This window comes from Bremerella sp. TYQ1 (assembly GCF_020150455.1).
Lineage (GTDB): Bacteria > Planctomycetota > Planctomycetia > Pirellulales > Pirellulaceae > Bremerella > Bremerella volcania_A.
Genome location: NZ_CP083740.1, coordinates 1,095,761 through 1,326,446, shown reverse-complemented (window position 1 = coordinate 1,326,446; position 230,686 = coordinate 1,095,761). Strand labels below are relative to the sequence as shown.

The window sequence follows — 230,686 nt, the reverse complement described above, 5'->3', positions numbered from 1 at the left end:
TTTGCTGATTGGCGAACGTCGCATTGGTTTTCAACGAACGCGGCGTCTGCGTTTCCTGCGCGGCGAATATCGCGAACTGGCCGCCGATGCAATGCAAAGTGGAACAAGAGGCATCGCGTGGGAACAGCTTCCAGCGTGTGCCGCGGGCATGGATCACCTCGGAGATCGTCTCGCCAATTGCCCCAGCACACGTGGCAGTCAACTGCAGTTATTCTCTGAAACCGAAGCGATGCTCAAAGCGATCGCAAACGATATTGATGCCGCGGAAAAAAGCGTGCTTATGGAGTTCTACATCTGGCAGGCCGGAGGAGTCGCCGATGAAGTCCTCGAGGCTGTCATTCGAGCCTCCAAGCGAGGCGTGTTCTGCTGCGTGTTGATTGATGCCCTGGGGGCTCGACCGTGGTGGAAAAGTTACCAACCGCGGCGACTACGCGAAGCAGGCGTACATCTCAAGGAAGCATTGCCGGTCGGTATTGTTCGCACATTTGTCGGCCGCACCGATTTGCGACTGCACCGTAAGATTGTCGTCGTCGATGGCCGCACCGCTTGGACCGGGAGCATGAACCTGGTCGATCCTCGCTACTTCAAACAAGATTCGGGAGTAGGCCAATGGGTGGATGCGATGGTTCGCGTTGAAGGCTGTGCCGTTGCCAACCTGGCCGCAACGATGCTGGGTGATTGGATTTTGGAGTCAGGCCAATCGGTGGAAGCACTGATTGAGCAAGCCAAGCTGGAAGCGGTCGCGCCGACAGGCGATACCGTGATGCAAGTCTTACCATCCGGTCCCGGCGAATTCGGCGACACGCTACTGCAAATGGTTCTTGCAACGATCAACTCGGCTCAAGCAACGTTGACGATGACGACCCCCTACCTCGTTCCGGATGAATCCTTACTACGTGCCATTCGTGGCGCCGCATCGCGTGGTGTGAAGGTTCAGCTAATTGTTCCAGAGAAAGTCGATTCGCTGCTGACCCGCTATGCGAGTCGGTCTTATTTTGTGGATCTACTGGAATGTGGCGTCGAAGTCTATTTGTACCGTCGTGGCTTACTACACACCAAGTCGATCGTCGCGGATCAGTCGGTCGCGATGTTTGGCACGGTGAACCTCGATATGCGAAGCCTTTGGCTCAATTATGAACTTGCCCTGTTCGTTTACGACGCGTCGTTCGCGACGCAGTTGTTTGAACTGCAACAAACGTATGTCGCCAATTCTGACCGCTTAGATCCCGACACATGGTCTCAGCGTTCAGTCAAAGAGCGATTCCTGGAAAATACCTTTCGGCTGGCTAGCCCGCTGCTTTAACGATCATTGACGTTCCACCTTAAAAGGAAAGTATAATGGCCCTCCACTCCAAAAACACCGTTCGCGAATTGTTGGACGATGACATCTATGCCTCGAACGATCTTTCCGTTCAGGTTCCCAAGTACAAGTTCCCCGCCGACGAGAAAGACCCTCGCCATGTTTACTCGGTGGTGCATGACGAGTTGATGCTCGATGGCAACTCGCGACAAAACCTGGCCACGTTCTGCCAGACTTGGGTCGAACCGGAAGTCCATAAACTGATGGACGAGTGTCTCGACAAGAACATGGTCGACAAGGATGAGTATCCCCAAACGGCCGAAATCGAAGCGCGTTGCGTGCATATGCTCGCCGATCTTTGGAACTCGCCTCATGAAGCCAACACCGTCGGATGCTCGACAACAGGATCGAGCGAAGCCGCAATGCTCGGTGGCATGGCCATGAAACGCCGCTGGGAAGCCAAGCGGAAGAAGGAAGACAAGTCGATCGACAAGCCGAATCTGATTACTGGCCCCGTCCAAATTTGCTGGCACAAGTTTGCTCGCTATTGGGACATTGAACTCCGCGAGATTCCCCTGGAAGGGGATCGCTTGATCATGACTCCCGAAGAGGTCCTCAAGCGTTGCGACGAAAACACGATCGGCGTCGTGCCTACGCTTGGCGTGACGTTTACTTGCCAGTTTGAACCAGTCAAAGCAGTTGCCGAGGCGCTCGATCAATTCGAGAAAGAGAACGGCATCGACATTCCGATTCACGTCGATGCCGCCAGTGGTGGCTTCCTGGCTCCGTTCTGTGCACCGGAACTGGAATGGGATTTCCGCTTGCCACGCGTAAAGTCGATCAACAGTTCCGGCCATAAGTTCGGTCTTGCACCCCTGGGTGCCGGCTGGATCATTTGGCGTGAGGAGACCGACTTGCCGGACGACCTGGTCTTCTGGGTGAATTACCTCGGGGGAAACATGCGCGACATCGCGCTGAACTTCTCGCGACCTGGTGGACAGATCGTTTGCCAGTACTACAACTTCCTGCGACTCGGTAAAGAAGGTTATCGCCGCATTCATACCGCTTGCTACGATACGGCTCAGTATTTGGCCAACGAGATCTCCAAGCTGGGACCGTTCGAGATCATTTACGGCGGTGAAATGGACAACGGTATCCCTGCCCTTTGTTGGAAAATGAAGGAAGGCGTCGATCCTGGTTTCTCGCTCTACGATTTCGCCGATCGACTGCGAGCCCGGGGCTGGCAAGTGCCTGCGTACTCGCTTCCCGCGAATCGCCAAGATCTCGTCATCCAGCGGATTCTGGTTCGCCATGGCGTCAGCCGCGACTTGGCTTCGCTCTTGTTGGACGACATGCAGCGAGCGTTGGAGTACTTCGAGCAGCACCCGATTCATGCTCCCCTGACCGAAGAGGAAGCATCTGGGTTCCATCATTAATCGATGACTGATTGTCCTGTCCATCACGAAACCCCGTCGCCGGAATGTATCGAGGCGACGGGGCCGTTTCCATTCGTTACGCACCGTGTCTACCGACAGCGAAACGGACTGGTGCAGCGCTGGCATTCGCGGCATCATCGCAAGCAGTTGCGGCCGCCGGAAGAACCATCGACCGTTTCGCAAAGCATGGTCGACCGGTGGGGATTGTGGCTGCCCAATTCATTGAACTGGTGGATTGGCTTGGTGTTCGCAGTAGGAGCCCTGCTCTTTTCAACGGCAAGCATCATGGTGCTCGGGCATTTTGCCGAAGACGGGGCCAACCTGGTTTATTTTCTGGGATCAATTCCTTTCACGGTCGCGGCCTATCTGCAACTTTTTCAAGCGGCCAACACCGACGCCCTGCCCGACGAACCCGATCGCAGCCATTCGCGCCGCAAGCTGGTAGGATGGCGCCCCCACGACGTCGGTTGGCTAAGCTGTGCTCTTCAGTTCGTGGGGACGATTCTATTTAACTTCAATACATTCGACGCCATGTTGCCGTCGCTCAATTGGTTTCAAACCGATCTCTTAGTTTGGGTTCCGAACTTTGTTGGCTCGATCCTGTTTCTCGCCTCTGGCTATTTGGCGTACGCGGAAGTCGTTCATCAATACGTCGGCTGGAAGCCAAGGAACTTGTCGTGGTGGATTGTCTTTATCAATCTATTGGGCTGCATCGGCTTCATGGTCTCGGCCGTGTTAGCATTCGGTTTGCCAGGGCCACCGCACCCGCTGGTGGCGACCCTTTCGGTCGTCTTTACGCTACAGGGGGCGATCTGTTTCTTTCTCGGTGCCCTGTTGATGTGGCCGGAAGCTGCCCAGTCTGCGAACTAACCTCAACGACTACGTTCCCAAAAATGGGCGGGTGATATCGCGAGGCACTTGGTGCAAAATGGGCGTAGTCTGCCGATTCGCGAAGATTCTCTAGGCAGAGTATCGCCTGATCTGCTATTGTGTAGTTGAGTTGCAATTCTCATCAGAATTCAATTCTTTCCCTTTCGCCTTCCCTGCCCAACTGCTTTGTCGCCCAATTCACCATGCGGATATTTGCAGCCTCCCTGTTCCTCTTCGCGCTGACTGTGTCGGCGGTCTCGGCCGAAGAACGGATCGATTTCAATCGTGAAATCCGACCAATCTTGTCGGATCGCTGCTTTCAGTGTCACGGCCCGGACGAAGAAGATCGTCATGGTGGGCTACGACTCGACCATCGCGAAACGGCCATCGCCGAAGCGGACTCTGGCAGCATCGCCATCGTGCCAGGCAAGCCAGACGAGAGCGAACTGCTCCACCGAATTCTGTCAGACGACGAATTCACGCAAATGCCTCCCCCAGAGGCGAACAAGAAACCGCTGACGAAGCAAGAAATCGAAACGCTTCGCAAGTGGATCGCTCAGGGCGCCCATTGGTCGCCGCATTGGTCGTTCGTGCCGCCGACACGTCCCGATCTACCGCAAGTTGAAAACAAAGATTGGGCAAAGAACCCGATCGATCACTTCATTCTCAACCGCTTGCACGAACAAAGCCTCGCACCTTCGCAAGAGGCCGACAAGCGAACGCTCATCCGCCGCGTAACGCTCGACTTGATTGGGCTTCCACCGACGCCGCAGGAAGTGGAAGCGTTCCTTGACGATGATTCGCCTGACGCCTACGAGAAGCTGGTCGACCGGCTTTTGGCGTCGCCGCACTATGGCGAACGGATGGCTTGGCCCTGGCTCGACGCGGCTCGGTACGCCGACACCAACGGTTATCAGGGAGATCCTGAGCGAACGATGTGGCCTTGGCGAGACTGGGTCGTCGACGCGATGAACGACAACATGCCGTTCGATCAGTTCACCATCGACCAGTTAGCCGGCGACCAACGACCCAATGCCACGCACGCTCAGGTCATTGCCTCGGGCTTCAATCGCAACCACATGCATAACGGCGAAGGGGGGCGTATCGCGGAAGAAACACGTGTCGAAAACGTCTTCGACCGAACCGAAACGACCGCCACCGTCTGGCTCGGGCTTACGTATACCTGTTGCCGCTGCCATACGCACAAGTTCGACCCGATCACCCATACCGAATACTTCGCGCTGTACGACTTCTTCAACCAAACTTCGGAAGCAGGGCGCAATTCCCGCGGGGCTGTTCCGCCGACGGTCAGCTACGTCAGTCAGTCGAATCAGCAAAAGTTGGATCAGTACGAGCAACAGCTTGCGAGCCTCAATCGCACTCTCGACGCCGCCGACACCGCAGCCGATGCGGCTCAGATTGTGTGGGAAGAAAAGCAACGCCAAACCCAGCCATGGTCGATGCCCGAGATCATCGAGCTGAAAACGGCCGGCGATTCCAAGCTGACTCAACTGGAAGATGGTTCGCTCCGTGTCGAAGGAGCTCGACCCGATCAAGATGTTTACACGATTGTCGCGCGAACCGATCGGCAAAACCTAAGTGCCATCCGGCTCGAAGCGCTCGCCGACGAAAAAGCCACGCCAGCCAAAAGCACCGGCCGAGCCGAGAACGGCAACGCGGTTCTCAGCGAGTTTGAGGTCTTCATTCGACCGCTGGAAAAGCAGAACGACGAAGAGGCGAAGCTGACCATTGCTTCAGCCACTGCCGAGCACGCCCAGGGAGGCCATCCGATTGAAGCCGCGTTCGATGGCGTTTTCACCGGCGGCGGAGGTTGGGCCACCGAGGGGTTCCGTCGCAAGGAAGACAACACCGCCATCTTCCGCACCAAGCAAACCTTTGGCTTCGAAGGGGGAACTGAGATCCGCTTTGTTCTCCACTGCGAGTCGAAGCATATCGCGCACACGTTGGCACGCGTTCGTCTGTCCGTTGGCAATGGCGAAGGGGAAGAGTCGCTTTCGCCAGAGGAAATCAACATTCTTGCCAAGCCACTTGAAACCCGCTCTGCGAACGAAGCTCGCCAACTGCGTCGCCTTTTCCGCCGTGAGTTTTATGAAGGAAACAGTCCCAGCGGCGAAACTTATTCACAGATTGCCAAACGCATCGAGCAGGTCGAATCCTTCCGCAAAAAGCTGCGCGACTCAGTCGACAAAATCAAAGTGATGGTGATGGATACCATCGGTCAGCCGCGGGAAACGAAGATCTTAGAGAAAGGGCTCTACGATAAACCGATCGGCGATGCCATTACCGCAGGCGTCCCGGAAGTGCTTCCTCCCCTGCCCGCGGACGAGCCACGGAATCGTCTGACGCTTGCCAAATGGCTCACCGAACCAGAGAACCCGCTCATGGCGCGCGTGATTGTGAACAGGTATTGGCAGCTCTTCTTCGGTCAAGGGCTCGTTTCGACGTCAGAAGACTTCGGCACGCAAGGGGTGCCGCCGACGCATCCCGAGCTTCTCGACTGGTTGGCAATCGAATTCCAAGAGAGCGGCTGGGACGTGAAAGCCATGCATCGGCTGATTGTGACCAGCGCAACATATCGGCAATCAGCCCAGCAAACCGAAGCACTTCGCGAGCAGGACCCGGCCAACAAATGGCTGGCTCGGCAGAACCGCTTCCGTCTGCCGTCGTGGATGCTCCGCGATCAAGCACTGCACGTCAGCGGGCTGGCTTCGCTGGAACTGGGAGGCCCTCCGGTCAAACCGTATCAGCCTGACGGCATCTGGGCCGAAGCGACATTCGGCAAGAAGAAGTATGTGCAAGACAAAGGGAACGACATTTATCGCCGTAGTTTGTACGTGTTTTGGCGGCGAATCGTCGGGCCAACGATGTTCTTCGACGTCGCCAATCGGCAAACGTGCTCGGTAAAGACCGCCATTACCAACACGCCGCTGCATGCGTTGACGACGCTCAACGATATCGCCTACGTCGAAGCGGCTAGGGGGCTCGCCACACGTGTCATTCACGAAAGTGACGATCCTTCGCAGCGGATCGAAAAGATCTATGCCTACCTCCTTTCGCGGCCGCCGACTGATCAAGAACGCGAAATCGTCCAGCGCCGGATCGATCTTCTGGAAAACGAATACAACGGCCACCCAAAGCTTGCCGAACAATTGATTGCCATTGGAGATTCGCCCGCCGACGAGACCATCCCTGCCGTCGAACTGGCTACCTACACCGCGCTTTGCAATGCACTGATGAACTTGGACGAGGTGCTGAACCGACCATGATGAAGCCGCAATTCTCGACACCGCAGAAAGACCACGCCATCGCTCTGACGCGCCGCCAATTGCTTGGCCGTGCTGGGATTGGTTTGGGCTCGATTGCGCTAAGTTCGCTCCTCGGTGGCAACTCGCCTGCTGAAAGTTTGCCGGCCGCTGGTAGCGACTCGTTCATGCTTCCGCACTTTCCACCGAAGGTGAAACGGGTCATCTATTTGTTCCAGAACGGTGCCCCTTCGCACGTCGATTTGTTCGACTACAAGCCGAAGCTGCATCAAATGCACGGCACCCAGATTCCCGACGAAGTGGTCGGCGGCAAACGCTTCAGCACCATGACCGGCGGACAAACGGCACGCCCTTGCTTGTCACCGATCACGAAGTTTGCCCAGCGGGGTAACACAGGCACTTGGATTGCCGAGGACTTCCTGCCGAAGACCGCTGAGATTGTCGACAAGCTCAGCTTCGTTAAGTCGATGCATACCACGCAGGTCAATCACGCCCCTGCGATTACGTTCTTTCTGACCGGAGCGGAAATGGCCGGTCGTCCGAGCATGGGAGCGTGGCTGACCTATGGGCTGGGATCGGAAACGCAAGATCTGCCGGCCTACGTGGTGATGACCAGTCGCGACAAAGAAGCCTCGTGCGGACAGATCTTCTACGACTTTTACTGGGGCAGCGGTTTTCTGCCGAGCAAGTATCAAGGCGTTAAGTTCCGCGGTGCCGGCGACCCAGTTCTTTATCTTTCCAACCCCAACGGCATCAGTCGCGAGATCCGCCGAGGCTTGCTCGACGACCTCTCGCAGCTTAACGCGATGGCCGCAGAAAAGAGTGGCGATCCAGAAGTGGCTACGCGGGTCGCTCAGTACGAAATGGCCTACAAGATGCAGGCCTCGGTGCCGGAGCTGACCGACTTCACCCAAGAGCCGCAGCATATCCTTGATATGTATGGCCCCGACGTGCAGCGAAAAGGTTCCTATGCTTATAACTGCCTGATGGCACGTCGCCTGGCCGAACGAGGCGTGCGGTTCATTCAGCTGATGCATGCCGGATGGGACCAGCATCGCAACTTGAATACGCAGCTCAAAATTCAATGCCAGGACACCGACGCTCCCAGCGCCGCACTTGTGAAAGACTTGGAGCAACGCGGACTGCTGGAAGACACGCTGGTGATCTGGGGCGGCGAGTTTGGCCGAACGCCTTTCCTGCAAGGATCGATCGAAGCAACTAAAACGTGGGGGCGCGATCATCACCCCTACGCGTTCACGCTGTGGATGGCTGGCGGTGGGGTGAAGCCTGGTGTCTCGCATGGCGAGTCGGACGAATTCGGCCACAACGCGGTCGTCGATCCGGTTCACGTGCATGACCTGCAGGCCACGATTTTGCACCTGCTAGGTATCGATCACGAAAAGTTTACTTATCGGTTCCAGGGCCGCGACTTCCGTTTGACCGACGTGCATGGGGAATTGATTCACCCCATCTTGGCGTAGCTGTCGGCCGCTGCCAGTTAACTACGGCAGTGGCTGAACGATCAGCCAGTTGATGCACGTATTCGTTTTCGTATCGGGGCGGCCGATTGTAACCGTCAATCGACCATCCTGTACGCGAACGTCAGCGGAGAGCTCTCGAAAGCTACCGGTCGCAGTATCGACATCGTTCGCCAGCAGGTGCCCTTCCACCGCCAGGTTCTGGCCGATCTGTTCGTGTCCGGCATCCCCCAGGCACACTGTCACGCGGTACTTCCCCTGCGGCACGCGAAGCTCCCAGACATCCTCGGCCCGGGTAAAGACAAACGTATTTCGCAGCGGCGTAGCGCTTGCTTCCCGCACGCGAATGTTCTTCGTGAGATTGGCCTGCCAGCCGAACCCTTTTTCCGACTGAAAGCGTTCTCCCGAATCATTGACCCAGGGTGATACCTCATTGGCGTTGGCCGCAGTGAAATTGAACGCCATTACGTTGTCGGCCGCGAGCAGCGTGGCATCTGGTATCCCGTCTCGTGCAGGATTCGGCTTCCAAGATACACGGCCGGTAGTAAACGGCAGTGGATCCTGCAAGTCAGGAATTTGGTCGTTGTCGGCATCCTGCTTTGACGAGCGTGGCCAATCTGGTGTGGGCTGTTGAGAAAGCTTGCTCCAGATCAAAACGGCCGCATCGCGCCGCGTCGGTTGGAGCGGTAACGCTTCGAACGCCGTAATATCGTAGCCTTGCGATTCTGCTTGGCGAATGATGGTCGTACGCCAGGCTTCAGTTTCCGGCTTATCCGCGTCGAACTTCGTATCGCTTGGGCTCAACTCCAGCAGCCTACGTACGGCCAGTTGCTGGATCGCCGCGAAGCCTGGGTCGTATGGATCGACGTCAGCGAACGGCCAGACCGTGAGCGGCGCTCCTTCGTTTCCGGCGATAAGCCCTTGCCAGATTTCGGCGAGCGCCGTGCGATCGAAGACCAATTCGCGCGGGTCCTTCTGATGCCGCAGAGCGACCGCCGCCGCGGCACCACTGGCCTGACCGGCATGGATCGCCTGATCGTGCAATCGGCAAGACGAACTGACAATACTGGTGTAACCCAGGTTCTTCTGGGCACCGATCAGTCCATCGGTTTGCTTCGGTATCAGGGCCCTTAAGGGAAAGAGGGCCCGGCCGGTGCCATCGCGACCGAAGCGACGATTGCCACGGAAATCTGCTTCCCACGGCCCCTGCTCTTTCGCTTCGGTTCGCCATGAACGCCGAGTTGGGTGGAAGTCGAGCTCGAACTGCCACGAGAAGACCGCATCGGGATACATGGCGGCCGCATAGTTAGGGCGTCCCTCAAAACCCAGCACTTCTTGTTCAGGAATAACATGCATCGCGTCGAGTCGGATGCCTTCGCGAATATACGGTTTGGGGGGCAGCCGGTTGGGTGTGCCAAACTCGTCGCTCAGCGCCATGCGGCGAAACTTCGGGTACTTCTGTTGAAGGTAATAAAGAAACTTCAGCGAGTGGTTCTGGGCATCGGCGTAAACAATCTGTCGCTGCTGGTGAGTCATCGCGGCCAGCGGTTTTTGCGAAGCCCCCTTTTCCGTTCGCTCGAGGGCCGCGGCAACGTCAGCCGGAAAAACGTCCAACGGGTAGTCGATCGGCGGTGTGTTGATCAGCAAGATATCGGGATGATCGATCTCGGCGTACCCTTCCCCATCGACCAACCGCCGCGTGGTGTAAGCGAACTTCTCGTCGATCCAGCCCCAGCGACCGGTGAAGTAGCGTTCGTCATAACCGCTGGGCATGGGGATTAGCGATTCGGCATCTTGCTGCTCGAGAATCATGCACCACGTGATAGGGTTCACGTCGGTCGGCGGCTCCGCTTTGGCTGGGGCACTCGGCTCGCCATACTCGTCCTGCGAGTCGACACCCACTTCCCAGCCAGCCCCCGACTTTTGAATGACGTCTCCCCAGTCACTCGCGTCGATGGTTAGCTTCGCATGCACGGTGAGGCGCGGCTGCGAATCGGTGGCCGTGAAACGAACCCCTTCCACACGATGGTCGTTTGCGATCACGGAATCGACCTGGTAGTTCGAGAACCTTTTGATTTGCCCGGTCGCTTCATACGGGGCCAGCAGTTCGCGGAAGACTTGTTCAGAAACGATCGGACGACTCGTGGTGATTACTCGCGTATTGCCTGGGCGGCGAATACCCCCATACAGTTCGGCATTCTTCGACTCGATCGCGTCGATCACTTCGCGAAAGATGCCACTGCGTGGAATCGGCACGGTGCCGTCGTATCCGTGCCCGCGGTTCTCGTCGATCGCTCCGAGCGCTTCGGCACTGAATTGCCCGCCGAGCCACTCGATGTCGTTCACAAGAACGATGTTCTTTACCCCCATCCGCGCCGCTTGTACAGCCGCGGCACAGCCTGATTCGGTTCCACCGACCACCAGCAGATCGACTTCGACCATTGGTGCTTCTTGGGCAGAAGCCGAGACGCTTAAGAGGTTGGCGAGAACTACCGTCAGGCAGATCGATCGAATCGCGCGACAACGCATGGGTGGGGCTCCGAAATGCGAGGTGGGATGGGATACGCATGTGGAAAAGAGAAGTCAGGTGCGGTCCCATCATAAGCGCTTTAGGAGCGGTTCACAAATTTATTGCGGCGCGTTTTGCATCTGCTTTCGATAGGCCAACTGATCATCGTGCAACCGGTGAAACACGTCGTACTTCGCTTGATGGTACGTCTCGGTGGCGCCTCGGGTGGGCGAAAGGATTGTCTCGGCGGCGCTCATCGTTGCCATCGCATCGAGCAGGTCTTGCTTCTCGCCTGATGCGACCGCTCCTAGCATCGCGCTACCTAACAGGACCGATTCCGGCTCTTTCGGCAGCACAACGCGGCAACCGGTGATGTCGGCGTGCTCGCGCAGGAAAACACGATTCTTCGTCCCACCGCCGCATGCAAAAATGGTATCGATCCGATAGCCGGCGATGTTCATCTCAGAAATGATGTGCCGCGTACCGTAGGCGATTGCCTGAATGGTGGCCAGGTACAACAGCGCCAAGTCATCCAGCGTTGCCGAAAGCGCATATCCGCTGACCATGCCGCGCAGAGAAGGATCGGCCCAGGGAGATCGGTTGCCGTGGAAGTAAGGGCACACATGCAGTTCGTGGGTCAGCGAAGCCGGTACGCTCTTTCCTTCGGCCAGCGTATCAAGTCGATCGTTCAGCACTTCGTAGACGCTTTTCCCAGACGACTCGGCTTGCTGCTGAAGTTCGGCCGACGCGCCATGATTCTGAATGACAAAGTCGATCAACGCTCCAGTCGCCGATTGGCCCCCTTCGGTCAGCCACATTCCGGGAATCATGGCCGAGTAATACGGGCCCCAAATCCCTTGAATGAATCGTGCTTCGGCCGAGACCGCCATGTGGCAGCTTGATGTCCCGCCAATCAGGGCCAGGCGTCGTTCCAAGTCGCTCGAACTTGGTGAAACGCCTTCCAAAGCCGCACCAATCATTCCGATCCCACCAGCATGGGCGTCAATGATCGACACACCGACGGCCGTTCCTACCGGCACGCCCAGTTCCGCGGCGGCGGTGGCATTCACGCCGCTGCCGATCGGGGCGCCCATCGGCTGCACGGTTTGACCGATTCGACGAAAGTTCTCTTCCGCTAGATCTTCCAGGCCAATCTCTTGGAAGTAAGAGGTATCCCAGCGGCCAGTTCCGCCGGCATGCTGTTCGTGGGCGAGGTAGGTCCATTTGCAGACGGTGCTGCAAAGCGAACGCGTCTCGTCCCCCGTCGCGCGATAGGTCAAAAAGTCAGGCAGGTCGAAAAACTTCTCGGCACGTTGCCACGTTTGCGGGAGGTTTTCTTTCAGCCACAACAGTTTCGGGGTTTCCATCTCGGGCGAGATCTTATAGCCGACGTACTTCAGCACATCGTAATACTCCCCTTCGTTGATCCGGGCGGCTTGCTCTTTGGCGCGGTGATCCATCCAGACAATCACGTTTTGATCGTCGTTTCCGTCAGGGCTGACAGTGACCGGATTTCCGTCGGCGTCGGTAGCAACCAACGAGCATGTCGCATCGAAGCCGATCCCCTTCACCGAAGCGGCGTCGATGTTGGCCTCGGCGATGGCAGTCTTCACGCAGTGACAAACGGCTCGCCAAATGTCGTGGGAAGATTGCTCGACAAAGTCCGCTTTGGGGCGGAACATGGTGATGACTTGAACCGCCGAAGCGAGCATCTGTCCGTCGGTGGTGAACACGCCGGCTCGTGCACTTCCGGTACCGACATCGACGCCAATAAAGTGACTCGCCGCCATCGTTACGCTCCTTGCTTCCAAGGGGTGCCATCCTTCGCGGTCCCACACAGGTTCACGCGAATGCCCAGTTCGCTGGCCATCGCGGCGCGCGTCCACATGGCTTCATCAGCGGCGGCCGCGTCGTTCGCGTACACCACTTGCACATGGTTCGCTTGATGTTTGGCCATCATCTGATCGCGCGTCACGCCGTAGGTCACTCCATGCATGATCGGCCAGACCGATGTCGTCGCGTCGAGCCGACGCTGCGTTTCTTCCGTCGGCAAAGCAATCGATTCACCGCGACCGAGATCCATGTGCAGCGCGTCGTCGGCGACGTAGATACGCGACCAAACAATCTCGCCAGGTTTGGAAATGCCTGACAGCGTGGAACCACCTTTGGGGAAGTACATGGGCGGCTGGCGATACCCGTGGCACTGTTTCCAGCCCCCGAGATGTTCCGCAGGTGCCGAGCCTGAGATCTCGAACACCCAGACGTAATCGTCGGTGGTGCCTGACGCGTCGGGGCAGCCCCAGCGAAGATCATGCAGCGTCGTTTCAACCGGCTGATTTAGCTGTTTGTGAATACGTTGAATGAGAACCGCATCGAGCCCCGCACATTCGTCCACTTCGTTGAAATGAGGGATGCTTTGTCCGGCAAACAGTTCTCGCTGACCATCCCGATCGAACACCGGCGGGCGATGCGTGCTGTTGAGCGTTCCTTCGACCAAGTCACTGGCCGGGGTCATGTCTTTCAGCCCTTGCTGGTACTGAATGCCGATCGTCTCGCAGCCGAAGTGATCGGCCAAACGAATCGCGGCAATATACATGCGGCACTGCTCCAGCACTTGTGCTTCGGTCAGATCTTCCGCGTCGTTCGTGCCAAAGTGAAACTGCATTCCCTCGGCAACGAACCAATCGAATGCCTTCTGTGCGTCGGCGTCGCTCACTTCGCGCATCTCGGCAAACAGGGCCGATTGGCTGAGTCGTTCCTTAAATAGTCCGAGCGGATGCAACAGGTGATCGGGAATGATGGCGTTGAACATGCCCATGCAGCCTTCGTCGAAGACTCCCATGATCGCCTTTTGCTGGCGCAGTTGCTGGGCCAATTGCTTGCCGAGCGTGGCAGCTTTCTCCGGAATTTGCGACAGATTGAGTGGCGAGACATGCTCGGTCGAATGTTCGCAGTGGCCTGTTTCGAGCCACGTTTTCAGATGGTTTAGAAAGAACTCGTCGGTGAAGTCTTCGCTCCAAAGCGTCGAATAGTTCGTCCCGGCTTTGGTCAACGAGCCATTAAGATTGAGCATGCCGACCAGGCCAGGCCATTGGCCAGACCAGTTGGCGACCGTCAGAATTGGACCGCGATGGCTCAGCAGTCCTGCCAACACATGATGCGAATATTGCCAGACCGCTTCCGCGACAATCAGTGGCGCGTCGGGGTCGATCGAACGAAAGACTTCCATGCCGCGCTTTTGGCTATCGATAAAACCATGCCCCTCGTCGGTCACTTCATGGGCACGCTGCAGCTGGTAACCCAGCTTCTCGACCGCCCCTTGCAAGGCATCTTCCAACGCCTTCTGAGCCGGCCAACATTTTTGGTTCGCGGAAAGACGAGAGTCGCCACTGGCGATCAACTGCACAGGGGGGTTGGATGAAGACATGGGGCTTAGCTTTGCGTTACGGGGATGTCGAGTTCGTTCAAGATCTGGGCGACTTGAAGACGTTGGGGCTCGCGGAAGTTATGAAATGGTTCGGCCATGAAGTCGCTGCAAATACCCATCAGGGACAAGCAGCACTTGGTCGCTTTGATGTACTTCGAGGCGTACTTACCAATCTCGTACACTTGCTGAAAGTCTTGGATGCGTTGATGCAGTTCGGCCAGCTTGGTCGCGTCGCCACTTCGTTGGGCTTCGTAGCAGTCGACAAAAAGCCGTGGCGTGACGTTCGCTCCGCCAGCCACCGAACCATCGCCACCCAGCTGCATCGCCTCCGGCAGTTTCGCTTCAGGGCCGATCATCACCGACCAGTCCGTTCGAATCGCTTTCAGCTTGGCAGCTCGCTCGAAGTAGTTCAAGTCGCCGCTGCTATCTTTCAAGCCCACGATGTTTTCCAGCTCGGTCAGCTGCTTGAGGGTCTCTTGCTCGAACCAGACCTTCGTCAACTGCGGCATGTTGTACAGCATCAACGGTAGCGGAAGTTCGGCGTTGATGTTGCGAATGTAACTGAGCAGTTCCGTTTGCCCTGCCGGAAAGTAATATGGCGTTGTCAGCACCACGGCCGCGGCTCCGGCATCCGCCGCATGTTGGGCCAATGCCACCGACTCGACAAACGCCGTATCGGTGATGCCGACCAACACAGGCACGCGGCCATCGGTTTGTTGGCAGACCGCGTCGATCATTTCGCGTCGCAGCCGATAACTTAAGCTCGGAGCTTCCCCGGTACTGCCGAGAATAAAAAGCCCATGCACGCCCCCGTCGATCACATGTTCGACCAGCCGCGAAAGGCCTTCCCGGTCAAGCTCGTCACGACCCAGTAAAGGAGTCACCAGCGGCGGAATGATGCCATGATACGTTTGCGTCGTCGAATTCACCAAGTTGTCCCTTGTAGGATGGATCGATCAGCCAGCGGCCGAACGGTTTTTTGTTGTTTACGTTGCGTCGGTGTCGTCTTCACGTGGAGGCGAACCAAAGAGGCTGGCCACCGCCCAGCCGACCAGCAAGATGGTAAGCGTTCCGAACACAATGGTCAGATAGCCATCGAAGGGGCTCGCCGCCACCGAAAGACTTTCTGGCCAGAAGTTGGTACGAGAAAGCGTCATCCACAAAATGGTGACGACTCCTAGCAGCACACCCAAAATCGCGGCCGGGTTGCCTGCTTTGCGAGAGAGCATGCCGAGCAGAAATAGCCCCAGCATGCCGCCGCTGAAGATCCCGGCCAATTGCCACCACGCGTCGAGAATGCTCTTCACTTGAATCATCGCGATGGCGGTCGTCGTCCCGATCAAACCCCAGGCAATGGTACTGACATACAGCACCACCATCGAGCGTTTCTCGGACGCTTCAGGATCGATAAAGCGGCGATAGAAATCGGTCAACGTCAGCGTGGCGGCACCGTTCAAGCTGGTCGAAAGGGTACTCATCGCCGCGGCAAAAATGGCAGCGACCAACAAGCCCGACACACCGGTCGGAAGGCCAGCGACAATAAAGTACGGAAAGACACCATCCCCTTTGCCTTCGGCAATTTGAGCCTGAAGAGATTCGGGGATCAGGTCCGGTTGAACCGTGTAGTATGCGAACAACGCCGTTCCGATCCAGAGAAACACAATCGAGATTGGAACGTAAATCAGCGCACCCAGCCAGACCGATTTACGGGCCTCGCTATCCGATTTGGCGGCAATGTAACGCTGAACGTAGCTTTGATCGATGCCGAAGTTTTGCAGATTGATAAACATGCCATAGACCAGGACGACCCAAAACGTCGGCTCGGCCAGGCTGAGATGGAACGAGCCGAGGCTGAATTTGCCGTGACTGTTGGCCACTTCCATCATCTGAGCAGGACCATCCGGCATGCCCAGCGGAAGCATGATCGCACATGCGACGGCACCGACGGCAAGCACGATACTTTGCAGCGCGTCGGTCCAGATCACTCCTTCGATGCCACCCAGCAGCGTGTATAGAGTCGTCAAGCCGCCGGTGACGATAATCAGCGCCGGCACGTTCCAGCCGAGCAACTGATGCAGCGGCAGCGCGAGCAAATACATGACCGAGCCCATCCGCGCGATTTGCGTTAGTAGATAACATGTCGCAGCGTAGGTTCGAGCCCAAACGCCGAAACGCTTTTCTAAGTGCTGATAAGCGGAGACTGCATCGCCTTGGCGGTAATATGGCACGAACCAGGTCGTCGCAATCCATGCGGCCAGCGGCAACGATAAGCTGAAAGCCAACGCGTTCCAGTCGCTCGAATAAGCTTTGCCTGGCAGCGCCAGAAAGCTGATACTACTGACGTAGGTCCCAAAGATCGACAGTCCAACGACCCAACCAGGCATGGAACGACTGGCAGCCATGTACCCTTCCGGGTTTCGACTGCGACGAAAGAACCAAACCCCAAGCCCCACGACTCCCACCAAATAAATCACGAGCACGGCGACGTCGGCTGCGGCAAATTGGTGCACGGGGACAACTCCTTGGGGCGGGGAGCCAAGTGGAACGATGAGGAAGATGACATGTTGGAATACCACTGGTATCCCAGCAGTATGAACGCCCCGAGAACGCATCGCAAGTCCTGAATTGATTCTTCCCCTAAATCGCGGCCGGTCGATCGTTAACGAGCCGAACTCTGCCGTTTCGTACTCGTATCTGTCCCGAATGTGCGCGAAGTTTGCGCCAAGTCTGCGCGGAGACATCAGCGAGTTAGCAGCTGCAGTATCTTCTAAGGCCGCTTCATGCACCCTAAAGCCTCACGCCAGAGCGGCTCGCTCTGGAACTGGGCGCGCAATTGGGTTAGGGTTCATGAATCGGCGTAGCCACCTGATGAGGGCTACCGAAAGCTGTTAGACTTCCCATTTTCTGCGATCCAACTCGTTTGGTCCTTCATGGAAAACATCCCTCGGCGTCAGCAAGCCTACCAATACATCCAGCAGCGTATCCTCTCTGGCGATTTGCCGGCCGGAACTCAGATCTCGGAGCTTGCGCTGGCCAAAGAAATTGGCATGAGCCGTATGCCGATCCGAGAAGCGATTCGGCAGCTGGAAGTGGAAGGCCTCGTGCGTCAAGTTCCTCGTTTCGGAACGATCGTGCACTCGCTCGATCGATCGGAAATGGCCGAGCTGTACGAGGTTCGCGAAGCTTTGGAAAGCCACGCCGCCGAGGCAGTCGCCGAGCATCTGAGCGACGAAGACAAGCAGATCCTCGCGATGCTTTGTAAGAAGATTATGGAGACCGCTCGGGAGCTTCGCGCGAGCCAGGAACGCTCGTTCAGCCCGAAGCAGTTGCAAAGCTTTCTGGCCGCCGACATGGGCTTTCATATGGTCATCTTGCGAGCCAGCGGTAACCGCCGGATGATGAAGATCGTGTCGGATCTTCGCGTGCTGTCGCGGATCTTTACGGCCAAACGAGAACCGCACGACCTGAAGATTATCGTGAGCGTTTATCGTTACCATCGCCGGATTCTCCGAGCGTTGAATAAAGCCAACGGACAACTGGCACGCTACTGGATGCGCGAGCACATCCGCGAAAGTCGTCGATTGGCACTCGAGTCGTTCGACCGTCGTCAGGCAATGGGAGAAGCTCGCAGCGCGTTGCCGCTGGCATTGCCGCAAGATCTGTTGGAAGAGATCAACCGGATCGAGGCAGGCGAAGCTTAGCGAGGTTGTGCCAGACGGGCATTCTGCTCGCTCAGCATCTGCTGCAGGACGGTCTTTAATGTCGCCGCTTTTTCCGGTTCCGATGAACTTCGATCCTGCTGCTCAGATAGATCATTCTGCAAGTCATAAAGTTCGACGCGATCTTCTTCCGCGAACCAAAGTAGCTTGTCATTTCCTCGACGAATAGCCGATTGAGGACGCGTTTTGCTGACGGCGAAATCATCCACGCCGATCGTCGGCAGAGCTTTGCCATATCCGCGTTCCGGGTGATAGTAAGGAAAATGCCAAAGCAGCGTTCGCTCGGTGTTCGCCGAGGATTCGTGTGAGGTTAAATCGATCGGCTGGCCATCCACATCGGCCGCTTTGCCTCCGGCCGCGGCAACCAGTGTTGGTAACAAGTCGTAGCCAATCACCGGCGTCGCGTTCTCGCGATTCACAGGTACATTGCCATGCCAATACGCGATCATTGGAACGCGAATGCCACCTTCATATAGGTTCCATTTCGAGCCTCGCAGCGGGGCATTGCCGGTGTATTCAGGGTGACCGCCGTTGTCGGAAAAGAAGAGGACGAGCGTATTCTTCGACTGCTTCGATCCATCGACCGCCGCTAAGATTTCGCCGACGTGATGATCGAGCGTTTCGAGAAAAGCAGCGTACTTCACGCGATTGGCACGATTCGCGACGTCGGCAGGAATCGTACCTTCGTAATGATCGACCAGCCAGGCCAAATTAGTCCTGACCGGCGTATGCACATAGAACGACGAAGCCATCACAAAGTAAGGTCGATCATGCTCTTGGCGAATGAAATCACAGACATGCTGCACCATCGAATCGTTTGTGAATGTACCTTCCTCTTCGATCGTTTCCGGACGCTGTCGATTCCAAGCATATGGATGAGCGCCGAAATCTTCGACGGCCGTTTGAAAGCCTTGGTTTTGCGGACCATGCGTCGGACTCCAGCCGAGATAACGATTGTGATGCTGGTTCAAATGCCACTTGCCAAAGAACGCCGTTTCATAACCGAGATGGGTAAGGCGTTCCGCGATAGTATTTTCTGCAAGCGGCAAATTGAGCGTTAGCGGTGGAGCTTCCAGCAGCGTTTCGACATCGATGTTCTGCCGTCCCGGTTTCTCTTTCGTGACGAACTCGAAGCCGAGTCGAGCGGTCGTTTTGCCAGTCAAAATACTGGCTCGCGAGGCTGAGCAAATCGGGGCAGAAGCGTATGCGTTGGTGAATCGTGTGCCACGCTCGGCCAGCTTGTCGATGTTGGGCGTGCGATGCCAACGGTGGCCGTAGCAACTCAAATCGGACCAGGCAAGATCGTCCGCCAAGATGAAGACGATATTCGGTCTTGTCACGTCGTCTGCGCTCGCCAGATTGCAACAACCAAACAGGCAAAACAACGCTAGAAAAATCAGGGAATTGGAGTGGAACATGACCATGTCGCTCCGCCGAATGAGTGGCGTTCGAGATGAGATTTAAAATGTATTCGTTAAAAAGTATAGCAGAGTGTACAAGCGAACTTCACAGATGAGTTAGGATGACCGGCGATCACGTGGAACGCACCTCTGTTCATGCGTCCTATCGGTCGTGCGCTCGCAACGACAGCTGACATCGATAGCCGCGTTCCGGAAAGTCATTTCGGGAAAAATCGTATCTGAAAATACTTGACGCATGGTGTCGGACGCAATAGCCTGGGATCCCAGCAGGATTCATTGCATTCCAATTCTTGCTGTCAGAGATTCAAGGGACCCAAGTTGCGCTTTCGTGATTCGCCCGATGTTTCGTACGGAAAAGACGTTACGAATCGGACGCGTCGTGGTAAGCTCGCGTGGTAGTTGTTGGCCTGATCTCTCACCCCTGTCCGTTTCGCCCCTCCCCGAAGTGTGCTCGCTCATGTCGTTAAACAGCCCCTGCTCTTCATCCGCTACGATGCTGTGGCGAACTCTGTTTTTGCTTTTGGTGTTCAGCGTAAGTCCAATTGTCGCTGACGATTCGCTCGAGATCGTCGAGTTTCAGAACCCTGGTTTGAAAACCGACTTGGGCGTGGGACTTTGGGCCTGGCCGATGCCGATGGATTGGGACGAGGACGGCGATTTCGATCTGATCGTTTCCTGCCCTGATGTTCCGTTCAACGGAATCTATTTCTTCGAGAATTTAGGGGACGATCCAAAATATCCGACATTCAAACCGCCGGTAAAAGTTGGTTCCGGAATGCACTCGGTGCATGTTTCTTACGTCGATGGGAAACCGCGCGTTTTGTCCCCCGGCACCGAGTGGGTGAATTTCCTGGGGAAGGAATTCAAAGAGAAAAAAACGATCTATCCATCGAAGAATATTCATTCCAATAGAGTTCGCGCAAACCAATGGCGCTACGTCGATTACGACGATGACGGAGCACTCGACCTGATAGTCGGTGTGGGCGACTGGACCGAATATGGTTGGGACGATGCGTTTGACGAAAAAGGGAATTGGACCCGTGGCCCGCTGCATGGTTATGTCTATCTGATCCGAAACTCAGGTACCTCGGAAAAGCCGAAATATGCCGAGCCAACCCGCTTGGCAGCCAATGGAAAACCGGTCGACGTGTTTGGAATGCCATCTCCTAATTTGGCTGACTTTGACGGTGATGGTGATCTCGATTTGCTGTGTGGCGAGTTTCTCGATGGCTTCACGTATTTCGAGAATGTGGGGAGTCGCGCTCGTCCGAAGTTCGCTCAAGGCAAGCGTTTAGCATACGAAGGCCAACCGCTGGCGATGGACTTGCAGATGATCACCCCGAACGCCTTCGATTGGGATGGCGATGGTGACATGGATCTTGTCGTCGGCGACGAAGATGGCCGCGTTGCGCTGGTCGAAAATACGGGAAAAGTCACCGATGGAGTGCCTGTGTTTCTGCCTCCGAAATACTTTCAGCAGCAGGCGAAAGCCCTGAAATTTGGTGCGTTGGCCACTCCGGTTTCGGTCGACTGGGACAACGATGGCGACAAGGATATCGTCGCTGGCAACTCGGCTGGATATATCGGCTTTTTTGAGAATCTAGACGGCGGAAATCCTCCGAAATGGGCTGATGTCCAGCTGTTGAAAGTGGATGGTGAACCGATCCGACCGCAAGCTGGTCCGAACGGCTCGATTCAAGGACCTGCCGAGGCAAAATGGGGTTACACAACGCTCAGCGTGGCCGACTGGGATCATGACGGCAAGCAAGACCTGATCGTTAATTCGATATGGGGAAAAGTGGAATGGTACCGCAATAAAGGCTCTTTAAGCGAACTCGAAGCGGCAAAGCCGGTACAAGTTCAATGGCAAGACACGCCTCCGCAACCAGCTTGGAATTGGTGGAAGCCGAAAGCAAACGAGTTAGCTACGCAGTGGCGAACTACGCCGGTTGTGATTGATCTAAATCAGGACGGTTTGAACGACTTGGTGATGCTTGACCATGAAGGCTTTCTCGCGTTTTTTGAGCGAACGAAACAGGGAGATCAGCTTGGTCTGCTACCTGGCAAGAGGATCTTTACGAATCGACGTGGAGAACCGCTGCAACTGAACGCAAAAACGGCAGGTGGTAGCGGTCGTCGAAAGATCGATTTTGCGGATTGGGACGGAGACGGAAAGCTCGATCTGTTGCTGAATAGCCGAAACATTGACCTGATGCGAAATGTCTCGACGGAAGAGCATCCGTGGGCGTTTGATGCCCCGGTCCAAGTTCATCCTCATCGCCTCGCCGGACATACGACCAGCCCGACGACCGTCGACTGGAACAAAGACGGCCGGCCTGATCTGTTCATTGGTGCGGAAGACGGGCATTTTTATCATCTCGAAAACAATTGGAAGCCATTCCAAGAGGAGCAAGTTGGCCCGATAAGTATTGAACGGCATCGCTTAGTGATTGCGGACTTTGGCAACGGGCAAAAAGCTTACGGCAACCGAAATTACGTCTGGGAATCGGTGCCAGATCGATTCGCCGGATGGAAGTTTGTACGGGGCAACGGAGGCGAAGCCGAACCGCTTTTCGTTACGGCAACCAAAGCAACGAACGTCTATTTCGCAATTTCCGCCTCGGTCAAACCGAACCAACTCGACGGCTGGGAAGTGGTCGAGGACGGTCGTTTTCAGTATTCCGACGGCGGGCACACGGCGATGCAAATCTATCGACGCGCATTGGAAACAGGCGATCGGATCAGTATTCCACAATCGACGTGGACAGGAGGCATATTGTTGCTGCCATCGGAAGAAAAAGCCGAGAAGGTCAGCATTATGCAACCCGATGGCAAGCGGCGTCCAAATGTTCTGTTTATTGCTGCGGACGACCTGCGCGTGCAATTGGGATGCTATGGCGACTCGCTCGCGGTGACGCCAAATATCGATGCGTTGGCGAACAACGGAATGATGTTCCAGCGAGCCTACTGCCAGCAAGCTTTGTGTAATCCCTCGCGTACTTCCGTCATGACGGGGCAATATCCTCATACGCTTGAAATTTGGGACCTGCCCACACATTTTCGAGAGGTTCAACCAAGTTTGGTAACGTTGCCCGAGCACTTTAAAAAGCATGGATACTTCGCGCAAAGTTTGGGCAAGATCTACCACAACTATGGTCAGAAAATAAGAAACGACCAGCAATCGTGGTCCGTTACTTCCCGGTTTGATTGGGGGCCTCATTCCAGCGATTGGTATGTTGCGGGAGAGCCGTTTGAAATGCATCGCATACCCAAGGGCGCTGCGGTTCAAAACGTTGATGTTCCTGACGAAGCTTACTTAGATGGAAGAATCGCCGACGCGGCGGTGGAAGTGATTCGAGAACGGGCACGTGCAAACGGCCCATTTTTTTTGGCTGTAGGTTTCTGGAAGCCACATCTTCCCTTCAATGCTCCACAGAAATATTGGGATCTCTATGATCGAGACGAGATTGCCAAACGTATCGAGTCGTTGCCGCCATCGACCGCGCCAGACATCGCGAGGCATGATGGTCGTGAGCTTCGAGGCTATACCGATGTCGCCAAAAGCGGCCCAATCTCACAGGAGCAAGCAGCCGAACTGAACCATGGATATTACGCGGCGATCTCTTTTCTGGATGCCCAAATTGGCAAACTGATCGGGGAGCTCAAAAAGCAAGGTCTCGCGGACAACACAATTGTTGTTCTTTGGTCGGACCATGGGTTTCACTTGGGCGAACATGAACTGTGGTGCAAGACGAGCAACTTCGAATTGGATGCACGTGTCCCGCTGATCATTTCAGCTCCGAATAAAACGACAACCGGAAAGGCGACCAACTCGCTTGTAGAGCTCGTGGATCTCTATCCGACACTATGCGAACTGGCGCAACTTCCAGTTCCGGAACAGGTCGATGGGGATAGTCTCGTTCCGGTACTTAATGACCCCAGTGTGCTCGTTTCGGACATTGCGTTGACCCAGCATCCGCGTCCGGCTTATTACAAAGGCAAGCCTGAGGTGATGGGATATTCGCTGCGGACAGATCGATTTCGTTTTACGCAGTGGCGAGATTTCAATACACAGCATATCGTTGCCGCAGAGCTGTACGATCACCTAAACGACCCGGAAGAGTCGACCAATTTGGCAAACGATGAATCGCACGCTCGGACTGTCGAATTGCTTGGCCGGAAGTTATCGGAATACCTAAGTACCAACTAGCGGTTACTTTGCTATTGAAACAAATCGGTCGAGAAGTACCGTTCCATTCGGTCGGGAAATACCGTCAAACAGACCGGCTGATCGTTGCGTGACTTATAGGCTTGTACGGCTGCCAGATAGTTCAAGCCGGAACTGGGCCCGACTGGAAAGCCGGCCCGAATGAGGTTTCTCGTTGCCTCGATCGCTTCTTCATCGGAAATCTCGAACTCGATCAGGTCAGGTAAATTGGCGGCTTGAAAGATTTCCGAAAGTCCGTCGACCACGCCAGGTATTCGTTTGCTGAAGCTACAGCATTCGACGTCTGATATCAGCTTGTTGCTAACTGGCCTCGCAAGCACCGGCGTTATCGTACAACCAGCGGCGATCAAGCCTTGCGAAACACCAACGAGCGTTCCGCCGGTGCCGACACCGCTGACGAAGACATCAACGTTGCCACTAGGTATCTGGCAAAGCACCTCGGCGGCCGTCTCGTCGCGATGGGCTTTGGCGTTATCAAGATTTGAAAACTGTTGCGGCCAGAATGCGCCTTGGGTCTCAGAAATTTCCTGGGCAAGACGAATGGATGCATCGATCCCGGCGTCGGCTGGCGTCAACTGAACGTCGGCGCCGTAGGCTCGAATTATCTTGACGCGTTCCGGGCTCACACTTTCAGGCATGATGGCTGTGAAGGAAAGTCCAAGCTGGGCTGATGCCAGCGCAAAGGCGATGCTGGTAGAACCGCTCGAGGCTTCGACGACCGAATCGCCAGGTTTTAGTTGGCCACTTCTTACCGCTTTGGACAGGATGTATCGGGCGATTCGATCCTTCGTCGAGCCACTCGGATTTAAATATTCAAGCTTGCACCAGACCGGCACGCCGTACGCAGGAAGCTCGATGGGAACGAGTGGAGTGGTGACACGACTGTTAGCGAGAATCGCGAGTGGCTGAATCATATTGGAGTGGCGGCTACCAAAAACTAAACATGCAAAATGGCGCAGTGCGAAGGTGAAGTATAAATTGTCTGCCGAAGAGATTAAAGTAAGGAAGTTGTTTCCTTGGATCTAAAGTTGATCCTGCCCCTTCTAATTCGCTCCGCAACTCCTTCGCAGAATCCCTCATGAGAAAAACCGTACTGTTTACGATCCTGCCGCTGCTGTGCCTATTCGCCATCAGTTTCAACGCGTTGAATGCCGAAGAAACGAAGCTTCCAGAGAAACGCGACTTTCATCTTTACCTGTTGGTGGGACAGTCCAATATGGCTGGACGAGGTAAAGTGACCCCGGCCGATCAAGAGGAGAACACCCAGCTACTGATGTTCAATCAGGATGGCAAATGGGTTCCCGCTGTCGATCCCCTGCACTTTGATAAGCCTCGAATTGTCGGAGTCGGACTGGGGCGGACGTTTGGCCTCGAGGTTTTGAAGGCAAATCCTAGCGTGACCGTTGGGCTGATCCCTTGTGCGGTAGGTGGTTCGCCGATTAAGTCTTGGGAGCCTGGGGCGTATGATAACCCAACGAAGACTCATCCTTACGATGACGCGATGAAGCGAGCCAAAGCCGCGCTTGAAGCAGGCCAACTCAAGGGTATCTTGTGGCACCAAGGCGAGTCCGATTCAGGTCCCGGCAAAGCAGAAGTTTATCAAGAGAAGCTAACGCAACTCATCGAGCGATTTCGTAAAGAATTGAACGCTGAGGATGTGCCGTTTGTAATCGGTCAGCTTGGCAAGTTCGAAGAGAGGCCTTGGAGCAAAGCCAAAGAACAAGTCGACGCAGCTCATCAGGCAATCGCGGAAGAAGACGAGAACGTTTTGTTCGTCGAATCGGATGGATTGACGCACAAAGGCGACAACGTTCATTTCAACGCCGATTCGTATCGCGAATTTGGTAAGCGATACGCCAAGGCGTTTCTTAACTGGCAAAAAGCCAACGACGATTAGTTGGCTGCCAGCCGCCGTTGTCGTTAGTTATCAGAGGCATCTTGCTCGGAAGATGCCTCTTCTTCGTCGTTCTCTTGCGGATTGAGCCGTTCGTCAACCGAGTCGGGGTTATCGACTGCCTCTTGATCGGGCTGAACCAGCAAGGACCAGCCATGAAGGATTCCTGAGCGTTCGCTTCGGCTCGCACGAATCATCAGCTGCCAAGTACCTTTCAGGTTCTTGCCGCGATAGTGATTGAGGCTTGTCTGCCGTTTTTCGGTTGCTTCCGGACGGTATGTTCCACGAAACGGTGCACGTGATCGAGTAATTCGTTCGCCGTTGTCGTCGTCGAAAATCGTCTTGTCGAAGTGATCGTCGCTACCACCAACACCTGTAAACAGCTCGATACGCTGACCGTCAGGACCGATCAGATAACCATCTAGCTGTTCTGTGTAGGTGTGCGTGATGGAAAGCTGGACGTTGAGGTCACCAATCAGGTAGTCGTCGCTCACTTCAATCTCGGAAACGATGGTCGAACGAGGCAATAGGAGGTGGGCCTGAGAGTTAGAGAATTCGCCGCCGACTACCGTCTTCGAGGTAAGAACTTCATCGATGGTGATAATTCCATCCTGGTTGTTGTCGTACGAAGTGAACTCATCGAGCGTGGCTTGATCCCACTGATCGGTGAACTCAGACATCAGGACTTGCTTGTCGTTATTGCTATCTCGCTCGAAAAACCATGTCGGAATCGCTTCTTGGTTCTGGCTGGCTTCTCGTTCCAGAGCTTCGTTCAAATAACGCGCGAACTCCTCTTCATCGACGGCTCCGTTTCGGTCGTAGTCGACTTTGGCCACCGAGATCCCGACGCTGGCCATCTCTTGAGGGTCGAGCTGATCATTTCGATTGAAGTCATAGCGTTCGATGATGCTGTCGGCAAGCGATGCACTGCCTCGATCTCCATTTCGCGAACTGCCGGCTCGCATGCGGCTGCTACGGCGACTCCGATCGTCCGAGTCGTTGCGTGATGGCTGCGATGGTTCGATGCTTCCGAGCGACATGATTTCACGTTCGCTTTCGGAACGTCGGCGGGCATAACGCTGCGTCAACTCAAGTTTCGTGAGATGTCCGTCACGATCGAAATCGGAATCGAGCGGATCATGGCCGTCCCAACGAGCACGTTCGATCTCTTCCGGGCTCAACTTACCGTCACGATTTCGATCCCAACGTCGTAATGTGGATGACGCTTCGTCGAGATCGGCTTGCGTGTAGGCGTAAGGGACTTTACCCAAGCCGAATTCAGGGATCAGCGGTTGATCAACAGGTCGTCCGAATCCTTTCAATCCTGGTTGTTCTTCCGGTGTCGGCATCGGGGCGTTGCGATCGCGGTTTTTGCGTTGGGCATGGAGCCGCGCAGCTTGCTCGAGCTTTTCCACCGAATTTGGGCGGGAAAGACTTAGGCCATACGGTACCGCGAATTCTTCCAGGTATCGGCGACCTCGATCGGAGATTTCGTCAGGCTCGATGTAGCCGTTGTTGTCGTCGTCGATACGGCGAATCCACTCCCCTTGGGCAAGCAATTCGGTCGGGACGAGCAGTAATGCGCAAACCGCCAGGTAAGCAAGCGATCGGTATTGGATGGTAGTCATTTATCGACCTCGGCTGTTTCGCGAATTGGAATTACGCGAACGAGACGACGAGCTGCTACGGGAGGAATTACCGGCCTGCTCGGCGAGGACTTGTTCAATCATTTCCAAGTTGATGCCGTTGCCGGCCGTGATGACGCGGACGGCTCGTTCGCTGCGGCGATCGACCGATTCGACTAGCATTTCTACTTCTTTGAACAATGCGTCCGGGGCGGTGATAACCAGCGAATTACTTGCCTCATGCACAGCGACCGCCATTGTCGGTTTGCTTCCGCGGGTCGGCTTTTCCTGGAAGCCTCGCTGTTCGTCGCCCTCTCGGCGTTCGTTTCCGTTGTTGCCACGGTTGTTTGCGTTGGCTTGATTCGCTTGAGCACCCCGCTGGGCCGACATGTCGACACGATCTGGGAATGCTTCGCGGATCATCTCGGCAACTTCTTCGGCTCGAGCATGCTGCAGTTCGATCACACGGGATCGACCAGACGTTTCGATCTCAGTAATACTCGAGTCTTTGTCAACGATCTTCATGTAGTTTTCGATCGTCGCAATATCTTCCTTAGTCCCCTGGACAATCAAGCGATTCAAACGTGCGTCGGAAACGATCGTGGCGGTGCCAGCGGTGACGGTTGTCATGCCATCTCGCTCGAAGAGAAGGCTGCCGTAAAAAGGATCGATGCCGCCGACGGAACCTCGAACCAATGTATCGGATGGGGTATCGCTCAGAGCGTTTCCGCCATCAAGCAAATCGGCAAGCATCTTCACGGCTTCTTCCGCCGAAACGTATTTTAAATAGTAAACAACGGTCGGCGAGATCATGTTCTTTTCCTGCGTAGAAAGCAGGCGAAGATGTTCTTCGAATTGGTCGAGGGCTTGGACATCGTCCGATTGAATCAAGATGCCGTTTGGGACAACTTGACTGCGAATAGGGGCACGACTCGATTTGGTATGCGATGCCGTGTTGATCGTATCGCCCCCTTCGGAAATTGAAACGAAGCCATCTCGCGTTTCAACATTCTGTGGCTGCGGCTTGTTAGGCGTTTGCCGAATGTCTGTGGATGGGGTTTGAGTCCGGATCGTTTCATGCGGGGTCTTGGTTTCGATCGTGCCGTCCGGGTGAATCGTTCGTTCGATGATTTCCTGACGGGGTGCTTCCGTTGGCGTGAGAATCTGAAGGCGGTTATCCCCTTGCCAAGATTCCTTCGCCGACTGGAGCAAGTCTTTTCGCTGTGGTCCGGTCACCGGCACGAAGCGTAGGCCTTCGTTGCTACTGGGACGTGCGCCCAAGCGTTCGACAAGTTGTTCGATTTGCTTGATCTGATCGGCCGTTCCACGGACGAAAAGGCGACGGTTGCCTGGGTCGGCGTCGACCTTCGGAGGTGGGATGCGTCGCTCGTCGTCATCACGATCATCGTCTTCGCCTGGCAAGTCAAACATCTCGCTGATCAGCGAGACGGCAAAGTAAGGTTCGACCGAGCCAAGTTCGACGACGGAAAACTCAACCGAAGGTGCTTGCAGTTCTTGAATGGTATCGCGAATGAGTTGATGCACTTCCGCATCAGCCAACGCAACGATCGTGTTGCTGTTCTCTTGCATGGAAAGGCGAAGATTCTTCTCCGCCAGAATCGTCTGAAGCACGTCGTAGATGACCTGCAAATTATCCCCGCCGACTGGATGCGATACGAGCGTTTGTTGGGTCGGGGCCTCTTCCTCTTCTTCCGGAATATCGATCACTTCCAAGAGAGCGCCCAAACGAGTCAGTTTTTCATCCGAGCCGACGGCGAATAGTCGCTTTCCTGTCAGGTCGGTCGTGATCGTAATGTCGATTCCACTCGATTCGTTTTCCGGTATGCCAAGGTGCGTCCCGGCCACTTGAATTACGGTATTCGCATCGACATGCTTCAGATCAAAACGACGAATAGTGGCGTCGTCAGTTTTGGGCTGCTTCATGTTGGCGAGAACTTGAATCGCGCTGCGAAGGTTCTTTCCGGTGTCGGTAATAATCAGCTGGTTAGACTTCGGCAAAACAACTGGAGTGGTCATAAGCGAAAGAGGCTGCATTTCGTTGATGGCTTCCGTGGGAATGACATCCCCCAGAGCAACGAAACACTTGGCGACTTCGTGATCGTTCAGTTGGTCTAACTCGGAGACCGAAACAACACGAGCCATGGCGTCGAGCTGTTGGATTCCGCGTGGATCGCCAAGATTAATTACCGACAAAAGCTCGCCACGGCGTACGAGCGTGTAACCACGCGGAAGCAGGAACAAGTTCAGTCGAGCAATTGCCTCGTCGACCGAGAAGTACTGTCGATCAGAGTAGGTGAAACTGCCGGTAGGAACGTCATCGACGTAAAGGGAAAGCTCCCCTGCCTCGGCGAGCCAGTCTAACACTTCCCGCCACGATGCGCCGCTAAACGAGAATCGAAGCTTGTCTTGCACTGAAGCAGTCGAAGTTTGCGACTCACTAACCTCGGGTGTCGAGGGAGCGTCAGTTTCTTCCGCAAAGATCGGCGGCGAAACAGGAGTTACCGCATCCTGGGCATTCGTTGTCGTGGCTGTGAAAGAAACGAAAACGGTGACCAGAAGAATGCAACAGCATTGCTTCGGCAAGGAATTGGAAGCGCGTGACATGGTTTGTTTCACTCAGTTCAGATTCCAATCCAAAGCGGATCAAACCACTCTAGAAGGAACGGTGGCATTCCAGGGTCGCCTCTCCGAGAAACGGGCCATCGAGAACTGAAACGCAGCAACAGGTGGGACTACGAATCTCGAAACCATGTTCAAGGCAAATTTCCATCAAAAGGAAACTGCCCGGCGGGAAAGGGCGAGATGAAGCTGCCGGAAGGTTAATAGGCGGGACAACAAATCTATGTAATGAACCGTTTTAGATCGTTTGCCTGAATTCGTCAACGTTTTCTTTTACCGCATCCTTGAGCTTCGTTTCACAGAGATGTATCGAGCAATCTCAGTTCTCGCGAAACGAAGTGGTACGGGGTTCCGCAAAATTGTCTTGGAAGCACCACGGATGAGGGAGAGCGAGACTTGCCAATCAGGGGCACTGTAGCTAGCAAAAAGTGTTAATGCAAAGTGAAAATGCGAGACGTGAAGCAGGTTCCTTTCGACGTCTGCGCAAAACGAAGAAAGTTTGACTAAATATCGTAGAGAATTAACCGTATCTTCCTTGATAGAATCGGCAGTGTTCTTTGTGGAATTCGTTCTTTTCCTCAACTTGACCGGCCGCATTAAGCATTTGCCGGATCATGACCGTCTTTCTTTTCCGAAGGGGATTCTTATGAGAAGTTACGATCGACCAAAGGCCTTTACGCTTGTGGAGCTATTGGTCGTAATTGCCATCATCGGTGTGTTGATTGCTTTGTTGTTGCCGGCCGTGCAACAGGCTCGCGAAGCAGCTCGCCGGATGCAATGCAGTAATAACTTGAAGCAGATCGGTCTCGCCCTGCACAATTACGAAAACACTCACTTGGTGTTCCCACCTGGCCAGTGTTTGGATGGTGGATCACCGGATGCTTCCACACATGCATTTATTCTTCCGTTTCTAGAACAAGGGAACAGCTACAACCTGTTCGATTTCCGTTATTCGATCAACGCGCACTCGAGCAATATTGAAGCTACGAAGCAGCAGCTGGCTCCTTACCAATGTCCGTCCGACATTCAGCCGGCTGGTAATACAATTGGAAACGGAACATTTGTTTATGGCGGAACGAGCTATGTTCAAAACCTAGGTGCCAAAGGGACTTTGGTTAGCAGCGAATTCGACGCAAGTCTGGCTGGTCCGTTCTACCGCAACTCTGATACGAAGTTTGCCAACTTCACGGATGGCACGTCGAATACGGCTGTCTTTTCCGAGATTAAGAAGGGGCCAAGTGGAGCGGCACTTAGGGTTGTACCTGCTGGCGATCCGAATGACTTTCGCGTCGCGACTTCTGTTACCGCTGGTTTCTGGGGAGCAGACGCCGAGACGCCTCCTTCCGATTGCGAAACGCGTAGTACCCAAGCTTGGACCTACCGCGGATTGCAATACTATCGCGGAGCAGTCGTAACAACTTTCTACACGCACACACTGACTCCTAACGCTCGTCGACGAGACTGTATTGATGGTTCCAATGGCTCTCGCGGTCACATGGCGGCTCGAAGCTACCATCCTGGTGGAGCTCAGACCTGCTTCGCAGACGGGTCGGTATCATTCATGACCGACACGATCGAAGATGGAATCTGGCGTGCGATGGGCACCACGGCCGGTGGCGAGATCGTATCGCGTAACTAGACGAAATAGTCGATTGCCTGATTGGGCAGCGAACGTTTACGTAGAAAGTTAATTGAGATGAAGGCCAACGTGTTAAAGCACTTCCGTTTTGTCAATCGGCGCACGAGTCTCTCGTGCGCCTTATTGCTAGTGGCAAGTCTTGCCATGGGCTGCACCGACGTGCCGACTGGAGATATCGTACCGACAGCGCCTGCTTCAGGAGTGGCAACATTCCAAGGCAAGCCGCTAGAGTACTATCAAATCCAGTTCATTCCTGAAGAAGGTCGTCCAGCCGCTGGCGTGACCGATGAAGAGGGGCACTTTACCCTCGGAACGAACGATGTCGGGGATGGGGCACCCAGTGGGTCGCACCGTGTTGTGGTCAGCTACGTTGGCCCGCCACTTCCGCCTGATTATGGTGTGAAGAACTTCGATCCTATCCCGCCACCGAAGTTCAAAATACCGAAGAAGTACAGCGATGCCGACACTTCCGGGATTGTGGTCGAAGTGCCCGAAGATGGTAAGACGGACATCGCGATTGAATTGAACTAACGCTGTCGGAATATCGACTCTCGATTCCGACCGATTGAAGAATCATCACCGCAATCTCGCGGATGATGATTGGGACAGGACAACTGGTGTCTGAGTGCCGGTTTCTTGGCGAACAAGCCAATCACGATTCGATCGTTGAATCGTTCTCGTCCCACTTCTTACCATCACAATTCCGTGGCACGGAAGGCCTGCGGATTGGATCCTTGGGCAATGTGATCTCATGTGCTCAAGTTGCAATGCACGAACAGTCGCCTAGCGAGAGCTCGTCTATCAACGAGTCTGCCTAGACCGATGTCTTGAGCGTCTACGGTATTTCTGTAGCGTTAAACCGCGTTCTGGCGATGGGCATTAGCCAACTTCGTGGAGTGTCTCCCCTCCGCTTATTCGTATTGATGAACGAATTAAAAGTACTTTGCTTTCGATGAGAACCTACCGAAGGCTCCGGAAACGTCGTGATCGTCAACGAAGCCAGGCATACGCCTCGGTAACAACCATCTTTAAGAGCACGGAGATCCGCAGCTACAAAGCGATGTCGGCAGGCAGATTACGGCTTGGGACAGCAGAACTAGTGCGGTACGCGTAGACAAGACACGTCGATCGCGAACAATGTCTTAGAGGATACGACAATCCTTAGCGTATCGCCTTTTTGGAATAAATACCGTTGCGATCTCGTTCGCTCGCCCAAGTGCGCGAACGAGAGTCTTAGTAAATATGCCTGCAAGCGATCTTCGGCCAGCTCGATCGGCTGTGCATTGGATTGGCAGCGAAACGCAACCGAACAAAGCGGCCTAGACTTTCGTTCTAGTTTTGCGAAGGATAGATCAGGAACGGTTGTCGACGCGTATCGAACTGGTTGAGCTCTTCGGCGTAACCATGTTTGATGTCAGTTGGTGAAGTGGCATCGACAATTTCAGAGAGCACCTTCGAGTTGCCGAGCAACGTTGGGAGACGCTTGGTTTCCCAATCGTTCGGATAAAGCTTGCGAAGGCTCGAGGCGGTTGCCCAACCAAGTTCGAGTGGACGGAACGTTTTCCAGTCGGTGATGATGAAATTAACACCACCGCAAAGTTCCCCTTCATATTTGCTGGAAGTTGGGGTGAACTCGATACCAATCGCTTTTACGCCTGGCAGTTGGTAAGCGTTGATTGCTTCGGCCAATTCAGGACCATCAATCCACGTAGCTCCCAAAACTTCAAACGGTGTGTCCGTTCCCCGGCCAACCGAGACGTTGGTCGTTTCCAGCAAGCCCACACCAGGGTAGATGAGGGCCTGGGTCAGGTTTCGCATGTTCGGCGAAGTGTTTCTCCAGGGAAGTCCGGTCTCGAAAAGCAAGTCTTCACGATTCCAGCCTTCGAGCGGGACGATTGTAAGATCGGTCTTCCAGTTCCGTTCGGCGTTCATCATCTTCGCAAGTTCACCGATCGTCATGCCGTGACGAACAGGAATCGAGTGAAACGCGACGAAGGACTGTTTCGGGTCGTCCAGCAGTGGACCTTCCATGATGTCGCCGCCGAGAGGATTGGGGCGATCGAGCACGACGAAAGGAATGCCCTGCTCCGCTGCGGCTTCCATCGCAAGGCCCATGGTCGAAATGTAAGTGTAAAATCGACAGCCGATGTCCTGGATATCAAATACCAGCACATCGATTCCTTTCAGCTGATCGGGAGTCGGTTTGCGAGTCTCGCCGTAAAGGCTTTGCACTTTAATCCCGGTAAGCGGATCGACCGTGTCACCAATGTGGGATTGATCGAGCGCTCCGGCAAAACCATGTTCAGGACTAAAAAGGGCGACGAGGTCGACCTCAGGGGCATCGGCAAAGAGAACATGCGTTGGTTTGCCCGCTTTGTTGCGGCTTGTATGGTTCGCAATCAGACCAACTTTCTTCCCTTTCAGGATTTGATACTGACTGTCGGAAAGTACATCGATACCCAATTTGGTTTTCGACTCGTCAGTTTCGGCTGAGCAGGCGTCGGCGACGATGGTACCGATCCGACCAGCCAACGCGTTGACAGAACCTTTGCCGTTGGGATGAACACGATTTGAAAGGAAGATCACCGCGAGATCGAGGTCTGGATCGATCCACATTGCTGTTCCTGTAAAGCCACCATGTCCGTAGGCCGCGGACGTCATCGATTTACCACGGTTGCTAGAATAGCCGCTCTTTTTGTCCCAACCGAGGCCGCGTAAGCTTCCTGCTGCGTCGTACGACTCGGTCATCAGCGACAATGTCTCAGGCTTCAACACGTTGTTTTCGCCAGGTTTTCGAGCGTCAAGCATTGCTTGGGCATAAAGGGTCAAGTCATCTGCCGTACTGAACAGACCAGCGTGCCCCGCGACTCCATCGCAGTATCGAGCGCGAGGATCGTGCACTTCTCCCCGCAGCCATTCTCCATCGACTTGTGTGGTGGTAACGGCGCGTTTGGCCAGTGCTGAATCAGGATTGAAGCCCGATTCCTTCATCCCAAGCGGTTCAAAGATGTTCTGCTTGGCATATTGATCCAGCGGCAAACCGGAGACGCGGGCCACGATTTCACCGAGAAGTAGAAAGCCAACGTCGGAGTAACGAAACTTATCGCCCGGCGGCGAAAGTAACTTCAACGCACAAATCTTTTTGTACGCTTCCGGCCAACCCTGTTCGTAGTCGGACAGGGCGTTGTCTGGCGTCAAACCGCTGGTGTGAATTAGCAGCTGTCGGACAGTGATTGCTTCTTTGCCATTTCCCTTGAACTCTGGAAGGTATTGGGAAACAGGAGCATCAAGTTCAACTTTTCCCGCTTCAATCAGTTGCATCACGCTAGTCGCGGTGACAATCGACTTCGTCAACGAAGCCATGTCGAAAACGGTGTCGACGGTCATCGGTTCGACCGAAGGTTCGACACGGCGGTTTCCGTGAGCCTTTTGGTAAACCACTTTGCCATCCTTGACGATGGTCACGACGCAGCCTGGCATTTTTTGTTCGCTTAGTGCCGCAGCAATTTCTTGGTCAATTGCCGGACCGATTTCCTCAGTCAGACCAACCGATTCAGGCGAAGCGTGAGGGAGTTCGGCGAACAGGCTGACAGGACAGAGGGCAATTAAAATCAGGCAGGAAAGTAGTCGAAGACTCATGTCTCTTCCTCTATGGACGCAGCTTGGGGTGAGCTTCCAAGCCAAGAAGTGATAAGCCAAAGGGATGCGGTGACGCCGAAAGCAGAGCCGCAGCAGATCAATGAATACCAATAGCCGCTGATGTCAGTGCGAAACGCCACGACGGTAATGATCGCAGTACCAGCGAGTAAACCAATGTTGGCGAAAATACTGGGCACTTTGCCAATCGTCAGAGCGATAAAGAACAGGCCAAGTAACAATCCTGCAGAGAACCCAGCGATCGCAAGAGCTTGATTCACAACCGTTTCGGCAAACTGACCACGATAGGCGACAATAGCAACGGTCGCTTGCAACATCGTGAAAAGCAACGTGAACCAGCGCGCCATTTGAAGACGACGCTCGTCGGACAACTGGGACCAACTGCGAAGCCCAAGATCTTGTAGCAACGAACTTGACGATGAGTTAACCGAACTCGAGAGTGTCGACATGGCCGCGGCAAATACGGCCGCAAGGATAACGCCTCGAACACCGATCGGAAGTTCGCCAACAATAAACGTCGCAAGGGCCTCGTCGCCAGGCATGGTCGTTTTAGAAGGATCGAACTCTGCAAAATAGCAAGCTAGTCCAGCACCGATCGCTAGAAACAAAGCGAACTGCGCGAAAACAATTGGTCCACTTAATGCCAATGCCCAACCGGCCGAACGTTGGTCTTTGGCGCACAGATAACGCTGCACAATCAACTGGTCGGCGCCATGCGTAGCCAGACTGAGTGTGGCACCTCCCAGCAGGCCCGCCCACAATGTCAGGCTGCCATCTTGGGGAAACAGTTGCCAATTGAAAAGTTGGAGCCGACCGGTTTCCGATGCGAATTGAAAGTACTGATCGGTGCCGCCGGGTAGCCGCGCAAGGATAACCGACAACGCAATCGCTGCCCCTGCCATATACACGCCAAATTGCAAACAGTCGTTCCAAACCACGGAGCGAACTCCACCGAACAATGCATAAATGGCCGTGGCAATCGCAAGCATCGCAACGCTTACTTCAAACGGTAATTGCATGACTTGTTGCAGTGCGAGGGCGGTCAAAAACAATCGCAGACCGTCACCAAGGGTTCGGGCAATCAGGAAAAACAACGAAGCCAGCCGCCGAGTTGAACTACCAAACGCTTTCTGGAAAACCTGGTAAGCGGTGGAGTTTTCATCCTGAAAATAGAGCGGCAGTAGAAAGAATAGAACTAATAAACGGCCAATGATGAATCCCATGGCCAGTTGTAGGAAACTGAAATTCCCGCCGTCACGAAACGCCAACCCAGGCACGCTCAAAAACGTAACCGTGCTCGTTTCGGTGGCGACAATCGAAAGCAAGAGTGCCCACGAAGGGAGGTTCCTCGAGCCGAGGAAGAAGTCGTTGGTGGAGTTGCCACCTTTACCAAGCCACACCCCAAGCAGCGTTGTCCCAATGATGTAGACGACGATGATTGCAACATCGATAGGGTGAATAGCCAAAGTCGCCAGAAATATCATGCAGGCGAACCGGTCCTGAAATTAATTCAAAAGTACAAAAAACGAAGCTGCGACGGACCATTTTTAGTCTAACTCGATCACGTGCTGTCGCTAGTCGCAGAAGCGCATAATTATCTCGGTTTTGCGCATTGAAGCTATGCCTATTCTATCGTCCCGTCTAAACTGACGTCAGTGGATAGTGCACCGCTTCAAGGGAGCTTACTTCCCCCAAAGAAGGAATTTCGCGCCATCATGCTCGAGCATTTAACAACGGAAGCCCGCAACCCGGCTTCCGAGGATTTAGACGAACTGTCGACCACGGAATTGGTGACACTCATTAATGACCAGGACGCTTTCGTGGCAACTTCCGTGGGGCAACAAGCTCCACAGATTGCCGCCGCCATCGATGTCATCGCGGAGCGGCTAAACAACTCTGGTCGTTTGATCTACATTGGTGCTGGTACTTCTGGCCGACTTGGAATCTTGGACGCGGCAGAGTGTCCTCCAACGTTTAGCTCGGATCCGAAGCAAGTTGTCGGACTGATTGCAGGCGGGCCCACTGCCCTGACGACAGCCGTCGAAGGGGCTGAAGATCGTCCCGAGCTAGGGGCAGAGGATCTCCAGTCGATCGATCTTGGTCCAAGAGATGTTGTCGTCGGTATCGCCACCAGCGGACGAACACCGTACGTGATCGGAGGGCTCGATTATGCTCGCCGCGTCGGCGCGTTCGCGATTGGATTGACCTGTAACGACAACTCAGAGTTAGAGTCGCATTGCAATCTAGTCATTGCCCCTGTCGTGGGACCGGAAGTTTTAAGCGGTTCGACTCGCATGAAAGCAGGCACCGCAACTAAGATGGTGCTTAATATGCTGAGCACTGGAGCAATGATTCGACAAGGTAAAACGTACGGCAACTTGATGGTCGATCTTCGTGCGACCAACTCTAAGTTAACCGCGCGAGCCAAACGAATCGTGAAAGCTGCTACCCAACTACCTGATGCGGTTGTAAGCCAGTTGTTGTTGGATTGCCAAGGCGAAGTCAAGACAGCGATCGTTGTGCACCATACCGGCGAGACGCCTGAGATGGCAAGAACGCTGCTGAATGAATCAGGTGGTCACCTTAAACAGGCGATCGTCAGTGTTCCCAAAGGAAGTACTCGCTAATGCTGGCGTCGCACGGATCTAGCGATCATCGCACCACCGAAGTACGCAGCAGCCAAATCGTCCTTGCCGTCGATAGTGGTGGAACGAAGACAACGTGTTCGGTCGCCAGCATCGATGAAAAAGGTGTAGCGACGATCATCGGCAGCAGTCGAGGGCCCGGCGGAAATCCAAGGGCCATCGGCATCGAAGCCGCCGTCAAGTCTCTCGTGTCGACTGTGCAGCATGCCAAAGCCGATGCGGGACTCGATAGCTTGCCTTGTCATCGGGCTATTTTCGCGATCGCAGGCACTCTTCACGAGGCGACCCGGCGACAGCTTTCCCAAGCATTGGCGAATCAGGACTTCGCCGAAGAATTGTTGGTGGTGCCCGACCTGGTGCCGCTTGTGGCTCAGGCAGACTCTGCGAACGCAATTGGGATTATCTCTGGAACAGGATCGGTCGGAATTGGCCGCAATTCGCAGGGGAAGTACGTCATTGCCGGAGGCTGGGGGCCGCTGGTCGGTGATGACGGCAGCGGCTTTTCGATCGGCAGAGAGGCACTGCGAAGGACGCTTGAATGCTTAGAAGCTGGCCGCAAGCCTACGCCTCTGGCAAAGGAGATTAGCAAGGCGTTTCACGCGAGCTCTGCATTGGAAATTAAGTCCTGCATGGCCGAAGCGAATGATCTTCGTGAGTTCGTATCGAAGCTCGCACCGATCGTTCTCGCAATGCCTGAGGATGAAGACGTCCTTGATATTTTATCGCTGTCGGCGCGTGATTTAGGAAACTTGGTAGAGACGCTTTATTCTCGAATGGAGATCGCCGGGTCACCTTCCCAGATCTTTATGTCTGGTGGCATTGTCATGGCGAGTTCTTCGTTGATCTCGCTCTTCGACGAGGACTTAAAGGCACGCGGAATTGACGCCGAGTTGAATCTGATTGAAGATCCAAATATGCCAATTCTGAAGATGTTGGCTGGTGAGAAACTACCTGCCGAGGTAGAGTTTCTGCCGTAGAAACTACGGAGTGACAAATCCGCCGGTCGTTGGCTGCGAGCATCCTGTTGTTTCAGGAATCGTCAGCGGCAAGTTGCGTAAGCTACGGACAGCCAGCCAAGCAAAGCACTCGGCCTCAAGCATGTCAGGGCTCAAATTACGCTTGTCGATCGTCTGAACGGTTGGAAACCGATCTCGCAAGCTCTTCATGATAACGGGATGGTGCACGCCTCCGCCGGTAACCCATAAGATCCCAGGTGGTTCAGGCATCTGAGAGATCGCTTTGTGAACCGCATCGACAGTAACAGCACATAGAGTCGCTGCCCCATCTTCGACGCTCATCCCAGATACATCGATATGATCAAATTCAAAACGATCTGCGGACTTGGGAAGTGGACGCTGAAAATAGGGTGTCGAGAGAAATTCTTCGACCATCAGGCTCTGCACGTTTCCTCGACTGGCAAGTTGGCCATCGATATCGTGACTGAGTCCTGCCATCTCTTGGACCCACTCGTCCAGCAATCCGCAACCTGGCCCAGTATCGCCGGCAACGATCGAACCATCGGGAAATAGCCAAGTAAGATTGGCGATTCCACCCAGGTTCAGCACGCCGATAGCCCGAGTCGGTTCATGAAAGAGAGCTTGATGGAAAAAAGATGCCAACGGCGAACCTCGTCCACCTCGTGCCATATCGCGTCGACGAAAGTCAGAGACAACTTGCAGACCCGTCAATTCGGCAAGCAGCCATGGATTACCAATTTGAAGCGTCACGCCTTCGGAAGCCAGGTGCCGAACTGTATGGCCATGAAAGCCGATCAACTGAGCCGAAGCGGCAACTTTACCGAGCCGTTCTTGAAGTGCCGTAACGGCGTCACTATGGTGAATCGTGATCTCGCGCTCAAGTCGAAGCAGTTCGTCGAGCCGTACGTTATGCTGCGAAGCCTCTAAGATTCGAGACTGTAGTTCTTCCCCGTACGGATGCCGCAAGCCACCATGAAACTCGACCAAGTTCTCGCCATCGGTCGTGATGAGAGCTGCGTCGACACCTTTAGCGGAACTGCCACTCATGAGGCCGATTACCGTGTATCGATGCTGACGACTCTCAGCCATGCAGTTCCTAAAGTGGTGCTGGATCCGCTCTTTTGAGGGGAATTGTTTCCGGAAAAGGTAGTTCAATCGGAATCAAGCTTACTACGTGGGTTTTTCCTGGAAAGCCCCTCCCGCTGCGGCCGAAGAAAAAGAGTAAAAAAATATCGCTTCTGCGCAAATTAAAGGCTCGTGAAGGCTAGAATGGATGTAGTTAGCAACGGCCAGGACGCTCCTTTGTTTCTGCAAAGTTAATGACCGAAGATAAGCAACATCACCACGACAAATTGCAAGTTCAAGTCGTTGCCGTGATGGTAGAAACGGAAACGAGCTGGGGAAGACGTGTGATTCGTGGGATCGCTCAGTATTCCGACAAGCATGCCCTGTGGCATCTGCTGATTGATCCACGCGACCACGAGCAACGATCTTCACTGCCAGACGGTTGGCGAGGCGATGGCGTTATCGCGCGGCTTTCTTCCCGTCAGCAGATCGATCAGGTTAAGCAGCGTTCCATTCCAACGGTGGACGTCGACGACGTGTATGGGCCAACGCCAGGCGTAGGACGCGTCATCACCGACGAAACGGCCCGAGCCGAATTTGCCGTTGAGCATCTCTTGGCGCGAGGTTTTACTCAATTCGCGTACTTCGCCCCGCCAAGTCATCGATACTCCAATAGCCGTGGCGAAGCTTTCGAGCGTGCGGTCACTCTTCGAGGGCACAAGTGCTATACTTATCGGCCAGGCTATCGGGCAGGACGTAAAATGTCTTGGGCAGAACTCCAGCGTCGAGTTAACCGCTGGTTGCTTTCCCTTCCGCGACCGATCGCGATCTTGGCCGTCGACGCTCACCATGCACGCCAACTTGCCGAAGTGTGCCACTTCTCCTCGATTCGTGTACCGGATGACTTTGCGATTTTGGCAGGTGATTCGGACGATCTGCTATGCGAAGTTTCGACGCCACCTCTTTCGGCGGTTTCGCTCGCTTGCGAACGGATCGGCTACGAAGCAGCTGCGATGTTGCATCAAATGATGGGCGGAAAGCCAGCGCCGCAAGAGCCAATCCTGGTTCCTCCTCATGGCGTCACAAGCCGGCAATCCACCGACTTTTTGGCGATCGACGACCCGATGATCGTGCGGGCGTTGCGATTCATTCAGAATCATACGCAGCATGGAATCGGTGTGGACGATATTCTTCGAGAGGTGCCGCTTTCACGACGAAGTCTGGAGATTCAGTTCAAGTCTTACTTAGGACGCACTCCGGCAGAAGAAATTCGCCGCGTTCAACTGGAACGTTCCAAAGAGTTGCTGTTGAACCGCGATCTATCGATTACCGAGGTTGCTCTTAGTTCCGGTTTCAGCAATGCAACCCGGTTTGGTATCGCTTTCCGAAAGAAGTTCGGCACGACTCCGCGTAACTTCCGGAAGAAGCTTCTCACCGACTAATCGCCGGCGTTCGATGCATTTGCAACATCACGCTTGCTCAGGAACGACGCTACTTGGGCTCGTCATACGTCCGTGATTCGCGAAGTAAAACAGCGCGATCCCCAGGCCGACCAGAGAAGCTACGAGTGTGACCCAGCTGATCTGGATAAAAAACGTTAGAAAGTCTTGGCGGTCCAGAAATAGATTTCTTCCGAACATCACGATAACGTACCCGAGATATCCAAACGCATCGGCCAGGTACATCAGGTAGCCGAGGTTGCCCCGTTCGCGTGTCATCGCCAGCAGTCGCTCGAACACGGTGGTGTGGATGGTCACATAGGGGACATAAAGTCCAAACCCTATTAGTACCATAAACGGAAACGCACCGATCGAATTGAGTTGCCAACCGATTAGAGCAACAGCTACCGCAACGAATCCGAGTGCACAGGTCGTTAGCGAGACATAAAAGGCAAGCCGATTATTCCGAACGCAGACTGCCAGGCCGCTGACGAGCATGACGCCCAACGCGACCAATATTTCGGAAAATGTGAAAGTCGAAGGTTCCGCGTCGACGCCTAATCCATTCCAAAGTTCAGGAGCGAAGTCGGCGCGAATACTTCGGATAACGGTTGCCAGCAGATAGATTCCGACAATGATCGAGATGCCCAACGCATATTTACGGAATAGCGACCACCGATCTTGCGAGGTCATGCTGTGACGCGACGACCGAGCCGCCACGTCTTGCGCTGTCGGAGCAGGAATATTCGCCAACATGGCGACACAGATACAAAGCGGAAGTAGGAAGATCAGACCTGCGGTGAATGGCATCCAGTCTTCTGCGACCCCTTGGTCGAGGAGCAACGCCCCGACCGACTTCGTAATACCATCGGCAAGAATAAAGCTGGTGCAAAGACCGGCCACCAATGCTTCCGTTAGCCGACGACCCTCCAGAAAACCGAGTACTAATCCGAAGACCATCCCCAAGGACAAGCCGTTGAGAAACAGCCCCACGGCATTCCAAGGACGGGGAAGAATACCAAACAGTGCGAGCCCAATTTCGGCAATCAATATCAAACCAATCAGTGCGACAGCACGTCGATTAGCTGGCATCTCGGAAATAATCTTTATGCCGAGAAATTTCGAGAGCATGTATCCCATGACCTGGGTTGAGACGACGATCGTTTTAAAATCGACGCCTCCGACCATCGTACCGCTGTACTCGGCAACGGTAAATGGTTTTCGGAACCCATACATGCAGAAGTAGGTTCCGAAGGCGGCAACGACAGCCCAGAATGCCCAGAAAAATTCCCAGAACGTTTCCCATCGCTTCGAATGCGTTTCCGATGTGGTGGAAGGTGTCATGAGGTTTCGCGGTGAAGCTCGCTGATTGGGTTTTAAGGGAAACGAAATGCTGGATTAAGGCTTGTCGCCGCTGGCAAGTCGCTGATTGATCTGTTGCACTACGTTCGGTAGAGCTTCCAGAGAATAAATCGTGAAATGGCTGCCCGATTCCTCGTAGCGTTTCTTGGTATTGGCCAAGCGTGCCGAACGTTCTTCCTGGCTGAGCGCGAAATATTCGGCTTCAGTGCAACCGGTCATGCTACTGCTGCTGCAGACACCAACCGTCCAGCATCCGGCATTGCGACCAGCTTCCACGTCGGCGACGGTATCGCCGATCTTAACCACGCATTGCGGTGGATAGATGTTAAGTTTCTGCATAAGTCGGAAAATCATCCAAGGGGCAGGCCGACCTTTAGGAACATCATCAGCACATGTCATCGAATCCGGCACGAAGCCTTGTTGCTTGGCGGCCTCGGTTACCAGATCAGCTGCGGCGCGGAAATATCCTGTCGTCGCACCAATTTTGATGTCTTGGGCTTTTAAAGCGTCGACTGTTGAAGCGAGACCAGGCACCAGTTGGCTGTTCTGACGAATTGCATCCAGCTGGAACGGAACGAATTCGTCGTAAAGCTGTGTAACGTCCGCCTCTGTCCAGGAGGTACCTTTGGCCAACTGCCACTCGCCTGCGACGCGTTCTTCGGAAAGCATTGCCACAAGATGCTCTCGCTTATTCAACCCCATAGGTCGTCGCGCTTCATCATCGGTGACTTCAACCCCATGCGACGCGAACACTTTCTTGAACGCCGCTGCAGGAGCACTTGAACCGAAGTCGATCGTCGTTCCGGCCCAATCAAAAACGGCCAGACGTACTTTTAAGTTTGGTGATGTCATGGGAAGCAATATGGCTTTCTGATTACGAGTGAAGTCAGCTTGCCGCGGATCGAGGTGCTGAAATACGAGCGTTAGGCTTTAGGGGCAAGCGGTTCTTTCCGCTAAGCAGACTGAAGAGATCTTCGTGATTCGCTTTCCGAGGATTGTTCGAGAGACGTTCAGGATTGACCCGCTCAGCAAGCGTGCGAATCTTTTCGTGCTGATGAATACCTGCCGATACGAGCGTCGGGTTGCATCCCAGGGAACTTACAAACGATTCAACTCGCTGGCACGCCTCGGCGATAGTCGCGGCTCCGAGGATTTCCAGGATCATGGAAAGCCGCTGGTGAACGTGCGGTGCGCCTCGCGTGTCGGCGCAATCGCTGGAAGTCACGCCAAAGTTGTATGCAAGCACGCTGCTTAACGTCGTCGCGACAGCGGCTCCGTGTGGAATTCCATAGTCAGCGGTAATCGCGTAAGAAATCGCGTGAGGTAACGTCGTTTTGCTGATATTGATCGCTTTGCCGGCGAGATGCGACGCTCGGCACATTGCATAGCGTGCTTCTTCGGTTGGGCTGTTTGTCGCGGTGGGCAAATGAGCAAATGCCAACGCCGCTGCTTCTTTGGCGTAACCGACAGACTCTTCGGTTGCCCCGACGGCCCAAATCGATTCGATGGCCTGGCAAAAAGCATCTAACCCGGTAGCGGCTGTCATGCGTGTTGGCACGCTGTAGGTCAGCTTTGGATCAACAATTGCCGTTTCGGGAAGCAAGCATGGATCGGCGACAGAATACTTTTCGCCGTCGACGTACACCACGGCAAAATGAGTCGCTTCACTTCCCGTGCCTGCGGTGGTGGGAATTGCGATAAGAGGTAACGTCCCTTGCGGAAACGCCAAGCCCTTTGTCGCGATCTCTCGCGGCGATGAATCGTGCAGGGCCATCGATGCGATCATTTTAGCGATATCGATCGCCGTACCTCCACCGAGGGCAACGACCAAATCAGGTCGAGACTTTCGGCATTTGATCACACCTCGTTCGACATCATCAAGGCGAGGGTTGGGCTCGAAACCGCTAAACAAAGTGACCGCATCAGGGGGAAGATGCGGGCGAAGCGCTTCGGCGGCGCCAGAGAGTTTATAGGCGACTTCATCGACGACAAGGAAGATTCGCTTGGCTTGTTTTGCTTCGCAGAGTGCAGGAAGCTGAGCGAGGGAGCCTTCTGCCAGAAAAACGTTTTGCTGTTTTACCTTGTCGTCCAAGATCGTAGCCCTTTTGTACTTTTCCATTCTAAGAGACGACGCGGCGAAGTTCTTCGGTCGATAGCGTTACGTCCCACATCGGCCGGTCTTCCATCTGAACCCATTTTGCATGAAGCTTCGCTGGAGAAACCGTGTTGTCGATTTCCAAGCGAAGCCAGACATGGGGAACCGCTGCACCTCGAACCAAGTTCGGATGGGGAACATTCAATGCAGGGATCGTGCTGCTATGAATCGGAGAAACAATGAACTGATGAATGGGATAGCCGACCGACGCTTCGGTGTCATATTTCAAATGACGCGAACAATGAATGTCGCCCCCAATCAGCACAACGCCGGTAATGTTGTGCTCTCCGATGAAATCAAACAACGCGTCGCGCTCGTGGGTGTAAGTCCCCCAGTCGTCCGACTCAGTGTTTTCTTTATCATCCCAGATCATACCGCAGGCAAGAAGTTTGAAGGGGGCTTTCGAGGCCAGCAAAGATTCTTTCAGCCACTCCCACTGTCGTTTTCCTAGCAGGGCCGGTTTATCGGCAGCGACCGGTGATTTTTCCGTGCGAGCAAACCAACGTGTGTCCAGCAGGAACATCTCCATGGGGCCATATTCAAATTTGCAGTAAATGCCAGAGTTGTCGTGGCCTGACTGGGGATTGGCACGATATTCAACGAATGCTTGGCGCGTGTTTTCTTTGCCCTTCAGTCGACCATCGGAATCGTTGCGACCAAAGTCGTGATCGTCCCAGGTGCCCCAAGTCGGAGTATGCTGAATCAGCGAGGCCAATTGAGGGACCTGTAAGAATTGCCGATGCTTACTCCGTGCAACGCTTAAGTCGGTCGAATCGATGTATGGAGTATCTCCCAACAGGACGAGCCCCTCAGCCCCTTCTGCTTCCATTTGCTGCCACAAAGGCGATGGATTCATTCCGGCACACGATCCCAGAGCGAAGCAAATTTTCGAAGCTTGGCCTGGGGGTGGCGCGGTAGTGAAATAAAAAGTTTCACCAGCAAGCAATTCCTCTTTATCTGCCAGAATACGGTACTGATAGCGCAAACCAGGCTTCAGTCCTGCAACATCCCACGTTAAGCACTGATCTGTCTCACCGGTGGCGTCCGCGAAGAATCGCCGTTCCTCTGAGTCGTTCCCTGATTTCACCGCAAGCGTATAACTTCCCGATTTGGCTGGCCGAAACCAAACTTTGGCGGAAGTCGGTGACACATGACCAATCATCGGACCACAATGGTCGGAAGTCTCGGCAGCCGACGCTTCTCCCTGCTGTGAAAGCAGAGTAGCAGCAGACAAAGCGAGCATCGACCGACGATCAAGTGGAAGTGACATGTTCAACTCAGGGAAACTGGCTCTCGATTGTTGCGTCGACGAGATTCCGATGCGGCATTTGTGGCCACCGGAAAGTCGTCTCGTGAACCTATTTTGGCGGAATGTTTCCTGGTAGTCAACAAACGTGCTGTGAAGTCACTGTTAAGATCGAGTCGAATTAATTAGCTCTCTACGAAAAGGTAAGAAATGCCACTGTTGATACGCCTCACGCGGCCTGAGCGGGGAAACGGCGCATTGGTACACGCAAGCCGTCCTTTGAGGGGATAGAGCGATTTATCTAACAGCCGTGAGCTGATTAGGGCTGAGGAGACTGAAAAATGCAAAGCACGACGGCTTGCTTTTTGTAGGCATTCACCAAGCGGTGAGGGACACTGGCGTCGAAATAAAGACTATCGCCAGCTTGCAGCTTGAAGATGTCGCCGTCGTACTCGAAGTCGACATTACCAGATTGAACGAGCAAGAACTCTTCGCCCAAATGGGGCAACGCCTCTTCACGAGCCACGCCTGGGGGCATAGTGATCATGAAGGGGTCCATCGAACGTGATTTGCGTCGATGTGCAAGCGACTCATAGACCGAGGTATTCGCCTCGGACTGGTCGCGTTCGACGATCTTTCGTTCGTTTTTGCGTACCATCGTTAGCGATGGCTTTTCGTCCAGGCCTTCCACTAACTTCGAGGTCGGAACCCCTAATGCTTTGGCGATTTCGGCCAGTGCAGGCAAAGAAGGGGTAACACGAAAGTTCTCGACCTTCGATAGCCAACTTCGGGTAAGTCCCGTGCGCGAAGCCACCTCTTCCAGCGTCAGACGCTGTTCCAAGCGAAGAGATCGGATACGTTCGGCAAGTTCGACTAAATTCATCGCGGTATTATAGGCAACAGGGTACGCGCCGCAACATAACGGGTCGTGGCAAGTTTCTGCAAATTCATGAACTGTTAGCAAAGTCAATTTTGAAAGAGCGGGTCTTTCATTTGACTATCTAATACTTGCCATTGTTTTAGAAGTGCTTGAAATTGCATCGCATGCTCGGGACTTTCAGAGAGATCATGCGTTTCGCCGACATCGTCCTGAAGATTGAATAGCTCCCAGTCGGACGGTTCTTGATGGCCATTGGGAGCGACCAATTTCCAATGCCCCTGCCGTAGTGCCGCCCTTTTTCCTTGACGCCAATAAAGCGTTCTGTCTTGGGTAGATTCAGGAGTTTGAATTGCGTTGACGATATCGAGCCCATCCAAGTTGTTTTTCGGGGATTGCTCGATTGCTTTTGCAACAGTTGGGAAAATATCGAGCGAGCTCACGACTGACTCACTGGTCGTTCCCGCAGGAAGTTTCCCGGGCCATCGCACCATCATGGGGACCCGAATGCCTCCTTCGTACATGCTTCCTTTACCGCTTCGCAAGGGAAGATTGCTGGAGGTCGTTTCCTTCGTAGGGCCTCCGTTGTCGCTCAAGAAGAAAACGATGGTGTTGTCGGCTTGGCCTGTTTTCTCGAGCGTTTGCATGATCTGTCCGACACTATGATCGAGGTCGTACAACATGGCCAGAAAGATTCGGCGATGAATGTCTTTTTCGTCGACGAAAAGCGCCAAGGTATCGTTCTTCGCTTGAAGTGGGCTGTGCACGGCATTGTATGCGACATAGAGAAACCATGGATTCGTTTTATAACGTTCTATGAAACTCGTCGCCTCGCGAGTGATCGCATCGGTAAAGTAAGCCTCCTCGACCACCGGCTGACCACCTCGCAGGATTGGGTTGTTTGCATCGTAGGCAGGTTCATCATGCCCCATGTGCGACGAATAAATCAGATTCGGATTAACGACGTATCGCGAGTCGTTACCTTCGGGTAGTCCCTTGCGGCGAATCCACGTCGTTGTCTCGTTCCAAGGGCTCGGAACGAAGTAGTGCCCTTCGTGGAGAAAACCATAGAACTCGTCGAAGCCATGTCGCTGAGGGTGAAAGTCGGCCGCACCGCCCAAATGCCATTTTCCAACGAGACCTGTCGTGTAGCCGGCATCGTGAAGAAATTCCGCGAGCGTTTGTTGTTGTCGCGGTAATCCAGTATTTGGGTCTTCATTCCGAGCACCGATAGGATTGAATTCGTATCCAAATCGAGTTGGGAATTTCCCGGTCAAAAAACCAGCACGCGAGGGACTGCAATTAGGAGCAGTTACGTACGCATGGGTGCAGCGAACAGCCGTCTCGGAGAAGGCATCAAGCTTGGGTGTTTGAACCTCTTGATTGCCTTGGCAACCTAGTTCTGCATAGCCCAAGTCATCGGCAACTAAGAGTAGAACGTTCGGTGCTTTCGGCGGGCGTTCTTCATCGGCATACAGATCAGCGCAATCAAAATTGCAAAGTAAGAAACAGGTAGTGACACACACCATTAGATGCGTGCAGCAAGCGGCGAACTTCCTCATGAGCATTTTGGCGGATCGGATTAGGGTGTTTGATTAGGCTGTAATGGCCTAAGAATGGGGCTTAATACCATTGGAGATATCAGCTTAGCCGATAAACCTTGACGAAAGCAAAAAATCTATGGATATTTAAGACTCCTTCCTACTGCCTCTAATTGAGGCCTATTTACCCTCCAGTCCTGGTACATCCCGAGCCAATTCGAGGCTTTTCCGGTCTCCTGTGGCTTTCTTGATAGGTTCAGCCAATGCGATACGCGTTTTTTTCTTACTTCGCATTCAGTTTGATGCTCGCGGCGTTCAGCAGCAGCGTAGAGGCTTCCGAACCAGTTGTGATGTGGGAATTTGGTGCCGAAGAAGAAACTCCACTTATTGCCCACGGAGGAGTTCATCGCGACGTTCCTGGTCCACGACCTCCGTCCTATCCTGATTTCGACGAGACAAATACAGCAGTTAAGTTTGATGGTCGAGGGGCCTACTTCGCCTACGACGATCCTGGTCCGCTCAGTCCGTTCGATTTCACCAACGGCGATCAAATCACGATCGAGGCTTGGGTGAATGCACGTGATCTAAAGGATGGAGAGAATCTGTACATCTTAGGAAAAGGACGCACCGGCAATCCTGAGTTCGCTCCTGATAACCAAAACTGGGCCCTTCGTCTTCGCGGCGTCAAAGGTAAAGCGTGCGTCAGTTTCTTATTTGCCACACCTCGAACGGCGACAGGAGCTCATTGGCATCGTTGGACGACCAACGATGGCTTCATTCCGCGAACTGGCTGGCACCATGTGGCGGTCACCTACGAATTTGGCAAACCAGAAAGCGTTGAAGGCTGGGTCGACGGCCAAAAGATTCGAGGTGGCTGGGACAAAGCTGGGCCGACCACGGTCGCTCCTGTTGTCGATGACGACAGCGTTTGGATCGGTTCCTCGATGGGGGGAAGTGCTTCCAATTCGTTTCGCGGGTATCTCGACGCGGTCGCGCTTCACCGGGTTGTTTTAAAAGACGAAGTGTTACGTAAGCGTTTCCATCGCGTCGGCGATGCACCGAAACCAGAACCGTTGCCAGAGTCGATGCCCCAGCTCGGGGAACTTCCGGCCGACAAAGTCACTGTAACATTCCACGAAGGAATGGCTTCGCATACACGTTGGCTCGATTTCGACGAAACCTATCCCCAGGAAAACATGCGCTGGGAGACCAGCGAATTTCTTACCCCACGTTTGCCACTGCGGTACGACAGCTGGGGGATTCGCGATGCCTGGAAGCCCCCGGTTCTCGTGCGAATGGCCGCCGATGTCTCGTTGGACGAAGGTGAACGAACGTTCCTGCTTCGTGCCCGGGGATTGAGTCGACTATGGGTCGATGGCAAGCTGATCGCAAAAACGGGGGCGCTGCAAGGCTCGCCAAGTGGCGAAGAGCCGATCACGCCGGTAGCTGAACCGCCGCTGCCAGGCCATCGCATCAAAGAACATCGCCTTCATGAATCGACAGGTACATTCCGCGTCACGAAGTCGGGAACTCATCGTGTTGTTGTCGAGACAATGGCCGGTGGTAAGAAGTTCCGCGCCGAACCTGGCGAGTTCACCGTAGCGATCCTTTCCAACGACGGAAAGCAGTACCACGTGTTGAACCCCATCGGCAGTCCTGACGCTCCCCTGCCCCTCACCGACGAAGCGTTTGAAAACGCACTTGAGCGAATCGAAGCGTCGCTTGCCAACTTCGATGACGCGAATCGTTGGCGTGCAGCTCGATCGCGAAAAGACTTTTGGCAAAATCGTCACGAGCTTGCCGCCGCTTGGGCCGATGAGCATCCTGCTCCAATGGTGCCAAACATCGACGGTGCGAGCAACGCCATCGACGCGTTCGTGCAGCACCGAATTCAAGAGGCCAAAGCAGAAACCAAGGGTACATCTCAGGCCGACGCCCAAAAGTTTCATTCCGAAGTGCTTCCTATTCTACGTAGCGAGTGCTTTCGTTGTCATGGCGAAAAAGACTCGGGAGGCTTGCAACTGAATTCAAGAGAAATGGCAATCGGCGGGGGTTACTCAGGCCCTGCGATCGAGCCTGGCGATGTTGAAGCCAGCGAACTCATCCATCGCATCAAGCACGACGAAGCGGATATGCGAATGCCCCCAACGGGCAAGCGACTTTCCGCCGAACAGATTGCCATTCTGGAAAATTGGATCAAGGATGGTGCCGAATGGCCCGAGTTACCTCTTTCGGCAGATGAAACTGAGTTGGCTCCCACCGTTTCCGATCAGAAATTCATTCGTCGGGCCTATCTCGACACTGTTGGGGTTGTTCCGACGGAAGAAGAAGTTCGTGCGTTCCTCAGCGACACATCGACGGATAAGCGAGCCAAACTGATTGATCGCCTTCTGGAAGATCCTCGTTGGGCCGATCATTGGGTCAGCTATTGGCAAGATGTCCTTGCTGAAAACCCCAAGCTGATCAATGCGACGTCGAATGCGAGTGGTCCTTTCCGCTGGTTTCTTTACGAAGCACTGCGCGACGACAAACCGCTCGATCAAATGGTCACCGAGTTGATGCTCATGCGTGGTAGCTCGGAAGATGGCGGGAGTGCCGGTTTCGCCAAAGCGGCTCAGAACGACTCTCCCTTCGCGGCCAAAGGGCATGTTGTTGCCAATGCATTCCTGGGAATTGAACTGCAATGCGCTCGCTGTCATGACTCTCCATACCACAGCACGACCCAGGAAGACCTTTATGCGTTGGCCGCGATGTTTGCGCGTAAACCGCTTTCGGTTCCTAAGTCGAGTTCCGTTCCTGTGGCGTTCTTCGAAAGCCAAGACCGCGAACCGTTGATCGAAGTGACGCTCAAGCCTGGCGTCGCGGTTCAACCGCAGTGGCCATTCGCTGAGGAAACAGGGATCGAAGACAACGAAGCCCTCGCCGCGTATATGGAAAACGACAAGGACACGCGGGAAAGACTCGCCACGCTGGTGACCGCACCAGAGAACGAACGCTTTCCTCGGATTGCGGTCAATCGAATTTGGCGACGATTGCTGGGGGCCGGAATCGTAGAACCTCCGCATGATTGGGAAGGTAACAAGCCGAGCCATCCAGAACTGCTTGAGTGGTTGTCGCACGACTTTGTCGCCCACGGTTACAACTTGAAGCATACCGTGCGGCTGATCATGAATTCCGACCTTTATCAGCGCGAAGCGATCGGCGAGCAAAAAGAAGCCGACCCAACGCGACGTCTGTTTAATGCCCCGCAGCGCCGGCGAATGACCGCCGAGCAGATTGTCGACTCTTTCTATACAGCGGCTGGCAAAGAGATTGAAGTTGAGCGAATGACGCTCGATCCCGATGGTCGTCGTCCGGCCAGTAACCGAAACAATCTCGGCAAAGTGAAGCGGGCCTGGATGTTGGTCAGCCTTTCCAACGAGCGAGATCGCCCCAGCCTGACACTTCCCCGTGCTGCCGTGTTGGACGATGTGTTGACCGCTTTCGGCTGGTCTGCTGAACGTCAGGTGCCAAAGACCGATCGAGAGTCGGAACCTAACGTCCTGCAACCGGCGGTGATTGCCAATGGGACCATGACGGTTTGGCTCACACGAGCTTCTCATGAAAGTCCGCTCGCCGACCTCGCTGTGGAAGCAGATTCGCCTGAGGAACTGGTCGACTCGATCTTTCTCCGCTTTCTCAGCCGCCTTCCCCGCGATGCCGAACGTGCGTTGTTTGTCACCGCGCTCAAAGAGGGTTTCGAAACGCGATTGGTCGCCAAAGACGAAATTGTGGAACCACAGCCGTGGGAACGCTTACCTCGCGTGACGTGGTCGAATCACCTTCGGTCGGAAGCGAATACAATTCAACAAGAGCATGCACGTCGTGCTCAAATCGGACCACCAGCCGACCCACGTCTGAAAACCGAATGGCGTGAGGTTTACGAAGACGTTGTTTGGAGCGTCGCGAATCTAGGCGAGTTTGTCTGGATGCCCTAACAGCGAATCGATTGAAAAAATAATTCTCATACCTATACGAGCCTGACAATGACCCAATTCAACGGACATTCCGGCGTCAATCGACGACAGTTCCTCGCGGCGTCGGCGGCAACTGCTATGGCAACTTCTGTCGCAGGAGCGATGCCATCCGGAAAGCCCATCCAAGGGCAAGTGGAACATGTCATTTCCATTTGGCTCGGCGGCGGGATGGGGCAGATCGATACGTTCGATCCGAAAGCAAAGGGAGATCCAAAGACTAAAAAGCCAGGGGCCTATTACGATGCAATTCCGACTTGTGTCGACGGTGTCGAGGTGTGCGAACATCTCTCCAAAATGGCTCCATTGATGGACCGTGTTACGGCCGTTCGGACCGTCAATCATGCCGTCATCGACGAACATGCTGCAGCGACTAACTGGATGCATGTCGGACGCCCTGTCAGTGGGACAATTGTTTATCCTTCGATTGGCTCGATTGTCGCTCACGAGCGTGGTGCCGCTTCCGATAACGTTCCGGCTTATGTGCTGATTGGCTATCCCAATGCGACGCGCGGACCTGGTTTTCTGGGGGCTCAACACAGTTATCTGTATCTCACGGAAACTGGTCGCGGCCCGGCAGGCCTGACACCGCCCGTGGGTGTCGATCGCGAGCGGCAACAACGCCGCGAACGCTTCCTGACGCAACTTCGTGGTTTGCAGCCAGAAGTGAAAGAGGCCCGCTTAAAAGACTACGAAGCGACGATCGACTTGAGCATGAAGCTAAGTGGTCCCGATTTTATGAGCAGTTTCGAGCTCGACAACGAGGCCGACGAACTTCGCGAAGGATACGGCGGCGAGTTCGGGCAGCGCTGCTTGCTTGCTCGTCGATTGGTGGAACGCGGAGTCCGGTTCATCGAGGTATCGCACAATTTGAACTTCCTGAACGGGGCTGGATGGGACGTCCATAACGGGGGCATCCTCGAACAGCATAAGCTAATTCAGGAAATGGATACCGCCATGTCGGCGCTCATTCAGGACCTGGAAAACCGAAAGATGCTCGACAAAACGTTAATCGTGATTACTACCGAATTTGGGCGACCACCCGAGTTCGATAGTGGCGGTGGACGTGGGCATCAAGGCTCGGCATTCACTTGTGTACTCGCTGGCGGTGGGCTGAAACATACGGGGGCTTACGGCCAAACCGACGAGCTTTCTAAGAAAATTGTCAGCGATCCTGTTTCCGTGCCTGATTTCTTCGCGACCATTCATGCCGCGATGGGAATCGATTACGCGAAGTCTTTGTACGATGGCGATCGTCCGGTACCGATCACCGACGGCGGACAACCGATCAAAGCCCTGTTCGCCTAGTAAACTGACTAAGCCGTACGTTGTACGGTGGTGCCATTGGTGCGAACGATCAGCCGTTTCATTTCAAGGATGCTAAGCGTCGATAACACGCGATGAACCGGCAGCTTCGATTTGCTAACGAGCGAGTCCAGCGACATCGGGGCCAACTCGATGTGCTGCAGGACTTGTTGCTCTTGTTCGTTCAATTTCAGTTCGGACGGAATAAGAACCGTTTGTTCTTCGGAAACTTTCAATGGTTGTCGAAGCGGACCAAGCTGTTCGATGAGATCGTCCACGCTTTGAATCAACGTCGCACCGTCGCGGATCAAACTGTTCACACCGCGGGCGACCGGGTTATCGATTTGCCCAGGGATGGCGAACACCTCTCGGTTTTGTTCCATGGCCATGCGAGCGGAGATTAACGCCCCGCTACGGACTGCTGCTTCGATAATCACCACGCCCAGGCTCATCCCGGTAATCAGCCGATTACGCTGCGGGAAAGCCCCGGCGATGGGACTGACCAAGGGAGCTGCCTCGCTGACGATTGCCCCACTCTTTGCCACGTCGTCGGCTAGTTCCACATGTTCGGGGGGATAAATCTTCGACACGCCACCTCCAAGGAAAGCGATCGTGCGGCCGTTTGCTTTGAGCGTTCCTTTGTGGGCTGCCGCATCGATTCCCCGGGCCAACCCGCTAACCACAGTAAAGCCTGCTTTAGCGAGCTCGTAACCGAATCGCTCGGCTTGCTTCTTCCCATAGTGCGTAGCATGCCGAGTACCGACGATTGCGACGGCAAGCTCATCGCAGGGAAGAAACTCGCCTTTGGTAAACAGCAGCGTCGGCGGGTCGGGAATTTCTTTCAGCAGTTCCGGGAACGAATCGCTTTCCCGTGTGAGGATCTTAATGCCGAAGTCTCGGCAGTGCTCCAGTTCGCGCTCGATGTCTAGTTCGTTGGCGCGAACGATCGTCTTGGCGACTTTCGGGCCAATGCCGGAAACGCCTTGTAGCTGCGACGCTGTGGCTGACAATGCCCCTGCCAACGAACCGAAATAGGCCTGCAGCGATTGCACTTTCGCTGGTCCAATCCCAGAGCTCAGCGACAACCGAAGCGCGGCGAGAAACTCTGGATCTTCGGTCAAATCATCAGCGGCAAAACTCATTGATGTGGCACCTCTATCATGGGTCAGGTGTCGCCCATTATAGGGGGTGCTGCGACGCTGTCGAGCAAAAACCGCTGCGGCTATTTTTCGTAGCCGTCAGTCCACGCTTCCATGGCGACATCCGCGGGAACGTCTGGCGTCAGAACCACTTTTCCGAGGCAATGCGGCACGATGAATCGCAGCTTGCCATGCTCGACTTTCTTATCGCGCTGCATCGCGGCAAGGATGGCCGATTCCTCCAGTTTCGGAACCGCGACAGGTAGCTCGAGCGCGGTGAGCAGTTTGTGTTGCCGCTGGGTGAGCGAGGAGTCGAACACGCCCAGCTTTTCGCCTAGCCGCGAGGCACACAGCATCCCGACCGAAACGGCCTCGCCGTGGAGGTATTCGCCGTAGCCAGAGACTGTTTCCAACGCGTGGCAGTAGGTATGGCCATAATTCAAAATGGCTCGCAAGCCGGTCGTTTCGCGTTCGTCCTCGGCAACGACTTGGGCTTTCAGTTCGCAGCTTCGGGCAATGATCTTTTGCAGCACGGCCGCGTCTCGGTCGAGCAGCGGCTGAACGTTTGCTTCCAGGTACTCGAAGAACTCGGGATCGAGAATCACGCCATACTTCACAACCTCGGCTAAGCCGGAAAGGTATTCGCGGCGCGGCAGCGTTTCCAGTACGGCCGTATCGATCAGCACCCCTTTCGGCTGCCAGAAGCAGCCGACGATATTCTTCGCCGCGGGAAGATTGATTCCCACTTTTCCGCCGACGCTGCTATCGACTTGGGCGAGCAGTGTCGTCGGGATCTGGAAGAAATCGAGGCCCCGCGTCATCGTAGCGGCGATGAATCCGGCTAAGTCGCCGATCACCCCACCGCCGAGCGCCACGACCACCGACTTGCGATCGACGCGGTCGGCTAGTGCTTTTTCCCACAGCTCTTGCGAAGTCGAGACCGATTTACTCGGCTCTCCAGCGGGAACGACCAAGCTGGTAACACGAATCGATTCGGCCTTCAGGGCCGATTCGACCGTTTCCTGGTAGTGCCTGGCCACGTTGGCGTCGCTGATCAGCACCGCGTGCGTCACACTGCGGAGCGAAGTAATCCACGAGCCGACGTTTGCCAAGTTGCCGGTACCGATCGAAATATCGTACGAGCGTTCCGCCAACGGGACATGAACGGTTTGCGAAGCGTATGGACTCGAGTTCAAGGAGCTCATCAATGATCTTTCCGGGGCTAACTGCGTGCTTCGATTCGTGCCACGTCGGCCTGGGTTACCGTAATCTGACGGCAAAATCCGGTGTGCAGCCGAACGTATTCCAGCTGCTCGCAGGACGCTGCGTCGGCGTGAAGACGTTTGGCGATCGTCGCTCGGCTCTCAGGCGGAACGTCGGCCAACTCTTCAGGCCAGATCGTCTTTTCCTCGATAATTAACGCTTCGCGGTAGGGATCGAATTTATCGGGCAACGGACTATCCTTTGAGAGTCTCGGCACGCTGCTGGGGTTCGCCGGCACCACGTCCGGCCGAATATTGAGTATAAAACAGAGCAGCCGTGACGAACATTCCCGATAGGAGCCGACTTTGCCCCGCGACCCCAGCCCCACTTCCGAACCCCGTCGTGTCGGCTCCGGCCAATTGGTTGTTGGCGCGATCGTGCTGATTGCTGCGATTCTGGCCGGCATCACCGTCTGGCACCATTGGTCCAAAGGGGTTGCGTCGATTGCTTACTGGGGGGCCGAGAATGGCAAGAACATCCGCTATGCCCCGCTCGTGCAGCTGGAAGCGAACGGCCAAACGTATCATCTTTCCGATGCCCCCGGCTTGGTCCATTTTCGCCAGGCGTTGATAGAAGACGCCAGCTTTTCCGGCACGTTACTCAGTAAGGAAGCAGACGCCGACTGGACGCATCAGGTCATGTTCTCTCAGCCAGAAAGCCTCGAGGCGACGGTCGTTCAGTTCGATCTGAAACAAGGGCTAGTCCGCCTGAAAGATGCTGACACGGTCCGGATCGCAAAAGAGGAGCCGACCGCTACAGGTCTGCGGAGATTCTTCGCGGATGTGACCAACGCGAACGAGTAAATTGTCAACGAGCGGCGGCAGCGAAAGATCGATGAGCTCGTCCAGTTTCTTATTTATGTGTACTCGCGTCTAGAATTATTTAACCGCGGCCGTTTTTTCCGAGAGTTACGCAGCTTGCCCTTGCGCGATTGAGGCATGGCGGAATCATTGCCGCAAAAAACGACCATTCCGCACGGCGCCCAACGTGCCAAAAACGTGTACACCTTGGCAATACCTGTTCAATAAGTCGCGCAAACGTGTTGGATGCTTGGACAATAAATGCGTACAATAGGCGCTAGCAAGGTTTGCCAAACACATCGCTGCAATTAGGGGCGACTCTTCCCGCGTTAAATTGCCGGAATTTTGATCAGTCGCACTACCGCCGGTTGCTCATTGCTTGGATATAGCCAATGACCAGGCCGGCGACCAGGCCGCCGGTGTGGGCCAGGTTGGCGATGCCGCCCATCACGCCGAACCAGCAGAGGAAGAACCAGATCATGAGGATGATGATCGACGATTGGGCGATCATCAGGCCGAACGTCGGATCGTTGTTCGAGCGCATCCAGAGGTAGCCGAACAAACCATACACCACGCCGGAATAGCCGACGAAGTTGACCGATCCGTAATAGATCTCGTAGCGCTGCAGCGCGGTGTCGACCAACAGCATGGGGATGACCCCTTGGGCCAAATTGCTTGCCAACGCGAGTCCCAAATTCAACAGAAGAAAGTGCATGCTGCCGATGCGACGTTCCAGAATGGGACCAAGCATGAACATCATGTACATGTTGAAACCGACATGCAGTAGCGCCATGCGGCCATTGCGTTGATGCAGAAAGACCGGCGTGATCAAACGCCAGACTTGTCCTCGCTCGATCGTGCGAAGCGAGTTCGGTTCCGGAGAGACCATATAGGCTTGAGTATCTTCGGGCGAAAGAAAGCTGAGCGTCGCGTAAATATAGTCGCCAATGCCTGGCGGATCTTGCGGCGTTTGAGCGCGGAAGAACATGCCCAGCAGCGTCACGCCGATGCAGATGATCAGGATGCCCTTGGTAACTGGGGCTCCTGTCAGTCCGCTGCCGACTCGGGCGGTGCGGTGCTTTACTTCATGCACGTTCTTGCGACGTTCGCGTTCGCGAAGCTGCTCCATCTTCCGAATCCCGGCCGCTTCTTCGCCTGCCTGGCGATAGCGGCCGTCGTCGGGGTTGGACCGGAACGCTTCCAACTCGGTACGAGCCTGATCGACCTGATTTTCTTCGTGAATCCAGACCGTCCACTCGCCATCGGAAGCGGGGTCAGCTTTCGAGTGGATGCCCAGCGTCAGCAAATAGTCAACGAACCGGGCGGCGTGGGTTTCGGAAGAGAGCTTACCGATTTGGCGCATGATACTCTGTGGTTATTTAACTTCTCCGGATTGAAGCCGCCGGTGCGCCTCCTCGACTTCATCGTAGTAGGAACGACGTTGAAGTTGCGAGGCCGATTCTTCGTCGAGAATCACGACCACGTCCTGATGGAACTGCAGGGCACTGCCGGTGACTTGAGCCGTTACCGGTCCTTCGACCGTGGCGGCAATCGCTTCAGCTTTTTCCTTGCCGAAAGCGAGAAGAATACACTTCTTCGATTCGAGGATTGTACCTACCCCCATCGTGATGGCCAGACGAGGGACATCTTCTTCGGTGCCAAAGAAGCGAGCATTGTCGCGAATCGTCTCGGGGGCGAGTGTCTTCAAACGGGTCCGACTGCCAAGCGAAGAGCCAGGCTCGTTGAACGCGATATGTCCGTCACGACCGATCCCGAGGATTTGCATATCGATCCCGCCTGCTTCGGCGATCATCGCTTCGTACTGGGCCCCGTAGGTGTCGTAATCGAGAGCTCGACCATCGGGAACGTGGGTGTTTCGGATGTCGATATTGATATGGCGGAAAAGATTTTCCGTCATGAAATGGCGATAGCTTTGCGGATGCGTGGGGGGCAATCCGACATATTCGTCTAAGTTGAACGAGGTAACCCGGGAAAAATCGAGCCCTTCCCCCTGATGCATGCGAATCAGTTCCTGGTAGAGCTTCAGCGGGGTACCGCCGGTGGCCAAACCGAGAATAGCACGCGGTTTCTTGCGAACATGCTGGGCGACAATCGACGCGGCACGCTGGCTGCCTTGTTCGGCCGAAGGTTCGATAATGACACGCACGGGGCGTTTCCTCTATCTTTTGCGAAAATTAGGAAGGCGAGTTGTGTCGGTTTGGGTGTTTTTCGACCCGCGACACGCGGGCCCTACAGCGTAAGGAGGCTAACGTGAATCGAGGGAAATGGGTAAGTTTCCCTGCCGGATAAACCTCTGTTCGCTGCGTTCCCCGGGTTGCAAGCAACCGCGGGCTACCCATGAATTTGCGCTCATTCGTGGGCATTATTCCACGACGTGACGCCAATTCTGGAACCGAGCCATCGATCATAGACCACCAGTGCTTGGCGGGAAAGGCAACGACCATACAAACTTGCGCGGGAATTCGAGGAAAACCGGTCTGGAATCATTTGCCCGGTCCTGATTACAATCCCCCGCAATGCTGGCACTGCTGCACAGGCCAGACTCGCCGAACGTTTCGCTTCACAACAAGGAGGTTGTCATGCGGTCGATTGCCATTTTGAATCAAAAAGGGGGCGTGGGAAAAACGACCACCGCCGTCAACCTGGCATCTGCGATTGCTCGCATGGGGCACAAAGTTTGTGTTCTCGATCTCGATCCCCAAGCCCACGCATCGCTGCATCTTGGAATCGGCGTTGCCTCGGGATCGGAGTCGGTTTACCAGGTCCTCATGGGGGAAGCGACGCTAGAGCAAGTTTGCCATCCGGCAGGCGAAAATCTTTGGTGCGTTCCGGCCCATCTCGATTTAGCGGCCGCCGAAATGGAATTGGCCGGGGAAGTGGGCCGTGAAATGATCCTTCGCGATGCGATGGAAGTTCATGGCGAAAAGTACGACTATCTGATTATCGACTGCCCTCCGAGCCTGGGCGTGTTGACGCTCAACGCGTTGGCCTGTGTCGATGAAGTCTTCCTGCCGTTGCAGCCTCATTTCCTGGCCCTGCATGGTTTGAGCAAGCTGCTGCGAACGGTCGACATTGTCTCGAAGCGAATCAATCCGGGTCTGCGTCTTTCCGGCGTCGTGCTTTGCCTGTTTGAATCGGGCACACGTTTGGCTGGGGAAGTGGCCGGCGACGTGCACGAATTTTTCAGCGGTACCGCCGAAGGAAAGACCTGGGCGACTGCGGAAGTGTTCCAGACACGTATCCGCCGCAACATTCGTCTGGCCGAAGCCCCAAGCTTTGGGCAGTCGATCTTCGATTATGACCCGCATTCCAACGGAGCTGAGGACTACACGAACCTGGCTCGCGAAGTGCTTGGCTTAGGCCTCGCCACGCAGGAAACCGAAGAAAAGCTGGCCGAATCGGCTGCCGCGTAGAAAAAGCTTTCCGCAGGGAAAGCGTTGATTCTTTCACCCGGTGACGGTAATGATTAAATGGACGGTGTTTACCGTCCATTTTTTATGGGTGAACCAGAGTCGTGGGCGTCTGCCGTTGAATTTGAGGGCATGAACCAATTCTTGTCCCCTCTCCTCAAAGGAGCGAGGGCACAGGATTTACGGTACGCCTGCGAAGTTAAGAGCATCGCCCCAAGCTTTGCGGTTCACTGCGTTTCCACGATGGGTCAGGGAGTCATTCGGCGCCGATGTTTGGTTTTCGTTTCAGCCTGAAAAGCTTGCTCGGGATGTTCGTGATCGTGTCGATTGCGATCGTACTGACGACGCAGTGGCGTTATCGCGGGCGGCTGACGACATCCTTTCTCGACCCCACTTCGGCCGAGGCTCAAGCCTTATTGGCGACTCCGGTCGTGGCGGATGACGAGCTGCTGCCGACGGCCGAATATCGGGGGAATTATCGGGACGTGCGGTGGCTTTTCTCGAAGGCTCAGAACGATGTCGAGCTTTCCGGCGGATTGCAGGCCGATTTCGACAACGACCGCGTCGTGATCCGAACGGCGAAACCGAGCGAGCTGAAGCAATTGATCTCGAAAATGGCTGCCGCGGACCATTTGGAAGAAGATTCGGCGGTGATCCGTGGCATTGCGGTCGACGAAAACAACAAGCCAGTGGCGAACCTTCCGGTCGATTTGTTAGGGCCGACGCAGCTTCTTAACGCCTATCTGACGCGACCGGATGGCAGTTTCAGTCTTCCGGTCGAATTAACGCCGAGCGACGACTACACGCTCCGGTTTCGGCGATCTTACGCGGAAACGTACCAATCGATGCCGTTCACGCTCGGAAAATCGAAGCGAGAAGTGGTTGTGAGGGTCGTGATTCCACAAAAAGGGTAATCGTCCAGAACCAACTGCCCGATACGAGGTTGAATTGTACGGCCCCCCCAACGAGAATGAGGGGGACGACACTCCACGATTGACTACCAATTCGACCGACGTTAGTTGCAAGTCTGGGCTCAGGATGACCTCATACGCACAGTGCACGCATTGCCAAACCAAATTCAAAGCCAAGGCGGAGTTGAATGGCAAGTCGGTGCGTTGTCCCAAATGCAAAAAGGTTTTCGACGTCAAACTGACCGACGTAGCCCCCAGCATCGAAGAGCGGGCCCAGCATGGCTCGGCGGCGAATCTTTCTAAATCCAAGGTCATTCCGAAAAGCCAGTCAGGCTCGAAAGTGCTCGGCCAGCAGCAAAAGCCAGCAAAGAAGCCTGCCAAAAGCAAACCTGCCGATCGCCCCAAGTGGGCCGGCGAACCCAGCCCGGCCGATGTCGCCGCCAGCAAAGAGGCGGAAAAGAAGAAGCTGCACAAGATCCCGCCAGGCAAGGAAAGCCCGATCTTGCGTAGCCGGCGATCCCTTTCTTCGGTGATCTTGCCCGGCGATCGCCACATTCCGGCGGTCGAAGTCCCTTGGGGTTCCCCCTGCAATCCGCCGAAAGACTTCCTCAAAGAACAAGCAGGCGGCAGCGTCCAGATGCAGTCGCCAGGTCCGATGCCCTCGATGCACGCGCCGTTGCTTTCGCCGGAAGAGAAAGAAGTTCGCATCGAACCTCAATCGCCAGGCGAGATCGCTCCACTGATCGAAGACGAATTGGGGCTCCAGGAAGATACTCCGGCTAAAACGAAGAAGCCAACGTCGTCTTCCTCGAGCAGCATGGATATCAGCGACGACGAACTGATCGCTGGCGTCGCGGAAGATTCCGACACCAAGCCGAAGCCAGCCCGAGAAGGTTTTCATCGTTCGGCCAAAGAGAAAGTTATCGACGGTTCCTTCACCGACGAAACGGTCACTGCCGATAACGACGGTGGCTTCTACCGCCCTGCCCTGCCAGGCCAGAACGAAGACATCACTTCGATGGAACCGGCGCTGCTGGAACGCGCGATGAATTTGTCGCGGGTACTGATCGGCCGTGGTCCTTCGATCGACGACTTGGAAGCGGTAGAAGGTTCCAAGTACGTCGAACAAGTCGCACTCGTGCTAAAGGAAGAAGAAGGCTTCGGCCAGTCGAAGAAGTCTGGCGGCGGCCTGCCGGTCAATTCCACGCTGGTCATGACCGGCGTCGGTGTGGTTTGCGGGATCGCATTGCTGGGGCTGTTGGCGTTTGCGGCGATGACCATCAGCAGCACCCTGGGCAACAGCAATGGCCCGAACAAGTTTAACTACACCACGCCGATCACCAGTCAGTTCCCGGTCGAAGCACGCGGCCCGGCTGGGCTGGTGACCGTTAAGTTTCCGAAAAATTTCGAATCAATTCCTACCATCCATCGCCCTTGGTTAGGGACAGAAGTCGACGGGTTTCGCCTGGTGCGCGATGGCGAAACGTTCGTCATGCTGATCAGCGATTCGATCCCAGGAAACCCGCCTCAGGGCAATCAAATGCCCACCAAAGAACAGCTGGAAGTCTTCGGTCTGCAGAAGTTCGTCGGCAGCAATAATTACCTGACGCAGACCCAAAAGATGACGCTCGACAACTATCCGCTCTTCGAGTATCACTTTTCGGCAGATGTCTTGCGAAGCGAGCCAGGCAAAAGTCGGGTTGTTCTGCTCTTCACCAAGCAGCGAATGTTCGTCTTTCTTTGGGCGGGGGGAAGTTCCTCGTCGGAAGTTAACGAATTCTTTCAATCGATCAGCGTGAAGGGGAACCAGTACCCCGGATCTGGCTAAAACCGCGCTGGCATCTCTCCCCCTCATCATCGGTTCGATGTTTTACTTCCTCTGCGTTAGGCCTGGGGCTTGGGATGACCACCATTGCCAAGTGCACGCACTGCGAATCAACTTTCAAAGTCAAAGACCACCTCGTCGGTAAAGCGGTTCGCTGTCCGCGCTGTGGCGATGCGTTTCGTGTTCAAGCCCAAGCTGGCATTGCGACAACGCCTCGCAAGCATGCCCGCGCCGCTTCTACTACGACTCCGGCAGTGACCACCGAAGCCGAGCCGCTTGCCGTTTCGGCCCCGGTGGAAGAAGACTTCTATCACAACGCCGATGACGATCCCAACGCCAAGTACGAAGGCAACGTGGCCACGGCTCGTTTGCGAAAGAAGAAACGCCACGTCACGTTTCTGATCTCTTGCGGAGCGATTGCCGCGCTGGTGCTGATCGGCGGAACGGTGGCCGCGCTGCAGTACGTGTACGACAAAGCGGAGATGCCGCTGGAACTCGCCGAACCCCAATCGTTTGATGTCGAAAAGCTATCCGGAAATTGGCGACCCTACGGCGATACCAAGTTGGGCTATGCATTGAGTCTGCCTGGCGAGCCGCAAATCACGCAATCGCCCAACGACGAAGACATCCGCGTGGTTTTTCGAGATCCGCAATTTGGCAACATGATCTTCGAGATGCAATCCGATGCGAATCCTGAGTGGAACGATTACTTTGCATCCATCGATTCCGACGAGATCTTACGCGGCGTCCCGGCGGCGAATTTCATGAAACGAAGCTCCAGTTCGATCCATTGGGTCGGTTCAACGGCGGTCCACCAGTACGTTTTGACAAGTAAAGATACCCGGCTGACCAAAAATGTCGCGGTTGTTCAAAAATTCTTTGCCGATGGCAAAACGGTCACCGTCATATGGGCTGGCAAACGGAGTCAGCTGCGATCTACCGAGGTCTCGTACTTCTTCGCCTCGGTCGAAGTGATGGGCAAGCGGTACCTCACGCGCTGAGGATCGCCATCGATTTCCTGCACGTGCTATTCGGCGTGTTACAATAGCGTAACGTCGTTTCCGAGTTTCTGGGCACCCAGGGGAAGGTGGATCGAAGGGATGGATTGGTTTCTTTCCGACCTGCATATGTTTTCTCGCCGCTCGATTTATCACGAGCATGAAGATGAGATTCTTGCTCGTGCTGCCGAAGCACGCGTCTTTGTGCTGGGAGGCGATATTGTCGATTTCTCCTGGACGACATTGCCTTCGGTCGATGCAACGATTGACGCCGCGATGAAGTGGCTTTCCGACTTGGTCGAGTCGAACCCTAACTGTCAGTTTCATTACTTGTTGGGCAATCACGACTGCCATTCCGATTTCGTCACACGGCTTGGTGAAGTGACCGAAACGCACGAGAACCTTTATTGGGAGCCATACTTCCTGCGGATCGGTTCGGCGGTAATGTTGCATGGCGATGCAGTCCATTTGAAGCGGCGAACTAATTTGGCTTTGGCCGCGCAGCGTGGTCGCAAGCATCAATTTAAACAGCCGGAGTATCGGCATCAGATTTACGAGATGGCTATCCGTTCCAAGCTGCATGCGGTTGTTGGCAAGCTGGCCAATCCGCGGCGCGTTGTTGCCGGACGTATTTGGGATTACTTGACCAACGAAGCGGTCGATATGACCAATTCGGTTCGCAATGTTTACTTTGGCCACACGCATGTGCCGATGTCAGACTATGCGTTTCGTGGCATCAACTTCCACAATGGCGGGGCGTCCATCTCAGGCTTGAAGTTCAACATGTTGCCAATGCAGCTCGACGGTGAAATTCATCCCATGCCAGCCAATTCTCACCGCGCTTAGGTCCCTATGCCCAAACAGCCTGACTCTGCTGAACTGATCGAAAAGCTCAAAGCGGAAGGGGTTCATATCCGCCTTCGCAAGAGCGGCCAGGTACATACGCTCGACTTCTCGAAAGCAAGCTTCCAACCAGACGATCCATTCCTGTATCAGCTGGATAGTTTGCAAAGCCTGGAAGTGCTGAACGTCGAAGGTGCCCCGCTAACCGACGGAGCGATTGTTCCGTTGATGAAGCATCAAAACCTGAAGCTGATGACGCTGTCTGGAACGCAAATCTCGCCCGAGGGCATCAAACGCCTGCGACAAAACCTAATCGGCTGCCGGATCATTGCGTGATGCGGATTGCATTGGGTGGTACCGATTTTTAATTCGGTATCATCCGAAAAGTTGGTCCTGCGGCTTTCGAGAATGTCCTGACTAAACGGTTCTCCCGATAAAAAAAGGCCCTTCGTGAGCGGCTTCACGAAGGGCCTGTCGCGTTAGGATGTGGGGAGAACGTTGGTTAGAACGTCCACTCCACGCCGCTGTAAATTGCCGCGTCGGAAGTCGCGTAGCCGGTGATCTCTTCGTACTGCTCGTTCAGCAGATTGTCGATTTTATAGAACCAACGCATGTCAGGCGTAATCCAGTAGTCGCCGTAGACATCGATCACGTTGTAGTTCGCCAGCACGACCGAACCATCGCGAGCATCGAGCCGTTGGCCGATCATGCGGGCCGCCATGGTGATCGAGCCGCAGCCGTCGCCAAAGTAACGCGTGATCCCAAAGGTTCCTTTGTCGCGAGGACGTCGTACCAACGGCAGGTCAGTTTCTGCGTCCCAGGTATCGGTGTGGGTAAACGATCCCCAAACGGTCCATGCCGCATTGATGTACCAATCGGCGGTCAGCTCGACCCCGTGCGAACGGGCCTGACCGATGTTCAGCAGCGTGAACGTGGCCGAGTCGTACAGAATCAAATCGCGATAATCGTTGCGGAAGTAAGTTGCGCCGAGCACGACTTGCTCGTTCCACAGCGACTGATCGATTCCATATTCCCAGCCGCGGCTTCGTTCCGGACGGAGATTTGGATTGCCAAAGGGCAAGATGTTCTCTGACAACGACGGAGCGCGGTAGCCAGTGCCGAGACTTCCACGCAGGCGCGTTCCTGTCTCATGAATCTCGTATGCAGCGGTCGTGCGGTAGGTTTGGTGTGCACCCGCTTCGCTATGATCGTCCCAGCGAACACCAGCGGTCAGATGCAATCGATCCCAGAACGAAATCTGGTCCTGAAAGAAGATACCGGATTGATACTGGCTGGCCGTCGACGGTGCCGATGGCAGGTATTCGGTCGTGGCCGATTCGTCCCAATGCTGCACGCCAACGGAGAACTCGTGATCTGGCCACAATACCGCGGTACCGAGGTAAGTGAACTGACGCGTCGCCCCGTCAAAGTTGCTGGGGAAGAAGTCGTCGGTGTCTTGGCGTTCGTAATCAACGTAGTCGTAGGCGAACTGCTGACGGATGTTGCCGTCGAGAATTTCGTTGTTCACCTCGAACCGCTGTACGAAGTTCTTCGTCAGGTTGACCCGAGTCAGGTCATCCGTTGGCGGCGAACCGAGCGAAAACGCAGCGTCGTCGATACGTGCTGTCGCGTCGGTATAACGCAGGCGATAGACAAACTCGGTGTTATCGGTCAGCTGAACACCAAAGGCACCTGCCAGCGAGCCGACCTCGAATGGATCACGCTCGACACCGCTAGTAGCGGCTGAGAACGACTGCGTATCGAGCCACGAACCAGAGAACGAATAATCGAACGCGCCGCTGCTGCCTTGGATGTAGCCCCCTTCGCGATGCGTTTCGTACGCACCACCCTGGGCCGAGATCGCTCCGGAAAGCGGGCCTTCGCCACGACGCGTAATGATGTTGACGACACCGCCGATCGCTTCCGAGCCATACAAAAGGCTTTGCGGCCCTTGCAGGATTTCAATTCGCTCGACGTTATCGAGGGTCAAGTTTGCGGCGTCAAAGCCACGGCTTGGGCTGCTCGGATCGTTTACCGGAGAGCCGTCGATAAGTACCTTAGTATGCTGCGAGTTGGCCCCTCGCAGGAAGATCGATCGTACGCCGCCTGGTCCCCCGGAGTTAACGACATCGACGCCTGGCTGACGAGCCAAGATTTCACCGACGGTGAATGCGTCCGATTGTTCGATCTGGTCGCGTGCGATCACTTGCACCGAACCACCGAACTTGCGTTCTTCGGTGTTCATCGCCGTGGGCGTGACGACGGTCGCGTTCGAGAATGTCGCATCGTAGTCACGCTGCGAATCGCCACTGTTGGGTTGGCTGCGGACAATCACCGGGGGAAGCATCTCGGCTTCGTCATCGGCAATCTGAGGCACGTCTGGCACCTGCTCGACGACCGACTCCCCTTCCCCATCCTGAAAGGCAACCGGTTGAACCGCTGAGACATCGGCCGGCAACAGCTCTTGGGCGCTTGCCGAAGATGTCCAACATGCGAACCCAAGTAAACAAAGGGCTCCGAACTTCGGCGGGCCCCAACCATATTTCAATTTCACGCGCTGACCTTTCCATCCCTCGTGGAAACGTTTGAATCTGGCAACGTCTGGCTGGGCGAATATCCTGACTTCGATTCATCCTTTCGTCACCCTTCCCGAAACGGCATTCGCAGCTTCAGTGGTTTGTGACGATCGTCCTCGTTACAGTCGCGGGGCGGTGGGAGACTCGCACTCCTCTTCCTCGATTCCAGCAGACACGATGACGGCACGCGGCCACGTTGCTAGCGGCAAAGTGCGTGCATGTCGTATTGATATCATCGACTTTGCAGCGTGAAGGCTCCTTCAAAAGCTTTCCGACCGTGCCGTCTTGCCAAGCCGTTAAAGTCGCTTAGCTATCACTCCCCCCGCTGCTGCTAGAGAGGTTTCAGTTCCGATTGAGGTGGAAGGTTACAGCCATTTGCGTTCAATAACGGGACCGACACGCGCATAAAAAAACGCTCCGAGTTCAAACAATCGGAACGCTTCCGCGAGTGTTGGAATAACAAGAGATCATGACGGCTATTCATCTGCGGGTCGGTTCCAAGAGACCGGCGTGAAGTGATGCGAGTACTCCCCTTCCGCGTAGTAAGCGAACGGCCGCCCTTTGTCACGACCGATCAGCACAATCGCTGCGGAGGGTGTTTTGGCCGGGTAGTAGGTATCGACTGGGATACGAACGATCAAACAGTCGTCGTACAGCGTCGCGGAGATGGGGGCGGGCGGTTCGTTTATGGGCGAATCGTATCTTAATCTGTCCAGCAGTTTGGCACCAACGCCTCGATCGAGCTTGATCGATTCTCCTTCGACGTCAAAACGGTCAATTCGGAAGTCGTCCGCGTCGATCACTTTTGCCTGGGTGAGTGCCTTCTTCGCTTCTGCTTCGTTGGGGTAGCTTCCACGGTAAGTGCCTGGCATGGGGCCGAACGTTGCCGACAAGCCTAACACGGCCAAATTGTTGGGCAGATGAAAGATCCATTCGTTCCCCATCGCAATGCAGCCACCGGTCGAACGTTGACAGCGAGCAATCGGATCAAGATTATGGAACGTCGTGCCTGGCAGACCCATGCTCACGATCTCGCCAGAACCGCTGAAGTAGCTTACCGTCCCGATCACCAAGCCCAACGTTAATGGCGACAACACCGCGACCGCCCCCGCGGCAACATAGCGGTGTTGGCCAAGCAGCACCAGGATCGCCAGTGCGGCGACCAATGGAAAGAGCATACTCAAGGGACCAAGCAGCGCGAGAATCCAGCAAAGGGTGATCGTTCCCACAACCATCCATGGCCTGGGCTGGGGGCGATGGGGATCTTTCCAATTCGATCCACGATCGTCGGCAGGCTCTAGCAGCGTTGTTCCGAATGGATACATGACGTTCTCCTTGATGCGTATGGCAGATTGCCACCTCCTTTACTGTAGTGGAATTGATTGTAAGTGTGCAAATATCGGCGCATAAAAATAGCGTCCCGATCGTGAATCGACCGGAACGCTGACGCAGGTTTGCGATTGCCGACGAACGTTACACGAGGTATTCGACGTCGCGGTTTTGTCCCGGTTTTGGAATTGGGTACTTGCCGTTGGCATCGGGCATAACAGGGGCCGGACCATCGATGGTCAGCTTGTCAACATTCGGTGCGAACTCTTGCTCGCAGTTGAGCATTTGTTCGTAGGTGATTTCCTGACCGGTGTGAGCTGCCATTCGGCCCATGCTCGTCACCAGGCTGGCTTCCACGCCACGATAGACTTCGTTGTATGGCTGATCCTTGACGATCGCGTCGACAAAGTCGTTCCATTCCAGTTGGTATGGGTTTTGTTCCGGCTGCGGATAAGCCCAAGCGACTTCGCGTCGGCTTTGCTTTTGACCGGTGAACGTTCGCACTTTGCCAGGCGTGTGGCCTGAGGTGCTAACGATAGCCGAGCCCTTGCTGCCATGCACGACGCTGGACATGTCGTTGCGGCAGTTCAGCATCGTGCGACCATTGAAGAACAGCTTCGAGCCGTCGTCGTAGGTGTACTCAACCGAGTAGGTGTCGAAGTTCTGATCGACGAAGTCACCCCGATAGTGGCGACCACCCAGAGCGGAAGCTTTGACCGGCCACGAGTTCTTCATCCACGAGGTTTCGTCGATCTGGTGAATATAGAAGTCGCTGAAGCAACCACCGCTGGCCCACAGGAAGCTGTGGAAGCGTTCGATCTGGTACAGCACTTCCGGCTTGTCTTCTGGCTTCGTGGTGCTGAATGCCGAAGCAACGGGGCCATGCATCCGATAGGCACGCATGCAGATGATGTCGCCGATTTCGCCGTTCTGGATACGTTCGTGCAGTTCCTGGCGGCCGCGACAATGACGAACCATCAAACCGACGGCCGATTTAATGTTCTTTTGATCGGCGAGTTCTGCCAATGCCATCATCTTCTTGGCGCTAGGGCCGTCGGCGATGACTGGCTTTTCCATAAAGACGTTCAAGCCTTTATCGATCGCGTATTGATAGTGAACCCAACGGAATGCCAGCGGCGTCGCGAGAATGACGATATCACCAGGCTTGAGGGCATCCATCGCTTGCTTATACGCTTCGAAGCCAATGAACTGACGCTCTTTAGGAACATCGACTTTCTCTTTGTCTTCCTGGAACGTGCGATTGATGGCGGTGTAGCTGCCGTCCAGACGATGTTGGAAGACATCGGCGAGTGCGACCAACTTCGTGCGTCCGGTCGGAACTCGCAAGGCATCGGCAGCGGCTCCGGTACCACGACCACCGCAGCCGACCAAAGCGACTTGGATCGTGTCGATTTCTTTTTCTTCCGCGTGCACGTGCGGCACGGCAAACGCCGACAGCGCCGAAGCGGCACCCGCCATTTTGATGAAGTCGCGGCGATTGTTCTTCGCTTCAAATCGTTCGCTCATAGTCCGTCCTGTTCGTGTGGAAAAGTGAGAAGGATGATTGGGAAGTGGGGTGTTAGTAGACGTCTTTCGCACTGTTCCAGTAGAAGTACATTTCCTCGGGGGAAGGTACTTCCAAGGGGCGAATAATGCGAAAGCCGAGTTGTTGGGCATCGGTGTGATACCAAATACTTTTGGGCAACTGAGGATCTTGCTGCTTCCAAGCTGGATCGCTACCACGGCGAGCCGCGCTACGCAGGCGATCAGGGTCATCGTCCCAACCGCCGCCGCGGGCCGATCGTGGATAAAGCGTTGTTGGCTTCAGGTAAGGGTTTTTCGTCTCGTCCTGAATCTTCTCGAAGTACTCCGGCGAATATTGATCGGCACACCATTCCATGACGTTGCCGTGCATATCATGCAGTCCCCATGGATTTGCCTTTTTTAGCCCGACTTTTTGATATTTTTCGTTCGCATTGTCGTAAAACCATCCGTACTTCGTCAGCTGATCGACATCGTCGCCAAACGAATAGGCCGTTTCGGTCCCAGCACGGCACGCATATTCCCATTCCGCTTCGGTGGGCAAGCGATAGAAATGTCCTGTCTGAGCACTAAGCCACTGGCAATACTTGTTCGCCGCATGCTGCGTCATGCTAATGGCCGGATAGCCATGCTGCCCCATGCCGAAACTCATTTCGGTATAAGGAGGTGTCGGCTGACTGACCGCGTCGACATCGGTGTGCTGCTTGGTGTCGTAGTCGATTCGCGATCCATCTTTGCGGCGATCGACCTGGGTGATCATGAACGGTTCGTACTCGTCCCAAGTCACTTCGCATTTGCCCATCCAGAACGGGCTGACAGCCACTTTGGTTTGCGGCCCTTCATCCGAGCGACGAAACGGTTCGTTCTCGGCGCTGCCCATAACGAATTCGCCACCTGGGATGGCGATCATTTCGTATTCGACTTCGGTGACGGGAATGACATTCTTATAGTTGGCCGGCTCACCCTGCTCTTTCTTTGCTTGAGCGGTGATCTTGGCGTGGATCTGTTTGACCAATTCAAAGTCGTCAGGCGAAGCGAACTTGGGGCCGACTTTCGGCTTGGCTTTCAGCGTGACATCTTCCGGCCACTTGGCCCCTTCTTCGATCCACTGCTTCAGGATGTTGGTTTGTCCTTTGGAGAGTGGCCCGCCAGATCGAAGCGGCGGCATCAGCTGTTCGTCCGTACGCGGCAGCACCGTCATGGTGTAAAACATGCTGTCGTCCGGCGATTCCGGCAAAATGGCGCCACCGCTACCTGACTCGAACGCGTCTTCTTTGGTGGTGAGCAAATAGTCGCCAGCTGGCTCGTCGCCCGAATGGCAAGAGACGCAGTTCATCTCCAGAATGGGAGCGACATCTTTAACAAAGTCGACTTCGGCCGCTGAAAGAAACCCAGCAGAGGCAATCAACAAACCAATCGACGCGGCGCGAGACAGTTTCATTCGATATGCTTTAAGAGATTTGAGACCCCTTGCGGCGAAGGAGCCTGCGGAATGATATTCAGTCGGAGGGGCAGTTCATGAGGGGACGGTACCTGCAAGAGTTACCGGTGGTGCGATAATTCTAGGCAAACCCACATGCGATGCAATAGTTTGCGGATTGCCATCGGAAACGGCGTTATAGGATCAACTCAAGCAGATGGCCCGCGATATCGATAGGGCACGGGCGTCGATTGCAACAAAATAGAAAACGGCGTGACACAAAATAAGAATAGAATCTTCAGAAATTGAGCCTGTTTACGCGCGATTTTCTACTTCTTTCCGAACCGATTGCCACAAAATCTCGGCTGGATGGAGTGCTTTGCGAGCCGTTCCATCATGGATTTGATGCCGACAAGACGTCCCTGGCGCGGCGATCAAAACCTCGTCCGGCAAATCCCTCACACGTGGGAAAAGGATCAATTCGCCAATTTTCATCGAGACGTCGTAATGTTCGGTTTCGTAGCCAAACGATCCAGCCATTCCGCAGCAGCCGCTCGGGATCGTTTTAACGGTGTAGTTGGCCGGTAAGCCGAGCGCCGCGATGCTGGCCGATTGCCCAGCGAGTGCTTTCTGGAAGCAATGCCCGTGCAGATAAACGGTCTTCGCTTCGTCGGTGAACGTATCGCTGCGAACGCGTCCTGCTTGCTTCTCTTCGACAAGGAACTCTTCCAGCATCAAGCAGCGGGAAGCGATCTCGTGCGCGACCGGCCGAAGCGATCGATCGGCAAGTTCCAACGTTTCATCGCGGAACGTTAATATCGTCGACGGTTCGACTCCAACCATTCGGATGCCATCGCGCATGGCATCTTTCAGCACGCGAAGGTTGGCATCGATCCGCGTTTTCGCTTCTCGCAACAGTCCCTTGGAAAGCCACGTTCGGCCACTCTCTTCGAGCTGGGGAAGCGTCACCTCGTAGCCGAGTTGCTCGAGGAGTTGAATTGCCGCGATGCCGATGTGGGGATCGTGGAAATTGGTGAACTCGTCGTTGAAGAACAACACGCGTCCGACACTACCGGCATTGGGGTGCGGTTTGTGTTTGGCATGCCATGCGGCGAGCGTTTGCTTGGGAAGCAGCGGAATGGTTCGCTCCGGATGAAATCCGGTCAGGCGGTTCATCACTTTGCGAATGGCCGGGGTACCGAAGAGAAAGTTCCAGAGCCACGGCAACTTGGCCGCCAGCTTTTGTTTACTTACAAAGTCTGCAATCAGCTTCGCATGGCGCGGGACGCCATGGGCATCGTAGTAATGCTGCTGCGACTCCGCTTTCAGTTTTGCCATATCGACGGTTGAAGGACATTCCTTCTTGCAGCCTTTGCAGGAAAGACAAAGATCCATCACCTCGTAAAGGTCTTCGCTAATAAACGGATTCGCCTCGTCCGACTCGGTGATGACCTGCCGCAGCGTGTTCGCGCGTGCCCGCGTGGTGTGCTTTTCGTTGCGCGTTGCCATGTAGCTGGGGCACATCGTTCCGCCGGCTAAGTGGGTCTTGCGGCAGTCGCCGGAACCGTTGCACATCTCGGCGGCGCCCAAGATGCCGAAGTTGGAAGAGAAGTCAAACAGCGTCTCTGGTTGGCGTGGCTTTTGCCCCGGAGTGTACCGCAGCGAACTGTTCATCGGCGGAGTGTCGACGATTTTGTTCGGGTTGAAGATCCCTTTCGGGTCCCATGCTTTCTTGACGCGGCAAACAAGCTCGTAGTTCTTTTCGCCGATCATTTGCCGGAGAAATTCACCTCGTAAACGACCATCACCATGTTCGCCGCTGAGAGATCCTCGATACTCTTTCACTAAGTCGGCGATGGTTTGGGCCACATCACGAAACTGCTGGTTTCCTTCCGGCGTCTTCATATTGATCACCGGACGCAGGTGAATCTCGCCGCTCCCGGCATGGGCATAATGCACGCACTCGAGGCCGAACCGTTCCTTCAGGCGACGATTGAACTCAGCGATATACTCTGGCAAGTCATCGACATCGACGCACGTGTCTTCCACCACGGGGGCCGGTTTGGCGTCGCCTGGCATGTTGCCGAGCAGTCCCAGGCCAGCTTTGCGAAGATCCCAGATTCGTTCGGTATCTTCACCAAACAAGACAGGATACGCATAGCCAAGTCCTTCCGCTTGCATCTCAGCCGTTATCTGATCGCAGACTGCTTGGACCTCTTGCTCGGTCTCGCCGCGAATGTCCACAACGATGATCGCGCCGGGCTTTCCTTGCACGAAGAAACGATTGGCGCGGTGCTCGATACTTCGCTCGGTGCATTCCAGAATGAAATGGTCGATCAGTTCACAGGCATAGCAGTCGTGTTGCACGGCAATTTGTGTAGCGCGAAGCGATGCGTCAACCGTTTTGAAGTGGGCACATAGTAGCCCGCTGACTGGAGGCGGAAGTGGCAGACAGTTCAGCTTAATCTTCGTGGCAAAGAAGAGCGTTCCTTCGCTTCCGGCGACCAGCTTACAGAAGTTAAACTTCTTTTCGCTGCCACCCCCGAAGACCTCGGCGTCCATTAACAGATCGATCGCGTAGCCGGTGTTGCGGCGCGGAATGGAAGACTTAGGGAATTCGCGTTCGATCTCGGCGCGGTTGTCCGCATCGGAAAGCATCTCGCGGATCTGACGGTAGATGGCAGTCTCGAGCGTGTCGGGACCGTCGCACTTTGCAGCGAACTGCTCGGCCGTCAGTTCACCGAATGTCACTTCGGAGCCATCGGCCAGGAAGCCTTCGATCTCCAGCAGGTGTTCCCGGGTACTGCCATACTTGATCGAGTTGGAGCCGCACGAGTTGTTCCCCACCATGCCGCCGATCATCGCTCGGTTTTGCGTGGAGGTTTCCGGACCGAACAGCATCCCGTGCGGTTTGACGGCCAAGTTCAATTCGTTGCGGATCACGCCCGGCTCGACCCAAACGGTGCGCTGCTCGGCATCGATCTCTAATATCTGCGTGAAGTGCCGCGACACATCGACGACAATCCCGCTACCAACCACTTGCCCAGCCAGGGATGTTCCGGCCGTGCGAGGAATGAGGCCGACTTCGTGCTCGTTGGCGAACAGGATCAGCTGCCGGATGTCTTCTTTCGTTTCCGGAATTGCGACCGCAAGCGGCATTTGCTGATAGGCGGACGCATCGGTCGCATAGAGTCGCCGCATGAGCGACCCCGTATGAAGCTCGCCGCGCAGCTTACCGCGTAAAGCTTCCAAGGCAGACGTCATTTCAGAAGAAGGGGCGGGCGAAGCTGTTGCGGAGTGCATAGGGATGTCAATTCAGCCGTGGGAGGAGGGACCAACTTGCGTCGATATTCCATCATAAGGAACGTTCGCTGAATTCCCATCGGGGATACGGCTTCTCTAGCGAAATGATGCCGCGTGAAATTTTCCTGTCCCCACCGATCGCCATTGCTCACAATAAACGGCCGTCGAAAGGCACCAGTTGGTGGGGATTCGTGTTGACAATTTATGGATAGTGTATAAACTACACTAAGAAAGCGAGGCTAAAATGCTCAGTAAGCTTTATCGGCCCCCGTTGGCCCTGTTAACCGATCTTTATCAGCTGACCATGGCGTATGGCTATTGGAAGCTGGGACGTGCCGACCAGCACGCGGTGTTTCATCTCTTCTTCCGCAAGCCTCCCTTTGGTGGTGGCTATGCCATTGCCGCGGGGCTGGAGCAAGCGGTGGAATACCTCGAGTCGTTCCGTTTCGATTCGTCCGATGCGGAGTATCTCGCCGAGTTGACCGGCAACGATGATCAACCGCTGTTCGAGCCTGACTTTCTCGACGCGTTAACGTCGCTCAAGCTGACCGTCGATGTCGACGCGATGCCGGAAGGAACCGTGGCGTTTGGTCAAGAGCCTATGCTTCGTGTGCGAGGGCCGATCATGCAGTGCCAGCTGCTGGAAACGCCGCTGTTGAACATGATCAACTTTCAGACGTTGATTGCTACGAAAGCATCGCGAATCCGCGCGGCGGCGGGGAACGATCCGGTCTTAGAGTTCGGTTTGCGTCGGGCTCAAGGAATCGACGGGGCGATCTCGGCAAGTCGCGCCGCCTACATCGGCGGCGCGTCGGCTACCTCGAACGTTCTCGCGGGCAAACTGTATGGCATTCCGGTCAAAGGAACCCACGCCCACAGCTGGGTCATGTCGTTCGATACGGAAATGGAAGCGTTTGAAAAATACGCGGAGGTGATGCCGAACAACTGTGTCTTCCTGGCCGACACCTACGATACCCTCGACGGGGTGCGGCAAGCGTGCGAAGTCGGCAAGAGGCTCCGGCAGCGAGGACACGAGATGGTTGGCATCCGGCTCGACTCAGGCGACCTGGCTTACCTTAGCATCGAGGCGCGAAAGATCCTGGACGAAGCAGGTTTTCCGCAGGCCACCATCGTGGCGTCGAACGACTTGAACGAGAACATTATGGAAAGCCTTAAAAACCAAGGGGCTCAAATCGCCGTGTGGGGTGTCGGTACGAAACTGGCCACCGCCTACGATCAGCCAGCACTCGGAGGCGTTTATAAACTAGCCGCCATGCAGCGACCCGACGGAACATGGGAGCCCAAGGTCAAGCTTTCGGAGCAAGCGATCAAAACGTCGATACCCGGCATGCTGCAAGTGCGTCGTTATCGCACCGAGCGAGGCATGATCGGCGACATGGTGTTCGACGAAAACCGTGGCGTCGATCCGCGGGCGGTGATTGTTGACTCGAAAGATACGACCCGGCGAAAGCGTTTGGCCCACGAAGCGGACGCCGTCGATCTGTTGCAACCGATTCTTCGTGAGGGGAAACGAACCGCGGAAAAGGAATCGCTCGAAACGATTCGTGAGCGAGCACTGCTTCAGATCGCCGAAGTCCACCCGACGATTCGCCGATTTATGAACCCGCACGAATACCCCGTCGGGCTCGATATTGGTCTGCACGAACTGCGTGACCAGATGATTCACGAAATGCGAGGGTCGCAGTTGACCGACTGAGGTAAGGAACCTGATGACCAGCAAGAAGTTTCAGTACGAATACCCGCGAGCCGCGTTGACGGTCGATATCGTTGTCTTCGCTTTGGACGAAGAAGACTTGATGGTGATGCTGATCGAGCGAGACTTGAAACCATTTCAAGGGCAATGGGCGCTGCCTGGCGGTTTTGTGCATGTCGACGAAACGTTAGAGAAAGCAGCACGCCGCGAGCTCGAGGAAGAGACTGGTCTGAAAGACATCTTCCTCGAGCAGCTGTATACGTTCGGCCAGGTCGATCGCGATCCGCGCGAGCGTGTGGTGACGGTCGCCTATTATGCACTGGTAAACCTCGCCGGACATGATGTCCAGGCAAGTACCGATGCGCGGAACGCGGCGTGGTTTTCAATGAATGACCTACCAGAACTGGCCTTCGATCACGCCCAGATTCTGGAAACTGCCCAGCAGCGGCTGCGTGGTAAAGTCCGTTATCAACCGATCGGATTCGAACTGTTGCCAGAGAAGTTTACGCTTCGCCAGCTGCAACATTTGTACGAAGTGATCCTCGACCGCGAACTCGACAAACGAAACTTCCGCAAGAAGGTGCTCAGCATGCAGATCGTGCAAGAGACCAACGAAATCGAAAAAGACGTCGCCCACCGCGCGGCCAAGCTATATCGCTTCGATCAAAAGAACTACGACCGCCTGATGCGACAGGGATTCCACTTCGAGATTTGAGAGAGCGTCATGAAAGCCCTTTTGTTGATTGATATTCAGAACGACTTTTTGCCGGGGGGCGCGTTGGCGGTTGCTGAGGGAGATATTGTCGTTCCGGTGGCGAATTCGTTGATGGAGCAATTTCCGTTGGTGGTTGCCACGCAGGATTGGCATCCAGGCGATCATCGTTCGTTTGCCAGTCAGCACAAGGGACATGGCGTGGGAGAAATGATCGAGCTGAACGGGATTCCCCAGGTACTTTGGCCGGATCATTGCGTTCAAGGAAGTCTGGGGGCCGAATTCGCCGCGGAGCTGAACCAACATGGCATCGATCATGTTGTACCAAAAGGGACCGATCGTGAGATCGATAGCTACAGCGGGTTCTTCGATAACGACCATCGCACCGCGACTGGACTGGAACAATACCTCAAGGAAAAGGGTGTCGACGAAGTCCACTTGGTCGGCCTGGCGACAGACTACTGTGTGAAGTTCACCGCTCTCGATGCCGTTTCGCTTGGTTTCAAAACGATCGTCCATCGAGAAGGCATTCGCGGTGTCGAGCTTTCGCCGGGCGATTGCGACAAGGCGATCGAAGCGATGCAGGCCGCAGGCATTAACGTGATTTAGAAAGGAGCTAACGATGGCGATTGAATTTTATTCGACCAAAGCGAAGTATGGTGAGTTCTCGAACTTTGCCGCTTTCGGTTTTCACGTGGACGGGCAGTTTTATCGAACCAGCGAGCATTACTTCCAAGTCATGAAGTTCGAGGATGAAGCGTATCGGGAAAAGATTCGCGAGACGAAAAGTCCGATGATCGCTGCTCGTCTTGGCCGGAGCCGCAAAGTGAAGATTCGCGAAGACTGGGAAGAAGTGAAAGTCGACGTGATGCGCGAAGCGCTTCAAGCAAAGTTCGCCGAGCATGCCGAACTGCGAGAGTTACTTTTGAGCACCGGCGACGAACCGCTCGTCGAGGCAGCCGCTCGCGATTACTTTTGGGGCGTTGGAAAAGATGGTACCGGGCAAAACTGGCTTGGCAAGCTGCTCATGGAGCTACGCGAACAATTACAAAACGAAAAGAAACGACAAACACAAGGAATGCAACAATGAACCTAAGTGCTGACAAACGGAAATCGGTCAGCAAGCGGCTGAGCTATGTCTTACGGCATCGGCCAGACTCGATCGGAATTTCACTAAGCCCTGGCGGCTGGGTGACTGTCGAAGAACTATTAGCCGCTCTCTCGCAGCATGGCAAAACGGTATCACGAGACCTGCTGGACGAAGTCGTGCGTACCAACGACAAGCAGCGATTCGAGTTCTCGGAAGATGGCTCGCAGATTCGAGCGCGACAAGGGCATTCGGCCAAAGTTGACTTGCAGTACGAAGTGGCGACGCCGCCGGAGCTTTTGTTTCATGGCACCGCGACACGCTTTCTCGAATCGATCTTCGAGCAAGGACTCATCAAAGGGCGACGGCATCACGTTCATCTTTCGACCAATCGCGAAACGATGATTGCTGTGGGACAACGCCATGGGAAACCGGTTGTCTTGGCTGTCGACGCCCAAAGGATGCATGCGGCAGGGCACGAGTTCTTCGTGACCGAAAACGATGTTTGGCTTACCGATCACGTTCCGCCGGAGTATCTCCGTCCGCTCGACGACGCTTAAAGCTCTTGCTTGGCCAGCCACGGAATCATCCGTTGGAACGCCTCTTCGATTTTCTCCATCGACGTCGAATAACTGATTCGCAACGAATTGTTACAGCTCTCGCCGAAGGCTTCGCCTGGTACGACACAGACGCCGATATCTTCCAGCATTCGCAGCGCCACGTTACTCGCATTGGTGTGCGGCGGCAGCGAAGGGAAAATGAAGAAACCCCCTTGCGGCCAATAACCAGTCAGGTGAGGTGATTCGCTCACTAGCTGCACGATGCGGTCGCGCCTGCGGCGATACTCTTTGACCATGTCGGCGATGCACTCTTCGCCACCCCGCAGCGCGGCAACGCCTGCCCACTGCGACGGCGTGTTGGCTACCGTGGTGGTAAACATGTGGTAACGCCGTAGCATCTTGATCGTTCCCTGACTGGAAATAACCCAGCCGATTCGCAGGCCTGCCATCGAGTACGACTTCGAGAAACTACTGGCGATCATCACGTGGTCTAAGTCCGACGCATGTCCCAGCACGCTGGCGTAGTCTAAGTCGTCCAGCAACAAGTGATCGTACACTTCGTCGCTGATCACTTTGATACCCTGGTAGGCTGCTTCCTGCACGATCGCCTCGATCGTCTCTTGCGGGTAAACCGCTCCGGTCGGATTGTTGGGCGAATTTAAGATAATCGCGAACGTCCGTGGCCCGATTGCGTTGATGACGTCTTGCGGATCGAGTTGATGCCCATGCTCGGCTCGCGTTGGGATCGGTTTGACTTCGCCCCCATGCATGCGAACAAGCGGAGCATACAGCGGGAAGCAAGGGTCGGGAATCAGAAACTGCCGACCGGGCGCGGACGTGACGCTAATGGCCAGGTACATCGCTTCCGTTGCCCCGGTCGTGACAAGGATGTTGTCTTCGGTGATCTCTCGTCCGGTTCGTTTGCAGTAATAACTGGAAAGCTCTTTCAGCAGTTCCGGCAAACCGGCATCCATGGTGTAGCCGGTTTCTCCTTCCTGCAGCGCATGAATGTATGCGTCGACGATATGCTTGGGACAAGGGAAGTCTGGCTGTCCGATCGAAAGATGAATGACATCCTTCATCGAAGCGGCAAGGTTCACCATCCGGCGAATCCCAGGAACCGGCAAAGCCCTCAGCGGCGGGCTCCATTCAAAAGCATCTTCGGCCGTAGGAATCTTGAGACCAGAAATCAGCTTCTCAGACATTTCGCTCGACATAGGTTCCAATTCCTCTTCGTTGGACAACGCGGTCTGGCTTCACTCGGAGTGGTTGGGGTGCGACAAAAGCATCTTGCCCGAAATTAAGTTTTCATTTCAAGAACAATCAGGTAGTTCCAAAGAAAAAGTTATTCGCGGTTGGACTCTTGCGACAGAATCGATACGATGCGTTACACACTTTTATTCCATGTAGGAACGGTCGTAGCGAGACTTGCCCAGTCGCCGATGCTTAGCAAACGGCGGACAACTTCATTCTTTCGTCAGCCAAGGGAGCATTCAATTGACTGGAATCGACAACGAGAAACTGGAAGCTGCCCTCGTCGAACAAGGACTGACCACAAGAGACAACTATTCGCTCCCCACTTCCGCACACTCTTTTCCAGATGGCGGACACTTTCGAATTGAAATCGCCGGGGTCGAACGTCTTTCGGCCCTCGAAACGATGCTCGCTGAAGCGGAAAAGCTGAACGTTCCTGTTCACCGCATCATTGCCACCGTCGGTGGGGCGACATTCCTTACGCAAAGCGAACTGAACGAATTCGCCGCACTTTGCAAATACAAAAAGATTGAAGTCATCATGACCCTCGGCCCGCGTCGCGGGTGGGATACCGGGCGGCAGATCTCGACCAGCGAAGGGATTGTCTCAGGCATGCGGCTTCGTGGTGTCGATAGTATCCGCCACTGGCTGAAAGATTGCGATCGCTGTCTGGAAGCAGGTTTTCGCGGGTTTCTTGTCCCGGATGAAGGTTTGTTGTCGCTCGTCAGTGGACTACGCGATAAGAACGTGATTCCTAGCGAAACGATCTTCAAACTGTCGGTCTTTGCCGGGCACGCCAATCCGGCGGGGGCCCAATTGGCTGAAAAGCTGGGGGCCAACAGTTTCAATCCGCTGGCCGACCTGACGTTACCGATGCTTTCAAGCATCCGCAGCGCGATCAGCATTCCGATGGACATTTACCTCTGCCTGGTCAACGCCATGGGAGGCTTCGTTCGTTTCTATGAGGCAGCTGAAATCGCGCGGCTGTGTGCTCCTTGCTACTTCAAGATCGAGCCTGGCCCGTCGGAAGAAGAGATTTACGCCCCTTGGAACACGCCCGAATACCACGACGCCCAAATCCGCGAACGCGTTCGCAACGCGGCGGTCGTTATGGAATTGATCGAGCGAGAAGGTGCCCCTGTCAAAGCGTCGCCCACCGGCGCGGACGATCTCGTCATCCCCCGCTAAGCGTTCCGCTCGTTCTTCTTGAATGACGCTTGGCAAACGCAAGGTGGCTATGGGCGGCTTCGTCAGATAGCCATCGATGAATTTACCGACAGTTACGACCGGACATAATACGCTGATGAGCATTTAAAAAAGGAACGGAGCATGTCTCACGAGTCGACTCAAGTGGCCGATATGACCGCAGGCGAAATGACGACGTTTTTCGCCACCGGCGAGCTTACCCCCACCGAAGCGGCCGAGGCATGCCTCGCGCGGATTCATCAGCACAACGAAAAAGTCAACGCCTACAACATTCTTAACGAAGAAATCACCATGGAGGCGGCCCAACGTTCGACCGAGCGTTGGCGACTCGGCACGCCGCTTGGTCCGATCGATGGCGTCCCTGTCGCCGTCAAAGATATCTTCATGACCAAAGGGTGGCCGAACCGGAAAGGTTCGACACTGACTTCCCCTGAACCGGTTTCGGTGGATGCTCCTGCGATTGCGGCACTTCGCCGTAACGGATTTGTTCCGCTCGGCCGAACCACCACGCCAGAGTTTGGCTGGAAAGGAGTGACCGATAACCCGCTCGATGGCGTCACGTCGAACCCTTGGGATCCGAGCAAAGTTTCCGGAGGGTCCAGCGGCGGCAGTGGTGCAGCAGTTCCCCTTGGCATGGGCCCCTTGGCACTTGGGACCGACGCTGGTGGGTCGATTCGAATCCCGGCAGGCTTCTGCGGAATCGTTGGACATAAGCCTACCCACGGCGTTTGCCCCATGTGGCCTCCCAGTGCGTTTTATCCACTGGCCCACGTGGGACCGATGACGTGGACCGTCGCCGACACCGCTTTGCTGATGGACGTTTTGGCCGAGCCTGATCCGCGCGACATGACGCTGCCCAACTGTTCCGTTTCCTTCCGCGATGTCTTGGAGCATGTCGACTTAAGCGGATTGCGAATCGCGTTGAGCCCCACGCTTGGCTACGTGAAGAACGATCCCGACGTGCATGCCGCAGTGGTCGCGACTGGGGCCGCATTCGAGGAAGCAGGCGGGATCGTGGAAGAGTGCGATCCTGGCTTCTCCGATCCGCTCGAATCGTTCAACCGATTATTCTACGGCGGCGCAGCCAACGCCCTGCGAGATATCGGCCCCGAAGACCGCGCGAAGATGGATCCGAATTTAATCCATGTTGCCGAGTGGGCCAGCAAGTTGTCGATGCTCGAATTTTTAGAAGCGTCGAACGAACGCGCGGCACTGACCGAAACGATGAGTCTTTTCCATCAGAAGTACGACTTGCTGCTGACGCCGACATTGCCGATTCCGGCCTTCGATGCCGGGCTGGAAGTGCCTGCCGGATGGGAACAAGATCGTTGGCCGACATGGACCCCGTATACCTATCCGTTCAACATGACCGGGCAACCTGCCGTTTCGGTACCATGCGGATTCACCTCGCAAGGATTACCAATCGGGCTTCAAATCGTCGGCCCCCGCCACGCCGATGCCCTGGTCCTGCAAGCGGCACACTTCTATCAACAAGCCCGGCCACTAACATCGATCCGCCCCAAGATGTTGGATTAAAACCAATTGAACGAGGAGCCCTCGCAACGTCTGGGCTTACGATGTCTGCATAGCCTAAACTCGGGTAGCCCACGGTTGCTTGCAACCTGGGGAGCGCAGCGAATAGAGGTCAATGCAAACGCGTGGCGTTCTGTTAAAACCCCAACATCGCATGCAACTCTTCCAGCGCAATAGCCACTTCCTCCACCAACCGCGGGTCGGCCAGATCAGCCACAGTCAACTGATCACGGTAATGGCGATTCACCCAAGCAGAAAGCTCTTCGTACCGTGCTTCGGTTAGAAACACCGTTGGATGAACGGCGGCGAGTTCCTTTTCAGTCAGCACGACCCGTAACCGTAAACAGGCCGGGCCGCCGCCGTTGTGCATGCTTTCGCGAAGGTTGATGAACTGGCAATCCGCAATCGGGTTATCCCCGGCCACCAACTGTTCCGTCAGCCGGAGTGCGTTCGGCGACTCGGCACATTCAATCGGGCAAAGCAAGACCATGCTTCCATCGGGCCGCGTTAGTAACTGACTGTTGAAGAAGTAAGTCGACACCGCTTCTTCAAGCGATAACGCTTCTTTCGAGATGACTACCTGCTGCAATCCTTCGCCAAACTTGTCAGCCAGTTCCGCTAAAATCGCCGCTTGATTGGCGAACGCCATTTCGTGCACTAAGTGCAGTGACTGATTGCCTACTGCGATGACATCGTTATGAAACACGCCTGCGGCAATTGCACCGGGGTGCTGTCGGGCGAAGACACATCGATCCGGGCTCAATTGATGCTGCTTAGCAATCGCTTCGCAGGCAGCCAACGTTTGCCGTGCAGGAAACTGATTGTCCGAAACGGCGTTCTGTTGGTCGCGACCGTAAACAAACAGTTCCACACCGGGCTCGTCACCGTTGCGGCAAAACCGCGTATGATTGGCTGCTCCTTCGTCGCTGAATTCCGACGTGGCTGGCAGCGGGTCATGAACTTCGAAGTGGCTTGTGTCGTGAAAGATCGCCCTAAGTGTGGCCGCGGTCTGCTTCGCTTCAATCCTTCGATGCGGCATCGTCTGCAAGTTGGCAGGCGTGAAGTGAACACGACCATCTTCGCAGTCATAGCCAGGAGAAACGGTCGCCGCATTGGCGGTCCACATCGCCGAAGCGCTGTACGCAATACTTAAAAGCTCTGACCGATCCTGACTCGCTTGGGTGAGGATCTCTGCAGGCGAACCGGTGAAACCTGCTTCCTGCAAAGTGGGCCAATGGGGACGCGTTTGCGGTGGCAAAAACGCCTGGCGAACGCCCATGTCGGCGACCTTTTTCATCTTCGAGAGACCCTGCAGGGCGGCCCTTTTCGGGGAAGAAGCCGCATGCCGATGCGCCAGCGAAGCTCGGTTCCCCAGCGACAGTCCACCATAGTGATGCGTCGGCCCAATCAGCCCGTCGAAGTTAACTTCCACGGCCGACATTACGCGTTCCCTTCCGCTGGTACCGCTTCCACTTCCGCAACGGGGACGTGGCAAAAGTTGATCGCGTGATAACCGGCGGGGCGATAATTGCCACTCTGTCCGACACCGCCGAAAGGAAGCTGTCCGCTCGCACCAGTTGTTGGCAAATTCCAGTTCAGCAGCCCCGCGCGGACTTCATTGCGGAAGCGATCGAAGTCGACACGATCGTCACACAAGATGCCTGCGACAAGACCATACTGCGTGTTGTTGGCTTCGTGGATTGCCGCGGATAGATCATCGACACGAATGACTTGAAGCAGTGGGCCAAACGTTTCTTCATCGGTACGTCCGCTGCTATTGGTCACGTCGATAATGCCGGGACTGACAAACGCATTGCCCAGCGGCTGACGCTTTGCTTCGACGAGAGAAACGCCCCCATCGGCGAGCATACGCTGCTGAACGTTCAGCACTTTGTCAACCGCGGCGGCATGAATGAGCGGCCCCATGAACGGATTGGAAGGATCACGCGGCAGGCCAATCGTGACGGCTTCGGTTTGTTCGATCAGCTTATCCAGAAGGGGCTGCGAATCGCCGGTAACGATCAGCCTTCGCGTGCAGGTGCATCGTTGCCCCGAGGTCATGAACGCCGACTTGATGATCGTATCGACCGCTTGGTCAAGATCGGACACTTGGTGAGCGATCAGCGGATTGTTGCCACCCAGTTCGAGGGCCAACAACACTTCCAGTCGCTGGGCGAGAGCTTCGCGAATCTTCCCTCCCGTGATGCGGCTGCCGGTGAAGAACAGTCCGCGAAGCTGCGGCTGCCGTAGAATGGCCTGGCTGGTGGGAACGGCTCCCTGGACAAGATTCAACACGCCTGGCGGCAAGCCCGCTTCGTGCCATAGCTTGACGGTTTCTTCAGCGACGAGGGGGCTTAGTTCGCTCGGTTTGAAGACGACCGTGTTGCCCGCCAACAGCGACGGCATGATCTGTCCGTTGGCGACGTGGGCCGGAAAGTTAAATGGCCCGATCACCGCGGTCACGCCCAGCGGTCGATATCCGACTCGACCAGACATTTTCGCATTGGTGAACTGCGTGGTGTCGCGCAGGTTTTGGTAGGCATCGATCGTAACGTCACATTTCGCCGCGACTGCTTTCGCTTCGGTTGTGGCGTCCCATAGGGCTTTGCCAACTTCGTCGGCGATTGTGTTCGCGAGAAAGTCGCTCTTCGCCGCGGCAAGTTCGGCGAAACGTTTCAGGTACCCTGCCCTTTTCTCCCAGCCGAGGGCGTCCCAGTCCGCCTGAGCAGTCGCGGCAGAGACAAACGCTGCGGCGACATCGTCATCCGACGCGGCGTTGGCTTGCCACAAGTCTTCTTCGGTGGCGGGATTGGTGCTGGTGAATCGCGCTCCGGTTCCGGCGATCCATTGGCCGTCGATACAATGCATGAGGAGGCTCCTTCGCGAAGGGTTATCCTTGAGGTTTAAGCGGGGCGAAGCGGACTGACTGTCCTGGCTTCGCGGCGAGGTCAGCGGCCAGTGCGGCTTCGATCACCAGGCCGTCAGGCGTAGCTCGCACTCTTCCACCGCTGGCTCGAAAGGAGGGCTCGCGCGTTGAGACAATCGCGACGATGCTGTCTTCGTCCAGGGTTTCTTCAATGCGGGCAATCGGGACGACTTCGCTTTGTTTGGCGGCGCGGATTTCGGTTCGCTGACAATGCAGCACCGGACCAGCCTCGAAGATGTCGACCAGGTTGTCGTACTGAAAGCCTTCGCTTTCCAGCAACCGCCGAGCTGGCACAGTGTTAGGGTGGACGTTGGCCACCGAGTCCTGGGCATCTTGCGAAAGCAGATCGAGGTAAACCGGATGCCGCGGGATCAGCTCTTCGATGAAGTCCTTGTTGATCAGGCTTAGCATGTCGGCGTTGGGGAAGTCGATGCCGAAGAAATGAACCCCTAACGCTGCCCAAAAAGGGCTGTGCCCTTGCTCGTCGACAACGCCCCGCATTTCGGCGATCACTTCTTCCTCGAACAGTTTCGGGTACTCGGCAAGAAACAAAAACCTAGACAACGACAGCACGCGTCCATTGCCTCCGCCGCGAAAGTCGGGGTGTAGAAACAAGCTGCCGATCTCGGTCGGGCCGTCGTGGTTCTTCATCAAGTGCAGCACGCGATGCGTATGTTCGCTGCCGAGAATCTTCGACTGCTGCACTTCGGTTTCGAGTCGGAACGCATAGAACGGTTTGAACCCGCCCACTTTGGAAACGATCCCGCACGTACCGACCACTTTGCTCAGCGATGTATCTTCCATCACGAACAAGTACAGCTGTCCCTGCGGATCGGCATCGTTTAAGTCTTCAAAAGCCCGCAAGCTTTGGCGGACCCGTTTCTCGAATACGGCTCGATCTTTCGGCAACGTCGTCAGGCCATACTGCGTGAGCTGGGCCAGGTCGTGCAGTTGATCGAGGTCGCGTTCTTCCACCGGTCGAATCAGCATAACGACTCCTTCGCTATTTCCAGGGTTGTCAGTCGTCGAGCGTTACAGCAAGCATTACCGATTCCAAGATGTCGCACGCCGCGTCGATCTCTTCGTTGGTTAACGAAAGAAACGGCGGCAGGAAACGTATCCGCGCGGGGCCAGCTCCCGCGACGAACGCCATCACTCCGGCATCGTACAGCGCGTGTAGCACTTTCTTCGCGGCGGCCGCCGAACCATCCAGCGGCGTGAAGGCGATCATGGCTCCCGTTCCCCAAGGGCCGGAAAGTTTGTCGGGGGCCTGTTTGTGGATCGCCTCGAAGCGAGCCACGAAGCGGCGATGGATCTCGGCGATCCGACCCTCGGGCCCGTAGAAGTTACCTTCGGTGAGTTGCTGCAAAATCCACCGCGCCGCAACGATGGCGGTTGTCGACGACGTAAACGTTTGACTCAACAAGCCAGGCTGCGGATTTAGCTCTCGCCGAAATAGTGTCGCGCAGATCTGCGTCATCTTGCCGATGCTGACAATGTCGGCGTACTTGTCCAGATTCAGCATTTGAAACGCAAACGGAGCGTCGGTTCGCCCGAACGTTTGAATCTCGTCAAAGAAGATTGGAACATGATGCTCTCGCAGCAAGTCACACAGCGCGACAAAGTATTCTTCCGGCGCGGTGTAGTAACCCCCTTCCCCTTGGACCAATTCCATGATGAATCCGCAGTGGGCGTCGGGATAGCGCTGCAAATAACGTTCAACCGTTTCCAGCGAACGGGCGGTGCTCTCCTCCGGCTGCTTCGCATCGAAGAACGGAATGTAATCGACAGGGACCGTCAACGGTTGACCGACACGGTTCTTCGGGCGGTCGGTTACCTGAGCCGTTAAGTGCGTGCGTCCTGCGAACGCATTTTCAAACGCCAGAATGCGGCTGGAGCCTGGGCGATATTGAAACAAAATCTTCAGCGCGTTTTCATTCGCCATCGCACCACTGCTGGAAAGAAAGCAGTGGTCCAGCTCGGCCCCGTTCCGATTGGCAAGCGAAACCAAATCGCGACTCAGCTCCAGCGATTCGGTGTTCTGCTGCAAGTTTCCCTGCATCACGGTGTCGGCCAATGCGGCCGGAATCAACTCGCCGATCATTTCCGTATTGGCATGCCCCATCGCATGCACGCCGATCCCGGTGATCAAGTCGTACTTGACGCTGCCGTCGGCCAGTTCGACCAACGCACTTTGGCCTGCACCACTTCCCAGGTAAGGAAAGAAGAGCGAGTTACCGCGCAAATCGGCGAATTCGTCAAGCGATGCCTGAAACGACTCTGCTAATTCAGCAATGGGACCGCGCGGTTGGATGTTCTGGCGATGTTCGGCGAGCGCGGCTTTAAGAAGTTTCGTCGCCTCCGCGACACGAGGATCGGCTAATAGCTGCTTTGCCACAAGTGAGTTGGAATCCACAGGTGCCTCCTTCGCTGATGGTGGTGTCATTCCATTCTACCATGCCGGGGAAATTCAGGCTTGGCGAAATCTTTCGGCCTGACTTACTAGAGTGAGAAACGTCAGTTTGGTTCGTTCGACCAAACTGTCGACGTGCATGTACTCTTGCGGCGAATGAATGTTCCCGCCGCGGACCCCCATGGTGTCGACATTCGGTACGCCGAGCGCCGCCAAACGGTTGCCATCACAAACGCCTCCGGTCGATTGCCAGGCCAAGTCGAGCCCAAGTGTCCTGCCATTTTGCTGTATCGTTTCCAGCAACTGCTGGTAGGCTTCGGTCATTGGTTTCGGCGGAGCGAAAAAGCCGCCGTGGCGAATCAGCGTAATCCCTTCCTGGTGCTCCTCCACAATCCGATCGAGCGCCGCTTGAAAGGGAGCTTCAATATCTTGGGAAGGGTATCGAATATTCATCCGCACGACCGCCGTATCGGGGACCACATTCGTTGGTCCGCCGCCGTCGATCTTGGCCACGTTGATGGTGGTCTCGGGCCAGCGATGGTTCAACGCATGAAGCTTCTGCGCGACATGGGCCGCGGCAACAATGGCGTTGCGACCCTTCTCGAATTCACGACCGGCGTGGGCCGCTTGTCCCCGGACAACCACCTCGAAATTGCCAGACCCCTTCCTCTGGCCAATCAAGTTGCCATCCGGCAGGCAAGGCTCGAACAACAATCCGAAGTCGACTCCTTCGCTGTGCTGACTGAAAATGTCCTTCGAGCCGGGCGAGCCGATCTCTTCGTCGCAGTTCAAAATCACCTTCCAACCTAGCAGCGAATTTCCACTTTCTTGGACGTACGCTTCGAATGCTTTCAACGCCCCCAACAGAACCAGCAAACCTCCTTTGGCATCGGCAACGCCAGGGCCGCGAAGGATGTCGCCGTCGTGTTTGACCTTCTGAAATGGTGAGTCGGCTGGATAAACGGTGTCCATGTGAATGGACAGAATGGCCTGATGCGGGGCGTCGGTGCGACAAGTGGCGACAAGCACATCGCCGAGAATTCGCTCCTTAATGTCGCCGTGAGCATCGACAACGGTTTGCGGATCGACGGAAACCGCTTCCGCGTGATCGGCGATCGATTCCAATTCGCTCAAAACCAGGTCACTCAGGTGCCGCAAACCTTCCAAGTTGGAAGTGCCAGTGTTGATAGCAGACCATAGGACTAGTTGGTACAGCATCGCGTCTTGCTGCGACTCGATACCGGCCAAGATCGTTTGAACATCGGATTCCAGTGCCATGCCCATCCTGCCGAAAAGAGTTTCATAGAGATTTTATGCGCCCCAACGTATTGTACGGCATAGAATGCTTGCGGACGTGATCCGAATTTCGTCCACCGCACCCGTTTGTCATGCTCTCGACAGGAACCAGCCATGTCGGAAATTCGCGTCCTCGTGGTCGAGGATAACCCGCTTCAGGCAAAACTGATTGAAGACCTGCTTGCCGAAGTTCGCGATACGCGGTTTACCATTACCGTGGTCGATAATTTGGAATCAGGCCTGAACTATGTGCGGCAGAATCGTCCGAGCGTCGTGCTGTTGGACTTGACGCTTCCTGATAGCGAAGGACTAGAGACGTTCCAGCGGATGCATTCCGCCGCCGGAATGATTCCGATTGTCGTGCTGACCGGCAACGACGACATGACGCTGGCCCCCAAAGCGGTCGAAGCAGGTGCCCAGGACTATTTGCTGAAAGGGAAGATCGACGGCTATCGCTTGGCCCGGTCGCTTCGCTTGGCAGTCAAACGCTCGCATGCCGAGCAGCAGGAATTCAATTCGCCCATGCTGCACCTGGCTCAGCAGCAGTTCTTAAAAGCGGCTCAAATTATGAGCCTTGACGAGAACCTCCGCGAGCGGCTCCTCTTCCCGCAACGAACGCTGGTGGTGACGTTGCCGTTTCGGAAAGACTCGTACAAGCATGTCGAAACCGTGTTTGGTTATCGCGTACAGCATCTCTTGACGATGGGGCCGACCAAGGGTGGGATTCGCTATCACGAAGATGTCGGTCTCGGCGAAGTGTCTGCGCTGGCGATGTGGATGAGCTGGAAATGTGCTTTGATGCGTTTACCGTTTGGTGGAGCCAAAGGGGGCGTTCGCATCGACCCGACCGACTTGACGCCGCATGAATTGCAGCGACTGACGCGCCGGTACACGATGGAAGTGATCGAAATGATCGGTCCTGACAAGGACATTCCGGCTCCGGACATGGGAACCAACGAGCAAGTCATGGCCTGGCTGATGGACACTTACAGCCAGCAGATGGGCTACTCGGTACCAACGATCGTGACCGGCAAACCAGTCGCCCTTGGTGGCTCGCTGGGTCGCCGTGAAGCGACCGGACGCGGACTGGTTTACGTGATTGAAGAGGCTGCCAAAGTGATGGGACTCTCCATGAACGGAGCCACGGCCGTCGTGCAAGGTTTCGGTAACGTTGGTAGCAATACGGCTCGGCTACTGGAAGAGCTCGGCACGAAAGTGATCGGTGTGAGCGATGTCTCGACAGGGCTTTATAACCCCAAGGGACTTTCGGTAACCGACTTGCTGCAGTACGTCGAAGACAACCGCGTACTGAAGGGGTATCCACACGCTGAAGAAGTGAGCAATCAGGAGCTGTTGGAACTGAAGTGCGATATCTTGGCCCCCTGTGCCCTGCAGAATCAGATTACCGAAGAGAACGTTGAAAAGCTGCAGTGCAAGATGGTTGCCGAAGGAGCCAACGGTCCAACCACCCTGGAAGCGGACGAGGTGCTCAAGGAACGTGGTATTTTCGTGGTACCAGATGTTCTAGGAAATGCAGGCGGTGTGACAGTTTCCTACTTCGAATGGGTCCAGGGAACACAGAACTATATGTGGACGCTGGACGAGATCAATTCGCGCTTGAAGAAGATTTTGGTCGACGCGTTCCAGAGAACCCTGGGCCGAAGCGAGAAACAAAATCTCGACTTCCGAACTGCGGCACTGATTGAAGGAATCGAACGCGTTGCCGAAGCGAAACTGAAGCGAGGACTGTTTCCTTAAGGGCGATCCGTATGTCGTTAATGATCGGCGCCGCCTTGGCTGCGCCGCAATAGCGCCATTGTAACGAAGTATTGTCCAAGTGTACAACAAATATTGGGCAAGTCTTTGTAAGTATTCGCCAAGCACGGTCGGTTTATGCGACCGTTTTTTCATGGACAAACGCTTCGCGATAAGGGCAGACTTCTTCCGCTGCGCAATGCGTGCAACCTCGCGCCGCGTAACTCTCGGGAAAAACGCACCTTCTCAACAAAATGTGGACACGTGTACACAAAATAGTAGATAATAGGTGAAAAGTATGCCCACCGCAGGAGTCACCTACTGCTGCAGCTTCTGATCGGTACTCTCGAAGATCTTATCGGCACTCTTCGCCACAAAACCTTCGAAGAGCGATCCATTGGGGAGTGGGTAGCGGCGAGCAAACTCGTAGTAGCAGCCTGGCACTTGATGGACGTCGTCGGTGAAATTGACATCGACCACGGAGGCCAGCGTCGAGGACTGCTCGAGATAGACATCGGCGGACCCCTTGATGAGGCCCCCTTCCTGATTCATCGCAAACCCTTCTGAGATAAGGAGTTCTTTCAAGTCTTCGAGCGAGTCGAGCGTTTTCAGTTGGTTCACAAGCACGGTGAAGTGATTCGCGCAGAAGCCGTGAGCCGACATCCAAGCGGCGTACTCGCTTTCCCGAGCCAACGTTTCATAGTCGTCGTAGGAAACGCTCCACAACCGCCCTGCACCACAAAGGGGCGACGGCAGCGAGTCGGCCTCCGGCAGTTGTCCGAGCATGCGGTCGGTGATCGCCCGAAAGTCTTTGGGGAACTGATCGAGAAGGAGTTCACTGATAAAGATTTTCGGCAACGTGGGTTCGGCATGCTGAAAATGCTTCGCGTATAGCTTCTTCGCCTCGAAATGGTACTCACCCCCTTCGACGTACCCCGCGGCAAGAAAGGGTTCCGCAAGCCGATCGATGCCGATCCGAGCATCCTGAAACGTGCGGAACGCGATGTGGTCGTTAACGATCGTTTCCCCCCGCTGCGAAAGCAACTGGTGAATGCGATCCGCCTGAGGGTTAATCCGGCGATACGTGTCCCAAAGGTGATCGATTAGCGTCGTAATAGAGTCGGACATAGGAACCTCCGGGGGTGGGTAGAAGTATTTAGAAATTCTATCCACCTCGGCAGGTTTCGGCCAATAGATTACGTTTCGTCCAAGTCTGGCTTTGCTCCTGGTTTGGTAAAAGCCAAAATCGCGGGAAGCAAAATCAAATCACACAGAAGTGCTGTCGAAAGGAGCATGAACATCAGCCATGCGAATCGAGCGATCGGAACAAACTGGCTGAGCGCGAAGACGAGTAGCCCCAGCGTACAAACGAGCGTTGTCTGAATCATCGCGACACCACACGTCTGAAAGGTTTTCTCAAGTGCCAGCGATACATCGTTGTGTTTCGCCATTTGAGTGCGGAAGTTCGACAGAAAATGCATCGAGTCGTCGACCGCAATTCCCAGGGCAGCACTGGCGGTCAGCACGCCGCCAATTTCAATTTCCCGCCCAAGAGCTCCAAGGGCACCGAAAACGATAGCCGTCGGCAACACGTTAGGAAGCATGATCAAAACACCACCAAGGATACTACGCTGAAGAAGAATCATGATTAACGTGATGGTGGCTAACGCCGTGGAGTAGCTAGTCAACAGATCGCTGAGAAGTTGACTTTGAGCCTTATAAATGAGAGGAAGTCCACCGCAAATTACCACCTCGGGTGGCTGTTCCTGTTGATCAAGAACCGACTGTGTTTCGGAGGCGACCTGATCGAGGAAATTTCCGTAGTCAATTTTTTGCTGAGCCGACACACGCAGGCTCAGCCGCCACAAAGCGGCATCATCTTCATCGACCAAATAGCCCGTTTGTTGAAGCTGACTTCGTTGGTCTAGAAGCATTGCCAGCGTGGCACGTCGTTGAGAGATTTGACGAAAACCTTGCACTTGATCCGAAGGAAGATCAGGTAGGAAATTTAAGGAACTGATCGCCGTTCCGACGCCGTCCATGTTCTTCAGTTTCAGGTTCAGCTGATCGAGTACTCGGAGCCGTCTCAAAAGTTCCTCCGACTGTTCGCGGGCAGGCTGATCGGCCGGAAGTTGCGGCCATTTCAGAACGATCTCCATCGGCACCAAATAACCAATGTGCTCTTCCAGCCAGTTGTAGTCTTGAATGATCTTGGCTTTGGGTTGGAAGAAGTCGCGCATATCGATCGACGTTTCGAGATAGCGCATACCACCGATACCAGCGACGAGCACGCCTAGCGCGGTGATCAGAATTGGAATCCGCTGTTTGGCGACGAACGCTGCCAGTAAACGGCTGGGGAATTTTGATTCCGAAGGAGTATCGCTCTGCCACTTGCGTGGAGGAAACACGGTGATACATGCGGGCAATACCGTCAACAACAACACCGCTCCGGCCAGAATGCCGAGAGCTCCAAACCAACCGAATGCACGAATTGGACTAAGCTGGCTGATGCTTAGGGAAAACATTCCCAGTGCGGTGGTTCCGCCAGCCAACGTGCACGGAAGAAGTGCTTTCCAAACAGCCCGGCTCACACACGCACCGATGTCCTCGTCGGCCGTGATCGACTCGCGAATGTAGTTAACCAGGTGAATACCTCCGGCTATTCCAAGCACGAACGTGAGATTGGCAACCAGCAGTAAAATGCTATCAAGCTGGGCAAAGCTGTAATGCATGATCGCCAGACTGAGGTGTTCGCTAACGAACGCAACCACAAACACAAACCAAGCCAGTCGAATGCTTCGAAGGCAGATGTAAAGCAACGCAATACAAATCAGCCATGACCAAATGTTGAATTCCAGAAGCGAGTTTTTACTGGCCGCATCAATGGCCACACTATCGTAGGTGGGGCCAGCCATGCGGATTTCCGCTCTGGGTTTATCAAGCAGTCGTTCCGCCGTTCGCCAAACGTAGTCAACCGCGGCGGCGCGGTTTTGAATTCCTGAATCGGAAACCAATGCGACCAGGCAGGTCGTTTCGCCGTCTTTGCCGACCAGCCAACCTTCGAGTCGTTGCCGAGCTTCTGTAGATGAAAGTTCAAGCGGTTCTTCGGTCAGATAATCAAGTGACTGGGAACCCGTAAAGACCTCACGAAACCAGGTTTTCTCTTGGCCATAAAAATCGGTGGGCTGTTTGAGTTCCTCCGCCAACTTTGCAACGTTCGGATTGTCCAGTGTGCAGCCGTTCCAGCTGATCATCAGGAGCTCGTCGCTGCCGAACCGTTCGATAAACCAAATTAGCTGCTGGGTTTCTTCAAACGTCGGAGGCAACCAATCTTCCACACGATTAGCCTGACGTTCCCAGGATAGTTTCGCACCATGGTAAACCGGAGGGATCAACGCGCAAAACGCAATAAGAATCAGCCAGCAGACAATTCGGTTGCGAAACATAAGGTGATGAGATGACTATGGTGTTTGGATATGCGTTCAGACTTTGACGACTTTTCAAGAAACCGCCACGCTGTCGAACTTGCTTGATTGTGAGTCTAAGGAAATGTCTTCTGTTACGGTCTTGGCGAACTTGTCGAGCAGCATTTGCGCCGAGTCTAGATCGAGTGATTTAGGATGGTGCCGAATTGTGATCGTCATTCGCCCGCCGCAAATCAAGATTCCAAAAACAGCGTTTGTTTCAGGGCGAAGGGGTGGCGATCCGGTGATTTTGACTAACCGCATTCCGCCTGCTTCGACGCAGCCATCCGATTTGGGCAACCGCACGCCGAGCCGTCGGGAGATGTCCCCGACGTTTGTTAGCACCGTTGTTGCAAAGCAGCGTTTACCAGAGGTGAACCAGCGGAGTAATCCTGGAACTCTATCAACGGTGGCGAGACCTTCCAAGAAGAACATGCCAAGATTCCACTTCTGAACGGCTTCCATTTCCAGAGAAAGTCCTTGCAATAATTCCCGAAAAGTAACGTTACACTCCGAGACGCGCCGTGCCAGGAAAGCGTAACCAAGCACATTAGTGGCCGACAGCGGCTCGTCCGCTTTGTCGCGCATGCTGGTAGGTACATTGATTTGGAGCCAACGCTTTAAACTTTTGCGGCCGCGGAATTCACATTGCCAATCGGACATGACGCGGAAGAGAGCCGTGAGCAATAAGTCGTTGACGTTGACTCCGAGTCGATTCGCTCGGACGCGCAGGGCTTGGGTTTGATCGCGGGAAAGCGTTTCGCAGAGAACGCCTGGATAATGGGATGGATTCTTCGACGTCGGAACTGTGGAACTGTTGGGGATGGAAAGCGGATAGCGGGAGAGATACTTCCAGGCTTCCTGGAGTTTTGCCTTGGTGGCAGTCCAGAACGAGATCGGTTCGGGAGGTAGCTTCCAGCGCGGTCGTCCCCTTTGGGCAAGTAAGTTTTCGTTCAGCGGTGGAAGTGGCAGATTCGTCCCAGTAACTGCTGAATGGTAGACCGCCAGCCAATGGCCGAGGACCCGCAGCGCACCAATTCCATCGCAGCAAGCGTGATGAAACTGAAGTAACAAGCCTAATTTGTCGTTAGAAGCAGAAGCCCAAACGCGAAGACCTGGCTCGATGCTCAGATCGATCGCTTCACCTCGCTCGGGCAGTTCCCAGACAGAACCCGATTGTTGCCAGTGAATTCGCGGAGTCGCATGCGTTCCTGTCTGCCATGACATTCCATTTCCGCGGCCTACGATGGCCGCTGTCAGGAGAGGATGCCGAGCGACTGCCGTGCGAAGTGTGTCTTCAAGGATAGTTCGATCCACCGTTCCTTCGAACGTTACTTCGTAGTGAAATGTCATCGGATGCGAATCACGATCGTCGACGACCATGTAACGCTCGAACGGCGTTAAAGGAAGTTGTCGCGATGAATCCGACGATTGTGACATGAAGTGATTGTTTCTTACGTGGAAGTGAGAGCTTGGATGTTGTCTAGAAATACCACCAGATCTGCAGCCAGCCTTCTTTGGTCGCGGCCATTTGCGGTACAAGCGGCTGGTCGATTTCCATCTCGTCAAGAAGACGTCGTGAAAGGGGTGTCAAATCAATCGTTGTTGGAATATCGCGATCCAAAAGATTCAGTGCGACTCGTCGAATGATCAGCTCGCGGACGTTTCGAGAACCGGTGTCTTCCTTGTTTTCGATCTTAGGCTTATCGACTCGAACAAGATTCCATTCCTTTTCGAGTTCCCCTTCTAGGCGATAGGTGACCGTTGCAATGATGTTGTCCAGCGTTCCCTTCGGAGTCCGTAGCTGGGCGAAATACGCGTGTAGCGTCAGTTCATTTTTCTCGAACTCGAATTGTACTGGGAAGGAGTCGGCGAATGTGAGAAGCAGTTGCTCTTCGGGAGGAGCAGCTTTTTCGGATGCCTTTTCACTGTCCAGGCGTTCTTCCAGCTCTTGTCCGGTAAGTGATTCGCCGGCGAACCAGTCATGGCATAAATACTCGAGCCCGATCTCGTGTATGTTGGCTCCAGCATATCCACCACGAATTCCCTGCACTTGCGGGGAGCCTGGATAGGGCGGCGGTAAGTCCAAAGATGCTACCGTCGAGGCGTCGCGATAACTTAGATTCATTTTTGGAGCGTCTGATTCATTGGATAGCACACGACTCCACAGGGATGACCAAGCTTGATTCAATCGGGCAACTTCCTGACGGACTTCGTCTCCCATGCGTCGCCGGATGTATGCTTCCGTCTTGGCTTCAGAATCGCGTTCGGCACGACTGCTGTTGGCCCTGGCATTTTGCATGGCCCGTTGGACGACCGTATTTGATCCGCGTCGCATGCGGCTTTGAGCGGAGTACGGCTGAACATTAGCGTTGGCAACGACACGCGAGTTGCGGAGGACAAACTTCCCCTGCTCCCAGGCGATGGGAAACTGGGCATCGATCGATGTGGTACTTCGCTGATAGACGATTGCTTCGCTGGCATATGCCGTCGTCTGAGAAGAACTCGTTCCCCGAAAATGCCAATTTAGCGTGCCATTGGAAATTGGATCAAGACTGTATTTCCCGGTAAGCGTTCCGTTGCCGGTCACTGGATATCCGGCAAAACGATCGTTGACATCAAATGATTCACTTACATTGCCGCGCGTCATTTCCTGTAGCAAAGCATCAGAAATATGAAACTGGATAGCAGGCTCTTTCCAGGCAGCACGGGCATCGTCCAATGGCAGCGAAGTAACGTCGTTCGCGGCCAGCCAGGCGGCGGCGTCGTAGCCTTTGCGAAATGTCGCAAGCGATGGTTCTTGCTGCCACGCGACTAACGCATCACGAAGATGCTGGTTTTGCTGTTGAACTAATTCCTTGTTGGGAGGAGGCGTTGGAGGTTTCGGTGGGACAATCGGTGCACCTTCTTGGGCGACCAAAGTGCCGTGTATCAGGAGTCCAAGGCATATTCCCAAAATTCGATAGCCTACTGCGACTTTGCTTTGGGGCGATGTTCGTATCATGGAGTGTCCCCTTCCGTTTGATGCGCAACGCGGATTCGCCACCCATCGCTGGTATCGCTGGCTTGCAAGACGACAATGTTGAAGTGCTTGGCGACTTGATCGAATGATGGTAAACGCTGATAGACAGTGTCCTGATCTTTCAAACCCCAGAATCTGAGCCAAGAGAACTCATCAGTCGGTTGGTCTTCCTTGAGTTGGGTCCATCCGGTTCGTACGAAAGCAGCAGCATTTCCGATTCCTTTCAGCGAAGTTTCTCCTTCGTCTAACTTAGTCAATTGTTCAAGTCGCGTCGTTGAGGGATTGGAGTGCTGGGAAGTTGCCGATACTAACGGGAAAACCGCTTCCGGTGAAGAAGATAATGAAAACTGATCTCCACGAAGCATCGCAGTCAGGCCGTCCAGTGGATCGTCGGGGGAAGCAAGTTGCCATGACATTGATCCATTGTCATGTTCCGTGATCTTCATCTGAGGATCCCCGTCGAACAGAAGCTGCATCGTTTCTTTGGCCTTCGCATCCTTGTGAGCTGTCGCGGTAACCATCCAATCCATGCGATCATCCATAGGACGCAATGTGAGATTGGCTTCCGGGCCTAGCGAGGCAACACGTTCGACCAGATCGATTCCGAGGCCATCTTCGGCTTTGATATCGAGGAGGACATCGTCGAAAGTCCCTTCGATTCCGTCGGCATATGTCTCATCGAAAAGCGGACCCATGTATCGAAAAGCCGCAGGAACCTTCCATGCGCCTGCGAGGACGGCGGATGCACCTTCGGAAAGAATTGGAACGGAACCCTTGAAGTCAGCGCCAAAACGAAACAGTTCGAGTACGTCCCGCTTTTTGCCAGGCACATGAATAAACATGTCAGCCCAAAGACTACTTGATGAGGCATCCACGGAGATAAGAACCGAAATGGAATCGATTTCGCTATAGCCTCGTTTAGTCGCAATCGCTACATCACTCTCTGCCGTGGCCGAGTTGGCGGCATCGTGCAATTCCAAATGCCGCATAGGACTCGCATAACAGAAAACGTGTGGCTCGTCAGATGGAAGTTCAAACTTGCTCTGAATTTTGGAAAATGCGGGAGAATTGGCTAACGACTCTGCGTTGTGAGCTTGAATAAACTCGTTGATGACGTCGTTGCTAGGTGACGCAATCCAAATTTGATCGAGAATTTGAATTTTTAGCCGTCGATTGTTTTCAGTCGAAAGATCAATCGAAGTCTCTGTAGCGTTCCAACTGTCGCCCTTTTGGACGAGTGAATCCCTAACGGAACGGACGATTGCATCTTTATCGGAATCTTCAGGAAAATGAACAACGATTCCTGGAACGGCTTGTTGCGACGTTGTGCCTGAAACGACCCATGCCATTTCATTGGTAGTCGACGTCTGAAGCACATTCCAGAAGTCTAAGAGAAGTCCATCGGGGCCCTGGCGACGTTCCTTGTGAAAGGCATCCATAGCGGTAGACGACCACATTTTACCGATCGAAGTCGTATTCCACTGCTCACTGGTTTCACGTGGCTTTACCACTTGGATGTAGGTGGCGCAGTTGGCCGGAGCCCACTTTTCGGTTTCGGCTTGTGCATGTGCAACGCTCAGGAAGACGACGAGAAGTCCTGCTAAGCCCGTTGATCTTCCGATGCCAATACGCTGATGCCGTTCGTTCGATCTCAAAGAGCTAACCTCTCGATAATGGGGATGGGGCAGCCGGGAATCGTATGGCTGTCGCCAGGATCGCGGTGGAATGGTAAGCGTATCCAAGGATGCCAGATAGTAAGCCGATTCCGACGACGCAAAGCCATTTCGGCAACAGGAGGTTTCCAAGCATCGACGCGGTGATCCATAGCATGACTATCGTGACAACTGAAGAACAAAGCCCACGGACGAAACCAATTTGAAGTCCGTAACGTTGCCAAGGAGCATCGTTCGGCCAAGGGATGTCGACGATTCCTTGAGACCGTACGCGTGCGGCATTTGCGACACCGAAAAAGGAGCTTGCTAGGGGAAGGATGAAGCACATGGGGCCGAGCATGGACAGCAGTGAATAGCCACCAATCAAAGGTAATGATTGAGCAGGCCAAAACACGCCGATGGCAATGACAAAGTTAATGGTGAACGTAATGAAAAATTCAAGCACACCAGCCTTCTGCAATGCAAATTGTCGGAGCGTAAGTTTCGCCGAGGCGGCATTCATGATGGCAAAGTCTGATTTCTCAGTTAAGCAATGGGACTACCTTCCTGCGAAATTGCAGGATTGGTCATGACAATCACGCCTTCATAGCCTTCAATTTTAATCAATAATCGCCCTTCCCCGTCGCGAAGATCGATATCGAATACGGCTTGAGTTTCAGATCGCTCGCGAAGACGAATGTAAGCGTATGCTTCCGTTCCTGGGGCTGGTAAGTCGATCAACGATAGTCGCTGGATACCGGTTGGCAAAACGACCGCCGCTGACTCACCGAGCCAAAAGTGGATGCCAGCGGCGAAGAAGCAAGCATCAATTAGGATTGCCGGAAGGAACGTTCTGCCTGTTGAGCGTTCTCCATAAAACTCTTGGGGGTCAGGCACGTTCACGCGGAACCAACTTATGCTGCCATCGTAATACACGCCGCGAACTTGGCGATACATCGGCCCGTGATAAAGCACTAAACGATCTTCCGGATAGTTTACATCGTGATAACCAGGTGGAAACGGTACCGGCTCGTCGATCGGAAGTTCGGCGTCTTCCTTTACCACGCAACGAAAGTGAACACGATCCTTCTGAAGGACAACTCCTTTTCGATTACAAAAGTCGGTTAGAAATTCGCAAATGATGCCTTGTTCCGTTCGGGTGACCTGAATGTTCGATTCGGCAGGGTCATCTGTCAGTAGTCGCCAGGCTTGTTTTACTTCCAAGTCTTCTAAGACGGCAAAAGATGAATCCTTCATCAAAAGTGTAGCCGCTTGAGCACATGCGTCCGCGAAGCCGACCAATGGGAATATCGGCCGTGACTTAAACATATGCTCTTGTAAGAATCGGTCGCTCGCTGGCTGAGAGATCATTCGGACACGAACTTGCTCGGCATCTTGGAACACTAGGCTATCGACGAAAGGGAGAGGCCAGATTGCCGATTCATCTCCTTTCGCTTCCGTCGAGGCTGTAAAGCGAATAATTTGTCCTGGATGATTAGGATGAGGAATGGCAACCTCCCCTTGCTTTTGACCGGCATCTAATTGGGAAATCAGATTTTCAATGATGGCCGTGGAATCGTCGAGCGATACATTTCTGTCTGACTGCTTGATGACCCCAGGAGGTGCTACTGCTACGTTGGGCGCGAGCTCTTCCAGCCGGTCGTCGGGAAACTGAAGCTTGAAGTAATTCCAATCAGTGATGACGACTTCTGGTTCTGGACAGCCACGAAGGAGTTCGTCGATAAGGTGATTTGTTCCTTCAAGCGTTGGCATGAACGTCATATGAGCAAACTCTTTCGCGAACTTCGTCTCTGGCCGCACCGCCATTCCGACTTCATCCCAAGAGTGCCAATCGATAGCGACCGACGCAACGTCTGGTCGTCTGCGGCGGTACCACCCAATCAACTTGCTGAGTAGCTCGTTCGATAGGCAATAGTCGGTCTGCCCGGTGCCTCCGAAGCGTCCACTAATCGACGAGAACGCAACAAAATATTTGAGTGGGTCGTTGCTGGTCAATTCCATTAAAGCTACGGCGCCGTCCACTTTTGAGCCGACCGTTCGCTTGACGTTATCTGCCTTCTTATTGTGGAAAGACGCCGCTTTTTCGTAGCCAGCACCATGAATGATTCCATCAATCTCGCCGTGCTTAGCTCTAATGATCTCCAGCAGAGACGCGAGTGCGGAGCGGTTAGTGATATCGCATGGGTAGTAATTGACTTGAAGACCCATGGCCTGCATTTCAGCCAAATTGCGGTCGATTTCGATTCCCTTCTCAACTCGCTCCCAGGACTGAATGGGAACCGCACCATCCGCGATGGCTTGCTTCATCACTTTCGCACGGAGTTCTTTTGTTTGAGCCTCGTCGAAGTCACGCCAGGCAGGATCGACTTGGGGAAGAGGGCTCGATCCGATTAAGTGTAGTGTCACCCCGTATCGCTTTCCGATTGCCTTGGCAACCGCCGCAGTGACACCACGAGCTCCTCCTGTGATGATCCAATTCTTGCCAAACGACCGACTCTGTTCAGGCAACATATCGATCGGCTGTGGTATGGTCACCACTCGATAACGCTGCTCCCCGACGTAACCGATCTCTTGATTACATGCATTGCCTGATTGAAATTCTTCCAGCAATCGGTCAGCGATAAAATCTGGCGATGCGGTGGGCTCGAAGTCGACCAAGTTTGTTTGAAATTGCCAATCGGTTGTCCGACCCTGCTCGACGGCCAAGCCTTTGTGCATGCCGGTGACAAATCCACCCAATGGCGACCGATGTCGATCGTTGAAACCAAGCTGGCCTCCCAAGCATGTCGCTGCTAAGAAGGAACCACGAGCGACTTGCTTTGCTTTGTTGAGATGAGTAAACCAACGTTGGCAAGCCAAGTACGGATTTAGTACTTTCTCGTCGCGCAGTATATTCCAAGCAACCTCCGCGAGTCCAAAATCAGGCCCTTCATTCCAATCAGAGAGAAGGATGAGATTAGGAATGGGGCCCTTTTCGCATGCTGCGTCAATCTTTTTGATCGTAGCATCGATGTCGTGCAGGTTGTCGACCAACGTCGTCGAAATTCCTTGCTGACGAAGACGTTGTTGGAGGGCTGTAGCAACTCGACTATTGCCGAGAATGATCACACCACCTGACAAACGTTGTAGATCAAATGTTGGTTCGAGACGATTCTGTGGAATGACTCGAACAACGAATCGCTCGCAAACATTACCTGAGGTTGGACGTGGTGAAGCCCCGTTGATTGACTGAACTTGTTCACAAAACGACTCAGGGGAAATGCAAACATCGCGATCCAAGGACTGCACTTCGCCCACTTCATTTTTAATAGAAGCGGATTGTGGAGTCATGGGGGATAGCCCGATCATCTGGTGAAGATCTAGCTCATAGAACTGGTTTTCGTCCAGACCGGAATGAGTTCCGGGCGTGATCCAAACCTTGGCATTGACCGTGTCAAAGACAACGCTGATCTGATTATCAACGCGTCGAATTGTGTTCATGGTCGGAAATCGAGCTTCTTTGTTGCGTCCAATGTCGAAGCGATCGCGGAGCCATGTCTGTACAGTGTGCCGCGAAGGAGGCCCATTACGATGCAATTGCTGTAGTCTTTCTAGGCGACGCAGCGAGTGAGCAGGAACTTCCTCAATCGGAGTAAATAAGCGAGCATGGTTCGTCGCAAACGTATCTGAGACAACATTTTCCTGCCTGATGTGATTTCCATCGTATTCTAAGTAGACGTGTTGATTCCGTTTAGCATCACTGACAAAAAGTCCCCACGCTCCGGTCTTGGGATAACGCTCTAAGTGTTGTACTACTTCATCAATGCTGTTGGAGAATTGGAGTAACTTAAGAATCAACTCTCCGTGCAATAGACCTCGACGGGTTTCAATTCGCCTAGGTAGATCGAGTAGTTTGCTACTGGTAATCGCGATCCCAGCAGCATTAACACCGTTGATCGCCCTGGCATGACCCACAGGTGAGAAAACGACATGCGCGTTTCCTTGCTCAGGATGGCGAATCTGAACACATCGCTTTAAAGTCTCTCGAAGATAGAGCGCGAGTGGGAGGTCTTCATTCGCTGCATGAATGCAAGCGTTGGGTTTATCTGTTTCCTGTAACAAAACTTGAACGCAGCCTGTTTCGATATCGAAGTAGCCCCGCATGTTATGAGCAATAACCGACTCGATGTTCACGCCAGCCCCATCGGCAATGCCGCGGATTTCATCCATCGCATCGGCATCGAAGAGGTCGTCACGCAATTTCCAGGCGAAATCGAGGGACGGCAGACTTCGCGCTGTTTGAGAGTCGGCAAGATCACATACACGCTGCAAACAGGCCTTGATTTCACGGGCGAACATTTCGCCGTGCGTCTTGCCCATTTGGTATCGACTTCCGGACAGCCTAGCGATGCGAAGCCCGTCTGGAAGTGATTGAGTCGTATGCATTGTCGACTTGTCAGGCTGGGATGCCAATGCGCCTGTAGCGAGCATTGCCGCTTTAAGTCTCGCGAGCGATTCACCATCGCTTCGGCGTTTATGATTGGATGACACGACAACGATATTGGGGTCTTTGACAATAGATCGGGTGAGATCGCTCAGCACCGTTGAGGGCCCGAGTTCCACGAATACGTTAACCCCTTCGCTTCGGAGATGTTCAATCTGGTGAACAAAGTCGACTTGACGTGTCAGCTGCTCGACAAGGTTTCCACGAATTCGATCCGAATTGGATGCGTATTCTCCGTCGATGCTGCTAAACAAGGGGGTCGTAATGCCATTGAATGAAATGGAATCGAGTCGTTGCTTGAAGATCGGCTGAGCGGACTTCATCAACGGTGAATGATACGGACGAGGTACCTTCAGTAGGCGGCATCGGATTCCTTGATTCGTAAGCGAACGCTCCAACGCTTCGAGATTGGCACGCTTGCCTGAAAGAACGATTTGCTGAAGAGAATTGCGGTTCGCGATATGAACGTCGCCGTTGTGGCTCTGACAAAGTTGTTGGGCTGTTTTCAAGTCGATTTGACAAGAGAGCATTGCACCATCTATCGCTGGCGTTTCATCAATGGAATCGCATCGCAGTTTCGTCGCAAGTGCCGCTTCACGGAACGACCATACCCCGGAAGCGTATAGAGCCGGAAATTCTCCGTAGCTGTGGGCAGTGATGACATCAGGGGTAATTCCTAAGTTGCGTACCACGTCCAGAAGAATCGCGTCCGCAACTAATAGCGCTAGCTGCGTTCGGAATACGTGTTCACCAAGCTGATCTGCATTCGTGACAACGAGATTTTCGTAAGTCGGATAGCCAAGCGATTGCAACGTACGATCAAGTTTCTGGACCGTTTGCTGCGCAGTGGGATCGCTTTGAACCAGATCCTGAAGCATTCCAGCGTATTGAGAGCCCTGTCCAGGAAATAGGAACGCGACCTTCGCTTGCGTTCCGCGCGAAACAAAGTAGATGCCCTGCCCTTCCCAGATACTTTCACGGGTCGGGTGTTCGAAGTACTTTACCAAGGCTTGAAGTTTTTGACGCAGTTCTTCGTCTGATCGAGCGACCAACCCAACTGCATAAGGAGCAGTTCGATCGGCAACGCGCGATTCTAGTTCAGCGAATGGACTGGCTGATTTTAGAATCGCTTCAGCCGTTGAAAGCAGATCGGAAACGGTCGCCGCTTCGAGTACGGCTGCCTTCCAAGGATTTTCTTTTGGCAGCGAAGTATCTTGAGCGCCTTGGCTTGGAGCTAACAGTTCAAGCTGGCATCGCTGTCCGGATAGATCCGTTTGTGATAGTTTGACAGGATGAAGGGCGACTTTGACTTCTTCGCTAGAATCCTCATTAGCGGAGGTCCGTGTATCGTTTGATCTAACAATTTCCTTAAGTAAGGAAATCATCCCAGTGGTTCCTGAGAGATTTCCAAATTGGCTCGAAATGTCGCTCTTTATGGCGTTATCTTCCGCGGCCGACGATGGAGTCCTTTCAATGCGGACATCGCGAATCACTCCTAGAATTTTGTCGCCATCACGTTGAGCATCAGGAAGACGCTTCAGGATGACAACCCCGGTCCCTTCACCAGGCACTTCCTTCGAGCGATTCGCAGAGAGCAGCTTTTGATATGCACCAATTCCCATCGATCGCTGACCTGCGGCACAAATTACTGTATCACAGGAGCGACTCAATAAAAGGTTTTGAGCGACTTGGAGCGCGGCAAAGGATGAGGTCGCTCCGCTGTCGATGGCACATGCGCCCCCCAACAGATCGAAGGTTTTCGTTATTCGCGAAGCGAGAGAACTATTCGTGAAACTACCAGTGTCATCGTTTAATGCGGGGAAACGATCATGCACTTTCTGTTGAAACTCATTGAGCGCTGATTCTATTTCATCTTCACGCGTTCCGTTTTCAGAAAGGAGTTGACGAAAAGCCTCCTGTACTTCTGGTAGCCTTATGACAAACTGAAGCTGATCATAAAACTCGCCGCCGACTTCGTTTCCAACCACGACAGCTGTGCTTGAGCGATCTAGCTTACTTAGAAATACTGACGACTCTAAAGCCCTGTCGATAGTATCCAAAAGCATAAACTGAAGTGGGTCGGCCGCAGCGATTTGAAGCGGTGGAATTCGATGCTTCCGCCAGTCGTATTCGAAGTCTCGCAGGAAACCTCCCGTCCACTGAGATGCTGTCCCGGCAGACAATAGGGAAGGTTCCCAACGTTCCTTAGGAACAGCTGTTCTTTGATCATTTCCAGCGCGAACGACCTCCCAAAAGTCCTTTAAAGACTTTGCACCGGGAACGAGTACTTCGGCGGCGACAATGGCCAGGTAGCGTTCCTCTGGGGTGGTATCTTGCTGCGGAAATTTCGGTACGGCAACCTGTGTCGATCGACTGCGATCAAACTCGTCAACCACAACGTGAGCATTGAGACCTCCCACGCCAAATGCGTTCACGGCCCCTCTTCTTGAACCACCCGAGGCAGGAAGCTGCCATGGCTGAGCCGAGAGTGGCAAGCTGAATGGCAGGTTGCTCCAGTCGATTCGAGAATTGGGCTGAGTGACGTTAGTAACGGGAGGAATCGTCTGGGCCTTCATCGCCAGAACTGTTTTCACGAGACCAGCCAATCCGGCAGGTTCCAAAGTGTGACCGATGTTTGCTTTTACACTTCCAATTGGGATCTTCTGCCCCTTAGCAAGACTAGTCCCCATGACGTCGCTTAAAGCAAGAAGTTCTGTTGAGTCCCCGACCAGCGTTGATGTTGCATGGGTTTCGATATATTGCACAGAATCAGGAGGCACGTCGGACGAGTAAGCGCGTCGCAGGGCCTCGGCTTGTCCTTCTCTGAGAGGTGCCCAAAGGCTTTTGCCCTTGCCGTCAGACGACAATCCAATTCCACGGATGACCGCGTGAATAGGATCGCCATCAGATAGGGCCTTTTCAAGCGTCTTAACAATACAAGTAACATGGCCTTCCGCGGTAACAAGGCCATCGGCAGTGTTGTCAAAAGGACGAGATCCGGTACCACTGATCGATTGGGCTTTGGAAAACAGAAGTAGGTTTTCCAGTTTGAGGCTTGAAGATGCCCCTACCACGGCCGCGTCAATTTGGCCGAGCTCTAACGCATGTGCGGCATACGCAAGTGCGACGAGACCGGAACTACATGCAGCGTTGAGCGACATTGTCGTTCCAAGAAGGCCAAACGATTTAGCCACCAGACTTGCGGCTTGGGATGCTTCTACGAATGGTCCTCCGCCGTCGTTTCGCGAGGGAAGCTGATCACGTAGACGATGTGCGATTTCTTCGACCCAAGTTTCTGCGTTACTTCCGGCGATTCTATCAAATGCAGGCAAACTCCGGAGAATTGAGAGCCCTTGAGGTAACATCGAAGCGAACGCCAGATCACCATTTAAGGACGTTCCTTGGGTATGCCCCATGTATACGCCTGTCCGTGTCCCAGCGGTTTTGTGAGGATCCATTTGGGCGTGTTGAAATGCATCAGCAACAATTTGGCAGAGTTCCAAGTGACAAGGATCTGCGTTTAGTACATCCTCGTCGGAAAGCAGGAATTTCTGGAAAGCTTGTGCCCTATGTGGAGATAGAGCTCCGATCGAACTGTAGGTGCGACCTGGTTTTCCTCGCTGAGCGTTGAAATAGAGTCGACGATTCAGCCGTGCCGAAGGCAATTGACCGATTGCAGAACGTCCTTCGAGAATTAGATTCCAGTAGGCACTGAGATTCGGAGAATCTGGGAGATGACATGCCATGCCAACGATCGCCAGCGGCATGTGAACTCTTTTTGGTTCGCGGAAATCAGGCGCGGCTTCTAGTTGTGTCGCTTGTTTGACGGAGACAGTGTGCGAAGAGTGTTTGCCGTTTCGATGGACTGTATCGCGATTGACAGAGTCCTCTTGAGGGTCGTCAGATCGTTTTTCAGCAGGTTGTCCGGCAGGCTCGAGTAGGAAGATATTGGCTGGACCACTTGGATCCCAATCGGCCACGATAGATCGGATCGGTTGATGGTGGCCAGGAAGGGCTCCGCCAGACAATTGAAACTTCCGTTCTCCTACTTGAAGTTGCTGCGGAGATTGGAGCTGAGGGAAATCTGCGAACGCATGCCTCTGTTTCATCTGCTCGATGGCGGCCAACAAGGCAATCATCCCCGATCCGCCCCCGCAATGACCTGTGCGAGGTGTCACGCTGTGCAAATAGGGAGTTGTTGATGTTGCCGGACAAAGTTCCGCGAATGACTCGAACGTCTCTTCATCGCACTCGCTTCCTGCCGATGCGACTTGAATGATGTCGGCTTTCGGCAAACGTTGTGAAGAAAGCCTCGATACGGCCGCCGCGAGTCCTTCACTTGGCTTCGCACCGGAACCACTTCCGACGCCTCTGATAACCGCATGGATCTTTCGATTTGCTTTTTGTGCATCCGATAGACGCTGAAGTATCATGACGCCGACACCCTCTCCGGGTGCAACGCCAGGTGCGTTACCTGAGAACGCCGACCGATCTGACTGGTGAACGAGGGCATCGCACATGGAGATTCCCTCGAAAACGGGGAGCCCCATTGATCGCTGCCCTGCGGCGCAAATCACCGTATCCATTTCGCCGCTTAGCAATATATCGGCAGCGGTAGCAATCGCCGTCCCAGTCGAGGCATCGCCCGTGTCAATCGCCAAAGCGCCACCCATCAGATCAAACATCTTCGTGATCCGGGAGGCAAGCGTGCTAGAAGTAAAGCTACCAGTCTCATCCAGCAACGCAGGTTTGAGCTTCAAGATAAGCTCACCAAATTGTTCGACAATTTGATCGACCTTAGCACGAAGAATTCCTTTGCTGCTCAGCTGCTTGGCTAGGGCGAGCTGCATTTCAGGGACGCGAACTCCCATCACTAAATCTGTCGAGAAATCGCTGCCGAACTGTGATCCTACGATCACACTTGCCTTGGTTCGATCGTAGGTGTCAGGTGTCAGTCCGGCATCATCTAGCGCGGCATCCACGGCATCGAGAATCATAAATTGCAGTGGGTTGGCGCTGGCGATCTCCTTGGGGGGGACACGATGTTTGCGCCAATCGTACTCATAGTCTTCGAGGAAACCACCAAGGGTTCCGGTACTGTGATAGAGTTCCGGCTTATCGGACAGTGAGTATTCTGGCTTCCAGCGTTTTTGAACGTGTGACTTCGGGTCGTGATTCGACTGGAGTAGCTTGGCAAATTCTTTGACGGTACGAGCGCCGGGAAGAATCGCCGAAATACCGACAACCGCAATAGCATCTTCTTGTTGCGGGCAGGCTTGCTTTACATCGACGCGCGACCGGTGTGTTTGGGGCTGAAACTCTTCGACAACAACGTGTGTATTCAAACCTCCGATACCAAATGCGTTGACGGCAGCAAGCCGTGGCCGTCCATCAACATTTTCGGGCCATTGTTGATTTTCGGATGGCACATAGAAAGGAGCTCGGTCCCAATCAATTCGTGGATTTAGCTCATGACAATTGATTTGTTTAGGAATGGTTTTGTGCTTGAGCGCGAGAATTACTTTTAAAAGTCCCGCAATTCCTGCCGTTTCTAGTGTATGACCAACATTGGCTTTGATGCTGCCGACCGGAATACGATTCGGCTTAATTCGGTCGGTTAGCGACTCTATGAGCGCTGCCATTTCGGTCGCATCGCCGACTTGTGTCGATGTTGCATGCGCTTCCACGAATTGAAGATATTGCGGATCGACCGATCCTTGGTAGGCTCTATCGATGGCGAGAACCTGCCCTTCTTTACGTGGAGCCCAAAGGCTTTTCCCTTTTCCATCAGAGGAGACGCCAATACCACGAATCACAGCTTGAATGTTGTCCCCATCTTCGAGTGCAGCCTCGAGAGTCTTGACGACCAGGACGACATGCCCCTCTGAAACGAGAAGCCCGTCGGCTTTGGCGTCAAAGGGTCGAGAATCGTTTGGCGAAATTGAGTGAGCCTTCGAGAACAGCACCATGCTGTCGAGGCTACAGAACGATGCGCCTCCTACGACTGCCATGCGAATCGAACCGCGACGAAGTGCACGACCGGCGATCGCGAGTGCCTGAAGCGAGGAAGCGCAAGCCGCGTTGATGGCGCATACAGGTCCCGTGAAACCAAACGTGTTAGCAACGAGCAACGCTCCATGGTGCGAGCAGACGCGCGTACCGACGCCTTTGGTCAAATGAGGTAACGCGGAACGAATTTCCAGCGCTGCGTCTCCGAAAATCTTTCGAGCGATTTCTGGACTTTCGCCGAATAGATTTTGAAATTCAGGGATCTGCGATGCTTCCGAAAGAGCTTCTTCCGAGCATGTGCCGTAGACCATATCACCGGGCGTATCGCTTCCGCGCGTGTGGCCGAGGAACACACCGGTGCTTTTGCAGGGTACATTTTTTAGGTCGTAACCAGCGTTCTGAAGTGCTTCAGCTGTTGTATTGCAGAAACTTAGATGACCAGGATCGTTTTTCGTCTTTGACTGATCGGGCAAATCTACTTGACTAGGATCCGGAGATTGAAATTCAATCGTCCCGGCTGCCTTAGAGTAAGTGCGGCCTACGAGTCCCTTTTCCGGATCAAAATAGATTTCTTCGTTGAGACGTTCCGGTGGCATCTCGCCGACGGTACAGCGACCGTCGGTAAGCACCTTCCATAATTCATCAACGTTTTTGGCTCCGGGAAGTCGGCAACCAATTCCAACGATTGCCAGCGGTGTTTGCTCGTTCATGCGCTAATTGATTCTGCGTTCGCTGAGTTTTCATATTGCCTTCCGTGGCGTAGATAGGTTGTTCGGTGGCTTACACGTGCACTGCCGCGCCGCCGTCAACGGTGATGGTTTCCCCTTGGATCAGATCGCTTAGCGGGCTGGAGAGAAAGAGAACCACGTTCGCAACATCTTCGACTTCGAGCATGCGAGTTCCCATCATTGATTTATGAACTCGACCGGCAAACATCTCTGCGGAGTTCGGAATGAGCCGCGTCGAATCGGTTTCAACAAGGCCCGACTTTACGATGTTGACGTTGATATTGCGGTCGCCGAGTTCCAACGTTAGATGCCGTGCGACACTCTCGAGTGCCGCTTTCGAACCACCCACCAAGCCATACATAGGAAGCGCCATGTGTGATCCGTGGCTTGACATGGCTACGACTTTGCCACGCCCGGAGCTTGCTTCCAGCAATGGAGCGGCTCCTTTTACTAAGTGAATCAACGCAAGCACATTGGTTTTCATCGCAGCCACAAAGTGGTTCGATTGAGAGTCGAGTAGTGGACGAAATCCCCCTGTGGCTGCGTTGCTGACAAGAATATCGAGTTGGCCAATCTCTTGTTGGATGTACTCAAACATCGATTGGACATCGTCTTCTTCACTGATATCTGCTCGAATAATCCAAACGCGGCGACCACGCTGTTTGATGAGCTGTGCGGTTTCCAGTGCGGCTTGGCGAGAACTGACATAGTTGATAATGACGTCGCATCCCGCTTCTGCCAGTTTAAGTGCACAAGCTCGGCCAATACCGCGAGAGCTACCTGATACGAGGGCAACTTTTCCTTGCAAATTGATCATCGTGTTATCCCTGGTTTGGACGGCTATACTGCCGAATTATCAATGTAGGTATTTTCTTAGGTGATTAAATGTCGACAGGGCCAAGACCTCGCAATGCTTACCGTCGCGGCCGACATGGAGGTCTGCATGACCGTGATTGATCGCGAGGTCGACGCGGAAACGTGAACCATTTCGCCATCGCGGTCTGTGATCGATAGAGTTCTGGGATTAAATGCCTCTTGCGTGCGTAGTGACTTGAAGGCGGCTTCTTTTATCGACCAAGCTGCTGTTGATGACATTCCCCACCCTTCCAGACGCTCGACTTCTTCGGTGGAAAACCAATCGCGTGCAAAGGCGGATGGAATATCGTCGTTTTCAACTAAATCAATTCCAATAAACTCGGTAGGGTGAAGTGTGATGGCGGCTGCAACGAATCGTTCGGAATGCGAAATCGATAGAAAACATGGGTAGGGATTGCCGTTGAGATAAACTCGCGGAGGTTGTCCACGCTGCCGCGTGGTTCGGGAAAGTATTTCCCACTTTGTCGAATACCCGGTAACGTCTTCTAGCAGTTGTTTCGCAACGGTCCGACCCGCGATCCAATCGAGCTTTCTTTGCGGCGCGCGAAACATTGACATTTCTGCGTGCTCGGCGTCCGAAACGTCAGATAAATCGAAAAACGAAACTGATTCGACTGCTGTCCTTCGCATGACAAAGGCAGTAACGAGATCCCATTTCAGGGTTCGCATTCGGGGCGTAATTGCCGTATCGATCATGAAGTGACAACTTGTTTCGCGATAAACTCCGAAACATGACTCAACGTTGGAAAGTCATCGAGAGTCAGGGACGTGTCAGGTTCCACGTCAAAGTGTTCACCGATCTCACCAAAGAGTTGGGCCTTCTTGATCGAGTCAATTCCCAAGTCGGCTTCCAGGTCTGCGTCCATTTCGACAATTTCTGGCGGATAACCGGTTTGTTCGACGACGAAGTTCACCAGGAACTCATCTAGTTCGCGGCGTGACCACGAATGTGCGTGTCCATTGTTAGGACTTCCATTTGTTGCAGCACCATTGCTATAGGATGCTGTAGCAGGATTCGTCGGAGTAGTAATGGGAGCAACTGGAGTGGGTTGATCTGCTGGTCGATCGTTACGGAGAATAAAGTTCGCAACGGTTTGCAGAGAAGGGAAATCATCAAGCGTCAAGTTCGGATCAGGTTCGACGCTGAAGTGTTGTCCGATCTCACCAAATAGTTGGGCCTTCTTGATCGAATCGATTCCCAAATCAGCTTCGAGATCCGCGTCCATTTCGACGATCTCTGGCGGATAGCCGGTTTGCTCTACGACAAAGTTGACGAGAAACTCCGTTAACTCTTCCGCAGTCATCGATGAGGAAGTGCAGCTAATGGATTCAGTCGTCGCTTTAGGTAAATTTTCGACTACACGGCTTGCAGTAAACTCTGCGACTTCTGTGCTCTGTGTGTCCCCGCTTTCAGAGAGAAGATAGTCTGCTACATGTTTCAACGTTGGAAAGTCATCCAGAGTCAGATTGGGATCTGGTTCAACCTGGAATTGCTGCCCGATTTCTCCAAACAGCTGTGCCTTTTTGATAGAGTCGATTCCTAGATCAGCTTCCAGATCGGCGTCCATTTCAACAATTTCCGGTGGATAGCCGGTTTGCTCGACGACGAAGTTGATTAAGAACTCCTCTAGCTGTTGGGGCGTCCACTCAGGCGCTTTGGTGGCGTCTGATGAAGCGGGAACAGGCGTCGAAACTCCCTGGTTGGGTGCTGCCACTTCTGCTAACGGTTCATCGCTTATGCGAGAGTGATCTGGAGCGAAGCCGTTGCTGGATGTGGGAGGATGATGACCGTTTCGCAGTTCCGATGGAGTCGCGGAGGCTTGTGCCTTTTGCCGCATCTTATTCTTCCGTACCATCGTGGCGTCAAAGTGTGGGATTCCATCGAAGTTCTGAGTTTCTGATTCCATGTTGCTCGGTGCAAGGTCTTGAGTAGGTTGAAAACGATAGGCCACCGTCGATCCTCGTTCTATTAGGATGTGATACGCCGAGTCGGCATAGCCAGTGTTGTGGACAGCGGTCACAAGCCTTCCCTGAGGGTTAGCTGGATGAAAATCTTGTGGTTGTTGCAGGACAGCAAAGCGATGGGTAATTACATCGGTGGATGGTTGTTGCAGTTTGAACGTTTGGCTCAATTTCAGTGAGTTGAGCTCAATAGTTGCTTTGACGGTCGAGACGGCCCCGACTGCGCTGCCGGTATGACCGACCTGAGAACTTATGCAGTCAAGTAATAACGGATACGGTCGGTGTGAACTGCTATAAACTTCAGCAATGCCAGCCAGTTCCTCACGCGTTGACGTAGGCACGCCAAGAGTTGTTGTTTCAATTCGAGCCACATCCGTGGAGGTTACCGGGGCTTGGGACAACGAAGTAGCTTTCAGCGCTCTTCGGGAGGCTAACGCAGATGCATCACGCAAATTCGGTGCCGTTGCTACGCCAATACCTTGGATGATCCCGTGGATCGGCATGCCCTTGGCCCGTGCATCGGAGAGTCGCATTAAAAGCAGTACGCCACAGCCTTCCCCTGGAAGACCTCCATCACAAGCTTTGTCAAATGGTGAGACGGCTGAACCCTGGGACAACATGCCTGCCATGCCCATGCCTTCAAACCTCGTGATGCTGAGATCTTCCTGAGCGCCGACGCAAACCATCATGTCACAGTCGCCGGCGAGCAACTGATCGGCACAGCACATCAATGCGGACGAGGATGACGTTGCATCGGAGTCTACGGCGACACCTCCTCCCATCAAATCGAACGACTTGGTGATACGAGATGCCAAACTACTGCTAGTAAAACTCCCCGTTTCATCCAGCAATGCGGGCATCTCCTTGAGCAATTCGTCCGCATATTCCTGAGAGATGTTTTCTGCTACTGACTCTTGCACACCCAGTTGATTCAGGTGATTTTGTAAGCGACGCTGGAAATCAGGAATTCGGAGGCCCATCAACAGCTTGTTGGAAAATTCTCCACCGAACGTGTTGCCTACCATCACGCCAATTTTGCGGCGATCGATTTCCTTCGGTTCCAATCCCGCATCTGCGAACGCTTCTTCGACCGCGTCCAGGATCATAAATTGAAGTGGACTGGCACTCGCAATTTGTTTGGGAGGAATACGGTGCTTACGCCAATCGTATTCATGTCCAACTACTTCTCCTGCAAGGGTCGTATGAACTTGGTGAACGCCGATTTGGCCTGGTATCAGATAGTCGTCAACATTCAGATGCTTAGCAGTAAGGGGTTGCTTCGGGTCTTTGCCAGATTGGATCAAGTCCATCAGTTCGGAAACACTTAAAGCTCCTGCAACAACGCTCCCTCGGCCAACAACCGCAATGGCTTCATCGCTGGAACTGGCTGCCGACTGATCACGCGAAGGTTGGAGTTGGCGAAACGATTTAGATGATTCCGCAGCATATTCGTCGATAACAATATGAGCATTGAGTCCCCCAATGCCAAACGCATTGACAGCGGCACGACGGGGAGAATCTTCGGGCCGTTGCCATGGACTAGATTGTCGAGGGACGTGAAATGGAATTTCATTCCAGGGAATCGAGGGATTGAGAGTCTCAAGATTCGTCGCTGAAGGAATCTCTTGATGCTCAATACATAGAATCGATTTGAGCAATCCACTGATTCCAGCGGTTTCCAATGTATGACCGATATTGGCTTTTACGCTACCGATCGGAATGCGTTTACCCTTGGAGAGGCTCATCGCTTCGTGCAGAGCGCGGAGTTCCGTAGCATCTCCAACTTGTGTTGATGTTGCGTGAGCTTCGATGTACTGAACCGATTCAGGCGAGATGGACTGATAAGCGCGACGGATTGCCTCTATTTGTCCTTCATGTCGCGGCGCCCAAAGACTTTTACCCTTACCATCTGAGGAAATTCCGATGGATCGGATAACGGCATGAATTCGATTGCCATCTACGATTGCTTCATCAAGCCGCTTAAGAATGACTGTGGCGTATCCTTCCCCTACCACAAGCCCATCCGCCTTAGCATCGAATGGACGTGAGCCCTCTGCTGACAAAGAGTGGGCTTGCGAAAACATCACGAACGTATCGTGATGGGCAAAGGAAGCCCCGCCGACTAATGCTAGGTCGATTCTGCCTGACTGAAGTGCCCGAACTCCCTGGGCGAGAGCATGTAGAGACGACGCACAAGCCGAATTGAACGCCATATAGGGGCCGTTTAATCCGAACGTATGATTCAACATTCCAGCCGCAATTGCTGCTCCGATTGCTGGGCCTCCATGCGGATCACGATGAGGCATATCTTGGCGAACTTCGTCGACGATTTGGTCGATGATCTCCTCGCCAACGCGACCTAAATCTTGAAAATGCTTGCTGCGGCGAAGAATAGGTGCGATCTGGCGAATATACGTTCCGTATGAAAGATCACCAGCGAGTCCACTGTTTCGCGTATGACCGATAAAGACGCCACCGTTAGTTGTTCGGTTATGCCACGGTATATCGGCATTAATGAAAGCTTCCGCTGCAACTTCGCAGAGAGTTCGATAGGCAATTTCAGGGCAGTTCCGCACGCTGTCTGGTAACAAGTCGAATGCGCTACTGTGGTAGTCATAATCAACGAGACAACCGATTCGCGAATACGACCGATTGCGAACGCCTCGCTTGGGATCATAGTAAAGTTCGTAATCGAATCGGTCTGGGGGCAACTGCTGCTCTGTCGAAATTCCATCGCGTATCAATCGCCAAAAGTCATCAAGCGTATTAGCGCCCGGCAGGCGACATGCCATACCTACGATAGCAATCGGACTGGAATTGGAGAGTCGGTCCATTGGTAAGTCTTGACGATCTTAGGGACGCTGCGCGAAGCGAAGCATCTTGGTTTCAATATCAGGGTGCAGCGATTGCGGCACTTGGAACTGAATGCGAATTCACCGTTCGTGTTATTGGGAAATTGGGGACTTTAAATGTTGGGTGAGCCTCTCAATCATCGCACCATTGGCACCACCTTTGGCAATTACTTTTCCATCGCGAATGGCTGACTCGGTACTGATCGATTGATTGGCCATCAGCGTCAATGTGTGACTATTTAGATAAACTTCGCCGCTGGCCTGTGTACTAAATCCCTCGCCCCATTGAACAAGATTCTCATCGTTGAGTTCTATGTGCCATTGCCCGCCGCCACAGCCAGAAACGTTCAAGTTGACGACTTCAACTGGGGAGGAATGGCCTGGAAAAGTTTTCGCGGAGGCGAAATAGGTATCTATCCTGTTTTTAGTCAGGTTCATTGGAGGCTTTGGCCAGCCGAAACCATGCTTAACGGCGAACTCACACATTCTTCGTAGCATTGCTTGATCTACTTCAGGACATGGAATCGAATGGCAAGCTTCAAGGGTATGTGTTCGATCAAATTCGGGGTCGTCGCGCCAATAGGCTTTATAGGTCTGCATCTGGCTTTCGAGCGAAGATACCAGATGTTCAATCGAAGGCTCTGCTGCGGCGCTGGCCTGCTTTTTCGGTTTCAGGTAATCCTTCATCACAGCGAGCATGTCGCTAAGCGTTGTCGCTCGACTTGGCGTGAGGTGGTAACACCGTCCGTGCCACTGAGGTCGAGCGATGATGTGCATCATGCTCTTCGAGACCCAATCGACCGGCACGAAATTCTTGCGGTCACTCAATGTCATTCCAAAAAACTGAAGCAACTCAGCCGCATCGATGGTTTCCGTCACGTCTTCTGGAGGCGCAATAGCCGTCGCGACTTTCAGCGGTACATAGAATCCGTGATAGGTACTCGTAAACCCGGTCCGAGAATCCCCGATAATAATGCCTGGGCGATAGACCGTGACTCGATCGAAATCAGAGGAAGCTGCCACCATCTGCTCGGCTTGCAGCTTACTGCGTTCGTAGTCGTTACCTAGTTGCTGGCCTACGTTAGTTTCTGTTTCCAGAATTCGATCTTTACGTAACCCACAGATGTAGGCTGTTGAGACATGGTGAAACTGACGAATTCCCGTGGTGCGACAGAAATCGATCAGATGTCTGGTCCCATCGACATTGGTGCGATATGGCTCATCTTGATCCGACTCGGCGATGAAACTCAGACTTGCCGCGTTATGAATAACAGAGTGACAGTGGTCCCGCACCCAACTTAATTGTTCATCACCCAAGCCCAAGTTGGGATGACCAATATCACCTTCGAGGACGACAGGGCGTGGGAGGCTCCTCCCGAGTAACTTTTCCCAACGAACCAAAGCATCGTCAATCCGCTGCCATGCCGAGGCAAAGCGGTTTGGTCTGGCCAAAACGGCCAATGGCAGATCCTGTTCGACAGCATCGTATAAGAGATACTGTCCCAGAAGTCCTGTTGCCCCAGTAAGAAGATGGTAGTACATGAAAGGTCATCCGTTTAATCATTCGGTGACGCTTCCCTGCATCCAAGGTGCAACGCAAGTTCGCATGAGCAAAGCTGCCATTGCACAAAATTCCATTCCACGAGATCACAATTCAAAACAGTGCTCTCGGTAGCTTGAAGTCCCCCCGGAAATCGTAGGTGCAGTTTATGCTTACTCAAATCGCCTAGCAAGCATTGTCGATCCAAATTAACACGAATTCCTGCCCTATTTAGAAACCAGGCATTCGCTAGATCTTATGGAACTGCCGGCAGCTAAGAATCGGCCAATTCCAGTGACTGCTAAACACGATGCTACTTTGGATTCCCAAGAGTTGAAGCAGATCGAATGACGATACTTTTATGGTCAAATTGGCTGCTGGCGGGGGGAGGGTAACCCGATTTGCAAGGGCCACGTTCTGTGAGCTTTGCGACTAGCGAGAATGTTCACAGGCTTCCGCTTAATCATGAACGTCAGTGCCGCGACAGTCGGATTGATGGGCGCCAATGTCGCTGGACCTCAATACACTATCGTGCTGACCCGTAGCTGATTCTCAATACGATCGAGACTTGAGATTAGCTAAGCGGTTTTGGTGGCAAGAGCTTTAGGCGACAACGGTGGAGACGTATTGAAACGTTGTTAATTCTCAAGATTGATAACGGTAGCTCCAAGGTGCTTTGTTTGTCGCGGCGCTCGAGTCGCTTGTGTTTCTAACGTCTAATGGCGACAATTCAGAACTAACGAAATGATAAGCCGCTTGCGGAGTTCGCGATGATTATTCGCAAAGAATACAAGTTTTATGCTGCCCACCGAAATGAAGAACTGCAGGACAAATGCCGTAACCTGCACGGGCACCGCTACGGAATTGTATGCCACTTTGAAGTTCAAAGGACCGGTTCGTACTCCACTCTGTTCTCGGAGTTCGACGAAAAGATTACGCCGTTAATCAAGGACCAGTACGATCACGGGATGCTGATCAACGCTAGTGATCCGTTGTACGACACCCTGCGGCAGCACATGGAAGCTCACGGAGAAGACTTTAAGTTGAAGGTGTTTCATGGTCCGACTTCCGTCGAGAATCTGGCCTATCACCTCTTTACTGAAATAACCGATTTCGGCTTCGATTTGGTTCGATTGGACGTTCAAGAGACCGACACTTCGGTCATTTCCTATGATCGGGAAGACTGGAAGCGAGATAAACAGATGCAGGTATTTTCTGCCCAACAGCCAATCGACGTGGCGCAAAGCTGACGGCAGCGAGTTTCAAATGTGCGTCGCTTTCTTGGGGCAAAATGGATACGATATAAGAAGATCTTAACTTCTCGTATGCGTCTTCTTGAAGAAAGATGGCCGGTGGCGCTGACCTACTTCAAACGATTTCGGATGGAAATCGATCTGGAAAACCTGCCTGAGGAACCACCTCTTCCGGCCAAATTTCGATTTCAGCCTTGGAATGCTGAAATCCTTAAACGCCACGCCGAGGTAAAATTTCAGAGTTTCCGTTTCGAGGTCGACGCCAATGTGTTTCCCTGTTTGGGGGATTCGGAGGGGTGCTTTCGACTGATGCGGGAGATCTCGATGCGGGATGGTTTTCTGCCGGCGGCGACTTGGCTGATCGAGCATTCCGAGTTGGAACAGACCGAATGGCGGCCCATTGCGACCGTGCAAGGTGTCCGTGACCGGGAAGGAAATGGTTCCATTCAAAACCTGGGGGTCATCCCTGGATTCCGTGGAATGGGTATTGGAGCAATACTTTTATTGCGAGCGTTGAAAGGATTCTGCGAAAGCGATCTGTCTCGAGCTTCTCTGGAAGTGACCTCCCAAAATATCGGCGCCATCCGGTTGTACGAGCGACTCGGTTTCCGTATCGTTTCCACCGTTTACAAAGCAGTGGAAATGGGAACCGTACAGATGACGACGCGAACCTAGTAAGCTGACTAGGGCTTGTAGTCGGCTGATTCGGTCGTTTTAATCGGGGATTGGCTTTTTCGATTCATCAACGGACTTGTTTGCGACAGCGGGAAGCGACGGCGAGAACGTGCGTTCTACTATCTATTCCGAAAGCTTTGACAACGGATTGACCCTACTGGCAGAGTACATGCCTTGGGTGCAGTCAGCAGCGTTTTCTATTGCGATCCCGGCCGGTGTGCAGCGAGAAGAAGAATCCAATCGCGGCGTTGCCAATTTGCTGTGCGATTGGGTTCAGCGTGGATGTGGCGATCTCGATAGTAGGCAATTCGTAGAGTCGCTCGATAACTTAGGGGTGGCCCGCGGCGGTGGAGTTTCCTCAAGTCATCTGACTTTTGGCGGGGCACTGTTAGCCGATAACCTGCAACCTACGCTGAAGATCTATGCAGACTTGGTTCAACGCCCTCATTTTTTGCGAGATGAATTTGAGGACGCAAAGCAGGTCTGCTTCCAGGAATTGAGAGCCTTGGAAGATGACTTGCACCAGCAGGCGATGCTTTCTTTGCGTCGACAGATGTATCCTGATCCTTGGGGATGGCATCCGACTGGCACTCTCGCCACGGTCGAATCGTTGACGCAAGAGATCGCCAAAGAGTATTTCTCGAATTGGGTGCGTCCAGACGAAACTATAATCTCAGTCGCCGGCAATTTTCATTGGGAAACGCTACGCGACGAAATTCAGAAACTGTTTGGCGACTGGGAGTCTTCTCCTGGACAGATAAGCTACCAAGGAAAGTCGCTGCCTGAGTATGTCCACGTTCCGTTTGAGTCGAGCCAAACACACGTCGGGCTTGGTTTTCCCGGAGTTCCAGTTTCGCATCCAGACTTTTATCAGGCACGAGCGGCGATTGGAATCATGAGCGACGGGATGAGTTCGCGATTGTTTAGCGAAGTTCGCGAGAAGCGTGGCTTATGTTACACCGTTTATGCTGCTTGCAACTCGCTGCGTAAGCAGGGGGCAATTCTGGCCTACGCAGGAACTAGCACAGAGCGGGCTCAGGAAACGCTCGACGTCATGCTGGAGCAATTCAACGAGCTTCCTAAGGGAGTTCGCCAAGACGAATTGAACCGGTTAAAGGCCCGCTTCAAAAGTGGCATCATCATGCAGCAGGAATCGAGCTCTTCGCGGGCATCTTCCTTGGCGGCAGACTGGTATCACCTGGGAAGGATCCGCACGATGAGTGAGTTGGAAGCCATTCTCGATGGGATCAGTGTCGAAACGATCAATGCTTACTTGAGCAACAACCCACCCAAGAATTTTCGGGTCACGACCATCGGTGCAAAGAGATTGGAGGTTCCAAGTGGAATTTCGTCAAGCGACGCTTGATAACGGCTTGGACATTGTCGCAGAGGTGAATCTGAATGCTTACTCTTTAGCGACAGCATTCTTCGTTAAGACTGGTTCACGAGATGAAACGCCTGAGGTTGCTGGCGTAAGTCATTTCCTTGAGCACATGGTGTTTAAAGGAACGTCGCGACGAACTGCCGAAGATGTAAATCGAGAACTCGACGAACTTGGCGCTCAGTCAAACGCATTTACCAGCGAAGAGCAAACCGTCTATTACGCGGTAGTTCTTCCGGAATTGCAGCATCAAATCGTCGATCTGCTGGCCGACATCATGCGTCCCACGTTGCGCCAGGAAGACTTCGATACCGAGAAGAAGGTGATTCTCGAAGAAATTATGAAATACGATGACCAGCCACCCTACGGCGGTCACGAGAAAAGTATGGCGGCCTGGTTCGGCGAGCATCCGCTGGGTAACAGCGTGCTTGGCACACAGGACTCAGTAGGCAATCTGACGCAACAGCAGATGATGTCCTACTTCGAGCAACGCTACAGTCCGACCAACATGACTTTGGTCGCATCAGGCAACGTCGACTTTGACGCGTTAGTCGAGCAAGCTAACGAACTGTGCGGCAGTTGGAAGAAGTACTCGGTCAATCGGAATACATCCCGTCCGGTTGGAAATTCAAATTTTCAAACGATTACCAAAGAGACTTCCATACAACAGTATGTGATTCAGCTCGCGGAATCGCCTGGCTCGGAAGATGAAGATCGATATGCCGCCAGACTTTTGGCCACGATCATGGGAGACGATGTCGGGAGCCGTTTCTTCTGGGAACTAGTCGATCCAGGCCTTGCTGAATTCGCCGCGATGGAATCGTACGAATTCCAAGGTTGCGGCGTCATGATGAACTACGTTTGCTGTGCGCCTCAAGATGCCCAACGTGTTTTAGATGTCGTCACGTACGAAGTCGAAAAACTGATGAGCGGCGGCGTTACGCAGCGTGAGTTGGATCTGGCCAAAAACAAAGTTTGCTCGCACGTTGTGTTACGCAGCGAAAGGCCGTCTAGTCGCCTGTTTTCGATCGGCTCTGGCTGGACTCAGCGCAAGTCGTTTCGTAGCGTGAAGGATACCGTCGAGTCTTACCAAAAGGTTTCCTTGGCGGACATTGGCAAGCTTCTTGAGAAATACGATCTTCGGAAAGTATCGACGACGTCGGTTGGACCTCTGGCGACGTTACAGCTTTCCTAATCCGATCTTCGTTCGAGCTCGACGGCTGATCTGGGGCCAAAGACGCGAAAATAATTGCTGGCATTGCCAGCAATTGGTCGATGACGAATCCTGGAGAGGATCTTCTTCGGGAAAGGGTTTCGCGTACGATGAAGCGACTAGTAGTTTTCTGGGCACTCATGATATCGCTCGGCTTGACGACCATGCCACAACCGGCTCACGCAGGCTGGAACGGCGTTTTGCGCTTCTTTGGCGAATTTTGGAGTGATGGATATCACTCTAAAGGGGACCATTGGAATGCCCCGACAAAGCACTCACAGAGTTGGATGGCTCAGCCTAGCTATTATCATCCTTCGAACGGCTATCCTGAAGTGATCGAAGAATCAGTTCCCACACCTGCCAAGCAGCCTGTTTCTGTTACAGGCGTGGCTTCGCAGTACTCGCGATAAGCATACAACGGTTAAGTTCTTAGCTAGTCTTTTGACTCCTGGTTGAGTCAGCTTGGTGAATTCGCTAGAATCCGCCTTCTCACTACAGCCCTTGGAGTTAAGACAATGGAACGTACGCTTGTTCTTCTAAAGCCCGACTGTGTCGAACGTCGCCTGATTGGTCGAATGATTGGCCGATTTGAAGACAAGGGGCTGAATATCATTGCGATGAAACTGATCCGCGTTACCCCGGATCTTGCAAAGCAGCACTACGCAGAACACGTAGAAAAGCCTTTTTATCCTGGCTTGGAAGCATTCATTACGGCCGCACCCGTCGTGGCTTTGGTACTGGAAGGCCTGGAAGCAATTCAGGTCGTTCGCGACATGCTCGGTGCAACGAGCGGTTTGAAAGCTGCTCCTGGCACGATTCGTGGCGATTTCAGCAGCAGTCGACAAATGAACCTGGTTCATGCATCGGATGGGCCTGACGCTGCGAAACGCGAAATGAATCTCTACTTCAAGCCTGAAGAGATCTTGGAATACTCGCCCGTTTTAACGCCTTGGATGCGTGCGGACGACGAGTAAATCTCAGCTGTCTTTAGGCGATGATCGACTTCACCACATGGCCGTGCACATCCGTTAAGCGGAAAGCGCGGCCTTGGTGCCGGAACGTCAGCTTTTCATGATCGATGCCCATCAAATGAAGGATGGTCGCCTGAAGATCATGGATGTGGACCGGTTGCTCGACGATGTTAAAGCCATATTCGTCGGTCGAACCTAGCGTTACTCCGCCTTTGATTCCGCCGCCAGCCATCCAAACGGTGAAGCAGCGGCCATGATGATCGCGGCCAAAGTTGTTTGCACCGAGCTTGCCTTGGCAATAGTTGGTCCGGCCAAACTCACCGCCCCAAATGACAAGCGTGTCATCCAGCATTCCGCGCTGTTTAAGATCTTGGATCAACGCGGCGGTCGGTTGATCGGTTTCTCGGCACTGCTTCTTTATTCCACCTGGCAGACCTCCGTGGTGGTCCCACTCTTGATGATAGAGCTGGATAAAACGCACGTTCTTCTCTGCCAGCCTTCGAGCTAAAAGGCAGTTTGCTGCGTAGGTACCGGGATTTTTCGCATCGGGGCCGTACATCTCTAAGATATGCTCAGGCTCGGAGGCAACGTCGGTCACTTCAGGGATAGACGATTGCATTCGGAAGGCAAGTTCATACTGCTTAATCCTCGTGTCGATTAAGGAATCGACGTTCTGAAGTCGGTGCAGCGACTCTAGACTTGCCAAAGCATTCTCGCGACTCGTTCGATCGACCCCCTCTGGGCTATTTAAGTAGAGAACAGGGTCACCTCCACTTCTAAATTGGACCCCTTGGTGGTGCGACGGTAAGAAGCCATTGCCCCAAAGTCGAGCCGCCAGCGGTTGCCCCTTTTTCTCTTTAGTCACAAGGACGACAAAACCGGGAAGGTTTTCGTTTTCACTTCCCAAGCCATAGCTGAGCCATGAACCAATGCAGGGCCGACCAGGAATCTGCGAACCGGTTTGGATAAACGTGACGCCGGGGCCATGATTGATTGCTTCGGTATGAACTGAACGAATGATGCTAATGTCGTCGACGACTTTTGCGGTGTGGGGAAGAAGTTCGCTCAGCCAGGCACCACTATTGCCGTGTTGACTAAATTTGAATGGGGAGCCAACTAATGGAATACTTGACTGGTTGCCACTCATCCCGGTGAGTCGCTGTTCACCTCGCACAGATTCTGGCAATTGTTGGCCATGCTTTTCGACCAAAAGCGGTTTGTGATCGAAAAGATCGAGCTGCGACGGGCCGCCAGCTTGAAACAAAAAGATAACGCGTTTTGCTTTGGCGATATGATGCAAGTTGGCGAGGACACCGTTGGAAGCGTCTGATTCAGAGGACATTAGCTGTCCAAGAGCTAAACCACCGAAGCCCCAAGCACTCGATTGAAGTAATTGTCGTCGTGAAAACATTTGTATGGGTACCTATTCTAGCGACGCGTAACGCAGCCATCGAAATTCATGACGGTGTTCGCAACAATGGTAAGTGCGGCGAGCTCAACGACATCAAGATCTTTGGGAGCGTCAGCTTCACCGGCCGCTAAAAGCTTTTGGGTAGCTTGTGGATTGTCAGCAAAGTGCTTCTTCTGTTCGGAGTACAGCTCTCGAAGTATTCCCAGTTCTCGTGAATCTGCTGGCCGACTTGTCAGTAGGCGGAAAACGCGTTGGATTAACGCGTCGTCATTTGCCGCATCGCTTTTATTTGATCGAATAACTTGAGCAGCGAGCATCTTAGATGCTTCTACATATTGCGGCCCATTCAGGAGGACGAGCGCTTGAAGAGGGGAAGAGGTTCTCTCACGTTTAAGCTGACAGACGTCCCGTTTGGATGCGTCGAACGTCATCATTGCGGGGGCCGGACTTGTCCGTTGCCAAAAAGTATAGAGGGAACGCCGATACAGTCCTTTTCCTTTGTCGTGGCTCATGGGCTTGAACGAACTTGCGACCTCGTATGGTTTGGCTGGTGGCCCTCCCACTTCGTCAACTAATAGCCCACTTGCCGCTAAGGCGTTGTCTCGAACCATTTCTGCGGACATGCGAAACCGATTGGCTCTCGCCAGATCTCTATTCTCCGGATCTCGCTGCAATTGTTCGGGAGTCGCTTCGGACGATTGACGATAGGTAGAAGAGGTCACAATCTGCCGAATAAGTCTCTTGACGTTCCAGCCATGCTCGATGAAGTCGGCCGCCAGCCAATCTAGCAGCTCGGGATGGGTCGGAGGACTTCCCTGGCTACCGAAATCTTCAGGCGTTTTGACAAGGCCTTCGCCCATTAACAATTGCCAATACCGGTTAACGGCAACTCGGGCGGTCAGAGGATTCTCTCGATCAACAATCCATTTCGCGAGCCCTAATCGATTCTTCGGCCAGTTATCTTGGAAGGCTGGCAAAGCCTCTGGTGTTTCGGGGAATACCTCATCCGACGGAGCATCGTAGGCACCTCTGGCAAGCAGAAAAGTAGGCCGAGGCTCTTCTAACTCACGCATGACCATGATCTCGTCGGTTCGATCATACGCCGAGTTCCGTGCTTTACGAGCTTCTGAAAGTTTCGCTTGAAGATCTTTCCGTGAAGATAATTCTCGTGCTGAGTAGTGCTGCTGCAGCATTGATTCGGACGGGGGCTGCATACTTAGCTTGGCGACTTCGGCCGAAGTGAGTTCGATTTCATAAAGGGAAAATTCATCGACCCAACCATCCTTAAAACCTCGGTCACGGAAACGCTCGCCGATGGAGATGTGATCGTGGCCTCCGCCGGTGATTTGTTTGGTCAATTTATCTCGTACAACTTCCCTCTCGATCTCTTTACCATCGACAAAGATACTAAGACCATCGGCTCGACTCGAGCCATCGTACGTGACGACGACCTGATGCCAAGCATTGATCGGAAACGCGTCCGTGGCTTTGACACTGATGGCATTACCAGGCCAAAAGTGAATCAGGGACCATTTCAACTTCCCATCTTCCAAAAGTAACTCGTACCCTCGGCTGGCCGCATCGGTCCATGCTCGTGAACGATGAAAAACGACAGCACGCTCTTTGAGGTCTGGGGTTTTCATCCACAAAGCAACCGAAAATGGCTGATGTCGCTGAAAATTGCCCTTCTTCAGATTGATTGCGTCGTCTCCGGTGAGACGAACCGATTTGCCCTTCGGTCCATCGGCGGATACGTTTGCGCCTACTTCTCCATCATCAAAATTCAAATGTTCGATGGGAGCGGGAAGGGTCAAAGCATCGTGTGATTTACCTGATTCATCATGAGGCAGCTCGCGGATTTGTTGCTCTAATTCTGCGACAGTCTTGTCCAGTTTAGCCAACTCCTGCGCGCGCCGGTCGTCCGCCAGCATCAGCGTGGGCGTCGGCACCGACGGTGTGAAAAAGGAGTAGAGTCCGGCCTCGTCGATGCTGTTGAAAAAGGCAAACATCTGATAGTACTCCTGCTGACTTAGCGGGTCGTACTTGTGATCGTGGCACCGACTGCACTCCATGGTGAGTCCGAGAAATGCCGTTGCAACCGTCTGGGATCGATCAGCCACGTATTCGACACGAAACTCTTCGGGGATGCTTCCCCCTTCAACCTTTTGTGGATGAAGCCTACAAAACGTCGTAGCTAAAATCGTGTCTTGATCGGCTTCCGGCAGAAGATCGCCTGCAATTTGCTGAGTGATGAATTCGTCGTAGGGCATATTATTGTTCAGCGAACGAATGACCCAGTCACGCCAGGGCCAGACAAACCGGTCCCTATCGACTTGGTATCCGTAGGTATCGCTGTAACGTGCCGCGTCGAGCCACTCTGCTGCGAGACGCTCGCCGTAGTGATGTGAATTGAGCAGCGCATACACTTGGTCGGCGTAGTTGCGGTCCGAAGGATCTGCCTCAAAGGAATCCAATTGATCGATCGAAGGTGGCAGTCCATTCAAGTCGAACGAGACGCGGCGAAGAAGTCGCCAAGGCTGGGCTTCCGGATTGGGGGTTAGGCCTTTGTCTCGAAGAGATGACAGTACAAACTTATCGATTTCGTTGCGTGACCATTCATCTTCTTTCAGTTGTGGAACTGGGGGCTTTTCAATTCGCTTGAAGGACCAATGTTTGTCATACTCGGCCCCCTGTTTGATCCATTGACGTAGAAGCTCGATTTCGTCTTCCGACAGCGTTCGATTGGAATCAGGTGGCGGCATACGGTCGGCGGGTTCTTCCGCGACGATTCGTAGGAAGGCTTCGCTGTTTTCTGGTTCCCCTGGAACGATAGCGTAATCATGAGCGGCATCCGCTTCGTCGAGTCGAAGATCCGCGGCACGAGACTCGGCGTCCGGGCCATGACAATGAAAGCAACGATCAGAAAGGATCGGACGAATCTGAGTCGCGAAATCGACTTTCGCTTCGTCATTTGCATAGAGAGGAGCAAATAAGGCGAGAACGCTACAAATCGCGAACGAAAGAAGGCCGAAACGCGTGAAAATGCGAGTCATGATTTCGAACTGATAGAGACAGAAGGGAGTTGCCGAAGCAAAATGGCAATTCGGGCAGGTTCAGTCAGGTTAACAGTTCAAATCGAATCAGACAAGCAAAATAATTTGGAAGGTGGTTCTCGTGGCTGCCGAAATCTAACGAGGTCGTCGCCTATTGGAACTGCTTGGCAGCCAAGATAACGACGCCAAAAAGACCGGCCCCGCCGACAATTAGCATTCCAAGAGTGCCAAAGAAGATGCCGATCGCATTATCTTGACGTTGCTTATCCGCGACCCACCATGCGCCGGGGAATCCGCCAGCGAACGCGACCATCGAAAGAAGGAGGAGCAGCAAGTCTTGCATGTCAAGGGTTTCCTGAATTCTCGAATAAGGAGTTTAGGATAATTGGGAGGTTAGGGCATTGCAATGATCTGGCTGGAAATGACCTGTCAGAAAATAGTTGCCCAAACTGCAAATTGGGCATAGAACATGAATTATCGTCATGTCCTGCCCCTTGGGCCGCGTTCAGGCTAACCGCCGACGGTTCTCTCCCCTTCTCTTTTCAAGTCTACCCCATGCCTACACGTCGCGAAGCAATTCTTCTCGGTTCGTCAATTGCATTGTCGATATCGGGGGCGTTCCCATCTCCCGCTGTTCATGCAAGCGATAAATCAGATTCCAAAAAAATTATTGGCCCCGCCGGTTTTGAGTTTGAGATTACCCACGACTGGCCGGACTTACCGGCAAAGTATCAGTGGCAAACAACGCACAATGTGGCGGTCGATGAAGAGCAAAATCTCTATGTAATCCACGAAGGCAGAGCCGATCTTAAAGACCATCCATCCATCTTTGTGTTCGACAAAGACGGCAAGTTTATTCGGGCGTTTGGAGAACAGTTTCAGGGAGGCGGCCACGGAATAGAAGTTCGCAAAGAAGGCAATGAAGAGTTTCTCTACGTTTGTGCCTATCAACAAGTCAAATCGTTTGCCAAACTCACGAAGCAGGGCGAAACCCTTTGGGAGAAACGTGCTCCCATGGAGTCTGGAGTTTATGCGGAAGGAGAAGCTGCCAACCCAGAGAAAGTTTGGGGGCGAGACCGCTTCATGCCGACGAACTTTGCATTCTTAGAGAACGGAGATTTCTATCTTGCCGATGGCTACGGCTCGTTCTTTATCCACCACTACGACAAAGAGGGGAATTGGAAAGCGAAATTCGGTGGTCCCGGCAAGGGAAAAGGAACCTTTGCGACGCCGCACGGAATTTGGATCGATGCTCGCAAAAAGGACAACCCACAAACGGTTGTCTGTGATCGAGCTCATCATACGCTGCAAGTTTTTGATGCAGACGGTACGAACACGAAAACTGTAAGTGGATTTGGATTGCCGGCAAATTTAGATACATGGAATGATTGGATGATCGTTCCCGAGTTGCATGCCCGTTTGTCCATACTTGATACAGACTACAACGTCCTTGCGCAGCTTGGAGACGACGTGAAACGTGTCACCTCCGATCGGAGCTTACGTACCCAACCCAACAATTGGCAGTTAGGCAAATTTGTTCATCCACACGACGCCTGCTTTGACGCGAACGGAAATATATTTGTTGCCGAATGGGTTTCGACAGGTCGTGTTTCAAAGATGACACGGCTAACGTAAATCGACTAATCCATTTCAGATAGCAAAAACAACTCGTGTTGCTTGAAATGAGCACGCATCTCATTTAGTTGCCGAGTTGTTTGTTGGTCCGATTTCGGAGTCGAAGAAAGCAACGAGTCAATTTGCTCGATGGCTGCATCAAACTGTCCAGAATTTCCCAGCGCAAGGACGCGAAGCGACGCTATTTCAGCGGCAAACTGCGAGTGAGATTTCATTAACGTTTCGCTCGCTGCAATTGCTTGAAAGGGGTCTCTGATGGTTTCCATTGGAGCGGCGGCGTGAATCTTCGCTAATTGAAATTTTACGGGAACGTCGTCTGGTTGCTCTTGCGCGATCTTTTGCAAGTGACTCGCGGCCTGTTCGTAATCTCCGCTTTCTGCTAAGAGCAGGGCATAATCTCGGCGAACATCTTTGCGAGATCTATCCATTTCCAGAGCTCGCTTCCAACGCGTAACCGCGATTTGAAGATGGCCTGCTTTTCGATGTGCGTCTCCTGACATTACGTACCAATTGGCAACATCAGGTCGCAATTCGATAGCTAGATCGAATTGCTCAGCTGCTTCCAATGGATTTCCTAGTAGGTTCAACAAGGCTCCATAGCTCGTCCTGGTTTCTGCTAACTGGCGATCACGAACTAGCTGCCGATACTTGCTCAGCCTTTTGTTTTGAAAATGATCGGCCGCATCCAGTGCCGTTTGAAAACGCTTTAAGGCCTGGTCGAATCGCCCTACATAGACATAAAGTTCTGCCAGATCACCATGGAGTGTAAACGTCTCGTAGCCATGCTGTTCGCAGTAGGCGATTGAATCAAGGAGGTGCTGCTCCGCTTCCTGGACCCGGTCTTGCTTGCGGAGCTCCTGAGCAAGATTGTGATTGGCTCGTAGATTAGAAGGGCGTGATTGGACAACTGATTTCCACAACGCTATCTCAGAAACATAGTCGGCATTTCGATAGATGGTTCGCATACCCAGCGGGATGGCCAAGGCGATTGCGATCAGAAAAATAGTCGCGTACTGTATTTCGAGGGACTCGTTCTTTTTCCATTTTGCTATTACCCAAGACAATCCGATGGCGAGCAACACGCAAAGACTTGCCAGCGGTAAGTACATGCGATGCTCGAATGCGACGTCGACAATAGGAACGACGCTTGAGGTGGGTGCCAATACAAAGAAAAACGACAGAGCCACGAAGCCTATCGGAGGGCGCTTAAATAGCAGCCAGAACGATAACCCGAGGATTGTCCAGATCGTGATGGCTGGCCAAAGATATTCGTTGGGCGAATTTGCTACCGGCCAGTCATAATCGAAGGTAAGGTAGTCCGGCCAAAACGAGAGCCGGATGTAATGGAGAATCACGCCCGATTGAGTCCAGATGTAGAGCCACGGCGTTGCAGTTTCATTTGCTCCGAAAACAGCTGTATTGGAACCAGTGCCAGAACTAAAGGCCGGTGTAATATCAACGAACAAAAGCACAGCGGGAATAATGAAAAGCAAATGAACCCACCACCGGCGTTTCAAAGGCTCAGACCAATTCGACGAAAGCAGCGTACAGTCGAACAAAATGGCAACGAGTGGAATCGTTACCATGATCTCTTTGGCGCCCATACCAAGCCAACAGCAGGTAATACTGCCGAGATACCATGCCCAGGGTCGGTTTGACTCTGTTCCACGCAAAAGTAGGTACAGAGTCAACAAATAGAACATGGCCATCAGCGCTTCGTGCCGCTGAACGATATAGGTGACCGCCATTGTGCCGAGCGGATGAATGCCCCATAAAAGTGCGGCAACAAAGCCAACTAGATTAGCGTTCAGATGCGAATCGTGCGTCTGCTGCCATCGTTGAATCGATCCACGAACGAGCTCAAAAAGAACAACGACTGAAATTAGATGAATGAGCAAATTGCCGAAATGAAATCCAAGTGGTGATCTACCCAGCGTCGCTGCTGTGGCCGCGAAGGTTATTCGAGTGGTCGACCTTGTCGCGACGCTTGGGATTCGCGTGATTTCGCCGAGCACATCTTCTAAATTCTTTTTGGCGACGATGTTCGGCGTATCATCGAAAACAAAGCTACCTTGCAGCGAATTGGCGTACGCGACGGCCACACAAAGAATGAGTAGCGTACAGAGCCACATACGAGATTCTAAGACGGAGGCTATTCCGCTTGAGACGGAACGGGACGCTTCTTGATGCGAAGCTTTAGAGAGCTTTTTTCTCGGCACCTGTGTTCTCAGCAGTCTTGATCGATGTTTTCTAGCTCAGGCCGACGTGCTTCATGAATCGCAAGGTAACGCGTCAGGTCGGTAATCTGGCGTTGTAGTCGGAGATATCGCGAATAGAAGTAGAACGTCGTCGCGATGAATACCAGCGTAACCAAGTACAGAATTACGTCTGCCCCGCGACCGATACCGACGCTTTGAGCAAAACGGGAAACCATGTCGGGGTAAAGAATTCCTAGCAAAGCCGCAAGCCAAACGGAAATTCGGAGCGAGCGTCTCCAGTTCAGTCGCTTTTTACGAATTGCTCTTGCGATATCAAAGAGCAGTACGCAGCCGATAATAATCAGGCACACCCACTGAAAAAGAATCATCGCACAATCCTTCCAAGCAGAAATTGAGCGGCGACTTTAACCGCGGCTGAGTTCTGTTGGCCCTTTTCCAGGACCATTTCACAGTAGTGAACAGTTACCGGAACTTCCTCAAAACGCAGGCCCAGATATTGAATTTGGTCTAAAATCTCGGACGCATGGGCCATTCGGTTTTGCGTGATGCGAATTTGGCTTGCCGCAGAACGCGAGAAGGCCCGAAGACCGTTGTGCGTGTCAGTAACTTGAATTTGGGAGAAGATCCTTGTGAAGAGGACGCCCAGCTTCAAGATAATCTTGCGACTAGCAGGCATGTTCACGGCTTCTTTGCCGAGAAAGCGAGATCCAAGTGATACATCGGCCCGCGCCGAACTAATCGGTTCAATCAGACGTTCGATGTCTTGGGCATCGTGTTGACCGTCTGCGTCAAATGTGACGACAATTTCCGCTCCATGCCGCATCGCAAAGTCGATGCCGGTCTGCAGGGCAGCTCCCTGCCCTAAATTGATCGGATGGCGAAGGGCCCAAACCGGCAACTGGCATATGCTGTCGAACGTACCGTCGCGCGACCCATCGTCAACGACAATCACGTTGGAGAAGCTACTCGTCAACGAAGTGACGGTGCGCGCGATTCGATCGGCTTCGTTGTAGGCAGGTACGACTATCCAGACATTGGAGATGTCTGTGCCGAAGCTCCCTCGTTGCTCGGCGAGCATTGACAATTCTCTTGAACCTTGGAATGGCGACGAACTCCAGTCAGTCCGAAACTTGCAGACGAAATCCGTAGGCCGGAATAACTAAGGAGTTACGATTTCGGCTATTGTTGCCAACGGCCAAGGTCGAGAGATGAAGAAAGTATGAAAAACGTGTGAATGACGCCCCTTGAGGGAGGCAACGTTAGGCTCCATGCACGAACGCTGCCAATCGACAGACTACGCAATTCAAACTATTTGGAGGCCGCTTCAATACAGTAGAGGTGATCAGAGCCCCGGAGGTAAATTTGATTGCCCAGCAATGCCAACGACGCATCAATTCCTTCATTTAGCTGGTTAACCGAGAGAACATCGTAGTCAGGACCTGCTTTTAATACCGCTGTGGTTCCGTCGCGGTCCGAAACGTAAATTCGATCACCGCCAGCTACTAGCGATGAATAAAGAGTCGAACATTCGGGAACGCGTTCTGGACCGTATATCGTCTCTCCGGTATTCGCATCGAGACAGTAGATAACACCATCGCGCGACTTGGTTACGTAGAGTCGGTCTTTCCAGAGTGTCGCTGAGGCAATGTAAGGGCCCACGTCCGATCGACTCCAGGCAATGAAATCGTCGTTATCAGTAACGTCTCCCTTGGCATCGAGGCTGATCGCGTAGACAGCGTAGCCGCGATATCCGGTCATACAGATTGCGGTGCCGTTATAGATAATTGGCGTTGCAATCGGATTAGTTGCCTGGCCTCCACATTCCCAGATTAGCTTTCCTGTTTTCAGGTCGTAGCTGCGAACTTTTGTCGACCCATTGAGAATGACTTGAGTGACGTCATTACGCTTGGTGACCACTGGCGTGGCCCAACTAGTCGCTTCGTCTCGTTCGACTTTCCAGAGCTCATCTCCCGTTTTGGCATGGAAGGCCGCCACGAATGATTCACCTTCATGATCCCACGGAACGATGATGGTGTCTTGGTAAAGAGCGGGAGTGCTGCCTTCTCCGAAAGCGTTTCGAGTTTGTTGCTCTCCGAGGTCTTTCTGCCACAAAAGTTCGCCATCGAGATCGTAGCAGAAGATCCCTCGAGAACCGAAGAAGGCTACGAGAATCTCTCCGTTGGTCACAGCAGACGAGGAAGCAAAAGTGTTTGTATTGTGGCCTGCTTCGTGAGGAACCGCTGTTACCGCAATTTGAGACCAAAGCTGTTTGCCGCTCGTCTTATCAAGGCAGAACACCGTGAACTCTACCGGAGTCGAAGGAGATTCGCGTCTTCCAAATCCGCCTCGGCCACCTGGTCCTCCGGAACGCCCCCGACGGCCAGGACGATCACCCGGACCAGCGTCTCGGCCACTGGGACGCTCTCCTGCATCCCGCGTCGGTCGCTCGGGACCTCGATTTTCTGCACTTGGAGCAGGCTCGCTTTCAGCTTCTTCAGGTTCGGCACCCTCGACAGGTACAGCAGATAGCAGAAATAGCTTATCGCCCCAGATTACCGGAGAGGAGCTTCCTTTTCCAGAAACGGCTACCTTCCAGCGGATGTTGTCTTCCTCGCTCCATTTTACGGGAGGAGTGGCAACGGTCGAAGATCCGTCAAAATTCGGTCCGCGCCAATTAGACCAATTGGCATCATGCTCCGCCGATAACCCAACAGCAGGGTAGGTGAAACACGCCAGTGTGGATGCGACGGCGAATGCGAGGAAGTTGAATCGCTTCATCAATCTGAGATTCCCGTTTTTGGCGGAACAAGTGGCGAATGGGTCCACGGGTTAAAACACTGTTAGTTGCTCGAAGTTTCGTGGTAGTTAAAGCAAAAGTCAAACCCGTCCAACTTTTCTTGGCGGTCGCCTGCCCTTGAAAAGCGACCGAGTTGCACATACGATGATTTTGAATAGCCAAAACTGCACCTTTGGGCGAGCAAATTTGATATGTTTCTCCGAATATGTACCGCACTTTTCGCTTCGATCTGTCTCGTAGGTCTAACGTCTGCCGCGGAAACGCGACCGGTCATTGTTTGCTCCACGACTCAAGTAGCAGATTTTGCCAGACAAGTGGTGGGAGGTCGGATGGAGGTGAAGTGCGTCCTTGCACCAGGGCAAGATCCGCATCTGTATGAAAAGAAACCAGGCGATGCTCAGCTTGTGAGTACGGCTGACTTATGTCTTGAAAACGGATGGCATCTAGAAGGTAATAACTGGATGCAAAAACTGGCCAGCCAGACAGGCCGTCCAATTGTCAGCTGTGTTGAAGGTTGCGCAGCACTGGATATCCCAGAAATGGGTTCCGAGATTCGCGACCCGCACGCATGGTTCTCTTGTGCTAATGCCGCAGTGTATGTCCGCAATATTCGAGATGCGGTGATTAAGCTCGACCCAGAACATGAAGATGAATACCGAAGCCGTGCGGCTCTCTACCTCGATGAGCTGAGAACATTGAACAGTTGGATTCTTCGGGAGATCAACAAGATTCCGGTCGAGCGACGCGTGCTGGTGACCAGCCACGATGCCTTTAATTATTTCTGCAAGACCTACGGATTACGTCCAGCAACTCCGGTCGGCTGGTCAACTGGAGATGAAGTAGGAGCTGGTATTACTCCTGAGCGTCGACAAAAAACAATCGACTCGATTCGAGAACACCATGTTCCTGCCATCTTTGTCGAAACCTCCGTTAATCCGACCATGGTTCGTGAAATTGCTAAAGAGGCTGGCGTTGAAATTGGTGGCGAACTTTATTCAGACTCGATGGGGCCAAGCGGTACCGCAGGGGAGACCTACATGGGGATGATGCGAGAAAACGTAATCACGATTGTTCAGGCACTGAAATAGAGGCCGATTGAAGGTTTCATCTCTATGAGATTCCTAGTTGCTGTCCTTTGCGCCATAGCCGTGCTCGCGTTGACTTGGCTCTATCAAAGCACCCTTGCCGATGCGCCGACATCGATGCGACCTGAGGTAATTGAGGAAACGACTACAACTTATCGACTGAAAATAACTTCAACGTTTGATGCCGGAGTCGATCCTTTCGCAGAAGAGGTGGAGAAAGCGACCTCGTTGCGGGTTTCGTTGCGAGGAAAAGAGGTGTTCTCGCTCAACCGTCCTATTCCCGCAGGCGAAACGATGGAATCCGATGTTCCGTTAGAACTGCAAGATGGTGTGAACGAACTGCTTGTCGAGATGACACCTGCCGATACGCTTAGCCATGCTCCCAAGGCGATCCACGTCGAATTGTTCGAAAATGATCTTCAGCAAGCTAAGCAATCCGTGACGATTTGGGCACCAAGTGGTGACAGTATCGTGGTAGGGCGAGTGCCGTTTGACGTCGATATCGAAGCTTCTAATCGTGGGGAGCAAGAATGATCACCGCGGGCACCTCGCCTTCAACAGCCGATAGCACAGTCCCAGCAATTGAAGTCGAGCACCTGACTGTCAGTTACGGCGCTGTCCCTGCCCTTTTGGACGTCTCGTTTGCCATTCCTCAAGGCCAGCTAGTAGGGATCATTGGCCCCAATGGCTCAGGAAAGTCGACGTTAATCAAAGCGATTTTGGGGTTCCTGCGTCCGGACGTCGGTTCTGTTCGTATTTTCGGGACACCTGTTGAGCGAACTCGCAAATTAGTTGCTTACGTCCCACAGCGAGGAAGCGTGGACTGGGATTTTCCAGTTACCGTGGAAGAGGTCGCCATGATGGGGCGATACGGCAACATTCCTTGGTGGCAATGGGGGCCTTCCTCGAAAGACCGCGAGATTGTTGACGAGGCGTTGTCGATCGTGCGAATGGATAACCTTCGTAAACGGCAAATCGGTGAATTGTCAGGTGGGCAACAACAGCGCGTGTTCATGGCAAGAGCATTGGCCCAGGGCGCCCGTGTCGTTTTACTGGACGAACCGTTCGCAGGCGTGGACGCTGCTACGGAAAGAGCGATCTTAAACGTTCTTGAAAACGCCAAGCAGTCTGGTCGTACCCTTGTAGTTGTGCACCATGATTTGGCAACGGCGGCAGAGTTCTTCGACGCTTTGATCTTGCTAAAGCAACGGCTTTTCGCGTTTGGAACACCGCTTCAGATCCTTCAGCCAGAATTGCTGAGCGAGGTTTATGACGGCAACGTTCGCGCGTTCGAGCACCTGCGTCGCGTGGTCGAGGAGACGTCGAAATAGTGGATACGTTGTACCAACTTTTTGTCGAGCCCTTTGTCGGAAATAGCTATCTATTTCGCGCCGTTGTAGCAGGTAGCCTGGTCGCTATTTCTTCGGGCCTGATCGGCTGCTTGATTATCTTGCGCCGCATGGCGTTTCTGGGTGATGCTATTTCGCATTCGATGCTTGCAGGCGTCACCGGTGGTTACCTCTTAATGAAGGTAATTTACGGAGAGGAAGCGCACTTCGCAGCCATGATTGTTGGTGCGTTAATCGCTGGATTCAGTACCGTCATGCTTGTCAGCTTTGTTTCGCGCGTCTCGCGGATCAAAGAAGACACGGCGATTGGCATCATGTACACGGGGATCTTTGCGTTAGGTGGCGCGTTAGCGAGTATGTTCTCTCACTATATTCATCTCGATTTGTTGCACTTCGTGATGGGAGACGTTCTCGCGGTTGATTCAGAACGGCTATGGATGATGGCAGGCGTAACGGCTGTCGTGATGTTCGTCATCATTCTGTGGTACCGCCAACTGCTTTTGACGGCATTCGACCCGATCATGGCTGCTTCGATTGGTTTGCCGGTGTTGTTAATTCATATGTTGATGACCACCTGCACGTCGCTAGTTGTGGTGAGCGCCGTGCAAATTGTTGGTGTTATTCTTGTCGTGGGACTTCTGATCACACCTGCGGCGACAGCCTATTTGTTAACCAACAAGCTTAGTCACATGATGGCACTGTCGGCACTATTTGGGGTAACGAGTGTCGTTTGCGGAGTTTACCTTTCTGTGTGGCTAAACGTAGCGACCAGTTCACCGATTGTGTTATTCAGCACGTTTCAGTTCATGATGGTGCTGGTATTCTCGCCGAAGTTTGGATTGCTATCCAACTGGATAAGAAAAAGAGCAGCAATTCCGCATACGCTGGCTGAAGATATTCTTGGCTGCATGCGGCGTAGCGAGGGGAAGCTCACTCCGCTGGCCACGATCATCGCCAATGTGCCAACCGATGGGCAGAGACTTCGAGCAACGCTTGACCGAATGGTAAGTCGAGGATTGATCGAGCCACACCCGAGCGACGAGTACGAATTGACGGATGCTGGTGAGTTAGAAGCCAAGCGACTGATGCGTGCGCATCGCATTTGGGAAGCTTATTTGGCTAGGCTAGGTACTCCTGAGGAAGAAATCCACGATCGAGCCCATCTGCTCGAGCATGTCAACGACGAAGCTGCCGTGGACTATCTAGACGACCGTTTAGGTCACCCCATTACCGACCCTCACGGCCAAGAGATTCCAGAAGACTTTGTACACCTCGTTCCAGGCAAGGAAGTCTCGGCAAGTCTGCTCCGTGAAGGGCACATCGGCGAAGTTACCCACGTTGATGAGAACTTGGAAGTGAATGTTTCGTTGGGCGATCAATTGACGACCGGTCCGCGAACCGACAACGAGCAAACCTGGAACTTTCTGGTCAACGGCCAACGTCAAATCGATGTCGACCACGATCAGGCCGATGCCATCATCGTACGATTGATTTCGACGAATGAACATGTCTCGTAATCGTGCATTGCCGACAGCTCAACTTTTGCCGTAGCCAAAAAGAAACTTGTTGAGCTTACCAGACTTGGTATTCGAGCGTGTTCGCTGTGAAGCGATGAATTTTGACGCTCGTTCCACAGAGATTAAAAAGTCACGCAGTTCAGGATGGTGATACGAAACGGCAAATTGCAAAGGCCGCAGTCCGTTGAGATTCTCAATCCGGTAGTCCGCACCCCCTTCGACAAGTGCACGAGCGACATCGATATATCCCTTCCGCGCAGCCCAGTGCAGCGGCGTCGTTCCGTCTGGATCTTGTGGATTTGCATCGGCACCGTTTTCTAAAAGCCAGCGTACAATCTTGGGGTTGTTCTCTCTTGCGGCATAAAACAACGGCGTTTGAACGGTTTTTGAAGCACGGATCTCCAGTGATGCTCCGCGGTGAATCAGCTCTCTTCCGGCGAACAGCTTTCCGTAGTAGGAAGATATATGCAGCGGCGTGTGGCCTGTTTCTTCCTCTTGCACATCCAAATTGTCGCCACGATCTGCCAGGGCGATGATGACTTCACCATCGTTTCTCCTTGCGGCGGTGAAGATCCCCAGCTTGATTCGTTCTTCCAGAGTTTGATCAGGAATGAAGAAGTGGTCGCGGCACTTTAGGCACATGACTTCGTGGCCGCGTGCCTTATCTGGCACGACGCCGTTGGTTCGGCAAAGCGGACAGCGGTATTGCATCGTTTGAAACCTATGCTGTCGCGGTCATGATAGACCGCTTTGTCGCGTTACATGGGGATCCGATGTACGAAAACTTGCTGGCGACAGCTTTCGAACCGCCTGTTGCCCACGACCATATTTTCTCGGGCTGATAGGTACATTTAGAGAATGCTCGATGGGAATCGAGAGAAAACCTAGAAGAATTCACGCCAGCTTCATAGAGTGCCGTGCGATCTGGCAGGCCTCGAAATATAGGAAGAGCGAGGCCTGCTTTCGACGTATCGATAGATGGTGTTACTTCGTTTTAACGTCTGGCGACCACCAGGCATCCAGTTTCGTCTTTAGTTTTGCCGCAACCTGGGGGTGATCGGCGATAATGTTCTTTTCCTCTTCGGGATCCGAGGAAAGATCGAACAGTGCCGATTCGACTGGTCCATACTCCCCTTCTTCCTGCCCTGTCGGAACTATCAGCTTGTAGTTGCCATCAATAATCCACCGATAGTAGAGACCTAGCTCAGGGTGTCGGAAGTCAGGAATGTCATGCGAATAGATCTCACCAAAAATCGCCTCTCGTTCGCCGACCTGTTGTTTGTCTAGCAGGCTGATGCCCGGAAACTCGAATTCGGATTGAATTCCCACGGCATCCAGGATGGTGGGAACGACATCAATGCTACTGGCGAGCGACTTATCGTTTTGCCCTGGTTCGACATGTCCTGGGTACCGAATCATGATGGGCGTCCGAGTGCCGCCGTCGTAAACCGAACGTTTCCCGCGCGGGCCACCGACGGCTCCTCCACCCTGATCTGCCCGCTGAATCCAACCGTTGTCGCACAAGTAGATGACGACGGTATTGTCAGCAACGTTTTTCTCTTCAAGATGATCGAGCACTTGCCCACATGTTTCGTCCCACCAGTCACACATGGCATAGTACTTGGCCACATTCAGCGAACGACCTTCGGCGGTGTACTTCTTAAGAATTCGTTGTGGCGGATCGTGTGGAAGATGTGGCATCATCGGTGCGTACCACAGAAAGAACGGTTTATCTTCTTTCACCGCTTCGTCGATGAAGTCAAAAACGGGCTGCATCGTCTTGCGGCCGATCTTCAAACCAACGTCTCCGTGTCGCCCCCCTTTGGTCACATCGCCATGAGACATTCCAGCGGTGAAACCGCCTTCGCTGTGATGTCCTTCCCACCACTTTCCAGACTGGAAACTAACATATCCATGCTTGCCTAAGATATCCGCAAGTCGGGGATTCTCTTTGAATCGGTCTACTAAAACTTGACGGCCAGCATTCGTTCGTTTGTTTTCACGAGGATCATTCCCAGTGATTCCCGACTGGTGGGGATACAGCCCGGTAAACAAGCTGGCCAACGATGGCCGGCAAAGCGATGTCGGAACGTAGCCTCGTTGGTAAACCAGCGACTGCGACGCAAGCCGATCTATATTGGGCGTTTGAATTACGTCATGGTCTTGAAACGAATAGTCGTCCCAGCGTTGATCGTCCGATAAAAGGATGACAACGTTAGGCTGCTCGGCGGCGTGACTTTGTCCTGTAATTGCTAACGCAAACAAGAAAAGAAACGCACCAAAAACCGAAGAGGCTTGCATGAAGGAACTCCACAGAAAAGGCTAGGCTAAGGAGAAGGTAGGAAATCAGTGGCGTCTATTGATTCGCATTATTTTCACGAATGATATCTTCTGGAAATTCAGCAGCATGCGAGCCTGCTTCACGTCGAAGATTAGCGCCGGACCCTCGCTTCATTCCGAAGGGAACTTGCATGGCGCCACGTTCTTTCAGCTCTTGATTGATCGCGTTTCGCATGTCACGAACGGTACTCTGAAGCCCTGGATCGTTGATCAAGTTATGCATCTCGTGCGGGTCGTTTTCTAAATCGTAAAGTTCGTCCGTATCCCAAATGCCATGGTATTGGATGAACTTGTAGCGATCTCCTCGAAGGGCAAACATCGTAGGCGTGTGAGGGAAATTCCATTCCCAGTAGTACTCGTACAGAAGATGCTTTCGCCAATCTTTAACAGGCATCGTTCCCTTCGCGATTTTGACGAAGCTTCGGCCATCCATTTGCTCTGGTGTGTCGATGCCAGCAAGTTCGAGAATTGTTGGACCGATATCGATATTGGCAACAACCGCTTCCACTGTTGAATTGGGAGCCAGAATTCCGGGAGCCTCCACCACTAGAGGCACACGCATCGACTCCTCGTAAGCATTTCGCTTGTCGATCAATCCATGCTCGCCGAAGAGGAAACCGTTATCGCCCATCAGCATGACGATTGTGTTATCGGCGAGATCATTTTCATCCAGGTACTTTCGAACCCGACCGACACTGTCATCGACAGCGTTCATGCACCGACAATAATCGCGGTAGTATTCTTTGATGTTGAGCGAAGAGTGATAAGGAAAGTCGACGCCGTGCCAGCTATTTCGCTGGTTCTTGACCCACATCGGTTTACCGGCATAGTTCTCTTCGGTGTTTGCCTGGGAAGCAGGCGTTTCGATTTCGACGTCGGCGTACAAATCTTTGTGGCGCTCGGCTGGTTCAAAGCGTGCGTGCACTGCTTTGTGCGAGAGATACATGAAGAACGGTTTTTCCCGATCGAGTGTGTCGAGCCAATCGATTGCATAGTCGGTTAACTCGTCTGTGATATAACCTTTTTGTGGCACAGACTTGCCGTTGACGTTTAGCGTCCACTTAGGACCAGGAGGATTGTAATGCCCCTGTCCTCGGAAGCTAACCCACTGATCAAAACCAGGCCGCGGTGCATCCGTTCCACCTCCCATATGCCACTTACCAAAGAAGCCCGTTTGGTAGCCTTCTTTCTGAAGATACTGAGGAAAGAAAATCGTATCGGTCAGATCGGTATGATTGTTGTCGACCACCCGATGATTATGCATGTATTGCCCGGTCAAAATTGAGGCCCGGCTTGGCGAACATAGCGACGTCGTTACGAACGCATTGGTAAAGTTTGCCCCTTGGGCGGCCATCGCGTCGATTTGAGGCGTTTTTAGAAACGGATGCCCCATGAATCCCATCGCGTCGTACCGCATGTCATCGATCAGAATGAAGACAACGTTTGGTCGTTCTGCGGATTGGGCCGAGCTCGTAAGACCGTAGCTGATTACAAGGGCGAAAAGGGCAATAATGCCAAATCGAAACGCTCGCATGAGGGCTTTCTCTTAGCTAGTAGATGATTCGGGCGAGTTGAGGCTTTCCAGGTGGGTTGAAACCAGTATCCGCCAAGAAGCGTTTACGGTCAACTTTCCCCGGAAGATTGCTAACACCATTCTGCCCGCAAAATTGTCCAACGACTTTGTCACTGCGCGTAATCGTTTAATTGTTGTTAACAGACGAATGCAGACGCTGTGCAAGCAAATGCCAAATCAGCCCCAGCACAATGATTCCCAGCCCTATAAACCAGACGTATCGATCGACCCAAAACGAAAGAAACAAACAGGAGATCAGGCCGATAATGGGAAATATACGTGGATAAAGTCGTTCCGACTTCTTCAAACGTAACGCACACGCATTGGTAATGGCATAGTAAATTAGCACTGTAAACGCACTGAAAGACCAAGCCAGTTTGACGCTTCCCAGGCTGGCGATCGCCGAGATTACTAATGCCATGACAAGGGTCGCTATCCAAGGATCGCCGGTCTTCGAAGAAACGGATGCCAAGTCTTTCGGCATATCTCCTCGGCGGCCCATCGCAAACAGCACACGCGATAAACCAAGCAGCAGATTCAAGAGCACTCCTAACATGGCCGTGATTGCGCCCACGGACATCAGCACCGAAATACCAGGTAAGCTGAATGCCTGTGACACGGTTTGTAAGGGAGCGGCACCTGATACGGTTACTTCTGCTAAGCCGACAGCTCCGATGGTTTGAACACTAACCAACGCGACGCCGAAATAGATCAACATAGAGAGCCCTAGCGTTACGATTACCGCAATCGGGATGGTGCGTCTCGGGCTTTTGACTTCTTCACCCAGCGTCGCAATTCTTCCGTAACCCGTGTAAGCAACGAACATGAGTCCTACGGCTTGCGCGAACGAGGACGCAGAGCCTGAGCTTGGCATAATCTCCTGCCACGTCAGCTCACGCGCCCCGCCCGAAAGCATTCCGGCAAGAATGAAAACCCCAAGAGAAAGCAGCGTCGTTCCGACGATGATGGCATTTGCCTGGGCGCTGCGCCGGATGCCTCGAAGCACGATCAATGTCAATATCGAAATTCCCGCAAGCGATAGAGGAACCAGAAAGACAGTGGATTCGACGCCACAAAGCTGCAGGAGATAGCCTGAAAAGCCGAGCGCCGCAGTCGCTGCCGAGGCTGACTTGGCCCACAAGAATGTCCAACCTGCAAGAAAGCCTAGCGACGGAGTTAGCCAACGGTTTCCATATTCGTAGGTACCTCCACTAACGGGATGGTTTGCTGCCAGTTGAGCACTGCTTAGTCCATTGCAGATAGCGACTAAAGCCGCGACAACGATGGCCAGAATAACTGAATCTCCAGCGATTCCGGCGGCGATACCAATGCTGACAAAAACGCCTGTTCCCAGAATCGATCCGAGACCGGTGATCACCGCACCGGGAATACCTAGTTCGCGGCGTAAAGAAGTGGCATGCGATTGCGAAGTCATGAATTCATTACTTCAAGAAAGCGGTGGGGGAACGAGGCCAAGATTACCTGGCAGGTCAATTAATGCGTCTTGATACCGCATGCGATATTCTCTTGGCGAGGTCCCCATATACTTCCGGAACTGCCGCGTGAAGTAACTTTGATCATAAAAACCACAAGCAGTGGCGATTTGGGCGATTGATGCCTCGCTAGCCAACAGTTCATGGCACGCTGCGTGAATTCGCACGCGCAAAATGTACTGTTGAGGAGTCATGTGATAAAGCGCCTTGAAACGACGGTCAAACTGACTGATCGAAAGGTGAACCATCGCCGCGAGTTCATCCACGCGCAGCGGGGTTTCGTAGTTTCCCAGAACATAGCTGACGACCTTATCGAAACTATTTAACGTGCTGGAGACCGACTTCGCTTTCTCCAAGTCACGCATGACGCCAGCAATTCCGATAACGTCGCCTGCTGTTGAACGGAGTGGCATTTTGCTGGAAATAAACCACTTCAACTCACCCGGATTACTCGGAACAAGCCAAATTTGGTTCGGCAATGGTTTGCCCGATTCCATGACGGCCTGATCCTCGGCCATATACCGTTCGGCAAGATATCTCGGGTGAAGGTCGAGATCGGTTTTTCCGAGCATTTCGTCTTGCGATTCGCAGCCTCTCATTCGCCAGAGGTTTTCGTTGGCGGCGACGAAACAGCCTTCGCGGTCTTTAACGTAGTGAAATACGTCAGGAAGGTATTCAAAGAGCCCTGTAAGGGCAAGTTCGGCACCGATGGTATTACTCAATTGCCAATCTCCTTTTTATGGACGATGCGCAGATAATACCACACGATGCGGAAATATCCCTAGCGTTTCACGTTTCGGGCGGACTAGATTGTGTGAACCTTCCAATACTTCGCGCAAACTCCATCAATACTCCCCGAAGCAAAGCCGTCCTTTTCTTCAAGGCTTAACATTTAAGAGAACCCCATGTTCACGTTCCAAGGCCGTGGCAAATCGGTCACTTGTAACGGGCAGACTCGTCGCGATTTCCTGCAAGTGGGAACGCTCGGCGCAGTTGGCCTCAGTTTGCCTCATATGTTCGCTGCGAAAGCCAACGGTGCATTGAAGCCAGATCATGACGATCGCAATTGCATCATGATCTTCAACTTGGGGGCTCCAAGTCAGCTTGATCTTTGGGATATGAAGCCGGACGCACCCGCGGAAGTACGCGGTCCCTTCAAACCGATCTCGACGAAAAATCCAGACCTCCAACTATCGGAGATTTTGCCGCGTCACGCGGAAATTGCGGACAAGATTTCCTTGGTGCGATCGGTCCATCATACCGGGGCGGCCGTTCATGATGCTGGTTGGCAGATGATGCAGACCGGTCGGCTTTTCACCGGTGGTGTGAACACGCCTCACTTGGGATCGGTCGTAAGTTTTGAACGTGGACGCAAAACCGATTTGCCTGCATTTGCGGTGTTGCCTCAATTGATGGGGCGAGGCGGCGGCAACATGCCCAACGGCCAGGCAGGAGGTTTCCTGGGAAAAGCACACGATCCGTTTGTGCTTAATGCCGATCCATCCCAACCGAATTTTAAAGTGCCGGATCTTCTGCCTCCTGTCGAAATCGATACCAGCCGTCTCGATCGCCGTCGCCGGATTCGAGATCTCGTCGATCAAGCCACCTCTAACTTCGAGGCCAGCGAAAACGCCGATCTATTGGGAAACAACTTCGAGTCGGCTTTTCGGTTGATGACGAGTCCAAAAGCACGAGAAGCCTTCGATCTTTCCAAAGAGCCGGAAAAGGTGCGTCAGCGTTATGGAATGAATCGCTTCGGACAGTCTTGTCTGCTTGCCAGAAGGTTGATTGAAAATGGTGTTCGATTTGTCACCATCAATACCTTTTTGACCGTGTTTGGCGAAATTACGTGGGACATCCATGGATCGAAGCCGTTTACGTCGATCGCCGGAATGAAGAACATCGTCGCTCCACTCTACGACCAAGGGTATGCGGCACTAATCGAAGATCTCGATCAGCGTGGACTGCTCGATTCGACGCTTGTCTGCAACTTGGCCGAATTCGGACGCACTCCTCGAGTTAACCCGGCAGGTGGTCGCGATCATTGGCCGCAATGTTTCACGTGCGGCTTTGCCGGAGGTGGTGTTCAAGGGGGACGTATTGTCGGAGCGAGTGATCCTATTGGGGCCGTTCCCGCCGATCGGCCAGTTCAGCCAGCCGACGTTGCCGCCACGGTCTTTCATAGTCTCGGCTTCGATATGGAGCAGACTTTGCCAGGTCCTGGTGGCCGTCCATTCCCAATCGTCGATTCCGGTCACATGCCGATTCATGAATTATTCTAGACCCTCCGTCCTCGAGCCATTGATGACCACCCCCCTCCCCTTCACCACGCTAATCGCCTTTGGCATGATCTTCGCCGCATCCTCATTGGTGGCTGGCGAAGAGGCCGCGTTTCAACTGGTTCCTCAAGAGGTGGAGCTGAATTCACCCCATAGCCAACAGTTGCTCCTCGTTCAAAAAAAATTGGGCGAGCAGTTGCACGGCCAAGCCGACGAAAAGATCCGTTGGTCTTCCAGTGACGAAACGATTGCCACGGTTACCGAAGGTATCGTGCGACCCGTTGCCGACGGCAAAGTGACAATAACCGCGTCTCAAGGCGATCTATCGTCTTCCGTGGAAGTGAACGTAAGTGGTCAGGCAGCCACCGCCGAGACTAGTTTCCGGAACGATGTGCTTCCCATCTTGTCCAAAAGAGACTGCAACTCCGGAGCTTGTCACGGGGCACTTGCTGGAAAAGGTGGCTTTCGCCTATCGCTGCGGGGTTACGATCCGGAATCGGACTACTTCAACATTGTGAAGCAAGACAAAGGTCGTCGAATTGAATTGGCCGCTCCGGAATACAGTTTACTGCTCAACAAGCCAACCACGACCGTTCCCCATAAAGGAGGTCTGCTCCTTCCCCGAGACAGCGAAGACTTTCATACATTGGCCGAATGGATCGCGCATGGTGCCAGTCCACCGACGCCTGACGATGCGGTGATTGAAAGAGTCGAAGTTTATCCCGAGACATCGATACAAAAAATTGGTGCCCAGCAGCAGTTCTCGGCGCGGGCATTCTACAGCAATGGCGCGACCCGCGATGTGACTCGGTGGACGAAGTGGTCAAGTACAAACGATACAGTTGCTCAAGTTGACGAAGAGGGACATGCCACGGTCATGGGCCCAGGCGAAGGAGCGATCGTGGCGTGGTTCGACAGCAAGCTAGCCATTGCTCGGACGACCGTTCCATTTGACGAAGAGGTGAGTAAGGAAGATCTGCAACAAGCCGACTCGCGAAAGCCAAAGAACTTTATTGACGAGCATATCGACGCACAGCTCGCGCGGCTCAACTTGGTCGCGTCGCCAGATTGTACCGACGCGGAGTTTCTACGACGTTGTTACCTCGACACGATTGGACGACTACCTCGTCCAGAAGAGACACGAGCGTTCCTAGCCGATACGAGTGAGGACAAACGCACCAAGCTCATTGATAAGCTGTTAGAAAGCCCCGAGTTCGTCGACTACTGGGCTTATAAGTGGTCCGACATCTTAATGCTCAACGGTACGCTGCTGCGGCCTCAGGCGTTGAAGACTTATTACGAGTGGATTCATGACCACGTCGAGAAAAATACGCCGTGGGACCAAATGGTACGCCAAATTGTTACCGCGACCGGCGAAAGTACCGAGAATGGTGCGACCAATTTCTTCGCACTCAATCAAACGCCGGAAGACATGACCGAGAACGCATCGCAGGCGTTCATGAGCCTCTCGATCGGTTGTGCTAAATGCCACAACCATCCATTGGAAAAATGGACCAACGACCAGTATTACGCGATGGCCAATATCTTCTCACGCGTTAAAGCGAAAGGCTGGGGCGGAGAAAGCAGAAACGGCAATGGTGCGCGAACGTTGTACGTGGCAACGTCGGGTGAATTGGTACAGCCGCGAACAGGTAAGCCGCAGCCTCCTACTCCGCTCGACGGCGAAGCGATGGCGTTTGACGACCCGAACGATCGCCGTTTGAAGTTCGCGGATTGGTTGACATCGCCAGATAATCCTTACTTCGCGAAAGCGATCACTAATCGCGTGTGGGCCAACTTCTTCGGTGTTGGACTTGTCGAAGAAGTGGATGATTTGCGTGTATCCAACCCACCTAGCAACGGCCCTCTTTTCGATGCGGCGACGAAGCATGTGATCGATAATCAGTTCGATTTGAAATCGCTCATGCGTGTTATTCTTCAGTCGAACGCCTATCAGCGATCGAGCAAGCCGATCGCTGGCAACGAAGCCGAAAATCGCTTTTATAGTCGCTACTATCCCCGTCGACTGATGGCGGAAGTACTTCATGATGCCGTTGTTCAGGTAACCGGTGTCCCTTCCAAGTTCGACACGGTCGCTTTTCCTGGAAACGACAAACAGAAGACCGACTTCTACCCGGAAGGAACGAAAGCCATTCAGCTGTACGACTCTGCTGTCGAGAACTACTTTTTGAGCACCTTCGGACGAAACCCGCGGAACATCGTTTGTGAGTGCGAACGTTCCGATGAACCAACGATGGTTCAAGTCCTTCACATATCGAATGGAAATACCATCAACGAAAAGCTGAAGTCAAAGCAAAGCCAAGTCGAGACGTTGCTGCAACTCCGCCGAAATGGACTTTCCGATGACGCCATTGTTGATGAAATCTACCTGGCATGCTTTTCACGCTATCCAACTCCCGACAAGCGAAAAGAACTGGTTCAATTTCTTCCCCCACGGGATACTTCGGACGAACGCGAAACGATCGAAGACATTTTCTGGGGTTTGATGAGCACTCGCGAATTCCTTTTCAATCATTGATTCGTCATGAAATACGTTTCACTTACTCCCTTGGCCCTGATGATCGTCCTTGGATGTACTGCGCTAAGTGTCGCAGCCGAGGGGCCGTCGTACGCTGACAATATTGAACCGATCTTGCGGAAGTATTGTGTCGGCTGCCACAACGATACGGAACCGGAAGGCGATCTTTCGCTTCAGTCGTTCGATCCGCAGAAAACCGAGATATCTCTTGGCAAGCTGATCCAACCGGGTGACGCGAAGAACAGCCATTTAATGTCGGTGATTCGAGGGACCGCTGAACCGAAGATGCCTCCCGAAGGTGAACCGACCCCAAGCCAGAATGAGATCGAAGCGTTGGCAAGTTGGATTGATGCAGGCGCAGTGATGTCGTCCAAGACTGACAAATGGAAGCTTCCCGTTGCCCCCATTCAATCGGAATCCGATGTACGGCCAATTTCAGCGATGGCGATGTCGACCGATGGAAAGCAAATTGCGGTCGGGCGGTATGGGCAAGCTCAGATATTCAACGTGAGCGAGAATGGTGATTTCGATTTGAATAATCCGCAGATCGAAATCGACCAGTTGCCTGGCAAAGTAACTGCGATCCATTTCGATCGCTCAAACCACTCCGTAGCCATTGCGTCAGGCGTAACTGGCGTTGCCGGATACGCGGGCCTCTACTCGGTAAAATCAGGAGACCTGATTCGCTCGTTTGAAGGGCACAACGATATCCTCTTTGACGCCGAGATTTCTCCTAATGGAAAGTACCTGGCAACGTGTGGATACGATCGAAAGATCGTTCTTTGGGACATCGATTCCGGCGAAAAACTGCACGAGTTGTTAGGGCATAACGGGGCGGTCTATGACGTCGGCTTCAGTCCAGATAGCGAATTCCTGGTATCCGGCAGCGCGGATGATACCTGTAAAGTGTGGCGAGTACGCGATGCGATGCGGCTGGATACGTTACCGCAACCGTTAAAGGAAATTTATTGCTGCAGCTTTTCGCCCGATGGAAAAACGATCGTCGCCAGCGGAGCGGACAATAACCTCCGGGTGTGGAAGTTCGTCTCGAAGGATGGCCCGAAGATCAATCCCATGATTCGCGCACGCTTCGCTCACGAAGGTCCCGTGCAGCGACTTTTGTTTAACGAGGATGGATCGAAGCTGTTTACCGTCGGTAACGACCTGGCGGTGAAGCTGTGGGAGACGGCCGACTATACCGAGCTGAAACTGTGGGAAGATCGTCCCGAAGTTGCCATGGCGGCATGTTATCACCCAGCGAGTCAGACCCTCTTCTTGGGTCAGATGAACGGTCAGGTAGAACGCATCCAGTGGGCGGCCGAAAAGCAATCAACGAATGAGCCTGCGAACGTCCCTGTCATCGCGCCCATGCCCATAGCGTCCACCGAAATGGCTGCGATGGAAGAAAAAGAAGGAAACAACGACCCTGAATCGGCGCAGACTGTTGCGTTTCCTGCAACGATTAAGGGGGTAATCTTCAATAAGGAAGAATCGCCTGACATCGACTTCTTCCGATTCTCTGCGAAAGCAGGGCAAACGTGGGTGCTAGAAACAAACGCGGCTCGTCAGAAGAGTCTGCTCGACTCGCATATTTCGGTCTATCACACCGATGGAACGCCGGTCGAGCGCGTTCGACTTCAGGCCATTCGCGACTCCTACTTTACGTTTCGTGGGAAGGACGATGCGATATCGGACGACTTCCGAATCTTCAATTGGGAAGAGATGAAGCTGAACCAATACCTATACGCCAACGGTGAAGTGACTCGGCTTTGGCTTCACCCGCGTGGCCCTGATAGTGGTTTTCGGGTTTATCCTGGCCAAGGAAGTCGCTGGGGATTTTTCGATACGACGCCACTTGCTCATGCATTGGGAGAGCCCTGCTATGTGGTTCAGCCAGTCCCCACCGGACAAGCGATTGTTCCTAATGGACTGCCTGTCTTCACGCTTTATTACGAGAACGACGACGAATCTCGCCGGACGATGGGAGATGACTCGCGTTTATTCTTCACGGTGCCAGAAGATGGCGATTACCTGGTGAAAGTGCGGGATGTTCGTGGATTCGAAGGGGAGAACTTCCACTATGAACTGACCGCGCGGCCACGTAAGCAAGACTTTCGCGTCGATAACGCCTTCAAAGATATCAAGATTGGGGCCGAGAGTTACCGCGAAATCCGATTTCGCTGCACGCGGATGGATAACTTTGATGGCCCGATCATGGTGACCGTCGAGGGCCTGCCGGAGACATTTTCAGTGACCTCCCCCATCATTATCGAAGAGGGGCAGATTGAAGCGATGGGCGTGCTTCATGCCAAAAAGGATGCTAAGACGCTTACAGACGATCAAATGAAGAACGTCAAAATTTCTGCGTCGGCTGTCATCGAAGACGAAACCGTTTCCCACGACGTAGCAGGTTTTAAGAAGGTCGAAGTCCGTCAGGAAACGAAACTGGGTTTACGTATTGAACCTTCCGAAAAGGGAGCGCAGCCAATCGATACCGAAGGCGACGGGCCATTGGAGTTCGAGATCGAACCAGGCCAAACCATTATGCTAAAAGTCGTTGCCGATCGACGTGGCGAAAAAGGGAACATCAGTTTTGGCAAAGAAGGCGCCGGACGGAATCTCCCTTTTGCAGTGAATGTGGCGAATCTTGGGCTCAATGGCCTGATGATCATGTCTGACTTGGACGAACGTGAATTCTTTATCACGGCGGACGAAGTCGCCGAACCGACGTCACGTCTGTTTCATCTGCAAACGGGATCCGATGGGGGACACGCGACGCAGCCAATTCTCTTGCACGTTCGCCCCAGCCAAGACGCTCCCTTTTAGACTGGCTGCTGTTCTGCCTACAATACTCGGGTTCAAATTAGGGATTTCCGAGTATGTCAGGCGATCGAATTTCAGCTCCACTTCAACATGCCATCCGTGTTTTGCTGTTGGTCGGATCGCTGCTGGGATGTTCTCAGAACGCGAACGCTAAACGCGACACGGTAGTTATTCTTGGCGCCGCAAGCGTCAAGGATCTGCTGAACGATCTCGTCCTTGCCGCAAAACCTCATATCGGTCCGAGTGTCCAAATCGATATCAGTACGGGCCCTTCCCACGCTCTCGCCCAGCAAATTCTTAAGGGGGCTCCTGCCGATATCTATGTCTCAGCCAATCGCAAATGGGCTGACGAAATTGTAAGCACAGGGCAAACCAAGCTGGCTACCGATTGGCTTGCAAACTCTTTGGTAGTGGTCGTTCCGGTTAATTCGAAACAGAAAATATCCGTTGCGTCCGATTTAAAGTCACCAGAGATTAAGCGACTCGCCGTGGCCGGAGAAAACGTACCCGCGGGCATCTATGCGAAACAGGCCCTCACCGCGCTGGGGCAATGGGACGCACTCGTCGCGGCTGGCAAACTGGTTCATGGACACGATGTCCGTAGCACGCTTGCTTATGCGGAACGGGGCGAAGTCGATGCGGCGATCGTTTATCGGACCGATGCGATGCATTCTACTCAAGTTAAAGTAGTGACTGAGCTGTCGTCGGAAACTCACGATGCTATTGTTTATCCGCTGGTGCGTTTACAAACTGAGTCGGAAGCAGCCGACCGGTTGTATGCGTTTCTTTCGACTCCCGAGGCGGACGAGATTGTGAAGTCGCACGGCTTTCGGCTCTTCCGCGAAAATGCGGCGAAGGACTGACTTGTGAATGCGGATCAAATCGCTGCGATTCTCTTGAGCTTAAAGGTGTCTGTGATCAGTGTCATCCTGGGCCTCCCTCCGGGCCTAGCGTGCGGGTGGCTGTTGGCACGTCGAGAGTTCTGGGGCAAAACGATTGTCGAAACGCTCATCAATCTGCCGTTGGTCCTTCCGCCGGTGATCACTGGTTATCTTCTGTTGGTTGGTTTTGGCCGGCAGGGATACCTCGGCATGTTTCTCGAATCTGTCTTTGGTATTTCAATCATCTTTGATTGGAAAGGTGCAGCCGTTGCAGCGGCCGTCGTCGCGTTTCCGCTTATGGTGCGATCGATCCGGCTAGGGATCTCTTCGGTCGATCCAACTTTGGAAATGGCTGCCCAAACGCTCGGAGCAACTCCCTGGGATGCATTTTGGACGGTTACCGTTCCGCTGGCGCGTTCAGGCATTATCGCTGGGTGCATTCTTGCTTTCGCGCGGGGCTTCGGAGAATTCGGAGCCACAATCATGATCTCTGGAAACATTCCAGGCAAAACGCAAACAGTCCCTCTGTACGTCTACGATCAGATGGAGACGCCTGGCGGGGTCGAAAACGCAACGAGTGTCATCGTCGTATCCGTTTTGATTGCCGGGGCAGCTCTTTGGGTAAGCGAGCGATTGGAAAAGAGCGCCCGCAGTGCTAAGAAACAGGAATCGGACGTCACCTAAAAAAACTCCGAGACCGCCATCAAGCGACCTCGGAGTAGATCTTATCGTATTGGACGTTCGTCTCGTGCTATGGCAATAGCGGAGCGTGAATCGTTCGCAATTCCTCGGCGGGAATCTTAATTACCTTCCGATCGTACGTCATCAGCCCGTTAATCTCGCTTTCCACGTCGGTTGTCTGCGTATAGACGGCGCCTGCGATTCCTTTCGTCTTCAGGTCTTCCAAGATATCGATCGATTCCTGGTAGCGAGCCTGATATTCTTTCACCGAACGTGGCAAGCCGCCGTATCCCCAGTTGGCCTTGGTCTTCTTCCACAGATGCCCATCGACTGGCCAACCATGACCACCGAATTCGCCGACAACTTTCACCATGTCGTCCAACCGCTTTTGTTCTAGTGGAAAGCTTGGATGAGGATAGCTGTGCTGATCGGCAACGTGACCCACCGGCCAATAGTTCCCACCACTAGCAATGTTGACCAGTCGCGTCGGATCTCGCTTTAACGTCCATTCCCCTGTGGAGACCGTACGATGCTGTCCCCAGGCTTCATTGAATGGAACCCAAACGACAATGCTAGGATGACTATCCAGCGTATCGATCATCTCGTCGAATTCGTTGAGATATTGCGTGTGTGCTTCGTCCGTCCAATCGGCATCCGTGGGGTTAGGACGCATGCGAGTCCAGGGAGGACTTTTGCCGCCGCTGACTTGATCTTGCCAAACCATCATGCCGAGGCGATCGCAGTGATAATAGTATCGGCGGGGCTCGACTTTGATATGTTTGCGGATCATGTTGAAGCCCGCCGCTTGCAGATACTCGATGTCAAACAGCATCGCTTCATCCGATGGCGGAGTCAGAAGGCCATCTGGCCACCAACCTTGGTCGAGCGGGCCCCAATGGAAGATCGGTTGCCCATTGAGCGTAAACCGAAGATGGCCGTCCCGGTCGCGCATTGTTCCGACAGATCGGATCCCGGTATAGGTTCCGACCATATCAACAACGTTTCCTTCAGCATCCAGAACGGCAACGCTGATGTCGTACAAATGCGGCTGGCTAGGGGACCATAGCTTGGCGTTGGGAATTTCCATCACTAGCGACTCGTCAGCCGAAGTCACGTCCACCACGGGATTGCCGTTGTCGTACACGGTCGCTTTAAGTGAAACCTTTTTGGCTCCGTTGCCTTCCACGGTAGGAAACACTTGAATTCGACCAGTGTCCGGATCGGTCAAGATCTTAACATCCGAAACGTATGTCGCTGGAACTTGTTCCACCCAAACCGTTTGCCAGATGCCGGATACTTGCGTATACCAAATTCCTTCAGGCGTCAGTGTCTGCTTACCACGAAGCTGCCAGCCGCCGGTTTTATCTTCGACACGGACGACGATATCGTTCAATCCAGACTTAGCCGCTTTGGTAACGTCGATTGAAAACGGCGTGCTGCCGCCGACATGGCTACCCACTTCGATACCGTTGACGTAAACGCGACAAGCGTAGTCGACCGCCTCGAAATTCAATAGCGTGCGTTCTTCTTCTGTCGGTTGAAGTTCGACACTGCGGTGGTACCACAACGCTTCGGTCGGACGTAAATTGCGTTGAACGCCTGACAACTTCGATTCAATTGCGAAGGGAACCAGGATTTTGCCGTTCCACTGTTCCGGAATGTTATCCTGGTTCTCAGATGTGATCGCGTAGTTCCATAGCCCGTTCAAATTATCCCAGTTGTCACGCGTCATTTGAGGACGCGGATACTCTTGCCAAACATTGTCTTCGCGGACCTTCGATCCCCATTCGGTGATGAGATCGGACTGGTAGGGCTTTTCAGGGATTCGTGCCGGAGGAAGTTCAGGAACGTCGTTGGCATCGATCAAATGAATGTCAATGTACTGGCCGCCTGTGTCTTGCCGGGTATGTGCTGCAAGCACGTTGGTTCCCACTTTCAACGCTTCGACTCCTTCTGCTGTCAGCGGAAACACGTTGTAATCGACCGACCACTTAGTGAATGTGGCGACCTGTTTTCCATTGAGATAAACTTCCGTGTCTTCGTCATGGTGAATTAGAAGAGCTGGCTTCTCAGGAATCGATTCCAAGTCGTACGTGCGGCGAAGCCAGATATCGGTCGAATCCCAAACGGTCGCCACACGCGACTTGGGCGTTCCCCGCGTGCCGAAACCGCCATATCCCGTTTCCCAGTTCGTCGTATCGAACTGCGGATTCTGCCAGCCATCTTTTGGAGGAACAACCGTGTAATTCCAGGGGCCATCTATCGCATTAGGATCAGGTTCAGCGGATTGAACAGCCATAGGAAAAAGCATCACGGCACATGTGGTAAGCCAGCTAAACAGTTGGCTGCGTGAAGAGAAGTTTGGGGTCATGTCGTATCTCCGAAGTCACAACTGGGGCGATCGATTTTCTGCGGCAGGATTCCCCTATTCTGGCACAGAAATGGATCTCATCTAATGAGTTGCGGCGTAAAGCTTTTGAGTTCCATTGCGGACTGCAAATAGCCCAGGCAAGAGTCCGCGACTGCTTTAATCGTTGCCGAAGTAGTCGCAATTTCAATTCACTGAAATACGGTCGATTAACGATGCATTTGAAATAATGTGTGACAAAACCGGCGTGTTTTCGCCGTCAGGTGATCGAAACCCGAGTCCGCTTTTTTTTGCTTGAATTGGGCGAACCTATTCTCGACACGTTCGTCTATGTCGGTAAGGGATCGATTCCGTGGGGAATCACCAGTCAAGTTCGCAACGGAAATTGAAATCAATGACGCTTAGTCACCTCAATTCGTTTTCAACTCTTTTAGAAGAATCGAGCTGTACTTCATCGCGGTGCCTTGGTTTTTCGCGAGAGGCATTTGCGTTCTAGCTCCTGGATGGGAAATCGATCTTTCACCAAGGCCCGGAGTTGCAACGCATCCGGGCTTTTTTTGTGTCTTGATCCAACTTGGGACTGATAGCTGAGATGGTTTAGCGGCGGTTTGAAGAACCGCAGACGAGGATTCGAGCGCCTCTCAGTCCACTGATTGCCAGGCATGGTTTGCTTAATGCGAAACCAATTGCTTTGGCCCGTTCGACTTCGGGTGAGGTCACCAGTCTTTCAAGCTGGGCAGGTAGGGTTCGACTCCCACACGGGTCACTCAATGGAAGTCATCCGGCTGGATGAGGAGACTGTCTTGAAAACAGTTGGCGGTTTAACGCTGCTTGTGGGTTCGAGTCCCACGGCTTCCGCTCAAACACTAGCTCGGTAGGCAATTGGCAGACCACCTTGGCTCAGAACCAGGGATGCTGTGGGTTCGAGTCCCACTCGAGCTACTCCACGCATGGCTCAGTGGCTATTTGGTTGACCGCTCGAACTTAAACTTCGGGGACGTTGCGGGTTCGAATCCCGCCTGGGCCACTTGCTTGAGCGAGACAAGTAAAGACGATCGACGATCAGGTACGCAAATCGGAAAAGCGGCCACGGTGAGAACGTGGTGAATTTGTGGGTTCGACTCCCACCTTGGTCACTGAAATTCCTTTCAATGGAAGGTAGCCGAATACGGTTCGTCGGGCCGGTTTGCTAAACCGTGCGACCTTATGGGTCATGTGGGTTCAAATCCCATGCCTTCCGCTCTTATTGCTCGGTTTCTCGGTCGATTTGGCTGGGTTTACTTCTTCCAGGCTGGAAATTGCGTCTTCTATGACGCAAATTAGTGGGTAACATCCGGCCAATGATTCTTTGGCTCGCCCCCTGCACTCCCCCTTCGACCGAGGACATCATCCCCATGATTTTGCGGCGACTTCTTTGCCTGTTGATGATTCTTGCGTTTGCCCCAGCATTGATGGCTGCGGACGCTCCGAAAAAGCCTAATATCTTGTTCGTTCTGTGCGATGATCTGCGGCCAGATGCTGTGGGATGTCTGGGCAGCGAGCATGTGAAAACGCCCAACATCGATCGTCTAGCGAACGAAGGGCTTTTGTTTCGGAACTCATTCTGTACCACCTCGCTTTGCTCGCCGAGCCGGGCCTCGATTCTGACGGGACTGTACGCCCACGCGCACGGTGTCACCAATAACTTTACCGAGTTCCCGACCGAAACGGCAACTTTCCCCAAGCGATTGCAAGACGCCGGGTACGAGACCGCTTACATCGGCAAGTACCACATGGGCGAAGACAACGACGAGCCACGCCCCGGTTTTGATTGGTTTGTCACCCATAAGGGACAAGGAAAATACTTCGACACCGCCTTCAATATCAATGGACAAGGGGCGAAAGTTGTCGAAGGTTATTACACGCACGTTGTCACCAATATGGCAATCGACTGGCTAGAGAAAGACCACGGCGACAAACCATGGTGTTTGATGATTGGGCAGAAGGCTCCCCACAGTTTCTATTTTCCAGAACCGAAGTACGAGCACGCGTTCGACGATGTCCAAGTCGAGTATCCCAAAACGGCATTCGATCTGGAGGACAAGCCAAAATGGATCAAACAGCGGCTTAGTACCTGGCACGGGATCTATGGTCCGCTTTTCGATTGGCGTAAAGACTTTCCCGACGACAGCCCCGAAGGTGTAAAAGCGTTCGAGGATATGGTTCACGCCTACTGGGGAACGATCCTCAGCGTCGACGACAGCATGGGCCGTCTTTACGATTGGCTGGAAAAGTCGGGCGAACTGGACAACACGGTCATTGTCTTCATGGGAGATAACGGCCTGTTGGAAGGCGAACATGGCATGGTCGACAAGCGGACGGCCCACGAGATGAGCATCCGCGTTCCCTTGATCGTTCGCTACCCTGAACTTGGCAAAGGCAAGACGCTTGACCAACAAGTGTTAACCGTCGATATGGCTCCGACGCTGATTGAACTCGCTGGTGGAAAGCCGATCGAGAATATTCATGGAGCATCCTGGGCAAAGCTGGCCGACGGCAGCGATGACGATTGGCGAACATCGTGGATCTATTACTACGATTACGAGAAGCAATTTCCTTACACGCCGAACGTTCGAGCTTTGCGTACCGATCGTTGGAAGTACATCCGATACCCACATGGCGATGGTTCCCCTGATCGTCACATGGCCGAGTTGTACGACTTGCAGAACGATCCCAAAGAAACGAAGAATCTCGCTGCCGATGCAAAGCATGCTGATTTGGTTCAGTCGCTTCGCAAAGAACTGGACCAGGAAATGGCGAATGTCGGGCTGACTCCCAAGACGGACAAGATGCCCATCGATCAAGGGATCGGCCAAGAGTTGCCGGACGAAAAGATCCGCTAAACGGCGCGGCCCATTGTCATAAGCAGTGTTTCAACCATGAAGACGCGAGGCATATTTATCACTGCCTTCGCGTCTTGCTTTTGACGAGTAAGCTTCAGGCATTTCAAGCTCAACAGCTTACGGAGCAATTTCTAACGTCGCGATTTGGTCCCCTTCCAGCTCGAAGCGGAACCTCAAATCGGCCGGGCTACCGGGAAAGTTCCCCGTCAATCGACACGTGACAACAACTTTGCCATCCTCGTGAACGCTGTTGAACGGTTCGCAGGTGTAGTCGTATTTTGCGGCGATGTCGTCTTTCCATTGTCGGATTGCTGCCTGGCCTCGATAGGTGTTTCCTTCGTCTGTCACGACGGCACTTTCCGTGAAGCATCTTGCCACAGACTCGCCATTCAACTCATCCGCTTGGAAGTAATTGGTGACTGCTTGGGGAAGATTGAGACTCATGGTTTTCTCCTTCGAGTAAGTTTGTACTGAGGAACGCTTGTCCCTCAATCTCATGGACACTCAAAGGACCGGACTGTGACAGCTTCTCCAATTATTCTTTCAGCTTAGCCGCAATGTCCGCTGGATATCTTTCCGCTCTAAGAGTCGCTGCAGCCATTCAATTTCCTGCGTCGGCTGAAGAAAAGGATGATCCTGAAAGAGCTCGGTGTGCTGCCGTTCGACGATATCTTCGATGTCTCGAACCGTCTTCTCTGACATATCGCGCACCCGATCGAAGTGATCAGAAGTGAACAACAAGCGATTGGGATCGACATGGCCATGTTCGATGAAGCCCCGCGTCTTTTTCGGACAGCGGCAGGGATTGCTGGTGTTTACCAGTCCGCATTGGTTGTTCAGGAAGTTGTGCAGGTCGCGACGTGCCCGCGCAAGCGATTGACGAAAATTGGCGGGAGACATTTCCAGAACTTCGCCGCCGATCGTATCGGTCGCGCCAAGTATTTCTCCCAGGGTGAAGACTAGTCGTTGTTTGCGATCTAAGCAAAGCAGCATTCCCATCGTGCAGCTTGTTTTAGCTTCCTCAACGAGTATCGGTAGTGCTACCGGCATACTTCGTGGATCAGGCAGATCGGCATCGGAAATACCGTTGATTGCCGATCCATACTCGGCAAACGTCAGTCGGTGGGTCTCGGCTGGACGGCGTTTCATGTTCAGCACATGATTGGCAGCAATTCGATACAACCAAGTGCGGAACTTGCTTTCCCCTTTAAAAGTGCTCAGCTTCGTGATTACCTTGACGAACACCTCTTGGGTCACCTCTTCCGCATCTTGCGGCTCGAAAACCATCCGAACCGCAATGTTGTAGATCCATGCCTGATGCCGCAAAACCAGCGTTTCGAGCGCTGCGCGATCGCCCTGCTGGGCCGAGTTAACGAGCTCGACGTCGGTGGTATCGTCCAGGGCAATCTCCCGAAAGGGATTCAACATGGCCTTGGCTCCGGTAGTCCAAAGGGGTGATGAAAGAGCACGTGATTCCTAGGACTTAGACACGCGTAGGGCGAAGCTGTGACAACTCTCGTGATGAAAACCAGCGAATTCTGCTATTCGTGCGTCAGGTTTAGGAGGGATTCGTCAATCAACGATTCTATCATTCCGCCGCGGCATTCGGTCCAAGAGATTGGCCGGAACCAAGCGTAAGAGGATTCACCTGCGGCACCAAACTCATTAGTATGCTGAAAGATAGGCCCATGGGCATTCAAGCTGACTGGACATCTACGGAATTGCCCGTATTCTTCCAATCACAACACCAATATCATGAAGCCGTCCAATGGGTTAGGATAAAATGTTTCTCACGGAGGGTATTTCGCTTTGGTAGAACCGTTTTCGTTTACAAAGTCTACAGCGTCCGCCATGCTCAAGCGTACTAAGGTTGTCGCAACGATCGGCCCTAGCGCGACACGCGCCGGTGAACTGGCTCAATTGGTCCGCGCCGGTGCCGATGCCTTCGTAGTTTTGCTGGAAGACGACAAGCTTGCCGACATGCACGAGCGGCACGAAACGGTTCGTGAAGTGGAAGGAATGGTACAGCAGCCGATTCCCCTGATCGCGTACACTCCGTTCCAGGAAGACGCCGATGGGCTCGACGCGCTGGTTTCTCCCAAGTGCCTCGAATGGATTTTGAGTCACGAAGTCGACTACGTCGCCATTTCTACTCCAGAAGGTTCGCGTAGCATTTCGCTGGTCCGCGAAGCCCTTGAGAAAGGGAACAGTCAAGCCACGATCTTAGCTCGGCTTGACGACGAAGCGAACTACCGGGATATCGACAGCATAATTCAAGCCGCCGACGGTGTTGTCGTGACCACCCAAGGATTCTCGAAGCTCGAGACCTGGTCGATTCCGGTCATGCAGAAGATGGTCGCTCGGCAATGTCAGATTGGCGCAAAGCCTTGCCTGGTGGATCGCGATATTCTCCATACGATGCTGCACGAGAAAGATCCAACCGACAGCGAAGTGTTCGACATCGCGAACATCGTGTTCGATCATGCCGATGCCATTTTGCTGGGCGAGGAAACCTCGGTTGGCGAGTTTCCGACGCAAGCGGTCGAGGTCGTTTCCAAAACGGTTATTGCGACCGAAAGCTTGATGGAGATCACCGATCGCCCAATCAAAGTCGGCTTCGGCCAGCCCCCGAATACGGCGGCACTCGCTTATTCAATCCGGCACATTTTAAAGATGCAAGAGATTGCCGCGGTTGCCGTTTATTCTCATTCGGCAATGACGGCCAGACTTATTGCGAAGAACTGGATCGACTGTCCGGTGCTGGGGCTTTCCGATATCCCGTCTACCGTACGGCAAATGGGGATTTACCATGGGGTCGTTTCGCGCCAGATGCGTGCCCCTGGAAGTACGGCCGAGATGCTTACCACGGCAACGTCGATTGCGAAACAGCTTGATCTCGTCGCCCCGGGCGATCGAATGATCGTGGTATCCGAATTGCCGCTCCATTCGACCGACAATGCGAACGCGTTTGTGATTGAAACGATTCGTTAGCTGAATTCACCGCGGATGTACTGCCGCGTGTATTCTTGCTGAGGGTCTTCAAAGAGACGCTTCGTTTCTTCGTGCTCGACAAGATAGCCGGTGCGGCCGCCTTGGGTGGTGTCGACGTACAGAAATGCCGTTTGATCCGCCACGCGTTGGGCTTGCTGCATATTGTGCGTGACGATGGCGATCGTGTACTTCTTCTTGAGCTCTTTCATCAGCTCTTCGATCTTACGCGTTGCGATCGGATCAAGGGCCGAGCATGGCTCGTCCATCAACAGCACTTCAGGCTCGACGGCAATCGCACGAGCGATACAAAGCCGCTGCTGCTGGCCGCCGGAAAGCGAAAGACCGCTTTGCTTGAGCTTGTCCTTCACTTCGTCCCACAACGCCGCACCACGAAGGGCCCGTTCGACCACTTCGTCGTAATTGCCGCGATAGCCATTGATTCGCAGCCCGTAGGTAATGTTCTTATAGATGCTCATCGCGAACGGGTTCGGCTGCTGGAACACCATTCCGATATGGCGGCGAACGGCGACAGGATCGATCGTCGGGCTGTAAATGTCTTGGCCGCGAAAGTGAACGTGACCCTCGAAGCGGAAGCCACGGATCAGGTCGTTCATGCGGTTCAGGCATCGCAGCACGGTGCTTTTGCCGCACCCAGATGGGCCAATGAACGCAGTGATCTGACCATGTTTGATGGGGATACGAGTATCACGTACGGCTTTGAAATTGCCGTAGTAAAGCTCTTTGACGTCGCAATCGATGACGGTTTCGTTGGCTTGATCTGCGATCATTCGTTGTTTCGAATCCTAATTTGACGACTTAACGTCGCGGACCGCTGTTCTGGGAGAGGCTCTTGCCGATCAGGTTGGTCACCAACACCACTAGTACCAAGACTAGCGACGCCGACCAGGCCATCTCCTTTTGATTATCGACAAATGACGAGGAGAAGTTGTAAATCAGGACAGCCATCGAAGCGGTCGGTTGATTTAACTCCACGTCCCATTTGGCCATCAGCCAATAGTTGCTAAACAGTGCGGTAAACAAGAGGGGAGCCGTTTCCCCCGCAGCCCGTGCAACTGCCAGCATAACCCCAGTAATGATGCCCGGCAATGCAGTTGGCAATGTGACATACCACATCGTTTGAGTTTGCGTGGCGCCCATACCGATTGAAGCTTCTTTCATGCGAGAAGGGACCATGCGGATTGCCTCTTCCGAGGTAAGCATGACGACCGGCAGCATCAAAATCGACAACGCTACGCCCCCCGCATAGGCTGAGAATCCCCCGGTGACCAGAACAACGGCCCCGTAGGCGAACACACCAGCCAGAATGGAGGGAAATCCGCTTAAAACCTTCGCGCAAAACCGTACGATACTTGCCGATTTGCTGTTCCTGCCTAATTCGGCCAAAAATATCGACGCCATGATGCCAAATGGCACGCTGATCAGGGCTGCAAGAGCCACCATAATCAGCGTTCCAACTAACGCATTGCCAAATCCGCCCCCTTCTTCAAAGGCGGTCGGTGGCAGTTCGTAGAAGTTAGAGAGCGTCAGCTTCGAAGCACCTCGGTAAAACAGCATAAAGACGACCGAAAACAGCGGCACGAGGGCCATAAACGTCATCGTCGCTGTGATGAAGCTGAGAAACATGCTCAGCAGCGTCCGAGGCTTTCGCAACGAACGTTCGAGCCGGCTAATATCAATGTCGGTCGTGGGAGCTGGTTTGGAGTTAGGAGATGCCATTATCGCATTCCTTTCAGGCCAGCCGTTGCCCGTTGCAGGATCAAGGATCCGATGATGTTCACCACCAGGGTAATGGCCATCAGCACAAGTCCGGCGTACATCAGCACGCCCACTTTCATTTCGTCGCTGCCTGCTTCCGAGAAGTTGTTGGCCAGCAACGCTGCCAATGTATTTGCGGGGGAAAACAGGGAGAAGCTGATTGTATTCATATTGCCGACAAGCATTGCCAAGGCCATCGTTTCGCCCAAAGCACGGCCAAACGCCAGTACGATTCCACCAAAGATACCACCAGAGGCAGTTGGCAGAACGACCGACATGATTGTCTCCCAGCGTGTCGCTCCAAGTCCGTAAGATGCTTCACGTAGCTTCGGTGGGACCGCCACAAGGGCGTCGCGGCTGATCGCGGAGATGGTCGGCAAAATCATGATGGCCAGGACAAACGAAGCTGGCAGCATGCCGGGCCCTTGGAATCGGGTACCAAACAGCGGAAACCAACCCATGTTGTCGTGCAGCCAGACGCACGAATCTCGCATTAAGGGAATGACCACGAAGATTCCCCACAAGCCATAGACCACACTAGGAATGGCCGCGAGCAATTCGACGAGGTTTTTTAGCGTTGCTTCGGTCCAATTGGGGAGCTTGCCCCAAAAGCGGTGGAACTGAACGCCGAACAGTTTCAGGATCTGGAAAACGAAATTCCCGAGATATCCTTCGCTCAAAAACACAGCCACGGCAACGCCAAAGAGCGAGCCGATCAACAAGGCCAGCAGCGAGCTGTAGAGTGTTCCCCAGATCTCCGGAAGAATGCCATACTCTTCCTTGTTGGGGTCCCAAGTCTTACCGGTAAGAAAGCTGGCCCCGTACTCTTGGATCGCTGGGCTCGCCTTCCAAGTGATCTGGATCACAATGTAGGCCATGACGACGATCGTCAGCCACGAGAAGGCCAGGCACAAGAATCGAAATGCCTGGTCGGTCCCACGTTCCGCTGGAGTCGGTGGCCTTGAGATTGGCGACCTGGTTGGTTGATCCATAGGTGTCGCAACGCCAGTTCTTAAAAAAGGACCGGGCTTGGTGAGCAACTCACCAAGCCCGGGGCAATTTCTTACTTCGCGGAGATGTTATCCAACGCCGCGGTCACTTTCGTGGTTACTTCTTCCGGCAGCGGAATGTAACCGAGGTCTTCGCTCGACTTCTGCCCTTCGGTCAGGCAGTACTTAATGACTTCCTTGAAGACTTCCATCTTCTTTTCGTCATCGTACGTCTTGTAAGCGATGATCCACGTATACGTGACGATCGGCCACGAGTCTTCCCCTTCAGGGTCAGGCAGGAAGGCGATCAGCGTTTCTGGGAAATCGACGCCAGCCAAAGCGGCTTGAGCCGATTTAATCGAAGGCTTGACGTATTTGTTGGCTTTGTTTTCGAGGCTTGCCATCGAAAGCTTCGCTTTATCGGCGTAGCCGTACTCGACGTAACCAAGCGAGCCTGGCGTTTGCTTCAGCGAAGTGGTGACGCCTTCGTTGCCCTTCGACTTGGTACCAACTGGCCAGTTAGGAGCTTTGTTGACGCCAACGTCGTTTTTGAACGTTTCGTTGATCTCGGCCAGGTGCTTGGTGAAGTTGTAGGTCGTACCGCTGGAATCGGAGCGAACGATCACGTTGATCTCTTGATCGGGAAGGTCAACGCCTTCGTTGGTGGCGGCGATCTTGGGATCGTTCCACTTGGTGATTTCACCCAGGAAGATGGCGGTGTAAGCTTCGCGGGAGAGCTTCAGCTCGTCGACGCCGTCCAAGTTGTAAGCCAACACAATGGCACCGGCAGTCATCGGCAGCAGCTGAACGCCACGTTCGACTTTGGCCATCTCGTCTTCTTTCATTGCCGCATCGCTGGCACCGAAGTCGACGGTACCGTCGATCACAGCACTCACGCCGGAACCGCTACCGACCGATTGATAGTCGATTTGAACGTCGTCGTGTTCGTTCGAGTAGGTCTTGAACCAAGACATGTAAAGCGGAGCAGGAAAACTGGCCCCGGCACCTTGCAGCTTGATCATTTCGCCAGAGTCGCCGCCACCATCGCCAGATGGTGTGCCACCAGTGTTTCCGCCGGTACAGCCAACCGTGGCAACCATCATGGCAGCCAGGGCGAGACAGGAGCCCAAGTTTGACAGAGTGTTTTGCATGACTTGTCGAATCCCCACTAATGGTTCCAAGTTGTCTTTCAAGATCGATTCAAAATCCATTACCAAAACCACGGAGTCGGCCCCTGAACGAGGGGATTGTGAAGATCTGGTAAGGGTGAGGCGGTCTCGTTTTACGTTGGCCCTCTTATTGGAGCGTTGGGAAAGCCAACTTCTGCGGACGTTTTGCCCCTCAGCCACAAAATCTAAGGGGTACTATCATGTGTCACAACCCGCCGCATGTCATCCGCGCAGAATCTTAACATTCGTCTTAACAATCTGAGCGATCCAGTTTACTTGCTCTACCACAAGAGCGGGCAACTTCTCGAATTTTGCGGGCTCCCGGAATCGTAAAAGGAGACCCGCAATGTGAAGAAGAATCTTGTTTTATCACCTGCGGAGACCTCTCGCGAAGGTGGCTTGACACGATCGCGTTGCGCTTCTCTGGCATTGAACTTGCACTTTTGGTGGTGAGAAAAGGCGAAAACTAACCGAAAGGAGACAATATCCATGGATTCACCGCAGATTCAACGACCTGTCGTTCTCGTCACCGGTAGTGGTGGCTTGATCGGATCTCGCTTAGTTCCGGCGTTACGAAAACGCTATACCGTCGTTGGGATGGACCTTCATCCGCCGGAAGAGAAAGAGGCAGACGCCGATCATTGGATTCAAGCCGATCTGACCGACGATGAAAGTGTCGCCGAGGCAATCGCCGAACTGCAGGCCAACCATGGTAGCCATCTCGCCAGTGTGGTTCATCTCGCCGCATATTACGACTTTTCCGGCAAAGAGAGTCCTCTGTACGAAGAATTGACCGTCGAAGGAACACGCCGGTTGATGCAGCATCTACAGCCGTTGGAAGTCGAGCAGTTCCAGTTCACCAGCAGTTTGCTGGTCATGAAGTCTGCCAAAGTTGGCGACAAGCTCACCGAGAAGTCACCAACCCAGGCCGAATGGGCCTATCCCGAATCAAAGCTCAAGACGGAAAAAGTGCTCCAGCAGGAACATGGCGACATCCCAACGCTCATTTTGCGAATTGCTGGGGTTTATGACGCGCATGGGCATTCGCTCCCAATCACCCACCAGGTGCAGCGTATTTACGAAAAGCAGCTTGAGAGCTATTTCTTCCCAGGTGACGAGAAGTGCGGCCAATCGTTCGTCCATCTCGACGATCTCGCTAATTGCATGGTCGCCGCGGTTGATCGCCGCAATCAGCTTCCCGACTTCAAAACTCTATTGATTGGGGAAGAAGACGTCATGAGCTACGGCGAACTCCAAGATCTAATCGGTCAGGAGCTGCACGGAAGAGAATGGCCGACCATCCGCATTCCAGCCGGAATCGCCAAAGCGGGCGCATGGTTCAAGCAGCAAATGGCTTCCTCTCCAGAGGAAGAGCCTTTCATCAAGCCCTGGATGGTCGATCTTGCCGACCAAAACTATCCGATCGATCCAACCGAAGCAAAACAATGTCTCGGATGGAAGCCCACCCATACGTTACGAGGAACGCTTCCTACGATGTTGGCAAACCTAAAGGCAAATCCTTCGGCGTTCTACAAGATGAATAAGCTGGGACCGCTGGAAATGAGTGAGGCAAAGGGGTAGTTGAATGCATACCGCTTCCCAAGATGCGAAACCGCTCCCAACCGACGAGCATCATCCCGTTTCGCCCTGGTCGTACAACCCATCGGCTTGGTCGCAACGGGTTCCAGTTTGCGTGCTGGCATTTTTCGCCACGCTGATTGCGTCGCACCTGGCCGCTTTTCAGTGGGGATTGATAGGATACGTCTGGGACCCGTTCTTTGGCGAGCAAAGCGCTAACGTCATCGGATCTGACATTGCTAAGAAGATGGATCGCTGGGTAGGCGTTCCCGACGCTGCACTCGGCGCGATCGCTTATCTAGGCGACGCCATCTTTGGTTTGGCAGGTTCGACACGGCGTTGGTACGAGCGGCCATGGATCGTGATCCTCTTTGGCATCGACGTCATTCCACTCGGAATCGTCAGCGTCATTCTTGTATTGCTTCAGACGTTTGTCCTTGGGCAATGGTGTTTCCTTTGCTTAGTCACCGCCGGGATCTCGTTAACGCTGGTCTATTTGGCATACGACGAAGTTTACTCTTCCCTGCTCTTTCTGTGGAAAGTGTGGAAGGCGGAACACCACGTTGGTTCATTGTGGAAGGCGCTGTGCGGATATCCTACGCCATCGTCACAACGTGTCATCGCAGAAATGACATCGGTTGAGTCGCGAGAAGGAAGTTGATCATGTGGCCAAGAGTAGTTGAATTTATGTTGGGTTGCTGGCTTCTATGCAGCCCATTTTTATTTCGCGGCGAACATAGAGATGGCGTTTCCTCATTGATCGACTTTGGTCTCGGCAGCATGATTATCTTGTTCGCGGCGCTGTCGTTCTGGGAGAAGACGCGTTACATCCATGTCGGCACACTGATTCTATCGGTGCTTATGTTCGCAGTCCCGCGGTTAACGCTTTCGCCAGAAATTCCCCCAGCAGGCCAGAACTTTATGATGATCGGTTTGCTGCTGGCCATGTTCGCCATGATTCCCAATGAGGCGTTCTCGGCACCTCGAGCCTGGCGAAATATTTAGTGGCACGTGCTCGTCGCAAAAGCGAATTGGATTCTAACGGTGATGGAGCGGCAACCACTCAGCGGTCGTCGTTATTCTTTATCTTTGACCGCGCATAAAAATAGGCCGTCCAATAACTGGACGGCCTAGGGTCGTTGATAGCTTATTTAGCCTGCCGACACCGCTTTCAGAAACGTCGTCATGTCGATCGTGTTAAGTAGCAAGCCGATCTGCTTCATTTCGGCGACTTGCTTACGGCGAGCCCGTTCTTCCTGGCTCCACGACTGACGAACTTCACGACAAGCGGCCGCAACCGAACGAGACTTGGTAGCAGCGGTCGACTTAGTCAGCGGTTCAGGGCATGCGACAGTACTCATATTGTTCAACTCCGTTTTCGCGATGTTGTTGGTTAGTTGGTTGAGAGACTGTTTGCAATCGCCGTACCAAAAACCGTTGCGAAATGGCTCGAGGCCTACAAAAAAGTTGGAAAGGCATGTCCTTTGCGGTCTACTGAACGGTAGGAAAGCGATTTAAACCGCAATAGAACCCGGCTTTTGACACAGGGGGAGAACAATATGTCCAGACACTGTACCGTTGCTATCTACGACGATTTCGAGGCTGCTAAGCAAGCAGTGACAACGCTTGATGAAAGCAAATTTCCATCCGATCAAGTTTCGTTGGTGGCAAATAGCGTCCACGACGATCTTCCGTCGACCACTTCACTGCAATATGGCGACGAGTCGGACAAAGATGCCGCGTTGGGGGCTGGTGTGGGGGGCCTGGTGGGGTTCTTTATGGCGGCGCCGCTGCTCACGATCCCAGGCTTTGGACTCATGCTGATTGCCGGTCCCATTACGGCTGGGCTAACAGGCGCGATTGTGGGAGGTTTCCTGGGATCGATGATCGGTTGGGGCGTGCATGAAGATCATGTTGCAGAATACGAAGAGGAAGTCCGCAAAGGTAGTTTCCTTGTCGTGGCCAACGGCGACCCGTTCGAGACCGATTACGCCAAACAGATACTCGACCAAACGAATGCCCGATCGGTTACGCAGCACGTCCGTGAGAGTGCCGATAGCGTCGAGCCGTAGAGACTCACGTTCATTCACGACGTAAAAAAAGCCAAGTCCCGTGGAATGGTCCAACGGTGACTTGGCTTTTAGCTTGTTAAGCCGGGCTAAATCAAAGGCTTAAGCCTCGATCAGCATTCGCGAAGGTTCTTCGATTGCTTCCTTGATACGTCGCAGGAAGGTCACCGCTTCGCGGCCGTCGACAATACGGTGATCGTAGGTCAACGCCAGGTACATCATCGGGCGAATGACCACTTGGCCGTTCACCGCGACAGGACGTTCTTCGATGGCATGCATCCCGAGGACGCCACTTTGCGGTGGATTGACGATCGGAGTCGAGAGCATCGAGCCGTAGACGCCACCGTTGCTGATGGTGAACGTACCGCCGGAAAGCTCTTCCGGTTTCAGCTGGTTGCTCTTAGCTCGTCCGGCGAACTCTTGGATCGACTGTTCGATCTCGGCGAAACTCATTCGTTCGGCAAACTTCAGAACTGGAACGACGAGACCCTTGCCCGAGCCGACGGCGATTCCGATGTGGAAGTAATTGCGGTAAACGATATTCGTTTCGTCACGAATTTCGGCATTCAATTCCGGATGCGCCTTCAAAGCGTCGATCAACGCCTTGGTGAAGAACGACATGAAACCGAGCTTCACGCCGTAACGCTTTTGGAACGATTCGCCGTGTCGCTTTCGCAGGTCCATGACATACGACATGTCGACCTGGTTGAACGTCGTCAGCAACGCCGCTTTTTGCTGGGCTTCGACCAGCTTGCTCGCGATGCGGCGACGGATGAGGCTCATCGGAATGACCTCTTCCATCTCCGATTCGTTCTGGTTGCCGGAACCAGCGGTCGGACGGCTCGAAATCGACTGCACGTACTTTTCGACGTCTTCGCGACGAATCGTCTTACCGGGAGGGGCAACGTCAGTCGGCGAAAGACCATGCTTGAGAAGTTCGCGACGGCCGGAAGGAGTCGCTTGCACTTCGTCACCGGAAGAAGAACTGGCGCTGCCATCCTTCTTCGCAGCTGCGGCAGCCGGTTCCTTCTTAGGCACTTCGGTCTTTTTCTCTTTCTTTTCTTTCTTGGCTGCAGGCTTGCCGCCACCTTCTTCAAAGAGAGCGATCACTTCGCCAACATTGACGATCTCGCCTTCCTGCTTCAGGATCTTCTGCAATGTGCAGTTGGCCGGAGCAGCGAGGTCCATGGAAGCCTTGTCGGTTTCCAACTCCACAACGTCCTCATCTTCTTGGACGTTGTCCCCCTCGCTCTTCAGCCACTTCAGGATTTGCACTTCCTGAATCGACTCGCCCGATTCGGGCACTTTCAATTCGATGGTCATCTTCCGCAGCTGTCCTTTCTAGGTGTCATTAAAGGCTCGTTCGAGTAGTTGTTGCTGCTCGTACTCGTGAGCCGCTTTGGATCCGGTTGCCGGGCTGGAAGATGTTTCCCGGGCGATGACGGAAAGTGGGAATCGCTCGAACATACGATGCCCATATCGTAATTTCCAGTAAGGCCAAACGCCCATATTGTCGGGTTCTTCCTGGACCCAATACAAGGGGACGCCGTCTTCATATTGATCGAGAACCGCTTGAACGGTGTGGTTCTTCAGCGGGTAAGGCTGTTCAACACGAATAATCGCTACATCATGCCGCTGATGTTCTTCGCGGTAGTGGGCCAGGTCGTAGTAAACCTTGCCGCTGCACATGATCACGCGAGTCGTCTTTTCAGGGTTCTCGCGATTGTCTTTGATGATTCGCTCGAACTTGTTATTGGCCAATTCTTCCAGCGAAGAGACCGCCGCAGGATGACGCAGCAGGCTTTTCGGTGTGAAAAGAATTAACGGCTTCTTCCACGAACGTTTCATTTGGCGACGCAGCACATGGAAGTACTGAGCCGGGGTGGTTGGAATGGCCACTTGAATGTTGTCTTCGGCCGCCAACCAGAGGAAGCGTTCCAAGCGAGCGCTGGAGTGTTCCGGCCCTTGCCCTTCGTAGCCGTGTGGAAGCAACAGTACCAAACCACTCAGGCGGCGCCATTTATCTTCGGCACTAGCCATGAACTGGTCGATGATCACCTGGGCGGCGTTGCTGAAGTCGCCAAACTGAGCTTCCCATGCGACCAACGCATTTGGGTAGTCGAGGCTGTAACCGTAGTCAAAGCCCAGCACGCCAGCTTCGCTAAGCGGACTGTTGACGATCTCAACGGGGGCCTGCTTCGGCGAAAGATTCGAGAAGATGCTGTGCTCGTGACCATCGTTCACGTCATGCAGCACCGCATGCCGCTGATTGAACGTACCACGTTGACAGTCCTGGCCGGACAGACGAATGCGGTGCCCTTCCATCGACAGCGTGGCAAACGCGAGCGCTTCGGCGGATGCCCAATCGAGCATTCGTTCGCCATCCGCCATCTCGCGTCGTTGATCGGCAATTCGCCCCAGCTTACGGTTGCGATGGAAGTCTTCTGGAATAGAAGCCAGCATCCGCAGGATCTCGCCAGAACGTTCGGTCGAAATCCGTGTTTCTGGGCATTCGTCGGCCGGGTCGTGTTCAGGATCTTGCGAAGTCGGTTCCAGACCGCCGTCGAATTCCTCCCACACACCTTCAGGACGACGCAGTGAGCGTTCCTTCATTTCCTGGGCGATATCGTATTCGCTTTTGAGGAACTCCTGGTACTTGTCCGACATCTCGTTGGCTTCTTCGGTCGAAATCCGATTCTGCTCAACCAGACGATCCAAGTAGCTATCGCGGATAGGAGGCTGCTTATCGATCGCTTTGTACATCATCGGCTGAGTGAAGCTTGGTTCGTCCGCTTCGTTATGGCCGAGACGACGGTAGCAGACCAAGTCGATGATGACGTCGCGCTGGAACTTCTCACGGAAGTCCATCGCCATCGAAACCACATCGGCAACCGCTTCCGGGTCGTCGCCATTGACGTGGAAGATCGGGATTTGCAGCATGCGAGCGATGTCGGTGCAGTATCGCGTACTGCGCGACTGGTCGATCGAAGTGGTAAAGCCGATCTGATTGTTCACTATAACGTGTACCGTACCACCAACTTTGTAACCTTCCAGTTGGCTCAGGTTCAACGTTTCTTGCACGACCCCTTCCCCGATGAACGCCGCGTCGCCATGGATCAGCACGGCCATCCCGCGGCGACGGTTGAAGTCGCCGGTTCGGTCTTGCTTGGCACGCAAACGGCCGAGCACCACCGGGTTGATGAACTCCAAGTGGCTCGGATTGAACGAAAGCGAAAGGTGCACTTCGTTGCCCGACGACGTCACTTTGTCGACGCTGTTCCCCAAGTGGTACTTCACGTCGCCACCACCGATGAACTGGTGGAAGTCGACATCATTAAACTGGGCGAACAGTTCGCGTGGCGGCTGACCGATGATATTCGTCAGCACGTTCAAACGACCGCGGTGCGGCATCCCCAGAACGACTTCACGAACGTTGTTTTCCGCGGCACGGTCGACCAACAGATCGAGCATCGGAATCAACATTTCCGAGCCGAACAGCGAGAACGTCTTGGCTCCGACGTACTTTTTACGAACGAATTCTTCGAAGACGGTCGCCTCGGTCAGGCCTTGCAGAATTTGCCTTTGAACCGTGTTAGGCAGTTCTTTGATGTGCGATTGGCGTTCGATTCGGTCGACCAGCCATTGCTGGACGTCCAGTTCGTCGATATGCGTGAACTGGTAGCCAATGTGTTTGCAGTACAGATCGTCCAGACGCTTCACCAGGTCGCGAAGCGTGATCTGTTCGATCTTTTCGCCGCTGGTGTAATAGACGCGTTCTTCCAGATCGCTTTTGCTCAAGCCGAACGCTTCTAGCGAAAGAGGCGTTGGAATCTGCTTGTTCAGCTTCAAAGGGTCGAGCTTGGCGTTGTAGTGCCCGCGCGAGCGATAGCCATGGACCAGCTGATCGGCACGGTACTGCACTTTTTGCAGCTTGACGTTGCCTACGGTCCCGTTGACGGGACCGCCAGCGTCACCACCGCTCGACTCGCGAAAGATACTTCGCGGTTGAAACGTCGGTCCGTGCGAACCAAGTTCGGCCGCCGAAATACCATTCTCGGCGGCTTGCCGGTCGAAGAATTCGCGCCAGTTATCTGGAACACCGTTGCGGTCATCCAGATATTTCTGCAAAAGCTGTTCGACATAGGTGGCGTTGTAACATGCCAGATCGACCTCGTCCGCCGATTTGGCCTTCTCCTGCCGGGGAGCACTTTCTGAGATCATTTTCTTCGCGGTGCCTCTTTACCTATAAGTATGACGCGATTGTTCCAGAGGGCATAGCAGTGACAGGGGATGCAAACCGTGACCGTGCAAAGATTTCCCGCTTTTTTGAAAATCGGGAGGCCGTGAAGCAAACCGGGCCTGTTCCTGCCGGGTTCGGGACACGCGAGAGCATGCTCGGCTCGAGCTGAAAGGTCCTGCCAGAAATTGCCATGGAGGGGATCATCTTGGGGTACCCCGCATCCTTTGCCGGGGAGCCTAACCATAATGTGATGAAAGGTGGGACCTAATTAATCTTCGAGATTGCGAAAACCATCAATTAAGATTTTCGCCGCAATAAAAACGCATTAGCGTACAACGCGCCAACCTAATCGTCTATTTCAAATCTGCCGCCTAAGTCGATTTTGCTCAAAATGACACTCGGGGCGATCATTATGTGTACAACAGTCAGCATTGGCTGGTCGCGCTCGACTCAAAACGATGGGACTGCTGCCCTGGAAACGTGCAAACACCCCAAGCAAGTCTCGAGATGTTCTCGATCAACGACTTAGGTGCAATTCTACGCAGAAGATTACGGAGTCAACTTTTCCGCTCCATCGGCTTAAAGATGCTCGACAAGCTCGCCGGGAACACCGTCGCGGCGTCCAAAGTTCCCCGTCAAACCCTCCGTGCCTTCGTGGCGTGGTAATTCTGGAAGAAGCCACCCTCTTTTTTGTCGTTTTTCCTTGCCAAAGACGCAAGAATTGAATAAAACCACTACATATCGCGGGATAGTCACTCTTCTGTTAGTACACCGCTCATTCGAGCTAGTATAGCAACTGGAATTGCCATGGCAAAGAAGTCTGGTCGAACTGCAGTCCGCATGAAGGATGTCGCCGAAATGGCGGGCGTTTCTCGTATGGCGGCATCGGCGGTTCTGATGGGAACCGGCAACGGAAGGATCCGTGTTTCCGAAGAAACAGCCGAATCGATTCGCAAAGCAGCCAAAGACCTTGGCTATCGTCCTAACATCGCCGCCCAGCAGTTGGCTGGCAAGCGAAGTAATGTCGTTGCACTTGTAGTACGTGAAACGCGGAACTTCCTGACACAAAAAGTTACCGCCGAACTACAGCGCGAAGCGGAAGAGCATGGCTTGCGGCTTCTTTCGGTCGGTTCTTACCCCAGCACCGACGGTTTACAGCGCGTCGTGCAAGATCTCGATGCCGGCTGGGTCGACGGAGTGATGTATCTCGCCCACGAAAACGAAGAGCAATGGGACGAAGTCGCCGAGCTCTTCAAATCGCGCGATAACGTTTTGACCGTCTTAGAGAACGTCGGCCGTGATGGCGTCTGCCGCGTCATTAGCGACGTTCGGACTGGGGCGAAGGAAACAATCGACCACCTTGTCTCGACAGGCAGAAAACGGGTGGCGCTGCTGACCGAACAGCGTGAGTCGCTTTCGATCCTCGATCGAATTGAAGCGTATCGCGAATTTCTGGAAGCCCACGGCATGGAGCTTTCGGAAGAACAGATCGTAGTCGACACCAAAGGCTGGCTGGTCAACGACCCGACCACGTTTCCTCGATTCGACGATATTTGTCGCCGCCTGGTCGACGACGTCGGGGCCGATGCAATCTTGTGCGATACCGACTTTAACGCCGTTGCCGTTTGCCGAGCCCTGCGAAGACTGAACTATCACGTGCCAGACAAAGTGGCCGTCATCGGTTGGCACGATCTGCAATTCTCGTCGCTGCTTGATCCGCCGTTGACGACGGTTGCCCACGATTTGCCGGCACTGCTGAAAGCGGCCGTGAATGTCATTCAGTCCGACGACGCGGAAAAGCCTGGCGAAGTTCTCGTTCCGACGAAGCTCCGAATTCGTCACACTTCCTGAGAACATTTCTTTTCAGGGTTGGACACTTGGTCGTTTGCCATCAGGCGGCGACCTATTCGTAGCCCAAAAGAAAGTAGGGACCTTGTGCGCTGGTTCCCGTTTCAAGTTGTCTCCAGCCTTTGTGACGATAGAACGTCAGGGCCTGATCGTTATAAATGGAACACTTCAGTCTCCACGGCCGAGGTAACCAGGCATCGAGCGAAGCTAAGAGACATGTGCCGACCCCCTGCCCTTGATATTCGGGGTCGACATACAAACTGTGGATGAACGCATCAGGCTCCCACACCGCAATCACGCCAAGGACGGTTCCTGCGGGATTGGTCGCGACAAAGACTTTCTCGCCTTCGCTGATGGCGGCAAAGTCGGCCTGTTGCCAGTCTTCTGTGGAAATCCAAGACGACGTGAGCAGAAAGTTCGCGTACAGCGATTGGAGCGTTTCGGCGTCGGTGTCATTGACAGGACGAACGTGGATCATACCGAACAAGAGATCCGCCAAGAGCTCAGGTTCACCAGCGTCCGAAATTCTTAAGCGTGGGCTTCCCCCCGAGAGAAGCAGCTGGTGATGTCTTCCAATATTAAATAAAGACACGGCACCAACACCAGGATAATTCCGGTGGCAAACAAAATTCCAAAGCCGAGCGATATGGCCATCGGAATGATGTATTGAGCCTGCAGCGAAGTCTCGAAGATCAAAGGAATCAGCCCACCAAAGGTGGTGAGCGTCGTCAGCATGATCGGTCGAAAACGTCGCAGCCCAGCTTGGGAAATGGCCTCGAATGCGCTGCTGGTTCCCCGGCGGCGATTGGCGTAGTCGATCATGATCAGCGAGTCGTTGATGACCACGCCTGACAGCGCGATCACACCCATCAGGCTAACCAGCGAGATGTCGTATCCCAAAATGATGTGACCGATGATCGCCCCAACAATACCAAACGGAATGGCGACCAACACGATCAGCGGCTGTACGTATCCACGGAAGGCGATCGCCAGCAACGCATAGATCACCCCGAGGGCTAAACCGAAATACCCCCACAGCGAAGACGTCGCGCGGCGGAGTTCGGCGTCGCTACCTTCAAAAGACCAGGTAATGCCCGGGTAATCCTCTCGCAGCTGCGGCAACACCTCGGTCTTCATGGCGTTGATAACTTGGGTGATGGCTCGTTTCGGTTCGACATTCATCGCCACGGAAATGACCCGGCGGCCGTCGCGGCGGTTGATCGACGAGAACGCTTTGCTCTCTTGGACGTCCGCCACGTCCAGCAGCGGAACTTCCGCCCCGTTAGGCGTTCGGATGATCAGATCTTCCAGGTGATGGACATCTTCCCGTTGATCTTCCGGCAGCTTGACGCGGACTTCAATTTCGTTGGTCCCCCGCAGCAGTCGCAGCGCAAGCGATCCAAAGAACGCCCCACGCAGTTGATCGCCCAGTTCTTCATCGGTCAGCCCCAACGCCCTGCCCTCAGGCCGCAAGGTGAAGTCGTACTGCGATTTTCCTTTGTTGAAGTTGTCGTTCACGTCGCGCGTGTTGGCGAACGCTTCACAGCGTTCCACGAATGCTTCGGCCGCTTTGCCGAGCACGTCGACGTCGCTATGACTTAGGTCGACACTAATATCTTTGCGATGCCCGCCAGGTCCGCTTTCCGCTTCAAACGTCACCTGGTCGACGCCAGGCAAGTCGCCGATCGAGTCGCGCCACAAACGGATCACGTCGTTGGCGGTCATGTCGCGTTCGTCCGGCGGCTTCATCACAATTTCGACATCAATGAAGTTCTGTCGGCGAACGTTGGTTTTGATCCCTTCGGCAACTTCGTACAGATTATGTTCCTCGAACATCCGTACGCTCGCAGCGGTGACAATCTCGGCCATCTCGGCCGCTTGATCTTGGGTCGTACCTACCGGCAAGCGGACGCCCGCTTCGATCTCGTCGGCCGAAACCTCAGGCATCAAAATCATGCCCATGTGGGCACTCATCGCATAGCCGCCGACAACAAGAAACAGCCCCAGCGCGACGCACGCGGTGATATATCGAAACCGCAGGCAGACATTCAGGATCGGTCCATAGACGATCTCGATCAGCCGATTAAACCCACGCAGAAATGCCTGTTGGCCGCGATGCAGCGTATCACCCAAACTTCCCTTCTTGCGACCAGCCTCACGAGCATGCGCCAAGTGAGCCGGTAGGATGAAGAGTGATTCCAGCAGCGATAACGCGAGAACAATGATCACCACCAACGGCAGCGGTCCCCAGAACATTCCGGTTTCGCCCGGGATAAACAGCAGCGGAACAAACGCAACGATGTTCGTCAAAATGCTGAACACCACCGGACCGGCGACTTCCTGCGTGCCAAGCACGGCTGCCTTCAGGAAGTTGCTTTCTTCCTGCCGCTTTTCATAAACGTTTTCGCCCACGACGACCGCGTCGTCGACCACAATCCCCAGCACCACCAGGAACCCAAACAGCGAAATCATGTTGATGCTGACGTCCGCCAACGGCAACAGCAAAATGCCGCCGATAAACGAAACGGCCATCCCCATCATCACCCAGAACGCCAACCGCACTTCCAGGAACAGGGCTAAAATCACCAGCACAATTACCACCGCCATCGCGGCGTTTTCCATCACCAGGTACAGACGCCGACGGAACTCTTCGGCATTGTTTCGGTCGATCCGCCACTTCACGCCCGGCGGCAACACCGACTCGAATTCTTTCATCGTTTCTTCGACCGCGTTGGCTACGTCAATCGGCGACTGAGCACCGACACGAAAGACATCGACTTCCACCGAAGGCGTTTGGCTGAATTGCGAGTGAAATCCGACCTCTTCAAAACCATCCCGAATCGTGGCGATATCGCCGAGCCTCACGACCGAGCCGCGTCGGCCGGAAACGATTTCGATATCGGCGAATTCCTGCGCCCATTGCTTCCGGGCCTTTACTCGCAGCAAAATCTCGCCGGCACTTGTCGAAACGGCCCCGGCGGCGATGTCCTGGCTCGACACACGAATGCGGTCAGCCACGTCCGAAAGCGTCAGTCCATATTCCCGCAGTCGTTGCCGCGGAATCTCGACATGGGTGACATACTCAGGAACGCGGCTCAGCGCGACTTGCGTGATATTGGGGTGCGAAGTCAACTGATCGCGCAGCTGTTCGGCCAGCTTGCGCAGCGTCCAGACATCGACAGGGCCATACAGACCGACTTGCATCACTTCCCGTTGCCGCGATTGCAGTCGCACCTCCGGCTGTTCGATCTGATCCGGAAACGTACGAATTCGATTCACCGCTTGATCGATGTCTTGATACACCTTCATGCGGTCTTGTCCGCCGACCAGCTCGATCAGTGCGGTCCCTTGCCCTTCACGGGCCTCGCTGGTGATCTCGCGAATCCCTTCCACGCCGCGGACGGCTTCTTCGATCGGCCGCAGAATTCCCTGTTCGACTTCTTCCGGAGCCGCTCCTGGATAGCCGACCGATACCTCGACAATGTCGAGCTGAAATTGCGGAAAGACTTCCTTCTGGATCGTAATCGCCGACCAGATTCCCCCGGCCAGTAAAATGATCATCAGCAAGTTGGCGGCGATCGAATTCTTGGCCATCCAAGCGATCGCCCCTTCCTGCAGGCTGGGGGAAGATTCTTTGTCGCTCACGGGGCCTCCTTCGAACTTGCGGAGGAAGCAGGCGACTCAATCTTTTTCAAACCGATGCCGCTCGCTACGGTGGCCAGCGTCGTGGTAACGACTTCGTCGCCAGACTCTAAGCCAGAGTCAATGAACGCATACTCGGCATCGCGAAACACGACATTCGTCTCCCGAATGTCGAGCTTTCCATCTTTCATGACCCACACGGTGTCGCGTTCGTGAACGTAGTTCCGTTTCAGCTTCACGACGTTTTCGATCGGGCGACCTTCAATGTGCGTTTCGATCAGTGTATCGAGAATCAGCGGAGGAACGTCAGATTTCAACGCCAACGGATCGGCGACGACAATCAGCACGCGAGCCAAACGTGTTTGCTGGTCGAGGCTGCCAATCATGCGAGAAACAGACGCGTAACGTTCGACACCCTTCGGCCACGTGTCGGGATTACGAAGCGTTACCAGCGAGCTGCGACCATCCAACTCTGGAAATTGAATCCACTGCAAGCTACGCACAGGCACCGAAGCCATGATCCAATATTCGTCCACACCGACCAGCTGGGCCAACTCGTCGCCGGGGGCGACTTGTGAACCGACGTTGACCGAACGGCTGAGAATCTGCGCATCGAACGGGGCATGAATGTTGGTCCGTTCCAAGTCGAGCTTGGCACGTTCGACCGATGCTTTGGCCGCATTCACTTCCGCTTCAATCGATTCGACTTGCGGTTCTCGCAGCACCAGTGCGCGGTTCGCTTCGTCGATCGTTCCTTCCAGCAATGCCAACTCTTTCTTGGCTAACGACTGTCGTCCTCGTTCGATCTCGAGCGAAGCTTCCGCTTGTTGCAGTTCGCTTTGCCGAACGAACAATGCGTTCTCGAAGTCGGCATCGTCGATCCGCAGCAAAAAGTCCTTGGCTTTGACCATGCCGCCGGGAACGAACTTGGGCGAGAGCGAAACGACCTGACCGCTGATCCGCGGGCTAAGCACGATCTCTTGAGCGGCTTGAACGGTTCCCAAAACAACGATCGTCGGCGAATAGGTCCCGCGTTCGACAGTAATCGTTTCGACCAGCGCGGCCGACTTGCGTGTCGCTTCCAGCTTTTCGGCGACCGGTTCAGTCTTGTTGATCACGATGACGGTGACGACCGCTGCTCCGAGGATCGCTGCACAAGCCACTACGGTTCCCAGAATGCCGAGCAGCTTCCAGACAAATTGTGATTTCGGAGCGTCACTCATCGGTCATGTTCTCCTCCGGAAGCTCTTCGATGATCTCCGATGGGATGCCTTCAATGATTTCGATCGGAACGCCATCCACATATTCCAACGGGATGTCGTTTAAGGGGTAGGTACTGCGGGGGTCGAAGTCGCCGGCGAGGGCCAGATACAACGCAATGCGATTGAGGACTAGTTCCAGTCTTGCGGACAAAATCGATCGCTGCAAGCTCTGCTCTTGTGTGATGGCGCTCAAAACATCGAGGTATTCGGTCTCGCCAATCAAGTACTGCTCGCGCAGTTGGAGCGAGGCTTGATGGGCCAGTTCGACTTGGGTTTCCAGCCGTTCGATTCGCTGAAGCAGATAACGCTCTGTCGTCAGGGCATCTTCCACTTCGCGGTACGCGATCAGCACCGTCTGCGAAAACTCAGTGAAGCGTTGTCGCACGAGAGCCACATTTCGGTCGACTTCCGCCCGGCGCTGGCCGCCGTCGATCAGCGGAGCGATGATTTGCCCCGCCACAGAAACGACCCAATCGCGAAACAAGTTCTCAGGGCTTTCCGCAACCGTCGTGACAGATGCGCCTAAATTCAATCGTGGATACTGAGCACTCACCGAGGAAGCCAAATCACGATCGGCCGCCCAGAGTGCCAGGAATTCGCGGCGAATATCAGGTCGCCGATTGAGCAGTTCCGAAGGCAATCCGGTCGCAGGCAGCGGAGGCAAACTCGGCAACTGATCGCCAGGTTCGTAGGTCGCTTCTTGAGGTGGCTGACCCTGCAAAACGGCCATCAAATGTTCCAGGACTTCAATTCGCGATAACACGACAACACGTTGCTCGCGCGTCGATTCAACCAATTGCCGTTGCCGCAATACGTCGGCGCTGCGAATTTGCCCGAGACCAAACCGCGCTTCCTGAAGCTCGAGCCCGGTGCGGTTCGTTTCAATTTGTTCGTCCAGCAAAGCCAGCTGAGCGTGGGCTTCAATTAGCGAGTACCACGTTCGCGAAACATCTGCCGACAGGGTCAATGCGATGACCTGGTAGTCAGCCTCTGTCGCTGACGCTCGCAGCCATTGGGCATCGACTCTCGAGCCAATTTCACCCCACAAGTCGACCTGATAAGAGGCATCGAGCCCGAGCACAAAGTTCGATCGGTTCGGAGCACTGCTGGAAAGGATGGTGGTATCGGCTTCCGCAATGCCGTTCACGTCCGGCCAGAGATCAGAGGCTTCACGACGCGCGACTGCCTGAGCGGCTTGAATCCTTCGGAGCGCACCTTCCAAATCGAAGTTGCCATTCATCGCAAAATCGACTTGCTGATTGAGCGCATCGTCGGCGAAAGCAGTCCACCACAAGTTATCTAGAGGAACTTCGCCACTATCCGAAAAAGGGGGTGGCTGCTGGGTCGGCAAACTGACCGCGGACTCGCGACCGGCGCAGCCCACCCAACAAACGTGCATTCCAAGCAGAAGCAGCGCTGTGGCAATTCGGTGAGGTAAAGTGGGCAGGTCCATCGGCAAAGATAGTAGCCTAACGTTTTACTCGAAGACAAGATCAATCAAAGACTTACGCCGAGGCTAGCGACAATTTGCCAGCTTAGAAAAACACCCAGACGGACATGGGCGCCCAGAATTCGCAGTCTCACCAGACTCTCATAGCAATGAAGACATCGCTCGGAATCGATGGCAGCTTAAGGTGATCTATGCTGCCACTATTTTTAGAAAGATGGCAAGAATGGCCTGGGGACCGAATCTAGTCGGTTTCGAGCCTAAAAGCGCTCGAAGTTTGCGCCAAGTCTGCGCGTAGTATTGCTCAAATTGCCAGTTTCAAGCGTTTTACCCGCGGCTTAAGGGCGTAGAAATAAGGGAAGCGATTCTCACATGCCACTTAAGCGCAATGCCAAGGGGTTTAACCCCCCGAGAAGTAAGCATATCGTAAACTATTATTGGACAATGTACACACAACTATGCAATATTACCTAATGAATACGCCCGGGCCACGCAAATCGGTACGAATGCAAAGTCAGCCCCCTTAACCAGTCACCAGGTGATGCACTGACTGCTCTGGATTACGCATCTTACGCAGATCGACATCGTAGAGCCGCATCCGAGCCGATTCGAGATAAACACCAAACAGCCCTTCGGCGAACGTCGAGTCGGCCAGCGTCAGCACGACACGACCATCGACCGAAAACTCGAGATAATGACCAAACGCGGTGAGCGAGATCTCGGCCTGACCGGGAGTTTCGCTATGCCAGTTACTACCTTGCAAGGTTTTGAATTGCATCATGTGCTCGCCACTGCCGGGGGCGCCGGTGTGCCAGGAGCGAAGCTGGGCGACCCCCTTCAAGAGGTCGAGCGAGAGGTAGTAGCCATCCTGAGTTTCTGGATCGACACGGAAGATGACGCCGCACTTGCCGAGCCCGTAGAGGTCGATTTTCGCGGATAATTTAGCCGATTCGATGCTTCCATCGAACACAAACGCCTGAAACCCGGCCTCACAACCGAGATCTAGATTGTTTCCGTCGATGGAGCAAAACTGTTCGCCGATTCCCTTATGCAGCGAGTGAACACAGCGCGTGTCGATCCGTTCGCCGAGGAATTGATCGAGCTTTTCATAGGTCGTCGCTCGGAGCATCCCGTTTTTCGTACGATGCAGCCGCTTCGGAGGAGGCATCAAGTTTTGTTTCGTCCGATCCGGCCCACCCAGCGTGAAGAAGTTCCAGAGCAGCCAGCCTTTGTCGTCTTCGCAAACGCGAGCGGCATAGTTGTCTTGGGCAAGCAGAACGTTGTCGTAGTAACTTCGCCAGGGAGAACCGATTTTGTCGGTGTGCCAATAACGGATCTTGGCGTCTTCGCGAAGACTGCCGATCAAGTAATACTCGTTTTCAATTTTTAGAAGGTTCGGTACTTCGATGTCGTCGTAAAGACCAGGGTGATGAAGCGATGGGCGAGCCGAGAATTTGCCTTCGGCTACTTCCTCCATCACGCCAACACACCCGCGACGAACGATCGGCCCTTCTTTGACGCGGGCAGCCATAATCAGCCAACCACGATCTCCTTCGCGGTAGTAGTAGGGATCGCGAAAGCTGACCCAGTTACGTCCTTCGTCGAGCGACGATTCGTAATACTGAGGCGGTGCTTCCAGCGGAAAATGACTTTCCGGGTCGTACATCGCACTACGGCAACTGCTGGATTGCTGCCGGGCAATTTTGCGGGCTTGAAGCACTTTTTCAGGGTCGTGGGGACCGCGGTCATCGGTCCAACTGACGTCTTCTTTCCGCCAATGGAACAAGTCGTCACTAACCGCCAAGCCAAGCCGCTGAATGCCCCCTTGCTCGCGGCGAGACAGCCCAGTGTAGAACATTCGCCAACGGCCAGGCTGATGAGGATCTGGCGAAACGGCCATCGTCCACAGCATCAAGTCATCCCAAGCGCCGGGGTCGCCGATGAACAGGGCGTTGTTAACGCGGCGCCAATTGATGGCGTCGGTACTTACCGCATGAGCGATGAAGTCGTGGTTGGGAAGAACCAGGTGGAAGAGATGATAAAGGCCATCGTGATAAACGACGTCCACGTCGCCGATTGCTTTTCGGCTGCCTTCGGTTTCGGTATACACGTTTCGCGAGCGGTCAAAGGTTGGTCGAACTTGTCAGCATGTCACTCGAAAAATCAAGTGGAACTGCATCCAAGGTAGGCCAAACGCCAACCTATCGCGAGGTCAATCCGCGGCAAACTGCGGGAAATGTCGGCAGAAACGTGGCAAAAACAACAATGACACGTTTCGCCGAATGGCCCAGCTATTCCGGCAACTGGGCACTATGGTAGACGTTTTGAACGTCTTCGCAGTCATCGAGCATGTCGAGGAACTTCTCGAACGCCTTGGCATCGTCGCCGGTCAGTTCCGTGGTCGCTTGAGCCACAAAAGCGATTTCCTGGACCTCGAATTCGATTTCCGGCATCGCTTCCTGAAGGGCCTGTTTCGCTTTGAAGAAGTCGGAAGAAGCCGCAAACACGGTGATTTTTCCTCCTTCTTCTTCCACATCATCGACGTCGACATCGGCCTCAAGCAGCAGTTCCAAGATCTTGTCCTGGCCTTCTCCCTGAAACGAAAGTACCGCCAAATGATCGAACAAGTGCGAAACGGAACCAGTCGTACCGAGCTTCGACCCCGTTTTGGTGAAGCAATTTCGCACGTCAGTAATCGTGCGATTCGGATTGTCAGTCAAGCAATCGACAATCACGGAACATCCGCCGGGGCCGAAACCTTCGTAGCGAGCCTCGGAGTAGTCTTCACCCCCGGTGCCGTTGGCTTTGTCGATCGCTTTATCGATGACGTGGGCAGGCACTTGTTCCCGTTTGGCTTTTTCCATCAAGCTTTTCAGCGTCGGATTCGATTCCGGATCGGGAACGCCATTCTTCGCGGCAACGTACAGCATTTTGCCATACTTCGAGTAAAGCTTGGACTTTTGGGCCGCGGTCTTAGCAATCGAATGCTTCCGATTTTCGAAGCTTCTTCCCATGCGCGTGGTCTACTGTCAACGAAAGAGGGGTGAAACGGAACTACCTAATCCATCAAAGATAAACGAGTTCGGTCGATTCGGCAATTCCGAGTAATCAGCATTACTCGAGCCTTTTCGGCGAGATTATTCGCCTACCCAAGCTTGCCACTGCTGATCGAGCCACTTCGCGTCCGGCATCGTATCGGTGACCAGGTACCGGTATCGAGCTTGATAGGGATGATCCTTATCGATCGTAAATTCTCCGTCGACACACGGAGCAAAGCAGAAATAGGGCTTTGTCGGATGAATTCTCGCCTTCTGCGGGGCTCGGAAATTGTCCTTATGGCAAAGCACCGCAATGCTGACCGGTTTGCCATCGATATTGCCCCAAAGAGAGATCCATCGAGCCCGTTGATGGTTTCCGGCGGTGCGGTTCGAACCAAGATTATTCAGAAAGCCACTGGCCTCCAATGTTGGCCCTGCCGTATCGGCTTTACGGGAAGTCAACCATCGCGACTGACCTCGCATTCCCAAGCCGCCATAGTGATATTCCTCGATAATTAAAGGATCCTGGGTCAAAGCCGTTTGAGTCAAATCCAAATCGAAGCAGCGATACGAGCCGTCGGTTGGATAAGCGGTTAGCTTCCAGTTTTCTTTCAGAACATCCACCGCTGGTTCCGTTACCCTGCGATGAATCAGTTCCACCTCGAAGCGGACGTTTCCGTCGGTTTCGTTTTTGTCGAGAACTTGGTGATGTAATACTCGTCCTGTTTTGCCAGCCAGGTTCCAAAAGTCGACCGGCTTCCCCTGATACGTGGTTTGGACCCAGGCCGTAAAAATGCCTTGCTGGTGGGGGTGGTCGGCTGCAAATGCATCAGTCAGCACGCGTCCGGACGGAGAACAGACCGGATGCAAAAAACCGCTTCGCTCGTAGATCGAATCGATTCCTGCTGGAGCGTCCGGAGAAACCTTGTTGTAAACAAGAATGGTTTGATCGTTGTCAAGAATCGAAATTGTCTTTTCCGTTTCGACCAACTGAAGATCACCAGCCGAACTACTCGATGGCATTCCACCCATTAAAAGGAGCCACGCGGCGAGTGCGAACGGGATGTCTCGCCCTACCCTGAAAAACAGTTTTAGCACGATGGAATTTCCTGACAGAGAGTTTTGGGCAGTTCCGGGGTTCAATAAGAAACGTAGCAAGTGACTCCGACCAATGTCAATTCTTGAGCATCGTTTCCAAGCGGACCACGGTCGCGGGATAAATATTTCTTGTCATTTGCGAATTGGGCCTCCTAAAATGACCTCATCGCACTTTTAAGTGTAGCTGCTTTCAGAAGGAGTTGGATTTGCGAAGCTTGTTTCCGTCGCAAAGTACCCGTCAGCCATCGGCTGCGGGGTTCTTGGCGATTCTCTTCACATGTGCCGGTTGGCTTTTAATAACGCCAGCGAGTCACGCCGAAACACTTTCCGAAGCGGAAGTTCTCTACCAGACAGGAGAATACCAAAAGTGCATCGAGGTCGCGGAAGCAGGAATCGCCGGTTCACCTTTTTCAAGCGAGTGGCGAATTTGGAAGCTTCGCGCAGAAATGGCGATCGGCCGTTACGACGATGCTTTAGCAACGGTGGAAGAAGCGAAAAAGATCAGCTCGCGAAACCTTCGATTGCTGTGGATGGAACGAGACGTTCGTCGGTTCAACGATCAATCGGCCAAAGCGAAAGAGGTTTTAGCTGAGATCGCCGCACAGATCGAGCGAACCAGCGGAATGTATCGCGACTCGCAAAGCATGGTGATTATCGGCAAGTTCTTCTTGGAAGTGGGAGCCGACCCGAAGCAAGTTCGACTCGACCTATTTAAGCAAGTGCAGCAGCGTGCTCCGAACTCGCCGGATGCCTTTATCGCAGCCGGCGAATTGGCGTTGGCCAAAAACGACTTCGCACTCGCGGCTGAGGATTTGCAAAAGGCATTGAAGCTGGACGAGAAGAATCCGCGAATCTTGTATGGCCTGGCACGATCTTTTGAGCCAAGCGATTCGGAAAAAGCAGAGCAATTCGTTAAGCAGGCCCTGGAAGCCAATCCCAGCCATGTTCCGAGCCTGTTGCTGGTCGCCGAGAACCATCTAATCGCCGAACGCTATGAAGAAACGGAAGCACTGATCAGCAAAGTCCTCGAGATTAATCCAGCCGAACCAGATGCCTGGGCGCTAAGAGCAGTACTGGCTCACTTGGCGAGCGATGCAGATCGTGAAGCGGAGTGCCGTAAGGAAGCACTTAAACATTGGACCGATAATCCGCACGTCGATTATCTCATTGGTAAGTTCCTGGCCCGCAAGTATCGGTTCGCCGAGGCCGCGGCTGCCCAGCGCAAATCGCTTTCGTTTCAATCCGATTATCTGCCCGCGAAAATGGAATTGGCCAACGACTTGTTACGACTGGGCGATGTCGAGAAAGGCTGGCAGCTGGCCGAGGAAGTCTTTGATGCGGACAACTACAATGTAGTAGCCCACAATCTTTCAACGCTTCGCGAGCACATGGCCAAGTTCAGAACGCTACGAGCGGATGGGTTTGTCGTCCGCATGGATGCCGAGGAATCCGAGATTTATGGTCCGCGGGTTTTAGAATTGCTCCAGGAGGCCAAGCAGTTACTTTGCGAAAAGTACGATGTTGAATTGCCCGAGACGGTGGCGGTCGAGATTTTTCCCAAGCAACAAGACTTCGCCATTCGCACGTTTGGCCTTCCAGGCGGAGCAGGCTTTTTGGGGGTTTGCTTTGGCAATGTGATTACGATGAATTCGCCAGCTTCACAAAGCCAAAATCCCTCGAACTGGGAAGCGGTCTTATGGCACGAGTTCTGCCATGTCGTGACGCTGACGAAAACGAAGAACAAAATGCCACGCTGGCTGAGCGAAGGTATCTCGGTTTACGAAGAACGTCTTCGCGATCCCTCTTGGGGGCAAGCGATGTCGCCAGCGTATCGCCAAATGATTCTAGGCGAAGATCTTACTCCCGTAAGCGAACTGAGCGCCGCATTTTTAAGGCCCCCAAGCCCGCGGCATTTGATGTTTGCCTATTACGAGTCTGCCATCGCGGTCGAATTCATCGTCGATAAGTTTGGGCAGGAAGCGTTACGTAACATATTGGACGAACTGGCCAACGGTCTGCAAATCAACGACGCGATTGCTCGTCATGCCGCACCGTTAGATGCGATTGATGCAGGGTTCGAACAGTACATTCGTGAAAAGGCAACCGCCTTCGCAGAGAAGGCCAGCTTTGAGACCAACGGACTACCGGAGGGGAATGATCTAGCCGAATGGAAAGCGTGGACGGAAAACCACCCGGATAACTTCCCTGGCCTCCAACGTTATGCCATCGCACTGATACAAGCTGAAAAGTGGCAAGAGGCATTAGCGGTCGTGGATGAGCTACGGAAGCTAGAGCCCGATTTTGCCGGAGAAGGCAGTGCCCTGGCCTTGAAAGCCAGAATTTCTCGGGAATTGAGCGAAACCGAGACCGAACTTGAAGTGTTAAACGAAATAGCCGTACGCCAGAGCGATGCGCTAGAGGTCTATCAACGCTTGGCGGATATCTACTCGGAGCAAGAGAATTGGTCCGAAGTTGGTAAGAATGCACAGCGAATCCTGGCAGTAAATCCCCTTAACCAGGAACCATATCACTTATTGGCGAAAGCGGGGGAAGCGACCAATGACGCCGAGATGGCCATCAATGGATTGACGATGTTAGCCAGGCTCGATCCAGTTGATCCGGCCGACATTCATTATCGCGCCGCTCGGTGGTTGGCGAAAGCTGATCGTCGTGAGGACGCACGTCGACATGTTTTACTTGCGCTGGAGGAAGCTCCTCGATACCGCGACGCCCACCATCTTCTCCTGTCCCTTGTCGCAGAAGACAGCCCCACGGAGGAACAGCCCTCCCAACCGCCAACGGAAGAGACGGAATGACCTTGTTTGCGAAACCAGCCAGGCTCATCACCGCCGTGGTCGGCCTTATGTTGCTCGGGAGCATAGTGCTTGCCCAGTTTGAAGGGGGCAATCCCTTTCGCGATAACTTCAGCCGTCGCGGTCGGTATAACCGCGATCGTGGCCCGGAGCGCGGAGCGCGAAACGATTGGGAGATCGACGAGCGGTTCGAGCACGATGCGTTTCGATTTGCTCGCGTGAAGTACACCTCGTACGGCTGGCGAGACAAGTGGGCCGTCGACTTTCCTGAAAGCGACTTGAATCTTCCACACCGCCTTCGCGAATTGACTTCTATGGAAGTTCATCCTGAAAGCGTGATCGTAGAGCTGACCGACGAATCGCTTTCGGACTATCCATTTTTGTACCTTGTCGAACCTGGCAACATGAACCTTTCTGAAGGCGAGGTGAATGGCCTGCGCCGTTATCTCCTCAACGGTGGTTTTCTCATGGTTGACGACTTCTGGGGCGAGGACGAATGGCGAAACTTTTACGATAACATCAAACGGGTGTTTCCTAACCGCGAACCAGAAGAACTCCCTTTAGAGCATGACATCTTTCATTTGGTATACGATCTTGCCGAGAAACCGATGATTATCAGTATCGGTGCTTGGATGCGGGGCAACCACACCGAGCGGCACGATGCTCAGGAACCGCACTACAAAGGAATCTTTGACGACAAAGGGCGAATGATGGTGGTCATCTGCCACAACACCGACTTAGGCGATGGCTGGGAAGAAGAAGGGGTCGATCCTAGATACTTCAAAGAGTATTCCGAGCGGTTCGCCTACCCATTGGGTATCAACATTATCACCTACGCCATGACACATTGATCTCTGCCCCAGTTGCCACTTCCCTGAACCTACCGTTGAGAAAGTCAATCGAACGTGAGCACCGAGATGGAAGGCTACGAAGCCGAACAACAAGCTGTCGAGCAAATTCGCTCTAGCCGTGAACGCATTTTGAGTGAGCTTTCCAAGTCGGTCATCGGCCAACAGGAAGTGATCGAGCAACTTCTGCTTTGCTTATTTGCGGGCGGCCACTGCCTGATTACAGGCGCACCAGGCCTCGCGAAAACGCTGCTGGTCAATTCGATCTCGAAGATCTTTGACTTGGACTTTCGCCGTATCCAATTCACGCCAGATTTAATGCCCGCCGATATCACCGGCACGGAAATCCTCGAAGAAACACCCGAAGGGCGACGACAACTCCAGTTTGCCAAAGGACCCATTTTTGCGAATGTCATCCTCGCGGATGAAATCAACCGCACACCTCCGAAAACACAAGCGGCCCTGCTGGAAGCAATGCAGGAACATCAAGTGACCGCTGCCGGCGTACGTTATCCGCTGGAGGAACCATTTTTCGTACTCGCCACGCAGAACCCGATTGAAATGGAAGGGACTTATCCGTTGCCGGAGGCCCAACTCGATCGCTTCATGTTCAATATCTGGATGGACTACTTGCCGGAAGACGACGAAGTGGCGGTCGTCAATCAAACCACCTCACGAGCAAACGAGCCGATCAATTCCCTTTTTAGTGGTGAAGACGTCCTACGTTTTCATGACGTTGTTAAAAAGGTGCCCATCGCCGAGGCGCTGGTCCGATATGCTGTGCGAATTGCAGATGCTTCACGACCGAAACGCCCCAATACGCCTGATTTCGTTAACGAATGGGTTACCTGGGGGGCTGGAATTCGTGCGGCTCAGTATCTCGTCCTCGGAGCAAAAGCACGAGCACTGCTGATGGGGCGCCCACACGTGACTGCCGAAGACATCAAAGCGCTTGCTCATGTTACGCTGCGGCATCGTATTCTGGTCGGCTACCGTGCCGAGGCAGAAGGAATCACCGTCGAAACGGTGATCGACAAACTGCTGAAGACCGTGCCTATTCCAGGAGCTGCGTAAGACTGAGATGGGGACGTTCCGATCAGATTCCGATAGTCCGAAAGCACAGCAATACGGTGACGTCTCGCTGATCGATCCCGGTTCGCTCATGCGAATCAAGTCACTTGAGTTACGCGCGAGGGCGATTGTCGAAGGCTTTCTTTCAGGCTTGAATCGCTCGCCCTATCATGGATTCTCGGTTGAATTTACCGAGTATCGTCAATACACGCCCGGCGACGATACTCGGTACCTCGACTGGAAGCTGTATGGCCGCTCAGACAGATACTTCATCAAATGCTTCGAGGACGAAACCAATCTTCGCTGTCATCTGCTGGTCGACTTGAGCCGTTCTATGAGTTTCGGAACAGTGGGCTACGACAAAGCCGACTACGCGAAAACCGCGGCTGCGACGTTAGCATATTTTTTATCGCTACAGCGCGATGCCGTCGGACTGCTGGCGTTCGATCAGAAGATTGTCGATCGAATTCCTGCTCGATTCCGACCTGGCCATATCCATCAAATCATGATGAGTCTGGAACGTGCTCCGGCTGGGACGGCAACCGACATTGAAAAACCGCTAGAACAAATTGCCGCGACCGTCGCAAAACGTGGGTTGGTCGTGCTAATTTCCGATCTGCTGACACCGATTGGCTCGCTCAAGAAGAATTTAGGCTTTTTGCGAGCCCGAGGGCACGAAGTGGTAGTTCTGCGTCTGCTTGATCCCCGCGAGATCGACTTTCAGTTTGAAAAGCCTGCCATGTTTTTCGATGTGGAGTTGTCCCAAGAGGTTTACATCGACCCTGCGGCAGCGCGAGAAAGCTATTTGAGCAAATTCGGTGAACATGCTCAGTCTCTGCAGGTAATTTGCAGCCAGCTTGGCGTTGAGCTTCATACGATTTCTATCGACCGCCCCTTGGAGCTGATGTTGTTCGACCTATTGGCAGATCGATTACGTGGATCAAGGGGGGGGCCACGACAGCGAGGAGCCAGGACAGGTGGTGCAACATGAGTGTGTTGTCAGGTCTGTTCCTGCTAGGTGGGGCAGCCATCCTAGGGCCTATCTTGTTTCATCTCATCCGTCGCACGCCCAAGGCGCGATATGAGTTCAGTTCGCTTCTTTTTCTTGAGCCAACACCGCCAAAGCTAACAAAACGCAGCCGTTTCGATCAGTGGCTTCTACTTTTGCTGCGTTCACTGGTCATCTTGTTACTCGCATTTGCGTTCATGCGTCCGTTTTTCCGTACCGAAGCAGAGCTGTTGGGCGCGAATGCCCCAAATCGCTATGTCGCCATTTTGATCGATCAAAGTGCCAGCATGCGACGCAGTGAAATGTGGGACAAGACGCTAACAGAAGTCCGCTCGATACTCGACAATCTCGAAGCAACGGATGAAGTCTCTTTATTTGCGTATGCAGATGAGTTAACGCCGCTTGTATCACAGGAAGAGGCACCCACCGTCGACGGTCCAGCGCGTCATGAACTGGTTCGTCAAAGATTAAAAGAGTTAAAGCCAACTTGGGGAGCAAGCAATCTTGGCAGCGCCCTTTTGAGTGTGTCAGAGAGACTCACGACTGCCAAAGATCAGCAACAGTCCAACGCGTCGATGCAAATCGTACTTATAACGGACCTCCAACAAGGCACGAATCTCGAATCGCTCCAGGCAGCAGAGTGGAACCAAGGTGTTCAAGTCGACTTACATCGGATCGAGCCAGAGAACCCCACGAATGCAAAAGCAATTCTACTGGATACCAAATCGCCTGGGGATGAGCTAACCGCAGTTCCGAAGGTACGCGTGCGAACTTCCGCGGATGCGACACACGACAGTTTCTTTGTTGCCTGGGGCAACGCTGAAGGTGAGAAGTCGCAGCCAGTTCCTTTTTATGTACCGCCAGGCGAGAGTCTAGTCCTCGGTGTACCGAGGGACATCGCCATGGCAGCGCCCGATCGAATTCTGCTGACCGGCGATGAACCAAGCATGGACTTCGACAACACCTATTATGTGGTGCCGCCTATTCAGAAGATCGTGCGGATCGGTTATGTCGGGAACGAAGACGTGGATGACCCAGCCGACATGCTGTTCTATCTGAGTAGAGCCTTCGGAGAAACGCCGGACCGGCGAGTCGAGATTGCCTCGGCCGACTCCATCGACGACCTGAAGTTAGACGGAGTGAGCCCTCCTCAAATCGTGTTCATTTCGCAACCCGCAACTAGCGATCAACGTGCGAAGCTGGATAGGTATTTGGACGATGGCGGCAATGTCCTAGTCATACTTAAGACAGATGAGATGGCAAAGGACATGGGAGATTGGCTCGGCGGAGTAGCCATGGCCCAAAGTGCTGAGTCGGAACCAAGCACGCGTGCTTCTTACACGATGCTTGAGCAGATCGACTTTCAAAGCCCGCTGTTCCTACCCTTTGCTAACGCTCGCTACAACGACTTCACGAACATCCGCTTCTGGAAGTTTCGCCCAGTCAATGCTCCGGCTGATGCCCAGGTACTTGCTCGATTTGACACAGGGCATCCTGCCATCTGGCAAGTGTCACGTGGCCAAGGGGAACTCTACGTCATGACTTCTGGCTGGCATAAAGAAGATAGCCAGTTGGCGTTGTCCACCAAGTTCATACCGTTGCTTTCGCGTTGGCTGGAACTTTCAGATGCCGCGAAACTGGATACGAAGAATTTCGTCGTGGATCAGGACATTCCGTTGCCGGAAGCGGACAAAGAACGGACGATTCTTTTTCCCGATGGTCAAACAATTTCTATTGCAGCAACGGCAACCACATTTTCTGACGCCAGCGAACCAGGCATCTACACTTTGATTATTGGTGAAGAGCACTTGCCCTTTGCCGTCAATTTGGCGGAATCGGAAAGCGATACACAACCGCTCGACGCCAGCTATTTAGAACAACTTGGCGTTGTATTAGGGGAAGCACCAACGACGTCCGAAACGCTAGATCAGCAGCGTCAGCTACGTGATTTGGAACTCGAACAGCGTCAAAAAGTCTGGAAATGGCTGATCGTTGCCGTGCTCATACTGCTGGGTGCGGAAACCATTCTGGGGCGTCTGCGATCGCGTACCTCCACCCCAAACCTGGGAGATTCCGCATGATTGATCGAGAACTCGCTTTTCAACTCAATCAGGCCGCTCAGCGATTGCGGACGTTTCGATTTTGGCTCGGCATGGCGGTTGTATGGGTGCTTACCGCGCTAACCCTAGGCATTCTTTATTGGGTGACAAAGTCAGCTGGGCAACTCATTGAAGGTGGAATGTTTGTCACCACGAGTCTTGCCTGCGCTGCTTCCGTCGTGGTTGCCATTATCAGCTACCGAACGGCGAGAAGCTTCTCATCGGTTGCTCAGAAAGTTGAAACTCGGTTTCCGCAACTTGATTCAACTTTGTTGACCGCCATCGAGCAAAATCCTGGACCAGGCAGCAAGACGTTGGGCTTTCTCCAAAGTGAGGTCGTGAATCGGGCGTTGTCTCACGCGCGGTCGCACGACTGGAGAATGATTGTATCGCTCGGCCAATTACGTGTGGCGAGGGCGTTTGCCTACATCGGTGTGTTGGCAACGTTTCTGGCGGCTTTAGGGCTAGGAATGCTCAACTTGGAACTAGCCAAAGCGACGCCCAACGACAGGCAAGATGACGCGCTTTCCAAAAACCTAACTCAATTAACGGTGGCCATCGAACCGGGCGATACGGAAGTGGAACGTGGTAGCAGCCTTTTGGTGTTGGCCAAATTTGCTGGCGAGCTTCCCTCGGAATCATCACTTGAGTATCGAACTGATGACACGAGCAGCTTTTCCGTACCAATGTCGCAGTCGCTCGACGATCCCGTTTTTGGTGGGCGAATTGCATCGGTAACACAGCCACTAAAGTATCGCGTAGTTTATGGAGACCAACGCACAAAAGATTTTACCGTCGACGTATTCGAATATCCACTGCTCCTTCAAGCCGATGCCCGACTCGTGTTCCCGAGTTATACCGGCAAAGAAGAGAAATTCATCCAAGACATACGGCGGGTCTCTGCCGTCGAAGGCTCGCAGATCACGCTATTCTTTCGTGTCAACAAGCCATTGGCATCTGCCATATTGCAAGCAAGCGATGACGATGAGAACGGAGATGTTGCCCTTGAACAAGATATCGAGGAACCGTATACCTACCTGGCGACGTTTGCTGTTGACCGATCGCGCGAATTTCAATTGCTTTTGACCGATTCCGAAGAGAGAACGAACAAGCACCCTCCAACGATTCGCATTAACTCGATACCAAACCTTCCGCCTGATCTCAAGCTCGCCAAGCCCACTCGAGACATTGAAGTATCGCCAATCGAGGAAGTCGACTTGGCGGTATCGGCCTGGGACGATTTTGGCCTTCAGCGTGTGGGGCTGTCGTACTCGATTCCAGGAAAGCTGGAAAAGGAAATCTCACTACGAGAACAATTCGATTCGAAGCAACGCATCGAATCAGAGCACCTGTTGGCTTTGGAAAGTCTGAATGCCAAGCCCGATGAATTAGTTGCTTGGTATTTTTGGGCCGAAGACGTTGGGCCTGATGGCGAGGTGCGTCGAACATTGAGTGACATGTTTTTCGCAGAGGTGCGGCCCTTCGAAGAGATATTTCGACAGGGTGAGCAGCCACCTCAGGGAGAATCCCAGCAGCAACAGCAACAACAAGGGAGTCAGGCAGCTCAGCAAGCGGAGGAACTCGCTGAACTCCAGAAACAGATTATCAATGCCACATGGAAAGTCATTCGCAGAGAGACTCGCAGTACGCCCAGCGAAGACTTTCAAAACGATACGGCCTTGCTGATCGAATCGCAACAGTCTGCACTGAGTCAATTGGGTGAGTTAGCGGAATCGTTGGAAGATGCCGAATCGTTGGGGCACGGAAAGTCGGCCCAAGCCTCTATGGAAGAGGCAATCAAGGAATTAGAAGCAGCCGCTGCAGGAGCTGATACGGCGCAACTATCCCCTGCCCTTGCACACGAGCAAGCCGCGTATCAGGGACTATTGCGACTGCGAGCTCGAGAGCATGAAGTCGTTCAATCGAGTCAGTCTCAACAACAGTCCAGTCAGTCGCAGCAGTCTCAGAACTCGCGTTCGCAGCAACAACTCCAGCAGCTTCAATTGCAGGAAGACGAAAATCGATACGCCCAAGAGCAGCAGGCACAGACGCAACAGCAAGAAGAATCTCGCGAAGATCGCCAGGTTCTCAATCGATTACGTGAGCTCGCTCAACGGCAGAACGACCTGAACGATCGAATCAAGGAAATGCAAGGCGTCCTTGAGGCTGCCGAGACCGAAGAACAACGGGCCGAGGCTGAGCGTCAACTCAAGCGACTTCGTGAGGAGCAAGAGGAGATCCTCCGCGATACCGAAGAGCTTCAACAAAGGATGGAACAGCCTGACAATCAAGAGCGGATGGCCGAACAACGACAGCAACTGGACGAGGCACGTGAAAACGCCCGCCGCGCGTCGCAAGCCCTCGAGCAACAAATGGTCACTCAAGCTGCCAACGAAGGAACCAGGGCACAGCGTGGTTTAGACGAACTTAAAGAAGAGTTTCAAAAACGTACGTCCAGCGAATTCGATCAGGAAGTACGGGAACTCCAACAAGAGGCGGAAGAACTTTTAGCCCAAGAAGAGGAGCTTGGCGAACAACTGCAAAATCTCGCAGAAGATCAAGAAGCGACGACTTCATCCCTTCGTGAGTCAGACCAGAAAACAGTGACCGAGCAGCTAGTCAAGGAACAACAGGAACGCCTCGAGCAGTTGCTCGAGAAAATGCGTAATACCGTGGAAGAGGCAGAGGAAACTCAACCGCTTTTAGCGGAACGGCTTTATGAGTCGATTCGCGATACAAGAGTCTCGAACCCAGATAAAGCCCTTGAAGCAACCCAAATACTACTGCAGCGTGGCTTTCGACAAGAAGCGGCCCAGCAGGAACTACAAGCCCGCGAAGGCATTGAGCGACTCGCCGAGGGAGTGGAGAAAGCTGCTGAGCAAGTGCTAGGCGACGAAACGGAAAAACTACGCCGCGCTCTGGACGAACTGGAGCGGCTTAACGAAGAACTGGAACAAGACATGACTAGTTCCGACCAGGGCCAGTCGCAGACGCCCACGAATCGCCCTTCGCAAGGAGAACCTTCTGCCCAACCGGAGTCGAACAACGAGGGTCAACAGCAGGGTCAACAGCAGGGTCAACAGCAGGGTCAACAGCAGGGTCAACAGCAGGGTCAACAGCAGGGTCAACAGCAGGGTCAACAGCAGGGTCAACAGCAGGGTCAACAGCAGGGTCAACAGCAGGGTCAACAGCAGGGTCAACAGCAGGGTCAACAGCAGGGTCAACAGCAGGGTCAACAGCAGGACGGTTCGTCGAACCGTCCTGCAAATCCTAGCGAGGCCGCCTCAGGTGGAGCATCTGGAGGTTTAGATCGTTTTTTAAACCAAGGAGGTTTTTCGCCGAATGGCCCTTTCTCGGGAGATGACTTTGTAGATTGGTCAGACCGCCTACGAGATGTTGAGGAAATTGTTGACGATCCAGAGTTGCGAGCTGAGGCCGCTCGTATCCGAGATGAAGCACGTGAACTTCGTCGAGAGCAATTGAATCAATCCGCAGCCCCGCAATGGGAGATCATCCAGGATCGCATCGCAAAACCTCTCGCGCAGCTTCAACATCGCGTCTCCGAGGAACTGTTAAAACGGACGTCTGAAGACGCGAGCGTACCGATCGACAAGGATCCTGTGCCCGCTCAGTACGAAGATGCTGTCCGCCGCTACTACGAGCGATTGGGGGCAGCGAATGAGTGATTGGCTTCAGGATCAATTTTTCATCGCTTGGCCAAATGTGTGGGGAGCGAGGAATTGGATATTACCTGCTTGCATCATGGGTGGACTCGTCGTAGCTCTGACGCTGTGGGCATATGCGACGGTTAACATCTCCATTTGGTGGAAGTTGACGTGTGCTTTGCTCAAAGCCGTCGCCGTGGTGCTGCTGGCTGCGATACTGGTCGAGCCCATGCACAGCGATACTCGCCCAGTTCCAGGGGCGAATGTATTTGCCGTCTTGGCAGATAGGTCGCAAAGTTTGTTAATCCACGATCAAGGATCGGCGGAAAGTCGAGCCAGCCAGCTTTCTCAAGTGCTACACGCCGAAAACCCATGGCAGGTGCGTCTTGGGCAAGACTTCGACGTACGGCGGTATGAATTTGACAACAAGTTGAGGCCCGTGACTACTTTTGAGGGTTACGCCGCCGACGGCAGTGGAAGCGGGATTGTCTCCGCGTTGTCAACTCTCCGCGAGCGATTCTCTCAGCGACCCACCGCGGGAATCTTACTTTTCAGCGATGGAAACGCTACCGATCTTTCTACTGCGAATATGACGTGGGAAGATTACCCGCCCGTCTATCCGGTTGTTTTGGGATCTGACGAACCATCTTTCGATGTTGCCGTGTCGCAAGTGGCAGCCACTCAAACGAATTTTGAGGCTGCCCCGATCACGATCACATCCGAGATCGTTGCATTTGGACTTTCAGGTAATGACATGGTCGTCGAACTGCTCGACGAGCAAGGGGAAGTCCTGCAATCGAAGAAGGTTATAGCCGCAGAAAATGGCAGAAGTACTACTGTACGGTTTCAGGTAAAACCGGAATCGCGTGGCGTTTTGTTCTACGAGGTTAAAGCCCACGCCGAGTCGGAAGAGGGAATGTTCGGCGGGCGCACGCGAATCCAAGAGGCCACATTGCTAAACAACAGTCGAAAAGTGATGGTCGATCGTGGCCGCGGGCCTTACAGCGTTTTGTATGTCTCAGGTCGACCCAACTGGGAATTCAAGTATCTAAATCGTGCACTTTCCGAAGACGACGAATTGAAGTTGCACGGTCTTATTCGGATCGCCAAAAAGGAGCCCCGATTTCAATTTCGGGAAAAGGACTCCAATGCCAATCGCATCTTCACAAATACCGATGATGAAAAGAAGGAGCAAGTCGAGCAATACGACGAGGCAGTTCTTCTACGTGTAGGTTCGCTTAAGGAAGGCCAGTTGTCTGGCGGCTTTCCCAAATCGGCTGATGAACTCTTCCAATACCACGCAATCGTACTCGATGACGTAGAAGCAGACTTCTTCACGCAGCAGCAGATGTCTCTAATCCAAGACTTCGTCAGTCTACGAGGCGGAGGTCTGCTCATGCTCGGCGGGATGGAGTCGTTTTCCAATGGCGATTACAACCGCACATCGATCGGAGAGTTGTTGCCGGTTTATCTCAATCCCACGAAACAGCCGCCTCCAGCAAACGAACTTCAACTGTCTTTGACCCGGGAAGGCTTGTTAGAGCCATGGGTTCGCGTGCGGTCTACTGAGGAAGAGGAATCACGACGGCTAAGGGAAATGCCGAAGCTGCGTGTCTTGAATTCAGTGTCCAGCTTGAAGCCAGCAGCAAGTCAGCTCCTTTCCGCCAATGCATCAACTGGCGGTCAATTGCCAGTGCTTGTAACTCAGCGTTTTGGGAAAGGACGTACCGCGGCTTTTATGATTGGTGATCTTTGGCGATGGAAACTACATCAGGATTCGCCGGAGAATGACGACCTTGAAAAGGCCTGGCGACAAACCATCCGCTGGCTGGTCGCAGAAGTCCCCCAGCGAATCAGCGCAGAGGTTAGTCCTGCCGGAGACGACGCGGACAGAGTGATCCAGGCGTCTGCCCAAGTTCGCGACGAAAACTACGAGATGCTGGACAACGCAAAAGTTGATATCGCTGTGACAACGCCTGAAGGGAATTCGATTCAGGTTGCGAGTCAGCCCAAGGGAACCGAATCAGGAATCTATGAAGCGAGCATTGCTGGGAGAAACGAAGGAGTCTATCGTGCCACGATAGCCGCACAGGGACCCGATGGAAGTCGGATAGGGGAAGTCGAAACGGGATGGGTTGCCGATCCGGCTCGGGAAGAGTTTGCGACACTTCGTTCCAATCGCGAATTTCTGGAGACCATTGCTCAGCAAACTGGCGGAGAAGTCATCGAACTGAACGAATTGGATCGTTTTGTCAGCACGCTCAACCAGCGTGAGATCCCTGTCACAGAACCGCAAGTTCGGTCGATCTGGCATACTTGGGGTGTCTTCTTAATAGCAGTCATGTTGCTTTCGTTCGAATGGGGCCTGCGTCGTTGGAAAGGGTTGGCTTAACTATGTACTGGATGATTGCCGCCCTCTGCCTATTGGTCACTTTAGGCGTTTCTGAGTCTGACTCACCACCCGGTCCCGTCGTCGTTGTCGTTGTGGGAGAGCCAGGCGAACCTCAATACAAAGAGCTGTTTCAGCAGTGGTCAAGTAATTGGCAGGAAGCTGCCGAACGAGCAGGCAAGTCATTTCACTTAATCGGAATCGACTCTGTCGAAGTAAGTGACAAGCCAGATGTAGAGCTTCTCAACGATACTTTGATGAAGCTACAAAAGAAACCGCCACAGGAACTTTGGCTCGTTCTCATAGGACATGGCACGTTTGACGGTGAGAAGGCAAAGTTCAACCTTCGGGGACCTGATATCGCGTCCACTGAGATAAGTGATCTCATTGGCTCCATCTCTTGCCGAATGGCTATTGTTAACTGCACATCGTCGAGTGGGCCGTTTTTGGGGGAATTGTCCGGGGAGCAACGTGTCGTCGTTACGGCGACGCAAAGTGGATTCGAGTATAACTTCGCGAGATTTGGTGGTTTCCTATCTGAAGCGATCGGCCAAGCATCAGGCGATTTGGACAAAGATGGGGAAACTTCCCTGCTGGAAGCCTGGATTGCTGCTTCAAAACAGACTAGCCAATACTACGAGTCTAAATCCCAGCTCGCCACTGAACACTCGATGTTGGATGACAATGGCGATGGCAAGGGGACTCCAGCCGATTGGTTTCGCGGAGTCCATCTAGCGAAGACGTCGAGGGATGAATCATTACCTGATGGTACGCTGGCCAATCAATTTATATTAGTACCTGGGACTGAGGCAGAGCGTTTGTCGGAAGATAGCGTCTTGGAGCGAAACAAGCTGGAAAAGCAACTTGCCGATCTTCGCCAAAGAAAGGGAGACTTTACCGAGAAAGAGTATCTCGATCGGCTCGAAACTATCCTGATTCCACTTGCGAAGCTTTACGAGCCTTTAAGAAAAGAAGACTCTTCGCCTGATTCTTCGCAAGAATAGAAGGATCTGGTGTTGGGTCAGCGAAGGAAATATGCGGTTACCAAGCAAATTGCCTCTGCTTGCTTACTAGTTGACGGATCTAACAAACTATTTACCATGTAACTCCATGGGAGATTAGTGAAATCTACCGTACCGGCAGTGGGGAGCCTGGTTTTAATTCTGCATAGCAAACCGCGCGCATGGTGCGTTTCTTAGTGTGGTATGCGATTGCGTTAAACCAAGTTTAGAAGTGTCCCAGCGATTGGGGGCCGGTTTCTCCATGTCTCTTGCTAGCCATTGCCTGAAGTCTGCGACCGCTGAGTTGCATCGCGAGGTCGAACGAAGCGTCGACTGGAAATCGATGCTCGGCTCGGCGGAGAATTATGACCGCTTTCTACAGGCGATTTCTCAGCTTATTTGTCCCATTGATCTGGCAATAGAACGTCAATTGAATATCGACCACGGCTGGTTCACTGACCGGCGTCGTGGCTCGTGGGCACAAGAGGACCGGTTACGGCTAACACAGTTGATGCCCGAATTGGCGACCGTCCCGTCAGACCGTCAAACGACTGACCGTGCGATTCCAGCTTGGGAAAGTGATGTCAGCTGGATTGAGGGACCTGCCGAAGCGGCCGGTGTCGTCTACGTTTTGGAGGGCTCCACCATGGGGGCAATGCACCTCTGTAAAGTCGTGTGCCATTCTTTCCCTCAGGGCATAACTCCACCGATCAAATACTTAAACGCATACGGTGAGGCAACTCCCAAGCATTGGCAACAGACCAAAAGCTGGTTGGACGAGCAGCTTGTTTCACCGGACGAAATTGCTCGTTCCACTTCAGCGGCGATGATGATGTTTCGATTGTACGGCGAGAATTTAAGCAAACTATGACAATTCCAGGATCCTCGAACGATGCAACCTCGGTCGACCTGACAAATTGCGATCGAGAGCCAATTCATTTAGCGGGAGCAGTCCAGCCACACGGGACGCTGCTTGCGTTTCAATTGGGAGAACTTACGCTCCAACATCGATCCGCCAATGTTTCGGATTGGCTCAAAGAAGTTCCAGAAATTGGAAGTGCTCTGGATTCAATCTTTGATGCAGAATCGACGACGTTGCTACGAAACGTATCGATGGGTATTCGCGAGGTTGTCCGTCCGTTACGTCTTCGTCCCGTTTCTTCTAAAAGTTCACTTCCCTATTCTGCGGCGGCCCACGTCTATCGTGGAATGCTGGTAGTTGAATTAGAGCTACCCAAGGAGTCGAACCATAGCGCGGAGATCATTGAAGAACTAAGTCTTCCGCTGCAATTGACGAGAGCGAACCAGAGGCTGCAAAGTTGCCGAGATCTTTCCCAGTTGTATCAGGTCATTGCAGATGAGATGCGAGACATCAGCGGATTTGACCGAGTGATGTTGTATCGATTTGCCGAAGATAACCATGGCGAGGTGATCGGCGAGTCGGTCGTTGCAGGACGGGAATCGTTCTTAGGTCTGCATTACCCTGCAACAGATATTCCAGAGCAGGCTCGACGTCTATACATTCTCAACACAGTTCGTTCCATCGGGGATGTTAACGCAGAACCAGTACCGATAACTCCTAACTGTAATGCGAATGCGGAGCGTCCGCTCGACTTGAGTCTTAGTTGTTTTCGGGCAGTGTCTCCGATTCATATTGAGTATTTGCAAAACATGGGTGTTCGGGCTTCGATGTCGATATCCATCGTCATCGACAATCGCCTGTGGGGACTAATCGCGTGCCATCATTACTCTGCAAAGCCTCTTCGATTGGAGGAACGAGCGGCCTGTGAGATTATGGGGCTCGTCGTCGGCAACTATCTTTCAGCTCGCGAACAGGCCGGAACCAACAACGAGAGAACGGAGCGTCGGGCAAGCTTTCACCGTGTCTTAGAATTGGTCACCCGAACTGCCAACATGTGGCAAGATACGGAAGAACTTTGGCCAGAGATGAAGAAAGTGGTCGACGCCAATGGACTGGTGATTGTCTCGCAAAGAGAATCCCAGAGTTTTGGTAGCACTCCACCACTGGATGCAATTCCTTCGATCGTTAATTGGGCCGAAGGAAATGAAATCGAAGGGGCTGCTCTACGATATACCCACAGTCTTGCTGGTGAACTTGCAGAGTCCACGGGTACTACTTCCCTAGGCACTTGTTGTGGCTGTTTGGCTGTCCCTTTATTTGGACCCGAGGTTAGTTGGCTGCTATTTTTTCGTGACGAATATGTCAGCGAAGTTAGCTGGGCAGGCAATCCCGATAAAGTGGCAGTAAAGACTGACGATGGGGTACGTCTTTCTCCGCGTCAATCATTTGAGGAATGGAAGACAACCGTACATCAGCAATCTCGGCGATGGACGCAAGTCGATCGAGACATGGCGGAAGAGCTACGTCACGGCCTCGTTGAGCTGCTTAGCTTACGTGCCGCCGAACTGACGCGACTAAATGATGAGCTCGCCAAGATCAATGCAGATCTCGATTCGTTTGCCTATGCAGCATCGCATGACTTACGAGAACCGCTGCGAGGAATTAGTCAGACCGTTTTTCTGCTGCAGCATGAACTTGGCTCAGAAATCGATGAGAACACGTCGAATCGACTTCAAACGCTGGCAAAGCTGTCGGCACGCATGGATGAACTGATTCAAGGGCTACTTCGTCTTTCTAGGGCCGGACAAGGTAACCTAGAATTCGAGCGAGTCAGTCTTCAGGAAGTCGCAGAGGAAGCTGTTGAGATGGTTCTTGGGCGGCCGCATCCTAAGGATGTTTTGGTCACAATCGAGAATGACATGACTCTCTGGGCCGATTTTCTTTGCATTCGAGAACTATTTACGAACCTTGTCTCGAATGCCCTCAAATACAACGAACATGACGTAAAGCATTTGGTAATAGGCGCTTCAGCAAATGTCACAGCGGACGGCAAACGCGAAGCCAAGGTATTTGTTCGAGACAATGGCATAGGAATTGCTCCTGAACTCCAGCAGGAAGTCTTTCAGATTTTCCGCCGTCTCCATTTGCCAGGAGAGTATGGTGGGGGATCTGGGGCAGGACTGGCAATTTGCGAGAAGATTGTCTTGCGTCATGGTGGAAGAATCTGGATTGAATCCCAACCAGGAACTGGTTCCACCGTTTGTTTCACCTTGGAACAGGTAAGCTAACAATGTCACCCGTTGTCGTTTGTTTCATTGAAGACAGTGATCTGGACTATGAAATGGGGATGATGGCCATTAGCTTGGAGAACCCCTCCGCTCAGGTCATCCGTGCGATCGGCTGCCCTGACGGCCAGAAGCTGCTCGCTGAGAACGCTCCTCAACTGATTTTCTTAGATCTAAATCTTGCCCGTTGTAATGGTTTGGAGTTGCTCCGCCATATTTCCGAGCGGTATCCAGACCGTCTGAAGAGTGTCGTGGTATTTACGACGTCGTCCAACCCACAAGATCGTGCGATGGCGTTAAACTTAGGGGCTGCAGATTTCCAGGTTAAATCCACCGATCCAAATACCTACTTGAAGACGGTGCAGAGCATCGCGTCGAGATTATTGAACTAGGCCAGGCTGATTTTGAAACTTCATTTTCTCATTATCGACGATTCGACCGAGGATCGAAACGCCGTTATCTCTGCGTTGCGAAAGGATGTGAATGTTCGATACCGATTCACCGAAGCGTGCACAGGCAACGATGGCCTGGAAAAAATCAACGCCTTAAAATCGGAGATCGACCTAGTTGTTCTCGATTATCGCTTGCCTGATATGGACGCGAAACGGTTCGTTGAGCTGCTGCTGGCCAAGCACAGTATTCCGCCTGTGCCCATTGTCTTAGTCACGGGAAGTGTTGACGCAAACCATCTCAACGACGCGACCATTCTTGAACGGGGTGTACAAGATTTCTTCGGCAAGTCGCAAATTACTGAAGACATTTTACCGAGAATTACGCACAACGCGATCGAACGCCACAAGCTACTGCGTAAAGTCGTTGAAAGTGAGCAGAAGGCAGAAAAAGCGATGATGCTTGCTGAACAAGCTAATCGCTCGAAGTCTCAGTTTCTAACGTCACTTAGTCACGAATTGCGAACTCCTCTGACGGCGATCATTGGATTTGCTGAGATCCTTCAGAATGATTTGGGAGTTAACGACGCTCCTAAGATGTTGGGAATGATCGCCAACAGCGGCCAACACTTGTTGGAACTGCTTAACGATCTTCTCGATATTGCCAAAGTCGAAGCTGGTACTCTGGAGGTCGAGTCGGTACCTACCGATATTTGTCGTCTAATCGATTCGGTTTGTGAGTTACTTAAGTACCGAGCGACCGATGGAGGGCTCGATTTTCATTGGGACCTTCCAAGTGATTGCCCAGTGATGGCGAACATTGATCCGGTCCGACTCCGACAGATACTAATTAACCTGATTGGCAATGCGATCAAGTTTACCGACCGCGGTAGCGTCGAGTGTCGAGCTAAGTATGACCACCAATCAGAGAAGTTGCTGATTCGTGTCATCGATTCCGGGCCAGGGATCCCGGAGGATGTCGTTGATCGTATCTTTACTCCATTCAACCAAGGGCCTGCTAGTAGTGAGAAGAAACGTCTCGGTATGGGACTAGGTCTGGCGATTAGCCGTCAATTGGCTGATATGATGGGTGGCTCTCTCGAGCTTGAAGAGACTTCACCGACTGGGTCGGTCTTTAGTCTAGAGCTTCATGCGCCTGAATGTGAAGCATCTGAAGATTCTCAGCAAGACGAATCATCGAGTCATAGTGGAGAAGATGGTGATTGGAGTCGTCGATCTATCTTGATTGCCGAAGACGTTGAGGCTAATCGATACCTTTTGAAGAAAGTCTTTGAGAGACTCGGCGTTTCTCCAGATTTCGCTGTGGATGGAAAAAATGCGTGTGATCAGGTCATTACACGCAAGGAGTCAGGTAGCCCGTATGACTTGATCATCATGGACATGCAAATGCCAGTTATGGATGGTTATGAAGCAGCTTCCTCACTGAAATCCATGGGGATCGAAACGCCAATCATTGCCCTGACCGCAGGGGCGCTGAGCAACGACATCGAACGCTGCCTTGCTGTCGGTTGCGAGCAGGTTTTAATTAAGCCGATTAGCTTCTCTCAGCTGAAAACACTCTTTGCAAGTTACTTCGACTAGCGACATCTTGCAGGCTCTTCCTAAGAATTATCAACTTTCGTTACGAATGCCCTCGACGATAGATACGGACAGGCCATTAGAGAGGCGTTCGCCAGGGTTTACTACAACGCGATCTGAGGCGGAAATACCTGTCGCGATTCCCAGCTTGCCGCCCTGATCTGCTTCGACTACGACGTGTCGCAACTCGATGACATCTTGCGAATTGACAACTGCCAACTGGGCACCATCGGCATTAAAGATCAACGCCGAAGCTGGAACGATCAGGGGTGGATCTGTCCGTTGAACCGGCAGTTTGACTTGGACGTACGAGCCTGGCAATAGCATGCCATCTGTATTTTTTAGCTCGACTTCAACTCGCATAGTGCGTGTCTGGAGATCAATCGCTTTCGCGGTTCGTGAGATATGCCCAGCAAAGGTTCGATTTGGCATCTCACGAACTACAAGATGAGCATTATCGCCGTTGCGGATGCTTGAGGCATAGAGTTGCGGAACGTGAATGATCACTCGTACGCGGTCTGTTCGAAGAAGCCGAAAAAGCGATTGAGCTTGATCATTTCCGGAGGTCACCAATTGCCCAAGGTCGATCGATCGTTCTGAAATCGTCCCATCAAAGGGCGCGTACACCTTGGTAAACGATTGCAATTCTTTGATTCTCTGAAGATCCGCCATGCCTGCAGCGATATCGGCCTCGGCAACTTGAACCTGATGCTTGGCGACAGCAAGTTCAGCTTTGCGTTCGTCGTATTCCTGCTGAGAAGCAGCGTTGGCTGAAATAAGCCGTTCCAGCCGTCCCAATGTGAACCGAGCCAATTCTAGTTGCGTTTCCGCCACTTGCCGCCGTGCTTTTAGCTGCTCCACGGTTGCCATTGCCTCTTGAAGTTGCTGATCAACTTCTGGCGTATCAATCTCTGCCAAAAGCTGTCCCTTGGTGACAACATCTCCAATATCAACGTGCCACTCTTTCAAGTAACCGCTCGTCCTTGGAAAAATTACCGTCTCCTCCTCAGCTTGTATTTCCCCTGGTAATAGCACCTCTATCGACACATCCGCTGTTTCAGGATTTATGATTCGCACTTGCGGAACTGCGTTGGCCCGCTGATCTGCTTCCTCAGCGAGTACTTTATGTTGTTCTACCTTGGGAAGCCATCCAAGAAAGAACACACCGGTAACTACGCCTGAGACACACAAGAGCAAGAGAGTTAGCTTCCAAGGCGCAACGCGAGGTGGGGGCGAAGGAGTGCCTGCTTCATCAATTTCTGCGGACTCGGAAGTATGTTCTGAACTATTCATGATTTCATCCAACGTAGGCTTAGGAAGAGTAACGCGTAATCACGGATCGACGAGCATGTCCATTTCAACCTGTGATTTGGGAGGCCTCTTGCGAAGAAGGCTGTATATCAAGGGAACGAAAACAAGGGTCGCAAGCGTAGCCATTAGAAGCCCTCCGATAACGGCCCGTCCCAAGGGTGCGTTTTGTTCGCCACCTTCTCCAATTCCTAGCGACATAGGCAACATCCCCAAGATCATTGCCCCGGCCGTCATCAAGACCGGGCGCAATCTCGTAACGCCTGCGGCCCATGCTGCGTCGTATGCATTCTTACCGAGTTGTCGCTGATCGTTGGCGAACGTCACTACCAGGATAGAGTTTGCGGTGGCGACACCAATACACATGATTGTGCCCATAAGGGATGGCACGCTGAGCGTCGTCTGTGTAACAAAGAGCATCCACACGATTCCACTCAACGCCCCAGGCAACGCCATCAACACAATGAGTGGATCAATCCAAGATTGAAAGTTCACAACCATTAACAAGTAGACAAGGACGATTGAAAAAAGAACACCAAACGACAATGCAGAGAATGACGTTCGCATGCTTTCCACTTGCCCCCGTATTTTGATCGTTGTCCCACGAGGCAATTGACTCTGAAAATCAGCAACCACAGCGTCTATCTCTGCAGCAACGCTGCCCAGATCCGTTCCTTCGACATTTGCAAGCACATCGATACTTGGCGCGACGTTATAGTGCGTTACGTTGGTTGGACCGACATCCCGCTTCAGTTCGGAAAGGTTTCCCAAGAGTTGCGAATCGGTATCTTCCTGATTGGCAACAATGGGTGTACCTGAAATGGCCGAAAGCGAATCGACTTGACGTTGAGGTGACTGAACAACCAACGGATACTGAATTCCCTTCTTTGGGTCGAGCCAGTAGTTAGGTGATGCCTGTTTACTAGAACTCAATGAGACAAGCACATCGTTTGCAACGTCATACTGCGAGATGCCCATTTGACTGAGTAGCGTCCGATCGGTTTCGATACGCAGTTCCGGTGCGAACGGCACTTGATGAATCCGAACGTCCGATGCTCCCGGTATTTGTTGAATCCGATCCCGAAGCTGACTTGCGATCTTAAAATTCTCTTTTTGGTTGCGACGCGGGCCGACTAATTGCACATCGATCGGCGCGGACAAGCCGAAATTGAGTACCTGGGAGATAATGTCAGGCGGTTTGTAGAAGAACGTCAGTTCTGGGAAGCGACCTTGTAATTTTGTTCTCAAGCTCTTTTTGTAGGCATCGGTGGAAGCGTGATGATGGGCGAGCGAAATTAAAACCTCACCATCCGCAGAGGACATAAGCGTTCCGTCACTTAACGCCAGGTTGATACCACTGTTGGGAATTCCGATATTGTCAATTACAGACTCGATTTCATCGGCAGGTATGACTTCATAAATCGTATCCACGACTTTCGCAAAGTAGCGTTCGGTCTCCTCAACCCGTGTTCCTGCGGGAGCGCGAACGTGCAAACGAATCTGTCCCGAATCTACCGAGGGAAAAAAATCTTGTCCTATTGCTGGAATCAGCAGAAAGGAACCTGTCGTAAAGCCAGCAAACAGAAGTAGGACAACTACGCGGTGAGCCAGCATCCAAGATAGCCCAACACCGTAGCTATCCTTCATCTTGTCGAATAGAGCGTTGAATCTTTCATGGACCCAACGAAAGACGCCTAAGCTACGTTGCTCGTTTTCGCTTGAATGTTGCTTCATCTCGGCCACAAGCAAGTAGCGGGACATCGTCGGTACAAGAGTTCGACTTAGCAGGTAACTGGCAAACATGGCAAACACGACCGCAAGTGCCATAGGGACGAACAGTGCACGGGCCGCTCCTGTGATGAATCCGACAGGCAGAAACACGATGCATATGCACAACGTGGAAACCATGGCTGGCATCGCGATCTGTTGTGCTCCTTCCAAAATGGCCGTCGTCAGTCCCTTGCCTAGGTGAAGGTTACGATGAATGTTTTCAATCTCAACGGTGGCATCATCCACCAAAATACCGACTGCAAGAGCCAATCCGCCAAGCGTCATGACATTCAACGAATGTCCAAGAGCACCAAGTATGGTAATGCTTGCCAGAATCGCTAATGGAATGGAGATCACAATAATCAAAGTGCTTCGCCAAGATCCCAGGAAGAGCAGAATCATGGCGCCCGTCAAACCAGCGGCAATTCCAGCCTCTACCAGCACACCTTCAACGGCATGCCGAACAAAAACGGACTGATCCGCCAGCAGCGTAACTTTCATCTCCTCAGGCAACGTCGCCAAGACGGCAGGAAGACGGTCTCGTACGCCTTGAACGATATCAAGTGTTGAACCGCTGGACTTGAGAATGGGTTGTAACACGCCCCGCTTGCCATCAACGTGAACGATATTCGTTTGCGGAGCAAAGCCATCTCGTACTGACGCCACATCACGGACAAAAACCGTGCGACTACCTACTGACCGAATTGGTAAATCTCCAATGGCTTCAACTGCTTCGGGACTTCCATTGAGTCGAACGTTCATCTCGTGGGCACCAATCTTGACCGATCCTGCAGGTAAGATCAGGTTCTGTGCATTGATGGCCTGAGACACCTCTCTCGCGGAGATTCCCCAAGCGTGAAGCTTGTCTGGATCGATGTCGATCATGATCTGGCGAACTTTACCGCCATAGGGCCATGTCATCTGGGCGCCCCGAACAGGAGCGAGTCCGGGTCGCATTGAATTGGTGGCCAAATCGTATAGCTGTTGTTCCGTCAGGCTATTACTACCAATCGATGCCTGAACAATCGGCACATTGGCTGCGTTGTATCGCATCACCAGAGGCGGAAAAATGCCTGGTGGCATTGACTTTAACGATTGCTGCGATGTGGCAACGATTTGTGAAATCGCGGCATCGATACTAGCCCCTTCTTGCAGAAAGACTTTGACAACACTAATCCCGTTTAGCGACTGACTTTCAACATGTTCGATGTCACTGACAGTAGCAAATAAGACTCGTTCAAAGCTTCCAACGATGCGGGTTTCCATTTCATCAGGAGGTATCCCTTGATAGCTCCAGATGATGGCAACGACCGGAATATTGATCTCCGGAAAGATATCGGTTTCCATCCGCCGTATTGAGATTGCTCCTGCAATCGCAATCAGCATAGATGCAACGACGAATGTGTAGGGGCGCCGGAGCGCTAGACGAACAATCCACATTTCGGTGAATCTCGAAGGAAGGAGGACTGGTAGGATTTAGGGGCGTGCTTCGATCAATTCGTTACGAAGGCGACTCGATCGAACATGATGGGGAGGATTGATTTTCTGAGGTCTCGTCTTCTTCCGCCCAAGCATCCGCGAATGACTCGGAATGCTCGCGAAGCAATCTGCCTGCTTCCAGGCCGTCGCCCGTCGCTAAAGCAGCGACGATAGGATGATGCTCTTCTGCACGGGCAACGATGGCATTCTCTTTCCGAAACAAATTCACGCGGATTCGAGCTTCAAATCGAAGAGCATCCCAGCTTTGCAACAAAACAAGATTTCCAGAAGCAACAACAATACTTCGATGGAATTCAAGATTACCTTGGGCGTAAGCATCGACATCGCCATGATTCGCCGACTTGCAGATTTGCTGAACGGTCTCCTCTAAGGCGATCGTATTGCCCTGAAAATAGGGCGCGGCAAGTTCAGCTGCTCGCTGTTCAAGAATTGCGCGAACGGAATACGCTTCAGCCATTTCCCGAGGTGTAATTTCACGCACACGAGTACCTTTATAAGGCTCTGAATGAACGAGTCGCATCGCCTCGAGTTCTCGCAATGCCTCGCGTACTGGGGTTTGGCTTGTTCCGAATTCCTTCGCGATACCTAACTCAGTCAAACGCTCGTTAGGCTTAAGTATTCCTTCATAAATCCTTTTAGCCAAAGCATTTCGGATCTCATCGCTCATACATTGACGTTCGACCATAATGGCTCCAAGCATTTTCAACTCTCAGGTCCTATATTATCGATAATCTGTGGTCTGTCAATAAGATTGTGCAGTTTCCCTTTCCGCATTGGATTGAATCCGCCCTCTAAATGCATTTGGTCTAAGAGAGCTCAGGTCGTAAATGGCACAACGATGCCGCTAAGAATCACCCCGAACATACGAATTAGTTTCGAGCCGTCCTTTGAGGCAACGGCGGAGCGTCGTAGAGTTCACGCAAACGGTAGTATTCGTTCTTCATCGATTCGCGGAGCTCGGAGGCAGAAGGCTCATCATAGATGCTTCTCATCTCGTGTGGATCTTTCTGCAAGTCAAACAGATTCCATTCGTCACTGACAGGAAAATGGATCAGTTTGTATCGCTCGGTTCGAACGCCGAAATGCTGTGGTACTGCATGCTCACCAAGTTCGTAATATGCGTAGTAGAGTGAATCTCGCCACGGTACCGATTCCCCTTTCAGAATTGGAACCAGGGAATGGCCTTGAATCTCTTTAGGAATCTGCAGTCCCGCTATCTCCAAAAAAGTAGGCGCGTAGTCGATGTTTTGAACGAGTTGATCAGGTTGTGATTTCGGTTTAGCAACGCCTGGCCAGCGTACAATTAGTGGCATCCGAAACGATTCTTCAAACATCCAGCGTTTATCGTACCAGCCATGTTCGCCGAGATAAAAACCTTGATCAGAGGAGTAAATCACGATCGTATTGTCAGATTGTCCGCTATCGTCTAAGTAATCGATCAATCGCCCAACGTTCTCATCAACAGCTCTGACAGTCGAAAGATAGTTACGCATGTAGCGCTGGTATTTCCAACGAACAATTTCTTTCTTGGAAAGCTTGCCAGCGGCAAAGTCACTCAGGAAAGCCTGATTCTGGGGTGAGAAATGCGCGTCCCAAGCCTTTTTTTGACTTTCAGTCATACGATTGTATTCTGGCGTCCCATAGCGGTCAGGCTTTGGCAGGGTAACGTTGCCTCGTTCATCTTTTCGGACTTTCAAGTCGTAAGCCCAGTCGAGATGTCGATCAATCTCCATTTCATTTCCAAGTAACGTACTGCTTCGGTTGGAGTAGTCATCGAAAAGCGTGGTTGGCTCAGGGATTTCAACGCCATCGAAAGCGTCTAGGAGGCGAATCGGAGGAGCAAACGTTCGATGAGGTGCCTTGTGCTGGCACATGAGGAAAAAGGGTTTATTCCGATCTCGGTTTTCCAACCAAGCGATTGATTTGTCGGCCGTGAGATCAGTAACGTACCCTTCAAACCGCTTAGTGGATCCATCCTGTTGAATGAAGACAGGATTGTAGTAGTTGCCCTGCCCTGGCAATACTTCCCAGTGGTCAAACCCGAGCGGATCCGTCTTTAAGTGCCATTTGCCGATCACCGCCGTGTTGTAACCCGATTCTTGAAGCGTCTTAGCAATTGTCCACTGAGATTGATCCAAGCCCATACCGGTGTTTCGCATGAACCCATTTTTGTGGCTATGCTTACCAGTCAAGATCGTCGCACGGGACGGCCCACAGATAGAATTCGCGCAAAACGAGTTGCGAAACAACACACCTTCTTCCGCAAGTCGGTCAATATTTGGTGTCGGAGCAACACTGGAAAGCTCACCTCCGTATGACGAGATAGCCTTAATTGCATGATCGTCTGAGAAAATGAACAAAATGTTCGGGCGACTCTGCGTGGCCTCCGCAGCAAGCAAGAACGAACTGAACGATAGAAATACTAAAACGGTTGCTACATAAACGCGAATCATTTGAGACTCAAAGGTTGATGTCGTGAAAATGGTTCTAACGAAAGACGCCTTGGGGATCTACTTGCCAATCGAGCGTTTTATTCGCCGACAAGCACTTCTCGCATTCTAGCTCCGATCAATTTGATTCGCAGTAGTTTGCAATCTCAGATCTCACATTTCGTTTTCATCACGGATCCCTAAAAGGACTGAGGCAAATCCTTCAAAAAGAAAATAGAATTGGAAAACTGACAAGCAACAAGACGTTGAATTTGCTACCGCGGACGTCTGCCTCTATTTGGAACAAGTACTTTACTTCCGTGGCCTTCAGAGCTAACTCAATCACTTCTCAGGAGATAAGATCATTCCGGCTTACTAAAACAGAAGCCCCTGACTAACAGCCTTTTCTTACTTTTCAGTAATCAAAACGGCAGGCGTCTCTACATCCCATCGAGTTACTCTGAGGCAATGTACTGGGGATATACCCAAGATTTAAGTTGTTGCTGGATTCCGGAATTCTTTTCGGTATGCTAGTTCCATTGCCACTCTTCTCGAACCATGGATGAATCGTAAATGGCGGAAAGCATCGCGTCTGGTAACTCCCGGCCATCGAAGATATTGCTGGAGGAATTATTCGCAAGCGAAGACGATCGCTTTCTCGATATCTTCATTCAGTTCGACTCTTATCAGTTCCTTAAAACCTTCTCGAATCAATGGATCGTTGATCAGCGTCCATGGGCCCGCAAGCAGTTGTTGCGCTACTTGCAGTTACCGCTCAATTTTCCCGGGCATGAAGTCGTTGTTAAGCAGACAATGAAGTCAGCCCTAGAAAAAGGGGACGATGAGCTACTGATTCATCACATGGTCATGCTGGATAGATTAGTTCGTCGTAGTCGAATTAAGACCTATTCGTATAGCTATCGCGTGCGACAGTCCTTTGTTCGTGAGTATTTATTCGCTTGCCCCAACAAAACCGTTCGTGATCAAACTAATCGCTTTCAAGAATACACTTACCTCGGACGTAAAGTACGCGTATCTCTACCTGATATTCGGAATCGTGCCCGCAACCGGTTGTTCTCGCAAAGAACCCGATTCTATTTGCGAAGACGTATCTGGCGCCACTTCCGGTTCATGGCGTATCAAGATAGCGAACGTTATGTCGAGGCGATCACATCAGCATTGGCACTTTACGAAGATTCGTTTTTTGATTCAGGAGAAGCGATCCTCGACAACTGGTCGTTGATGCACGCGTGTTATTTTTGCGCACCGGAGATTTCTTTTACCGAATCTCATACCAATATTGTTCGTGGCCAATCGCTGGCAACTTTGAAAGCCGCGCCTTACCGGCCGGAAGCATGGACGATAAGCTCAACTGCTTCGAAACTCTGGAACCTATTGGCGAATGCTCGAAGTCAATTCGTGCGAATGTGGACAATCGAGATGCTTCGCAATGTTCACGGAGCGTGGCTGGAAAATGTTTCAATTCATGAGTTGATTCCACTGCTTTCTAGTGGGAACGCAACGGTCGCAGAGTTCGCGGTCGAGCTATTTCAAAAACATCGATCGTTGTCTAAAGTCGACATCGCAACTTGGCTGAGTCTGTTAGATGGTGCCGAGTTTTCTGTTCTTCCAATCATCTGTGAGGCAATGAAAAGCAGTATTGACCCTGCTCGCCTGAGTGATGAACAACTCGTTGATTTAACGACTGCTCGTCCTGCTTCCATTGCAAAACTGGGTCTAGCTTGGCTCCAACAACGGCATGAACAGCATCCGCTAAGTACCGACCATTTGCGCAGACTTGCTTCGGCACGATGTGAATGGGAAGCGAACGCGATTGCCGACTGGGCCATCGTCGAACTGACACAGCCAGAGCGATACTCAGCGGAATATTTGTCGGAGTTCTTTGACGCTAAGTCTGCGGCGATTCGTTTTTCTGCTTGTCAGTGGCTGACTAGTGTTCTGACGTCGAAAATATCGGATCAAACATTACCAACGCAACATGATCCTCATCTTTGGCTCAGGCTCATTGAAACTCCCTACGATGAAGTAAGGTTTTCGTTGCTCGATTTGCTTGGGGATTTCCTGGATAAAACTCCAGAGCAGATAGACGAGTCGATCTCCGTCGATCAATACGTACGAATCCTTTCTGCAGTTGTTCTTTGTGTCAATCGAGGTTCACGCAATAAGCCGAAAGCCATTAATCAACTGTCGGCCCTTGCAATCCGTAATCCTGAGAAGTCCGACGTTGTAATCCCCGTATTGGCAATCGCAGCACGTTCCATCCGTGATCCCGAAAAGGCTGCCGGTTTATCCGGACTAGCAACGATCATCAGCCAGCATCCCACTTTGGCAGCCCAGGTTGAAGGCGTTATTTCGGAATGGCAGTGGCAGGAATAGTTTCATTGTTCCGTCGTTGAGTTAGGAACACGAAATTTAGGGGAACATGGAAATGAACGTAAGTATGAAGTATGCCGGTCGGAGTGGGATATTCGACGTCTCCGGGGGAGCAAAGCTTCTTCAATTGGCGCCTAATTTAGTCAGGGAACAAGTTGCGTTCGATGCTGCCTTAAAACGGCCGCTCGAGTTCCGTGAGGCAATCAGTGCTTTGCACGATGTAGTCATTAATGATCTGCGATTTGAGCCGCGTGATAAGTCCTCCTATCAACAATGGCAAGCCGATCAGCGTAAACTCGAACAGGTGATTCGACGATCTGCGATCGATGAAAAACGAGAGGCCATTCGGCAAGGCAACGTCGATAAGCCATCATCGGAACTTAAAACAGCTCATACGGCCGCACTAAAGAAATATTGGGCTGCTCGCAAATCTCTAGATCGCCAGCTTAGAAAAGAAAATAAAGAGCTATGGCGACGCTTGATGCCGTATGACCCGGTGATCACCGTGGCGGATGATGTCGTGTTTTTTGAATGCTTCTCAGTAGATCAATCGAGCTACGGATGCCTAACGGTTGATAGAGGCGATGGCTTCGGCGAATCAGGTCAGACCCAACTTGGCACAACCAATGTAGATTACTCGTGGGACCTCTATGACAGTTTTCAATCCCTGCGAACCTATCGGCAAACTCGATTTCAAATTGATCCAACTGCGTTTGAAGTTTCTACGGAAGCAGGCGGAGATCAGCATCGTGAAGAAAAGATTGAGTTGCCCGATGGATGGCTAAGCGGATTCGTTCGCTTGCAATCAGCCATGGCGATGCCAATGCGGAAGGTTTCTCTCCCGGTAGCAGCCGTATATTCGCTCTTGGCATTTATTAAGCGAAATAAGGCACGTGCAAGCCCGCGAGCGATTCGATTTGAGTTGACGCCCGGCCAAACACCGCGACTTGTGCTTGAACCTTGGGAAAAGCCGATCGAGGCCAACGGTGCAATCTACGACGGCCCCCCATGTGAACCGATCCGAATCTGGGGACGTCGCAGACTTTTAACTTTATCGCGCCTACTACCAATTGCTGACAAAGTGGACGTGTATTTGCTAGGAACCGGGCTCCCTAGTTTTTGGGTTGTTCGCATGGGAGCTATGCGTTTGACGTTAGGTCTCAGTGGTTGGACGACCAATGACTGGTCGGCAGGAAGCGCGATTGACATGCTAATGCCGCAGGAAAAAGCACGACCGACCGCCGTCGCTTCTATTGCCGAGACGTTGAGTATTCGAGGGGCCGCATCGCTTGAAACAGTTGTGGGCAGTGCTTATTTATCCAAAGAGGTGACAACTTCTGCACTCAACGAATTAGCTTTGCGGGGGCAAGTGATCTTTGACTTGCATGCTGGTCTGTATCGCTGGAGAAGCATTTTGCCACTTCCGCTTTCAGATAAGGAGATCGCTCCTCCTCACCCCGAATTACGAGCTGCTGAAGAATTGGCAAAGTCTAAAAAGGCTCGAATTCGCGAAGCGATGGTGGGTCCACGTAGCGGGACAATTTTAATTGGAAGAGTAGACGGAATTGACTGCGAGACATTGATTGATGGAGATGGAATAACACGCCGCGGAAAGTGCATTTGTGGCTGGCATCGCAAATCCGGAATTCGAAATGGTCCCTGTCGACATATTCAGGCATTGCGAATGATTCATAACCAGCGACAAGTGTCGGCTTAAACCATTTTTCATCGGTGGACATCGGAACAAATTTAATTCGTTCTTACTTAGCCACCAATTCAACTATTGAAATCACAACCATTAACTCCTACAAACTAAGGATTCATGACGGGAGCGAGGTGACGATTCAAGACTACCTTGCTGCGGCGATCCGCCGCGGTCGAGTTTTGCTTCCCATTCTTCCCCAAGGTCGTTGTTCGTTTGGCCACCACTACCAGGTAGTGCGTCAACCAGGACAAGCCGAGGCTTTTGACACACTACCTGGTAGTGGTGGCCTTGGTGAACGACCTCGGTCCGCAGACGTGAAGTTGTTTCGTCACCCGCTCCGGTCATATTTCTCATCATGGGATTTTTTCAAAATCTGAAACGACTGTTTGGATTCGATGAATCTCATTCTGCCACTCAGTCAAAATCAACCGCGGACAATCCATCGTCGGTTGAACAGCGAAACTTGTCTCCACCATCAGAAAGCGGTCAGGCGTCTGAATTTAGTCCTGCCGCATCGCGTCCGACGACATCGTCGCCAAGTCCTCCCCCTGAAAGTGAACTATCTGGGTTGGACGCATCTCGCTTTCAGCCGATTTCGCACGACGACGCATTGGAAGCGACGTCTGACCCAAGTTGGAAGACAGCCTACTTTGACCCTCTAAACGTGATTCCTTCTGTTTCGCTCCCGCGCATTCGCGTAATCGATCAGACAATGGTCGGCATGGGGCTAATTACGGCGGAGGAACTTGCTGAGATCCACGATGTCGGCGAGCAGATGTCGCAGTTCCGAACCGACTACTACGCGATTCAAGCTGCAGGCCAACAAGCCGTTCAATCGTCGAGGGATGCCCAAGCGGCACGTAAAGCTGAACTCAAGCGACTTGCCGAGCAACGCAAACAGGCTCACGAGGAAGCCGTTGCGAAACGGAAAGCAACAGACATCGTTTTTTTAGGACGTGGCGTATCGAAGGGTCTCGCAGACCGCCGATCCAATATCGAAAGATTGCAAGCCTGTAGACTTCCCCTTCTTTCCTCACCTGCGGATCTTGCAGATGCACTGGATGTATCGATAGGCACGCTTCGCTGGCTCGCATTTCATCATCCTGCCAGCAGGACGACACACTATCACTGGTGGAAGATCCAAAAAAGTTCTGGAGGTGAGCGAACCATTTGCTGCCCCCATTCCAAGCTCGCCAATGCTCAGCGATGGATTCTTAATAATATTCTTGGCAAGGTTCCCTTGCATGATGCGGCTCACGGTTTTGTTCCAAGTCGAAGCACTCTCACCGGAGCGAAGCCGCACATTGGGTCTCGCGTACTAGTAAATGTTGATTTAAAAGACTTCTTTCCGACAATCGATTTTGCGCGAGTCGCCGGGCTATTTAGGGGCTTGGGATATTCTCCGGCCGTCGCCACGATTCTGGCTCTGCTAACAACCGAATCTCCTCGCATGCGTTTACGCTCGGGGAAGACAACACTCTACGTTGCGGTAGGCAATCGCTCGCTGCCGCAAGGAGCTTGTACAAGTCCCGCTATCTCGAACTTGATTTCACGGCGAATGGATAAGCGTTTGTTTGGCATCGCAAACTCAATCGGATGGCGTTACACACGCTACGCGGATGATCTTTCGTTTTCTTGTAGTGACCGTGAAGATAAAGTGGCTTACCTCCTTGCCCGTGTTCGTCACGTAACGTCGGAAGAGGGTTTCCAGATAAAGGAGTCTAAAACACGTGTTCTTAGGAAGAATTCGCAGCAATCAGTGACGGGAATTATCGTTAACGACAAGGCGTCGATCGATCGAAAAACGATTCGGAAGCTACGGTCAATTTTGCATCGAGCCAAGTTTGAAGGCCTCGAAAAACAAAATCGACTAGGCCATCCAAATTTCTCTGCCTGGCTAGCTGGCATGATTGCCTACGTTGAAATGGTAAATCCAGAGCAAGGCAATAAGCTACGATTAGCGTATGAATCGCTAGGCTAAGAATCATCGAAGCGATTGTCGCAGGCACAGATTTGTTAGAGGTCACCGAGTTAGCGAAAGTCTCGAGACTTTAAATTGAGTCGGGATAGTGCCTTAGACATATCTTCTAGTCGTCGCACAACCACGTGTATCACGCTGTCCTTCTTTTCAAGTTTTCCGAAGACAATCCAAGCTTGGCTATGTCGCGTGACCTTTCGGAATTGATCCCAGGTTTTTTGATGTACAACTAGATTCATTTTACCTGTTTCATCTTCCAGAGTGACAAAAGTGATGCCTTTTGCTGTACTGGGGCGTTGTCTAAGTAAGACAATTCCAGCAACTTGAACTGGGGAGTTATTGGGAAGGTCAGCTAGTTTGTCTGCAGCTTTGATTCTTAACTTGCTTAATCGTTCTCGCTGAAAAGCGATGGGATGCGAGCGAAGAGACAGGCCGGTCGATCGATAATCGGCATAGACTTCTTCTTCCGGCGACATAACTGGCAACCTAGCCGAGGGCTCTGATGATTCACCGGAATCTTCGAAGAGCCAACGTTGTCTTAGTGAATCATCCACGGCAAAGGCATTCCAAAGAGCATCTCGCCTCGATCCTTGTAAGCTTGCCAATGCGTCGGCATCTGCTAATCGCTCGACTTGTGACTGGGAAAGATTCGTTCTTTGAACTAACTCTGTTATCGAAGTAAACGGCTCAAGAAGACGCTCTTTGATAATTGTTTCGGCGACAGGTTTTGACAGGCCACCGATGAGCCGAAACCCCAGACGAATACCATTGTTTTCAATCGTACAGTCCCAATGGCTACGATTTATATCAATGGGAAGTACGCTGACTTTGTGTTTTCTGGCATCACCGATAAGTTGAGCAGGCGCGTAGAACCCCATCGGCTGGCTATTTATAATGGATGCCGCAAACTCGGCTGGGTAATAATGCTTCAGCCAAGCAGAAACATAAACGAGTAAAGCGAAGCTCGCGGCGTGGGACTCAGGAAACCCATATTCACCAAAGCCTCTGATTTGCTGGAAGACACGTTCCGCGAATTCCCCCTCTAAGCCATGATCTCGCATTCCATCGAGCAGTTTTTGTCGAAATTGATCGATGATGCCGGGACGTCGCCAAGCTCCCATGGCACGGCGAAGTTGATCAGCTTCGCCAGGAGTAAATCCAGCCGCAACAATTGCTAACTGCATGCATTGCTCTTGAAAAAGTGGAACACCCAGCGTTTTTTTTAGCACTTCACGAATCGCTTCATTGGGGTAAGTAATCTCTTCATCCCCGTGTCTTCGTCGCAAGTATGGATGGACCATATCTCCTTGAATTGGACCTGGGCGTACGATTGCAACTTCGATGACCAAATCGTAATAGCATTGTGGCTTTAGCCGGGGAAGCATGCTCATTTGAGCCCGGCTTTCAATTTGAAATACACCAATGGTGTCAGCCTTGCTAATCATGCCGTAAACGTTTTGGTCCCCTTCAGGAATGTTGGCAAGTGTCAATTTATTGCCTGTATTGATTTCAACCATCTGAAACATCTTGCGAATGGCGGTAAGCATTCCCAAAGCCAGACAGTCCACTTTCAAGATTCCCAAGTCATCCAGGTCATCTTTATTCCACTGGACGACGGTTCTTCCTTTCATGGCAGCGTTTTCTATAGGGACCAAGTCATGCAAAGGGCCACGAGTGATGACCATGCCGCCGGTATGCTGAGACAAATGGCGAGGAAAGCCGATCAATTCTTTGACGAGATATAAAAACTTGCGTCCTAAATCTGACTGATCATCTAAGCCCATTTCACGGCAGCGACTGGAAAAATCATCTGTCGAACGGTAATGATCTGCGTTTTTGGCTAACCGATCGACCAGATCGAGTGATAAACCTAAAGCTTTACCGACATCTCGAATTGCAGAACGCGGACGGTATGTAATCGTTACGGCTGCAATCCCAGCTCGGTCTCGCCCATACTTCTTATAAATGTATTGCAGAACTTCTTCGCGGCGTTCATGCTCGAAATCGACATCAATGTCGGGAGCTTCATCTCTTTCGCGGCTTACGAATCGTTCGAATAATACGTTAATGCGGTCTGGCTTAACCGACGTGATTCCTAGGCAAAAACAGACGACCGAGTTTGCCGCGGACCCGCGCCCCTGACATAAGATTCCTTGCTTACGAGCAAAACGCATTAAGTCCCAAACCGTCAGAAAGTAAGGCTCATACTGCAAGTCTTCGATCAGCTGTAGTTCGTGATTTAATAGTCGTTGAACTTTCTGAGGAATGCCCTCAGGATAATGTTCAGCTGCTCCACGCATCGTTAACTGGCGTAGATACTTAATGGGGGCCAGGCCAGAGGGAGCAAGTTCCTCGGGATACTCGTAGCGAAGTTCATCTAGACAGAATTGACAGCGTTCGGCAATCTCCTGAGTCCGATGCACCGCCTCCGGAATATCCTTGAAAATTGTCTTTAGACGCTCCAACGGCCTTAGATGTCGCTCAGCATTAGGCTCTAAATAAGCTTCGATTTGCGCAACTGAACTTCGTAAGCGTATTGCTGTGAGAACATCGTGCAATGGCTTACGAGTTGGGACATGAAAAAGAACATTCCCCGCGGCTACCAAAGGTAAAGAGGTATTACGCGAGCATTCCCAAAGCCAAGCAAGTCTCTCGTGGTCATGAGCCCCGTGACATAGTTCGGCCAGCAAATATGATGAACTGCCGAAAATATCGCGATATCGAAATAAATCATGCTGGCTTCCAGAAGACCATGCTTTGCTTGTGGGAATCACCCCTGCTAGAAGTCCCTCGGTATGCTTGGCAATATCGTCAACTGTAATTAGGCATTCCCCTTTAGGGGCCTTGCGTCTGCCACACGTAATTAAACGACATAGGTTTGCGTAGCCTTCGCGATTGGTAGCCCAGAGTACGACAGGAGATCCATCACTGGGGCGAACTTCAGAGCCGATAATGATCTTGAGAGAATGGTTCTTGGCTGCAGTATGAGCTCGAACGATTCCGGCCAACGTGTTGCGGTCTGAAATGGCTAATGCTGAATATCCCAATGCAGATGCCTGGGCCACCAGCTCTTCTGGGTGTGAAGCTGCCTCCAGAAACGAGAAGTTCGTTAAGCAATGAAGTTCTGCATATTGCATCAGAACCACTCCCCGTGCCAAAACCAGCAATCATCCTGGAGTCGACGAAACACCCATAATTTTTGTCCATCGACCGTTGTAACGCGGTAATAATCTCGCCGAACCGCTAGGCCTAGCCACCAGCCAAACTCAATTCGTTCAGGCCCCCAACTACGAGTAATTTGAAGACGTTTAGATTTCCAAAATAATACTTTTGGCGGCCCCTCTGGAATAACAGCAATCGCGTCGACTGGCCGTGGTTTAGAAAATAAAGCGGGAGGCCGGTCTAAGGGAAACAACTTGGTAGGCTCTTGGGAAATGTTTTTTTCTTTAGTTACTGGAATCAAACGATAAGCAAGCTCAGGAATGTGACAGGAACGAAGCACCGGGCGGGCAACAGCATCCTTTCCCAGACGGTTAGATAGACGATCCAGCAACTGTAAAAATTGACGATTCTGTTCGTGCCTTACTTCCGAAATGATTTCATCTTGGAGATGTAGAATTGGAGAGACCTCCAAGGCCTCTAGTTCAACTCCTACAAGAGGAGTTTGCCATCGCTGATTTTCCAATTGCAAACGGATAAGATCTGCCAGGCTACCAACGTTTGCCTGAGGTGTACAAAGTCGAACATTTATTTCGTGACACTTCCCGTCTTCAGTGAAGAAATGACAACACAAATTCTGGGTACCTAGCCGCTTGGGAATGAGAAGACCAATCAATTTATTCAGAGCAGTCGTCCAAAATCGTTCGATCGATTCTGCATGAGTGAGACCATGCTCCAATGATTGCTTAATCACGAAACGGAGTAACGGCCGGGCAGGTGTGATGAATTCTTGTCGATTGCCTGTCAGCTGATCAATGCGTTTCAGTAGCTCGTCACCAAACCGTGCCCAAAGCGATGCCCGGTCTAATCTCATGAGTTGGTCCACTGTCCGAATGCCAAGCCGATTTAGCTTGACCGCAGTTTCATTAGGGATTCTTAGTGTTTCAATAGAAAGATTGGCCCAGACATCATTGTTACTTTCCGTGAGAATTATTCGCGATGAGCAGCGATCACCAAGACTATGGGCAACCGCCCAAGCCATTCCAATTGTGTTGGCAATTGCCACCTTTGAGACAAGTCTCTGGGCTGAAAGCTCCTTTTGTAAGTGTTTGATTAGAGTTATTTCATCTGTAAAGAAGTGAGCAATTCCCGTAACATCCATTAATAAACATTCAGGAGATTCTGACTCATCCAAACCGATACGAAAACTGTATGCCTCACATATCACCGCTAAGTCGGCAAGCGCTGTACTGTCCTGAAGAAAATTCAACGGTCGACTTACGAATCTTCTGTGCGACTTCGCAAACGTTTCCGCTTCAGAGACAGGCATTCCAGGAACAATTCCGAACTGCTTTGCCAATGCATTGCATTGATAGACGAAATCTCCCTTCTTGGTACTCTCAGTAAGAATCAGCAGACAGTTCGCAAGGTCTGATTCTTGAGAGATAAGCCTCTGAATGGACCAGTCAGGAAACCAACAACAGAGAATTCTTGGTGGCAAGCTGGTGGGAGTCATCGATCGAACCTCGATGCTTACTAATCATGATATCCACAGACGAACTCGCCGTTTTTCCTTGGCAATAAGCAACCGAAATTCGGTAGCGAGGTGATTCATCCGATGCTGGTAATGATGAAACCAGCAAGCGCACTTCGGCCCAAGAGCTTTGACGTAATGCAATAGAAGAACGTACGAGAAAACAAATGACCTTCGATTTCTCCACGGCCAAACGCAAACGCCTCGCGGCAGTCAAAGATAAATGATCAACTTGCATCCAGACTAATCCAACTGCCTGACAGCGCAGTATTTCTTCACATGCCCAGAGCACATCTCGCTTACAGGCAGGTCGCACAATCACAACGCGAGAAAGGTCAAAGCCTGATGCGGATAAGGCAGGAGGATAAGTCTGGCATTCAGGATCCACAATGATGATAGGAGACTTCTTTTGAGCGACTTGCTGAGCCACCAAAAGTGATAACGTTCCAGCACCACTAGCCGATCCGCTACTGATCCATTCAACAAGGCTCCCTTGGCGAATACCTTGTGAGGGGAACAAGTCATTCAGGCCATGAAACCCAGTTCCTCGGACAGTCGTTTCGGTGGAACATGTCCCCCTCTCTAAAGAACGAATCTGCTCCTGGAGATGGGCAATCACGTTTGTCGATCCGTTAAAATGCATGTCCTTCATCGTTGCTTGATCCTCGACACTGAATATGTACATACGTACACAATTTGTCAAGCAGTCGAAAATCGGAGGCATAATTTTTGTTCGTCACAGTAAGCTCAGGCGAAATACGATGTGCGGTCGCTACACCCTCCGGACAAGGCTAAATCAGCTGCTTCAAATGTACTCAGCAGAGTCAACCATTGAGATAACTCCTCGTTACAATATCGCTCCAACTCAAATCGTTCCGGTATTGCGTTTCGATCAAGAGAGTGGTGTACGAGAGATCGTCACTATGAAATGGGGGCTGATTCCAAGCTGGGCCAAGGACGAATCAATCGGCAACAAGATGATCAATGCACGATCGGAAACTGTAGATGAGAAGCCTGCCTATCGATCTGCCTTCAAGCGAAGGCGGTGCCTAGTACTTGCGGATGGCTTCTATGAGTGGCAGAAGAAAGGAAGCAAAAAACAGCCTTATCTTTTTCAAAAGAATGAGGCAGTTCCATGCGGTTTTGCAGGTCTGTGGGAAACTTGGAAGAAAGACAATCAAACAATCGAATCATGTACGATCATCACGACGACAGCCAACGAATTGGTCCAAGATGTCCATGATCGCATGCCGGTAATTCTTCAAGATCAGTACCTTGAGAACTGGCTTAATAACGAATACGACCACGCGGATCGACTCAAAACGATGCTGGCTCCATATCCTGAAAGAGAGATGATGCGAGACCCGGTCTCGTCTATGGTTAGCTCTCCCAAGAACGACCAAATCGAGTGTACTAAACCCGTCAAAACCCAAGATTCATTGTTTGACTAGAACTTTGAATGCCTATGCTCATTTCTTCAGTTCAGTTAGCAATTCACGAAATCAACTTGGCGTTTTACCGAAAACGAACACTTCGATTCCGTATGCACCAGTAGAAGTGAATCATCACTCCATTGCAAACCTCTGCTTAGGCATTTAAACAGAGGTTCAAAAGGAGCCTCTGCCTTGTTGCAATAGTGCAAGAGGTTCTGTCTTACCGATCAGATACGCTGGCCAGGCAGCGCTTAGGATGGCCAGAAGAATCAATCCTGAGAGTCCAAGCGAAATGGCATCCCACGGGATGACAAGATCTGGTTGCATGCCTCCGAAGAAGCTGATGTATTGAGCAACCCCGCAGCCGCACCATCCACACATCACTCCAAAACCCAAGCTTAATACTGCTGCCACAATCCCAGTAAGAAGACCTTCTGCTAGAACGGCTCTGACGATTGTCCAGCTGGTGATTCCAATTCCTCTTAGCACACCAAACTCCCACCGACGAGCGCGGACCGATGCCAGAAACACATTCAGAACTGCGATACTGGCAATCATTGTAGCGATCAAAGGTACCTGGCTAACAAGCCAAATCCAGCGTCTGGCAGCACCACGAGTTCTTTCTCTAATTTGCTTTACGGGAACAATATTTATATCTACCTCTGTATTTGGTGACACAGTCGTGTCAATTCCCTGAGACCCCTTTCTTAGGAACGCGTTAGCGTGTTGCTCAATTAAGCTTGGATCCGCACCTGGCGAATCGAAGTCAAACCAGATGTGCGAAGGTTCTAGTAGCCCGAAATCTTCTGCCACTGGGGCATAATTCGCAAACACTAACGCGGCGGCCCGATGCGTACGAGTGCGAAACCCTGTCAGCTTTGTCTGCCAATGCCAACCTGGAAGCTTGACTGCCCCTGCGATCTCGTAAGAGACGATATTTTCTACATTTTCAGGGGGAACGAGAGCAAACGTATCACCGACTTTTAAGCCAGTCTCCCGAAGGAAATGATCCGGCACAATACAGCCACGCCCAGCAATGAGCTTTTCAGTAGCAGCTTGGGGGCTACCTTCTACCCAATCAAATTCCAAAAATGGCTCTTTCCCTGAAAACGCTCTCGTTGCATCGATGCCAACAAGAACAATATTATCCTGCCGTATGACAGAAGCACGTTCAGCACTCTTGGCAAGATCTTCTTGCAATCGAGGTTGTTCGACAACGATCGGAAAACTTTGCTCCAAGTCGATACCTGGTATTCTTGAAATCGCAATTGTCTGATCTGCAGAAAGCTTGTTGGCATGGAGTTGCAAAAGTGCATCAGGAGCCCATTGTCCTGGAATAAATCCCTCCAGCATCGTAAAGCCCCAAACTTGAATGCCAATAAAAAGACCAACGCCAACGGCCAAAGAAATAGAAGCCCCAACGGTTCGCCAGAGGTGACTGGTAATCTGACTCGCCAACAAACTTGGATTAATCCTCAACATCTTGGCGAGAACAGGACTTAGCCAGCGATCCACTCCAACAACGATAGCTGGTGACACGAAAACAAAGCCCAGCGCCATCGATGCGAAGCCGATCACCATCGAGATCGGTACGCTGGCTTCTGATACAGGCGGAACTAGAAAAGTAAGGACTGGATTAACAGCAATTAACAGTAGCCCAAAAACAAATCCAACTCTCGAAAACGACTTGTCACTGACTGCTTCGTTTCCCCCGGAGGACATCGCGTCCAATGGCTTCACGTAAGTTGCTCCCACCGCGGGAATCAACGCGGCAACAAACGCTCCACCCAGTGTTGCGGCCATTCCGAGAAGCACGCCATGACGTCCAAGTACAACACCGTTATCTAGCATCTGGGATGCAACGGTGCCGATAAGCAGCAATGTCAAATAGCTTATACCGAGACCGATTGCAAAACCTAGACAGCCAAGAAAGAGTCCTTCCAGCATGATCAGTTTGGCAATCTGAAATCGCGTAAATGAGAGTGACCGGAGAATGGCATACTGCCGGATTCGTTCGCTGACTCCCATGCTTAACGTGCACAAAACCACGAGAAACGCTACCAATAAGGATACACCAGTCGCGGCATACGATTGCAGACGAACGTTGGCTGCGGACGAGCTTTGATCAAGTGCCTCCTCGACTTCAAACGCTTGCTGAAACTGGACAGGCGTTGCATAGGAAGAGAGCTTGGGTCCCCACCCGAATCGAAAAGAGTTGATGTCCGTCTCTTCTCGTAATGAAACAGCAATTAAACTGATCTTTGGGCGTTCTCCTAGAAGTTCCTCGGCAGCCACCGCGTTTAAGAACAATTCGCCCTTGCTGGGCGCGAGAATCGGCAACGCTGAATCCCCTGCCCCTTTTAGCTTGGGGGCATCGAGTATTCCTTTTACCTTCAACAAATGATTCTGATCATTCCGTATCAGAATCATTCCATCGCCGACCTCGAGACCCATTCTCTCAGCAGTTTCTGTCCGCACGACAGCTTGAAACCGATCGGCATCTTCTGTTGAAAGCCATTCCCCTTGCGCCATTTCAAACGGCGGCTGGGAAGCATCAGTGAACATCAGCAGCGTACCAGGTAAGCTGCCGGGAGGCCTGAACTGTGGATCACGATCAAAGTTGGAAGGTTTTTCTCCTTTACCATGCTTAGCAGTAGAAAACGTTGACTTCTCAGGAACCACTTCAGCACGAACAGCCCACATAGGATCGGCATTCGCAATAAAATTGTCAGCCCTGAGATCTGCCAACACTTCCTCCGGGATAAACTTTTCTTCTTTTTGCTCGATGGGGGCCACGGCCAGTTCGTAGCGTCCCATCGACAGATTCGCGTAGTCGTCAAATGTTTTCTCTAGTGCATCATAGCCACTAGCAATCCAAATAACTAAGCAGGTTGCTGCGGCGGTTGCCAAGACGGTTAGCGCTACGCGAACTGGAGAATCCCACAACATAGCCCACGCAAGCTGAAATATCTTTTTCATCAAACGGCCCCGACGCCATCACGAAGAAGACTTTGATATTGCAACGCAACGGACTGTGGATCACGTGAGCCATCAGGTACAAATTCGGCAACGTTGTTGCCATCTCTCATAACAACGACACGATCGGCCCACATGGCTACATTTGGTTCGTGAGTAACTGCCAAAATGGTACGCCCTTGCTCTCGCGATAGCTCCGACAAAAGTTGGCAGATTTGTTGGCCTGCGTCGTAGTCTAAACTTCCCGTCGGCTCATCGGCTAATAAAATCGCAGGGTCACAAATTAACGCTCGTGCAATAGCCACTCGTTGCTGTTCGCCACCTGACAAAGCGCCTGGCTTATGTAATCGCCTCTCGATAAGGTTCAACCGCTGAAGTAAATGATTGACGCGATCACTTAAAGTAGAACTAACCGGAGCCGGAAGTCGAATGTTATCTTCCGCAGACAAGCTTGGAATGAGATTGAAAGCTTGAAAAACGAGGCCAATTTCCTTTCCGCGAAATTTGGTCAATCGCACATCGTTCAATTGTGAAAGGTCTTGGCCGTTAACGATCACCTTTCCGCTATCGACGTCTGTTAGTCCGGCAATTGCATGCAACAACGTACTCTTGCCAGATCCGGAAGCTCCCATGATGACAATGAACTCGCCAACCTGCGCCGTAAGGTTGACTTTGCTGAGAGCAGTAATCGATGTTTGAGCACGCTTAAATTGCTTGCGTATTCCATGTACGACCAGCGGCGACGATGGTCGGGTAGTCATATTCATCAGGAGTGCCTGCCTGTTCGCGAAGTATTGACTTACGTCGATGCACGACCTGCTTGCAGAAGTGTTAGCGGTTCTGTCCTTCCAGACGAAATCGCGGGCCACAACGCTGCAAGGAAGCAAAGTGTGAACGTAAGAGCATAGCCAAACACGAGCGACGACCACGGAACAACCAACGGTGTACTGACACCTTCAAACCATTGATTGCTGACATAACGAACCAAGCCAAGACAGGTCCATCCCGTCAATATTCCAAATAGCAAGCTAAGAGCACTTGCAACCAAGCCAATCATGATTGCCTCTGATAGTACAAGTTTGACCAGGCCAAGTCGGCGTAGACCAATCGCCCTTAGAATGCCAAACTCCCAGCGTCGAGCACGGACAGAAGCAGCCATCGTATTCACGATGCCTAGTGACACCACTAAAAGCGTAATCAGTGGAAGCCACCCCATGGCGCCAACGGCAGCCCCTCCGCGACGCCGCATACTGTTGCGAACATCTTCCAAGGACGTCACTTGCAATTCATCCCGAGAAAGTCCCCCGACCCGACGTCCAGGGCCAATTCCTTGTTGAGCGGACTCGCGCTGGCTGGTCTTTTCTGCTGAAGCAACAACGGCCTGCAAAGCTTCCTTTAGCTGTTCGTCATTTATCCCTGATTGTGGGTCTAGCCAGAGATATTCAAGCATCGGCAAAGCAAAATCTTCACGCACTTCTTCTTCCGGGGCGAAGACGATGCCTGCGGTGCGGACGAAATGACGACGAATACCTGTGGTTTTAGTTATCCAATTCGAACCAGGCATCGATACGATACCTGCAATCGTATATTCGACGGGCTCCTTGGGACGGTTAGGAGGGATCATCGTAATCGTATCGCCAACCTTTAGACCAGCCAGACGATCAAAGGTATCTGGTACTAAACAAAATCGCCCCTTCTGTAACTTCGCTAGTGCATCTTCTCGGTTACCTTGAACGAAGCGAAGTTGAAACAGTGGGTTATTTCCAGCGAAAGCTTTTTCGGTATCAAGACCGACGAGAGAAACGTTATCCTGGCGAACGGCAGAATCTCGCTCTGCCGCTTTAAGTGGATCGCCGACAAGCTTCGTTTGCTCTACGGCAGCGGTCAGACAACGATTCGAGTCGATACCTGTGACTTGGCAAATCTGCTCGTATTGCTCTCTTGGAATTCCCTCGGCAAATTTAACAATCGTGTCCGGTGTCCAACGCCCTGGCATAAAGCCGCCAAGCATCGAATATCCCCAAACCTGCGTTGCGGTATAGAGCCCAAGCCCCAGCATTAACGATGCAGCAATTCCGGTCGTTCGCCACATGTTGGTGCTTAATTGGCTTTTGACGAGCCCAGTTTGAATCCGCATGATCCATGCAATTAATGGGCTCAAAATGCGTTCCACACCAAGTACGACAAGTGGAGCCAACAATGCGAAACCAAGCACCGTTGCTGGCGCGCCTACCAGCAATATCAAGACGAATCGAACCCCTTCCGGCATTCCTACCGCATAAACCAATAAAGGATTGATCGCGATTAGCATCAGGCTAACGACAGTCGCCATAACGTACCATCGACCAGATTTTGGTCGCATCGGTGTCGGGGCCATGGCTTCCAATGGACTGATCCGTGTGGCTTTCCAAATAGGAAGTATTGAAGCTAGTATGGCTCCAAGAAACGAGCACAATCCTGTCAACAGTATGCTCGCAAGACCCAACTGCACTCCGTTGGGAAAGAGCGATGGCGTTGCATTGGCTAGAAGCTGAAGCAATATCCAGCCTCCAAGCAATCCGCCGACCCAACCAAAGACGGCAAGGACAAGTGCCTCGACGAAGACCAGCTGCGCGACTTGAAATCGTCGAAGGCCGACCGCACGGAGTACTGCCATTTGTCGAGCGCGTTCGTTCACGCCCATACTTAACGTCGTGAAAATGATGAAC

Annotated in this window: 152 protein-coding genes, 6 tRNA genes, 1 pseudogene and 1 riboswitch (2 of these 160 cut by a window edge); of the genes and pseudogenes, 75 read left to right on the top strand and 84 right to left on the bottom strand. The window is 53.1% G+C overall.

The genetic code is table 11. The features are described from left to right. From cls to LA756_RS04765, 5 genes are all read left to right on the top strand, one after another. Nucleotides 1-1,303: the 3' portion of a cardiolipin synthase gene (gene cls / locus LA756_RS04785; RefSeq protein WP_224438735.1), read on the top strand. It extends 164 nt beyond the left edge of the window; the window shows 1,303 of its 1,467 coding nt (coding positions 165-1,467); its start codon lies beyond the left edge, outside the window; it ends in the stop codon at nucleotides 1,301-1,303. 35 nt (nucleotides 1,304-1,338) lie between these two features. Then, the gene (locus LA756_RS04780; RefSeq protein ID WP_224438734.1) at nucleotides 1,339-2,736 is read left to right on the top strand and encodes a glutamate decarboxylase; all 1,398 of its coding nucleotides are present in this window, start codon (nucleotides 1,339-1,341) and stop codon (nucleotides 2,734-2,736) included. 3 nt (nucleotides 2,737-2,739) lie between these two features. After that, nucleotides 2,740-3,606 (top strand): hypothetical protein, encoded by an 867-nt coding sequence (locus LA756_RS04775; RefSeq protein ID WP_224438733.1) that lies wholly within the window; start codon nucleotides 2,740-2,742, stop codon nucleotides 3,604-3,606. A 203-nt stretch (nucleotides 3,607-3,809) separates the two neighbouring features. Beyond that, the gene (locus LA756_RS04770) at nucleotides 3,810-6,893 is read left to right on the top strand and encodes a PSD1 and planctomycete cytochrome C domain-containing protein (protein ID WP_224438732.1); all 3,084 of its coding nucleotides are present in this window, start codon (nucleotides 3,810-3,812) and stop codon (nucleotides 6,891-6,893) included. Then, complete coding sequence (locus tag LA756_RS04765) at nucleotides 6,890-8,371, top strand: DUF1501 domain-containing protein (protein ID WP_315858342.1); 1,482 nt, start codon at nucleotides 6,890-6,892, stop codon at nucleotides 8,369-8,371. Before LA756_RS04770 ends, LA756_RS04765 begins: the two co-directional genes overlap by 4 nt. A 21-nt stretch (nucleotides 8,372-8,392) precedes the next feature. Here LA756_RS04765 and LA756_RS04760 read toward each other — a convergent pair whose 3' ends face one another. From LA756_RS04760 to LA756_RS04740, 5 genes are all read right to left on the bottom strand, one after another. Further along, a complete protein-coding gene (locus LA756_RS04760) occupies nucleotides 8,393-10,897 on the bottom strand; it encodes an FAD-dependent oxidoreductase (protein WP_224438731.1) in 2,505 nt (834 codons plus the stop codon). A gap of 99 nt (nucleotides 10,898-10,996) precedes the next feature. Beyond that, nucleotides 10,997-12,667 (bottom strand): FGGY-family carbohydrate kinase, encoded by a 1,671-nt coding sequence (locus LA756_RS04755; protein ID WP_224438730.1) that lies wholly within the window; start codon nucleotides 12,665-12,667, stop codon nucleotides 10,997-10,999. Nucleotides 12,668-12,669: 2 nt separating this feature from the next. Continuing rightward, nucleotides 12,670-14,304 (bottom strand): L-fucose/L-arabinose isomerase family protein, encoded by a 1,635-nt coding sequence (locus LA756_RS04750; protein ID WP_224438729.1) that lies wholly within the window; start codon nucleotides 14,302-14,304, stop codon nucleotides 12,670-12,672. 5 nt (nucleotides 14,305-14,309) lie between these two features. Continuing rightward, nucleotides 14,310-15,236, bottom strand: coding sequence for a dihydrodipicolinate synthase family protein (locus LA756_RS04745; protein WP_224438728.1), 927 nt, complete (start codon nucleotides 15,234-15,236; stop codon nucleotides 14,310-14,312). Between the two features lie 54 nt (nucleotides 15,237-15,290). Beyond that, the gene (locus LA756_RS04740; protein WP_224438727.1) at nucleotides 15,291-16,814 is read right to left on the bottom strand and encodes a sodium:solute symporter; all 1,524 of its coding nucleotides are present in this window, start codon (nucleotides 16,812-16,814) and stop codon (nucleotides 15,291-15,293) included. Nucleotides 16,815-17,234: 420 nt separating this feature from the next. Here LA756_RS04740 and LA756_RS04735 point away from each other — a divergent pair, with 420 nt between their 5' ends. Beyond that, a complete protein-coding gene (locus LA756_RS04735; RefSeq protein WP_224438726.1) occupies nucleotides 17,235-18,005 on the top strand; it encodes a GntR family transcriptional regulator in 771 nt (256 codons plus the stop codon). Here the strand turns inward: LA756_RS04735 and LA756_RS04730 are convergent. Next, nucleotides 18,002-19,363 (bottom strand): sulfatase, encoded by a 1,362-nt coding sequence (locus tag LA756_RS04730; RefSeq protein WP_224438725.1) that lies wholly within the window; start codon nucleotides 19,361-19,363, stop codon nucleotides 18,002-18,004. The genes LA756_RS04735 and LA756_RS04730 overlap by 4 nt on opposite strands. Before the next feature lie 538 nt (nucleotides 19,364-19,901). Between LA756_RS04730 and LA756_RS04725 the strand changes: the two genes are divergently transcribed. Continuing rightward, entirely contained in the window at nucleotides 19,902-23,654 is a 3,753-nt protein-coding gene (locus LA756_RS04725; protein WP_224438724.1) for a sulfatase-like hydrolase/transferase, read from the top strand. 11 nt (nucleotides 23,655-23,665) lie between these two features. Here LA756_RS04725 and LA756_RS04720 read toward each other — a convergent pair whose 3' ends face one another. Further along, nucleotides 23,666-24,586, bottom strand: coding sequence for a PLP-dependent cysteine synthase family protein (locus LA756_RS04720; RefSeq protein ID WP_224438723.1), 921 nt, complete (start codon nucleotides 24,584-24,586; stop codon nucleotides 23,666-23,668). A 164-nt stretch (nucleotides 24,587-24,750) separates the two neighbouring features. Here LA756_RS04720 and LA756_RS04715 point away from each other — a divergent pair, with 164 nt between their 5' ends. Next, entirely contained in the window at nucleotides 24,751-25,569 is an 819-nt protein-coding gene (locus tag LA756_RS04715) for a sialate O-acetylesterase (protein WP_224438722.1), read from the top strand. A 23-nt stretch (nucleotides 25,570-25,592) separates the two neighbouring features. Here LA756_RS04715 and LA756_RS04710 read toward each other — a convergent pair whose 3' ends face one another. Continuing rightward, nucleotides 25,593-27,194, bottom strand: a complete 1,602-nt coding sequence (locus tag LA756_RS04710) for a proprotein convertase P-domain-containing protein (RefSeq protein WP_224438721.1) — start codon at nucleotides 27,192-27,194, stop codon at nucleotides 25,593-25,595. Further along, entirely contained in the window at nucleotides 27,195-29,816 is a 2,622-nt protein-coding gene (locus tag LA756_RS04705) for a secretin N-terminal domain-containing protein (RefSeq protein ID WP_224438720.1), read from the bottom strand. It abuts the gene before it with no gap. A 661-nt stretch (nucleotides 29,817-30,477) separates the two neighbouring features. On the opposite strand from LA756_RS04705, the gene LA756_RS04700 reads away from it, so the two are divergent. Together LA756_RS04700 and LA756_RS04695 are read left to right on the top strand one after the other, a co-directional pair. Then, complete coding sequence (locus LA756_RS04700; RefSeq protein WP_224438719.1) at nucleotides 30,478-31,470, top strand: DUF1559 domain-containing protein; 993 nt, start codon at nucleotides 30,478-30,480, stop codon at nucleotides 31,468-31,470. 144 nt (nucleotides 31,471-31,614) lie between these two features. Then, nucleotides 31,615-32,001, top strand: a complete 387-nt coding sequence (locus LA756_RS04695) for a carboxypeptidase-like regulatory domain-containing protein (protein WP_224438718.1) — start codon at nucleotides 31,615-31,617, stop codon at nucleotides 31,999-32,001. An 801-nt stretch (nucleotides 32,002-32,802) separates the two neighbouring features. Here LA756_RS04695 and LA756_RS04690 read toward each other — a convergent pair. Continuing rightward, nucleotides 32,803-35,109, bottom strand: a complete 2,307-nt coding sequence (locus tag LA756_RS04690; protein WP_224438717.1) for an exo-beta-N-acetylmuramidase NamZ domain-containing protein — start codon at nucleotides 35,107-35,109, stop codon at nucleotides 32,803-32,805. Next, nucleotides 35,106-36,611: a transporter gene (locus LA756_RS04685; RefSeq protein ID WP_224438716.1), complete on the bottom strand. Its 1,506-nt coding sequence runs from the start codon at nucleotides 36,609-36,611 to the stop codon at nucleotides 35,106-35,108. Before LA756_RS04685 ends, LA756_RS04690 begins: the two co-directional genes overlap by 4 nt. A 231-nt stretch (nucleotides 36,612-36,842) precedes the next feature. Between LA756_RS04685 and murQ the strand changes: the two genes are divergently transcribed. Together murQ and LA756_RS04675 are read left to right on the top strand one after the other, a co-directional pair. Further along, entirely contained in the window at nucleotides 36,843-37,754 is a 912-nt protein-coding gene (gene murQ / locus LA756_RS04680) for an N-acetylmuramic acid 6-phosphate etherase (RefSeq protein WP_224438715.1), read from the top strand. Further along, nucleotides 37,754-38,749 carry a BadF/BadG/BcrA/BcrD ATPase family protein gene (locus tag LA756_RS04675; protein WP_224438714.1) on the top strand — a complete coding sequence of 332 codons (996 nt, stop codon included), beginning with the start codon at nucleotides 37,754-37,756 and terminating at the stop codon, nucleotides 38,747-38,749. The genes murQ and LA756_RS04675 overlap by 1 nt, the downstream gene beginning before the upstream one ends. A gap of 3 nt (nucleotides 38,750-38,752) precedes the next feature. Here LA756_RS04675 and LA756_RS04670 read toward each other — a convergent pair whose 3' ends face one another. Then, complete coding sequence (locus LA756_RS04670; RefSeq protein ID WP_224438713.1) at nucleotides 38,753-39,838, bottom strand: anhydro-N-acetylmuramic acid kinase; 1,086 nt, start codon at nucleotides 39,836-39,838, stop codon at nucleotides 38,753-38,755. Between the two features lie 230 nt (nucleotides 39,839-40,068). On the opposite strand from LA756_RS04670, the gene LA756_RS04665 reads away from it, so the two are divergent. Continuing rightward, nucleotides 40,069-41,256, top strand: coding sequence for a DNA-binding transcriptional regulator (locus LA756_RS04665; protein WP_224438712.1), 1,188 nt, complete (start codon nucleotides 40,069-40,071; stop codon nucleotides 41,254-41,256). A 27-nt stretch (nucleotides 41,257-41,283) separates the two neighbouring features. Here the strand turns inward: LA756_RS04665 and LA756_RS04660 are convergent, their stop codons facing one another. From LA756_RS04660 to LA756_RS04635, 6 genes are all read right to left on the bottom strand, one after another. After that, nucleotides 41,284-42,597, bottom strand: a complete 1,314-nt coding sequence (locus LA756_RS04660; RefSeq protein WP_224438711.1) for a DUF5690 family protein — start codon at nucleotides 42,595-42,597, stop codon at nucleotides 41,284-41,286. Nucleotides 42,598-42,651: 54 nt separating this feature from the next. Next, complete coding sequence (phnX, locus tag LA756_RS04655; RefSeq protein ID WP_224438710.1) at nucleotides 42,652-43,467, bottom strand: phosphonoacetaldehyde hydrolase; 816 nt, start codon at nucleotides 43,465-43,467, stop codon at nucleotides 42,652-42,654. Nucleotides 43,468-43,501: 34 nt separating this feature from the next. Then, nucleotides 43,502-44,707 (bottom strand): phosphonoacetaldehyde reductase, encoded by a 1,206-nt coding sequence (locus LA756_RS04650; RefSeq protein ID WP_224438709.1) that lies wholly within the window; start codon nucleotides 44,705-44,707, stop codon nucleotides 43,502-43,504. Nucleotides 44,708-44,735: 28 nt separating this feature from the next. Continuing rightward, nucleotides 44,736-46,040, bottom strand: coding sequence for an alkaline phosphatase (locus LA756_RS04645; protein WP_224438708.1), 1,305 nt, complete (start codon nucleotides 46,038-46,040; stop codon nucleotides 44,736-44,738). A gap of 295 nt (nucleotides 46,041-46,335) precedes the next feature. Then, nucleotides 46,336-46,899: a helix-turn-helix domain-containing protein gene (locus LA756_RS04640; protein WP_224438707.1), complete on the bottom strand. Its 564-nt coding sequence runs from the start codon at nucleotides 46,897-46,899 to the stop codon at nucleotides 46,336-46,338. Between the two features lie 83 nt (nucleotides 46,900-46,982). Continuing rightward, complete coding sequence (locus LA756_RS04635; protein WP_224438706.1) at nucleotides 46,983-48,455, bottom strand: sulfatase-like hydrolase/transferase; 1,473 nt, start codon at nucleotides 48,453-48,455, stop codon at nucleotides 46,983-46,985. A 242-nt stretch (nucleotides 48,456-48,697) separates the two neighbouring features. Here LA756_RS04635 and LA756_RS04630 point away from each other — a divergent pair, with 242 nt between their 5' ends. Both LA756_RS04630 and LA756_RS04625 read left to right on the top strand, forming a co-directional pair. After that, nucleotides 48,698-52,411: a DUF1553 domain-containing protein gene (locus LA756_RS04630; protein WP_224438705.1), complete on the top strand. Its 3,714-nt coding sequence runs from the start codon at nucleotides 48,698-48,700 to the stop codon at nucleotides 52,409-52,411. A 48-nt stretch (nucleotides 52,412-52,459) separates the two neighbouring features. Continuing rightward, a complete protein-coding gene (locus tag LA756_RS04625) occupies nucleotides 52,460-53,755 on the top strand; it encodes a DUF1501 domain-containing protein (RefSeq protein ID WP_224438704.1) in 1,296 nt (431 codons plus the stop codon). 8 nt (nucleotides 53,756-53,763) lie between these two features. Here the strand turns inward: LA756_RS04625 and dprA are convergent, their stop codons facing one another. The 3 genes from dprA to LA756_RS04610 form a co-directional block, all read right to left on the bottom strand. Beyond that, a complete protein-coding gene (gene dprA, locus LA756_RS04620; protein WP_224438703.1) occupies nucleotides 53,764-54,894 on the bottom strand; it encodes a DNA-processing protein DprA in 1,131 nt (376 codons plus the stop codon). An 80-nt stretch (nucleotides 54,895-54,974) separates the two neighbouring features. Continuing rightward, complete coding sequence (gene aroB / locus LA756_RS04615) at nucleotides 54,975-56,096, bottom strand: 3-dehydroquinate synthase (protein WP_224438702.1); 1,122 nt, start codon at nucleotides 56,094-56,096, stop codon at nucleotides 54,975-54,977. 17 nt (nucleotides 56,097-56,113) lie between these two features. Beyond that, the gene (locus LA756_RS04610) at nucleotides 56,114-56,344 is read right to left on the bottom strand and encodes a hypothetical protein (RefSeq protein WP_224438701.1); all 231 of its coding nucleotides are present in this window, start codon (nucleotides 56,342-56,344) and stop codon (nucleotides 56,114-56,116) included. A gap of 115 nt (nucleotides 56,345-56,459) precedes the next feature. Here LA756_RS04610 and LA756_RS04605 point away from each other — a divergent pair, with 115 nt between their 5' ends. Next, nucleotides 56,460-56,957, top strand: a complete 498-nt coding sequence (locus LA756_RS04605; RefSeq protein ID WP_224438700.1) for a hypothetical protein — start codon at nucleotides 56,460-56,462, stop codon at nucleotides 56,955-56,957. Nucleotides 56,958-57,312: 355 nt separating this feature from the next. Here the strand turns inward: LA756_RS04605 and LA756_RS04600 are convergent, their stop codons facing one another. Together LA756_RS04600 and nagB are read right to left on the bottom strand one after the other, a co-directional pair. Further along, the gene (locus LA756_RS04600) at nucleotides 57,313-58,317 is read right to left on the bottom strand and encodes a rhomboid family intramembrane serine protease (RefSeq protein WP_224438699.1); all 1,005 of its coding nucleotides are present in this window, start codon (nucleotides 58,315-58,317) and stop codon (nucleotides 57,313-57,315) included. A 12-nt stretch (nucleotides 58,318-58,329) separates the two neighbouring features. After that, nucleotides 58,330-59,121: a glucosamine-6-phosphate deaminase gene (nagB, locus tag LA756_RS04595; protein WP_224438698.1), complete on the bottom strand. Its 792-nt coding sequence runs from the start codon at nucleotides 59,119-59,121 to the stop codon at nucleotides 58,330-58,332. A gap of 433 nt (nucleotides 59,122-59,554) precedes the next feature. Here nagB and LA756_RS04590 point away from each other — a divergent pair, with 433 nt between their 5' ends. From LA756_RS04590 to LA756_RS04565, 6 genes are all read left to right on the top strand, one after another. Continuing rightward, nucleotides 59,555-60,388, top strand: coding sequence for a ParA family protein (locus tag LA756_RS04590; RefSeq protein ID WP_224438697.1), 834 nt, complete (start codon nucleotides 59,555-59,557; stop codon nucleotides 60,386-60,388). 266 nt (nucleotides 60,389-60,654) lie between these two features. Next, complete coding sequence (locus tag LA756_RS04585; protein ID WP_224438696.1) at nucleotides 60,655-61,299, top strand: hypothetical protein; 645 nt, start codon at nucleotides 60,655-60,657, stop codon at nucleotides 61,297-61,299. 124 nt (nucleotides 61,300-61,423) lie between these two features. Further along, a complete protein-coding gene (locus LA756_RS04580; protein WP_224438695.1) occupies nucleotides 61,424-63,124 on the top strand; it encodes an MJ0042-type zinc finger domain-containing protein in 1,701 nt (566 codons plus the stop codon). Between the two features lie 74 nt (nucleotides 63,125-63,198). After that, on the top strand, nucleotides 63,199-64,122 hold the full coding sequence (locus LA756_RS04575) for an MJ0042-type zinc finger domain-containing protein (protein WP_224438694.1): 924 nt from the start codon (nucleotides 63,199-63,201) through the stop codon (nucleotides 64,120-64,122). A 99-nt stretch (nucleotides 64,123-64,221) separates the two neighbouring features. Next, entirely contained in the window at nucleotides 64,222-64,965 is a 744-nt protein-coding gene (locus LA756_RS04570) for a metallophosphoesterase (RefSeq protein WP_224438693.1), read from the top strand. A 6-nt stretch (nucleotides 64,966-64,971) separates the two neighbouring features. Next, complete coding sequence (locus tag LA756_RS04565; protein ID WP_224438692.1) at nucleotides 64,972-65,298, top strand: hypothetical protein; 327 nt, start codon at nucleotides 64,972-64,974, stop codon at nucleotides 65,296-65,298. A 166-nt stretch (nucleotides 65,299-65,464) separates the two neighbouring features. Here LA756_RS04565 and LA756_RS04560 read toward each other — a convergent pair whose 3' ends face one another. From LA756_RS04560 to LA756_RS04540, 5 genes are all read right to left on the bottom strand, one after another. Continuing rightward, nucleotides 65,465-67,516 carry a TonB-dependent siderophore receptor gene (locus tag LA756_RS04560; protein WP_224438691.1) on the bottom strand — a complete coding sequence of 684 codons (2,052 nt, stop codon included), beginning with the start codon at nucleotides 67,514-67,516 and terminating at the stop codon, nucleotides 65,465-65,467. A gap of 36 nt (nucleotides 67,517-67,552) precedes the next feature. Then, a riboswitch (cobalamin riboswitch) is annotated at nucleotides 67,553-67,744 on the bottom strand. A 270-nt stretch (nucleotides 67,745-68,014) separates the two neighbouring features. After that, nucleotides 68,015-68,863 (bottom strand): hypothetical protein, encoded by an 849-nt coding sequence (locus LA756_RS04555; protein ID WP_224438690.1) that lies wholly within the window; start codon nucleotides 68,861-68,863, stop codon nucleotides 68,015-68,017. Nucleotides 68,864-69,011: 148 nt separating this feature from the next. After that, a complete protein-coding gene (locus tag LA756_RS04550; protein ID WP_224438689.1) occupies nucleotides 69,012-70,394 on the bottom strand; it encodes a Gfo/Idh/MocA family protein in 1,383 nt (460 codons plus the stop codon). A gap of 52 nt (nucleotides 70,395-70,446) precedes the next feature. Next, a complete protein-coding gene (locus tag LA756_RS04545) occupies nucleotides 70,447-71,850 on the bottom strand; it encodes an SUMF1/EgtB/PvdO family nonheme iron enzyme (RefSeq protein WP_224438688.1) in 1,404 nt (467 codons plus the stop codon). A 294-nt stretch (nucleotides 71,851-72,144) separates the two neighbouring features. Further along, on the bottom strand, nucleotides 72,145-75,030 hold the full coding sequence (locus LA756_RS04540; protein WP_224438687.1) for an FAD-binding and (Fe-S)-binding domain-containing protein: 2,886 nt from the start codon (nucleotides 75,028-75,030) through the stop codon (nucleotides 72,145-72,147). A gap of 346 nt (nucleotides 75,031-75,376) precedes the next feature. Here LA756_RS04540 and LA756_RS04535 point away from each other — a divergent pair, with 346 nt between their 5' ends. Genes LA756_RS04535 through LA756_RS04515 form a run of 5 tightly spaced genes read left to right on the top strand, consistent with a single transcriptional unit; the run spans nucleotide 75,377 to nucleotide 79,205 of the window. Beyond that, nucleotides 75,377-76,849, top strand: coding sequence for a nicotinate phosphoribosyltransferase (locus tag LA756_RS04535; protein ID WP_224438686.1), 1,473 nt, complete (start codon nucleotides 75,377-75,379; stop codon nucleotides 76,847-76,849). Nucleotides 76,850-76,862: 13 nt separating this feature from the next. After that, the gene (locus LA756_RS04530) at nucleotides 76,863-77,561 is read left to right on the top strand and encodes an NUDIX domain-containing protein (RefSeq protein ID WP_224438685.1); all 699 of its coding nucleotides are present in this window, start codon (nucleotides 76,863-76,865) and stop codon (nucleotides 77,559-77,561) included. Between the two features lie 9 nt (nucleotides 77,562-77,570). Beyond that, entirely contained in the window at nucleotides 77,571-78,167 is a 597-nt protein-coding gene (gene pncA / locus LA756_RS04525) for a bifunctional nicotinamidase/pyrazinamidase (RefSeq protein WP_224438684.1), read from the top strand. A 13-nt stretch (nucleotides 78,168-78,180) separates the two neighbouring features. After that, on the top strand, nucleotides 78,181-78,648 hold the full coding sequence (locus tag LA756_RS04520; RefSeq protein WP_224438683.1) for an NADAR family protein: 468 nt from the start codon (nucleotides 78,181-78,183) through the stop codon (nucleotides 78,646-78,648). Beyond that, complete coding sequence (locus LA756_RS04515) at nucleotides 78,645-79,205, top strand: RNA 2'-phosphotransferase (protein ID WP_224438682.1); 561 nt, start codon at nucleotides 78,645-78,647, stop codon at nucleotides 79,203-79,205. Before LA756_RS04520 ends, LA756_RS04515 begins: the two co-directional genes overlap by 4 nt. Here LA756_RS04515 and LA756_RS04510 read toward each other — a convergent pair. After that, a complete protein-coding gene (locus LA756_RS04510; RefSeq protein ID WP_224438681.1) occupies nucleotides 79,202-80,422 on the bottom strand; it encodes a pyridoxal phosphate-dependent aminotransferase in 1,221 nt (406 codons plus the stop codon). The two genes, LA756_RS04515 and LA756_RS04510, sit on opposite strands and share 4 nt — an antisense overlap. A 280-nt stretch (nucleotides 80,423-80,702) precedes the next feature. Here LA756_RS04510 and LA756_RS04505 point away from each other — a divergent pair, with 280 nt between their 5' ends. Both LA756_RS04505 and LA756_RS04500 read left to right on the top strand, forming a co-directional pair. Continuing rightward, the gene (locus tag LA756_RS04505; RefSeq protein ID WP_224438680.1) at nucleotides 80,703-81,647 is read left to right on the top strand and encodes a hypothetical protein; all 945 of its coding nucleotides are present in this window, start codon (nucleotides 80,703-80,705) and stop codon (nucleotides 81,645-81,647) included. 141 nt (nucleotides 81,648-81,788) lie between these two features. Beyond that, nucleotides 81,789-83,201 carry an amidase gene (locus LA756_RS04500; RefSeq protein ID WP_224438679.1) on the top strand — a complete coding sequence of 471 codons (1,413 nt, stop codon included), beginning with the start codon at nucleotides 81,789-81,791 and terminating at the stop codon, nucleotides 83,199-83,201. 133 nt (nucleotides 83,202-83,334) lie between these two features. On the opposite strand, the gene astB is transcribed toward LA756_RS04500, so the two are convergent. The 5 genes from astB to LA756_RS04475 are packed head-to-tail and all read right to left on the bottom strand — an operon-like array spanning nucleotide 83,335 to nucleotide 89,815. Beyond that, nucleotides 83,335-84,639 (bottom strand): N-succinylarginine dihydrolase, encoded by a 1,305-nt coding sequence (gene astB, locus LA756_RS04495; RefSeq protein WP_224438678.1) that lies wholly within the window; start codon nucleotides 84,637-84,639, stop codon nucleotides 83,335-83,337. Then, entirely contained in the window at nucleotides 84,639-86,066 is a 1,428-nt protein-coding gene (locus tag LA756_RS04490) for a succinylglutamate-semialdehyde dehydrogenase (RefSeq protein WP_224438677.1), read from the bottom strand. Before LA756_RS04490 ends, astB begins: the two co-directional genes overlap by 1 nt. Nucleotides 86,067-86,088: 22 nt before the next feature. Further along, complete coding sequence (locus tag LA756_RS04485) at nucleotides 86,089-87,114, bottom strand: arginine N-succinyltransferase (protein ID WP_224438676.1); 1,026 nt, start codon at nucleotides 87,112-87,114, stop codon at nucleotides 86,089-86,091. 28 nt (nucleotides 87,115-87,142) lie between these two features. Then, nucleotides 87,143-88,540 carry an aminotransferase class III-fold pyridoxal phosphate-dependent enzyme gene (locus tag LA756_RS04480; RefSeq protein WP_224438675.1) on the bottom strand — a complete coding sequence of 466 codons (1,398 nt, stop codon included), beginning with the start codon at nucleotides 88,538-88,540 and terminating at the stop codon, nucleotides 87,143-87,145. 54 nt (nucleotides 88,541-88,594) lie between these two features. Continuing rightward, entirely contained in the window at nucleotides 88,595-89,815 is a 1,221-nt protein-coding gene (locus LA756_RS04475) for a hydrolase (RefSeq protein ID WP_224438674.1), read from the bottom strand. Between the two features lie 132 nt (nucleotides 89,816-89,947). On the opposite strand from LA756_RS04475, the gene LA756_RS04470 reads away from it, so the two are divergent. Next, nucleotides 89,948-91,591, top strand: a complete 1,644-nt coding sequence (locus tag LA756_RS04470; RefSeq protein ID WP_224438673.1) for a Glu/Leu/Phe/Val dehydrogenase dimerization domain-containing protein — start codon at nucleotides 89,948-89,950, stop codon at nucleotides 91,589-91,591. Nucleotides 91,592-91,906: 315 nt separating this feature from the next. On the opposite strand, the gene LA756_RS04465 is transcribed toward LA756_RS04470, so the two are convergent. The 11 genes and pseudogenes from LA756_RS04465 to LA756_RS04415 all read right to left on the bottom strand — a co-directional run bounded on the left by LA756_RS04465 (nucleotide 91,907) and on the right by LA756_RS04415 (nucleotide 118,199). Next, a complete protein-coding gene (locus LA756_RS04465) occupies nucleotides 91,907-92,716 on the bottom strand; it encodes a DUF1338 domain-containing protein (RefSeq protein ID WP_224438672.1) in 810 nt (269 codons plus the stop codon). Between the two features lie 68 nt (nucleotides 92,717-92,784). Beyond that, entirely contained in the window at nucleotides 92,785-95,034 is a 2,250-nt protein-coding gene (locus LA756_RS04460) for an RND family transporter (protein WP_224438671.1), read from the bottom strand. A gap of 54 nt (nucleotides 95,035-95,088) precedes the next feature. After that, entirely contained in the window at nucleotides 95,089-96,492 is a 1,404-nt protein-coding gene (locus LA756_RS04455; RefSeq protein ID WP_224438670.1) for a hypothetical protein, read from the bottom strand. Between the two features lie 43 nt (nucleotides 96,493-96,535). Next, on the bottom strand, nucleotides 96,536-98,056 hold the full coding sequence (locus tag LA756_RS04450; RefSeq protein WP_224438669.1) for a hypothetical protein: 1,521 nt from the start codon (nucleotides 98,054-98,056) through the stop codon (nucleotides 96,536-96,538). After that, complete coding sequence (locus tag LA756_RS04445; protein ID WP_224438668.1) at nucleotides 98,053-99,729, bottom strand: hypothetical protein; 1,677 nt, start codon at nucleotides 99,727-99,729, stop codon at nucleotides 98,053-98,055. The genes LA756_RS04450 and LA756_RS04445 overlap by 4 nt, the downstream gene beginning before the upstream one ends. Before the next feature lie 4 nt (nucleotides 99,730-99,733). Then, nucleotides 99,734-100,249: a hypothetical protein gene (locus tag LA756_RS04440; protein WP_224438667.1), complete on the bottom strand. Its 516-nt coding sequence runs from the start codon at nucleotides 100,247-100,249 to the stop codon at nucleotides 99,734-99,736. A gap of 23 nt (nucleotides 100,250-100,272) precedes the next feature. Next, a complete protein-coding gene (locus LA756_RS04435; protein WP_224438666.1) occupies nucleotides 100,273-110,949 on the bottom strand; it encodes a type I polyketide synthase in 10,677 nt (3,558 codons plus the stop codon). Nucleotides 110,950-111,019: 70 nt separating this feature from the next. Continuing rightward, nucleotides 111,020-111,784 (bottom strand): SDR family oxidoreductase, encoded by a 765-nt coding sequence (locus LA756_RS04430; protein ID WP_224438665.1) that lies wholly within the window; start codon nucleotides 111,782-111,784, stop codon nucleotides 111,020-111,022. Between the two features lie 218 nt (nucleotides 111,785-112,002). Next, nucleotides 112,003-112,395 (bottom strand): annotated as a pseudogene (locus LA756_RS27305) (4'-phosphopantetheinyl transferase superfamily protein); the annotation flags it as partial. A 140-nt stretch (nucleotides 112,396-112,535) separates the two neighbouring features. Then, complete coding sequence (locus LA756_RS04420; RefSeq protein WP_224438664.1) at nucleotides 112,536-116,639, bottom strand: beta-ketoacyl synthase N-terminal-like domain-containing protein; 4,104 nt, start codon at nucleotides 116,637-116,639, stop codon at nucleotides 112,536-112,538. Between the two features lie 111 nt (nucleotides 116,640-116,750). Continuing rightward, complete coding sequence (locus LA756_RS04415) at nucleotides 116,751-118,199, bottom strand: SDR family oxidoreductase (protein WP_224438663.1); 1,449 nt, start codon at nucleotides 118,197-118,199, stop codon at nucleotides 116,751-116,753. Between the two features lie 768 nt (nucleotides 118,200-118,967). Here LA756_RS04415 and LA756_RS04410 point away from each other — a divergent pair. The 6 genes from LA756_RS04410 (at nucleotide 118,968) to ndk (ending at nucleotide 123,693) form a co-directional block, all read left to right on the top strand. Beyond that, on the top strand, nucleotides 118,968-119,447 hold the full coding sequence (locus LA756_RS04410) for a 6-carboxytetrahydropterin synthase (RefSeq protein ID WP_224438662.1): 480 nt from the start codon (nucleotides 118,968-118,970) through the stop codon (nucleotides 119,445-119,447). 102 nt (nucleotides 119,448-119,549) lie between these two features. Continuing rightward, nucleotides 119,550-120,125, top strand: coding sequence for an N-acetyltransferase (locus tag LA756_RS04405; protein WP_224438661.1), 576 nt, complete (start codon nucleotides 119,550-119,552; stop codon nucleotides 120,123-120,125). A gap of 109 nt (nucleotides 120,126-120,234) precedes the next feature. After that, nucleotides 120,235-121,491 (top strand): pitrilysin family protein, encoded by a 1,257-nt coding sequence (locus tag LA756_RS04400; protein ID WP_224438660.1) that lies wholly within the window; start codon nucleotides 120,235-120,237, stop codon nucleotides 121,489-121,491. Continuing rightward, on the top strand, nucleotides 121,466-122,701 hold the full coding sequence (locus LA756_RS04395) for a pitrilysin family protein (RefSeq protein ID WP_224438659.1): 1,236 nt from the start codon (nucleotides 121,466-121,468) through the stop codon (nucleotides 122,699-122,701). Before LA756_RS04400 ends, LA756_RS04395 begins: the two co-directional genes overlap by 26 nt. Nucleotides 122,702-122,829: 128 nt before the next feature. Next, nucleotides 122,830-123,129 carry a hypothetical protein gene (locus tag LA756_RS04390; protein ID WP_224438658.1) on the top strand — a complete coding sequence of 100 codons (300 nt, stop codon included), beginning with the start codon at nucleotides 122,830-122,832 and terminating at the stop codon, nucleotides 123,127-123,129. A 105-nt stretch (nucleotides 123,130-123,234) separates the two neighbouring features. Further along, a complete protein-coding gene (gene ndk / locus LA756_RS04385; RefSeq protein ID WP_224438657.1) occupies nucleotides 123,235-123,693 on the top strand; it encodes a nucleoside-diphosphate kinase in 459 nt (152 codons plus the stop codon). A 13-nt stretch (nucleotides 123,694-123,706) separates the two neighbouring features. On the opposite strand, the gene LA756_RS04380 is transcribed toward ndk, so the two are convergent. The 3 genes from LA756_RS04380 to LA756_RS04370 form a co-directional block, all read right to left on the bottom strand. Then, the gene (locus LA756_RS04380; protein WP_224438656.1) at nucleotides 123,707-125,101 is read right to left on the bottom strand and encodes a DUF1501 domain-containing protein; all 1,395 of its coding nucleotides are present in this window, start codon (nucleotides 125,099-125,101) and stop codon (nucleotides 123,707-123,709) included. A 17-nt stretch (nucleotides 125,102-125,118) separates the two neighbouring features. Next, the gene (locus LA756_RS04375) at nucleotides 125,119-128,154 is read right to left on the bottom strand and encodes a DUF1553 domain-containing protein (protein WP_224438655.1); all 3,036 of its coding nucleotides are present in this window, start codon (nucleotides 128,152-128,154) and stop codon (nucleotides 125,119-125,121) included. Between the two features lie 151 nt (nucleotides 128,155-128,305). Then, nucleotides 128,306-128,497, bottom strand: a complete 192-nt coding sequence (locus LA756_RS04370) for a hypothetical protein (RefSeq protein WP_224438654.1) — start codon at nucleotides 128,495-128,497, stop codon at nucleotides 128,306-128,308. Nucleotides 128,498-128,610: 113 nt separating this feature from the next. Here LA756_RS04370 and LA756_RS04365 point away from each other — a divergent pair, with 113 nt between their 5' ends. Further along, nucleotides 128,611-129,789: a peptidase gene (locus LA756_RS04365; RefSeq protein WP_224438653.1), complete on the top strand. Its 1,179-nt coding sequence runs from the start codon at nucleotides 128,611-128,613 to the stop codon at nucleotides 129,787-129,789. 5 nt (nucleotides 129,790-129,794) lie between these two features. On the opposite strand, the gene LA756_RS04360 is transcribed toward LA756_RS04365, so the two are convergent. The 4 genes from LA756_RS04360 to LA756_RS04345 all read right to left on the bottom strand — a co-directional run bounded on the left by LA756_RS04360 (nucleotide 129,795) and on the right by LA756_RS04345 (nucleotide 134,786). Further along, nucleotides 129,795-131,498, bottom strand: coding sequence for a tetratricopeptide repeat protein (locus LA756_RS04360; RefSeq protein WP_331468577.1), 1,704 nt, complete (start codon nucleotides 131,496-131,498; stop codon nucleotides 129,795-129,797). 518 nt (nucleotides 131,499-132,016) lie between these two features. Beyond that, nucleotides 132,017-132,376 carry a DUF2304 domain-containing protein gene (locus tag LA756_RS04355; protein WP_224438651.1) on the bottom strand — a complete coding sequence of 120 codons (360 nt, stop codon included), beginning with the start codon at nucleotides 132,374-132,376 and terminating at the stop codon, nucleotides 132,017-132,019. Beyond that, complete coding sequence (locus LA756_RS04350; RefSeq protein WP_224438650.1) at nucleotides 132,373-133,086, bottom strand: glycosyltransferase family 2 protein; 714 nt, start codon at nucleotides 133,084-133,086, stop codon at nucleotides 132,373-132,375. The genes LA756_RS04355 and LA756_RS04350 overlap by 4 nt, the downstream gene beginning before the upstream one ends. A gap of 230 nt (nucleotides 133,087-133,316) precedes the next feature. After that, nucleotides 133,317-134,786, bottom strand: a complete 1,470-nt coding sequence (locus LA756_RS04345) for a PQQ-binding-like beta-propeller repeat protein (protein ID WP_224438649.1) — start codon at nucleotides 134,784-134,786, stop codon at nucleotides 133,317-133,319. Between the two features lie 348 nt (nucleotides 134,787-135,134). Here LA756_RS04345 and LA756_RS04340 point away from each other — a divergent pair, with 348 nt between their 5' ends. From LA756_RS04340 to LA756_RS04325, 4 genes are read left to right on the top strand one after another with little or no spacing between them, the layout of a single operon-like run. Beyond that, nucleotides 135,135-135,893 carry a metal ABC transporter solute-binding protein, Zn/Mn family gene (locus LA756_RS04340; RefSeq protein WP_261362088.1) on the top strand — a complete coding sequence of 253 codons (759 nt, stop codon included), beginning with the start codon at nucleotides 135,135-135,137 and terminating at the stop codon, nucleotides 135,891-135,893. Between the two features lie 24 nt (nucleotides 135,894-135,917). Next, nucleotides 135,918-136,424 carry a hypothetical protein gene (locus tag LA756_RS04335; RefSeq protein WP_224438647.1) on the top strand — a complete coding sequence of 169 codons (507 nt, stop codon included), beginning with the start codon at nucleotides 135,918-135,920 and terminating at the stop codon, nucleotides 136,422-136,424. Then, entirely contained in the window at nucleotides 136,421-137,221 is an 801-nt protein-coding gene (locus LA756_RS04330) for a metal ABC transporter ATP-binding protein (protein WP_224438646.1), read from the top strand. Before LA756_RS04335 ends, LA756_RS04330 begins: the two co-directional genes overlap by 4 nt. Then, on the top strand, nucleotides 137,221-138,756 hold the full coding sequence (locus LA756_RS04325) for an iron chelate uptake ABC transporter family permease subunit (protein WP_224438645.1): 1,536 nt from the start codon (nucleotides 137,221-137,223) through the stop codon (nucleotides 138,754-138,756). The genes LA756_RS04330 and LA756_RS04325 overlap by 1 nt, the downstream gene beginning before the upstream one ends. Before the next feature lie 18 nt (nucleotides 138,757-138,774). Here LA756_RS04325 and LA756_RS04320 read toward each other — a convergent pair whose 3' ends face one another. From LA756_RS04320 to LA756_RS04300, 5 genes are all read right to left on the bottom strand, one after another. Next, nucleotides 138,775-139,467, bottom strand: a complete 693-nt coding sequence (locus LA756_RS04320) for an ankyrin repeat domain-containing protein (protein WP_224438644.1) — start codon at nucleotides 139,465-139,467, stop codon at nucleotides 138,775-138,777. 273 nt (nucleotides 139,468-139,740) lie between these two features. Then, nucleotides 139,741-141,057, bottom strand: coding sequence for a sulfatase (locus LA756_RS04315; RefSeq protein WP_224438643.1), 1,317 nt, complete (start codon nucleotides 141,055-141,057; stop codon nucleotides 139,741-139,743). A 55-nt stretch (nucleotides 141,058-141,112) separates the two neighbouring features. Next, nucleotides 141,113-142,630 (bottom strand): sulfatase, encoded by a 1,518-nt coding sequence (locus LA756_RS04310; RefSeq protein WP_224438642.1) that lies wholly within the window; start codon nucleotides 142,628-142,630, stop codon nucleotides 141,113-141,115. A gap of 166 nt (nucleotides 142,631-142,796) precedes the next feature. Then, nucleotides 142,797-144,104 (bottom strand): APC family permease, encoded by a 1,308-nt coding sequence (locus tag LA756_RS04305; RefSeq protein WP_224438641.1) that lies wholly within the window; start codon nucleotides 144,102-144,104, stop codon nucleotides 142,797-142,799. A gap of 12 nt (nucleotides 144,105-144,116) precedes the next feature. Continuing rightward, a complete protein-coding gene (locus tag LA756_RS04300; protein WP_224438640.1) occupies nucleotides 144,117-144,884 on the bottom strand; it encodes an AraC family transcriptional regulator in 768 nt (255 codons plus the stop codon). A 183-nt stretch (nucleotides 144,885-145,067) separates the two neighbouring features. Between LA756_RS04300 and LA756_RS04295 the strand changes: the two genes are divergently transcribed. From LA756_RS04295 to modB, 5 genes are read left to right on the top strand one after another with little or no spacing between them, the layout of a single operon-like run. Continuing rightward, on the top strand, nucleotides 145,068-146,444 hold the full coding sequence (locus LA756_RS04295) for a DUF1501 domain-containing protein (RefSeq protein WP_224438639.1): 1,377 nt from the start codon (nucleotides 145,068-145,070) through the stop codon (nucleotides 146,442-146,444). 22 nt (nucleotides 146,445-146,466) lie between these two features. Next, on the top strand, nucleotides 146,467-148,980 hold the full coding sequence (locus LA756_RS04290; protein ID WP_224438638.1) for a DUF1549 domain-containing protein: 2,514 nt from the start codon (nucleotides 146,467-146,469) through the stop codon (nucleotides 148,978-148,980). Between the two features lie 6 nt (nucleotides 148,981-148,986). Next, nucleotides 148,987-151,806 carry a c-type cytochrome domain-containing protein gene (locus LA756_RS04285; protein WP_224438637.1) on the top strand — a complete coding sequence of 940 codons (2,820 nt, stop codon included), beginning with the start codon at nucleotides 148,987-148,989 and terminating at the stop codon, nucleotides 151,804-151,806. Between the two features lie 53 nt (nucleotides 151,807-151,859). Beyond that, on the top strand, nucleotides 151,860-152,666 hold the full coding sequence (gene modA / locus LA756_RS04280) for a molybdate ABC transporter substrate-binding protein (RefSeq protein WP_224438636.1): 807 nt from the start codon (nucleotides 151,860-151,862) through the stop codon (nucleotides 152,664-152,666). Nucleotides 152,667-152,669: 3 nt separating this feature from the next. Continuing rightward, on the top strand, nucleotides 152,670-153,368 hold the full coding sequence (gene modB / locus LA756_RS04275) for a molybdate ABC transporter permease subunit (protein ID WP_224438635.1): 699 nt from the start codon (nucleotides 152,670-152,672) through the stop codon (nucleotides 153,366-153,368). Between the two features lie 67 nt (nucleotides 153,369-153,435). Here the strand turns inward: modB and LA756_RS04270 are convergent, their stop codons facing one another. Then, entirely contained in the window at nucleotides 153,436-155,736 is a 2,301-nt protein-coding gene (locus tag LA756_RS04270) for a glycoside hydrolase family 2 protein (RefSeq protein WP_224438634.1), read from the bottom strand. Nucleotides 155,737-156,310: 574 nt separating this feature from the next. Between LA756_RS04270 and LA756_RS04265 the strand changes: the two genes are divergently transcribed. The 7 genes from LA756_RS04265 (at nucleotide 156,311) to LA756_RS04235 (ending at nucleotide 158,615) form a co-directional block, all read left to right on the top strand. Further along, nucleotides 156,311-156,382, top strand: a tRNA-Phe gene (locus tag LA756_RS04265). A gap of 44 nt (nucleotides 156,383-156,426) precedes the next feature. Next, nucleotides 156,427-156,499 (top strand) — tRNA-Glu (locus tag LA756_RS04260). Between the two features lie 6 nt (nucleotides 156,500-156,505). After that, nucleotides 156,506-156,591, top strand: a tRNA-Ser gene (locus LA756_RS04255). Between the two features lie 10 nt (nucleotides 156,592-156,601). Then, a tRNA-Leu gene (locus tag LA756_RS04250) sits at nucleotides 156,602-156,675 on the top strand. 118 nt (nucleotides 156,676-156,793) lie between these two features. Continuing rightward, nucleotides 156,794-156,869: transfer RNA gene (locus LA756_RS04245), tRNA-Leu, on the top strand. A gap of 17 nt (nucleotides 156,870-156,886) precedes the next feature. Then, nucleotides 156,887-156,973, top strand: a tRNA-Ser gene (locus LA756_RS04240). A gap of 154 nt (nucleotides 156,974-157,127) precedes the next feature. Continuing rightward, the gene (locus LA756_RS04235) at nucleotides 157,128-158,615 is read left to right on the top strand and encodes a sulfatase (protein WP_224438633.1); all 1,488 of its coding nucleotides are present in this window, start codon (nucleotides 157,128-157,130) and stop codon (nucleotides 158,613-158,615) included. Between the two features lie 117 nt (nucleotides 158,616-158,732). On the opposite strand, the gene LA756_RS04230 is transcribed toward LA756_RS04235, so the two are convergent. Together LA756_RS04230 and LA756_RS04225 are read right to left on the bottom strand one after the other, a co-directional pair. Continuing rightward, nucleotides 158,733-159,059 carry a nuclear transport factor 2 family protein gene (locus tag LA756_RS04230; protein ID WP_224438632.1) on the bottom strand — a complete coding sequence of 109 codons (327 nt, stop codon included), beginning with the start codon at nucleotides 159,057-159,059 and terminating at the stop codon, nucleotides 158,733-158,735. A gap of 99 nt (nucleotides 159,060-159,158) precedes the next feature. After that, nucleotides 159,159-160,043 carry an RNA polymerase sigma factor gene (locus LA756_RS04225; protein ID WP_224438631.1) on the bottom strand — a complete coding sequence of 295 codons (885 nt, stop codon included), beginning with the start codon at nucleotides 160,041-160,043 and terminating at the stop codon, nucleotides 159,159-159,161. A 423-nt stretch (nucleotides 160,044-160,466) separates the two neighbouring features. On the opposite strand from LA756_RS04225, the gene LA756_RS04220 reads away from it, so the two are divergent. Continuing rightward, nucleotides 160,467-161,606 carry a pyruvate kinase gene (locus tag LA756_RS04220; protein WP_224438630.1) on the top strand — a complete coding sequence of 380 codons (1,140 nt, stop codon included), beginning with the start codon at nucleotides 160,467-160,469 and terminating at the stop codon, nucleotides 161,604-161,606. Here the strand turns inward: LA756_RS04220 and pstB are convergent. From pstB to pstS, 4 genes are all read right to left on the bottom strand, one after another. Continuing rightward, on the bottom strand, nucleotides 161,603-162,394 hold the full coding sequence (gene pstB, locus LA756_RS04215; protein ID WP_224438629.1) for a phosphate ABC transporter ATP-binding protein PstB: 792 nt from the start codon (nucleotides 162,392-162,394) through the stop codon (nucleotides 161,603-161,605). The genes LA756_RS04220 and pstB overlap by 4 nt on opposite strands. Before the next feature lie 28 nt (nucleotides 162,395-162,422). Further along, nucleotides 162,423-163,343 (bottom strand): phosphate ABC transporter permease PstA, encoded by a 921-nt coding sequence (pstA, locus tag LA756_RS04210; RefSeq protein ID WP_224438628.1) that lies wholly within the window; start codon nucleotides 163,341-163,343, stop codon nucleotides 162,423-162,425. Next, a complete protein-coding gene (pstC, locus tag LA756_RS04205; RefSeq protein ID WP_224438627.1) occupies nucleotides 163,343-164,260 on the bottom strand; it encodes a phosphate ABC transporter permease subunit PstC in 918 nt (305 codons plus the stop codon). The genes pstA and pstC overlap by 1 nt, the downstream gene beginning before the upstream one ends. A gap of 185 nt (nucleotides 164,261-164,445) precedes the next feature. Further along, complete coding sequence (gene pstS / locus LA756_RS04200; protein ID WP_224438626.1) at nucleotides 164,446-165,582, bottom strand: phosphate ABC transporter substrate-binding protein PstS; 1,137 nt, start codon at nucleotides 165,580-165,582, stop codon at nucleotides 164,446-164,448. A gap of 447 nt (nucleotides 165,583-166,029) precedes the next feature. Here pstS and LA756_RS04195 point away from each other — a divergent pair, with 447 nt between their 5' ends. The 3 genes from LA756_RS04195 to LA756_RS04185 are packed head-to-tail and all read left to right on the top strand — an operon-like array spanning nucleotide 166,030 to nucleotide 168,123. Then, complete coding sequence (locus LA756_RS04195) at nucleotides 166,030-167,121, top strand: NAD(P)-dependent oxidoreductase (protein WP_224438625.1); 1,092 nt, start codon at nucleotides 166,030-166,032, stop codon at nucleotides 167,119-167,121. A 4-nt stretch (nucleotides 167,122-167,125) separates the two neighbouring features. After that, complete coding sequence (locus LA756_RS04190) at nucleotides 167,126-167,779, top strand: vitamin K epoxide reductase family protein (protein ID WP_224438624.1); 654 nt, start codon at nucleotides 167,126-167,128, stop codon at nucleotides 167,777-167,779. A gap of 2 nt (nucleotides 167,780-167,781) precedes the next feature. Next, nucleotides 167,782-168,123 carry a hypothetical protein gene (locus LA756_RS04185; RefSeq protein ID WP_224438623.1) on the top strand — a complete coding sequence of 114 codons (342 nt, stop codon included), beginning with the start codon at nucleotides 167,782-167,784 and terminating at the stop codon, nucleotides 168,121-168,123. A 146-nt stretch (nucleotides 168,124-168,269) separates the two neighbouring features. Here LA756_RS04185 and LA756_RS04180 read toward each other — a convergent pair whose 3' ends face one another. Continuing rightward, nucleotides 168,270-168,479: a hypothetical protein gene (locus LA756_RS04180; RefSeq protein WP_224438622.1), complete on the bottom strand. Its 210-nt coding sequence runs from the start codon at nucleotides 168,477-168,479 to the stop codon at nucleotides 168,270-168,272. Between the two features lie 198 nt (nucleotides 168,480-168,677). Here LA756_RS04180 and LA756_RS04175 point away from each other — a divergent pair, with 198 nt between their 5' ends. After that, nucleotides 168,678-169,190 carry a GlsB/YeaQ/YmgE family stress response membrane protein gene (locus LA756_RS04175; protein WP_224438621.1) on the top strand — a complete coding sequence of 171 codons (513 nt, stop codon included), beginning with the start codon at nucleotides 168,678-168,680 and terminating at the stop codon, nucleotides 169,188-169,190. A 99-nt stretch (nucleotides 169,191-169,289) separates the two neighbouring features. Here the strand turns inward: LA756_RS04175 and odhB are convergent, their stop codons facing one another. After that, nucleotides 169,290-170,510 carry a 2-oxoglutarate dehydrogenase complex dihydrolipoyllysine-residue succinyltransferase gene (odhB, locus tag LA756_RS04170; RefSeq protein WP_224438620.1) on the bottom strand — a complete coding sequence of 407 codons (1,221 nt, stop codon included), beginning with the start codon at nucleotides 170,508-170,510 and terminating at the stop codon, nucleotides 169,290-169,292. Nucleotides 170,511-170,528: 18 nt separating this feature from the next. Then, nucleotides 170,529-173,408 carry a 2-oxoglutarate dehydrogenase E1 component gene (locus tag LA756_RS04165; RefSeq protein ID WP_224438619.1) on the bottom strand — a complete coding sequence of 960 codons (2,880 nt, stop codon included), beginning with the start codon at nucleotides 173,406-173,408 and terminating at the stop codon, nucleotides 170,529-170,531. Between the two features lie 826 nt (nucleotides 173,409-174,234). Here LA756_RS04165 and LA756_RS04160 point away from each other — a divergent pair. After that, on the top strand, nucleotides 174,235-175,278 hold the full coding sequence (locus tag LA756_RS04160; protein ID WP_224438618.1) for a LacI family DNA-binding transcriptional regulator: 1,044 nt from the start codon (nucleotides 174,235-174,237) through the stop codon (nucleotides 175,276-175,278). A 52-nt stretch (nucleotides 175,279-175,330) separates the two neighbouring features. On the opposite strand, the gene LA756_RS04155 is transcribed toward LA756_RS04160, so the two are convergent. From LA756_RS04155 to LA756_RS04125, 7 genes are all read right to left on the bottom strand, one after another. Further along, entirely contained in the window at nucleotides 175,331-175,753 is a 423-nt protein-coding gene (locus LA756_RS04155; protein WP_224438617.1) for a GNAT family N-acetyltransferase, read from the bottom strand. A 50-nt stretch (nucleotides 175,754-175,803) separates the two neighbouring features. Continuing rightward, nucleotides 175,804-178,869 (bottom strand): efflux RND transporter permease subunit, encoded by a 3,066-nt coding sequence (locus LA756_RS04150; RefSeq protein ID WP_315858370.1) that lies wholly within the window; start codon nucleotides 178,867-178,869, stop codon nucleotides 175,804-175,806. 47 nt (nucleotides 178,870-178,916) lie between these two features. After that, on the bottom strand, nucleotides 178,917-180,140 hold the full coding sequence (locus LA756_RS04145; protein WP_224438615.1) for an efflux RND transporter periplasmic adaptor subunit: 1,224 nt from the start codon (nucleotides 180,138-180,140) through the stop codon (nucleotides 178,917-178,919). Further along, a complete protein-coding gene (locus LA756_RS04140) occupies nucleotides 180,133-181,632 on the bottom strand; it encodes a TolC family protein (RefSeq protein WP_224438614.1) in 1,500 nt (499 codons plus the stop codon). The genes LA756_RS04145 and LA756_RS04140 overlap by 8 nt, the downstream gene beginning before the upstream one ends. Before the next feature lie 517 nt (nucleotides 181,633-182,149). Further along, on the bottom strand, nucleotides 182,150-183,736 hold the full coding sequence (locus LA756_RS04135) for a glycosyl hydrolase (RefSeq protein ID WP_224438613.1): 1,587 nt from the start codon (nucleotides 183,734-183,736) through the stop codon (nucleotides 182,150-182,152). 181 nt (nucleotides 183,737-183,917) lie between these two features. After that, nucleotides 183,918-184,640, bottom strand: a complete 723-nt coding sequence (locus tag LA756_RS04130; protein ID WP_224438612.1) for a YebC/PmpR family DNA-binding transcriptional regulator — start codon at nucleotides 184,638-184,640, stop codon at nucleotides 183,918-183,920. 123 nt (nucleotides 184,641-184,763) lie between these two features. After that, on the bottom strand, nucleotides 184,764-185,762 hold the full coding sequence (locus LA756_RS04125) for a PmoA family protein (protein WP_224438611.1): 999 nt from the start codon (nucleotides 185,760-185,762) through the stop codon (nucleotides 184,764-184,766). Nucleotides 185,763-185,968: 206 nt separating this feature from the next. Between LA756_RS04125 and LA756_RS04120 the strand changes: the two genes are divergently transcribed. The 12 genes from LA756_RS04120 (at nucleotide 185,969) to LA756_RS04065 (ending at nucleotide 205,795) form a co-directional block, all read left to right on the top strand. Further along, on the top strand, nucleotides 185,969-188,578 hold the full coding sequence (locus LA756_RS04120; RefSeq protein WP_224438610.1) for a tetratricopeptide repeat protein: 2,610 nt from the start codon (nucleotides 185,969-185,971) through the stop codon (nucleotides 188,576-188,578). Beyond that, the gene (locus LA756_RS04115) at nucleotides 188,575-189,426 is read left to right on the top strand and encodes a DUF4159 domain-containing protein (protein WP_224438609.1); all 852 of its coding nucleotides are present in this window, start codon (nucleotides 188,575-188,577) and stop codon (nucleotides 189,424-189,426) included. Before LA756_RS04120 ends, LA756_RS04115 begins: the two co-directional genes overlap by 4 nt. 66 nt (nucleotides 189,427-189,492) lie before the next feature. Then, the gene (locus LA756_RS04110) at nucleotides 189,493-190,497 is read left to right on the top strand and encodes a MoxR family ATPase (RefSeq protein ID WP_224440476.1); all 1,005 of its coding nucleotides are present in this window, start codon (nucleotides 189,493-189,495) and stop codon (nucleotides 190,495-190,497) included. Nucleotides 190,498-190,504: 7 nt separating this feature from the next. Continuing rightward, nucleotides 190,505-191,485: a DUF58 domain-containing protein gene (locus tag LA756_RS04105; RefSeq protein ID WP_224438608.1), complete on the top strand. Its 981-nt coding sequence runs from the start codon at nucleotides 190,505-190,507 to the stop codon at nucleotides 191,483-191,485. Next, entirely contained in the window at nucleotides 191,482-193,584 is a 2,103-nt protein-coding gene (locus LA756_RS04100) for a BatA domain-containing protein (protein WP_224438607.1), read from the top strand. Before LA756_RS04105 ends, LA756_RS04100 begins: the two co-directional genes overlap by 4 nt. Then, entirely contained in the window at nucleotides 193,581-197,288 is a 3,708-nt protein-coding gene (locus LA756_RS04095) for a hypothetical protein (protein ID WP_224438606.1), read from the top strand. Before LA756_RS04100 ends, LA756_RS04095 begins: the two co-directional genes overlap by 4 nt. Next, a complete protein-coding gene (locus LA756_RS04090; RefSeq protein WP_224438605.1) occupies nucleotides 197,281-199,659 on the top strand; it encodes a glutamine amidotransferase in 2,379 nt (792 codons plus the stop codon). The genes LA756_RS04095 and LA756_RS04090 overlap by 8 nt, the downstream gene beginning before the upstream one ends. 2 nt (nucleotides 199,660-199,661) lie before the next feature. Beyond that, nucleotides 199,662-200,660, top strand: coding sequence for a hypothetical protein (locus tag LA756_RS04085; RefSeq protein WP_224438604.1), 999 nt, complete (start codon nucleotides 199,662-199,664; stop codon nucleotides 200,658-200,660). 259 nt (nucleotides 200,661-200,919) lie between these two features. Beyond that, complete coding sequence (locus tag LA756_RS04080) at nucleotides 200,920-201,528, top strand: biliverdin-producing heme oxygenase (protein WP_224438603.1); 609 nt, start codon at nucleotides 200,920-200,922, stop codon at nucleotides 201,526-201,528. Continuing rightward, nucleotides 201,525-203,807, top strand: coding sequence for an ATP-binding protein (locus tag LA756_RS04075; RefSeq protein ID WP_224438602.1), 2,283 nt, complete (start codon nucleotides 201,525-201,527; stop codon nucleotides 203,805-203,807). Before LA756_RS04080 ends, LA756_RS04075 begins: the two co-directional genes overlap by 4 nt. Before the next feature lie 2 nt (nucleotides 203,808-203,809). Continuing rightward, the gene (locus LA756_RS04070; RefSeq protein WP_224438601.1) at nucleotides 203,810-204,196 is read left to right on the top strand and encodes a response regulator; all 387 of its coding nucleotides are present in this window, start codon (nucleotides 203,810-203,812) and stop codon (nucleotides 204,194-204,196) included. A gap of 12 nt (nucleotides 204,197-204,208) precedes the next feature. After that, a complete protein-coding gene (locus tag LA756_RS04065; RefSeq protein ID WP_224438600.1) occupies nucleotides 204,209-205,795 on the top strand; it encodes a hybrid sensor histidine kinase/response regulator in 1,587 nt (528 codons plus the stop codon). Nucleotides 205,796-205,825: 30 nt separating this feature from the next. Here the strand turns inward: LA756_RS04065 and LA756_RS04060 are convergent, their stop codons facing one another. The 4 genes from LA756_RS04060 to LA756_RS04045 form a co-directional block, all read right to left on the bottom strand. Beyond that, on the bottom strand, nucleotides 205,826-207,085 hold the full coding sequence (locus tag LA756_RS04060) for an efflux RND transporter periplasmic adaptor subunit (protein ID WP_224438599.1): 1,260 nt from the start codon (nucleotides 207,083-207,085) through the stop codon (nucleotides 205,826-205,828). Nucleotides 207,086-207,124: 39 nt separating this feature from the next. Next, a complete protein-coding gene (locus LA756_RS04055) occupies nucleotides 207,125-210,256 on the bottom strand; it encodes an efflux RND transporter permease subunit (RefSeq protein ID WP_261362087.1) in 3,132 nt (1,043 codons plus the stop codon). A gap of 115 nt (nucleotides 210,257-210,371) precedes the next feature. Continuing rightward, complete coding sequence (locus LA756_RS04050) at nucleotides 210,372-211,070, bottom strand: GntR family transcriptional regulator (protein ID WP_224438597.1); 699 nt, start codon at nucleotides 211,068-211,070, stop codon at nucleotides 210,372-210,374. Nucleotides 211,071-211,239: 169 nt separating this feature from the next. Beyond that, on the bottom strand, nucleotides 211,240-212,823 hold the full coding sequence (locus LA756_RS04045) for a sulfatase (protein WP_224438596.1): 1,584 nt from the start codon (nucleotides 212,821-212,823) through the stop codon (nucleotides 211,240-211,242). Between the two features lie 549 nt (nucleotides 212,824-213,372). Between LA756_RS04045 and LA756_RS04040 the strand changes: the two genes are divergently transcribed. The 3 genes from LA756_RS04040 (at nucleotide 213,373) to LA756_RS04030 (ending at nucleotide 218,879) form a co-directional block, all read left to right on the top strand. Next, nucleotides 213,373-215,196: a hypothetical protein gene (locus LA756_RS04040; protein ID WP_224438595.1), complete on the top strand. Its 1,824-nt coding sequence runs from the start codon at nucleotides 213,373-213,375 to the stop codon at nucleotides 215,194-215,196. Between the two features lie 52 nt (nucleotides 215,197-215,248). Further along, nucleotides 215,249-216,910 (top strand): metal-binding protein, encoded by a 1,662-nt coding sequence (locus tag LA756_RS04035; RefSeq protein WP_224438594.1) that lies wholly within the window; start codon nucleotides 215,249-215,251, stop codon nucleotides 216,908-216,910. A gap of 451 nt (nucleotides 216,911-217,361) precedes the next feature. Beyond that, entirely contained in the window at nucleotides 217,362-218,879 is a 1,518-nt protein-coding gene (locus LA756_RS04030; protein WP_224438593.1) for a reverse transcriptase family protein, read from the top strand. Between the two features lie 50 nt (nucleotides 218,880-218,929). Here the strand turns inward: LA756_RS04030 and LA756_RS04025 are convergent, their stop codons facing one another. From LA756_RS04025 to LA756_RS04015, 3 genes are read right to left on the bottom strand one after another with little or no spacing between them, the layout of a single operon-like run. Then, complete coding sequence (locus LA756_RS04025; RefSeq protein WP_315858341.1) at nucleotides 218,930-222,013, bottom strand: error-prone DNA polymerase; 3,084 nt, start codon at nucleotides 222,011-222,013, stop codon at nucleotides 218,930-218,932. Next, on the bottom strand, nucleotides 222,013-223,551 hold the full coding sequence (locus tag LA756_RS04020) for a DNA polymerase Y family protein (protein WP_224438592.1): 1,539 nt from the start codon (nucleotides 223,549-223,551) through the stop codon (nucleotides 222,013-222,015). Before LA756_RS04020 ends, LA756_RS04025 begins: the two co-directional genes overlap by 1 nt. After that, nucleotides 223,502-224,221, bottom strand: a complete 720-nt coding sequence (locus tag LA756_RS04015) for an ImuA family protein (RefSeq protein ID WP_224438591.1) — start codon at nucleotides 224,219-224,221, stop codon at nucleotides 223,502-223,504. The genes LA756_RS04020 and LA756_RS04015 overlap by 50 nt, the downstream gene beginning before the upstream one ends. 109 nt (nucleotides 224,222-224,330) lie before the next feature. On the opposite strand from LA756_RS04015, the gene LA756_RS04010 reads away from it, so the two are divergent. Further along, nucleotides 224,331-225,020: an SOS response-associated peptidase gene (locus tag LA756_RS04010; RefSeq protein ID WP_224438590.1), complete on the top strand. Its 690-nt coding sequence runs from the start codon at nucleotides 224,331-224,333 to the stop codon at nucleotides 225,018-225,020. Between the two features lie 156 nt (nucleotides 225,021-225,176). Here LA756_RS04010 and LA756_RS04005 read toward each other — a convergent pair whose 3' ends face one another. The 3 genes in view from LA756_RS04005 to LA756_RS03995 are tightly spaced (at most 38 nt apart) and all read right to left on the bottom strand, a layout consistent with a single transcriptional unit that may run on beyond the window. Beyond that, the gene (locus LA756_RS04005) at nucleotides 225,177-227,981 is read right to left on the bottom strand and encodes an FtsX family ABC transporter permease (protein WP_224438589.1); all 2,805 of its coding nucleotides are present in this window, start codon (nucleotides 227,979-227,981) and stop codon (nucleotides 225,177-225,179) included. Further along, nucleotides 227,981-228,739 carry an ABC transporter ATP-binding protein gene (locus LA756_RS04000; RefSeq protein WP_224440474.1) on the bottom strand — a complete coding sequence of 253 codons (759 nt, stop codon included), beginning with the start codon at nucleotides 228,737-228,739 and terminating at the stop codon, nucleotides 227,981-227,983. The genes LA756_RS04005 and LA756_RS04000 overlap by 1 nt, the downstream gene beginning before the upstream one ends. Before the next feature lie 38 nt (nucleotides 228,740-228,777). Beyond that, nucleotides 228,778-230,686, bottom strand: the 3' portion of a protein-coding gene (locus LA756_RS03995) for an FtsX-like permease family protein (RefSeq protein ID WP_224438588.1). Its footprint extends 875 nt past the window's final position; the window shows 1,909 of its 2,784 coding nt (coding positions 876-2,784); the start codon falls outside the window, past its right edge — the gene reads right to left on this strand; its stop codon occupies nucleotides 228,778-228,780.

Bases quoted from the DNA above. Each gene is read 5' to 3' on its own strand.
- LA756_RS04050 (WP_224438597.1), bottom strand. From the start codon at position 211,070: ATGCTTGGAGCCATTATGGTCGAACGTCAATGTATGAGCGATGAGATC.
- LA756_RS04110 (WP_224440476.1), top strand. From the start codon at position 189,493: ATGGAAGGCTACGAAGCCGAACAACAAGCTGTCGAGCAAATTCGCTCT.
- LA756_RS04075 (WP_224438602.1), top strand. From the start codon at position 201,525: ATGACAATTCCAGGATCCTCGAACGATGCAACCTCGGTCGACCTGACA.
- LA756_RS04045 (WP_224438596.1), bottom strand. From the start codon at position 212,823: ATGATTCGCGTTTATGTAGCAACCGTTTTAGTATTTCTATCGTTCAGT.
- LA756_RS04090 (WP_224438605.1), top strand. From the start codon at position 197,281: ATGAGTGATTGGCTTCAGGATCAATTTTTCATCGCTTGGCCAAATGTG.
- LA756_RS04145 (WP_224438615.1), bottom strand. From the start codon at position 180,140: ATGAGTGACGCTCCGAAATCACAATTTGTCTGGAAGCTGCTCGGCATT.
- LA756_RS04720 (WP_224438723.1), bottom strand. From the start codon at position 24,586: ATGATTCAGCCACTCGCGATTCTCGCTAACAGTCGTGTCACCACTCCA.
- LA756_RS04160 (WP_224438618.1), top strand. From the start codon at position 174,235: ATGGCAAAGAAGTCTGGTCGAACTGCAGTCCGCATGAAGGATGTCGCC.
- LA756_RS04530 (WP_224438685.1), top strand. From the start codon at position 76,863: ATGACCAGCAAGAAGTTTCAGTACGAATACCCGCGAGCCGCGTTGACG.
- LA756_RS04180 (WP_224438622.1), bottom strand. From the start codon at position 168,479: ATGAGTACTGTCGCATGCCCTGAACCGCTGACTAAGTCGACCGCTGCT.
- LA756_RS04540 (WP_224438687.1), bottom strand. From the start codon at position 75,030: ATGCGGCGACTCTATGCGACCGATGCGTCCGCCTATCAGCAAATGCCG.
- LA756_RS04640 (WP_224438707.1), bottom strand. From the start codon at position 46,899: ATGAATTTAGTCGAACTTGCCGAACGTATCCGATCTCTTCGCTTGGAA.
- LA756_RS04370 (WP_224438654.1), bottom strand. From the start codon at position 128,497: ATGCAAGACTTGCTGCTCCTCCTTCTTTCGATGGTCGCGTTCGCTGGC.
- LA756_RS04755 (WP_224438730.1), bottom strand. From the start codon at position 12,667: ATGGCGGCGAGTCACTTTATTGGCGTCGATGTCGGTACCGGAAGTGCA.
- LA756_RS04015 (WP_224438591.1), bottom strand. From the start codon at position 224,221: ATGAAGGACATGCATTTTAACGGATCGACAAACGTGATTGCCCATCTC.
- LA756_RS04565 (WP_224438692.1), top strand. From the start codon at position 64,972: ATGCCCAAACAGCCTGACTCTGCTGAACTGATCGAAAAGCTCAAAGCG.
- LA756_RS04750 (WP_224438729.1), bottom strand. From the start codon at position 14,304: ATGTCTTCATCCAACCCCCCTGTGCAGTTGATCGCCAGTGGCGACTCT.
- LA756_RS04695 (WP_224438718.1), top strand. From the start codon at position 31,615: ATGGGCTGCACCGACGTGCCGACTGGAGATATCGTACCGACAGCGCCT.
- LA756_RS04020 (WP_224438592.1), bottom strand. From the start codon at position 223,551: ATGACTCCCACCAGCTTGCCACCAAGAATTCTCTGTTGTTGGTTTCCT.
- LA756_RS04580 (WP_224438695.1), top strand. From the start codon at position 61,424: ATGACCTCATACGCACAGTGCACGCATTGCCAAACCAAATTCAAAGCC.
- LA756_RS04025 (WP_315858341.1), bottom strand. From the start codon at position 222,013: ATGCAATATGCAGAACTTCATTGCTTAACGAACTTCTCGTTTCTGGAG.
- LA756_RS04295 (WP_224438639.1), top strand. From the start codon at position 145,068: ATGTTCACGTTCCAAGGCCGTGGCAAATCGGTCACTTGTAACGGGCAG.
- LA756_RS04430 (WP_224438665.1), bottom strand. From the start codon at position 111,784: ATGATCAATTTGCAAGGAAAAGTTGCCCTCGTATCAGGTAGCTCTCGC.
- LA756_RS04775 (WP_224438733.1), top strand. From the start codon at position 2,740: ATGACTGATTGTCCTGTCCATCACGAAACCCCGTCGCCGGAATGTATC.
- pstB (WP_224438629.1), bottom strand. From the start codon at position 162,394: ATGATCGCAGATCAAGCCAACGAAACCGTCATCGATTGCGACGTCAAA.
- LA756_RS04335 (WP_224438647.1), top strand. From the start codon at position 135,918: ATGAGATTCCTAGTTGCTGTCCTTTGCGCCATAGCCGTGCTCGCGTTG.
- LA756_RS04420 (WP_224438664.1), bottom strand. From the start codon at position 116,639: ATGGACCGACTCTCCAATTCCAGTCCGATTGCTATCGTAGGTATGGCA.
- LA756_RS04080 (WP_224438603.1), top strand. From the start codon at position 200,920: ATGTCTCTTGCTAGCCATTGCCTGAAGTCTGCGACCGCTGAGTTGCAT.
- LA756_RS04700 (WP_224438719.1), top strand. From the start codon at position 30,478: ATGAGAAGTTACGATCGACCAAAGGCCTTTACGCTTGTGGAGCTATTG.
- LA756_RS04040 (WP_224438595.1), top strand. From the start codon at position 213,373: ATGGCGGAAAGCATCGCGTCTGGTAACTCCCGGCCATCGAAGATATTG.
- LA756_RS04100 (WP_224438607.1), top strand. From the start codon at position 191,482: ATGAGTGTGTTGTCAGGTCTGTTCCTGCTAGGTGGGGCAGCCATCCTA.
- LA756_RS04355 (WP_224438651.1), bottom strand. From the start codon at position 132,376: ATGATTCTTTTTCAGTGGGTGTGCCTGATTATTATCGGCTGCGTACTG.
- LA756_RS04685 (WP_224438716.1), bottom strand. From the start codon at position 36,611: ATGATATTTCTGGCGACTTTGGCTATTCACCCTATCGATGTTGCAATC.
- LA756_RS04310 (WP_224438642.1), bottom strand. From the start codon at position 142,630: ATGCGAGCGTTTCGATTTGGCATTATTGCCCTTTTCGCCCTTGTAATC.
- LA756_RS04055 (WP_261362087.1), bottom strand. From the start codon at position 210,256: ATGCTGATTGCGATTGCAGGAGCAATCTCAATACGGCGGATGGAAACC.
- LA756_RS04490 (WP_224438677.1), bottom strand. From the start codon at position 86,066: ATGCATTGTATCGACGGCCAATGGATCGCCGGAACCGGAGCGCGATTC.
- modA (WP_224438636.1), top strand. From the start codon at position 151,860: ATGTCAGGCGATCGAATTTCAGCTCCACTTCAACATGCCATCCGTGTT.
- LA756_RS04000 (WP_224440474.1), bottom strand. From the start codon at position 228,739: ATGACTACCCGACCATCGTCGCCGCTGGTCGTACATGGAATACGCAAG.
- LA756_RS04005 (WP_224438589.1), bottom strand. From the start codon at position 227,981: ATGAAAAAGATATTTCAGCTTGCGTGGGCTATGTTGTGGGATTCTCCA.
- LA756_RS04760 (WP_224438731.1), bottom strand. From the start codon at position 10,897: ATGCGTTGTCGCGCGATTCGATCGATCTGCCTGACGGTAGTTCTCGCC.
- LA756_RS04320 (WP_224438644.1), bottom strand. From the start codon at position 139,467: ATGCAATACCGCTGTCCGCTTTGCCGAACCAACGGCGTCGTGCCAGAT.
- LA756_RS04485 (WP_224438676.1), bottom strand. From the start codon at position 87,114: ATGCTGATTCGACCGGTGGAAGAACGCGACCTCGATCAACTGCACGAC.
- LA756_RS04175 (WP_224438621.1), top strand. From the start codon at position 168,678: ATGTCCAGACACTGTACCGTTGCTATCTACGACGATTTCGAGGCTGCT.
- LA756_RS04630 (WP_224438705.1), top strand. From the start codon at position 48,698: ATGCGATACGCGTTTTTTTCTTACTTCGCATTCAGTTTGATGCTCGCG.
- LA756_RS04690 (WP_224438717.1), bottom strand. From the start codon at position 35,109: ATGAGTCTTCGACTACTTTCCTGCCTGATTTTAATTGCCCTCTGTCCT.
- LA756_RS04475 (WP_224438674.1), bottom strand. From the start codon at position 89,815: ATGGCACTGGAATCCGATGTTCAAACGATCTTGGCCGGTATCGAGTCG.
- LA756_RS04545 (WP_224438688.1), bottom strand. From the start codon at position 71,850: ATGAAACTGTCTCGCGCCGCGTCGATTGGTTTGTTGATTGCCTCTGCT.
- LA756_RS04185 (WP_224438623.1), top strand. From the start codon at position 167,782: ATGTGGCCAAGAGTAGTTGAATTTATGTTGGGTTGCTGGCTTCTATGC.
- LA756_RS04340 (WP_261362088.1), top strand. From the start codon at position 135,135: ATGGAGGTGAAGTGCGTCCTTGCACCAGGGCAAGATCCGCATCTGTAT.
- LA756_RS04285 (WP_224438637.1), top strand. From the start codon at position 148,987: ATGAAATACGTTTCACTTACTCCCTTGGCCCTGATGATCGTCCTTGGA.
- LA756_RS04360 (WP_331468577.1), bottom strand. From the start codon at position 131,498: ATGGCCATGTTCTATTTGTTGACTCTGTACCTACTTTTGCGTGGAACA.
- LA756_RS04520 (WP_224438683.1), top strand. From the start codon at position 78,181: ATGGCGATTGAATTTTATTCGACCAAAGCGAAGTATGGTGAGTTCTCG.
- LA756_RS04150 (WP_315858370.1), bottom strand. From the start codon at position 178,869: ATGGCCAAGAATTCGATCGCCGCCAACTTGCTGATGATCATTTTACTG.
- LA756_RS04095 (WP_224438606.1), top strand. From the start codon at position 193,581: ATGATTGATCGAGAACTCGCTTTTCAACTCAATCAGGCCGCTCAGCGA.
- LA756_RS04585 (WP_224438696.1), top strand. From the start codon at position 60,655: ATGTTTGGTTTTCGTTTCAGCCTGAAAAGCTTGCTCGGGATGTTCGTG.
- LA756_RS04225 (WP_224438631.1), bottom strand. From the start codon at position 160,043: ATGTTGAATCCCTTTCGGGAGATTGCCCTGGACGATACCACCGACGTC.
- LA756_RS04555 (WP_224438690.1), bottom strand. From the start codon at position 68,863: ATGTATCCATTCGGAACAACGCTGCTAGAGCCTGCCGACGATCGTGGA.
- LA756_RS04330 (WP_224438646.1), top strand. From the start codon at position 136,421: ATGATCACCGCGGGCACCTCGCCTTCAACAGCCGATAGCACAGTCCCA.
- dprA (WP_224438703.1), bottom strand. From the start codon at position 54,894: ATGAGTTTTGCCGCTGATGATTTGACCGAAGATCCAGAGTTTCTCGCC.
- LA756_RS04780 (WP_224438734.1), top strand. From the start codon at position 1,339: ATGGCCCTCCACTCCAAAAACACCGTTCGCGAATTGTTGGACGATGAC.
- LA756_RS04350 (WP_224438650.1), bottom strand. From the start codon at position 133,086: ATGCTCGCCGAGCAACGAGGGAGCTTCGGCACAGACATCTCCAATGTC.
- LA756_RS04410 (WP_224438662.1), top strand. From the start codon at position 118,968: ATGATTATTCGCAAAGAATACAAGTTTTATGCTGCCCACCGAAATGAA.
- LA756_RS04375 (WP_224438655.1), bottom strand. From the start codon at position 128,154: ATGACTCGCATTTTCACGCGTTTCGGCCTTCTTTCGTTCGCGATTTGT.
- LA756_RS04550 (WP_224438689.1), bottom strand. From the start codon at position 70,394: ATGAGCGAACGATTTGAAGCGAAGAACAATCGCCGCGACTTCATCAAA.
- LA756_RS04765 (WP_315858342.1), top strand. From the start codon at position 6,890: ATGATGAAGCCGCAATTCTCGACACCGCAGAAAGACCACGCCATCGCT.
- LA756_RS04140 (WP_224438614.1), bottom strand. From the start codon at position 181,632: ATGGACCTGCCCACTTTACCTCACCGAATTGCCACAGCGCTGCTTCTG.
- LA756_RS04575 (WP_224438694.1), top strand. From the start codon at position 63,199: ATGACCACCATTGCCAAGTGCACGCACTGCGAATCAACTTTCAAAGTC.
- LA756_RS04390 (WP_224438658.1), top strand. From the start codon at position 122,830: ATGAAGCGACTAGTAGTTTTCTGGGCACTCATGATATCGCTCGGCTTG.
- LA756_RS04115 (WP_224438609.1), top strand. From the start codon at position 188,575: ATGACCTTGTTTGCGAAACCAGCCAGGCTCATCACCGCCGTGGTCGGC.
- aroB (WP_224438702.1), bottom strand. From the start codon at position 56,096: ATGAGCTCCTTGAACTCGAGTCCATACGCTTCGCAAACCGTTCATGTC.
- LA756_RS04435 (WP_224438666.1), bottom strand. From the start codon at position 110,949: ATGAACGAGCAAACACCGCTGGCAATCGTTGGAATTGGTTGCCGACTT.
- LA756_RS04705 (WP_224438720.1), bottom strand. From the start codon at position 29,816: ATGTCACGCGCTTCCAATTCCTTGCCGAAGCAATGCTGTTGCATTCTT.
- LA756_RS04060 (WP_224438599.1), bottom strand. From the start codon at position 207,085: ATGAATAGTTCAGAACATACTTCCGAGTCCGCAGAAATTGATGAAGCA.
- LA756_RS04665 (WP_224438712.1), top strand. From the start codon at position 40,069: ATGACCGAAGATAAGCAACATCACCACGACAAATTGCAAGTTCAAGTC.
- pstC (WP_224438627.1), bottom strand. From the start codon at position 164,260: ATGGCCTACATTGTGATCCAGATCACTTGGAAGGCGAGCCCAGCGATC.
- phnX (WP_224438710.1), bottom strand. From the start codon at position 43,467: ATGACATCACCAAACTTAAAAGTACGTCTGGCCGTTTTTGATTGGGCC.
- LA756_RS04670 (WP_224438713.1), bottom strand. From the start codon at position 39,838: ATGGCTGAGAGTCGTCAGCATCGATACACGGTAATCGGCCTCATGAGT.
- astB (WP_224438678.1), bottom strand. From the start codon at position 84,639: ATGTCGGCCGTGGAAGTTAACTTCGACGGGCTGATTGGGCCGACGCAT.
- LA756_RS04270 (WP_224438634.1), bottom strand. From the start codon at position 155,736: ATGACCCCAAACTTCTCTTCACGCAGCCAACTGTTTAGCTGGCTTACC.
- pncA (WP_224438684.1), top strand. From the start codon at position 77,571: ATGAAAGCCCTTTTGTTGATTGATATTCAGAACGACTTTTTGCCGGGG.
- LA756_RS04305 (WP_224438641.1), bottom strand. From the start codon at position 144,104: ATGACTTCGCAATCGCATGCCACTTCTTTACGCCGCGAACTAGGTATT.
- LA756_RS04165 (WP_224438619.1), bottom strand. From the start codon at position 173,408: ATGATCTCAGAAAGTGCTCCCCGGCAGGAGAAGGCCAAATCGGCGGAC.
- LA756_RS04105 (WP_224438608.1), top strand. From the start codon at position 190,505: ATGGGGACGTTCCGATCAGATTCCGATAGTCCGAAAGCACAGCAATAC.
- LA756_RS04415 (WP_224438663.1), bottom strand. From the start codon at position 118,199: ATGTACTACCATCTTCTTACTGGGGCAACAGGACTTCTGGGACAGTAT.
- LA756_RS04470 (WP_224438673.1), top strand. From the start codon at position 89,948: ATGTCGGAAATTCGCGTCCTCGTGGTCGAGGATAACCCGCTTCAGGCA.
- LA756_RS04130 (WP_224438612.1), bottom strand. From the start codon at position 184,640: ATGGGAAGAAGCTTCGAAAATCGGAAGCATTCGATTGCTAAGACCGCG.
- LA756_RS04085 (WP_224438604.1), top strand. From the start codon at position 199,662: ATGTACTGGATGATTGCCGCCCTCTGCCTATTGGTCACTTTAGGCGTT.
- LA756_RS04465 (WP_224438672.1), bottom strand. From the start codon at position 92,716: ATGTCCGACTCTATTACGACGCTAATCGATCACCTTTGGGACACGTAT.
- LA756_RS04345 (WP_224438649.1), bottom strand. From the start codon at position 134,786: ATGAAGCGATTCAACTTCCTCGCATTCGCCGTCGCATCCACACTGGCG.
- LA756_RS04635 (WP_224438706.1), bottom strand. From the start codon at position 48,455: ATGAGGAAGTTCGCCGCTTGCTGCACGCATCTAATGGTGTGTGTCACT.
- LA756_RS04190 (WP_224438624.1), top strand. From the start codon at position 167,126: ATGCATACCGCTTCCCAAGATGCGAAACCGCTCCCAACCGACGAGCAT.
- LA756_RS04195 (WP_224438625.1), top strand. From the start codon at position 166,030: ATGGATTCACCGCAGATTCAACGACCTGTCGTTCTCGTCACCGGTAGT.
- LA756_RS04735 (WP_224438726.1), top strand. From the start codon at position 17,235: ATGGAAAACATCCCTCGGCGTCAGCAAGCCTACCAATACATCCAGCAG.
- LA756_RS04035 (WP_224438594.1), top strand. From the start codon at position 215,249: ATGAACGTAAGTATGAAGTATGCCGGTCGGAGTGGGATATTCGACGTC.
- LA756_RS04230 (WP_224438632.1), bottom strand. From the start codon at position 159,059: ATGAGTCTCAATCTTCCCCAAGCAGTCACCAATTACTTCCAAGCGGAT.
- LA756_RS04010 (WP_224438590.1), top strand. From the start codon at position 224,331: ATGTGCGGTCGCTACACCCTCCGGACAAGGCTAAATCAGCTGCTTCAA.
- LA756_RS04070 (WP_224438601.1), top strand. From the start codon at position 203,810: ATGTCACCCGTTGTCGTTTGTTTCATTGAAGACAGTGATCTGGACTAT.
- LA756_RS04715 (WP_224438722.1), top strand. From the start codon at position 24,751: ATGAGAAAAACCGTACTGTTTACGATCCTGCCGCTGCTGTGCCTATTC.
- LA756_RS04515 (WP_224438682.1), top strand. From the start codon at position 78,645: ATGAACCTAAGTGCTGACAAACGGAAATCGGTCAGCAAGCGGCTGAGC.
- LA756_RS04460 (WP_224438671.1), bottom strand. From the start codon at position 95,034: ATGTTTCGCAACCGAATTGTCTGCTGGCTGATTCTTATTGCGTTTTGC.
- LA756_RS04315 (WP_224438643.1), bottom strand. From the start codon at position 141,057: ATGCAAGCCTCTTCGGTTTTTGGTGCGTTTCTTTTCTTGTTTGCGTTA.
- LA756_RS04535 (WP_224438686.1), top strand. From the start codon at position 75,377: ATGCTCAGTAAGCTTTATCGGCCCCCGTTGGCCCTGTTAACCGATCTT.
- LA756_RS04645 (WP_224438708.1), bottom strand. From the start codon at position 46,040: ATGTCACTTCCACTTGATCGTCGGTCGATGCTCGCTTTGTCTGCTGCT.
- LA756_RS04510 (WP_224438681.1), bottom strand. From the start codon at position 80,422: ATGTCGAGCGAAATGTCTGAGAAGCTGATTTCTGGTCTCAAGATTCCT.
- LA756_RS04500 (WP_224438679.1), top strand. From the start codon at position 81,789: ATGTCTCACGAGTCGACTCAAGTGGCCGATATGACCGCAGGCGAAATG.
- LA756_RS04220 (WP_224438630.1), top strand. From the start codon at position 160,467: ATGCTCAAGCGTACTAAGGTTGTCGCAACGATCGGCCCTAGCGCGACA.
- LA756_RS04440 (WP_224438667.1), bottom strand. From the start codon at position 100,249: ATGAATGCCGCCTCGGCGAAACTTACGCTCCGACAATTTGCATTGCAG.
- LA756_RS04155 (WP_224438617.1), bottom strand. From the start codon at position 175,753: ATGATCCACGTTCGTCCTGTCAATGACACCGACGCCGAAACGCTCCAA.
- LA756_RS04625 (WP_224438704.1), top strand. From the start codon at position 52,460: ATGACCCAATTCAACGGACATTCCGGCGTCAATCGACGACAGTTCCTC.
- pstS (WP_224438626.1), bottom strand. From the start codon at position 165,582: ATGGATTTTGAATCGATCTTGAAAGACAACTTGGAACCATTAGTGGGG.
- LA756_RS04710 (WP_224438721.1), bottom strand. From the start codon at position 27,194: ATGACTACCATCCAATACCGATCGCTTGCTTACCTGGCGGTTTGCGCA.
- LA756_RS04590 (WP_224438697.1), top strand. From the start codon at position 59,555: ATGCGGTCGATTGCCATTTTGAATCAAAAAGGGGGCGTGGGAAAAACG.
- pstA (WP_224438628.1), bottom strand. From the start codon at position 163,343: ATGGCATCTCCTAACTCCAAACCAGCTCCCACGACCGACATTGATATT.
- LA756_RS04290 (WP_224438638.1), top strand. From the start codon at position 146,467: ATGACCACCCCCCTCCCCTTCACCACGCTAATCGCCTTTGGCATGATC.
- LA756_RS04235 (WP_224438633.1), top strand. From the start codon at position 157,128: ATGATTTTGCGGCGACTTCTTTGCCTGTTGATGATTCTTGCGTTTGCC.
- LA756_RS04455 (WP_224438670.1), bottom strand. From the start codon at position 96,492: ATGTCACAATCGTCGGATTCATCGCGACAACTTCCTTTAACGCCGTTC.
- LA756_RS04600 (WP_224438699.1), bottom strand. From the start codon at position 58,317: ATGCGCCAAATCGGTAAGCTCTCTTCCGAAACCCACGCCGCCCGGTTC.
- LA756_RS04770 (WP_224438732.1), top strand. From the start codon at position 3,810: ATGCGGATATTTGCAGCCTCCCTGTTCCTCTTCGCGCTGACTGTGTCG.
- LA756_RS04380 (WP_224438656.1), bottom strand. From the start codon at position 125,101: ATGTTTTCACGACGACAATTACTTCAATCGAGTGCTTGGGGCTTCGGT.
- LA756_RS04450 (WP_224438669.1), bottom strand. From the start codon at position 98,056: ATGATACGAACATCGCCCCAAAGCAAAGTCGCAGTAGGCTATCGAATT.
- LA756_RS04660 (WP_224438711.1), bottom strand. From the start codon at position 42,597: ATGACACCTTCCACCACATCGGAAACGCATTCGAAGCGATGGGAAACG.
- odhB (WP_224438620.1), bottom strand. From the start codon at position 170,510: ATGACCATCGAATTGAAAGTGCCCGAATCGGGCGAGTCGATTCAGGAA.
- LA756_RS04570 (WP_224438693.1), top strand. From the start codon at position 64,222: ATGGATTGGTTTCTTTCCGACCTGCATATGTTTTCTCGCCGCTCGATT.
- LA756_RS04675 (WP_224438714.1), top strand. From the start codon at position 37,754: ATGCTGGCGTCGCACGGATCTAGCGATCATCGCACCACCGAAGTACGC.
- murQ (WP_224438715.1), top strand. From the start codon at position 36,843: ATGCTCGAGCATTTAACAACGGAAGCCCGCAACCCGGCTTCCGAGGAT.
- LA756_RS04725 (WP_224438724.1), top strand. From the start codon at position 19,902: ATGTCGTTAAACAGCCCCTGCTCTTCATCCGCTACGATGCTGTGGCGA.
- ndk (WP_224438657.1), top strand. From the start codon at position 123,235: ATGGAACGTACGCTTGTTCTTCTAAAGCCCGACTGTGTCGAACGTCGC.